This is a genomic window from Pseudomonas sp. MUP55 (assembly GCF_034043515.1).
GTDB lineage: Bacteria > Pseudomonadota > Gammaproteobacteria > Pseudomonadales > Pseudomonadaceae > Aquipseudomonas.
In genome coordinates, this window is sequence record NZ_CP138214.1 from 5,254,032 (window position 1) to 5,483,884 (window position 229,853).

208 protein-coding genes, 7 tRNA genes, 3 rRNA genes and 5 pseudogenes (2 of these 223 cut by a window edge) are annotated in these 229,853 nt (G+C 60.0%); 96 read left to right on the top strand and 127 right to left on the bottom strand.

What is annotated here, in order from left to right:
- The 10 genes and pseudogenes from SC318_RS23665 to SC318_RS23710 form a co-directional block, all read left to right on the top strand.
- On the top strand, positions 1–650 hold the 3' portion of the coding sequence (locus tag SC318_RS23665) for an SGNH/GDSL hydrolase family protein (RefSeq protein ID WP_320428676.1). The gene continues 358 nt to the left of window position 1, outside the view; 650 of the gene's 1,008 nt are visible here — the last part of the coding sequence; the start codon falls outside the window, past its left edge; the stop codon is at positions 648–650.
- 119 nt (positions 651–769) lie between these two features.
- Positions 770–2,974, top strand: a complete 2,205-nt coding sequence (locus SC318_RS23670; RefSeq protein WP_320428677.1) for an iron-containing redox enzyme family protein — start codon at positions 770–772, stop codon at positions 2,972–2,974.
- A gap of 17 nt (positions 2,975–2,991) precedes the next feature.
- A pseudogene (locus SC318_RS23675) lies at positions 2,992–3,114 on the top strand (inosamine-phosphate amidinotransferase 1); the annotation flags it as partial.
- A gap of 43 nt (positions 3,115–3,157) precedes the next feature.
- Positions 3,158–3,781: a LysE family translocator gene (locus tag SC318_RS23680; protein ID WP_320428679.1), complete on the top strand. Its 624-nt coding sequence runs from the start codon at positions 3,158–3,160 to the stop codon at positions 3,779–3,781.
- A 90-nt stretch (positions 3,782–3,871) separates the two neighbouring features.
- Positions 3,872–5,713: a carbamoyltransferase family protein gene (locus tag SC318_RS23685; protein ID WP_320428680.1), complete on the top strand. Its 1,842-nt coding sequence runs from the start codon at positions 3,872–3,874 to the stop codon at positions 5,711–5,713.
- Positions 5,714–5,744: 31 nt separating this feature from the next.
- Complete coding sequence (locus SC318_RS23690; protein WP_306494818.1) at positions 5,745–5,888, top strand: hypothetical protein; 144 nt, start codon at positions 5,745–5,747, stop codon at positions 5,886–5,888.
- 25 nt (positions 5,889–5,913) lie between these two features.
- Complete coding sequence (locus SC318_RS23695; protein WP_320428681.1) at positions 5,914–7,233, top strand: aspartate aminotransferase family protein; 1,320 nt, start codon at positions 5,914–5,916, stop codon at positions 7,231–7,233.
- A gap of 65 nt (positions 7,234–7,298) precedes the next feature.
- The gene (locus SC318_RS23700; protein WP_320428682.1) at positions 7,299–7,901 is read left to right on the top strand and encodes a formyltransferase family protein; all 603 of its coding nucleotides are present in this window, start codon (positions 7,299–7,301) and stop codon (positions 7,899–7,901) included.
- Positions 7,902–7,981: 80 nt separating this feature from the next.
- Positions 7,982–8,611 carry a LysE family translocator gene (locus tag SC318_RS23705; protein ID WP_320428683.1) on the top strand — a complete coding sequence of 210 codons (630 nt, stop codon included), beginning with the start codon at positions 7,982–7,984 and terminating at the stop codon, positions 8,609–8,611.
- An 86-nt stretch (positions 8,612–8,697) separates the two neighbouring features.
- Positions 8,698–9,309, top strand: a complete 612-nt coding sequence (locus SC318_RS23710) for a LysE family translocator (RefSeq protein ID WP_306494821.1) — start codon at positions 8,698–8,700, stop codon at positions 9,307–9,309.
- Positions 9,310–9,414: 105 nt separating this feature from the next.
- Here the strand turns inward: SC318_RS23710 and SC318_RS23715 are convergent, their stop codons facing one another.
- The gene (locus SC318_RS23715; protein ID WP_003232445.1) at positions 9,415–9,930 is read right to left on the bottom strand and encodes a single-stranded DNA-binding protein; all 516 of its coding nucleotides are present in this window, start codon (positions 9,928–9,930) and stop codon (positions 9,415–9,417) included.
- A gap of 9 nt (positions 9,931–9,939) precedes the next feature.
- Complete coding sequence (locus SC318_RS23720; protein ID WP_306494822.1) at positions 9,940–11,334, bottom strand: MFS transporter; 1,395 nt, start codon at positions 11,332–11,334, stop codon at positions 9,940–9,942.
- A gap of 178 nt (positions 11,335–11,512) precedes the next feature.
- On the opposite strand from SC318_RS23720, the gene uvrA reads away from it, so the two are divergent.
- Complete coding sequence (gene uvrA / locus SC318_RS23725; RefSeq protein ID WP_320428684.1) at positions 11,513–14,347, top strand: excinuclease ABC subunit UvrA; 2,835 nt, start codon at positions 11,513–11,515, stop codon at positions 14,345–14,347.
- A gap of 64 nt (positions 14,348–14,411) precedes the next feature.
- Here the strand turns inward: uvrA and bfr are convergent, their stop codons facing one another.
- The 55 genes from bfr to tyrS form a co-directional block, all read right to left on the bottom strand.
- Positions 14,412–14,876: a bacterioferritin gene (bfr, locus tag SC318_RS23730; RefSeq protein WP_065930320.1), complete on the bottom strand. Its 465-nt coding sequence runs from the start codon at positions 14,874–14,876 to the stop codon at positions 14,412–14,414.
- A 155-nt stretch (positions 14,877–15,031) separates the two neighbouring features.
- A complete protein-coding gene (locus SC318_RS23735; RefSeq protein WP_010206879.1) occupies positions 15,032–16,480 on the bottom strand; it encodes a catalase in 1,449 nt (482 codons plus the stop codon).
- Positions 16,481–16,719: 239 nt separating this feature from the next.
- On the bottom strand, positions 16,720–17,106 hold the full coding sequence (rplQ, locus tag SC318_RS23740) for a 50S ribosomal protein L17 (RefSeq protein WP_003176402.1): 387 nt from the start codon (positions 17,104–17,106) through the stop codon (positions 16,720–16,722).
- Positions 17,107–17,147: 41 nt separating this feature from the next.
- The gene (locus SC318_RS23745; RefSeq protein ID WP_003176403.1) at positions 17,148–18,149 is read right to left on the bottom strand and encodes a DNA-directed RNA polymerase subunit alpha; all 1,002 of its coding nucleotides are present in this window, start codon (positions 18,147–18,149) and stop codon (positions 17,148–17,150) included.
- A 22-nt stretch (positions 18,150–18,171) separates the two neighbouring features.
- A complete protein-coding gene (gene rpsD / locus SC318_RS23750; RefSeq protein WP_003176404.1) occupies positions 18,172–18,792 on the bottom strand; it encodes a 30S ribosomal protein S4 in 621 nt (206 codons plus the stop codon).
- 18 nt (positions 18,793–18,810) lie between these two features.
- A complete protein-coding gene (rpsK, locus tag SC318_RS23755) occupies positions 18,811–19,200 on the bottom strand; it encodes a 30S ribosomal protein S11 (protein WP_002555466.1) in 390 nt (129 codons plus the stop codon).
- A gap of 30 nt (positions 19,201–19,230) precedes the next feature.
- A complete protein-coding gene (rpsM, locus tag SC318_RS23760) occupies positions 19,231–19,587 on the bottom strand; it encodes a 30S ribosomal protein S13 (protein WP_003210063.1) in 357 nt (118 codons plus the stop codon).
- A gap of 129 nt (positions 19,588–19,716) precedes the next feature.
- Positions 19,717–19,833: a 50S ribosomal protein L36 gene (gene rpmJ, locus SC318_RS23765; RefSeq protein WP_002555468.1), complete on the bottom strand. Its 117-nt coding sequence runs from the start codon at positions 19,831–19,833 to the stop codon at positions 19,717–19,719.
- Between the two features lie 28 nt (positions 19,834–19,861).
- Positions 19,862–21,190, bottom strand: a complete 1,329-nt coding sequence (gene secY / locus SC318_RS23770; protein ID WP_003194637.1) for a preprotein translocase subunit SecY — start codon at positions 21,188–21,190, stop codon at positions 19,862–19,864.
- Entirely contained in the window at positions 21,191–21,628 is a 438-nt protein-coding gene (gene rplO, locus SC318_RS23775; RefSeq protein ID WP_003176407.1) for a 50S ribosomal protein L15, read from the bottom strand.
- A 3-nt stretch (positions 21,629–21,631) separates the two neighbouring features.
- Positions 21,632–21,808 carry a 50S ribosomal protein L30 gene (gene rpmD, locus SC318_RS23780; RefSeq protein ID WP_003176408.1) on the bottom strand — a complete coding sequence of 59 codons (177 nt, stop codon included), beginning with the start codon at positions 21,806–21,808 and terminating at the stop codon, positions 21,632–21,634.
- Positions 21,809–21,810: 2 nt separating this feature from the next.
- A complete protein-coding gene (gene rpsE / locus SC318_RS23785; protein ID WP_003176409.1) occupies positions 21,811–22,311 on the bottom strand; it encodes a 30S ribosomal protein S5 in 501 nt (166 codons plus the stop codon).
- A gap of 3 nt (positions 22,312–22,314) precedes the next feature.
- On the bottom strand, positions 22,315–22,665 hold the full coding sequence (gene rplR / locus SC318_RS23790; protein ID WP_017135964.1) for a 50S ribosomal protein L18: 351 nt from the start codon (positions 22,663–22,665) through the stop codon (positions 22,315–22,317).
- A gap of 10 nt (positions 22,666–22,675) precedes the next feature.
- Positions 22,676–23,209 carry a 50S ribosomal protein L6 gene (gene rplF, locus SC318_RS23795; RefSeq protein WP_003176412.1) on the bottom strand — a complete coding sequence of 178 codons (534 nt, stop codon included), beginning with the start codon at positions 23,207–23,209 and terminating at the stop codon, positions 22,676–22,678.
- Positions 23,210–23,221: 12 nt separating this feature from the next.
- The gene (gene rpsH / locus SC318_RS23800; protein ID WP_003176413.1) at positions 23,222–23,614 is read right to left on the bottom strand and encodes a 30S ribosomal protein S8; all 393 of its coding nucleotides are present in this window, start codon (positions 23,612–23,614) and stop codon (positions 23,222–23,224) included.
- 209 nt (positions 23,615–23,823) lie between these two features.
- Positions 23,824–24,129, bottom strand: a complete 306-nt coding sequence (gene rpsN / locus SC318_RS23805) for a 30S ribosomal protein S14 (RefSeq protein WP_003176414.1) — start codon at positions 24,127–24,129, stop codon at positions 23,824–23,826.
- A 13-nt stretch (positions 24,130–24,142) separates the two neighbouring features.
- Positions 24,143–24,682 carry a 50S ribosomal protein L5 gene (gene rplE / locus SC318_RS23810; protein ID WP_003176415.1) on the bottom strand — a complete coding sequence of 180 codons (540 nt, stop codon included), beginning with the start codon at positions 24,680–24,682 and terminating at the stop codon, positions 24,143–24,145.
- A 20-nt stretch (positions 24,683–24,702) separates the two neighbouring features.
- Positions 24,703–25,017 carry a 50S ribosomal protein L24 gene (gene rplX, locus SC318_RS23815; RefSeq protein ID WP_003176416.1) on the bottom strand — a complete coding sequence of 105 codons (315 nt, stop codon included), beginning with the start codon at positions 25,015–25,017 and terminating at the stop codon, positions 24,703–24,705.
- An 11-nt stretch (positions 25,018–25,028) separates the two neighbouring features.
- Entirely contained in the window at positions 25,029–25,397 is a 369-nt protein-coding gene (rplN, locus tag SC318_RS23820) for a 50S ribosomal protein L14 (protein ID WP_002555479.1), read from the bottom strand.
- Between the two features lie 23 nt (positions 25,398–25,420).
- Positions 25,421–25,687 (bottom strand): 30S ribosomal protein S17, encoded by a 267-nt coding sequence (gene rpsQ, locus SC318_RS23825; protein ID WP_003176419.1) that lies wholly within the window; start codon positions 25,685–25,687, stop codon positions 25,421–25,423.
- 2 nt (positions 25,688–25,689) lie between these two features.
- The gene (gene rpmC, locus SC318_RS23830) at positions 25,690–25,881 is read right to left on the bottom strand and encodes a 50S ribosomal protein L29 (protein WP_002555481.1); all 192 of its coding nucleotides are present in this window, start codon (positions 25,879–25,881) and stop codon (positions 25,690–25,692) included.
- Positions 25,881–26,294 (bottom strand): 50S ribosomal protein L16, encoded by a 414-nt coding sequence (rplP, locus tag SC318_RS23835; RefSeq protein WP_003232424.1) that lies wholly within the window; start codon positions 26,292–26,294, stop codon positions 25,881–25,883. Before rplP ends, rpmC begins: the two co-directional genes overlap by 1 nt.
- Positions 26,295–26,306: 12 nt before the next feature.
- Positions 26,307–26,993: a 30S ribosomal protein S3 gene (rpsC, locus tag SC318_RS23840; protein ID WP_003176422.1), complete on the bottom strand. Its 687-nt coding sequence runs from the start codon at positions 26,991–26,993 to the stop codon at positions 26,307–26,309.
- A 13-nt stretch (positions 26,994–27,006) separates the two neighbouring features.
- Positions 27,007–27,339, bottom strand: a complete 333-nt coding sequence (gene rplV / locus SC318_RS23845; protein ID WP_003103908.1) for a 50S ribosomal protein L22 — start codon at positions 27,337–27,339, stop codon at positions 27,007–27,009.
- Positions 27,340–27,350: 11 nt separating this feature from the next.
- Positions 27,351–27,626 carry a 30S ribosomal protein S19 gene (gene rpsS, locus SC318_RS23850; RefSeq protein ID WP_002555486.1) on the bottom strand — a complete coding sequence of 92 codons (276 nt, stop codon included), beginning with the start codon at positions 27,624–27,626 and terminating at the stop codon, positions 27,351–27,353.
- 16 nt (positions 27,627–27,642) lie between these two features.
- On the bottom strand, positions 27,643–28,467 hold the full coding sequence (gene rplB / locus SC318_RS23855) for a 50S ribosomal protein L2 (protein ID WP_003186055.1): 825 nt from the start codon (positions 28,465–28,467) through the stop codon (positions 27,643–27,645).
- 14 nt (positions 28,468–28,481) lie between these two features.
- Complete coding sequence (gene rplW, locus SC318_RS23860; protein WP_002555488.1) at positions 28,482–28,781, bottom strand: 50S ribosomal protein L23; 300 nt, start codon at positions 28,779–28,781, stop codon at positions 28,482–28,484.
- Positions 28,778–29,380 (bottom strand): 50S ribosomal protein L4, encoded by a 603-nt coding sequence (gene rplD, locus SC318_RS23865; RefSeq protein WP_003176424.1) that lies wholly within the window; start codon positions 29,378–29,380, stop codon positions 28,778–28,780. The genes rplW and rplD overlap by 4 nt, the downstream gene beginning before the upstream one ends.
- Before the next feature lie 12 nt (positions 29,381–29,392).
- Positions 29,393–30,028: a 50S ribosomal protein L3 gene (gene rplC, locus SC318_RS23870; RefSeq protein WP_003194649.1), complete on the bottom strand. Its 636-nt coding sequence runs from the start codon at positions 30,026–30,028 to the stop codon at positions 29,393–29,395.
- A gap of 81 nt (positions 30,029–30,109) precedes the next feature.
- Complete coding sequence (gene rpsJ, locus SC318_RS23875; protein WP_003186070.1) at positions 30,110–30,421, bottom strand: 30S ribosomal protein S10; 312 nt, start codon at positions 30,419–30,421, stop codon at positions 30,110–30,112.
- A 158-nt stretch (positions 30,422–30,579) separates the two neighbouring features.
- Positions 30,580–31,773, bottom strand: coding sequence for an elongation factor Tu (gene tuf, locus SC318_RS23880; protein WP_135291761.1), 1,194 nt, complete (start codon positions 31,771–31,773; stop codon positions 30,580–30,582).
- Positions 31,774–31,803: 30 nt separating this feature from the next.
- The gene (fusA, locus tag SC318_RS23885) at positions 31,804–33,909 is read right to left on the bottom strand and encodes an elongation factor G (protein ID WP_320428686.1); all 2,106 of its coding nucleotides are present in this window, start codon (positions 33,907–33,909) and stop codon (positions 31,804–31,806) included.
- Between the two features lie 30 nt (positions 33,910–33,939).
- Positions 33,940–34,410, bottom strand: coding sequence for a 30S ribosomal protein S7 (rpsG, locus tag SC318_RS23890; RefSeq protein WP_002555493.1), 471 nt, complete (start codon positions 34,408–34,410; stop codon positions 33,940–33,942).
- A gap of 118 nt (positions 34,411–34,528) precedes the next feature.
- Positions 34,529–34,900: a 30S ribosomal protein S12 gene (gene rpsL / locus SC318_RS23895; protein ID WP_002555494.1), complete on the bottom strand. Its 372-nt coding sequence runs from the start codon at positions 34,898–34,900 to the stop codon at positions 34,529–34,531.
- A 216-nt stretch (positions 34,901–35,116) separates the two neighbouring features.
- The gene (rpoC, locus tag SC318_RS23900; RefSeq protein ID WP_320428687.1) at positions 35,117–39,316 is read right to left on the bottom strand and encodes a DNA-directed RNA polymerase subunit beta'; all 4,200 of its coding nucleotides are present in this window, start codon (positions 39,314–39,316) and stop codon (positions 35,117–35,119) included.
- 64 nt (positions 39,317–39,380) lie between these two features.
- The gene (rpoB, locus tag SC318_RS23905; protein WP_320428688.1) at positions 39,381–43,454 is read right to left on the bottom strand and encodes a DNA-directed RNA polymerase subunit beta; all 4,074 of its coding nucleotides are present in this window, start codon (positions 43,452–43,454) and stop codon (positions 39,381–39,383) included.
- A gap of 219 nt (positions 43,455–43,673) precedes the next feature.
- Positions 43,674–44,039, bottom strand: coding sequence for a 50S ribosomal protein L7/L12 (rplL, locus tag SC318_RS23910; RefSeq protein ID WP_053138313.1), 366 nt, complete (start codon positions 44,037–44,039; stop codon positions 43,674–43,676).
- A 78-nt stretch (positions 44,040–44,117) separates the two neighbouring features.
- Positions 44,118–44,618, bottom strand: coding sequence for a 50S ribosomal protein L10 (rplJ, locus tag SC318_RS23915; protein ID WP_003232405.1), 501 nt, complete (start codon positions 44,616–44,618; stop codon positions 44,118–44,120).
- Positions 44,619–44,817: 199 nt separating this feature from the next.
- Complete coding sequence (gene rplA / locus SC318_RS23920) at positions 44,818–45,513, bottom strand: 50S ribosomal protein L1 (RefSeq protein WP_028618134.1); 696 nt, start codon at positions 45,511–45,513, stop codon at positions 44,818–44,820.
- The gene (rplK, locus tag SC318_RS23925) at positions 45,513–45,944 is read right to left on the bottom strand and encodes a 50S ribosomal protein L11 (protein ID WP_003176435.1); all 432 of its coding nucleotides are present in this window, start codon (positions 45,942–45,944) and stop codon (positions 45,513–45,515) included. Before rplK ends, rplA begins: the two co-directional genes overlap by 1 nt.
- Before the next feature lie 116 nt (positions 45,945–46,060).
- A complete protein-coding gene (gene nusG, locus SC318_RS23930; protein ID WP_003176436.1) occupies positions 46,061–46,594 on the bottom strand; it encodes a transcription termination/antitermination protein NusG in 534 nt (177 codons plus the stop codon).
- Between the two features lie 9 nt (positions 46,595–46,603).
- A complete protein-coding gene (gene secE / locus SC318_RS23935; protein ID WP_005791990.1) occupies positions 46,604–46,972 on the bottom strand; it encodes a preprotein translocase subunit SecE in 369 nt (122 codons plus the stop codon).
- 45 nt (positions 46,973–47,017) lie between these two features.
- A tRNA-Trp gene (locus SC318_RS23940) sits at positions 47,018–47,093 on the bottom strand.
- A gap of 163 nt (positions 47,094–47,256) precedes the next feature.
- Positions 47,257–47,332: transfer RNA gene (locus SC318_RS23945), tRNA-Thr, on the bottom strand.
- Positions 47,333–47,358: 26 nt separating this feature from the next.
- Positions 47,359–47,432 (bottom strand) — tRNA-Gly (locus SC318_RS23950).
- Positions 47,433–47,455: 23 nt separating this feature from the next.
- Positions 47,456–47,540 (bottom strand) — tRNA-Tyr (locus tag SC318_RS23955).
- Between the two features lie 141 nt (positions 47,541–47,681).
- Complete coding sequence (locus SC318_RS23960; protein ID WP_320428689.1) at positions 47,682–48,128, bottom strand: hypothetical protein; 447 nt, start codon at positions 48,126–48,128, stop codon at positions 47,682–47,684.
- A gap of 7 nt (positions 48,129–48,135) precedes the next feature.
- Positions 48,136–48,885: a pantothenate kinase gene (locus SC318_RS23965; RefSeq protein ID WP_320428690.1), complete on the bottom strand. Its 750-nt coding sequence runs from the start codon at positions 48,883–48,885 to the stop codon at positions 48,136–48,138.
- Complete coding sequence (gene birA / locus SC318_RS23970; RefSeq protein ID WP_320428691.1) at positions 48,875–49,834, bottom strand: bifunctional biotin--[acetyl-CoA-carboxylase] ligase/biotin operon repressor BirA; 960 nt, start codon at positions 49,832–49,834, stop codon at positions 48,875–48,877. The genes SC318_RS23965 and birA overlap by 11 nt, the downstream gene beginning before the upstream one ends.
- Before the next feature lie 160 nt (positions 49,835–49,994).
- A 5S ribosomal RNA gene (gene rrf, locus SC318_RS23975) occupies positions 49,995–50,110 on the bottom strand.
- Positions 50,111–50,264: 154 nt separating this feature from the next.
- Positions 50,265–53,156 (bottom strand): 23S ribosomal RNA (locus SC318_RS23980).
- Between the two features lie 247 nt (positions 53,157–53,403).
- Positions 53,404–53,479, bottom strand: a tRNA-Ala gene (locus SC318_RS23985).
- A gap of 30 nt (positions 53,480–53,509) precedes the next feature.
- Positions 53,510–53,586 (bottom strand) — tRNA-Ile (locus tag SC318_RS23990).
- Positions 53,587–53,667: 81 nt separating this feature from the next.
- A 16S ribosomal RNA gene (locus SC318_RS23995) occupies positions 53,668–55,204 on the bottom strand.
- Together the 16S, 23S and 5S rRNA genes with 2 tRNA genes alongside form the textbook arrangement of a ribosomal RNA operon.
- Positions 55,205–55,700: 496 nt before the next feature.
- Positions 55,701–56,900 carry a tyrosine--tRNA ligase gene (gene tyrS, locus SC318_RS24000; RefSeq protein ID WP_320428692.1) on the bottom strand — a complete coding sequence of 400 codons (1,200 nt, stop codon included), beginning with the start codon at positions 56,898–56,900 and terminating at the stop codon, positions 55,701–55,703.
- Between the two features lie 208 nt (positions 56,901–57,108).
- Here tyrS and SC318_RS24005 point away from each other — a divergent pair, with 208 nt between their 5' ends.
- Together SC318_RS24005 and SC318_RS24010 are read left to right on the top strand one after the other, a co-directional pair.
- The gene (locus SC318_RS24005; protein WP_320428693.1) at positions 57,109–58,521 is read left to right on the top strand and encodes a peptidoglycan DD-metalloendopeptidase family protein; all 1,413 of its coding nucleotides are present in this window, start codon (positions 57,109–57,111) and stop codon (positions 58,519–58,521) included.
- A 3-nt stretch (positions 58,522–58,524) separates the two neighbouring features.
- The gene (locus SC318_RS24010) at positions 58,525–59,616 is read left to right on the top strand and encodes an anhydro-N-acetylmuramic acid kinase (RefSeq protein ID WP_320428694.1); all 1,092 of its coding nucleotides are present in this window, start codon (positions 58,525–58,527) and stop codon (positions 59,614–59,616) included.
- Positions 59,617–59,691: 75 nt separating this feature from the next.
- Here SC318_RS24010 and erpA read toward each other — a convergent pair whose 3' ends face one another.
- Positions 59,692–60,042: an iron-sulfur cluster insertion protein ErpA gene (gene erpA / locus SC318_RS24015; protein WP_003176443.1), complete on the bottom strand. Its 351-nt coding sequence runs from the start codon at positions 60,040–60,042 to the stop codon at positions 59,692–59,694.
- 154 nt (positions 60,043–60,196) lie between these two features.
- Positions 60,197–61,231 carry an N-acetyl-gamma-glutamyl-phosphate reductase gene (gene argC / locus SC318_RS24020; RefSeq protein WP_320428695.1) on the bottom strand — a complete coding sequence of 345 codons (1,035 nt, stop codon included), beginning with the start codon at positions 61,229–61,231 and terminating at the stop codon, positions 60,197–60,199.
- Positions 61,232–61,366: 135 nt separating this feature from the next.
- Here argC and hemJ point away from each other — a divergent pair, with 135 nt between their 5' ends.
- The 6 genes from hemJ to coq7 all read left to right on the top strand — a co-directional run bounded on the left by hemJ (position 61,367) and on the right by coq7 (position 65,783).
- The gene (gene hemJ, locus SC318_RS24025; RefSeq protein ID WP_056784039.1) at positions 61,367–61,795 is read left to right on the top strand and encodes a protoporphyrinogen oxidase HemJ; all 429 of its coding nucleotides are present in this window, start codon (positions 61,367–61,369) and stop codon (positions 61,793–61,795) included.
- A 24-nt stretch (positions 61,796–61,819) separates the two neighbouring features.
- Positions 61,820–62,782, top strand: coding sequence for an NAD(P)H-dependent flavin oxidoreductase (locus tag SC318_RS24030; RefSeq protein ID WP_320428696.1), 963 nt, complete (start codon positions 61,820–61,822; stop codon positions 62,780–62,782).
- Positions 62,783–62,851: 69 nt separating this feature from the next.
- A complete protein-coding gene (locus tag SC318_RS24035; protein ID WP_320428697.1) occupies positions 62,852–63,814 on the top strand; it encodes a DUF805 domain-containing protein in 963 nt (320 codons plus the stop codon).
- A gap of 63 nt (positions 63,815–63,877) precedes the next feature.
- Positions 63,878–64,666 (top strand): SDR family NAD(P)-dependent oxidoreductase, encoded by a 789-nt coding sequence (locus tag SC318_RS24040; protein WP_320428698.1) that lies wholly within the window; start codon positions 63,878–63,880, stop codon positions 64,664–64,666.
- A gap of 45 nt (positions 64,667–64,711) precedes the next feature.
- The gene (locus tag SC318_RS24045) at positions 64,712–65,050 is read left to right on the top strand and encodes a histidine triad nucleotide-binding protein (protein WP_065885529.1); all 339 of its coding nucleotides are present in this window, start codon (positions 64,712–64,714) and stop codon (positions 65,048–65,050) included.
- 85 nt (positions 65,051–65,135) lie between these two features.
- Positions 65,136–65,783, top strand: coding sequence for a 2-polyprenyl-3-methyl-6-methoxy-1,4-benzoquinone monooxygenase (gene coq7, locus SC318_RS24050; RefSeq protein ID WP_320428699.1), 648 nt, complete (start codon positions 65,136–65,138; stop codon positions 65,781–65,783).
- A 114-nt stretch (positions 65,784–65,897) separates the two neighbouring features.
- Here coq7 and SC318_RS24055 read toward each other — a convergent pair whose 3' ends face one another.
- A complete protein-coding gene (locus SC318_RS24055; RefSeq protein ID WP_029296755.1) occupies positions 65,898–66,320 on the bottom strand; it encodes an OsmC family protein in 423 nt (140 codons plus the stop codon).
- A gap of 245 nt (positions 66,321–66,565) precedes the next feature.
- Between SC318_RS24055 and crp the strand changes: the two genes are divergently transcribed.
- Positions 66,566–67,210 (top strand): cAMP-activated global transcriptional regulator CRP, encoded by a 645-nt coding sequence (gene crp, locus SC318_RS24060; protein ID WP_124364629.1) that lies wholly within the window; start codon positions 66,566–66,568, stop codon positions 67,208–67,210.
- Here the strand turns inward: crp and SC318_RS24065 are convergent.
- The 4 genes from SC318_RS24065 to SC318_RS24080 form a co-directional block, all read right to left on the bottom strand.
- The gene (locus SC318_RS24065) at positions 67,207–67,902 is read right to left on the bottom strand and encodes a lipoate--protein ligase family protein (RefSeq protein ID WP_320428700.1); all 696 of its coding nucleotides are present in this window, start codon (positions 67,900–67,902) and stop codon (positions 67,207–67,209) included. The two genes, crp and SC318_RS24065, sit on opposite strands and share 4 nt — an antisense overlap.
- 253 nt (positions 67,903–68,155) lie before the next feature.
- Positions 68,156–68,992: an indole-3-glycerol phosphate synthase TrpC gene (gene trpC / locus SC318_RS24070; RefSeq protein WP_320428701.1), complete on the bottom strand. Its 837-nt coding sequence runs from the start codon at positions 68,990–68,992 to the stop codon at positions 68,156–68,158.
- Positions 68,989–70,038 carry an anthranilate phosphoribosyltransferase gene (gene trpD, locus SC318_RS24075; protein ID WP_320428702.1) on the bottom strand — a complete coding sequence of 350 codons (1,050 nt, stop codon included), beginning with the start codon at positions 70,036–70,038 and terminating at the stop codon, positions 68,989–68,991. The genes trpC and trpD overlap by 4 nt, the downstream gene beginning before the upstream one ends.
- Positions 70,039–70,047: 9 nt before the next feature.
- Positions 70,048–70,641: an aminodeoxychorismate/anthranilate synthase component II gene (locus SC318_RS24080; protein WP_320428703.1), complete on the bottom strand. Its 594-nt coding sequence runs from the start codon at positions 70,639–70,641 to the stop codon at positions 70,048–70,050.
- 412 nt (positions 70,642–71,053) lie between these two features.
- Between SC318_RS24080 and estP the strand changes: the two genes are divergently transcribed.
- Positions 71,054–72,976 carry an esterase EstP gene (gene estP / locus SC318_RS24085; protein WP_320428704.1) on the top strand — a complete coding sequence of 641 codons (1,923 nt, stop codon included), beginning with the start codon at positions 71,054–71,056 and terminating at the stop codon, positions 72,974–72,976.
- 136 nt (positions 72,977–73,112) lie between these two features.
- Here estP and trpE read toward each other — a convergent pair whose 3' ends face one another.
- The 10 genes from trpE to SC318_RS24135 form a co-directional block, all read right to left on the bottom strand.
- Entirely contained in the window at positions 73,113–74,594 is a 1,482-nt protein-coding gene (gene trpE, locus SC318_RS24090) for an anthranilate synthase component I (protein WP_320428705.1), read from the bottom strand.
- Between the two features lie 68 nt (positions 74,595–74,662).
- The gene (locus SC318_RS24095; RefSeq protein ID WP_320428706.1) at positions 74,663–75,481 is read right to left on the bottom strand and encodes a phosphoglycolate phosphatase; all 819 of its coding nucleotides are present in this window, start codon (positions 75,479–75,481) and stop codon (positions 74,663–74,665) included.
- Positions 75,478–76,152: a ribulose-phosphate 3-epimerase gene (gene rpe, locus SC318_RS24100; RefSeq protein WP_065937054.1), complete on the bottom strand. Its 675-nt coding sequence runs from the start codon at positions 76,150–76,152 to the stop codon at positions 75,478–75,480. The genes SC318_RS24095 and rpe overlap by 4 nt, the downstream gene beginning before the upstream one ends.
- Positions 76,153–76,236: 84 nt before the next feature.
- On the bottom strand, positions 76,237–77,385 hold the full coding sequence (locus SC318_RS24105; protein ID WP_320428707.1) for an iron-containing alcohol dehydrogenase: 1,149 nt from the start codon (positions 77,383–77,385) through the stop codon (positions 76,237–76,239).
- Positions 77,386–77,585: 200 nt separating this feature from the next.
- Entirely contained in the window at positions 77,586–78,410 is an 825-nt protein-coding gene (locus tag SC318_RS24110) for an ABC transporter permease (protein WP_320428708.1), read from the bottom strand.
- 11 nt (positions 78,411–78,421) lie between these two features.
- Positions 78,422–79,648: an ABC transporter permease gene (locus SC318_RS24115; protein WP_320428709.1), complete on the bottom strand. Its 1,227-nt coding sequence runs from the start codon at positions 79,646–79,648 to the stop codon at positions 78,422–78,424.
- Between the two features lie 149 nt (positions 79,649–79,797).
- Positions 79,798–80,838, bottom strand: a complete 1,041-nt coding sequence (locus tag SC318_RS24120) for an ABC transporter substrate-binding protein (protein WP_320428710.1) — start codon at positions 80,836–80,838, stop codon at positions 79,798–79,800.
- 43 nt (positions 80,839–80,881) lie between these two features.
- A complete protein-coding gene (locus tag SC318_RS24125; protein WP_320428711.1) occupies positions 80,882–81,994 on the bottom strand; it encodes an ABC transporter ATP-binding protein in 1,113 nt (370 codons plus the stop codon).
- A gap of 225 nt (positions 81,995–82,219) precedes the next feature.
- On the bottom strand, positions 82,220–82,849 hold the full coding sequence (locus SC318_RS24130) for a response regulator (RefSeq protein ID WP_320428712.1): 630 nt from the start codon (positions 82,847–82,849) through the stop codon (positions 82,220–82,222).
- Positions 82,850–82,867: 18 nt separating this feature from the next.
- On the bottom strand, positions 82,868–84,862 hold the full coding sequence (locus SC318_RS24135) for a PAS domain-containing sensor histidine kinase (protein WP_320428713.1): 1,995 nt from the start codon (positions 84,860–84,862) through the stop codon (positions 82,868–82,870).
- 77 nt (positions 84,863–84,939) lie between these two features.
- Here SC318_RS24135 and SC318_RS24140 point away from each other — a divergent pair, with 77 nt between their 5' ends.
- Complete coding sequence (locus SC318_RS24140) at positions 84,940–85,914, top strand: alpha/beta hydrolase family protein (RefSeq protein ID WP_320428714.1); 975 nt, start codon at positions 84,940–84,942, stop codon at positions 85,912–85,914.
- A 143-nt stretch (positions 85,915–86,057) separates the two neighbouring features.
- Here SC318_RS24140 and SC318_RS24145 read toward each other — a convergent pair whose 3' ends face one another.
- From SC318_RS24145 to SC318_RS24155, 3 genes are read right to left on the bottom strand one after another with little or no spacing between them, the layout of a single operon-like run.
- Positions 86,058–86,825 carry a TerB family tellurite resistance protein gene (locus SC318_RS24145; RefSeq protein ID WP_320428715.1) on the bottom strand — a complete coding sequence of 256 codons (768 nt, stop codon included), beginning with the start codon at positions 86,823–86,825 and terminating at the stop codon, positions 86,058–86,060.
- Position 86,826: 1 nt separating this feature from the next.
- Entirely contained in the window at positions 86,827–87,501 is a 675-nt protein-coding gene (gene murU, locus SC318_RS24150; RefSeq protein WP_320428716.1) for an N-acetylmuramate alpha-1-phosphate uridylyltransferase MurU, read from the bottom strand.
- Entirely contained in the window at positions 87,498–88,523 is a 1,026-nt protein-coding gene (locus SC318_RS24155) for an aminoglycoside phosphotransferase family protein (protein WP_320428717.1), read from the bottom strand. The genes murU and SC318_RS24155 overlap by 4 nt, the downstream gene beginning before the upstream one ends.
- 130 nt (positions 88,524–88,653) lie before the next feature.
- Here SC318_RS24155 and SC318_RS24160 point away from each other — a divergent pair, with 130 nt between their 5' ends.
- The 11 genes from SC318_RS24160 to SC318_RS24210 all read left to right on the top strand — a co-directional run bounded on the left by SC318_RS24160 (position 88,654) and on the right by SC318_RS24210 (position 102,772).
- A complete protein-coding gene (locus tag SC318_RS24160; protein WP_320428718.1) occupies positions 88,654–91,458 on the top strand; it encodes an LPS-assembly protein LptD in 2,805 nt (934 codons plus the stop codon).
- Positions 91,439–92,773 carry a peptidylprolyl isomerase gene (locus tag SC318_RS24165; protein WP_083217966.1) on the top strand — a complete coding sequence of 445 codons (1,335 nt, stop codon included), beginning with the start codon at positions 91,439–91,441 and terminating at the stop codon, positions 92,771–92,773. The genes SC318_RS24160 and SC318_RS24165 overlap by 20 nt, the downstream gene beginning before the upstream one ends.
- The gene (pdxA, locus tag SC318_RS24170) at positions 92,770–93,759 is read left to right on the top strand and encodes a 4-hydroxythreonine-4-phosphate dehydrogenase PdxA (protein WP_320428719.1); all 990 of its coding nucleotides are present in this window, start codon (positions 92,770–92,772) and stop codon (positions 93,757–93,759) included. The genes SC318_RS24165 and pdxA overlap by 4 nt, the downstream gene beginning before the upstream one ends.
- Positions 93,756–94,568, top strand: coding sequence for a 16S rRNA (adenine(1518)-N(6)/adenine(1519)-N(6))-dimethyltransferase RsmA (rsmA, locus tag SC318_RS24175; RefSeq protein ID WP_320428720.1), 813 nt, complete (start codon positions 93,756–93,758; stop codon positions 94,566–94,568). Before pdxA ends, rsmA begins: the two co-directional genes overlap by 4 nt.
- A gap of 195 nt (positions 94,569–94,763) precedes the next feature.
- Complete coding sequence (gene apaG / locus SC318_RS24180; RefSeq protein WP_017847811.1) at positions 94,764–95,144, top strand: Co2+/Mg2+ efflux facilitator ApaG/CorD; 381 nt, start codon at positions 94,764–94,766, stop codon at positions 95,142–95,144.
- 1 nt (position 95,145) lies between these two features.
- Positions 95,146–95,997: a symmetrical bis(5'-nucleosyl)-tetraphosphatase gene (locus SC318_RS24185; RefSeq protein WP_320428721.1), complete on the top strand. Its 852-nt coding sequence runs from the start codon at positions 95,146–95,148 to the stop codon at positions 95,995–95,997.
- A 9-nt stretch (positions 95,998–96,006) separates the two neighbouring features.
- Complete coding sequence (gene glpE, locus SC318_RS24190) at positions 96,007–96,336, top strand: thiosulfate sulfurtransferase GlpE (RefSeq protein ID WP_124388443.1); 330 nt, start codon at positions 96,007–96,009, stop codon at positions 96,334–96,336.
- 284 nt (positions 96,337–96,620) lie between these two features.
- Entirely contained in the window at positions 96,621–98,543 is a 1,923-nt protein-coding gene (locus SC318_RS24195) for a PrkA family serine protein kinase (RefSeq protein WP_124388444.1), read from the top strand.
- Positions 98,544–98,642: 99 nt separating this feature from the next.
- Complete coding sequence (locus SC318_RS24200; RefSeq protein ID WP_320428722.1) at positions 98,643–99,914, top strand: YeaH/YhbH family protein; 1,272 nt, start codon at positions 98,643–98,645, stop codon at positions 99,912–99,914.
- On the top strand, positions 99,911–101,476 hold the full coding sequence (locus SC318_RS24205; protein ID WP_320428723.1) for a SpoVR family protein: 1,566 nt from the start codon (positions 99,911–99,913) through the stop codon (positions 101,474–101,476). The genes SC318_RS24200 and SC318_RS24205 overlap by 4 nt, the downstream gene beginning before the upstream one ends.
- A 63-nt stretch (positions 101,477–101,539) precedes the next feature.
- Positions 101,540–102,772, top strand: a complete 1,233-nt coding sequence (locus SC318_RS24210) for a multifunctional CCA addition/repair protein (RefSeq protein ID WP_320428724.1) — start codon at positions 101,540–101,542, stop codon at positions 102,770–102,772.
- Between the two features lie 72 nt (positions 102,773–102,844).
- Here SC318_RS24210 and folK read toward each other — a convergent pair whose 3' ends face one another.
- On the bottom strand, positions 102,845–103,363 hold the full coding sequence (folK, locus tag SC318_RS24215; protein ID WP_320428725.1) for a 2-amino-4-hydroxy-6-hydroxymethyldihydropteridine diphosphokinase: 519 nt from the start codon (positions 103,361–103,363) through the stop codon (positions 102,845–102,847).
- Positions 103,354–103,707: a dihydroneopterin aldolase gene (folB, locus tag SC318_RS24220; RefSeq protein ID WP_032883867.1), complete on the bottom strand. Its 354-nt coding sequence runs from the start codon at positions 103,705–103,707 to the stop codon at positions 103,354–103,356. The genes folK and folB overlap by 10 nt, the downstream gene beginning before the upstream one ends.
- A 74-nt stretch (positions 103,708–103,781) precedes the next feature.
- Here folB and plsY point away from each other — a divergent pair, with 74 nt between their 5' ends.
- Positions 103,782–104,351 (top strand): glycerol-3-phosphate 1-O-acyltransferase PlsY, encoded by a 570-nt coding sequence (plsY, locus tag SC318_RS24225; RefSeq protein WP_124388449.1) that lies wholly within the window; start codon positions 103,782–103,784, stop codon positions 104,349–104,351.
- A 19-nt stretch (positions 104,352–104,370) separates the two neighbouring features.
- Here the strand turns inward: plsY and tsaD are convergent, their stop codons facing one another.
- Positions 104,371–105,396: a tRNA (adenosine(37)-N6)-threonylcarbamoyltransferase complex transferase subunit TsaD gene (gene tsaD / locus SC318_RS24230; protein ID WP_306490592.1), complete on the bottom strand. Its 1,026-nt coding sequence runs from the start codon at positions 105,394–105,396 to the stop codon at positions 104,371–104,373.
- Positions 105,397–105,598: 202 nt separating this feature from the next.
- On the opposite strand from tsaD, the gene rpsU reads away from it, so the two are divergent.
- The 5 genes from rpsU (at position 105,599) to SC318_RS24255 (ending at position 114,115) form a co-directional block, all read left to right on the top strand.
- Positions 105,599–105,814: a 30S ribosomal protein S21 gene (gene rpsU, locus SC318_RS24235; protein ID WP_002551877.1), complete on the top strand. Its 216-nt coding sequence runs from the start codon at positions 105,599–105,601 to the stop codon at positions 105,812–105,814.
- A 441-nt stretch (positions 105,815–106,255) separates the two neighbouring features.
- Entirely contained in the window at positions 106,256–108,226 is a 1,971-nt protein-coding gene (gene dnaG / locus SC318_RS24240) for a DNA primase (RefSeq protein WP_320428738.1), read from the top strand.
- A 67-nt stretch (positions 108,227–108,293) separates the two neighbouring features.
- Positions 108,294–110,144 (top strand): RNA polymerase sigma factor RpoD, encoded by a 1,851-nt coding sequence (gene rpoD / locus SC318_RS24245; RefSeq protein ID WP_320428739.1) that lies wholly within the window; start codon positions 108,294–108,296, stop codon positions 110,142–110,144.
- 135 nt (positions 110,145–110,279) lie between these two features.
- Positions 110,280–114,023, top strand: coding sequence for an EAL domain-containing protein (locus SC318_RS24250; RefSeq protein WP_320428740.1), 3,744 nt, complete (start codon positions 110,280–110,282; stop codon positions 114,021–114,023).
- A 15-nt stretch (positions 114,024–114,038) separates the two neighbouring features.
- Positions 114,039–114,115, top strand: a tRNA-Ile gene (locus tag SC318_RS24255).
- Between the two features lie 73 nt (positions 114,116–114,188).
- Here the strand turns inward: SC318_RS24255 and SC318_RS24260 are convergent.
- The gene (locus SC318_RS24260) at positions 114,189–114,815 is read right to left on the bottom strand and encodes a LysE family translocator (RefSeq protein ID WP_320428741.1); all 627 of its coding nucleotides are present in this window, start codon (positions 114,813–114,815) and stop codon (positions 114,189–114,191) included.
- 194 nt (positions 114,816–115,009) lie between these two features.
- On the opposite strand from SC318_RS24260, the gene SC318_RS24265 reads away from it, so the two are divergent.
- The 9 genes from SC318_RS24265 (at position 115,010) to pqqE (ending at position 123,908) form a co-directional block, all read left to right on the top strand.
- The gene (locus tag SC318_RS24265; protein ID WP_306490597.1) at positions 115,010–115,456 is read left to right on the top strand and encodes an Lrp/AsnC family transcriptional regulator; all 447 of its coding nucleotides are present in this window, start codon (positions 115,010–115,012) and stop codon (positions 115,454–115,456) included.
- A 166-nt stretch (positions 115,457–115,622) separates the two neighbouring features.
- The gene (locus SC318_RS24270; RefSeq protein ID WP_320431284.1) at positions 115,623–117,305 is read left to right on the top strand and encodes a flavin monoamine oxidase family protein; all 1,683 of its coding nucleotides are present in this window, start codon (positions 115,623–115,625) and stop codon (positions 117,303–117,305) included.
- Positions 117,306–117,315: 10 nt separating this feature from the next.
- Positions 117,316–118,110, top strand: coding sequence for a carbon-nitrogen hydrolase family protein (locus SC318_RS24275; RefSeq protein ID WP_320428742.1), 795 nt, complete (start codon positions 117,316–117,318; stop codon positions 118,108–118,110).
- A gap of 48 nt (positions 118,111–118,158) precedes the next feature.
- Positions 118,159–120,534: a pyrroloquinoline quinone biosynthesis protein PqqF gene (gene pqqF, locus SC318_RS24280; RefSeq protein ID WP_320428743.1), complete on the top strand. Its 2,376-nt coding sequence runs from the start codon at positions 118,159–118,161 to the stop codon at positions 120,532–120,534.
- 158 nt (positions 120,535–120,692) lie between these two features.
- A complete protein-coding gene (gene pqqA, locus SC318_RS24285) occupies positions 120,693–120,767 on the top strand; it encodes a pyrroloquinoline quinone precursor peptide PqqA (protein ID WP_003194766.1) in 75 nt (24 codons plus the stop codon).
- Positions 120,768–120,837: 70 nt separating this feature from the next.
- Positions 120,838–121,749, top strand: a complete 912-nt coding sequence (gene pqqB, locus SC318_RS24290; protein ID WP_116667958.1) for a pyrroloquinoline quinone biosynthesis protein PqqB — start codon at positions 120,838–120,840, stop codon at positions 121,747–121,749.
- 11 nt (positions 121,750–121,760) lie between these two features.
- Positions 121,761–122,513, top strand: coding sequence for a pyrroloquinoline-quinone synthase PqqC (pqqC, locus tag SC318_RS24295; RefSeq protein WP_122735992.1), 753 nt, complete (start codon positions 121,761–121,763; stop codon positions 122,511–122,513).
- On the top strand, positions 122,510–122,785 hold the full coding sequence (gene pqqD, locus SC318_RS24300) for a pyrroloquinoline quinone biosynthesis peptide chaperone PqqD (protein WP_320428744.1): 276 nt from the start codon (positions 122,510–122,512) through the stop codon (positions 122,783–122,785). Before pqqC ends, pqqD begins: the two co-directional genes overlap by 4 nt.
- Complete coding sequence (pqqE, locus tag SC318_RS24305) at positions 122,778–123,908, top strand: pyrroloquinoline quinone biosynthesis protein PqqE (protein WP_413817574.1); 1,131 nt, start codon at positions 122,778–122,780, stop codon at positions 123,906–123,908. Before pqqD ends, pqqE begins: the two co-directional genes overlap by 8 nt.
- Positions 123,909–123,913: 5 nt before the next feature.
- On the opposite strand, the gene SC318_RS24310 is transcribed toward pqqE, so the two are convergent.
- From SC318_RS24310 to SC318_RS24325, 4 genes are all read right to left on the bottom strand, one after another.
- Positions 123,914–124,072, bottom strand: a complete 159-nt coding sequence (locus SC318_RS24310; RefSeq protein WP_003194776.1) for a YqaE/Pmp3 family membrane protein — start codon at positions 124,070–124,072, stop codon at positions 123,914–123,916.
- A 93-nt stretch (positions 124,073–124,165) separates the two neighbouring features.
- Positions 124,166–124,486 carry a type II toxin-antitoxin system RelB family anti-toxin transcriptional regulator gene (locus SC318_RS24315; RefSeq protein WP_320428746.1) on the bottom strand — a complete coding sequence of 107 codons (321 nt, stop codon included), beginning with the start codon at positions 124,484–124,486 and terminating at the stop codon, positions 124,166–124,168.
- A complete protein-coding gene (locus SC318_RS24320; protein WP_320428747.1) occupies positions 124,470–124,835 on the bottom strand; it encodes a type II toxin-antitoxin system RelE/ParE family toxin in 366 nt (121 codons plus the stop codon). Before SC318_RS24320 ends, SC318_RS24315 begins: the two co-directional genes overlap by 17 nt.
- A gap of 226 nt (positions 124,836–125,061) precedes the next feature.
- Positions 125,062–126,324 carry an aminotransferase class III-fold pyridoxal phosphate-dependent enzyme gene (locus SC318_RS24325; RefSeq protein WP_320428748.1) on the bottom strand — a complete coding sequence of 421 codons (1,263 nt, stop codon included), beginning with the start codon at positions 126,322–126,324 and terminating at the stop codon, positions 125,062–125,064.
- A 209-nt stretch (positions 126,325–126,533) separates the two neighbouring features.
- On the opposite strand from SC318_RS24325, the gene SC318_RS24330 reads away from it, so the two are divergent.
- A complete protein-coding gene (locus tag SC318_RS24330) occupies positions 126,534–127,433 on the top strand; it encodes a LysR family transcriptional regulator (protein WP_320428749.1) in 900 nt (299 codons plus the stop codon).
- 227 nt (positions 127,434–127,660) lie between these two features.
- Here SC318_RS24330 and SC318_RS24335 read toward each other — a convergent pair whose 3' ends face one another.
- From SC318_RS24335 to bioB, 10 genes and pseudogenes are all read right to left on the bottom strand, one after another.
- Positions 127,661–129,439 (bottom strand): acyl-CoA dehydrogenase C-terminal domain-containing protein, encoded by a 1,779-nt coding sequence (locus SC318_RS24335; protein ID WP_320428750.1) that lies wholly within the window; start codon positions 129,437–129,439, stop codon positions 127,661–127,663.
- 134 nt (positions 129,440–129,573) lie between these two features.
- Positions 129,574–131,343, bottom strand: a complete 1,770-nt coding sequence (locus SC318_RS24340; protein WP_320428751.1) for an acyl-CoA dehydrogenase C-terminal domain-containing protein — start codon at positions 131,341–131,343, stop codon at positions 129,574–129,576.
- A gap of 90 nt (positions 131,344–131,433) precedes the next feature.
- The gene (locus SC318_RS24345) at positions 131,434–132,723 is read right to left on the bottom strand and encodes a GGDEF domain-containing protein (RefSeq protein ID WP_320428752.1); all 1,290 of its coding nucleotides are present in this window, start codon (positions 132,721–132,723) and stop codon (positions 131,434–131,436) included.
- A 345-nt stretch (positions 132,724–133,068) separates the two neighbouring features.
- Positions 133,069–134,874, bottom strand: a complete 1,806-nt coding sequence (locus tag SC318_RS24350) for a phenylacyl-CoA dehydrogenase (protein ID WP_320428753.1) — start codon at positions 134,872–134,874, stop codon at positions 133,069–133,071.
- 335 nt (positions 134,875–135,209) lie between these two features.
- Positions 135,210–135,491, bottom strand: coding sequence for a pyrroloquinoline quinone biosynthesis protein PqqE (locus tag SC318_RS24355; protein ID WP_320428754.1), 282 nt, complete (start codon positions 135,489–135,491; stop codon positions 135,210–135,212).
- 105 nt (positions 135,492–135,596) lie between these two features.
- On the bottom strand, positions 135,597–136,277 hold the full coding sequence (bioD, locus tag SC318_RS24360) for a dethiobiotin synthase (RefSeq protein WP_320428755.1): 681 nt from the start codon (positions 136,275–136,277) through the stop codon (positions 135,597–135,599).
- Positions 136,274–137,086 carry a malonyl-ACP O-methyltransferase BioC gene (bioC, locus tag SC318_RS24365; RefSeq protein WP_320428756.1) on the bottom strand — a complete coding sequence of 271 codons (813 nt, stop codon included), beginning with the start codon at positions 137,084–137,086 and terminating at the stop codon, positions 136,274–136,276. The genes bioD and bioC overlap by 4 nt, the downstream gene beginning before the upstream one ends.
- Positions 137,079–137,810, bottom strand: coding sequence for an alpha/beta fold hydrolase (locus SC318_RS24370; RefSeq protein ID WP_320428757.1), 732 nt, complete (start codon positions 137,808–137,810; stop codon positions 137,079–137,081). The genes bioC and SC318_RS24370 overlap by 8 nt, the downstream gene beginning before the upstream one ends.
- Positions 137,803–138,983: pseudogene (bioF, locus tag SC318_RS24375) on the bottom strand (8-amino-7-oxononanoate synthase). The gene SC318_RS24370 and the pseudogene bioF overlap by 8 nt, the downstream one beginning before the upstream one ends.
- 141 nt (positions 138,984–139,124) lie before the next feature.
- Complete coding sequence (gene bioB / locus SC318_RS24380; RefSeq protein WP_320428758.1) at positions 139,125–140,180, bottom strand: biotin synthase BioB; 1,056 nt, start codon at positions 140,178–140,180, stop codon at positions 139,125–139,127.
- Between the two features lie 92 nt (positions 140,181–140,272).
- Here bioB and SC318_RS24385 point away from each other — a divergent pair, with 92 nt between their 5' ends.
- The 5 genes from SC318_RS24385 to rarD all read left to right on the top strand — a co-directional run bounded on the left by SC318_RS24385 (position 140,273) and on the right by rarD (position 146,041).
- Positions 140,273–141,010, top strand: a complete 738-nt coding sequence (locus tag SC318_RS24385) for a ComF family protein (RefSeq protein WP_320428759.1) — start codon at positions 140,273–140,275, stop codon at positions 141,008–141,010.
- Positions 141,011–141,067: 57 nt separating this feature from the next.
- Positions 141,068–141,832 carry a molybdenum-dependent transcriptional regulator ModE gene (locus SC318_RS24390; protein WP_320428760.1) on the top strand — a complete coding sequence of 255 codons (765 nt, stop codon included), beginning with the start codon at positions 141,068–141,070 and terminating at the stop codon, positions 141,830–141,832.
- 79 nt (positions 141,833–141,911) lie between these two features.
- Complete coding sequence (locus SC318_RS24395) at positions 141,912–143,810, top strand: PhoX family protein (RefSeq protein WP_320428761.1); 1,899 nt, start codon at positions 141,912–141,914, stop codon at positions 143,808–143,810.
- Between the two features lie 178 nt (positions 143,811–143,988).
- Complete coding sequence (locus tag SC318_RS24400) at positions 143,989–144,963, top strand: SrkA family protein kinase (RefSeq protein WP_306490618.1); 975 nt, start codon at positions 143,989–143,991, stop codon at positions 144,961–144,963.
- A gap of 193 nt (positions 144,964–145,156) precedes the next feature.
- Positions 145,157–146,041 (top strand): EamA family transporter RarD, encoded by an 885-nt coding sequence (rarD, locus tag SC318_RS24405; RefSeq protein WP_320428762.1) that lies wholly within the window; start codon positions 145,157–145,159, stop codon positions 146,039–146,041.
- Positions 146,042–146,263: 222 nt separating this feature from the next.
- Here the strand turns inward: rarD and SC318_RS24410 are convergent, their stop codons facing one another.
- Positions 146,264–146,776, bottom strand: a complete 513-nt coding sequence (locus SC318_RS24410; protein ID WP_320428763.1) for a glycine cleavage system transcriptional repressor — start codon at positions 146,774–146,776, stop codon at positions 146,264–146,266.
- A 267-nt stretch (positions 146,777–147,043) separates the two neighbouring features.
- On the opposite strand from SC318_RS24410, the gene SC318_RS24415 reads away from it, so the two are divergent.
- On the top strand, positions 147,044–149,221 hold the full coding sequence (locus tag SC318_RS24415) for a malate synthase G (RefSeq protein ID WP_320428764.1): 2,178 nt from the start codon (positions 147,044–147,046) through the stop codon (positions 149,219–149,221).
- 46 nt (positions 149,222–149,267) lie between these two features.
- Here the strand turns inward: SC318_RS24415 and SC318_RS24420 are convergent, their stop codons facing one another.
- Positions 149,268–149,723: a hypothetical protein gene (locus SC318_RS24420; RefSeq protein ID WP_320428765.1), complete on the bottom strand. Its 456-nt coding sequence runs from the start codon at positions 149,721–149,723 to the stop codon at positions 149,268–149,270.
- 134 nt (positions 149,724–149,857) lie between these two features.
- On the bottom strand, positions 149,858–150,304 hold the full coding sequence (locus SC318_RS24425) for a response regulator (protein ID WP_320428766.1): 447 nt from the start codon (positions 150,302–150,304) through the stop codon (positions 149,858–149,860).
- 246 nt (positions 150,305–150,550) lie between these two features.
- On the opposite strand from SC318_RS24425, the gene SC318_RS24430 reads away from it, so the two are divergent.
- From SC318_RS24430 to SC318_RS24465, 8 genes are all read left to right on the top strand, one after another.
- Positions 150,551–152,473, top strand: a complete 1,923-nt coding sequence (locus tag SC318_RS24430; RefSeq protein ID WP_320428767.1) for a DUF294 nucleotidyltransferase-like domain-containing protein — start codon at positions 150,551–150,553, stop codon at positions 152,471–152,473.
- Complete coding sequence (locus tag SC318_RS24435; RefSeq protein WP_320428768.1) at positions 152,470–153,177, top strand: 3'-5' exonuclease; 708 nt, start codon at positions 152,470–152,472, stop codon at positions 153,175–153,177. The genes SC318_RS24430 and SC318_RS24435 overlap by 4 nt, the downstream gene beginning before the upstream one ends.
- Before the next feature lie 205 nt (positions 153,178–153,382).
- Positions 153,383–153,901, top strand: a complete 519-nt coding sequence (locus tag SC318_RS24440) for an RNA polymerase sigma factor (RefSeq protein ID WP_320428769.1) — start codon at positions 153,383–153,385, stop codon at positions 153,899–153,901.
- On the top strand, positions 153,898–154,866 hold the full coding sequence (locus SC318_RS24445; RefSeq protein WP_320428770.1) for a FecR domain-containing protein: 969 nt from the start codon (positions 153,898–153,900) through the stop codon (positions 154,864–154,866). Before SC318_RS24440 ends, SC318_RS24445 begins: the two co-directional genes overlap by 4 nt.
- A gap of 203 nt (positions 154,867–155,069) precedes the next feature.
- Positions 155,070–157,499, top strand: a complete 2,430-nt coding sequence (locus tag SC318_RS24450) for a TonB-dependent siderophore receptor (RefSeq protein WP_320428771.1) — start codon at positions 155,070–155,072, stop codon at positions 157,497–157,499.
- A 64-nt stretch (positions 157,500–157,563) separates the two neighbouring features.
- Positions 157,564–158,667, top strand: a complete 1,104-nt coding sequence (locus SC318_RS24455; RefSeq protein ID WP_320428772.1) for a PepSY-associated TM helix domain-containing protein — start codon at positions 157,564–157,566, stop codon at positions 158,665–158,667.
- Positions 158,664–158,846, top strand: coding sequence for a hypothetical protein (locus SC318_RS24460; protein ID WP_320428773.1), 183 nt, complete (start codon positions 158,664–158,666; stop codon positions 158,844–158,846). Before SC318_RS24455 ends, SC318_RS24460 begins: the two co-directional genes overlap by 4 nt.
- Positions 158,847–159,009: 163 nt before the next feature.
- Positions 159,010–159,639, top strand: coding sequence for a glutathione S-transferase N-terminal domain-containing protein (locus SC318_RS24465; protein ID WP_320428774.1), 630 nt, complete (start codon positions 159,010–159,012; stop codon positions 159,637–159,639).
- A 174-nt stretch (positions 159,640–159,813) separates the two neighbouring features.
- On the opposite strand, the gene creD is transcribed toward SC318_RS24465, so the two are convergent.
- Genes creD through SC318_RS24485 form a run of 4 tightly spaced genes read right to left on the bottom strand, consistent with a single transcriptional unit; the run spans position 159,814 to position 163,859 of the window.
- On the bottom strand, positions 159,814–161,187 hold the full coding sequence (gene creD / locus SC318_RS24470; RefSeq protein ID WP_320428775.1) for a cell envelope integrity protein CreD: 1,374 nt from the start codon (positions 161,185–161,187) through the stop codon (positions 159,814–159,816).
- Positions 161,188–161,238: 51 nt separating this feature from the next.
- Positions 161,239–162,678 carry a two-component system sensor histidine kinase CreC gene (gene creC / locus SC318_RS24475; protein ID WP_320428776.1) on the bottom strand — a complete coding sequence of 480 codons (1,440 nt, stop codon included), beginning with the start codon at positions 162,676–162,678 and terminating at the stop codon, positions 161,239–161,241.
- A complete protein-coding gene (gene creB / locus SC318_RS24480; RefSeq protein WP_320428777.1) occupies positions 162,678–163,346 on the bottom strand; it encodes a two-component system response regulator CreB in 669 nt (222 codons plus the stop codon). Before creB ends, creC begins: the two co-directional genes overlap by 1 nt.
- A gap of 9 nt (positions 163,347–163,355) precedes the next feature.
- Complete coding sequence (locus SC318_RS24485; RefSeq protein ID WP_320428778.1) at positions 163,356–163,859, bottom strand: retropepsin-like aspartic peptidase RloA2; 504 nt, start codon at positions 163,857–163,859, stop codon at positions 163,356–163,358.
- A gap of 170 nt (positions 163,860–164,029) precedes the next feature.
- Between SC318_RS24485 and SC318_RS24490 the strand changes: the two genes are divergently transcribed.
- Positions 164,030–164,917, top strand: a complete 888-nt coding sequence (locus tag SC318_RS24490) for a 1-acylglycerol-3-phosphate O-acyltransferase, YihG family (protein ID WP_320428779.1) — start codon at positions 164,030–164,032, stop codon at positions 164,915–164,917.
- On the opposite strand, the gene SC318_RS24495 is transcribed toward SC318_RS24490, so the two are convergent.
- Positions 164,914–165,486 (bottom strand): DUF2780 domain-containing protein, encoded by a 573-nt coding sequence (locus tag SC318_RS24495; RefSeq protein ID WP_320428780.1) that lies wholly within the window; start codon positions 165,484–165,486, stop codon positions 164,914–164,916. The genes SC318_RS24490 and SC318_RS24495 overlap by 4 nt on opposite strands.
- Before the next feature lie 151 nt (positions 165,487–165,637).
- On the opposite strand from SC318_RS24495, the gene SC318_RS24500 reads away from it, so the two are divergent.
- The 4 genes from SC318_RS24500 (at position 165,638) to SC318_RS24515 (ending at position 168,040) form a co-directional block, all read left to right on the top strand.
- Complete coding sequence (locus SC318_RS24500; RefSeq protein WP_320428781.1) at positions 165,638–166,264, top strand: RNA polymerase sigma factor; 627 nt, start codon at positions 165,638–165,640, stop codon at positions 166,262–166,264.
- A complete protein-coding gene (locus tag SC318_RS24505; RefSeq protein WP_320428782.1) occupies positions 166,261–166,938 on the top strand; it encodes an anti-sigma factor in 678 nt (225 codons plus the stop codon). Before SC318_RS24500 ends, SC318_RS24505 begins: the two co-directional genes overlap by 4 nt.
- Positions 166,939–167,099: 161 nt before the next feature.
- Positions 167,100–167,462 carry a hypothetical protein gene (locus SC318_RS24510; protein ID WP_320428783.1) on the top strand — a complete coding sequence of 121 codons (363 nt, stop codon included), beginning with the start codon at positions 167,100–167,102 and terminating at the stop codon, positions 167,460–167,462.
- A gap of 119 nt (positions 167,463–167,581) precedes the next feature.
- Entirely contained in the window at positions 167,582–168,040 is a 459-nt protein-coding gene (locus SC318_RS24515; RefSeq protein WP_320428784.1) for an anti-sigma factor domain-containing protein, read from the top strand.
- A 283-nt stretch (positions 168,041–168,323) separates the two neighbouring features.
- Here the strand turns inward: SC318_RS24515 and fdhA are convergent, their stop codons facing one another.
- The 8 genes from fdhA to SC318_RS24555 form a co-directional block, all read right to left on the bottom strand.
- Positions 168,324–169,523 (bottom strand): formaldehyde dehydrogenase, glutathione-independent, encoded by a 1,200-nt coding sequence (gene fdhA / locus SC318_RS24520; protein ID WP_005792122.1) that lies wholly within the window; start codon positions 169,521–169,523, stop codon positions 168,324–168,326.
- 187 nt (positions 169,524–169,710) lie between these two features.
- Complete coding sequence (gene purU, locus SC318_RS24525; RefSeq protein WP_005792124.1) at positions 169,711–170,568, bottom strand: formyltetrahydrofolate deformylase; 858 nt, start codon at positions 170,566–170,568, stop codon at positions 169,711–169,713.
- Between the two features lie 120 nt (positions 170,569–170,688).
- Complete coding sequence (locus SC318_RS24530; RefSeq protein ID WP_320428785.1) at positions 170,689–171,321, bottom strand: sarcosine oxidase subunit gamma; 633 nt, start codon at positions 171,319–171,321, stop codon at positions 170,689–170,691.
- 137 nt (positions 171,322–171,458) lie between these two features.
- Positions 171,459–174,476: a sarcosine oxidase subunit alpha gene (locus tag SC318_RS24535; protein WP_320428786.1), complete on the bottom strand. Its 3,018-nt coding sequence runs from the start codon at positions 174,474–174,476 to the stop codon at positions 171,459–171,461.
- On the bottom strand, positions 174,473–174,775 hold the full coding sequence (locus SC318_RS24540; protein ID WP_027605979.1) for a sarcosine oxidase subunit delta: 303 nt from the start codon (positions 174,773–174,775) through the stop codon (positions 174,473–174,475). Before SC318_RS24540 ends, SC318_RS24535 begins: the two co-directional genes overlap by 4 nt.
- A 15-nt stretch (positions 174,776–174,790) precedes the next feature.
- Positions 174,791–176,041, bottom strand: a complete 1,251-nt coding sequence (locus SC318_RS24545) for a sarcosine oxidase subunit beta (RefSeq protein ID WP_010207084.1) — start codon at positions 176,039–176,041, stop codon at positions 174,791–174,793.
- Positions 176,042–176,063: 22 nt separating this feature from the next.
- Positions 176,064–177,317, bottom strand: a complete 1,254-nt coding sequence (glyA, locus tag SC318_RS24550) for a serine hydroxymethyltransferase (protein ID WP_124388503.1) — start codon at positions 177,315–177,317, stop codon at positions 176,064–176,066.
- A 252-nt stretch (positions 177,318–177,569) separates the two neighbouring features.
- Entirely contained in the window at positions 177,570–178,298 is a 729-nt protein-coding gene (locus tag SC318_RS24555; RefSeq protein WP_320431285.1) for a TraX family protein, read from the bottom strand.
- 90 nt (positions 178,299–178,388) lie between these two features.
- On the opposite strand from SC318_RS24555, the gene SC318_RS24560 reads away from it, so the two are divergent.
- From SC318_RS24560 to SC318_RS24570, 3 genes are all read left to right on the top strand, one after another.
- Positions 178,389–179,429, top strand: coding sequence for a threonine aldolase family protein (locus SC318_RS24560; RefSeq protein WP_124388505.1), 1,041 nt, complete (start codon positions 178,389–178,391; stop codon positions 179,427–179,429).
- 193 nt (positions 179,430–179,622) lie between these two features.
- Positions 179,623–179,823, top strand: coding sequence for a hypothetical protein (locus SC318_RS24565; RefSeq protein ID WP_320428787.1), 201 nt, complete (start codon positions 179,623–179,625; stop codon positions 179,821–179,823).
- Positions 179,824–179,907: 84 nt separating this feature from the next.
- Entirely contained in the window at positions 179,908–180,441 is a 534-nt protein-coding gene (locus SC318_RS24570) for an REP-associated tyrosine transposase (RefSeq protein ID WP_320428788.1), read from the top strand.
- Positions 180,442–180,578: 137 nt separating this feature from the next.
- On the opposite strand, the gene gbcB is transcribed toward SC318_RS24570, so the two are convergent.
- The gene (gene gbcB, locus SC318_RS24575; RefSeq protein WP_320428789.1) at positions 180,579–181,679 is read right to left on the bottom strand and encodes a glycine betaine monooxygenase reductase subunit; all 1,101 of its coding nucleotides are present in this window, start codon (positions 181,677–181,679) and stop codon (positions 180,579–180,581) included.
- 283 nt (positions 181,680–181,962) lie between these two features.
- Here gbcB and gbcA point away from each other — a divergent pair, with 283 nt between their 5' ends.
- Positions 181,963–183,258 carry a glycine betaine monooxygenase oxygenase subunit gene (gbcA, locus tag SC318_RS24580; protein WP_124388507.1) on the top strand — a complete coding sequence of 432 codons (1,296 nt, stop codon included), beginning with the start codon at positions 181,963–181,965 and terminating at the stop codon, positions 183,256–183,258.
- Positions 183,259–184,097: 839 nt separating this feature from the next.
- On the opposite strand, the gene SC318_RS24585 is transcribed toward gbcA, so the two are convergent.
- The 6 genes from SC318_RS24585 to SC318_RS24610 form a co-directional block, all read right to left on the bottom strand.
- Positions 184,098–184,868, bottom strand: a complete 771-nt coding sequence (locus SC318_RS24585; RefSeq protein WP_320428790.1) for an electron transfer flavoprotein subunit beta — start codon at positions 184,866–184,868, stop codon at positions 184,098–184,100.
- Between the two features lie 10 nt (positions 184,869–184,878).
- A complete protein-coding gene (locus SC318_RS24590) occupies positions 184,879–186,099 on the bottom strand; it encodes an electron transfer flavoprotein subunit alpha (protein WP_320428791.1) in 1,221 nt (406 codons plus the stop codon).
- Entirely contained in the window at positions 186,099–188,042 is a 1,944-nt protein-coding gene (gene dgcB / locus SC318_RS24595; RefSeq protein ID WP_320428792.1) for a dimethylglycine demethylation protein DgcB, read from the bottom strand. Before dgcB ends, SC318_RS24590 begins: the two co-directional genes overlap by 1 nt.
- Positions 188,043–188,178: 136 nt before the next feature.
- A complete protein-coding gene (dgcA, locus tag SC318_RS24600) occupies positions 188,179–190,239 on the bottom strand; it encodes a dimethylglycine demethylation protein DgcA (protein ID WP_320428793.1) in 2,061 nt (686 codons plus the stop codon).
- A 15-nt stretch (positions 190,240–190,254) separates the two neighbouring features.
- Entirely contained in the window at positions 190,255–190,785 is a 531-nt protein-coding gene (locus SC318_RS24605) for a DUF5943 domain-containing protein (RefSeq protein ID WP_320428794.1), read from the bottom strand.
- A 52-nt stretch (positions 190,786–190,837) separates the two neighbouring features.
- On the bottom strand, positions 190,838–191,815 hold the full coding sequence (locus SC318_RS24610; RefSeq protein ID WP_122716685.1) for a dipeptidase: 978 nt from the start codon (positions 191,813–191,815) through the stop codon (positions 190,838–190,840).
- A 218-nt stretch (positions 191,816–192,033) separates the two neighbouring features.
- Between SC318_RS24610 and SC318_RS24615 the strand changes: the two genes are divergently transcribed.
- Both SC318_RS24615 and SC318_RS24620 read left to right on the top strand, forming a co-directional pair.
- Positions 192,034–192,435: a lysozyme inhibitor LprI family protein gene (locus SC318_RS24615; RefSeq protein WP_320428795.1), complete on the top strand. Its 402-nt coding sequence runs from the start codon at positions 192,034–192,036 to the stop codon at positions 192,433–192,435.
- 39 nt (positions 192,436–192,474) lie between these two features.
- A complete protein-coding gene (locus SC318_RS24620) occupies positions 192,475–192,891 on the top strand; it encodes a DUF3010 family protein (RefSeq protein WP_320428796.1) in 417 nt (138 codons plus the stop codon).
- Between the two features lie 305 nt (positions 192,892–193,196).
- Here SC318_RS24620 and SC318_RS24625 read toward each other — a convergent pair whose 3' ends face one another.
- Positions 193,197–194,141 (bottom strand): GlxA family transcriptional regulator, encoded by a 945-nt coding sequence (locus SC318_RS24625; protein WP_320428797.1) that lies wholly within the window; start codon positions 194,139–194,141, stop codon positions 193,197–193,199.
- A gap of 190 nt (positions 194,142–194,331) precedes the next feature.
- On the opposite strand from SC318_RS24625, the gene SC318_RS24630 reads away from it, so the two are divergent.
- The 5 genes from SC318_RS24630 to SC318_RS24650 all read left to right on the top strand — a co-directional run bounded on the left by SC318_RS24630 (position 194,332) and on the right by SC318_RS24650 (position 198,320).
- Positions 194,332–195,276 carry a choline ABC transporter substrate-binding protein gene (locus tag SC318_RS24630; RefSeq protein WP_320428798.1) on the top strand — a complete coding sequence of 315 codons (945 nt, stop codon included), beginning with the start codon at positions 194,332–194,334 and terminating at the stop codon, positions 195,274–195,276.
- 71 nt (positions 195,277–195,347) lie between these two features.
- Positions 195,348–196,235 carry a 3-dehydrocarnitine:acetyl-CoA trimethylamine transferase CdhC gene (locus SC318_RS24635; RefSeq protein ID WP_320428799.1) on the top strand — a complete coding sequence of 296 codons (888 nt, stop codon included), beginning with the start codon at positions 195,348–195,350 and terminating at the stop codon, positions 196,233–196,235.
- Positions 196,236–196,319: 84 nt separating this feature from the next.
- Positions 196,320–197,285 carry an L-carnitine dehydrogenase gene (locus SC318_RS24640; protein ID WP_320428800.1) on the top strand — a complete coding sequence of 322 codons (966 nt, stop codon included), beginning with the start codon at positions 196,320–196,322 and terminating at the stop codon, positions 197,283–197,285.
- A gap of 54 nt (positions 197,286–197,339) precedes the next feature.
- The gene (locus SC318_RS24645) at positions 197,340–197,831 is read left to right on the top strand and encodes a thioesterase family protein (RefSeq protein WP_320428801.1); all 492 of its coding nucleotides are present in this window, start codon (positions 197,340–197,342) and stop codon (positions 197,829–197,831) included.
- Positions 197,832–198,056: 225 nt separating this feature from the next.
- A complete protein-coding gene (locus SC318_RS24650) occupies positions 198,057–198,320 on the top strand; it encodes a hypothetical protein (RefSeq protein WP_320428802.1) in 264 nt (87 codons plus the stop codon).
- A gap of 88 nt (positions 198,321–198,408) precedes the next feature.
- Here the strand turns inward: SC318_RS24650 and SC318_RS24655 are convergent, their stop codons facing one another.
- Together SC318_RS24655 and SC318_RS24660 are read right to left on the bottom strand one after the other, a co-directional pair.
- Entirely contained in the window at positions 198,409–199,512 is a 1,104-nt protein-coding gene (locus SC318_RS24655) for a choline metabolism transcriptional regulator GbdR (RefSeq protein WP_306490658.1), read from the bottom strand.
- Between the two features lie 691 nt (positions 199,513–200,203).
- On the bottom strand, positions 200,204–201,580 hold the full coding sequence (locus SC318_RS24660; RefSeq protein ID WP_320428803.1) for an L-serine ammonia-lyase: 1,377 nt from the start codon (positions 201,578–201,580) through the stop codon (positions 200,204–200,206).
- Between the two features lie 416 nt (positions 201,581–201,996).
- Here SC318_RS24660 and SC318_RS24665 point away from each other — a divergent pair, with 416 nt between their 5' ends.
- From SC318_RS24665 to choV, 3 genes are all read left to right on the top strand, one after another.
- A complete protein-coding gene (locus tag SC318_RS24665; protein WP_320428804.1) occupies positions 201,997–202,944 on the top strand; it encodes a choline ABC transporter substrate-binding protein in 948 nt (315 codons plus the stop codon).
- Positions 202,945–203,013: 69 nt separating this feature from the next.
- The gene (choW, locus tag SC318_RS24670) at positions 203,014–203,859 is read left to right on the top strand and encodes a choline ABC transporter permease subunit (RefSeq protein WP_003194913.1); all 846 of its coding nucleotides are present in this window, start codon (positions 203,014–203,016) and stop codon (positions 203,857–203,859) included.
- Positions 203,856–205,034 (top strand): choline ABC transporter ATP-binding protein, encoded by a 1,179-nt coding sequence (gene choV / locus SC318_RS24675; RefSeq protein WP_005792170.1) that lies wholly within the window; start codon positions 203,856–203,858, stop codon positions 205,032–205,034. The genes choW and choV overlap by 4 nt, the downstream gene beginning before the upstream one ends.
- A gap of 427 nt (positions 205,035–205,461) precedes the next feature.
- Here the strand turns inward: choV and SC318_RS24680 are convergent, their stop codons facing one another.
- The gene (locus SC318_RS24680) at positions 205,462–207,396 is read right to left on the bottom strand and encodes a BCCT family transporter (protein WP_320431286.1); all 1,935 of its coding nucleotides are present in this window, start codon (positions 207,394–207,396) and stop codon (positions 205,462–205,464) included.
- A 390-nt stretch (positions 207,397–207,786) separates the two neighbouring features.
- Here SC318_RS24680 and betI point away from each other — a divergent pair, with 390 nt between their 5' ends.
- From betI to yccS, 10 genes and pseudogenes are all read left to right on the top strand, one after another.
- A complete protein-coding gene (gene betI, locus SC318_RS24685; protein ID WP_320428805.1) occupies positions 207,787–208,380 on the top strand; it encodes a transcriptional regulator BetI in 594 nt (197 codons plus the stop codon).
- 93 nt (positions 208,381–208,473) lie between these two features.
- Positions 208,474–209,946: a betaine-aldehyde dehydrogenase gene (betB, locus tag SC318_RS24690; RefSeq protein ID WP_124388529.1), complete on the top strand. Its 1,473-nt coding sequence runs from the start codon at positions 208,474–208,476 to the stop codon at positions 209,944–209,946.
- A gap of 128 nt (positions 209,947–210,074) precedes the next feature.
- The gene (betA, locus tag SC318_RS24695) at positions 210,075–211,781 is read left to right on the top strand and encodes a choline dehydrogenase (protein ID WP_320428806.1); all 1,707 of its coding nucleotides are present in this window, start codon (positions 210,075–210,077) and stop codon (positions 211,779–211,781) included.
- A 196-nt stretch (positions 211,782–211,977) separates the two neighbouring features.
- Positions 211,978–213,420 (top strand): TldD/PmbA family protein, encoded by a 1,443-nt coding sequence (locus SC318_RS24700; RefSeq protein ID WP_320428807.1) that lies wholly within the window; start codon positions 211,978–211,980, stop codon positions 213,418–213,420.
- Positions 213,420–214,736, top strand: coding sequence for a TldD/PmbA family protein (locus SC318_RS24705; protein WP_320428808.1), 1,317 nt, complete (start codon positions 213,420–213,422; stop codon positions 214,734–214,736). Before SC318_RS24700 ends, SC318_RS24705 begins: the two co-directional genes overlap by 1 nt.
- Before the next feature lie 243 nt (positions 214,737–214,979).
- Positions 214,980–215,870, top strand: coding sequence for an alpha/beta fold hydrolase (locus SC318_RS24710; protein ID WP_320428809.1), 891 nt, complete (start codon positions 214,980–214,982; stop codon positions 215,868–215,870).
- Positions 215,871–215,905: 35 nt separating this feature from the next.
- The gene (gene mdtD / locus SC318_RS24715; RefSeq protein ID WP_320428810.1) at positions 215,906–217,333 is read left to right on the top strand and encodes a multidrug transporter subunit MdtD; all 1,428 of its coding nucleotides are present in this window, start codon (positions 215,906–215,908) and stop codon (positions 217,331–217,333) included.
- 198 nt (positions 217,334–217,531) lie between these two features.
- Entirely contained in the window at positions 217,532–218,869 is a 1,338-nt protein-coding gene (dbpA, locus tag SC318_RS24720; RefSeq protein WP_231982056.1) for an ATP-dependent RNA helicase DbpA, read from the top strand.
- Positions 218,870–219,030: 161 nt separating this feature from the next.
- The gene (locus tag SC318_RS24725; RefSeq protein ID WP_320428811.1) at positions 219,031–220,209 is read left to right on the top strand and encodes a BaiN/RdsA family NAD(P)/FAD-dependent oxidoreductase; all 1,179 of its coding nucleotides are present in this window, start codon (positions 219,031–219,033) and stop codon (positions 220,207–220,209) included.
- Between the two features lie 227 nt (positions 220,210–220,436).
- Positions 220,437–222,639, top strand: a pseudogene (gene yccS / locus SC318_RS24730) (YccS family putative transporter); the annotation flags it as partial.
- Positions 222,640–222,703: 64 nt separating this feature from the next.
- Here the strand turns inward: yccS and SC318_RS24735 are convergent.
- Complete coding sequence (locus tag SC318_RS24735; RefSeq protein ID WP_320428812.1) at positions 222,704–223,441, bottom strand: substrate-binding periplasmic protein; 738 nt, start codon at positions 223,439–223,441, stop codon at positions 222,704–222,706.
- Between the two features lie 198 nt (positions 223,442–223,639).
- Here SC318_RS24735 and SC318_RS24740 point away from each other — a divergent pair, with 198 nt between their 5' ends.
- Entirely contained in the window at positions 223,640–224,092 is a 453-nt protein-coding gene (locus tag SC318_RS24740; protein WP_320428813.1) for a GNAT family N-acetyltransferase, read from the top strand.
- Between the two features lie 96 nt (positions 224,093–224,188).
- On the opposite strand, the gene SC318_RS24745 is transcribed toward SC318_RS24740, so the two are convergent.
- From SC318_RS24745 to SC318_RS24755, 3 genes are read right to left on the bottom strand one after another with little or no spacing between them, the layout of a single operon-like run.
- The gene (locus SC318_RS24745; RefSeq protein WP_320428814.1) at positions 224,189–224,485 is read right to left on the bottom strand and encodes a winged helix-turn-helix domain-containing protein; all 297 of its coding nucleotides are present in this window, start codon (positions 224,483–224,485) and stop codon (positions 224,189–224,191) included.
- A gap of 17 nt (positions 224,486–224,502) precedes the next feature.
- The gene (locus SC318_RS24750; RefSeq protein WP_306490672.1) at positions 224,503–225,003 is read right to left on the bottom strand and encodes a M48 metallopeptidase family protein; all 501 of its coding nucleotides are present in this window, start codon (positions 225,001–225,003) and stop codon (positions 224,503–224,505) included.
- A gap of 42 nt (positions 225,004–225,045) precedes the next feature.
- A complete protein-coding gene (locus SC318_RS24755; protein WP_320428815.1) occupies positions 225,046–227,148 on the bottom strand; it encodes a putative bifunctional diguanylate cyclase/phosphodiesterase in 2,103 nt (700 codons plus the stop codon).
- Positions 227,149–227,460: 312 nt separating this feature from the next.
- Here SC318_RS24755 and SC318_RS24760 point away from each other — a divergent pair, with 312 nt between their 5' ends.
- On the top strand, positions 227,461–228,126 hold the full coding sequence (locus SC318_RS24760; RefSeq protein ID WP_320428816.1) for a polysaccharide lyase family 7 protein: 666 nt from the start codon (positions 227,461–227,463) through the stop codon (positions 228,124–228,126).
- 56 nt (positions 228,127–228,182) lie between these two features.
- Here the strand turns inward: SC318_RS24760 and SC318_RS24765 are convergent, their stop codons facing one another.
- Complete coding sequence (locus tag SC318_RS24765; RefSeq protein WP_413817576.1) at positions 228,183–228,599, bottom strand: hypothetical protein; 417 nt, start codon at positions 228,597–228,599, stop codon at positions 228,183–228,185.
- A 298-nt stretch (positions 228,600–228,897) separates the two neighbouring features.
- Here SC318_RS24765 and SC318_RS24770 point away from each other — a divergent pair.
- Positions 228,898–229,101: pseudogene (locus SC318_RS24770) on the top strand (hypothetical protein); the annotation flags it as partial.
- A 484-nt stretch (positions 229,102–229,585) separates the two neighbouring features.
- A pseudogene (locus SC318_RS24775) lies at positions 229,586–229,853 on the top strand (fructose-bisphosphate aldolase); it runs 27 nt beyond the window's last position.

Genomic DNA, 229,853 nt, shown 5'->3' on the forward strand with positions numbered 1-229,853 from the left:
AACTGGTGCTGTTCACCCTGAACCGGCACCACCTACCCAAGGTGGATGAAATCGTGCTGTTTTCCGGTTTCAACAACCTTGGCCTGGCGCGTCAGCCCCAAGCCTATCGGGGCGAGCACGGCGCTTTTTTCAACTGCCATCAGTTTTTCGATGCCTTGGGGCCGCAACAACCGGCCGCCAGCAACTGGAGCCTGTCGAATCTGTTCGGCAAGCCTCAGGAGACCGAGCAACCGGCGCCGCCGTCGATGCAGGAACAGATTGACTACGCCGCCAAGCTGACCTTGCAGCACCTGGATATCTGGCGTGCCCTGGCCACGGACATGGGCGCAAAGCTGACGTTCATCCTGCAGCCCCTGGCAGGCTGGGTCCGCGAGACCGGCAGCAGCGAGGAAGAGCAACTGTTTGCCGAACTGGACCAGTTGGGCAATTTCACCGAGGTGTATGGCGACATCCTGCAAACCTCGGTGCGCGAAACCTACGCCCAGCGCCTGCGCGAAGGCGCCCGGGCCATGGGGGTGGGGTTCGTCGACATCACGCCATTGCTGGCCGAGGCGTTGGGCCCGCAGGACTGGCAGTTCGTTGACCGCATCCACTTCACCGACGCCGGCAACGATCTGGTTTCAAAACTTATTCTCGATGTCACCCGCTAAAAGGACTTGCACATGAAATCCATCAAGAAGTTTTTCCAGCGCCTGTTTGGAAAAAAGAAGAAAAAGCCTGACTCCTCCATTTATCCGATGTTCTGACGCGGCACTGGAAGGTAATGGCTATGGATGGCTCGGTTCCTACGCGTATTCCCTCGGGCGACAGGTGGCGCGAACTCTATCGTTTGGCGCTTGATCCTGAATGTTTCCTGGATGCGCAGTACCTCGACAACTTGCTGGCTGACGACGGCGAGCCGGAGCAGTTGCCACTGTTGTCCAATCGGATTGACGCATGGCAGTTGGAACAGGCGTCTGCGTATGCCGGGGCCGCCGCCGCGGCTGTCGAACAGCGTAACGTGCAGGCTTTTGCTCAGGCGTTGGCTGTCTATTCGGCGCCGATGGCCTCGGTGCTGGGTTGCTGGCTGCAAGGCATGAGTGCGCCCGGCGTGTTTGAAGACCCGGCGCAGTTGCGCTTGATGCAACTGTTTGCCCATGACGTTGGCGTCGGCTACCCGAACGCCTCCCGCGCCCATCACTTCAACGCGCTGTTGGGCCAATTACAGCTGACGGCCTATGCCTTGGCTCCGGCGCAGCTGGCGACCTTGCCGGACCTGGATGACGAGGCGTTCGAACTGCCCGCGCTGTTGCTGGCCTTGAGCCGGCGCAGCGATGCGTTTGGCGATGAACTCTGCGGTGTCGATTGGGCCCTGCGCGCCGTCGGGTTATGCCCGGGCTGGGCCGCCATGGGCCAGCTTGAAGGGCTGTCACTGGAGCTGGGCCGGCTGGATCTGAGCGCTTCCTTTCCAGGCGTTGAGCCGGCTTCGTTGCGCCATATCAGCCAATGGGTCGCGCACCGCATCATCGAGCAGGGCGAGGATCGCCAGGCCCGACTGCTGCGTGGCGCCCATTGGCTGTTCGGCGCGCTGCAACGCTGGAATGCCCGACTGTATAACGCCTCCCTGACTGCCACCTCGCCCCAGCAGGCCATCGCGCAGTTGATGCAGCGCCTGGCCCGGGTGGGCGCGGTGTATCACCAGAATTACCTGATCGAAGGCCGCAGCCTGGCGCTGTGGCTTGAAGAGGCGCAGCAAGACCCATTGCCTCTGCTGGATGTGCTGTCGCGCAGCCGCCTGATCGTGCCCGGCAATTCGAAAAAAAGCCTGCTGGTCACCAGCCTGGTGGCACCGACCGGGCGCATGTTCCGCATCTTCAGCGAGGCGGACTTGAGCGTGATTGGCCAGTGGATCGACTGGTTGCCTCAGGCCGCCGCCACCCGGCAATTGCCGCGCCAGCCAGTCGACAGGTCGGCCAAGACGCCGCGCCCGATCACAGCCAGCCCAGCCGACACCGGGCACTGGCCCAAGAGCCTGCGCGAGGCCTACTTTGTGTTGCAGGGCCGTGCGCTGCAGCCGGCGACCCTGAAGTTCGCACACGCCTATGTGAGCCGTTGGCTGGAGCGTTCACGCACATCATTGAAAACGTCCGAGCGCCAGTTGCCCGAACAGTGGGGACCTCATGTGCTGCGCGGCTGGTTGTTGGACAAGCACGACCAGAACGGCCAGCAGTTCGATGACAGCGACCCGGCGCAAATACCCAGCCGGGAAGAAATCATCGAGTCGACCTTGCAACTGGCGCCCCTGACGCTGATCGACGGCGCCTGGCTGCAAGGTTTTACCGACGTTGGGCTGGCGTCTTCCCACGTGGGCTACACCCTGTTCCAGACCTACTGGGACGAGTTGGGCAACGGTATCGAGGCGCTCAATCATCCGAAGATCTACCGCGACGGCCTGCGCGAAATGGGTTTCGAACTGGCGCCCACCGGCAGCCGCGACTTCGCCGAAGACCCGCGCCTGTATGAGGAGTCGTTCCGCCTGCCCGTGTACTGGCTGTGCCTGGGCAAGCTGCCGATGACGTTCATGCCTGAAGTCCTCGGCATGAACCTGGCAATGGAGCTGTCAGGCGTGGGCGGCAGCTACCGCTCGGCGCGGCGCTTTTTACGGCACTACGGATTCAGCACGGCGTTCGTCGATCTGCACAACACCATCGATAACGTCTCGACCGGGCACTCGGCCTGGGCTGCCGATGCGATTGATGCCTACATGCGCGCGTTGACCAGTGCCGAGCAGGTCGCCGCGCAATGGCAGCGTGTGCGAGTGGGTTATGAGTCCCTGGCGCCGACGCCGGGCAAGTGGAGTTCGGTGTTGCGTCGATTGAGCCTCTCATCGACCTCCAGCGTGCTCCCGCGTCCAGTACGTACCGCCGCTTCAAAAGGCTATCTGCATCACTTGCCGATTACTCGGCAAGTGATGCTGGAAACCAGCGAACACTAACGCCACGAGGAGCAATTATGTCTTTGGTAGAAGTGCATAACGAATGGGACCCCCTCGAGGAAATGATCGTGGGCATCGCCCATGGTGCGCGCGTGCCACGAGCGGACAAAGGCCTGTTCGCCCTCGACTACAGCGAGCGTCGACAGGGCACGCTGGAAGATTACCGTTGAACAGGGCGTGATCATGCAGGCACTGGATTACTACTCGATTGCGCTGTTCGTTATCGCCACATGCGTCACGCCAGGGCCGAACAACGTGATGCTGATGTCGTCCGGCGCCAATTTCGGCATCGGTCGAACGCTGCGCCATGTGGCCGGTATCAACATCGGTTTTCCGCTGATGCTGGTGGCCGTCGGGCTGGGGGCCGGTGCGGTGTTCCGGCAATACCCACGCCTGCATGATGGCTTGCAGGTGGTCGGCGCGCTGTACCTGTTATTCCTGGCGTACCAGATTGCCAGTGCCCCCACCACCGACCTGGGTGACAAATCAGGCAAGCCGTTGGGGTTCACGGCGGCAGCGCTGTTCCAGTGGGTCAACCCCAAAGCCTGGGTGATGGCGGTGGGCGCGGTGCTGGCTTACACCTCGCCCCTGGGTTCGTACACGGTGCAGGTATTTCTGATCGCCCTGCTGTTTTTCGTGTTCGGCTCACCGTGCTCCATGGTCTGGGTGTTTTTCGGGCAGTACCTGCGGCGCTTCCTGACCCATCCGCAACGGTTGAAGGCCTTCAATATCACCATGAGCCTGGTGCTCGTGGTCTCTTTGATTCCGGTTTTACGAAGCCTGCCATTCGCGCAATGGTGGTCTTGAAACGCAGAGAAAGGTTGCCCGCACGTCAGCAGTTCGATTGACGAGGACAACTCCATGGATTGGCAGAATGTGATGAGGATGCACAGTTAAATGGCTAATTATGTTTTAGGGATTTCTGCCTTTTACCACGACAGTGCTGCTGCTCTGGTCAAGGACGGCGTGCCCGTCGCTGCCGCCCAGGAAGAGCGCTTTACCCGCGTGCGCCACGACCCGGCATTCCCGGCCCAGGCGATTGCCTATTGCCTGGACGCCGAGGGCATCACCCTGGCTGACCTGGCGGCGGTGGTTTACTACGAAGACCCCCAGGAAAAATTCTCCCGGGTGATTTCGTCATTTGCCAGCGGCGGCATCGGCGGTGCGCGTACGTTCATCAATGCGATGCCCGAATGGATTCGCTGGAAGTGGAACGTGCTCAAGTTCGTCGACGAGCAACTGGAGACGCTGGGCCGAGGCAAGGCGCCGCGAACCCAGGCTTCCCAGCATCACCGTTCCCACGCGGCGGCGGCGTTTTACCCCTCGCCGTTCAAGAACGCCGCCGTGTTGTGCATCGACGGCATCGGCGAATGGCACTCGACCACTATCTGGCACGGCCAGGGCTCGAACCTTGAACTGAAAAACTCGATTTCCTATCCCCATTCCGTGGGCTTGCTGTATTCGGCCATGACCTACTATTGCGGGTTCAAGGTCGACTCCGGGGAATACAAGCTGATGGGCCTGGCGCCGTACGGCCAGCCGGTCTACGCCGACAAGATTCGCGACGAGCTGATCAATATCCGTGAAGACGGCTCGTTCACCCTGAACATGAAGTACTTCGAGTACCTGCGCGGTGAGCGCATGGTCGGCGAGGCATTCGAAGCGCTGTTCGGCGGGCCGATCCGTCAGCCCGAAAGCCCGATCTCGCAGCGCGAGTGCGACTTGGCCGCCTCGATTCAAAAGGTCACCGAGGAAGTGGTGCTGGGCCTGGCCACCGCCGCGATCAAGCAGACCGGCGAGCGCAACCTGTGCCTGGCCGGCGGCGTGGCCTTGAACTGCGTGGCCAACGGCGTGCTCAGCCGCTCGGGGCGTTTCGATTCGATCTGGATCCAGCCGGCGGCCGGCGATGCCGGTTGTGCCCTGGGCGCGGCGCTGGATTTTGCGGTGCGGCATAACGGCCGTCCGCATCTGGATGGCAACAAGTCCGATGCGATGAGCGGCAGCTTGCTGGGGCCGGGCTTTGGCGACGAAGAAATCGCCCAGTTTCTGCTGGAAAACCAATACCCCTTCACCCGCTATGACGACGCGGGGCTGTATGACCAGGTTGCCAGCCGCCTGGCCGAGGGCGCGGTGGTGGGATGGTTCCAGGGGCGCATGGAGTTCGGCCCACGGGCCTTGGGCGCGCGTTCGATTCTGGGCGATGCGCGCAATCCCGAGATGCAGCGCACCATGAACCTGAAGATCAAATACCGCGAGTCGTTCCGCCCGTTTGCCCCGGCCGTGCTGGCCGAGGACGCCGGCAACTACTTCGATATCTGCGAAAAAAGCCCTTACATGCTGATGGTCGCGCCGGTCACCGACTCGATCAAATCCCAGCAGTCGCGCCAAGAGGGCGGCCCGGAGCGAGGCTTGGGCAGCATCAACAATATTCGCTCGCAACTGCCGGCAGTGACCCACGTCGATTTGTCCGCACGGGTGCAAACCGTCACCGAGGAAAACAACGCACCGTTCACCTACCTGCTGCGCAGTTTCAAGGAGCGCACGGGATGCTCGGTGCTGGTCAACACCTCGTTCAACGTGCGCGGCGAACCCATCGTGTGCAAACCCGAGGAAGCGTACGCCTGCTTCATGCGCACCGAAATGGACGTGCTGGTCCTGGGCCGTTACGTGCTGGAGCGCCCCGGCCAACCGACCTTCGTCGAAGCTGTCGACTGGCGCAGCGAAATCCCGCTGGATTGATCCTTACCCTTCACTCATTGGAGCTTTTACCGTGCTCAGATTGCTTGCATTGCTGATGTTTATCGTCGTGCTGTTGCCCATCGGGCTGACGCGTTCGGTGTTTCATTCGTCCCGGTTCGGGCGGCGTTTTCACCAGGCGCCGACGGCCTGGGACCACTGCGTGAGCAAATCGTAACGCCACCGCCCAAGGAACCGCGCCCATGTCAAAAGTGATCTATAAAAACCTCAACACCTCACCGATCCTGGCGGTCGGCGGGGCCGGGGTGTGGCTTGAGGATGCAACGGGTAAACGCTACCTCGACACCTGCGGCGGCGTCGCAGTGTCGAGCCTGGGCCACGGCCATCCGCGCATCGCAGCGGCATTCGAGCGCGAAGCGAAGAAACTCGCCTGGGCCCATGCGGGCAGTTTCACCACCGCCGCCGCCGAGGAACTGGCCGAGCGCCTGGTGGCCGCCAGTGGGGGCCTTGCGCGTGCGCAGTTTTTATCCGGCGGCTCGGAGGTGATGGAGCTGGCGATGAAGATCGCCTACCAGTACCAATGCGAGCGCGGCTTGCCCGACAAGTCGGTGTTCATTTCCCGCAGGCAAAGCTATCACGGCAGCACCTTGGGCACTCTGAGTATCTCCGGCAACCCACAGCGCCAGTCGGTGTTTGGCCGACTGTTTGCGCCCGCCGAGTTCGTCTCGCCCTGCTACGCCTACCGTGATCAACGCCCCGACGAAAGCGAAGAGCAGTACGCCACGCGCCTGGCCGATGAGCTGGACGCCAAGATCCGTAGCCTGGGCAGTGAAAACGTCGCGGCGTTCTTTGCCGAGACCGTTGTGGGTTCCACCAACGGCGCGGTGCCTGCAGTGCCCGGTTATTTTCGCAAGATCAAGGCAGTGTGCGAGCGTCACGATGTGCTGCTGATCCTTGATGAGGTGATGGCCGGCATGGGGCGTACCGGGCAACTGTTCGCCTATGCCGACGACGGCATCGTGCCGGACATGGTTGCGGTCGGCAAAGGCCTGGCGGCGGGCTACATGCCCATCTCGGCGCTGTTGATCAGTGACCGCGTGCATTCGGTGATGGCCGGTGGCTCGGGTGTGCTGGGCAACGGCCAGACCCATGTCAATCATCCGCTGGCCTGCGCCATTGCACTGCAAGTGCAGCAAGTGATCGTGGAAGAAGACCTGCTCGCCCAGGTTCGTCAACGCGGTGAGCAACTGCGCGCCTGGCTCAGGGAAAGCCTGGCTGACCTGGATATTGTCGGCGATGTGCGTGGGCGCGGACTGTTCGTGGGCGTCGAATTTGTCGAAAGCCGTGCCACCAGGGCGCCGTTCAAAGGCGGCGGTGCGTATGCCGCTGCCCTCAAGCAAGAGGCGCTGCAGCGAGGCCTGCTGATCTATCCCGGCAGTGGCACGGTGCAGGGCACGCAAGGCAATCATGTGCTGTTTGCACCGCCATTCATTACCAGCGAAGCAGAGCTTGGGCAAATGGTCGAGCGCTTCAATGCGGTGGTCAGGGCTGTCGCGTACTAGCGCCCGAACGGGTTTACCGGGGACGGTCGTTGTCACCCACATTACTTGGAAATGGAGAAGTGAAGATGCAGACAATCGAGCCATGCAAGGATAAGGTCCTGCTGTCGGTGTGCACAATGGACTGGTGTGATCACGGTGTGGAATTCGCCAAGACCGTATTCTCCAACCTTGAGGTGTTCTGCTGGGACCCGGGCGATCCGTATCCCTACCACCTGGATAATTGGGAAGGTGACTGGATTATTTCCTACCGGGGCGATTTCATCTTCCCGCAGAGCATCTACAAAAATGCCCGCAAAGGTGCGATCAACCTGCACCCGGCGCCCCCCAAGTATCGAGGCCTGGGCAGCCAGCATTACGCGATCTACTACAACGATGAAACCTACGGCTCGACCTGTCATCACCTGGCCCCTTCGGTGGACAGCGGACAGATCATCGATGTGGCGCGCTTCAACGTCGCACCCGCCGAGACGGCCTCATCGCTGCGCCTGCATGTGGGCGCCTATTGCCTGCAGCAGTTCATCCACCTGCTCACCGATTACATCCTGGCCGGGCGCCCACTGCCGACTTCGCCGGAGAACTGGGGCGAGCGGCTGTACAAGCAATCGGAACTCAAGCCCTGGATGGAAAAGATCCGCGCTCAGGAGCCGGATCATCGTTGCTTCAAATAGTTTTTTCTGGAACGTCACTTCAAGCCGCTGATGGCTTGAAGTGCTCACTGCGCGCTGGCGCCACGGGTATGAGTGCACCTATGTTTGAGTTTTCAAGTTTTGCCGCGGCCCTTGGGGTCTACGTGATCGGCACCGCCAGCCCGGGCCCGGGCAACCTGGCCATCGCCAATACTTCCCTGAACTACGGGCGCACACCCGGCCTGGCGTTGGCGGCGGGGGTTATTTCCGGGTCGTTGTGCTGGGGCGCGATGACCGCTGCCGGCGTGTCGGCGCTGCTGATGTCCAACACCCAGATCATTGTGTGGTTAAAGGTGTTCGGCGCCTGTTATCTGTTCTTCCTGGCCTGGAAGTCCGTGCGCAGCGCGCTGGCGCATAACGCCACGACCGTAGCCAAGGCGCGAGCAAAGCAGACGCGTAACCTGGGCTTTTACTTGCAGGGGCTGGGCATCCACCTGACCAACCCCAAGGCGGCCTTGACCTGGTTCACCGTGACCACCGTGGGCTTGAGCGTCAACGCGCCGGCCTGGGCCAGTTTCGTGCTGGTGGCCGCCTGTGCGTTATTGGGTTTCCTGATTTTCTGCACCTACGCGCTGGCGTTCTCCGCCCATTCGGCGGAACCGTTTTTTGCCCGGACCCGCAAGTCCTTCGGGCTGATTTGCGCAGCGTTCTACGCGATGGTCGCCATCGGCTTTCTCAGCTCGTTGCTCTGACTCCAACTCCAAGTGGCCAGAGTCATCAGTACCCGCACTACGGGGGTGGCAGGTGACGCGCAAAGGCCCGTTTCCAGGAAATACCCATGTCCTTGTCGTTTGATCTGATGCTGGCGTTTGCTTTGTTTGCGTTTGTCACCTCCGTCACCCCGGGCCCCAATAACGCCATGCTGCTGGCCTCGGGCGTCAACTTCGGCTTCCAGCGCACCATCCCGCATATCCTGGGCATCAGTTCCGGGTTCCTGGTGCTGGTATTGGCGGTAGGGCTGGGGCTTGGTGCTGTTTTTACCGCCTATCCCGTGCTTTACACCCTCCTGCGCTACGCGGGCGCGGCGTACTTGCTGTACCTGGCCTGGAACATCGCCCGCTCAGGCCCGGCGTCCGAAGACACCGAAGGCAAAGGCAAGCCGCTGGGGTTCTGGGGCGCGGCGGCGTTTCAGTGGGTCAATCCCAAGGCGTGGGTGATGGCGATTGGTGCGATCAGCACCTATACACCTTTGCAGGACTACACCACCAACGTGGTGATCATCGCCACTGTGTTCGCATTGATCAATGCGCCGAGCGTAGGGGTATGGGCAGGGTTTGGCAGTGTGTTGCGCAACGTATTGCGCGACAGACGCTGGTTGCGCGTATTCAACTTCGGCATGGCGGCGCTGCTGGTGATTTCGCTGTACCCGCTGCTGCAGCATACAAACTGAGCCCCGGCGCGTAGGTCTGACGCCATAAAAATCAGGCTTATAAAAAAAGCGAAGCCAACTTAATGGCTTCGCTTTTTTATGGGTGACGGTTCTGAAAAGCTGGGATCAGAACGGAATATCGTCATCAAAGCTGTCGAAATCCGGAGCCGGCTGTGGAGCGGCCTGTTGTGGCGCTGGACGCGACTCACGCTGAGGCTGCTGGCTTGGCTGTGGACGCGATTGCTGTGGGCGCGGTGCCGAGTTGGACATGCCGCCCTGGCCCTGCTGGTCGCCCTGTGGACGGCCACCCAGCAGCTGCATGGTGCCTTGCATGTCGACGACGATTTCGGTGGTGTAACGCTTGATGCCGTCTTTTTCCCACTCGCGGGTTTGCAGTTTGCCTTCGATGTACACCTGCGAACCTTTGCGCAGGTACTCGCCGGCGATCTCAGCCACTTTGCCGAACATCGACACGCGGTGCCATTCGGTTTTCTCGACCTTCTGGCCAGTCTGCTTGTCGGTCCACTGTTCGCTGGTCGCCAGACTCAGGTTGGTCACGGCGTTACCGTTGGGCAAGTAGCGAACTTCGGGATCCTGGCCGCATGTACCGACCAATATGACTTTGTTAACCCCACGGGCCATAACGTTCTCCTAGGCTGGGCGCGCTGTCGGCACTGGGTTGACCAGTTGCTCGAGCGTCGCGCGATCCAATAATTCGGTGTCCAATTTGATGTAGATCGCAGCTTCTTCCGCGACCACTACTGCGTCCGTTACTCCAGCGACGGCCTTGAGGCGCTCGACCAGGCCAGCCTCGCGCATCGCTTCAGGCGATAACGGCAGGCGCAGGCTCGTCACATACGGAGGTTCGCGCATGGTAACAGCAAAGACCAGCCAAAGTGCAGCCAGCCCGGCGCATCCGAGGAAGACAACCGACAAACCGCCATGCTGGAACATCCAGCCGCCCATGATCCCGCCCAGTGCCGAACCGAGGAACTGGCTGGTGGAATAAACGCCCATCGCCGTGCCCTTGCCGCCCGCGGGTGAAACCTTGCTGATCAGCGAAGGCAATGACGCCTCCAGCAGGTTGAACGCGGTGAAGAACACCACCGTACCGATCACCAGCGCCCGCAGGCTGTCGCCGAACTCCCAGAAGAATAGTTCAGTGAGCATCAATGTCGTGACGGCGCCGAGTAAAACTCGTTTCATTTTGCGTTTCTTCTCGCCGTAGATGATGAACGGGATCATGGCGAAGAACGAAATCAGCAGCGCGGTAAGGTAGACCCACCAGTGCTGCTCCTTGGGTAACCCGGCTTTTTCCACCAGGGCCAGGGGCAAGGCGACGAAGCTGCACATCAGCATTGCGTGCAACACGAAGATACCTAAATCCAGGCGCAGCAGGTCTGGGTGCTTGAGCGTCGGCAACAGCGCCTGGCGCGCGACGCCGGATTCACGGTGCTGCAGCGTGCCGGTAGAGCGCGGCACCATAAAGGCCACGATCACGATGCCGAACAACGCCATGCCGCCGGTGGCAAGGAACAAACCGTGCAGGCCGAAGGCGCGCGTCAGCAGCGGGCCGACCACCATGGCCACGGCAAACGACAGACCGATGGTCATGCCGATCATGGCCATGGCCTTGGTACGGTGTTGTTCGCGGGTGAGGTCCGACAGCAGCGCCATCACCGCTGCGGAAATCGCCCCGGCGCCTTGCAGGATGCGTCCGGCGATCACGCCCCAGATCGAATCGGACTGCGCCGCCAGCACACTGCCGAGGGCGAACACGATCAGCCCCAGGTAGATCACCGGGCGACGGCCAATGCGGTCGGAAATGATGCCGAACGGAATCTGGAAGATCGCCTGGGTCAGGCCATAGGCGCCAATCGCCAGGCCAATCAATGCGGGGGTCGCGCCTGCGAGATCCATTCCATAGGTCGCCAGCACCGGCAACACCATAAACATGCCCAGCATACGGAAGGCGAACACCAGGGCCAGACCGCTTGCCGCTCGGGTCTCGCCGCTACTCATGCGTTCGCTGTGGGGATCGTGCATGGAAAAACCTCGTGTGAACCGGCGGCGATTCTACCAGTCCCATCGATTGAGAGGGTATATGCGGCGCTTTGCCGCGCAGCTTTCATGTGAGGCTGCAAGCGGCCTTTTGACAGTGTATATTCATCCAGTCTTTAGCCGTATACTCCGGCATTATTTACGCCCGCCGTGCGAGGCCATCTTGGACAAGATCCTGATTCGTGGGGCTAGAACCCACAACCTGAAGAATATCGACCTGACCCTGCCCCGGGACAAACTGATCGTCATCACCGGCCTGTCCGGCTCGGGCAAATCGTCCCTGGCGTTCGACACGCTGTATGCCGAAGGCCAGCGGCGCTATGTGGAATCGCTGTCGGCGTATGCCCGGCAGTTCCTGTCAATGATGGAAAAGCCCGACGTCGACACCATCGAAGGTTTGTCGCCGGCCATTTCCATCGAGCAGAAGTCGACGTCCCACAACCCGCGTTCCACCGTGGGCACCATTACCGAAATCTACGACTACCTGCGCCTGCTGTATGCACGGGTGGGTATCCCCCGCTGCCCGGACCACGACATTCCGCTGGAAGCCCAGACCGTCAGCCAGATGGTCGACCTGGTCCTGGCCCAACCGGAAGGCGCCAAGCTGATGCTGCTGGCGCCTGTCATCCGCGAGCGCAAGGGTGAGCACCTGTCGGTCTTCGAAGAGCTGCGGGCGCAAGGTTTCGTGCGTGCGCGCATCAACGGCAAGCTTTATGAACTGGATGAAGCGCCGAAGCTCGACAAACAGAAGAAGCATTCCATCGACGTGGTGGTTGACCGCTTCAAGGTGCGGGCCGATCTGCAGCAGCGCCTGGCGGAATCCTTCGAGACCGCGTTGAAGCTGGCAGACGGTATTGCCCTGGTAGCGCCGATGGACGATGAGCCGGGCGAAGAGATCATCTTCTCCGCGCGCTTTGCCTGCCCGATCTGCGGCCACGCCATCAGCGAGCTGGAACCCAAGCTGTTTTCATTCAACAACCCGGCCGGCGCCTGCCCGACCTGCGATGGCCTGGGCGTTAAACAGTTCTTTGACATCAAGCGCCTGGTCAACGGCGACCTGACCTTGGCCGAGGGTGCGATACGCGGCTGGGACAGGCGCAACGTCTACTACTTCCAGATGCTGGGCTCGTTGGCGTCACACTATAAGTTCAGCCTGGAGGTGCCGTTCAATCAACTGCCGGCAGACCAGCAGAAGGTCATCCTCAACGGCAGTGGTTCGCAGAACGTCGACTTCAAATATTTGAACGACCGGGGCGATATCGTTAAACGCTCCCACCCGTTCGAAGGCATCGTGCCAAACCTTGAGCGTCGTTATCGCGAGACCGAGTCGGCGAGCGTACGCGAAGAACTGGCGAAGTTCCTCAGTACCCAGCCTTGCCCGGATTGCCGCGGCACCCGCCTGCGTCGCGAAGCGCGGCATGTGTGGGTCGGCGAGAAGACATTGCCGGCGGTGACCAACCTGCCAATCGGCGATGCCTGTGAGTACTTTGGCGTGCTCAAGCTGACCGGCCGGCGTGGGGAAATTGCCGACAAGATCCTCAAGGAAATTCGCGAGCGTCTGCAGTTTCTGGTCAACGTGGGCCTGGACTACCTGTCGCTGGATCGCAGTGCCGACACCTTGTCGGGTGGCGAGGCCCAGCGGATTCGCCTGGCCAGCCAGATCGGCGCGGGTCTGGTGGGCGTGTTGTACATCCTCGATGAGCCGTCGATCGGCTTGCACCAACGTGACAACGATCGTCTGCTGGGTACATTGAAACACCTGCGGGATATCGGCAACACGGTGATTGTGGTCGAGCACGACGAGGACGCTATACGACTGGCGGATTACGTCGTTGATATCGGCCCGGGGGCCGGGGTACACGGTGGGCATATCGTCGCCGAAGGTACGCCTGCCGAAGTGATGGCTCACCCGGACTCCCTGACCGGTAAATACCTGTCCGGCCGCGTAAAGATCGAAGTGCCGGCCAAACGCACTCCGCGCAACAAGAAGATGGCTTTGCACCTCAAGGGTGCCCGTGGCAACAACTTGCGCAATGTGGACCTGGAGATTCCTCTTGGCCTGCTGACCTGTGTGACCGGCGTTTCCGGCTCGGGCAAGTCGACGCTGATCAACAACACGCTGTTCCCGCTAAGTGCCACCGCCCTGAACGGCGCCACCACGCTGGAAGCGGCGGCCCACGACAGCATCAAGGGCCTGGAACACCTGGACAAGGTGGTCGATATCGACCAGAGCCCGATTGGCCGCACGCCGCGGTCCAACCCGGCGACCTATACCGGGCTGTTCACGCCCATTCGTGAGCTGTTCGCTGGGGTTCCGGAATCCCGCTCACGGGGTTACGGGCCAGGCCGGTTCTCTTTCAACGTCAAGGGTGGTCGCTGCGAAGCATGCCAGGGCGATGGCTTGATCAAGGTGGAGATGCACTTCCTGCCGGATATCTATGTGCCGTGCGATGTGTGCAAGAGCAAACGCTACAACCGCGAAACCCTGGAAATCAAATACAAGGGTAAGAGCATCCACGAAACCCTTGAGATGACCATCGAGGAAGCTCGGGTGTTCTTTGACGCGGTTCCAGCTTTGGCGCGCAAGCTGCAGACGCTGATGGACGTGGGTTTGTCTTACATCAAGCTGGGGCAGTCTGCGACCACGCTGTCGGGTGGTGAGGCGCAGCGGGTGAAGCTGTCGCGCGAGCTGTCCAAGCGCGATACAGGCAAGACCCTGTATATCCTTGATGAGCCGACCACAGGCCTGCACTTCGCGGACATCCAGCAACTGCTGGACGTGCTGCACCGCTTGCGCGATCACGGCAATACCGTGGTGGTGATCGAGCACAACCTGGACGTGATCAAGACCGCCGACTGGCTGGTGGACCTTGGGCCGGAAGGCGGCTCCAAGGGCGGCCAGATCATTGCGGTCGGTACGCCGGAGCAGGTCTCGCAAATGCCGCAGTCCCATACAGGCTACTATCTGAAGCCGCTGCTGGAGCGCGACCGGGCCTGATTTATCGGGCCAATAAAAAGCCCCTGTCACCTCATCGGTGGCAGGGGCTTTTTTGTAGCCAGGATCAGAACTGCGATTGCAGGTAATTTTCCAGGCCAATCAGCTTGATCAGGCCCAACTGCTTTTCCAGCCAGTAGGTGTGATCTTCTTCGGTGTCATTCAACTGCACCCGCAGGATCTCACGGGTAACGTAGTCGTTGTGCTGCTCGCAGAGCTCGATGCCTTTGCAGAGCGCGGCCCGAACCTTGTATTCCAGGCGAAGGTCAGCAGCGAGCATTTCCGGCACCGTGGTACCCACGTCCAGATCATCGGGGCGCATGCGCGGCGTGCCTTCGAGCATGAGGATACGGCGCATCAACGCATCAGCGTGCTGTGCCTCTTCTTCCATCTCGTGGTTGATACGTTCGTAGAGCTCGGTAAAGCCCCAGTCTTCGTACATGCGCGAATGAATGAAATATTGGTCACGAGCTGCCAGTTCGCCCGTCAGCAACGTGTTGAGGTAATCGATTACGTCGGGGTGACCTTGCATCGCCCTACATCTCCCTGCTTGAAAGTCTGTAGTTTGAACCATCACGACTTCAAGGTCACGGGATCAACGGCAGAAAAACGCAGATTTCCGGAGAAAAGCAGCTGAAATAACGCAAAAACCGCCCAAATGAGGGCGGTTCTGCTTATCGTTTAGAGTCAGTTAAGCGATACACCCAATGCCTTTGCGATTGCTTCTCCATAAGCGGGATCCGCCTTGTAGAAATGCTGCAACTGGCGCTGGACCACATCACTGGAAACACCGCCCATGGCACCGGCAATGTTGCTGGTAAGCAGCGCTTTCTGCTCGTCATTCATCAAGCGGAACAGCGCACCGGCGTGGCTGTAGTAGTCGGTGTCTTCGCGATGATCGTAACGATCTGCCGCGCCGCTCAAGGCCAATGCAGGCTCCGCATACTGTGGCGCCTGTTTTGGCGCATCGGCGTAGCTGTTCGGCTCGTAGTTTGGCGCTGCGCCACCGTTGCTGCCGAATGCCATGGAACCGTCACGCTGGTAGCTGTTGACTGGGCTACGTGGGGCGTTCACTGGCAATTGCTGGTGATTGGTGCCAACACGGTAGCGGTGAGCATCTGCGTAGGCGAAGACACGGCCCTGCAGCATACGGTCTGGCGACAGACCTACACCTGGGACCATGTTGCTTGGGCCGAACGCGGCCTGTTCCACTTCAGCGAAATAGTTCTGAGGGTTGCGGTTGAGCTCCAGTTCACCCACTTCGATCAGGGGGAACTCCTTCTGCGACCAGGTCTTGGTTACGTCAAACGGGTTCTCGTAATGGGCGTTCGCCTGGGCCTCGGTCATGATTTGGATGCAAACGCGCCACTTCGGGAAATCACCACGCTCGATTGCACCGAACAAGTCACGCTGGGCATAGTCCGGGTCGGTACCCGCCAGGCGTGCAGCTTCAGCCGGTGCCAGGTTCTTGATGCCTTGCTTGGTCTTGTAGTGCCACTTCACCCAGTGGCGCTCACCTTTGGCGTTGATCAGGCTGTAGGTGTGACTGCCGAAGCCGTGCATGTGGCGGTAGCCGTCCGGGATGCCACGGTCCGAAAACAGGATGGTGACCTGGTGCAGCGCCTCTGGGGAGTGTGACCAGAAGTCCCACATCATCTGCGCACTTTTCAGGTTGCTTTGCGGCAAACGTTTTTGGGTGTGGATGAAGTCCGGAAACTTCAGCGGGTCGCGGATGAAGAACACAGGCGTGTTGTTGCCGACGATGTCCCAGTTGCCTTCCTCGGTGTAGAACTTAAGGGCGAAACCGCGTGGGTCGCGCTCAGTATCAGCCGAACCGCGCTCGCCGCCTACGGTGGAGAACCGCAGGAAAGTCGGCGTTTGCTTACCCACGGACTCGAACAGCTTGGCGCTTGTGTATTGAGTGATGTCTTGGGTAACGGTGAACGTACCGTAAGCGCCCGAACCTTTGGCGTGTACGCGACGCTCCGGAATATTTTCGCGGTTGAAGTGAGCAAGCTTCTCGATCAGGTGAAAGTCATCGAGCAACAGCGGGCCACGAGGGCCGGCGGAACGGGAATTCTGATTATCCGCAACGGGAGCACCGCTGGCGGTGGTAAGGATTTTATTCTGGCTCATGCGCAATCTTCCTCAGGTCAGACTTGGAACTGCCGGCTAATCGGCTTGGAGGAAGTATTGACTAACAACATGACACTCACAAATTTATTAAATTGTGATCTTCAATAGAAAATTACTACCAAGCAAGCCACCTCCCTATGGTGCTTACTGCTTCTTAGGGAAACTAATACATAGCACGCTTTTGTTACGCGCACAAAAAACCGGGCACTAGGCCCGGTTCTTCGTTACAGACTGTCGTCTTACTCGGCGCTTACAGCTTCGCCGGCAGTAGCACGATCAACCAACTCGACGTACGCCATAGGAGCGTTGTCGCCAGCGCGGAAGCCGCACTTGAGGATGCGCAGGTAGCCACCCTCACGGGTAGCGTAACGCTTACCCAGGTCGTTGAAGAGCTTACCAACGATAGCTTTCGAACGAGTACGGTCGAAAGCCAGACGGCGGTTAGCCAGGCTGTCTGTCTTAGCCAAAGTGATCAGCGGCTCAGCAACGCGACGCAGTTCTTTAGCTTTCGGCAGTGTAGTTTTGATCAGCTCGTGCTCGAACAGCGACACCGCCATGTTTTGGAACATGGCCTTGCGGTGCGAGCTGGTACGGCTCAGGTGACGACCACTTTTACGATGACGCATGGTTCATTCCTTACCAAACTCACGTTCGGTGATTACGACGATCAGGCAGTCGCCTTGTCGTCCTTCTTAAGACTTGCAGGCGGCCAGTTGTCGAGGCGCATGCCGAGGGACAGACCGCGGGAGGCCAGAACGTCCTTGATTTCAGTCAAGGATTTCTTGCCCAGGTTCGGAGTCTTCAACAGTTCTACTTCGGTACGCTGAATCAGGTCGCCGATGTAGTAAATGTTTTCCGCCTTAAGGCAGTTAGCCGAACGTACAGTCAGTTCCAGATCGTCAACCGGGCGAAGCAGGATCGGATCGATCTCGTCTTCCTGCTCGATTACCACTGGTTCGCTGTCACCTTTGAGGTCGACGAACGCAGCCAACTGCTGTTGCAGAATGGTTGCAGCGCGGCGGATAGCCTCTTCAGGATCCAGGGTACCGTTGGTTTCCAGATCAATAACCAGCTTATCCAGGTTAGTACGCTGCTCGACACGGGCGTTTTCCACCACGTATGCGATACGGCGAACCGGGCTGAACGAAGAGTCAAGCTGCAAGCGACCAATGCTGCGGCTTTCGTCTTCATCGCTCTGACGCGAGTCGGCCGGTTCATAACCACGACCACGAGCTACGGTGAGCTTCATGTTCAGGGCGCCGTTAGACGCCAGGTTAGCGATTACGTGATCGGGGTTAACGATCTCGACATCATGATCCAGCTGAATATCGGCAGCGGTAACCACCCCCGAACCCTTCTTCGACAAGGTCAGCGTAACTTCGTCACGGCCGTGCAGCTTGATAGCCAGACCTTTAAGGTTCAACAGGATTTCAATTACGTCTTCCTGTACACCTTCGATGGCGCTGTACTCGTGGAGCACACCGTCAATCTCGGCCTCGACTACTGCACAGCCGGGCATTGAGGACAACAGGATGCGGCGCAGCGCGTTGCCCAGGGTGTGGCCAAAACCACGCTCGAGAGGCTCGAGAGTAATTTTGGCGCGGGTTGGACTGACAACCTGCACATCAATGTGGCGGGGTGTCAGGAACTCATTTACCGAAATCTGCATGGATGCACCTATTTTCTAGCCCTTACTTGGAGTAGAGCTCGACAATCAGGCTTTCGTTGATGTCGGCGGACAGATCACTGCGAGCAGGAACGTTCTTGAAAACGCCCGACTTCTTCTCAGTGTCTACTTCTACCCATTCTACGCGGCCACGTTGGGCACACAGATCGAGAGCTTGGACAATGCGAAGTTGGTTTTTTGCTTTCTCGCGAACTGCGACCACGTCACCAGCACGAACCTGGTAGGACGGAACGTTTACGGTCTGACCGTTAACGCTGATCGACTTGTGCGATACCAGCTGACGGGATTCGGCACGAGTCGAACCAAAGCCCATACGGTATACAACGTTGTCCAGACGGCATTCGAGCAGTTGCAGCAGGTTTTCACCGGTTGCACCTTTCTTGCCAGCAGCTTCTTTGTAGTAGCCGCTGAACTGACGCTCGAGAACGCCGTAGATACGACGGACCTTCTGCTTTTCACGCAGTTGGGTGCCGTAGTCGGACTGGCGACCGCGGCGTTGGCCGTGGATACCAGGTGCTGCTTCAATGTTGCACTTCGATTCGATCGCGCGCACGCCGCTCTTCAAGAAGAGATCGGTGCCTTCGCGACGAGCGAGTTTGCATTTTGGACCAATGTAACGAGCCATTCTTTACAATCTCCTGGATTACACGCGGCGCTTCTTCGGCGGACGGCACCCGTTGTGCGGGATTGGCGTCACGTCGGTGATGCTGGCGATCTTATAGCCACAGCCGTTCAAAGCACGGACAGCAGACTCACGACCTGGACCTGGACCTTTGACGTTAACGTCGAGGTTTTTCAGGCCGTATTCCAGCGCAGCTTGACCAGCACGCTCAGCAGCTACTTGAGCAGCGAACGGGGTGGACTTGCGGGAACCGCGGAAACCCGAACCACCGGAGGTAGCCCAAGAAAGCGCGTTACCTTGACGGTCGGTGATGGTCACGATTGTGTTGTTAAAAGATGCATGGATGTGGGCGATGCCATCAACCACTGTCTTTTTAACTTTTTTACGAGGACGAGCAGCAGGTTTTGCCATGATAATTTTCCTGTCGATTCGCGTGGGCGATTACTTGCGGATCGGCTTACGCGGACCTTTACGGGTACGCGCGTTAGTCTTGGTACGCTGACCGCGCACTGGAAGACCACGACGATGACGCAGACCACGGTAGCAACCGAGGTCCATCAAACGCTTGATTTTCATGTTGATTTCGCGACGCAGGTCACCTTCAGTGGTGAACTTCGCCACTTCGCCACGCAACAGCTCAATCTGCTCGTCGCTCAGATCTTTGATCTTTGCGGCTGGGTTTACCCCAGTATCTGCGCAAATTTTCTGCGCAGTAGTGCGACCAACACCATAGATGTAGGTCAGCGAGATAACAGTGTGCTTGTTATCTGGAATGTTAACGCCTGCAATACGGGCCATTCAGTGGGACTCCAATTGACAGCTACCTACGCCCCGTAAGCCAAGAAATAGGGCGCGAGATAATATCGCTGTAATAACAAATAATCAACCCGGCAGCGCACTAGCTGCCGGGCTTCAAGCGGATCACACTCAGCCTTGGCGCTGTTTGTGACGCGGTTCCGCGCTGCAAATTACTCGAACAACACCTTCGCGGCGAATAATCTTGCAGTTGCGGCACAGCTTTTTCACCGATGCACGAACTTTCATCACCAACTCCTCGAACCTTATGGGGTACTCAGCGCAACATGCCGCTGCCGTAACCCTTCAGGTTGGCTTTCTTCATCAGGGATTCGTACTGGTGCGAAACGAGGTGCGATTGTACTTGGGACATGAAGTCCATCACAACCACGACCACGATCAGCAACGAGGTCCCGCCAAGGTAGAACGGAACGTTTGCTGCAACCACCAGGAATTGGGGAAGCAGGCACACGGCCGTCATATATAGAGCACCGAACAGGGTCAAACGAGTCAGAACGCCATCAATGTAGCGCGCAGACTGCTCACCTGGACGAATACCCGGAATAAAGGCACCGGACTTCTTCAGGTTTTCCGCTACGTCTTTCGGATTGAACATCAACGCCGTATAGAAGAAGCAGAAGAAAATAATCCCTGCACTAAACAGCAGAATATTCAACGGCTGACCAGGAGCGATCGACTGAGAGAGGTCCTGCAGCCAGCCCATATTTTCAGACTGACCAAACCAGGTACCCAACGAAGCCGGAAACAGCAAGATGCTGCTCGCGAAAATTGCCGGAATAACACCGGCCATATTCACCTTCAGCGGCAAGTGGCTGGTCTGCGCAGCAAAAACCTTACGGCCCTGCTGACGCTTGGCGTAGTGAACAGCAATACGACGCTGACCACGCTCAATGAACACCACAAAACCGATAATCGCTACTGCCAGCAAACCGATGGCAACCAGGGCAAAAATGTTGATATCACCCTGACGTGCAGACTCGAAAGACTGCCCGATTGCTCTCGGAAGACCGGCGACGATACCTGCGAAAATCAACATCGAGATACCGTTACCAACACCACGCTCAGTAATCTGCTCACCCAGCCACATCATGAACATCGCACCAGCCACAAACGTGGATACCGCGACGAAATGGAAGCCAAAGTCACCAGTGAACGCAACGCCCTGCCCGGCCAGACCAACGGACATGCCGATAGCTTGAACCAGGGCGAGGACGACAGTGCCGTAGCGGGTGTACTGGCTAATCTTGCGACGGCCAGCTTCACCTTCCTTCTTCAACTGCTCCAGCTGCGGGCTGACGGCGGTCATCAGTTGCATGATGATCGATGCCGAAATGTACGGCATGATCCCCAGCGCAAAGATGCTCATCCGCTCCAGCGCACCGCCGGAAAACATGTTGAACAAGCTAAGAATGGTCCCCTCATTCTGTCGAAACAGGTCTGCGAGTCGGTCCGGGTTGATACCTGGAACCGGGATGTGTGCGCCTATTCGGTAGACGATAATCGCCAGGAACAGAAAACGCAGACGAGCCCAAAGTTCAGACATACCGCCTTTGCCGAGCGCTGAGAGAGCACCTTGCTTAGCCATTTATTCCTCGAACTTGCCGCCAGCTGCTTCGATAGCCGAACGCGCACCTTTGGTGGCGCCGATTCCCTTGCCGATAGTGACAGCGCGAGTCACTTCACCGGACAGCATGATTTTCACACGCTGTACGTTGACGTTGATCACGTTGGCATCTTTCAGGGTCTGCACAGTAACGATGTCGCCTTCCACTTTAGCCAGCTCGGACAGACGCACTTCTGCGCGGTCCATGGCTTTCAGGGATACGAAACCGAACTTAGGCAGGCGACGATGCAGCGGCTGTTGACCGCCTTCAAAGCCTGGAGCGATGGTGCCACCGGAGCGGGAGGTTTGACCTTTGTGGCCACGGCCACCAGTCTTACCCAAACCGCTACCGATACCACGGCCCGGACGATGCTTTTCGCGACGGGAACCCGGCGCTGGACTCAGATCATTGAGTTTCATCGATTAACCCTCTACACGCAGCATGTAGTAAGCCTTGTTGATCATCCCGCGATTCTCGGGAGTATCCTGGACTTCTACAGTGTGACCGATGCGACGCAGACCCAGACCTTTAACGCACAATTTGTGGTTAGGGATGCGGCCGGTCATGCTTTTGATCAGCGTTACTTTAACGGTAGCCATGATCAGAAGATCTCCTTGACAGTCAAGCCGCGCTTGGCAGCAATGGACTCAGGAGATTGCATAGCTTTCAAACCCTTGAAAGTGGCGTGAACCACGTTTACCGGGTTAGTCGAGCCGTAGCACTTGGCCAGAACGTTCTGAACGCCAGCAACTTCGAGGACAGCACGCATAGCGCCGCCAGCGATGATACCGGTACCTTCAGAAGCAGGCTGCATGTACACCTTCGAAGCGCCATGGGCGGACTTCATTGCGTACTGCAGAGTGGTGCCGTTCAGATCAACTTGGATCATGTTGCGACGAGCAGCTTCCATTGCCTTCTGGATCGCGGCAGGCACTTCACGTGACTTGCCACGGCCGAAGCCAACACGCCCTTTACCATCACCAACCACGGTCAACGCGGTGAAAGTGAAGATACGGCCGCCCTTAACGGTTTTGGCTACGCGGTTAACTTGAACCAGCTTCTCAATGTAGCCTTCGTCGCGCTTTTGGTCGTTATTTGACATAACTTAGAACTCCAGCCCAGCTTCACGAGCAGCATCAGCCAGCGCTTTAACGCGGCCGTGGTACTTGAAGCCAGAGCGGTCGAAAGCCACTTGCGAGACGCCCACGGCCTTAGCACGTGTAGCGACCAGCTGGCCAACCTTTGTGGCCGCGTCGATGTTGCCAGTGGCACCATCACGCAGTTCTTTATCCAAAGTCGAGGCGCTTGCCAGGACTTTGTTGCCGTCGGCCGAGATGACCTGGGCGTAGATATGCTGCGACGAGCGGTACACGCAGAGACGCACGACTTCGAGTTCGTGCATTTTCAGGCGTGCTTTGCGAGCGCGACGCAGTCGAGTAACTTTTTTGTCGGTCATTTGCTATGCCCTACTTCTTCTTGGCTTCTTTACGACGGACGACTTCGTCCGCGTAGCGCACACCTTTGCCTTTGTACGGCTCTGGTGGACGGAAGTCGCGGATCTCAGCGGCCACCTGACCTACCAGCTGCTTATCGATGCCCTTGATCAGGATATCGGTTTGGCTAGGGGTCTCAGCGGTGATGCCTTCCGGCAGTTCGTAATCCACTGGGTGCGAGAAGCCAAGGGCAAGGTTCAGAACCGTGCCTTTTGCTTGCGCTTTGTAACCAACACCGACCAGCTGGAGCTTACGCTCGAAGCCTTGGCTTACGCCTTGGACCATGTTGTTTACCAACGCACGCGTGGTACCGGCCATTGCGCGAGTTTGTTGATCGCCATTGCGAGCAGCGAAACGCAGCTCACCAGCTTCTTCAACGATCTCAACGGACGAATGGATGTTCAGTTCAAGAGTGCCCTTGGCACCCTTCACCGAAAGCTGTTGGCCTGCGAATTTGACTTCGACACCGGCTGGCAGCTTAACGGGGTTCTTAGCGACGCGAGACATGCTTATCCCCCCTTAGAACACAGTGCAAAGAACTTCGCCGCCGACACCGGCAGCGCGCGCAGCACGATCCGTCATCACACCTTTGTTGGTGGAGACGATAGACACGCCCAGACCGCCACGAACTTTCGGCAGATCTTCAGCGGACTTGTACTGACGCAGGCCTGGACGGCTAACGCGCTTCACTTCCTCGATGACCGAACGGCCTTCGAAGTACTTCAGCTCGATGGACAGCAACGGCTTGATTTCGCTGCTGATCTGATAACCCGCAATGTAGCCTTCGTCTTTCAGGACTTTGGCAACAGCTACCTTCAACTTGGAAGATGGCATGCTTACGACGGACTTTTCAGCCATCTGGGCATTACGGATACGAGTTAGCATGTCCGCTAACGGGTCCTGCATACTCATGGGCTAGACGCTCCTAATACACAAAAAATTAGCCTTGCGGCTACATATGTCACCGAGAATCTCCGAGCATAAAAAACACGGGCTCAGGCGAGCCGCGTATTTTAGACACACTCCGGAAATGAAACAAGCCCCAAAAGGGGCTTGTTCCAGATTCAAGGTCACCGGCGGTCAGTATCTTGCGATACCAACCGCCTTGACGCTGAAAGTGCTTACCAGCTGGCTTTAACCAGACCTGGTACGTCACCACGCATTGCCGCTTCACGCAGTTTGTTACGGCCGAGGCCGAACTTGCGATAAACGCCGTGTGGACGACCGGTCAGGCGGCAGCGGTTACGCATGCGCGAGGCGCTTGCGTCACGTGGCTGCTTCTGCAGAGCAACTGTAGCTTCCCAACGCGCTTCTGGACTTGCGTTCAGATCAACGATGATTGCTTTCAGTGCTGCACGCTTCTTGGCGTACTTGGCAACCGTGAGCTGACGCTTCAGCTCGCGGTTTTTCATGCTCATCTTGGCCATGGTCCTACTCCAATCAGTTGCGGAACGGGAATTTGAAAGCACGCAACAGGGCGCGACCTTCATCATCGTTCTTGGCAGTGGTGGTCAGGGTGATGTCCAGACCGCGGAGAGCATCGATCTTGTCGTAGTCGATTTCCGGGAAGATGATCTGCTCTTTCACGCCCATGCTGTAGTTACCACGACCATCGAAGGACTTGGCATTCAGGCCGCGGAAGTCGCGAACCCGAGGCAGGGAGATCGACAGCAGACGATCCAGGAATTCGTACATACGCTCACGGCGCAGAGTCACTTTGACGCCGATCGGCCAGCCTTCGCGGACTTTAAAGCCAGCGATGGATTTCCGAGCGTAAGTCACAACGACTTTTTGACCGGTGATCTTTTCCAGGTCAGCAACAGCGTGCTCGATGACTTTTTTGTCACCGACCGCTTCGCCCAAACCCATGTTCAGGGTGATTTTGGTAACGCGTGGAACTTCCATCACGTTCGAAAGCTTAAGTTCTTCCTTAAGTTTCGGTGCGATTTCTTTCCAGTAAATCTCTTTTAGTCGTGCCATGGTCTTCTACCTAGCAGTGTTCAAGCATCAACCGCTTTTTGGGTCGACTTGAAGACACGAATTTTCTTGCCATCTTCTACTTTGAAACCAACGCGGTCAGCCTTGTTGGTTTCGCCGTTGAAAATGGCGACGTTAGAAGCGTCCAGCGGAGCTTCTTTTTCGACGATACCGCCCTGCACGCCCGACATCGGGTTAGGCTTGGTATGACGCTTGACCAGGTTCAGACCGCCGATAACCAGACGGTTATTAGCGAGAACCTTAAGCACCTTACCGCGCTTACCTTTGTCTTTGCCGGCGATCACGATGATCTCGTCGTCACGACGAATCTTTTGCATGTCGGATCTCCTTACAGCACTTCTGGGGCGAGCGAGACGATCTTCATGAACTTCTCAGTACGAAGTTCACGGGTCACTGGCCCAAAGATACGGGTGCCGATAGGCTCTTGCTTGTTGTTCAGAAGAACAGCAGCGTTGCCATCAAAGCGGATAATGGAGCCATCAGCACGACGTACGCCGTGACGAGTGCGGACTACAACAGCAGTCATCACTTGGCCTTTTTTCACTTTACCGCGAGGAATTGCTTCCTTGACAGTAACCTTGATGATGTCACCGATACCAGCGTAACGACGATGGGAGCCACCCAGCACCTTGATGCACATAACGCGGCGAGCGCCGCTGTTATCGGCCACATCGAGCATGGATTGAGTCTGAATCATATAATTTCTCCGACCCCTAGTCCTTAGACTTCCACAGCGCGTTCGAGAACATCAACCAATGCCCAAGACTTGGTCTTGGCCAGCGGACGAGTTTCACGAATAGTGACTTTGTCGCCGATGTGGCACTGATTGGTTTCGTCGTGCGCGTGCAGCTTAGTCGAACGCTTAACATATTTACCGTAGATCGGGTGCTTAACGCGACGCTCGATCAAAACGGTGATGGTTTTGTCCATCTTGTCGCTGACAACACGGCCAGTCAGCGTACGGACAGTCTTTTCGGCTTCAGCCATGATCACTTACCTGCCTGCTGGTTGAGCACAGTCTTCACGCGAGCGATGTCACGCTTAACTTGCGAGAGCAGATGAGACTGCCCCAACTGGCCAGTTGCTTTCTGCATACGCAGATTGAACTGGTCGCGCAGCAGGCCGAGCAGTTGCTCGTTCAGCTGCTGTGCGGATTTTTCACGAAGTTCATTCGCTTTCATCACATCACCGTCCGTTTAACAAAGGCGGTGGCGAGCGGCAGCTTTGCAGCAGCCAGGGCAAAAGCCTCACGCGCCAGCTCTTCAGTTACACCCTCGATTTCATACAGGACTTTGCCTGGCTGAATCTGGGCTACCCAGTATTCCACGTTACCCTTACCTTTACCCATACGAACCTCGAGAGGTTTTTTGGAGATCGGCTTGTCCGGGAATACACGGATCCAGATCTTGCCGCCACGTTTAACGTGACGGGTCAGAGCACGACGCGCTGACTCGATCTGACGAGCGGTGAGACGACCACGAGCTACAGACTTCAGCGCGAACTCGCCGAAGCTGACTTTGCTACCGCGCTGAGCCAGACCACGGTTGTGGCCTGTCATCTGCTTGCGGAACTTCGTACGCTTAGGTTGCAACATTTGGCGTACCCCTTACTTAGCAGCTTTTTTACGAGGCGCTGGTGCTTGTGGTTTCAGTTCTTCTTGGCGACCACCAATTACTTCGCCTTTGAAGATCCAAACCTTTACACCGATCACACCGTAAGTGGTGTGAGCTTCGTAGTTGGCATAGTCGATGTCGGCACGCAGGGTGTGCAGTGGCACACGACCTTCGCGATACCATTCAGTACGTGCGATTTCAGCACCGCCGAGACGACCGCTCACTTGGATTTTGATGCCTTTGGCACCAATGCGCATGGCGTTCTGTACGGCGCGCTTCATAGCGCGACGGAACATGACGCGACGCTCCAGCTGCTGAGCTACGCTCTGCGCAACCAGCATACCGTCGAGCTCCGGCTTACGGATCTCTTCGATATTGATGTGCACAGGCACACCCATTTGCTTGGTCAGGTCCTGACGCAGTTTCTCAACATCTTCACCTTTCTTCCCGATAACGATACCTGGACGAGCGGTGTGGATGGTGATACGTGCAGTTTGTGCCGGACGATGGATATCGATACGGCTTACGGACGCGCTTTTTAGTTTGTCTTGGAGATACTCACGCACCTTCAGATCAGCGAACAAATAGTCCGCATAAGTCCGACCGTCTGCGTACCAGACGGAGGTGTGCTCCTTGACGATTCCCAGGCGAATGCCAATGGGATGTACTTTCTGACCCATCTCTTCGACTCCGTTACTTGTCAGCAACCTTGACAGTGATATGGCAAGACCGCTTGACGATGCGATCAGCACGGCCTTTGGCACGTGGCATGATGCGCTTCAGCGAACGCCCTTCGTTGACGAAAACGGTGCTGACCTTCAGGTCATCAACGTCTGCGCCTTCGTTATGCTCGGCGTTGGCTACGGCCGACTCCAGCACTTTCTTCATGATCTCGGCGGCTTTCTTACTGCTGAAAGCCAACAGGTTGAGCGCTTCGCCCACCTTCTTCCCGCGGATCTGGTCGGCGACCAAGCGGGCTTTCTGGGCGGAGATTCGAGCGCCCGACAACTTAGCGGCTACTTCCATTTCCTAACCCCTTAACGCTTGGCTTTCTTGTCTGCCACGTGCCCACGATAAGTGCGGGTACCGGCAAACTCGCCCAGTTTGTGGCCGACCATGTCTTCGTTAACGAGAACTGGGACGTGTTGACGACCGTTGTGTACTGCGATGGTCAGACCGACCATTTGTGGCAGGATCATCGAACGACGCGACCAGGTTTTAACTGGTTTGCGATCGTTCTTTTCCGCCGCCACTTCGATCTTCTTCAGTAGGTGAAGATCAATAAAAGGACCTTTTTTCAGAGAACGTGGCACTGTCGTATCCCTCTATTTACTTGCGACGACGGACGATCATTTTGTCGGTACGCTTATTACCACGAGTCTTCGCGCCCTTAGTCGGGAAGCCCCATGGCGATACCGGATGACGACCACCAGAGGTACGACCTTCACCACCACCGTGTGGGTGGTCAACCGGGTTCATGGCAACACCACGAACGGTTGGGCGAACGCCACGCCAGCGTTTGGCACCAGCTTTACCCAGCGAACGCAGGCTGTGCTCGGAGTTCGAGACTTCGCCCAGGGTCGCACGGCATTCAGCCAGTACTTTACGCATCTCACCAGAACGCAGACGCAGGGTCACGTAGACACCTTCACGAGCGATCAGCTGAGCCGAAGCACCAGCGGAACGAGCGATTTGCGCGCCTTTACCTGGCTTCAATTCGATGCCGTGTACGGTGCTACCAACTGGAATGTTGCGCAGTTGCAGAGCGTTGCCCGGCTTGATCGGCGCCAAGGCACCTGCGATCAGCTGGTCGCCAGCGCTCACGCCTTTAGGGGCGATGATGTAGCGACGCTCGCCATCTGCGTACAGCAGCAGAGCGATGTGAGCAGTACGGTTTGGATCGTATTCGATACGCTCGACAGTGGCAGCGATGCCATCTTTGTCGTTGCGACGGAAATCGACCAGACGATAATGCTGCTTATGGCCACCACCGATGTGACGAGTGGTAATACGACCATTGTTGTTACGACCACCAGACTTCGATTTCTTCTCGAGCAGCGGTGCGTGAGGAGCGCCTTTATGCAGCTCCTGGTTGACCACCTTGACCACAAAACGGCGGCCAGGGGAAGTCGGTTTGCATTTAACGATTGCCATGATGCACCCCTTCCTTACTCAGCACTGCTGCTGAAATCGAGATCTTGGCCTGGCTGAAGGGAGATAACTGCCTTCTTCCAGTCATTACGCTTGCCCAGACCGCGAGCAGTGCGCTTGCTCTTACCCAGAACATTCAGGGTAGTAACACGCTCTACTTTCACGCTGAACAGGCTTTCGACGGCCTTCTTGATTTCCAGCTTGGTTGCGTCAGTTGCAACCTTGAAAACGAACTGGCCTTTCTTGTCAGCCAGAACCGTAGCCTTTTCGGAAACGTGCGGGCCAAGCAGAACTTTAAATACGCGTTCCTGGTTCATCCCAGCAGCTCCTCGAATTTCTTCACGGCCGACACGGTGATCAACACCTTGTCGTATGCGATCAGACTAACTGGATCGGAACCTTGCACGTCACGTACATCAACGTGTGGCAGGTTACGAGCAGCCAGGTACAGGTTCTGATCAACAGCTTCAGACACGATCAAAACGTCGGTCAGGCTCATGTTGTTCAGTTTGCCCAGCAGATCTTTGGTTTTTGGACTTTCAACAGCGAAGTCCTGAACCACGACCAGACGATCAGTACGCACGAGTTCAGCAAGGATGGAGCGCAGAGCTGCGCGGTACATCTTCTTGTTGAGCTTCTGAGAGTGATCCTGTGGACGAGCTGCGAAAGTGGTACCACCGCCACGCCAGATTGGGCTACGGATAGTACCGGCACGAGCACGGCCAGTACCTTTCTGACGCCAAGGGCGCTTACCGCCACCACGTACGTCGGAACGGGTCTTTTGCTGCTTGCTACCTTGACGGCCGCCGGCCATGTAGGCCACGACTGCTTGGTGAACCAGCGTCTCGTTGAATTCGCCGCCAAATGTCAGTTCGGAAACTTCGATCGCTTGAGCGTCATTTACATTTAATTGCATGTCAGCTTCCCCTTAACCGCGAGCCTTGGCCGCTGGACGTACAACCAGGTTGCCGCCAGTAGCGCCAGGAACAGCACCCTTGACCAACAACAGATTGCGTTCAGCGTCGACGCGCACTACTTCGAGGGACTGCACGGTCACGCGCTCAGCGCCCATATGACCGGACATTTTTTTGCCCTTGAATACACGACCAGGAGTCTGGCACTGGCCAATAGAGCCCGGGACGCGGTGGGAAACGGAGTTACCGTGAGTGTTGTCTTGACCACGGAAATTCCAACGCTTGATCGTACCCTGGAAGCCTTTACCTTTGGACTGACCGGTTACATCAACCAGTTGACCAGCAGCGAAGATTTCAGCGTTGATCAGATCGCCAGCCTGGTAGTCGCCGTCTTCAAGACGGAACTCCATGACGGTGCGACCAGCTGCAACGTTTGCTTTAGCGAAGTGACCTGCTTGAGCAGCAGTCACGCGCGAAGCACGACGCTCGCCGACAGTGACTTGCACTGCACGATAGCCATCGGTTTCTTCAGTTTTGAACTGGGTGACGCGATTCGGTTCGATCTCAATGACCGTGACCGGAATGGAGACACCTTCTTCGGTGAAAATACGGGTCATACCGCATTTACGACCGACTACACCAATAGTCATGTTGTAAACCTCATGAGTGTACGGGGCTTTCACCCGCTATGGCCGCCCATTTCAGAGCGTTACACGACTAAGACCCAAGTCTTAGCCGAGGCTGATCTGTACTTCCACACCGGCCGCCAGATCGAGCTTCATAAGTGCATCAACGGTTTTATCCGTTGGCTGGACGATGTCCAGTACGCGCTTATGAGTACGGATCTCGTACTGGTCACGCGCGTCTTTGTTGACGTGCGGGGAGACCAGAACGGTGAACCGCTCTTTACGGGTAGGCAGTGGAATTGGACCACGCACTTGAGCACCAGTACGTTTCGCGGTTTCCACGATTTCCTGGGTGGATTGGTCGATCAGGCGATGGTCAAAAGCCTTCAACCTGATACGGATTTGCTGATTTTGCATTGGATTTCAGACTCCGGCTGCTATTCCCAGCGAGCGCAATACGCCCGTTAAAAGGAGGCGCAATTCTATAGACGCCCCAGATAGGTGTCAACCCAATAAAAAAGGCCCCCGCTAAGCGGAGGCCTTTTCAAAAAACCGAGCTATCTCAGAAGAGATAATTACTCGATGATTTTAGCTACAACACCAGCACCAACGGTACGGCCGCCTTCACGAATTGCGAAGCGCAGACCGTCTTCCATTGCGATGGTTTTGATCAGGGTAACTTCCATTTGGATGTTATCGCCTGGCATTACCATTTCAACGCCTTCTGGCAGCTGGCAGTTACCAGTCACGTCAGTAGTACGGAAGTAGAACTGAGGACGGTAGCCCTTGAAGAACGGAGTGTGACGACCGCCTTCTTCCTTGCTCAGAACGTAAACTTCTGCGGTGAACTTGGTGTGCGGCTTAACCGAACCTGGCTTAACCAGAACCTGGCCACGCTCAACGTCGTCACGCTTGGTACCACGCAGCAGAACGCCGCAGTTCTCGCCAGCACGACCTTCGTCGAGCAGCTTGCGGAACATTTCAACACCGGTGCAGGTGGTGGTGGTGGTGTCACGCAGACCAACGATTTCCAGCGGATCTTGAACGCGAACGATACCGCGCTCGATACGACCGGTAACAACAGTACCACGACCGGAGATCGAGAATACGTCTTCGATTGGCATCAGGAACGGCTTGTCGGTCAGACGAACTGGCTCTGGGATGTAGCTGTCCAGAGTTTCTACCAGACGCTTAACAGCGGTGGTACCCATTTCGTTGTCGTCTTTGCCTTCCAGAGCCATACGAGCAGAACCGATGATGATCGGAGTGTCGTCGCCTGGGAAGTCGTAAGTGCTCAGCAGATCGCGCACTTCCATCTCAACCAGTTCCAGCAGCTCAGCGTCGTCTACCAGGTCAGCCTTGTTCAGGAAAACCACGATGTACGGAACGCCTACCTGACGGGACAGCAGGATGTGCTCACGGGTTTGTGGCATCGGACCATCAGCGGCCGAGCAAACCAGGATCGCGCCGTCCATCTGGGCAGCACCGGTGATCATGTTCTTCACATAGTCAGCGTGACCTGGGCAGTCAACGTGAGCGTAGTGACGAATCGAAGAGTTGTACTCTACGTGCGCGGTGTTGATGGTGATACCACGAGCTTTTTCTTCTGGAGCGCTGTCGATTTTATCGAAATCAACGACTGCAGAACCGAAAACTTCGGAGCAGACGCGAGTCAGAGCTGCGGTCAGAGTGGTTTTACCGTGGTCAACGTGACCGATGGTGCCAACGTTGACGTGCGGTAGGGAACGATCAAATTTTTCTTTAGCCACGACAATTAACTCCTTGCCTAAAGGACTGAATCAGCCTTGTTTTTTGGATACAGTTTCAGCGATGTGCGCCGGAGCTGTGTTGTATTTTTTGAATTCCATAGAGTAGCTTGCGCGACCCTGAGACATGGAACGAACGTCGGTCGCATAACCGAACATCTCGCCCAACGGAACCTCGGCGCGAATCACTTTGCCGGAAACCGTGTCTTCCATACCCAAGATCATGCCGCGACGACGGTTAAGGTCGCCCATGACATCACCCATATAGTCTTCAGGTGTAACAACTTCTACCGCCATGATTGGCTCAAGCAACTCACCACCGCCCTTCTGGGCCAGTTGCTTGGTTGCCATGGAAGCAGCCACCTTAAACGCCATCTCGTTGGAGTCGACGTCGTGGTAAGAACCGTCAAAAACGGTTGCTTTCAGGCCGATCAGCGGATAGCCGGCAACAACACCGTTCTTCATCTGCTCTTCGATACCCTTCTGGATAGCAGGGATGTATTCCTTAGGAACAACACCACCTACTACTTCGTTCACGAATTGCAGACCTTCCTGACCTTCGTCAGCAGGAGCAAAACGGATCCAGCAGTGACCGAACTGACCACGACCGCCGGATTGACGAACGAACTTGCCTTCGATTTCACAGTTCTTCGTGATGCGCTCACGATAGGAAACCTGAGGCTTACCGATGTTGGCTTCGACGTTGAACTCACGGCGCATCCGGTCAACCAGGATGTCCAGGTGCAACTCGCCCATGCCGGAGATGATCGTTTGACCAGTCTCTTCATCAGTCTTGACGCGGAAAGATGGATCTTCCTGAGCAAGCTTGCCCAGAGCGATACCCATTTTTTCCTGGTCATCCTTGGTCTTTGGCTCTACGGCAACCGAAATAACCGGCTCCGGGAAGTCCATGCGAACCAGGATGATTGGCTTGGCAGCGTCGCACAAAGTCTCACCAGTGGTGACGTCCTTCATGCCGATCAGGGCCGCGATGTCACCAGCGCGCACTTCCTTGATCTCTTCACGGGCGTTTGCGTGCATTTGCACCATACGACCCACGCGCTCTTTCTTGCCCTTGACCGAGTTGATCACGCCGTCGCCGGAGGCCAACACGCCCGAGTAAACGCGGACGAATGTCAAGGTACCCACGAATGGGTCGGTAGCAATCTTGAACGCCAGAGCCGAGAACGGCTCGCTGTCATCGGCGTGACGCTCCATCTCTTCTTCCTCGTTATCAGGGTTGGTACCCTTGATAGCAGGAATGTCGGTTGGAGCAGGCAAGTAGTCGATAACGGCGTCGAGAACCAGGGGAACACCCTTGTTCTTGAAAGAAGAACCGCAAACAGCCAGGACGATTTCACCAGCGATAGTACGCTGACGCAGAGCGGCCTTGATCTCCACGTTGGTGAGTTCTTCACCCTCGAGGTACTTGTTCATCAGCTCTTCGCTGGCTTCGGCAGCAGCCTCAACCATGTTGTTGCGCCACTCGTCAGCCAGCTCCTGAAGCTCTTCAGGGATAGGCTTACGAACAGGAACCATACCTTTATCGGAATCGTTCCAGTAGACCGCTTCCATGTTGATCAGATCGATCTGACCCTGGAAGTTGTCTTCGGAACCGATAGCCAACTGGATAGGCACCGGAGTGTGACCCAGACGCTGCTTGATCTGACCGATCACGCGCAGGAAGTTGGCGCCAGCACGGTCCATCTTGTTTACGTAAACAAGACGTGGAACGCCGTACTTGTTGGCTTGACGCCATACGGTTTCCGACTGAGGCTCAACACCCGAGGTACCACAGAACACAACGACAGCGCCGTCGAGTACACGCAGGGAACGCTCAACTTCAATGGTGAAGTCTACGTGGCCCGGGGTATCGATTACGTTGAAGCGGTGCTCGTCCTTGTACTGCTTCTCGGAACCTTTCCAGAAGGCGGTAATAGCAGCAGAAGTAATGGTAATACCACGCTCCTGCTCCTGAACCATCCAGTCTGTGGTCGCGGCGCCGTCATGCACCTCGCCCATTTTGTGACTTTTGCCGGTGTAAAACAGTACGCGCTCGGTGGTGGTGGTTTTACCAGCATCCACGTGAGCGACGATACCGATATTACGGTAGCGGCTAATCGGAGTAGTACGAGCCATAAAGCCCTCGCAAAATTAGTGAAGCTAAAATTAGAAGCGGTAGTGCGAGAAAGCTTTGTTGGCTTCAGCCATACGGTGCACGTCTTCACGCTTCTTAACAGCAGCACCTTTACCTTCAGCAGCGTCCAACAGTTCGCCGGCCAAACGCAGGGCCATAGACTTCTCGCCGCGCTTACGGGCGAAGTCTACCAACCAGCGCATTGCCAGAGCGTTACGACGGGACGGGCGAACTTCAACCGGAACCTGGTAAGTAGCACCGCCTACACGGCGCGACTTCACTTCGACCAGCGGAGCGATGGCGTCGAGAGCTTTCTCGAAGATTTCCAGGGGGTCGCTGTTCTTGCGTTCTTTAACCTTTTCCAGCGCGCCATAAACGATACGCTCGGCAACGGCTTTCTTGCCGCTTTCCATCACGTGGTTCATGAACTTGGCCAGAATTTGGCTTCCGTATTTTGGATCGTCAAGCACTTCGCGCTTGGCTGCTACGCGTCTTCTTGGCATGGATAAGCCCTCAAACGGTCTTCAGGTTCGCTCGGAATCGGTGCCCTTTCGGGACGCCTCCGACCTTACTCTTATCGACTCAGAAAATAAGATGATTCAGGTTTACAAAAAGCCGCTACTACTTAGGCTTCTTGGTACCGTACTTCGAACGACCCTGGTTACGACCTTTAACGCCGGAAGTATCCAAGGAGCCACGTACGGTGTGGTAACGAACACCTGGCAAGTCTTTTACACGACCGCCGCGGATCAGTACCACGCTGTGCTCTTGCAGGTTGTGGCCTTCACCGCCGATGTACGAGGAAACCTCGAAACCGTTGGTCAGACGCACACGGCATACTTTACGCAGTGCCGAGTTAGGTTTTTTCGGCGTGGTGGTATACACACGGGTGCATACGCCACGACGTTGCGGGCAGTTCTGCAGCGCAGGCACGTCGGATTTCTCGACGATACGCTTACGCGGCTGACGTACCAGCTGGTTGATAGTTGCCATCTACTAGCTCCACTGTTGTCTTGCGACGCTATTGTCTTGCAAGAAAAGCAAAATGGCAGGAACGAATTCCCGCCAAATTTAGGGGTACAAGAGTCTAAAGAGGATCTTGTCCCCAGTCAAGGCAAGGCCCCGACCTCCCCTCCCGTCGAACCGGGGCATAAATGCCTCGATCCGACGAATGGGGTTGCCAGGGCCCGGACTTATTTATCGCAGAACTCAGTTACCGCTTGAGTTCAGCGCTTCGGTCAGTGCAGCTTCCACTTCACTGGCGCTCACGCGCAACGGCTTGTCAGCATCACGGCGGCGCTTACGCTCGCTGTGGTAAGCCAAACCGGTACCAGCCGGGATCAAACGACCCACGACCACGTTTTCTTTCAGGCCGCGCAGATAATCGCGCTTGCCGGTTACCGCTGCTTCGGTCAGTACTCGAGTGGTCTCCTGGAAGGAGGCCGCCGAGATGAACGACTCAGTGGACAACGACGCCTTGGTGATACCCAGCAGCACACGAGTGAACTTGGAAACGAATTTCTCGTCGTTCGCCAGGCGCTCGTTTTCCACCAGTACGTGAGTCAGTTCCATCTGGTCGCCCTTGATGAAACTGGAATCGCCGGATTCAGCGATTTCAACTTTACGCAGCATCTGACGCAGGATGGTCTCGATGTGCTTATCGTTGATCTTCACGCCTTGCAGACGGTAAACGTCCTGGATCTCGTTCACGATGTACTTGGCCAGCGCACTTACACCCAGCAGACGCAGGATGTCGTGTGGATCGCTCGGGCCGTCGGAGATAACTTCGCCGCGATTTACCTGTTCGCCTTCGAAGACGTTCAGGTGACGCCACTTCGGAATCAGCTCTTCGTACGGATCGGTACCGTCGTTCGGGGTGATGACCAGACGGCGCTTACCCTTGGTCTCTTTACCGAACGCGATGGTTCCGCTGACTTCAGCCAGAATCGACGCTTCTTTCGGACGACGAGCTTCGAACAAGTCGGCAACCCGCGGCAGACCACCGGTAATGTCTCGAGTTTTCGAAGTTTCCTGCGGGATACGCGCGATAACATCACCGATCGCGATCTTCGCACCGTCCGCTACGCCGACCAGGGCGTTGGCTGGCAGGAAGTACTGAGCGATTACGTCAGTGCCTGGCAGCAACAGATCCTTGCCGTTGTCGTCGACCATCTTCACGGCAGGACGGATGTCTTTACCGGCAGCTGGACGATCTTTCGCGTCGAGTACTTCAATGTTGGTCATACCGGTCAATTCGTCAGTCTGACGCTTGATCGTGATGCCTTCTTCCATGCCCACGTAGGTCACGGTACCTTTCATTTCGGTAACGATTGGGTGAGTGTGCGGATCCCACTTGGCCACGATTGCGCCAGCGTCGACCTTGTCACCTTCCTTCACCGAGATCACAGCACCGTACGGCAGCTTGTAACGCTCACGCTCACGACCGTAATCGTCAGCGATTGCCAGCTCACCGGAACGGGACACGGCAACCAGGTGGCCATCCACTCGCTCAACGTGCTTGAGGTTGTGCAGACGGACAGTACCGCCATTTTTGACCTGAACGCTGTCGGCTGCGGAGGTCCGGCTTGCCGCACCACCAATGTGGAACGTACGCATGGTCAGCTGGGTACCCGGCTCACCGATGGACTGGGCAGCGATAACGCCGACCGCTTCACCGATGTTTACCTGGTGACCACGAGCCAAATCACGACCGTAGCACTTGGCGCAGATGCCGTAGCGGGTTTCGCAGCTGATCGGCGAGCGAACGATCACTTCGTCGATGCTGTTGAGCTCGATGAACTCGACCCACTTCTCGTCTACCAGAGTGCCGGCAGGAACGATAACTTCCTCGGTACCCGGCTTGAATACGTCACGGGCAATAACACGACCCAATACGCGCTCACCCAGTGGCTCTACAACGTCACCGCCTTCAATGTGCGGAGTCATCAGCAGGCCATGCTCGGTGCCGCAATCGATCTCGGTTACAACCAGATCCTGGGCAACGTCTACCAGACGACGTGTCAGGTAACCGGAGTTAGCGGTTTTCAACGCGGTATCCGCCAGACCCTTACGAGCACCGTGAGTGGAGATGAAGTACTGAAGTACGCTCAAACCTTCACGAAAGTTCGCGGTAATCGGCGTTTCGATGATGGAACCGTCCGGCTTGGCCATCAGGCCACGCATACCGGCGAGCTGACGGATCTGCGCAGCAGAACCCCGTGCGCCCGAGTCGGCCATCATGTACATCGAGTTGAAAGACTCTTGGTCAACTTCGTCGCCGTGACGGTCGATGACTTTCTCTTTCGAGAGGTTGGCCATCATCGCCTTGGAAACTTCGTCGTTCGCCTTGGACCAAAGGTCGATTACTTTGTTGTACTTCTCGCCCTGGGTTACCAGGCCGGAGGCGTACTGGCTCTCGATCTCTTTCACTTCGTCAGTGGCGGCACTGATGATGCGGGCTTTTTCATCCGGGATAACGAAGTCGTTAACACCGATGGAAACGCCGGAAATGGTCGAATAAGCAAAACCTGTGTACATCAGCTGGTCAGCGAAGATCACGGTCTCTTTCAAACCAACCACGCGGTAGCACTGGTTGATCAGCTTGGAGATCGCTTTTTTCTTCATCGGCAGGTTGACGACGTCGTACGAAAGGCCTTTTGGCACAACTTGATACAACAGTGCACGGCCGACAGTGGTGTCGACAATACGGGTGTTGCTCACGCTGCCGCCGTCGCGGTCGTTGACGGTTTCGTTGATCCGCACTTTGACCTTCGCGTGCAGTGCGGCTTCACCGGCACGGAACACACGGTCAACTTCCTGCAGGTCAGCGAACACACGACCTTCGCCTTTAGCGTTGATCGCTTCACGGGTCATGTAGTACAGACCCAATACAACGTCCTGCGACGGAACGATGATTGGCTCACCGTTGGCTGGCGACAGAATGTTGTTGGTCGACATCATCAACGCACGCGCTTCCAACTGGGCTTCCAGTGTCAGCGGTACGTGCACGGCCATTTGGTCGCCGTCGAAGTCGGCGTTGTACGCAGCACAGACCAGAGGGTGCAGCTGGATAGCCTTACCTTCGATCAGTACCGGTTCAAACGCCTGGATACCCAGACGGTGAAGGGTCGGTGCACGGTTGAGGAGAACCGGGTGTTCGCGAATCACTTCGGCGAGAACGTCCCAAACCTCTGGCAGTTCGCGCTCGACCATTTTCTTGGCCGCTTTGATGGTGGTCGCGAGACCGCGCATTTCCAGCTTGCCGAAGATGAACGGTTTGAACAGCTCGAGTGCCATCTTCTTAGGCAGACCGCACTGGTGCAAACGCAGGGTCGGGCCTACGGTAATTACCGAACGACCGGAGTAGTCAACACGCTTACCGAGCAAGTTCTGACGGAAACGACCTTGCTTACCCTTGATCATGTCAGCCAAGGATTTCAGAGGACGCTTGTTCGAACCGGTAATAGCGCGACCACGACGACCGTTGTCGAGCAGAGCATCGACAGCTTCCTGCAACATACGCTTTTCGTTGCGCACGATGATGTCCGGAGCGGACAGATCAAGCAGGCGCTTCAAGCGGTTGTTACGGTTGATCACGCGGCGGTACAGGTCGTTGAGGTCGGACGTCGCGAAACGACCACCGTCCAACGGTACCAGCGGACGCAGGTCTGGCGGCAGAACCGGCAGAACGGTCAGCACCATCCACTCTGGCAGGTTGCCGGAACCCTGGAAGGCTTCCATCAACTTCAGACGCTTGGACAGCTTCTTGATCTTGGTTTCGGAGTTGGTTTGCGGAATTTCTTCGCGCAGGCGGCCAATCTCGTGCTCCAGGTCGATAGCGTGCAGCAGCTCACGGACAGCTTCGGCACCCATGCGGGCATCGAAGTCGTCACCGAACTCTTCCAGCGCTTCGAAGTACTGCTCGTCGTTGAGCAACTGACCTTTTTCAAGGGTGGTCATGCCTGGATCGATAACGACATAGCTCTCGAAGTAGAGAACGCGTTCGATATCACGCAGGGTCATGTCCATCAGCAAGCCGATACGGGACGGCAGCGACTTCAGGAACCAGATGTGAGCAACCGGCGAAGCCAGTTCGATGTGCGCCATGCGCTCACGACGAACCTTGGCCAGTGCGACTTCAACGCCACACTTCTCGCAGATCACACCACGGTGCTTCAAGCGCTTGTACTTACCGCACAGGCACTCGTAATCCTTAACCGGGCCAAAGATCTTGGCGCAGAACAGGCCGTCACGCTCAGGTTTGAACGTACGGTAGTTGATGGTTTCCGGCTTTTTAACTTCACCGAACGACCACGAACGGATCATCTCAGGCGATGCCAGTCCAATACGGATGGCGTCGAACTCTTCGACTTGACCCTGGTTTTTCAGCAAATTCAGTAGGTCTTTCAAGGCCTTTCCTCCTGGCGGAGCAGAGAGCGGGCTAAGCTGCCCCGCTCTCGATTCGCGTCACGTGTTATTCGGTTTCCAGATCGATATCGATGCCGAGGGAACGAATTTCTTTGATCAACACGTTGAAGGACTCGGGCATGCCCGGCTCCATACGGTGATCGCCGTCCACGATGTTTTTGTACATCTTGGTACGACCGTTCACATCGTCCGACTTCACTGTGAGCATTTCTTGCAGAGTGTATGCAGCACCGTATGCTTCCAGTGCCCAGACCTCCATCTCCCCGAAACGCTGACCACCGAACTGAGCCTTACCACCCAGCGGCTGCTGGGTAACCAGGCTGTACGAACCGGTAGAACGAGCGTGCATCTTGTCGTCTACCAAGTGGTTCAGCTTCAGCATGTACATGTAGCCAACAGTAACCGGGCGCTCGAACTTGTTGCCGGTACGGCCGTCGAACAGCTGCATCTGGCCGCTTTCCGGCAGGTCTGCCAGTTTCAGCATGGCCTTGATTTCGCTTTCCTTGGCACCGTCGAACACCGGGGTAGCCATTGGAACGCCGCCGCGCAGGTTCTTCGCCAGATCCAGGATTTCCTGGTCGGAGAAGGTGTCCAGCTCTTCGTTGCGACCGCCGATCTCGTTGTAGATCTCGTGCAGGAACTTACGAAGGTCAGCGACCTTGCGTTGCTCTTCGATCATACGGTTGATCTTCTCGCCCAGACCTTTGGCCGCGAGGCCCAGGTGGGTTTCGAGGATCTGACCAACGTTCATACGCGAAGGTACGCCCAACGGGTTGAGGACGACGTCGACCGGGGTGCCATTGGCATCGTGCGGCATGTCTTCAACCGGCATGATCACGGAGACCACACCCTTGTTACCGTGACGACCGGCCATCTTGTCGCCCGGTTGGATGCGACGACGGATTGCCAGGTAAACCTTGACGATTTTCAGCACGCCTGGAGCCAGGTCATCGCCCTGCTGCAGTTTGCGCTTCTTGTCTTCGAACTTGTCGTCCAGCAGACGGCGGCGGTCAACGATATAGGCCTGAGCCTTCTCGAGCTGCTCGTTCAGAGCGTCTTCAGCCATGCGCAGTTTGAACCACTGGCCGTGCTCAAGACCGTCGAGGATTTCGTCGGTGATGTCCTGACCTTTCTTCAGACCTGCGCCGCCTTCAGCCTTATGGCCTACCAGAGCGGAACGCAGACGTTCGAAGGTCGCGCCTTCAACGATACGGAACTCTTCGTTCAGGTCCTTGCGGATCTCGTCGAGTTGAGTCTTCTCGATGGACAGTGCACGAGCATCACGCTCAACGCCGTCACGAGTGAAGACCTGTACGTCGATGACAGTGCCCTTGGTACCGGTAGGTACGCGCAAGGAAGTGTCTTTAACGTCGCTGGCTTTTTCACCGAAGATGGCACGCAGCAGCTTCTCTTCCGGAGTCAGTTGGGTCTCGCCTTTCGGAGTGACCTTACCCACCAGGATGTCGCCAGCGCCAACTTCAGCACCTACATAAACGATACCGGCTTCGTCCAGCTTGTTCAGTGCAGCTTCACCCACGTTCGGGATGTCTGCAGTGATTTCCTCTGGCCCAAGCTTGGTGTCACGTGCCACACAGGTCAGTTCCTGAATGTGGATCGTGGTGAAGCGATCTTCCTGAACAACACGCTCGGACAGGCAGATGGAGTCTTCGAAGTTGAAGCCGTTCCATGCCATGAACGCGATGCGCATGTTCTGGCCCAGAGCCAGCTCACCCATGTCGGTGGATGGGCCGTCGGCCATGATGTCGCTACGCTGAACGCGATCACCCTTGCTCACCAGCGGACGCTGGTTGATGCAGGTGTTCTGGTTCGAGCGGGTGTATTTGGTCAGGTTGTAGATGTCGACACCAGCTTCGCCAGTTTCAACTTCGTCATCGGCAACACGAACCACGATACGGCTGGCATCAACGGAATCGATCACGCCGCCACGACGAGCCACGACGCAAACGCCGGAGTCACGGGCTACGTTACGCTCCATGCCGGTACCTACCAGCGGCTTGTCGGCGCGCAGGGTCGGTACAGCCTGACGCTGCATGTTGGAACCCATCAACGCACGGTTGGCGTCATCGTGCTCCAGGAACGGGATCAGCGACGCTGCGACCGAAACTACCTGCTTGGGCGATACGTCCATCAGGGTGACGTCTTCCGGCGCCTTGACGGTGAACTCGTTCAAGTGACGAACAGCTACCAGCTCGTCGATCAGGACTTTCTTGTCGTTCATCGTGGCCGAGGCCTGAGCGATCACATGATCAGCTTCTTCGATGGCGGACAGGAAGACGATCTCGTCGGTGACCAGGGCGTCTTTCACCACGCGGTACGGGCTTTCGAGGAAGCCGTACTGGTTGGTGCGCGCATAGGCGGCCAGGGAGTTGATCAGACCAATGTTCGGACCTTCCGGCGTTTCGATCGGGCAAACACGACCGTAGTGCGTCGGGTGTACGTCACGAACTTCAAAGCCAGCACGCTCACGCGTCAGACCGCCCGGGCCCAGTGCGGAAACACGGCGCTTGTGGGTGATCTCGGAGAGCGGGTTGTTCTGGTCCATGAACTGGGAAAGCTGGCTGGAACCGAAGAACTCTTTCACCGCCGCAGCCACTGGCTTGGCGTTGATCAGGTCTTGCGGCATCAGGCCTTCGCTTTCAGCCATCGACAGACGCTCTTTGACCGCACGCTCAACACGTACCAGGCCAACGCGGAACTGGTTCTCGGCCATTTCGCCTACGCAGCGAACACGACGGTTACCCAGGTGGTCGATGTCGTCGACAATGCCTTTACCGTTACGGATGTCGACCAGGGTCTTCAGTACCGCGACGATATCTTCCTTGCACAACACGCCCGAACCTTCGATTTCGGTACGACCGATACGACGGTTGAACTTCATCCGGCCGACCGCAGACAGGTCATAACGCTCAGGGCTGAAGAACAGGTTGTTGAACAGGGTTTCGGCAGCGTCTTTGGTTGGAGGCTCGCCAGGACGCATCATGCGATAGATCTCGACCAGCGCTTCCAATTGGTTGCTGGTGGAGTCGATCTTCAGCGTGTCGGAAATGAACGGACCGCAGTCGATATCGTTGGTGTACAGGGTCTCGATGCGAACAACCTGGGCCTTGGCGATCTTGGCCAGGATCTCGGTGTTCAGCTCGGTGTTGCACTCAGCCAGGATTTCGCCTGTGGCCGGGTGAACGATGACCTTGGCGGTAGTGCGGCCCAGGACGTAGTCCAGCGGCACTTCCAACTCTTTAAGACCGGCTTTTTCGATCTGGTTGATGTGGCGCGCTGTAATACGGCGACCAGCTTCAACAATGACCTTGCCCTTTTCATCCTGGATGTCCAGAACAGCAATTTCACCACGCAGACGCGAAGCAATCAGCTCCAGCTTGAGGGTTTCATCCTTCAGGCTAAATACGTTGGTGGTGTAGAAGGCGTCCAGCACTTGCTCAGTGGTATAGCCGAGCGCGCGCAGCAGTACCGAGGCCGGCAGCTTGCGACGACGGTCGATACGCACGAACACGCAGTCTTTCGGGTCGAACTCGAAGTCCAACCACGAACCGCGGTACGGAATGATTCGCGCGGAGTACAGCAGTTTGCCGGAGCTGTGCGTCTTGCCGCGGTCGTGATCGAAGAACACGCCCGGGGAACGGTGCAGCTGGGAAACGATTACACGCTCGGTACCGTTGATTACGAAGGTACCGTTCTCAGTCATCAATGGGATTTCGCCCATGTAGACTTCTTGCTCTTTGATGTCCTTGATCGCTTTGTTCGACGATTCTTTGTCGAAAATGATCAGACGGACTTTTACCCGCAAAGGTACGGCGTACGTAACGCCACGCAACACGCATTCTTTGACATCAAATGCCGGTTCGCCCAGGCGATAACCGACGTACTCCAGCGCAGCATTGCCGGAGTAGCTGATGATCGGGAAAACGGATTTGAAGGCCGCATGCAGGCCCACGTCGCGGAACTGATCTTTGGTCGCTCCCGCCTGCAAGAATTCACGATACGAATCCAGCTGGATAGCCAGAAGGTACGGGACATCCATGACGTCCGGCAACTTGCTAAAGTCCTTGCGGATACGTTTTTTCTCAGTATATGAGTAAGCCATCAGCGTTCCCCAGCTTGGTCACCTGCTTGTTTGGCCCCTCCGACGGGAGCAGCCAGAAAATCTTGCAAACCCCATGGTTTGCACCACCGCTTCGGGTGGCTACAGCACGTTAATGGCGGCGACCGAGTCGGCAGCCAAGAACGGAAAAAGGCCGGTGGCAAGAGCCACCAGCCATCAGCCTTCAGCTTAACGCTTGGGCTGGAGACGCAAGGTCGATGCTTACTTCAGCTCGACTTTAGCGCCTGCTTCTTCCAGAGTTGCTTTGGCTTTGTCGCCAGCATCTTTGGTCACTGCTTCCAGAACCATAGCAGGAGCGCCGTCAACTACAGCCTTGGCTTCTTTCAAGCCCAGACCGGTCAGTTCACGTACTGCCTTAATCACGTTAACTTTCTTCTCGCCAGCTTCCAGCAGCATGACGTTGAATTCGGTTTGCTCTTCAACAACGGCAGCAGCAGCAGCTGGGCCAGCGGAAGCAGCGGCAGCAGAAACGCCGAATTTTTCTTCGAAAGCTTTGATCAGCTCAACAACCTGCAGAACCGACATTTCAGCTACGGCGTTGAGGATATCGTCTTGGGAGATAGACATTGCTGTATTTCCTGAATTGGGGGACGGCCTACGCGGCCATCGAAATAAACAAAAATACGCGAGAGAGGTTGCTCAGCCTTAGGCTGCGGCAGCTTCTTTTTGCTCGCGAACTGCAGCCAGAGTACGAGCCAGCTTGCTGGTAGCGCCTTGAATCACGCTCATCAGCTGCGAAATGGCTTCGTCGCGGGTCGGCAGTGTTGCCAGTACGTCGATTTGGTTAGCTGCGAGGAACTTGCCCTCGAACGCAGCTGCCTTGATCTCGAACTTATCCTGACTCTTGGCGAATTCCTTGAACAAACGGGCAGCAGCGCCTGGATGGTCCTTGGAGAACGCGATCAGAGTCGGGCCAGTGAACACGTCGTTGAGAACACTGTATTCAGTGTCAGCAACAGCGCGCTTGAGCAAGGTGTTACGTACAACACGTACGTAAACGCCAGCTTCACGAGCCTCTTTACGGAGTCCGGTCATAGCGCCTACTGTCACACCACGGGCATCAGCCACGACAGCGGACAGAGCAGCTTTGGCAGCCTCGTTGACTTCAGCGACGATGGCCTTCTTGTCTTCGAGATTAATTGCCACGGGTTTAACTCCTGCTTGTTACCGTTTCATCCGGCCTAGGCCTGATGTCGTTTTGGTGTCTGATTCGGTAAGGAACCGGGAGCACCATCTGCGTAGGCTTGTTGGTTTAAGACTTGCGTCGCCTACGGTCTTGGATAGCCCCCGCCAGGCAGGGACCCCAATCTTTCAATTGGCGCAATCACTTGCGCCAACCTGTGTCTTATACGTCCAGCGAGCCTTGGTCGATGACCAGACCTGGGCCCATAGTGGTGCTCAGGGTGACGCGCTTAACGTAGATACCTTTCGAAGAAGCAGGCTTGATACGCTTCAGATCAGCGATCAGGGCTTCAACGTTTTCCTTCAGCTTGACGGCATCAAAGCCGACTTTGCCAACGGAGGTGTGAATGATGCCGTTTTTGTCGGTGCGATAACGAACCTGACCAGCCTTGGCGTTTTTAACCGCGGTAGCTACGTCTGGCGTTACGGTGCCGACTTTAGGGTTAGGCATCAGGCCGCGTGGACCCAGGATCTGACCCAGTTGACCTACAACGCGCATTGCATCCGGGGAAGCAATAACGACGTCATAGTTCAGGTCGCCGCCTTTCATTTCGGCAGCCAGGTCGTCCATGCCAACGCGATCGGCGCCGGCGGCCAGAGCAGCTTCAGCTGCTGGGCCTTGGGTGAAGACAGCAACACGTACAGTCTTGCCAGTACCGTGTGGCAGCACAGTAGCGCTACGAACGACCTGGTCGGATTTACGCGGGTCAACACCCAGGTTCACAGCAACGTCAACGGACTCGCTGAACTTGACAGTCGACAGCTCGGTCAGCAGGGCAGCAGCATCTACAAAGCTGTAGGACTTGCCTGCTTCGATTTTGCCGGCGATAGCCTTTTGGCGCTTGGTCAGCTTAGCCATTACACACCCTCCACGTTAAGGCCCATGCTACGAGCAGAACCGGCGATGGTACGCACGGCTGCATCCATATCAGCTGCAGTCAGATCCGCGTTTTTGGTTTTCGCGATTTCTTCCAGCTGAGCACGAGTCACGGTGCCAACCTTAACGGTGTTCGGACGAGCGGAACCGCTAGTCAGACCAGCAGCTTTCTTCAGAAGAACCGAAGCCGGGGTCGACTTGGTTTCGAAAGTGAAGCTACGGTCGCTGTATACAGTGATGATCACTGGAGTCGGCAGACCTGGCTCAAGACCCTGAGTACGGGCGTTGAAGGCCTTGCAGAATTCCATGATGTTCACGCCGTGCTGACCCAGAGCTGGACCGACGGGTGGGCTAGGGTTGGCCTGAGCGGCCTTCACTTGCAGCTTGATGTAAGCGGTAATCTTCTTGGCCATGAGGCACTCCAATTACGGGTTCAAGCGCCTCGAAAGGCTCCCCGGTTACTTGCGCGTTTATCCCAGTGACGACAAAACCCCACAGCCTAAGCTGCGGGGTTGGGATGCTTGCTCAGCTAGACCTTTTCGACCTGGCTGAACTCCAACTCTACCGGAGTAGAGCGACCGAAAATGAGCACTGCCACTTGGATCCGGCTCTTTTCGTAGTTAACTTCTTCGACGGTGCCGTTGAAATCAGCGAACGGACCATCTGTGACACGAACAACCTCGCCCGGCTCGAACAACGTCTTCGGCTTAGGCTTGTCGCTACCATCAGCAACACGACGCAGAATTGCTTCCGCCTCTTTATCGGTGATCGGTGCAGGCTTATCAGCGGTACCGCCAATGAAGCCCATGACGCGAGGAGTGTCCTTGACCAAGTGCCAAGTACCTTCGTTCATGTCCATCTGTACCAGCACGTAGCCAGGGAAGAACTTGCGTTCACTCTTGCGCTTCTGACCATTCCGCATTTCAACCACTTCTTCAGTGGGAACCAGAATTTCGCCGAAGCCATCTTCCATGCCTGCCAGCTTTACGCGCTCTAGCAAAGAGCGCATAACATGCTTCTCGTAACCCGAGTAAGCATGCACAACGTACCAACGCTTAGCCACGGGACACCCTTAGCCAACAATCAAGGAAACAAGCCAGCCGAGCAGGGAATCAAGCCCCCACAACAGCAACGCCATAACCAGAACAACAGCCACAACAATCAATGTGGTCTGCGTGGTTTCTTGGCGAGTCGGCCAAACGACTTTACGAATTTCGGTGCGAGCTTCCTTTACCAGGACCGCGAAGGACTTGCCTTTAGCAGTCTGCAGGCCTACAAAGGCAGCTACAGCAGCAAGAGCAAGCAAAGCGAGAACGCGGTACAGGATCGGCGAAGCAGAATAGTACTGATTGCCAACAACGCCTACGACCACCAAGGCGACTACAGCGAGCCACTTGAACAGATCGAAACGAGAGCTTTGAGCTTCAGCCTTAGGAGTCATCTATGAAGATCCTGTGAAAAGAAAGCCAGACACACCACGTGAATCTGGCAGGTCAGGAGGGAATCGAACCCCCAACCTACGGTTTTGGAGACCGTCGCTCTGCCAATTGAGCTACTGACCTAAAACAAAATCAGGCCGACCATTATGCAGGCCTGAAAAAGACTTTACAACAACCAACCCCAACAGACTTGAAATCATCCGGCAAACACCACCAGAAACAACATGACACAAGCCGAGGCAGCTGTTAAAACAAAGGCAGATATTTTCATATCTGCCTTGTCATATGGAGCTCTTGAGCGGATTTGAACCGCTGACCTCACCCTTACCAAGGGTGTGCTCTACCAACTGAGCTACAAGAGCAAAACACCTTGCACAACCTGCAAACTTGGAGCGGGTAGCGGGAATCGAACCCGCATCATCAGCTTGGAAGGCTGAGGTTCTACCACTAAACTATACCCGCGGAGCTTGCAGCTCACGCTAAAATGGTGGAGGGGGAAGGATTCGAACCTTCGAAGTCGTAGACGTCAGATTTACAGTCTGATCCCTTTGGCCGCTCGGGAACCCCTCCTAAGCGAGCCGGCATTTTACATCACGCCGACCTTCTGTCAAGCATTTTCTCATTTAAATTATGAGGTTAGCTGCGTTGACGTCGCTTCCCACCGAAACCCTTAAAGGTCTTCACTGCGAAGCGGGCGCCATTCTATGCAAACTATTCGAGAGTTGCAATGCCTTCGCACAGCATTATTTTATGTTTTAACTCATTGAATTCCTTAGCAAGGTTTTCAAAGGGCAGATCATCCGCCAGGCGCCTGCTTTCAGGGGCCACTCGAAGCCAGTAACCGGCAGCCTCCGGCGTGCTCAGCAATTGAACCTTGACCTTTATATCCAGGCTGGTGAGGCGCTGCTCGAGCGCGCGCGCCTGTCGCTGATCGGTAAATCCACCAATGTACAAGCAGGTATTTTGTGCCTCGGACGCTTTCGGACGATCCCTTCGAGACACCGCCTCGGAAGACTCACTCAGCAACCTTATATCCTGCTGTGAGCCGCGATAGAGGCTCAGAGGAGTGACGTCCTTGGCGCGCAACGGCGCCTCTTGCTGATGCCATATGTAATAGAAAACGTTGAGGATCAGTAGAAGCAGAAACAACCAACGCATAAGCACCTCAGGGCAAGGGACACGCCATTGCCAGACCAATGAATACCAGATCCGGAACAAGCCGCGCCTGCGGCACAGCATCGAACACCAGATCAGCATCTCCACCTGTCAAGAACACTGTGAAGTCATCCCCCCAATAACTCCTGGCAAGCTCGACTTGGGTCAGCACAAACCCCCTCAGCATCAATGTGCAGCCACGCTCGACCGCCTCGGCAGTCGTACGCCCAGGCGAAAGACACTCAAGGGCACGCTCAGCAGCAGCATCGTCATAACGTATCTTGCGGGTATGAGTGCGCAGCTGGTTACGCATAAGAGGCAGGCCAGGGCAAATGAAGCCCCCCAAATGCTCCCCATCGGCACCGATGAAATCTGCAGTCGCTGCAGTACCGAAATCCAGTACCAGACATGCGCCTGGCGCTAGCTTATGGCCGCCAAGGATAGCCAACCAACGGTCAAGGCCAAGCCGTTCGTAATCGTCATAGCCATTGCGAACGCCCGCCATCTCCACGGCTGACGTCGCACACGAAACAGTGACACCAAAAGCCTCGACCAATGCTTCTACCAGCTTATCTGTTTCGTCCAGGGCGCGAACACTGACCAACCGGCAGCGCGTCAGCAACATTCCCGGCACGGCATTCAAGCTGTCAATCAATGCGACATTCGAACCGACAACGCCCTCGGCGTAAGCGCCGCCCCTATCGACATCCAACACTCGCCATTTGATGAAGCTATTCCCACAGTCAAGCTCAAGAATCATCACGCAACCTCAGGCTTAGCTCACCACCGCTGTATGCTTTTTCAACACCGTCAACGCTCAAGCGCAAGGCACCTTGGCGGTCAACACCGAGCACCACGCCATCAACACAATTCACGCCTGCGATCAGTGATACCGCCCTCCCTTGCCACGCATGATTTCGCTCCCACTCCTCCTGAAGAGCAGCAAAGCCGGACGCCTTGTGCCGATCCAGGTAGCGCTGGAGCTGCAAGCCGACCTGAGCTACTAAGGCGTTACGGTCAGCGGCAGCACCCGTCTCAAGCTGCACCGACGTCCATTGCTGGTCAACCTCGTCAGCTTTCTGCATATTCACGTTGACGCCGATGCCGATAACCACGTGACAGATATCTGCTGGATCACCCACCAGCTCTAACAAGATCCCGGCAATTTTCTTCTGCCCGACCAATACGTCATTTGGCCATTTCAAAACCGCGTCCTGCACACCCGACTCTCGCAAAGCCTGGATGACCGCCAAGCCAACAACAAGGCTCAGCCCCTCCAATTGCCGTAGGCCATCTTCAATACGCAACACGAGGCTGTAATAGATATTTTGGGCGAATGGGCTGACCCACTTTCGACCACGCCTGCCCCGCCCGGCGACTTGTTGCTCAGCCAACACCAGGAAGGGTGCCGCCTGCGCAATACCGACCAGGCGCAACGCCTCTGCGTTGGTGGAGTCAATCGAATCATAGATATAAACAGGCCACTGCAATGAAGGCGCACTTCGCGAGATATCTTGCGCATTCAGAAATACCAGCGGCGATGCTAACCGGTACCCCTTACCACGCACCTTATGAATAGGTAGATTCAATTCAGCCTCAAGAAGCTGAAGCTGCTTCCACACAGCGCTGCGGCTAACGCGCAGCGACGCGCCGAGCGCCTCCCCGGAATGGAATCGGCCATCTTTCAGAAGTTCTAACAGCGTAAGCATGCAGGTATCGCCTCACAATGAGGCACGCATGATAGCCATGCGAGGAGGCATTGCATAGAAAGGCCGCGCACCTTCAGGCGACTATGAGTGCTCTTGGCATTTTCGACCGCCCAAAACAAAAACCCTGTCTGCGTAAGCAAACAGGGGTTCTGGAATTTAATCTTGACGATGACCTACTCTCACATGGGGAAACCCCACACTACCATCGGCGATGCATCGTTTCACTACTGAGTTCGGGATGGGATCAGGTGGTTCCAATGCTCTATGGTCGTCAAGAAATTCGGGTACTGAGTCGTTGCCAGACGGCCTCGCTTCAGCAAATTGGGTATGTAATAGAATTTGGTGTTTGCAAGCGTCGAACTTTCGGTTCATCTCGTCTTCACACACCGCAATCTGGTCTCTTTCGAGTCGCAAATTGCTTGGGTGTTATATGGTCAAGCCTCACGGGCAATTAGTATTGGTTAGCTCAACGCCTCACAGCGCTTACACACCCAACCTATCAACGTCGTAGTCTTCGACGGCCCTTCAGGGAACTCAGGGTTCCAGTGAGATCTCATCTTGAGGCTAGTTTCCCGCTTAGATGCTTTCAGCGGTTATCTATTCCGAACATAGCTACCCGGCAATGCCACTGGCGTGACAACCGGAACACCAGAGGTTCGTCCACTCCGGTCCTCTCGTACTAGGAGCAGCCCCTCTCAAATCTCAAACGTCCACGGCAGATAGGGACCGAACTGTCTCACGACGTTCTAAACCCAGCTCGCGTACCACTTTAAATGGCGAACAGCCATACCCTTGGGACCGGCTTCAGCCCCAGGATGTGATGAGCCGACATCGAGGTGCCAAACACCGCCGTCGATATGAACTCTTGGGCGGTATCAGCCTGTTATCCCCGGAGTACCTTTTATCCGTTGAGCGATGGCCCTTCCATACAGAACCACCGGATCACTAAGACCTACTTTCGTACCTGCTCGACGTGTCTGTCTCGCAGTCAAGCGCGCTTTTGCCTTTATACTCTACGACCGATTTCCGACCGGTCTGAGCGCACCTTCGTACTCCTCCGTTACTCTTTAGGAGGAGACCGCCCCAGTCAAACTACCCACCATACACTGTCCTCGATCCGGATAACGGACCTGAGTTAGAACCTCAAAGTTGCCAGGGTGGTATTTCAAGGATGGCTCCACGCAGACTGGCGTCCACGCTTCAAAGCCTCCCACCTATCCTACACAAGCAAATTCAAAGTCCAGTGCAAAGCTATAGTAAAGGTTCACGGGGTCTTTCCGTCTAGCCGCGGATACACTGCATCTTCACAGCGATTTCAATTTCACTGAGTCTCGGGTGGAGACAGCGCCGCCATCGTTACGCCATTCGTGCAGGTCGGAACTTACCCGACAAGGAATTTCGCTACCTTAGGACCGTTATAGTTACGGCCGCCGTTTACCGGGGCTTCGATCAAGAGCTTCGCGTTAGCTAACCCCATCAATTAACCTTCCGGCACCGGGCAGGCGTCACACCCTATACGTCCACTTTCGTGTTTGCAGAGTGCTGTGTTTTTAATAAACAGTCGCAGCGGCCTGGTATCTTCGACCGGCATGAGCTTACGGAGCAAGTCCTTCACCCTCACCGGCGCACCTTCTCCCGAAGTTACGGTGCCATTTTGCCTAGTTCCTTCACCCGAGTTCTCTCAAGCGCCTTGGTATTCTCTACCCAACCACCTGTGTCGGTTTGGGGTACGGTTCCTGGTTACCTGAAGCTTAGAAGCTTTTCTTGGAAGCATGGCATCAACCACTTCGTCATCTAAAAGATGACTCGTCATCAGCTCTCGGCCTTAGAATCCCGGATTTACCTAAGATTCCAGCCTACCACCTTAAACTTGGACAACCAACGCCAAGCTGGCCTAGCCTTCTCCGTCCCTCCATCGCAATAACCAGAAGTACAGGAATATTAACCTGTTTTCCATCGACTACGCTTTTCAGCCTCGCCTTAGGGACCGACTAACCCTGCGTCGATTAACGTTGCGCAGGAAACCTTGGTCTTTCGGCGTGGGTGTTTTTCACACCCATTGTCGTTACTCATGTCAGCATTCGCACTTCTGATACCTCCAGCAAGCTTCTCAACTCACCTTCACAGGCTTACAGAACGCTCCTCTACCGCATCACTTACGTGATACCCGTAGCTTCGGTGTATGGTTTGAGCCCCGTTACATCTTCCGCGCAGGCCGACTCGACTAGTGAGCTATTACGCTTTCTTTAAAGGGTGGCTGCTTCTAAGCCAACCTCCTAGCTGTCTAAGCCTTCCCACATCGTTTCCCACTTAACCATAACTTTGGGACCTTAGCTGACGGTCTGGGTTGTTTCCCTTTTCACGACGGACGTTAGCACCCGCCGTGTGTCTCCCATGCTCGGCACTTGTAGGTATTCGGAGTTTGCATCGGTTTGGTAAGTCGGGATGACCCCCTAGCCGAAACAGTGCTCTACCCCCTACAGTGATACATGAGGCGCTACCTAAATAGCTTTCGAGGAGAACCAGCTATCTCCGAGCTTGATTAGCCTTTCACTCCGATCCACAGGTCATCCGCTAACTTTTCAACGGTAGTCGGTTCGGTCCTCCAGTTAGTGTTACCCAACCTTCAACCTGCCCATGGATAGATCGCCCGGTTTCGGGTCTATTCCCAGCGACTAGACGCCCTATTAAGACTCGCTTTCGCTACGCCTCCCCTATTCGGTTAAGCTCGCCACTGAAAATAAGTCGCTGACCCATTATACAAAAGGTACGCAGTCACCCAACAAAGTGGGCTCCCACTGCTTGTACGCATACGGTTTCAGGATCTATTTCACTCCCCTCTCCGGGGTTCTTTTCGCCTTTCCCTCACGGTACTAGTTCACTATCGGTCAGTCAGTAGTATTTAGCCTTGGAGGATGGTCCCCCCATATTCAGACAAAGTTTCTCGTGCTCCGTCCTACTCGATTTCATGACTAAGAGATTTTCGCGTACAGGGCTATCACCCACTATGGCCGCACTTTCCAGAGCGTTCCGCTAATCTCAAAGCCACTTAAGGGCTAGTCCCCGTTCGCTCGCCACTACTAAGGGAATCTCGGTTGATTTCTTTTCCTCAGGGTACTTAGATGTTTCAGTTCCCCTGGTTCGCTCCATACACCTATGTATTCAGTGTAAGGTAACCATCTTATGATGGCTGGGTTCCCCCATTCAGACATCTCCGGATCAAAGTCTGTTTGCCGACTCCCCGAAGCTTTTCGCAGGCTACCACGTCTTTCATCGCCTCTGACTGCCAAGGCATCCACCGTATGCGCTTCTTCACTTGACCATATAACCCCAAGCAATCTGGTTATACTGTGAAGACAACATTCGCCGAAAATTCGAATTTCTCGATTAAGAGAACTCACAAATTTTACCTTAGCCTGATCCGTTACCAGTGAAAGTAACGTTCAGTCTATCTTTCTATCACATACCCAAATTTTTAAAGAACGAACTAGTCAAAGACTAGAAATCAACATTCACCATCACAGCGATGGAATGCTCATTTCTAAGCTTTATACCGACAGAAGCAGTAGTGGTGGAGCCAAACGGGATCGAACCGTTGACCTCCTGCGTGCAAGGCAGGCGCTCTCCCAGCTGAGCTATGGCCCCGTATTTCTACAGGCGTTTCCCACACAAAATTGGTGGGTCTGGGCAGATTCGAACTGCCGACCTCACCCTTATCAGGGGTGCGCTCTAACCAACTGAGCTACAGACCCAATTTCGGGCTGCTTCTTTCGTCTTCTTCAATGAATCAAGCAATTCGTGTGGGAACTTATGGAGCAGCTGATGTCGTCGATTAAGGAGGTGATCCAGCCGCAGGTTCCCCTACGGCTACCTTGTTACGACTTCACCCCAGTCATGAATCACACCGTGGTAACCGTCCTCCCGAAGGTTAGACTAGCTACTTCTGGTGCAACCCACTCCCATGGTGTGACGGGCGGTGTGTACAAGGCCCGGGAACGTATTCACCGCGACATTCTGATTCGCGATTACTAGCGATTCCGACTTCACGCAGTCGAGTTGCAGACTGCGATCCGGACTACGATCGGTTTTGTGGGATTAGCTCCACCTCGCGGCTTGGCAACCCTCTGTACCGACCATTGTAGCACGTGTGTAGCCCAGGCCGTAAGGGCCATGATGACTTGACGTCATCCCCACCTTCCTCCGGTTTGTCACCGGCAGTCTCCTTAGAGTGCCCACCATAACGTGCTGGTAACTAAGGACAAGGGTTGCGCTCGTTACGGGACTTAACCCAACATCTCACGACACGAGCTGACGACAGCCATGCAGCACCTGTCTCAATGTTCCCGAAGGCACCAATCCATCTCTGGAAAGTTCATTGGATGTCAAGGCCTGGTAAGGTTCTTCGCGTTGCTTCGAATTAAACCACATGCTCCACCGCTTGTGCGGGCCCCCGTCAATTCATTTGAGTTTTAACCTTGCGGCCGTACTCCCCAGGCGGTCAACTTAATGCGTTAGCTGCGCCACTAAGAGCTCAAGGCTCCCAACGGCTAGTTGACATCGTTTACGGCGTGGACTACCAGGGTATCTAATCCTGTTTGCTCCCCACGCTTTCGCACCTCAGTGTCAGTGTTGGTCCAGGTGGTCGCCTTCGCCACTGGTGTTCCTTCCTATATCTACGCATTTCACCGCTACACAGGAAATTCCACCACCCTCTACCACACTCTAGTCAGTCAGTTTTGAATGCAGTTCCCAGGTTGAGCCCGGGGATTTCACATCCAACTTAACAAACCACCTACGCGCGCTTTACGCCCAGTAATTCCGATTAACGCTTGCACCCTCTGTATTACCGCGGCTGCTGGCACAGAGTTAGCCGGTGCTTATTCTGTCGGTAACGTCAAAACAATCACGTATTAGGTAACTGCCCTTCCTCCCAACTTAAAGTGCTTTACAATCCGAAGACCTTCTTCACACACGCGGCATGGCTGGATCAGGCTTTCGCCCATTGTCCAATATTCCCCACTGCTGCCTCCCGTAGGAGTCTGGACCGTGTCTCAGTTCCAGTGTGACTGATCATCCTCTCAGACCAGTTACGGATCGTCGCCTTGGTGAGCCATTACCCCACCAACTAGCTAATCCGACCTAGGCTCATCTGATAGCGCAAGGCCCGAAGGTCCCCTGCTTTCTCCCGTAGGACGTATGCGGTATTAGCGTCCGTTTCCGAACGTTATCCCCCACTACCAGGCAGATTCCTAGGCATTACTCACCCGTCCGCCGCTCTCAAGAGAAGCAAGCTTCTCTCTACCGCTCGACTTGCATGTGTTAGGCCTGCCGCCAGCGTTCAATCTGAGCCATGATCAAACTCTTCAGTTCAAACATCTTTGGGTTTTTAAGAAACCCTAAACTTGGCTCAGCAATCGTTGGTTACATCTTTGATTTCTCGCGGAGTAACTTGTGATGCTGATAATCTTGTTGACTATCAGTCTGACTCCACAAGCACCCACACGAATTGCTTGATTCAGTTGTTAAAGAGCGGTTGGTTAAGATCTTTCGTCTCAACCGAGGCGCGCATTCTACAGCAGCCTCATTTGCTGTCAAGTGGTTATTTTCAGAAGTTTTCGAAGAATTCTTCAACAACTTCAACCACTTGCGCTTGCGATCTCTCGTAAGCGGGAGGCGAATTCTACAGCGTTACACGCTGCTGTCAACACCTCTTTTTCAACTTCCTTTTGGCTTCGATGAACTGAAGCAACCTGCTGCCGAAACCTACTTAACTCATTGTTTACCAAGGAGTTTTCCGTTTCGACTGCGCCGGAAGTGGGGCGAATTATAGAGCGATATAATTCGCCGTCAAGCGCTAATTAACGACTTATTCGGATTTGAGCGCAATACGCGCAAATGCCTTCTTCCCAGCCTGACAAACGTGAGTCGCGCCCAGCTCGTATATAAAGGAGCGATCAACCACCTCACCATCTATACGCACACCGCCCGAACCCAGAAGATCACGCGCAACCGCTGAGTTCTTCACCAGGCCCGCCTTATTAAGGACGGCAGCGATCGGCATTGCTTCAGCCGCAGTCAGCTCGATTTCCGGCAGGTCGTCCGGCAACTCGCCATCCTTCATCCGATTACCCGCCGCACGGTGAGCATTGGCCGCAGCCTCTTCACCATGAAAGCGCGCCACGATCTCTTCGGCCAGCTTGATCTTCACATCACGCGGATTGGCACCCGCCTCGACATCGGCACGCAACGCATTGATCTCATCCATCGAGCGAAAGCTGAGCAATTCGAAGTAACGCCACATCAACGAATCCGGAATGGACACCAGCTTGCCGTACATCACGCCCGGTGCCTCCTGAATACCGACATAGTTACCCAGGGATTTGGACATCTTCTTGACGCCATCCAACCCCTCCAGCAACGGCATGGTCAAAATGCACTGAGCCTCCTGACCATATGCACGCTGCAGCTCACGTCCCATCAGCAGGTTGAACTTCTGATCCGTGCCACCGAGCTCAACGTCCGCACGCAAAGCCACCGAGTCATACCCCTGGACCAGCGGGTAAAGAAACTCATGGATCGCGATCGGCTGGTTGGTGGAGTAGCGCTTGTCGAAGTCATCACGCTCAAGCATGCGCGCGACGGTGTATTGCGATGTCAGGCGAATGAAATCCGCCGGACCCATCTGGTCCATCCAGGTGGAGTTGAATGCCACCTCGGTCTTGGCCGGATCGAGGATTTTGAATACCTGGGTCTTGTAGGTCTCGGCGTTGTCGAGAACCTGTTCGCGGGTCAGCGGCGGACGGGTTGCGCTCTTGCCGCTCGGATCGCCGATCATCCCGGTGAAGTCACCGATAAGGAAGATGACCTGGTGACCCAGCTCCTGGAACTGACGCAGCTTATTAATAAGCACGGTATGGCCAAGGTGCAGATCCGGCGCGGTTGGGTCGAAGCCAGCCTTAATACGCAGGGGCTGGCCACGCTTGAGCTTTTCGACCAGCTCAGCCTCGACCAACAGTTCTTCCGCACCACGTTTTATCAGCGCTAGCTGCTCTTCAACCGACTTCATAACAGACCCGCAAGGCTCAGATTCAAAAGGGAACCAACCATACAAGATCAGGGACTAATTACAAGTTTTGCCCTGCGCACGGACACCATTGCGCAAGCACAGCGTTCGCGAGCTTGCGCCACAGATGATTTGGTTATATTTTATACAGTTATTTCATCTTCATCATGTCATTCATCTTTTCCATTTCATCTTCAAAGTCAAAATACTTATGACCACTGAACCGTCTAAAGCGCCGCCGCTTTACCCGAAGACCCACCTGCTCGCCGCAAGTGGTATCGCCGCTCTACTCAGCCTGGCACTCCTGGTATTCCCTTCCAGTGACGTAGAAGCCAAACGAACATCCCTAAGCCTGGACCTCGAAAGCCCTGTTGCGCAACTGACACAAGATCAAGACGCTTCCGACGCGCAAGAAGCCACAAATACCCCGACCGAGTCTCCGTTCGCCCAGATCGAAAACACTCCAGAAGAGACTCAGGAAGCCGCCCAGGAAAAGCCCGCAGCAGTCGCGAGCAAAAGCCCTCAGCATCGCGAAGTCATCGTGGGTAAAGGCGACACCCTTTCAACGCTGTTCGAAAAGGTCGGATTGCCCGCTGCCACCGTCAATGACGTTCTGGCGAGCGACAAGCAAGCCAAGCAATTCACCCAGCTCAAGCATGGTCAGAAGCTTGAATTCGAACTGACGCCCGACGGCCAACTCAACAACCTGCACACCAATGTCAACGACCTGGAAAGCATCAGCCTGAGCAAGGGCGCCAAGGGTTTTGCCTTCAATCGCATCACCACCAAGCCGGTCATGCGCTCCGCCTACGTACATGGCGTGATCAATAGCTCACTGTCGCAGTCCGCCGCCCGTGCAGGCCTGTCCCACAGCATGACCATGGACATGGCCAGCGTCTTTGGCTACGACATCGACTTCGCCCAGGACATTCGCCAGGGTGACGAATTCGATGTGATCTACGAACAGAAAGTCGCCAATGGCAAAGTCGTTGGCACAGGCAACATTCTCTCCGCGCGTTTCACCAACCGCGGCAAGACCTATACCGCAGTGCGTTACACCAACAAACAGGGCAACACCAGCTACTACACGGCGGATGGCAACAGCATGCGCAAGGCGTTCATCCGTACGCCAGTGGACTTCGCTCGTATTAGCTCGCGTTTCTCCATGGGTCGCAAGCATCCAATTCTGAACAAAATTCGCGCCCACAAAGGTGTCGACTATGCCGCACCGCGTGGCACGCCGATCAAAGCAGCGGGCGACGGCAAGGTCCTGTTGGCCGGGCGTCGCGGCGGTTATGGCAATACGGTGATCATCCAGCACGGCAACACCTACCGCACGCTTTATGGCCATATGCAAGGATTCGCCAAGGGCGTGAAAACCGGTGGTAACGTGAAACAGGGTCAAGTGATCGGTTATATCGGTACGACTGGCCTCTCCACCGGGCCGCACTTGCACTATGAATTCCAAGTCAACGGTGTACACGTTGATCCTCTGGGCCAGAAACTGCCAATGGCCGACCCGATCGCCAAGGCAGAGCGCGCGCGCTTCATGCAACAAAGCCAACCGCTGATGGCCCGCATGGATCAGGAACGTACCACTCTGCTGGCTTCGGCGAAGCGTTAAGGCATGCCGCGCTATATCGGTGTGATGTCCGGGACCAGCCTTGATGGCCTGGATATCGCCCTCATCGAGCAGAATGCGGCGATCAGCCTGATCGCCACTCACTACATCCCGATGCCTGCCGCCCTGCGCGCCGAGCTGCTGAGCCTGTGCGCCAGCGGCCCGGATGAAATCGCCCGTTCGGCAATCGCCCAGCAGTCGTGGGTGACACTCGCCACTCAGGGCATCCATGCCTTGCTGGAACAGCAAAACCTCAAGCCCGAGAACATCCGCGCGATTGGCAGCCATGGGCAGACCATCCGCCATGAACCTGCACGGGGCTTTACGGTGCAGATCGGTAACCCGGCGCTGCTCACCGAGCTGACCGGCATCACCGTGGTCAGCGATTTCCGCAGCCGCGACGTCGCCGCAGGCGGTCAGGGCGCCCCCTTGGTTCCCGCCTTCCATGAAGCGCTGTTCGGTGAAACCACCGGCCACCGCGCCGTGTTGAATGTCGGGGGGTTCAGCAACTTGAGCCTGATAGAAACCGGCAAACCTGTCTCGGGTTTCGACTGCGGCCCAGGCAATGTGTTGCTGGACGCGTGGATTCACGACCAACGCGGCGAGCACTTTGATCGTGACGGACAATGGGCGGCCACTGGCAAGGTTCAGCCGCAGTTACTCAACGCGCTGCTCAGCGATCCTTTTTTCGCGACCAAAGGCCCGAAGAGCACCGGACGGGAAGTTTTCAATCTGCGCTGGCTGCAGCAACACCTCGGCGCGCTGCCCGTGTTTCTCCCTCAGGATGTGCAAGCCACATTGCTGGAGCTGACCTGCCTGACCATCGTCGAATCGTTGCAAAGCGCTCAACCCCAGACCGAAACCCTGTTGATCTGCGGCGGTGGCGCCCATAACGGTACGCTGATGAAGCGATTGGCCGCGCTGCTACCGTCCACACGGGTTAACAGTACTGCGGTTTATGGCGTAGACCCGGACTGGGTGGAAGCGATGGCCTTCGCCTGGCTGGCCCATTGCTGCCTGGAAGGCATCGCCGCGAACCGCCCCAGCGTCACAGGTGCTCGCGGGCTGCGCGTGCTGGGCGCGATCTACCCCGCCTGATCCCAGACAGCAAAACGCCGCTTGGCCTATCAAAGCCAAGCGGCGTTTTTGTTTACGTACTGACCAGGCTTTCGATCAGATCGAGAACGAAGACCCGCAACCACAGGTCGTCGTGGCGTTAGGGTTCTTGATCACGAAACGCGACCCCTCAAGCCCTTCCTGATAATCCACCTCAGCGCCAGCCAAGTACTGGAAGCTCATCGGATCCACAACCAGGCTCACGCCCTCGCGCTCAACGATGGTGTCGTCATCGGCCACATCTTCATCGAAGGTAAAACCGTACTGAAACCCTGAACAACCACCGCCCGTAACGAATACGCGCAGCTTCAAGCGATCATTACCCTCTTCATCGACCAGGCTCTTCACCTTGTGCGCAGCACCGTGGGTAAATTGCAAAGCCGTGGGGGTGAAGGATTCAACGCTCATGCTGATAATCTCCCGGCGTAGCGCCGCCATATGCGTAATGGCCGGTATTATCCGCTTCTCCTAGAAAAGCGGTCAACTATTATGGGGAACAGTGGCAAGCTTCAAGCTATTAGCGTCAAGCTTGGCGCTGATAACTTGAAGCTTGCCGCTGCCCTTAAGGCAACATACCCGCGTGGGACAGGCCCAACTTCTCATCCAGACCGAACAGGATGTTCATGTTCTGCACCGCCTGGCCCGATGCGCCCTTGACCAGGTTATCAATCACCGACAGCACCACCACCAGGTCGCCATCCTGCGGACGATGCACCGCAATCCGGCATACGTTGGCACCGCGCACGCTGCGGGTTTCCGGATGGCTGCCTGCTGGCATCACGTCGACGAACGGCTCGTTGGCGTAACGCTTTTCGAACAATGCCTGCAGGTCTACCGAGCGGTCGACAACGGTCGCGTACAACGTGGAATGAATCCCACGGATCATCGGCGTCAGGTGCGGTACGAAGGTCAGACCCACGTCCTTACCCGCAGCACGGCGCAGCCCCTGACGAATTTCAGGCAGGTGGCGATGCCCTTTGACCGCATAAGCCTTCATGCTCTCCGATGTCTCGGAGTACAGCGAGCCCACCGCAGCACCGCGACCGGCGCCGCTGACGCCCGACTTGCAGTCCGCGATCAAACGCGAGGCATCCGCCAAGCCGGCTTCCAGCAGCGGCAGAAAACCCAACTGGGTCGCAGTCGGGTAGCAACCCGGCACAGCAATCAGGCGCGCCTGCTTGATCTGCTCACGGTTGACTTCCGGCAAGCCGTACACAGCCTCCCCCAGCAACTCCGGCGCGCCGTGCGGCTGGCCGTACCACTTGGCCCACTCATCGGCATCCTGCAGGCGGAAGTCCGCGGACAGATCGATAACCTTGGTGCCCGCCGCCAGCAGCTCACCGGCCAACGCGTGCGCAACCCCGTGCGGCGTGGCGAAGAACACCACATCACAGGCGCCCAAGGTGTTGATGTCAGGCACACTGAACGCCAGGCCGTCGTAGTGGCCTCGCAGATTCGGGTACATATCGGCCACGGCCAGGCCAGCCTCGGAGCGTGAAGTGATGACCACCACCTCAGCCTGCGGATGCTGGGCCAACAGACGCAGCAATTCGACACCGGTGTAACCCGTGCCGCCGACGATACCGACCTTGACCATAAACCTGCCCTCAACGAACCCACTGGAAAGCCGTCGATAATAGGGGCCGCATCGTCCTGCGACAACCGCCAACGTGACGTATGGGCGCATGAACTACTACTATCTTGGCTACCGTGAACCTGGGAATAACTAAAAATGCTTTATCTATGGGTCAAAGCCTTTCATATCGTCAGCATCGTCTGCTGGTTTGCCGGGCTGTTCTACCTGCCACGCCTGTTCGTTTATCACGCACAGAGCGAAGACACCGTCAGCAAGGAGCGTTTCAGCGTCATGGAGCGCAAGCTGTACCGCGGCATCATGGGCCCGGCGATGGTTGCCACGCTGGTCTTCGGCATCTGGATGCTGGCGCTCAACCCCGGCATCTTCCAGTCGGGCGCGTGGATCCACGCCAAGCTCACCCTGGTCGTTCTGCTGATCGGTTACCACCACATGTGCGGAGCCCAGGTGAAACGCTTCGCCCGTGGCGAAAACACGCGCAGCCATGTCTTTTATCGCTGGTTCAATGAAGTGCCCGTTCTGATATTGCTGGCTATCGTAATTTTGGTCGTGGTCAAACCGTTTTAACGTCACTTACTCGGGGAACCTCCAATGTCGCTGCCTGCCCTGCTTGAACAACGTCTGCGCCTGCCGGTGGTGGCTGCGCCGATGTTTCTGATTTCCAACCCGCAACTGGTGTTGGCCTGCTGCCGTAACGGAGTCGTCGGCAGTTTCCCGGCGCTCAACCAACGGGAAAGCAGCGGCTTCAAGGCCTGGCTGGAGGAAATCGAAGCGGGCCTGGCGCTGCTGGATAACCCCGCGCCCTATGCCGTGAACCTGATCGTGCACAACAGCAACCCACGGCTGGAAGCGGACCTGGCGATCTGCGTGGAACACAAAGTGCCCATCGTCATCACCAGCCTCGGCGCGGTGAAGGAACTGGTCGATGCCGTGCACAGCTATGGGGGTCTGGTATTTCATGACGTCACCACGCGTCGCCATGCGGAAAAAGCCGCTGAAGCGGGCGTCGATGGCTTGATTGCAGTCGCCGCCGGCGCGGGTGGTCACGCGGGCACCTGGAGCCCCTTCGCGCTGGTTGCCGAGATACGCCAGTTCTTCGACAAAACCTTGCTGCTGGCCGGCTGTCTCAACCACGGCCGGGAAATTCTCGCCGCCCAACTGCTTGGCGCGGACCTGGCGTATTTCGGTACGCGCTTTATCGGTACCACCGAAAGCCAAGCACCGGATGCGTATAAAGAGATGCTGCTCACATCGCGCGCCGCCGACATCGTGCACACTCCGGCTGTTTCCGGCGTACCTGCAAGCTTTATGCGTCAGAGCCTGGAAAATGCCGGATTTGATCTTGCTGCCCTTCAAGGAAAAGGTGAGGTCAATTTCGGCTCCAAGCTCAAACCGTTGAGTGATGAGGCCAAAGCATGGAAGACTGTATGGTCTGCCGGCCAAGGCGTCGGTGAGATCCATGATTTGCCCGGCGTGGATGAACTCGTTGCGCGCCTGGATGCGGAATACCGCAAGGCGCGCGAAACCGCGGCGCAATTGCGCTGGCCACGTTGACCCGAATGCCAGGCCTTCTGATTGGAAGGCCTGTATACCCCCTCCCTGATTAGTGACAAGGATGCCCGCATGAGCGACAGCCGTTTCAAGATTGTGTTTGATGGAGCCTTGCGCCCGGGTGTCGAAAGCACCACTGCCAAACTGAACCTCGCCGAGCTGTTCAAGAGCGATGTCGACGCGATCGAAAAACTTTTCACCGGCCGCCCGGTCGCGCTCAAGCGCGACCTGTCCCGCCCGGACGCCGAAACCTATCTCACCGCCCTGCAGAACGCCGGTATCGAGGCACGTATCGAAGCCGAACAACCGGTGGCGTTCAGCCTTGCCGAAACCCATGAAACCGGCTCGTCTGCCTCGGACTTCTCGCGCGCCCCCGCATCGCCTTATGCGCCGCCACGCGCCGCCGTCGGTGAGGACTTGCCGGAGCACTCCACGCTCAAGATCTTCACCATCCACGGGCGTATCGGCCGCCTGCGCTATCTCGCCTGGACACTGGCACTGACAGTCGCGATGCTTGTAGCTGCGGGCATCATCAGTACCGTGGGGTTCGCGGTGGCCACGGCCTCGCCAACGATCGCGATCATTCTCGGCTCCCTGCTGGGTTTCGCGCTGTTTATTGCAGCGGCCGTGGTAAGCGTGCAAATCGGTGTGCAGCGCCTGCATGACCTGGGCTGGTCTGGCTGGCTGTACCTGCTGAACCTGGTTCCACTGGTAAACAGCGTTTTTCCTCTTCTGCTGCTGGTATTGCCGGGTAACACCGGTGCCAACCAATACGGTGCCCCGCCTCCGCGCAACTCCACCGCCGTTAAAATCCTCGCGTCGTTGTGGCTGGCGTTTATCCCGTTGATCCTCATCATCGTGGTAACCCTGGGCATGAACGGCTACCTGGACCAGCTCGAAGCCAACATGGACAGCGGCTATGAAAGCAGCTCCATCACCACCGATGAAGATAGCGACCAAAGTGTCATCGTTGATGAAGACCCCGCGCAAAGTGCTGACGATGCGGCCGAACCTGTAGACTCTCCGGAACAGTGAAGAAACGCCCGCCGCCTGTGACGCCTCTGTCACAGGCCCGGCGGCGTTGCGATGGAGAAAGGCATGACCCGTTACGCTCTGATCACCGGTGCCTCCAGCGGTATCGGCCTGGCTTTGGCCGAAGCTCTGGCTCGACGTGGCCGCAGCTTGATTCTGGTGGCCCGCCAGCGTGATCAGTTGGAAAGCATTGCGATCGAATTGACTCAGCGTTTCGGCGTCGAGGTGCTGTTTCGTGCCTGTGATCTTGGCGAGCCGCTGCGGTTGTCAGGCTTTTTGCTGGAACTCGAAGAAGGTGAGCGGCAGATCGACCTGCTGGTCAACTGCGCCGGCATCGGCACCAGTGGGCCGTTCCTGGCCCAGGACTGGATGACCGAGCAGGACCTGATCGAAGTCAACATCCTCGCCCTCACTCGCATGTGCCATGCGCTGGGCAATGCCATGGCGCTGAACGGCGGCGGGCAGATCCTCAACGTGGCCTCGGTGGCGGCCTTCCAGCCAGGCCCGTGGATGAGCAGCTACTACGCGAGCAAAGCCTATGTATTGCACTTCTCCGAAGGCTTGCGCGAAGAATTGAAGACGTGCGGTATCAAAGTCTCGGTGCTGTGCCCCGGCCCTACGCGGACTGCCTTCTTCGGCACCGCGCAGATGGACACGGCGAAACTCGACCGCAGCCAACAGTTGATGAGCCCCGAAGAAGTCGCGCTCTACACGGTGCGTGCGCTGGAAAAGAACAAGGCGATCATCATTCCCGGGCGCCGCAACCGCTGGCTGACCTTCAGCCCACGCCTGAGTCCGCGCTGGCTGACCCGCAAAATTGCCGGCGCCATCAACAAGGCCTATTGCCCGCGTTGAACGCCTGAGTACACTCACCCTCACTTTCACAATGGAGAAACAGCTGTGGATACTCTGTTCACCAAGATCATCAACCGGGAAATACCCGCGAACATCATCTATGAAGATGACCAGGTACTCGCTTTCCACGATATCGCCCCGCAGGCGCCGGTGCATTTTCTGGTTATCCCGAAAAAACCCATTCGCACCCTCAATGACCTGACCGAAGACGACAAAGCCCTGGCCGGGCATATTCTGTTCACGGCCCAGCGCCTGGCAGTGGAGCAAGGCTGCGAAAAAGGCTTCCGCGTGGTGATGAACTGCAACGAAGACGGCGGGCAGACCGTTTACCACATTCACATGCATGTGCTGGGTCAGCGCCAGATGAACTGGCCGCCGGGCTGAGTGCACCGGGGCAAATTGACTCAGCGCAAACGCGCCGTCCTCTCTTGCGGTAAACTGGCCGCCGAGATTCTTCCCGGAGGTCAGCATGACTACCCAACGTCACTACTCGCCGATTGACCGTCTGTTACTGCAAGCCGATACGGCCATGCGTACGCTGCTGCCGTTCAGTGGCCAACCGTACCGTCCGTCACCCGCCATCGTGCAGCCAGACGCACAAATGAGCGAGACCGAGACCCGCCATGTCGCCGGCCTGATGCGCATCAACCATACCGGTGAAGTCTGCGCCCAGGCGTTGTACCAGGGCCAGGCCCTGACCGCCAAGTTACCGCAGGTACGCGCGGCGATGGAGCATGCGGCCGAGGAAGAGATTGACCACCTGGCCTGGTGCGAACAACGCATTCGCCAGCTGGGCAGTCATCCCAGCGTACTGAACCCGCTGTTTTATGGTTTGTCGTTCGGTATTGGCGCCGCTGCCGGCCTGATCAGCGACAAGGTCAGCCTTGGATTTGTCGCAGCGACCGAGCGCCAGGTCTGCAAGCACCTGGACGAACACCTTGAACAGCTGCCGGCCGAGGACGAAAAGTCCCGGGCCATTCTTGAGCAGATGCGCAGTGACGAAGAACACCACGCTGAAAGCGCACTGGATGCCGGCGGCTTCCGTTTTCCTGCGCCGGTAAGATTCGGCATGAGCATGCTGGCCAAGGTCATGACCAAGACGACTTACCGCATCTGAAGCATGAAGATCATTCCCACGCTCCGCGTCCCGCTTTCAGCACAAAATCCGGCACCTGCGCAAGGGTGACGCGGCGCGTCACGAGATGGATTCCCACGCAGAGCGTGGGAACGATCAACCGAGCTCGATGATCTCGTAATCATGGGTAATGGCCACACCAGCCGCGCCCAGCATGATCGACGCCGAGCAATACTTCTGCGCCGACAGCTCGATGGCCCGCTTGACCTGCGCTTCCTTCAGCGCCCGACCCTTGACCACGAAATGCATATGGATCTTGGTAAATACCTTGGGGTCTTCAGTCGCACGCTCGGCCTCCAGAAAGGCTTCGCAGCTTTCCACAGCCTGGCGGGACTTTTTCAGGATACTGACCACGTCGAAATTGCTGCAACCGCCGACACCCAGCAGCAGCATTTCCATCGGGCGTACACCCAGGTTACGGCCACCGGCTTCCGGCGGGCCGTCCATGACCACTACATGGCCACTGCCCGATTCACCGAGGAACATGGCTTCGCCCGCCCATTGGATGCGTGCCTTCATCGCCCAGACTCCACTGCTAAAAAAGGGTCGCCAGCTTAGCATAAGGCCCAGTAGCAGCAGCGCCCCGCATGAAAACGATCAATAACAGCGTTTGCCGGTGAAATACGCTAATCGAGTCAGAATGTGTCTGGTAAGCTGGCGCCAAATCAATGGCGCATTGCCATCGTTCGTACAGCGTGCCTCAATGCCGGCATCGCTGATAAAAACAAATCCAACCACATCATGCAGTTTTTCGGGATACAACCATGGTTGCTCTTACTCCCACACCCAAGATCAAGAATCTCGACAAGCTGCTGATGCATTGCCAGCGCCGGCGTCATCCGGCCAAGCACAACATCATCTGCGCGGGCGAGCGCTCCGAAACACTGTTCTTCATCATCAAGGGCTCGGTCACCATCCTGATCGAGGACGAAGACGGTCGCGAAATGATCATCGCCTACCTCAACACCGGGGATTTTTTTGGCGAACTGGGGTTGTTCGAACAGGCCGGCAAGGAGCAACAGCGCAGCGCCTGGGTGCGCACCAAGGTCGAATGCGAAGTGGCAGAGATCAGCTACACGAAATTTCGCGAACTGGCCCAACATGATCCGGACATCCTGTACGCCTTGAGCGGGCAGATCGCCCAGCGCCTGCGCGATACCACGCGCAAGGTCGGCGACCTGGCGTTCTTCGATGTGACCGGGCGTGTTGCTCGCTGCCTGCTGGAGCTGTGCAAGCAGCCCGACGCCATGACTCACCCCGATGGGATGCAGATCAAGGTCACGCGCCAGGAAATCGGGCGCATCGTGGGCTGTTCGCGGGAAATGGTCGGTCGCGTGCTCAAGGATCTGGAAGAGCGCAACCTGGTGCACGTCAAAGGCAAGACGATGGTGGTGTTCGGCACCCGTTAGCCTGGCAGGAAGCCTGCCAACATCTGACGGTACAGGGTGTCGAGCCGGCCGATCGCGTCCGGCACGGCAAAGACTTCGTGCAGCGCGATATGGCTCTCGGCGCGCACGCGCTGTTCCAGGCCACAGGCTTGATTGAAACGATTGACTGCCGCAATCAACTGATCACGATCGTTATCCAGCAATAAAGCACCGTGCACCAACCCTACCGGGCGACCACCGCTCTGCCGCCAGCGCTGGGCCGTGCCGACCATTTTGCGGCCGTTAAGATTGACGTTGTAACGACCGTCGCAGAACGCACCGTCGATTTCACCCACAGATGCCTCGCCGCCCAATTCAATCAGCAAGTCGCAGATAGGCTGGCACAAGCGCTGATAGCCGGTTTCGATACGACCTTGATCACCCTCACTGCGCGGCGGCGCGTAGACCAGGGCGATATTGACCGTGGCGGCGGACTGCGGCACCGGCTCGCCGCCGGTTTCGCGCAACAACACCGGCCAGCCGGCCTCTGCCGAAACCTGGCTGGCCGCTTCAAAGGCCGGCAATCGGCTCAAACGGCGCGGCATGACCAGGGCTTGATCGTTGGGCTGCCAGAACAACAGCCCGAATTCCCGCTCGCCCGCGCAGACGGCGGCCAGCAAGTCCTGCTCGGCGGCAAGGCCTGCTTCGACGGTCAACGACATGGGCTGAATCACTGGTCACCTACCTATCTGAACAAACACAAACCCAAATGTGGGAGGGGGCTTGCCTTAATGCCAGTCAGTTAAGCGTACACCACCGTCTGTAGGAGCGAGCTTGCTCGCGAAAAACGTCAACGATAACGCGTGCTGCCTGAATAAACGCGGTGCCTGTGAGTTCTTCGCGAGCAAGCTCGCTCCTACAAAAAGCCTTAACTGAGTGGCATTAGGGCTTGCCCCCTCCCACATTTTGATCACATTTCAAATCAGTTCAGTCGAGAGTCGAACCGCTGACCGCCACACCCCGCTCCGGGAAGAACAGACGCTGCAGTTCTGCCCCTGGGTTCTCGGCGCGCATGAACGTCTCGCCGACCAGGAACGAATACACTTCGCTGATTTCCATCAGTTCCACATCGGCACGGTTGACGATGCCACTCTCGGTGATCACCAGGCGGTCACGGGGAATGCGCGGCAGCAGGTCGAGGGTGGTTTCCAGGCTGACGTCGAAGGTGTGCAGGTTACGGTTGTTGACGCCTACCAGCGGTGTATCGAGGGTTTTCAGCGCGCGTTCCAGCTCGTCGCCGTCATGCACTTCGACCAATACATCCAGGCCGACACTCTTGGCCACGGCTGCCAGTTCGGCCATCTTCACGTCATCCAGCGCCGAAACGATCAGCAGCACGCAATCGGCGCCCAGGGCGCGGGCTTCGACGATCTGGTAGGGATCGACCATGAAGTCCTTGCGAATAACCGGCAACTTGCACGCGGCGCGTGCCTGCTGCAGGAACAGGTCGCAACCCTGGAAGTAATCGATATCGGTCAGTACGGACAGGCATGTCGCCCCACCCTTCTCATAGCTGACGGCGATTTCCTGCGGCACGAAGTGTTCGCGGATCACGCCTTTGCTCGGGGAGGCTTTCTTGATCTCGGCGATCACCGCCGGCTGCTTCTTCCTGGCCTGATCGAGCAAGGCCTTGGCAAATCCTCGCGGGGCATCGGCCGCTTTTGCTTGGGCTTCCAGCTCGGCCAGGCTCACGCGGGCGCGGCGCTCGGCGACCTCTTCGGCCTTGCGCGCCAGGATTTTCTCCAGAACGGTCGGAACACTCATGCTTCATTCTCCATCTTGAATACGGCGGTGAATGCTCCGAGTTCTTCGAGTTTCTCGCGAGCCAGACCGGTGTGCAGCGCATCGTGGGCCAAGGCGACACCTTCTTTAAGACTATAGGCGTGGTCGGCTGCATAAAGTGCCGCGCCAGCATTCAGCACAATCATTTCCGCAGCTTTCTGACCGTTCTCGGTCTTGCGCCGGCCCAACGCATCGCGGATCAATTCCAGCGAGGCCGCCGGACTTTCCACTGCCAGGCCGTGCAGACTCTGGCTCTTCATGCCCAGGTCCTCAGGCTCGACCCAGTACTCTGTGACCTGGTCATTCTTCAACTCCGCCACGAAGGTCGGTGCCGCCAGGCTGAATTCGTCCAAGCCATCTTTGGAATGTACCACCAGCACGTGCTTGCTGCCCAAGCGCTGCAGCACTTCGGCCAACGGTCGGCAGAGCGCTTGGCTGAATACGCCGACGACCTGATGCTTCACACCGGCCGGATTCGTAAGCGGGCCGAGCATATTGAACAGGGTACGCAGGCCGAGGTCCTTGCGCGGGCCGGCTGCGTGCTTCATCGCACCGTGGTGGGACTGGGCAAACATGAAGCCAATGCCGACGCTGTCAATGCAGCGTGCCACCTGTACCGGCGTCAGGTTCAGGTAGATGCCGGCAGCTTCCAGCAGGTCGGCGCTGCCGCTTTTGCCCGAAACCGCGCGGTTGCCGTGCTTGGCCACGGTGCAACCCGCCGCCGCAACCACAAACGAGGACGCCGTCGACACGTTGAAGATGTTCGCACCGTCTCCGCCGGTGCCGACCACGTCAACCACGCCGGCGAGAGTCTTGAGTTCGACCTTGTCCGCCAGCTCGCGCATCACCGACACGGCGCCGACGATTTCGTCGATGCTTTCGCTCTTCATGCGCATGGCCATCATAAAGGCGCCGATCTGCGCGTCGGAGCATTGACCGGTCATGATCTCGCGCATCACATCGCTCATTTCAGCGGTGCTCAAATCCAGGTGGCCGACGATACGACCCAGGGCAGTCTTGATATCCATGGAAAGTCCTTAGCGCGTGCCGCCGCTCTGCTTGAGAAAGTTGGCGAACAGCTCGTAGCCCTGCTCGGTCAGGATCGATTCAGGGTGAAACTGCACCCCTTCGACATTCAGTGTTTTGTGGCGCAGGCCCATGATCTCGTCGACCGAGCCGTCCTCCAGCTGGGTCCAGGCCGTCAGTTCCAGGCACTCGGGCAGGGTGTCGCGCTTGACCACCAACGAGTGATAACGGGTCACGGTCACAGGCAGGTTCAAGCCGTGGAACACACCCAAGTCCTTATGGAACACCGGGCTGGTCTTGCCGTGCATCACCTGGCGCGCACGCACCACGTCACCGCCAAATGCCTGGCCAATGGACTGATGGCCCAGGCATACGCCCAGAATCGGCAGCTTGCCGGCAAAATACTGAATGGCTTCCAGCGAGATACCCGCTTCGGTCGGCGTGCACGGGCCAGGCGAAACCACGATGCGTTCCGGGTTCAGCGCGGCGATCTGCGCAACGGTCAGTTCGTCGTTGCGCACGACCTTGACCTCGGCACCCAACTCGCCCAGGTACTGCACAACGTTGTAGGTAAAGGAATCGTAGTTATCAATCATCAGCAACATGTGGGGTCAAACCTCTTGAATTCACTGATTTCGAATGACCGCCTTCCAGGCGTGTGGCCCGCTGTCAGACGCACGTTCCGGTTGCCGGGGTAAGCCGGCAAGGGGCGTCAGACAAGGGTGCAGAAGGCAAATCGGTACAGGTCCGGCCAGGCCGGCAGAGAAAAATGTCAGGCGCGCCAACGCCAACGGGCGTGTGCCTTGACTACTCGCATCAAGAGTTTGCTGATGATCAACACGGGGAGGGTCTCATTCATACGTTCAGGCACAGTAACGTAGCCTCGCCAGCGGTGCAATATGGCGCCGCAAATACGGGGAAAACTGCCTGACTGATAATTGGCGTCAAAACTTTCAGAACAGTTTAGGCAGCGCTACAGTCTCTTGTGCAGACAAAAACAAAATCATGGACGGACTCATGCTCAAGACTTCGTATTTCACCCCTCTCGCCGGTTGCTTGTTGGCACTGGCCTGCTCTCAGGCCCTTGCAGCCCCCTCGCCCTATTCGACCATGATCGTATTCGGTGACAGCCTGGCTGATGCAGGAACATTCGCCGACCCCGGCGCACCCGGCTCGACCTATCGCTTTACCAACCGCACCGGCCCACGGTATTTCGACGGCAGTGGCGAAAGCACTTCGCTGATTTCCTCGACTTTGCTGGGCAACAAACTGGGTGTCGCTCCTGGCGACCTGAATGCATCCACCTCGCCGGCGCGCGCGGCGCAAGGTCAGGCTGACGGCAGCAACTGGGCGGTGGGTGGGTACACCACCGCGCAGGTCCTTGACTCCATCACCGGAAACTCGACCGTCACCAACGCCGATACCGGCGACGTGCTGCGTACCCGCCCCGGCTATCTGGCAGCGACGGGCGGGCGGGCCGACCCCACGGCGCTGTATTTCCTCTCGGGTGGCGGCAACGACTTTCTCGATGGCCTGGTGCTCGACGCGCCGAGCTCGGCTGCCGCTGCCGGCCGCCTGGCTGACAGCGCCCAGGCCCTGCAACAGGCAGGCGCCCGCTATGTGATGGTGTGGATGCTGCCAAACCTGGGCCTCACGCCCGCCGTCAATGGCACCCCGCTCCAGGGCCCCACCACGGCGTTGAGCAATGTGTTCAATCAAACCCTGGTGCAGCGCCTGTCGCAGATCGATGCACAGATCATCCCGCTGAACATTCCGCTGCTGCTCAATGAAGCCTTCGCCGACCCCGGGCGCTTCGGCTTTGCCACTAACCAGAACCTGAACCAGACGTGCTTCAGCGCTGCCGCGTGCAGAAACCCCGTGTATGGCGTCGGCGGTACCAATCCAGATCCTACCAAACTGATTTACAACGACACCGTTCACCCCACCGAAGCTGGCCAGCGGTTGATCGCCGACTACGCCTATTCGCTGCTCGCCGCCCCGTGGGAAATCACCCTGCTGCCGGAAATGGCCCAAGGCACGTTGCGCGCCCACCAGGATGAGTTGCGCAACCAATGGCAGGCAGACAGCGGCAACTGGCAAGCCGTCGGCCAATGGCGAGCGATCGTGGCGGCAGGCGGCCAGCGCCTGGATTTCGATGACCAGAACAGCTCGGCCAGCGGTGATGGCAGTGGCTACAACCTCAACATCGGTGGCAGCTACCGGCTCAACGAGGCCTGGCGCGTGGGTGTTGCTGCGGGCCTGTACCGCCAGACACTGGAAGCCGGCGCCAGCGATTCGGACTACAAGCTCAACAGCTACATGGGTACGGCGTTCGCCCAATACCAGCAGAATCACTGGTGGGCCGATGCCGCCTTGACCGGCGGCAAGCTGGACTTTGACAACCTCAAGCGCAAATTCGCCCTGGGCGTCAGCGAGGGTTCGGAAAAAGGTGACACCGATGGCTGGCTCTGGGCCTTGAGTGGTCGCGTGGGCTACGACATCGCCGCGCCGGGCAGCGACTGGCACCTGTCGCCGTTCATCAGCGCCGATTACGCGCGGGTCGAAGTGAACGGCTACTCGGAAAAAGACAACCGCTCCACCGCCCTGACCTTCGATGACCAGCAGCGCGACTCCAAGCGCCTGGGCGTGGGCTTGCAAGGCAGCTACCGCATCACCCCACAAACCCAGGTGTTCGGTGAAGTGGCCCATGAGCATGAGTTCGAGAACGACACCCAGAAGGTCAAGCTCTCGCTCAACAGCGTGCCAGGGCTCGACTTCAAGCTGGACGGGTACACGCCGCGCAGCAATTCGGACCGATTGAGCCTTGGGGTGAGTCACAAACTGACGCAGGAACTGGCGCTAAGGGCGGCGTACAACGTGAGGAAGGATGACAATCTGACCCAGCAAGGGGTCAGTGTTGGTGTAAGCCTGGATTTCTAACGGAACCTTACAACCCACACAAAACCCATGTGGGAGGGGGCTTGCCCCCGATAGCAATGTGTCAGTCTCAGCATCTCAAACTGACCCACCGCTATCGGGGGCAAGCCCCCTCCCACATTTTGATCTACATCTGACTTCAGCTTTGCGGCGTTTGCTCAGCCAACGCCACCGCACGGAACATCGCCCGGCGCTTGTTCAAGGTTTCTTCCCATTCAAGGGCCGGTACCGAGTCAGCCACAATTCCGCCGCCGGCCTGCACATGCAGCTCGCCGTCCTTGATCACCGCTGTACGGATGGCAATTGCGGTGTCCATGTTGCCGTTCCAGGCGAAATACCCCACCGCCCCACCGTAGACGCCACGCTTGACCGGCTCCAGCTCGTCGATGATTTCCATCGCGCGAATCTTCGGCGCACCCGACAAGGTACCGGCCGGCAGAATGGCGCGCAGCGCGTCCATCGCGGTCAAACCAGCCTTCAGCTCACCGGTGACGTTGGACACGATGTGCATCACGTTGGAATACCGCTCGATGACCATCTTTTCGGTCAACTTCACCGAACCGATTTCCGAGACACGCCCCGTGTCGTTACGCCCCAGGTCGATCAGCATCAGGTGCTCGGCGATTTCCTTGTCGTCGCTCAACAGGTCTTCTTCCAGCGCCAGGTCCGCTTCTTCGGTGGCGCCACGCGGGCGCGTACCGGCGATCGGGCGCACGGTGATCAGGTTGTCTTCGACACGCACCAGCACTTCCGGCGAACTGCCCACCACGTGGAAGTCACCGAAATTGAAGAAGTACATATACGGCGTCGGGTTGAAGCAGCGCAGCGCGCGGTACAGATCAATCGGCGCCGCCTTGAAGTCGATGGACATCCGTTGCGACGGCACGACCTGCATGCAGTCGCCCGCCAGGATGTATTCCTTGATGGTATCGACCGCCCGCTCATAGTCCGCCTGGGTAAAGCTGGAGCGAAACACCGGGTCGGCGGCGGGTGGACGGCTGAGGTCCAGGCCACGGCGCGGCGTGATCGGCTGGCGTAGCTTTTCCAGCAGCGCTTCGAGGCTGGCCTGGCCCTGCTCGAAGGCGTCCGCCTGGGAAGGGTCGGCCAGTACAATTGCATGCATCTTGCCGGCCAGGTTGTCGAACACCACCACCGCGTCGGAGACCATCAGCAGAATGTCCGGCACGCCCAGCGGGTCCGGATTCGGGCATTTGCCCAATCGCTGCTCCACGTAGCGCACGCAGTCATAACCGAAATACCCCACCAGACCACCGTTGAAACGCGGCAGGCCGGGGATGGTCGGCACGTTGTAGCGCGCCTTGAAGGCTTCGACGAAGGCCAGCGGGTCTTCTACGTCATGGCTTTCGATCTCGATACCGTCAAGGGTGACGCTCACATGATGGTCGTGCACCCGCAATACTGTGCGGCACGGCAGGCCGATGATCGAATAACGGCCCCACTTCTCGCCGCCCTGTACCGACTCCAGCAGATAGGTGTTCGGCTCGTCGGCCAGTTTCAGGTAGATCGACAGCGGTGTGTCGAAGTCGGCCAGGGTTTCACGGGCCATGGGGATACGGTTGTAGCCGGCAGCGGCCAAACGCAGGAATTCTTCGCGGATCATCAGGTGCCTCGTGGTGTGAGGGTCAATCGGTCAGGTAGGCAAACGTGCCGCCGAGCGGCGAGGATCAGTCAGGCGCGCCAACGCCAGCGGGCCAGGGCCTTGATGACTTTCATCCAGAGTTTGCGAGTGACCACCACGATGGCATTTCCAGAAGGGGACGGGTCGATGTCGGGCAACGTTATCTCAGCGCCCGCGCCCAGGCAACCGGGGATTAACAGGCGCAGGTCGTCGATGACCAGCGCCGGCGATTCTTCTGCAATCGGACGGCCGTGGTTGTAGCCGTAGCTCAAGGCCACGCACTGCACCCCAGCAGCTTTTGCCGCCAGCACATCGCTGCGTGAATCGCCGACGAACAACGATTGGGACGCCGGAATATTCGCCATTTTCATCACGAAGAACAGTGCCGCCGGGTCGGGCTTCTTCTGCGGCAGGGTATCGCCGCCGATGATCCAGCGAAAATACCGGCCGATCTTCATCTGGTCCAACAGCGGCGCGACGAAGCGCTCCGGCTTGTTGGTGATCAAGGCCATTTCCACGCCCTGCTTGCTCAACCACTTGAGGGTGTCACGCACGCCGGGATACACCACCGTCAGTTCGTGGCTGCTTTCATAGGCGGCGTTGAACAACTCCAGGGCGCGTTCGGCTTCCACTTCATCCACGCCGGTGGCGTCGATGTTGCCGGCCAACGCCCGCCGCACCAACATCGGCGCGCCGTTGCCGACCCATTCGCGCACCGCCTCGATCCCCGCAGGCTTGCGCCCCAGTTTGAGCAGCATCTGGTCCACCGCCGCCGCCAGGTCGGGTACCGAGTCGATCAAGGTACCGTCCAGATCGAACATCACCAGCCGTGGCAATTTGCCGGGGAACAACTGCTCAAAGCCGCTCATGGACGCGCCAGCGCCAGTTCGGCATGCATCTTGGCGATCACTTCCTGGTAATCCGGGGCGTTGAAGATCGCCGAGCCGGCCACGAAAGTGTCGGCGCCAGCCGCCGCGATTTCACGGATATTGTTCACGTTGACCCCGCCGTCGATCTCCAGGCGGATATCGCGGCCCGACGCATCGATCAGCGCCCGCGCTTCGCGCAGCTTGTTCAGGGTACCGGGAATGAACTTCTGCCCGCCAAAGCCTGGGTTGACGCTCATCAGCAAGACCATGTCGACCTTGTCCATCACGTACTCCAGCACGCTCAAGGGCGTCGCCGGGTTGAACACCAGGCCCGCCTTGCAGCCGCCCTCGCGGATCAACTGCAGGGTACGGTCGACGTGCAGCGTGGCTTCAGGGTGGAAGGTGATGTACGTCGCGCCGGCGTCGATGAAGTCGCCGACGATGCGGTCCACCGGGCTGACCATCAGGTGTGCGTCGATGGGCGCGGTGATCCCGTACTTGCGCAGCGCCGCGCACACCATCGGGCCGATGGTCAGGTTGGGCACGTAGTGGTTGTCCATGACGTCGAAGTGCACGAAGTCGGCACCGGCGGCCAATACCTTGTCCACTTCTTCGCCCAGGCGGGCGAAGTCGGCGGAGAGAATCGATGGAGCAATGACGAAGGGCTGCATGACGCACCTTTTTTGAGCTAAATCACGATGGCGCGCATTGTATACCTCATGCTTTGCCCTGCGCACCGTGACCTCACTCAACGGCTAGTACGCAGCGCGGTAGATTTTCTCGATATCGGCCGCGCTGAGCTGGCGCGGGTTGTTGCGCATCAGGCGCTCGATACCCGCAGCCTCGGCCGCCATCGCCGGGATAGCCGCCTCAGGCACGCCGAAACTGCGCAGGCCCGAAGGAATCTCGACCGCGGCGCACAGGCGCGCCATCGCCTCGACGGCCTGGTCGGCGGCTTCATTGACGCTCAGCGCGCTGACATTCACGCCCATGGCCTGGGCAATGTCGCGCATACGCTCGACACAGGCCAGCTTGTTCCAGTGCATCACATAGGGCAGCAACAATGCGTTGCTCACGCCGTGGGCAATGTTGAAACGGCCGCCCAGCGGGTAGGCCAGCGCATGCACCGCGCCGACACCGGCGTTCCCGAAGGCCATGCCGGCCATCAGGCTGGCGGTGGCCATATCGTCACGGGCCTGCAGGTTGACCGGGTTGGCGTAAGCCTTGGGCAATGCGCCAGCAATCAGCTTGATCGCGCCAATCGCCAAGGCATCGGTGATCGGCGAGGCGTTCAGCGACAGGTAGGACTCAATGGCATGCACCAGCGCGTCGACGCCACTGGCGGCGGTGACGCTGCGTGGGCAGGTCAGGGTCATTTGCGGGCTGATCAGCGCGACATCCGGCAGCAGGTAGTCGCTGACGATGCCTTTTTTCAGCTGTGCAGCCTTGTCGGAAAGAATGGCCACATTGGTCACCTCCGAGCCGGTGCCGGCGGTGGTGGGGATTGCAATCAGCGGCGGGCCCTTGCGCGGCACCTGGTCGACACCGAACAAGTCCGCCAGCGCGCCGTGGTAACCGGCGTAAGCGGCCACGCTCTTGGCGATGTCGATGGCGCTGCCGCCGCCCAAGCCGATCAGGCCGTCATGCCCGCCCTCGCGGTAGGCTTGCATGCAATCTTCAACAATGGCGATTTCCGGGTCGGGCAGTACACGGTCGAAGATTTCGTACGCCCGCCCGCCCAGGTGCTCAAGCGCCAGTGCGACCGTGCCGGACTTGACCAGCACGGCATCGGTGACGATCAGCGGGTTGTCCACATCCAGGCGCGTCAACTCGGCGCCAAGTTGCTCAATGGCGCCAGCGCCGGTCAGCAGTTTGTGGGCGATCTTGAATGAGGAAGTACTCATGTGCGCGGCCTCTTATCGGTGTTGGGCTGGCACAAGAATAGCTGACCAAACCAGGTTGTCTGCCATTCAGCCACTGAATGGTCACAGAACCCTGTGGGAGGGGGCTTGCCCCCGATAGCAGTGTGTCAGTCAGCACATCTGAGACTGACACACCGCTATCGGGGGCAAGCCCCCTCCCACATGTTGATCTTCAACAGGCTTCAGATTTGGGCAGTGCGTAGCTTTTCGCTGCGCCCACGCAGCCATTCCAGGGTCAGTAACAGCACCACCGAGAACCCGATCAGCAAGGTCGCCGCCGCCGCGATCGTCGGGCTGAGGTTTTCGCGGATGCCGCTGAACATCTGCCTGGGCAACGTGGCTTGCTCCGGCCCGGCCAGGAACAGCGTCACCACCACTTCATCGAACGAAGTGGCGAAAGCAAACAGCGCGCCGGAAATCACCCCCGGCGCGATCAGCGGCAAGGTCACTCGGCGAAACGCGGTCAACGGTGATGCGCCCAGGCTGGCCGCCGCCCGCACCAGGTTGTGATTGAAACCCTGCAAGGTCGCCGACACGGTGATGATCACAAACGGCACACCCAGCACCGCATGCACCACGATCAGCGAGAAGAAGCTGTTACCCAGGCCCAGCGGGGCAAAGAACAAGTAGCTGGCCACGCCGATGATCACCACCGGCACCACCATCGGCGAAATCACCAGGGCCATTACCAAGGCCTTGCCGGGGAAGCTGCCACGGGTCAGGCCAATCGCCGCCAGCGTTCCGAACACCATGGCCAGCAGCGTGGCCGCTGGGGCGACGATGATGCTGTTCTTCAGCGCGCGCATCCATTCGGCCGACGCGAAGAAGTCCTGATACCACTGCAGCGAAAAGCCCTGCAACGGGTACACCAGGAAACTGCCGCTGTTGAACGACAGCGGGATGATCACCAGCACGGGCAGAATCAGGAACAGCAGGATCAGGCCACACAGAATCCGCAGGCTGTAAAACCACAGCCGCTCCACCGGGGACATATAAGGGCTCAGCATCGCAAGTCTCCTCAGCTCAGGCGCAGGCGGCTGGCGCCCACCAGCCGGTTGTAGATCAGGTACAGCAGCACCGTCGCCAGCAGCAGCAAGCCGCCCAACGCCGTGGCCATGCCCCAGTTGATGCTGGTGTTGGTATAGAAGGCCACGAAGTAGCTGACCATCTGGTCGTTCGGGCTGCCCAGCAAGGCCGGGGTGATGTAGTAACCAATCGCCAGGATGAACACCAACAGGCAACCGGCGCCGACACCGGCGTAGGTTTGCGGGAAGTACACGCGCCAGAAGCTGGCGAACGGGTGACAGCCCAGGGAAATCGCCGCACGCATGTACGTCGGCGAGATGCCTTTCATCACGCTGTAGATCGGCAGAATCATGAACGGCAGCAGGATATGCACCATGGAGATGTACACGCCGGTACGGTTGAACACCAACTCCAGCGGCGCGTCGATCAGGCCCATGCCCATCAGGGCGCTATTGATCAGGCCACCGGATTGCAGCAATACAATCCACGCCGCCACCCGCACCAGAATCGACGTCCAGAATGGCAGCAGTACCAGGATCATTAGCAGGTTGCTTTGGCGCGCCGGCAGGTTGGCCAGCAGGTAAGCCAGGGGATAGGCCAGCAGCAGGCAAATGACGGTGATCACCAGGCCCATCCAGAAGGTGCGGGCGAAGATATCTAGGTAGATCGCCTGGTCAGGCGTCGCCGGCGCGATTTCGCCGAGGTCGTCGATACGGTGATCGACGGCCGCCAGCAGGTAGTAAGGCGTCAGGTTGCTGGTATTGCGCCGGATCGCCTGCCAGTACGCCGGGTCGCCCCAACGCTCGTCGAGGCTTTCCAGCGCAGCTTTATAAGAAGCCGGCGCCTCGGTAAACGGCAGCGTCCGCGCGGTTTTGGTCAGCAGGCTGCGATAACCGGCCAGTTCCATGTTCAAGCGTTTGGACAGATCGCCCAACGTCTGGTTTTTGCGCGCTTCGCCCAAGTCTTCAGTGAGCGCCTGGTACACCGCCTCGCCGGGCAGGCCACGGCCATCCCAGGCGGTCACCGCCACCACCGTACGCGGCAAGCCGCCCACCACCTCCGGGTTACCGACGCTCTTGTAGAGCAGCGCGATGATTGGCACCAGGAACACCAGCAGCAAAAACAGCACCAATGGCGCAATCAAGGCCTGGGCCTTCCAGCGGTTGAGCCGCTCGGCACGGGCCAGACGCTGCTTGAGGGTGGGAATGGCGAGGGCCATGGCTGAACTCCGAATCTTGGAAAATGAACGCAATCCTTCACACACAAGACATCCCTGTGGGAGGGGGCTTGCCCCCGATAGCGGTGGTTCAGCCAGTACATGTGTCAGCTGACAGACCGTCATCGGGGGCAAGCCCCCTCCCACATGGGTTATTTAGCTGCCCAGGAATTGAAGCGCTGCTCAAGTTGCTCGCCGTTATCGGCCCAGAAGCTCACATCGATCTGCACCTGGTTGGCGATGTTTTCCGGGGTGGTCGGCATGTCCTTGAGCACGTCTTTGGCCAGCAACGGGACGGCCTGGGTGTTGGCCGGGCCGTAGGCGATGTTTTCGGAGTAGGTCTTCTGCTGCTGCGGCTGCACCGAGAAGGCGATGAATTTCTTCGCCGCTTCGGCGCGATCCTTGGCCAGGCCCTTTGGAATGGCCCAGGCATCGAAGTCGTAGATGCCGCCGTTCCACACCACTTTGAGGTTGCTTTCCTTCTGCACGGCGGCGATGCGGCCGTTATAGGCAGAGCTCATCACCACGTCGCCCGAAGCGAGGTACTGCGGCGGTTGTGCACCGGCTTCCCACCACTGGATCGAGGCCTTGAGTTCATCAAGCTTCTTGAACGCACGGTCCTGACCGTCTTTGCCGGCCAGCACCGTGTAGACGTCCTTGGGCGCTACGCCGTCGGCCATCAAGGCGAATTCCAGGGTGTACTTGGCGCCTTTGCGCAGGCCACGCTTGCCGGGGAATTTCTTGGTGTCCCAGAAATCCGCCCAACTGGTGGGTGCGGAGGCCAGCTTGTCGGCGTTATAGGCCAATACTGTCGACCATACGAAGAAGCCTACACCGCACGGCTGGATCGCGCCTTTGACGTAGTCGGCGGTGTTGCCGAACAGTTTCGGGTCCAGAGGCTCGAACATGTCTTCGTCGCAGCCACGGGAGAGTTCAGGCGACTCCACCTCCACCAGGTCCCAGGACACGCTCTTGGTGTCGACCATGGCTTTGACCTTGGCCATCTCACCGTTGTATTCACCCGCGATGATCTTGCCGTTGCCCGCGCTTTCCCACGGTGCATAGAAGGCCTTGACCTGGGCCGCCTTGTTCGCGCCGCCAAAGGAGACGACGGTCAGGTCCGGGCCTGCCATGGCCTGTGCCGCGCCCATCAAGCCGATAGCCAGGGCCGAAAACTTAAGGGATCTCAACATTGTTGTGCTCTCCACGTGCAGGGTTGGTGAAGCCAGGGGGCGATCAATTCGCCTCTAGAAGTGGGTCGAGTGCGCGAACGTGCTCGACTTGCCAGCCAATCGGTACTACGTCGCCGACCGCCAGGGCCGGGTCCAGCTCGGCGATCGGTTGTTTCACGAAAAAATCGCTCTTGCCGCAGACTTCCAGGCGCACGCGCACGTGGTCGCCCAGGTAGATGAACTCCGCCACTCGCCCGGAAAAGCGGTTGATGCAGCTGTCACTCGCGCCGTTGAGGCTGACGCGTTCCGGACGCACCGACAAAGTGACCGGGCCGCCGACCTGGCCGACGTTCACCGCCAGCGCCTCGACCTTCTCGCCCCGCGCCAGCTCCACCACACAGCGCTCGCCGGTGTGGCTGTACAGGCGGCCATTGAGGCGGTTGTTTTCGCCGATGAAGTTGGCCACGAAGGTGTTTTTCGGTTCTTCGTACAGGGTGCGCGGCGCAGCGATCTGCTGGATTTCGCCCTGGTGGAACACCGCCACGCGGTCGGACATGGTCAAGGCTTCGCCCTGGTCGTGGGTCACATACACCACGGTGACGCCGAGCCGCTGGTGCAGGTGCTTGATTTCCATCTGCATGTGTTCGCGCAGTTGCTTGTCGAGGGCGCCGAGGGGTTCGTCCATCAGCACCAGTTGCGGCTCGAACACCAGCGCCCGGGCCAATGCCACCCGCTGTTGCTGGCCCCCGGACAATTGCGCCGGGTAGCGCTGGGCGAAGGCGTCGAGCTGAACCATGCTCAGTACGCGCTTGACCCGCTCACTGATGTCGGTCTTGCTCAAGCCGCGCACAGACAAGGGGAATGCCAGGTTTTCGGCCACGGTCATATGCGGAAACAAGGCGTAGTTCTGGAACACCATGCCGATATCACGCTTGTGCGGCGGCACGTTGTTGATCGAGCGCCCGGCCAGCTGGATTTCACCGGCGGTGGGCGTTTCAAAGCCGGCCAGCATCATCAGGCTGGTGGTCTTGCCCGAACCGGACGGCCCGAGCAGGGTGAGGAACTCGCCCTTGCGAATCTCCAGGTTGAGGTCTTTGACGATCAGGTTCTCGCCATCGTAGCTTTTCTGCACGCCACGAAAGCTGACCAGCACATCATTTGAATCCGCCTCGCTCATACCCGCACCTTTGTATTTTGGACTGCTGTGACACAAGCGTAGTCCAGCCGCGAGCCCCCGGAAATCGGGGGCTGAGAGAGAATCGCATCAGCTGGATGGAAGGTTCGGGGTAGGGATCGCCCTACACGGATGGCGGGCATGGGACAGTGCAGCTGCAAGCGGCGAGCTGCAAGCGGCAAGAACAGGCTCGGCGTCGTTTTTGAGGTGTCGCTGATGGATACGCCGCTACAGCAGCTTGTGTTCCATGGCGTACTTCACCAGCTCGGCCAGGGAGGTGATATTGAGCTTTTGCATCAAGCGCGCCTTGTGGGTGCTGATGGTTTTGCTGCTCAGGGCCAGTTGCAGGGCGATGTCATTGACGTTAGCACCCTGGGCCAGACGTTCGAACACCGAGAACTCGCGTTCCGACAGCAGTGAATGCAACGGCCGCGAGTCCGTCAGGCCGACTTCGAAGACCATGCGGTCGGCCAGGTCCGGGTCGATATAGCGCCCGCCCGCTGCCACCTTGCGAATCGCCATCAGCAGCAGTGCCGGGTCGCTGTCCTTGGTGGCATAACCGGCGGCGCCAACCTTCAGGGCTCGGGCGGCCATTTGCGCTTCATCGTGCATGGACAGCACCAGGATGGCCGGCGGATTATTCAGCGCACGAATGCGCGCGATGGCTTCCAGGCCATTCACGCCGGGCATGGAGATATCCAGCAGCACCACTTCGCAGGGCACATGGCGCAACGTCTCCAGCAACTGCTCGCCATTGCCCGCCTCACCCACTACCTGCAGGTCTTTGGCTAGGCCGATCAATTGCTTGATGCCTTCTCGGACAATGGTGTGGTCTTCGGCTACCAGTACGCGGATCACGGGGTTTTCCTTTTATTGTTATGCATTCAACGGCACCGAAACGCTCAGGGTGGTGCCCTCCCCCAACTCACTGACCAGGGATAACTGCCCGCCCATGATCAGTACCCGCTCACGCATGCCGACCAGGCCAAAGGATACCGGTCGCCCTTGCGCCTGCACGAAACCGATGCCGTCATCGCTGATGGTCAGGCGCAGGTCCGGGCCGTCCACCTCCAGCGTCAGCTCAACAGTGTGCGCCTGGGCATGGCGCATCACATTGGTCAGCGCCTCCTGCAGGATGCGGAACAGGCCGATGGCCTTGGCATCGCTGAGCACCGGCGAGTGTTCCGGGACCTTGACCAGGCAAGGAATCTGCGTGCGCGCCTCGAAGCGACGGGCCTGCCATTCAATGGCCGAGGCGATGCCGGCATCGAGGATCGGCGGGCGCAGCGCGGTGGCGACATCCCGCACCAGCTGGAAGAGCTGGGCGATCAGGCGCTTCATGCTGTTCAAGCGTTCGTTCAGGCCTGGGTCGAGTTGCGCATAGGCCAGTTCGCACATGGACGTTTCCAGTTTGAGTACGGTGAGCATCTGGCCGAGTTCGTCGTGCACTTCGCGGGCGATACGCGCCTTTTCTTCTTCGCGCACCGTTTCCAGGTGGGCCGACAATTCGCGCAACTGGGTCTCGCTCTGCAGCAAGGCGGCCACATAACGGCGGCGCTCGGTGACATCAGTCAGGTAGACCACCAGGTACTCGGCCTCGGCAAAGCGCAGAAAGCTCAAGGACACATCGGCGGGCAGGATACTGCCGTCGGCGCGCAGGCAATCGGTGGCGAAAGTCTGCGCGCCCTCTTCACTGGCACGCGCGCGTTTCCACAAGTTGAGCCAGCGGTCCATGCTCAGGGCCGGGTCGAAGTCGATCAGCGGCCGCTCGATCAACGCGCCAGGGCCATAGCCGAGCATGCCTTCGGCGGCGCGGTTGGCATAACGCACATGACTGTCCCAGTTCACCCACAGGATGCCGACCGTACTTTGATCGATGGAAAACTGCGTCAACCGCAAGGCTTCGGCGCCGGCGGCGCGTGCGGCGCTCTCTTCCCGCGCCGCCAGCAGGTCGTGTTCCAGGCTGCGCTGCTGGCGACGCTGCCAGAACAACCCCGCCAGGCTGGCACACAGCATCAGCCCCAGCAGCAGGCTGAGGTTTTTCCACACGCTCATTGATTCCGACAAGCGCGGGTATTTGGGTTGCAGCCAGCGGCTGTGCAACTGGTCGAGGTCACGCGCGGGTATCGCCCGCAGGGCACTTTGCAGGATGCTCGCCAGTTCCGGCCATTCGCGCCGCGTGGCCACCCGCAACAGCTGCGGCAGGCCGATATCGCCGACCACCGCCAGCTCGGCGAACTCCGCCTCGCCCGACAACCGGCTCAGTTGCGCCTCATCCACCACCGCATAGCGTGCCTGCTGGCTCACCAGTAACTGCAGGGCCTGGCGCTCCATGGGCACGCCTTGCAGGTTGAGTTTGGGATACGTACTGCGCAGGTAGTCGGCCACCGCACTGGGCATGCGCACCGCGATGCGCGATTGTGCGTCGAGTTTTTCCAGCTCCACGGCGCCGCCGCCTTCGCGAACGCCGACGATACGCTGAGGCACACGCATATACGGGTCGCTGAACAACCACAGGCGCAAGCCAGCCGGGGTTTGCTGCAGACCGGGAGCCATATCCACCTCGCCTTCACGCACGGCGGCTTCAAGCTGTTCCTGATCAGGAAAATTACGCCAGGTCAGTTCGATGCCCAACGCCTTGGCCAGCCACTGCATCAACTCGACATTGGCCCCGGACAATCGCTGCAGCCGGCGGTCATATTGAGCATAAGGCGCCTGCAGCACCACGCCCACCCGCAACTGCGGGTGCAGCGCCAGCCACTCGCGCTGCTGCGCATTCAGTTGCGCCTGGGGAGCGGCGGGCGCAGGCGCGGCATTCGCCATCAAGGCCACACACAGGCAGCCGATAACCAGCAGGAAGCGAAAACCCATGATCCACGTCTCACATCACTGACAAATACTGATCAACCCATTAGGCTGCTGGAATCACTTCTGGCCGGGATTTAACGATGCCACCTCGAAACCGTTCGGCACTGCCAGCATTGTGCCTGTCGCTGCTATTTACCAGCGCCTTTTCTGTTCAAGCCGAAGACGCGCCTGCGCCAGCGGCCGAAAAACCCGCCGAGCGCCAGCCATTGCTCGAGCGCAGCCAGGCCGAAGCCAGCGCGCTCGAACGCCAGGTGGCGCAGCAGGAGCAACAACAACTCCAGGCCGGCAGCGATTCGTTCCTGGCCCTGTGGAAGCCCGCCAACAGCGCCGAACCCCAGGGCGTGGTGATTATCGTGCCAGGTGCTGGCGAAAATGCTGACTGGCCGCAAGCCATCGGCCCGTTGCGGCGTAAATTGCCGGATGCGGCCTGGGGCACCCTCAGCCTGTCATTGCCGGACGTCAATGTGGACACTTTGCCGCCACGCGTGATCGAACCGCCCAAGGCGGCGGTCGATACCAGCAGCAAAGACGGCAGCACGGTGGCCAAACCCGTCGAACAGGCCGCCAGCGCGGAAGCCGAAGGCACCGACCCGGCGGTGGTACCGGGCGCGGATGAACAGGACAAGACCGACGCCAAGCGTATCTTCGATCGGATCGATGCGGCCGTTGCCTTCGCCCAGACCCAGGGCGCGCGCAGCGTGGCACTGCTCGGCCATGGCACCGGCGCATGGTGGGCGGCGCGTTATCTGAACGAGAAACAACCCGCCCAGGTGCAGAAGCTGGTGATGGTGGCCGGGAAGACACCCGCCGCTCGCCAACCGGACCTGCTGCAATTGGCGCCGACGCTGAAAGTCCCCACCGCGGATGTGTTCTATCAAGACGGTGCGCAGGACGGCAAAAACGCATTGGCCCGCAGCCAGGCGGCCAAACGCGGCAAGAATGACGGTTACAAGCAGGTGCAACTCAAGGCGTTGCCCGGCAACGACGCCGCCGAGCAGGAACAGCTATACCGGCGAGTTCGCGGGTGGTTGAGCCCGCAGGCCGACAAAGGCTGAACACAGTGTCCGCCAATGCCACAAAACCACTGTGGGAGGGGCTTGCTCCCGATGGCGGTGTGCCAGTCGGTACATTTTAAACTGACAGACCGCTATCGGGGGCAAGCCCCCTCCCACATTGGATCGGTGCCAGGGCAGTCGCCTCAGCGAAAATCCCGTCGTTCGCGAATCAACGCATAGGCGTTGTGTAATTCACGGGTTCGTTCGGTGGCCTCGCGCACCTGCGCGGGGCTGGCGCCGCTGCCGGCGATCTTGTCCGGGTGGTGGCGGCTGAGCAGGCGACGATAGGCACGCTTGATCGCCGAGGGCTCAGCGGTCGCCGTCACCCCCAGAAGCCGCAGCGCTTCCTGATAGCCACCACTTCGATTGACCAATGGCTTGCGTGCTGGCGCGTAATCGGAGGCCAGGGCGCGGATTTGTTGCGGCGTCCAGCCCAGCCATTTGCCCCACAACTCAATCAGGTCACGCTCGGCATCATCCGCCCGACCGTCCGCCCAAGCCATGCGCCAGCAGGCACGTAAAACACCCTCGGCGGCATGGGGTTGCGCTTTGAGCACGCGCAAATAACTGCGCACCCGGTCGGTGCCGGACTTGCCTCGATTAAACGCCAGGATGGCCCGGCGCTGGGCCGGTTCGGTCATCTCCAGCGCGCGCATTTCCTGGCGCGCCTGCTGGATATGCCCATCCACAATCCGGCCATTGCTTTTGGCCAGGCGCCCCAGCAGCACGAACAGCAATTCATCGTTGCGCAACGCCGGGCGACCGCCGAGGCGTTCACGCAACTGTGCCCAACTGTGCAATTGCAGGCGCCGGTCCAGCGCCTGCCCCAGCAATGCACCCAACAAAGCCCCCGGAATACTGGCAATCGCAAAGCCAGCTCCGGCGCCGATCAGCGTCCCTGGCCACAACATCCTACGGCCTCGCTGTCAGCAAGGTTTCGACCTGCGCCAGACGCTCAAGCGTTCCGACATCAACCCAGCGTCCTTTCATGTGTTCACCCGTTACCAGACCTTTGGCCATCGCCGCCCGCAACAGCGGCGCCAGCTTGAAGGCACCCGCACTGCAACCCGCAAACAACTGGGGGTGCAGCACAGAAATGCCACTGAAGGTCAGGTTATCGGCACCCGGCGCCGCATCATGAAGCAACCCGTCGCTCAGATAGAAGTCGCCACCGCAGGGGTGATGCGCCGGGTTGTCGACCATCACCAGATGGGCCAGGCCCTGGAGCGGTCGCTTCAATTGACTGAAGTCGTAGTCGGTCCAGATATCCCCGTTGACCACCAGGAACGGCTCGTCCCCCAGCAAAGATAATGCCTGGAAAATCCCGCCGCCGGTTTCCAGCGGCTCGCCTTCGGCTGAATAGCGGATACGCAAGCCGAACTGGGCACCGTCGCCCAGGTAGCTTTCGATCTGTTCGCCGAGCCAGGCATGGTTGATCACAATCTCGCTGAAGCCAGCCTTGGCCAGCGCCTCGAGGTGATATTCGATCAGCCGTTTGCCGCCGGCCTGCACCAGCGGCTTGGGCGTATGCAGCGTCAGCGGGCGCATGCGTTCGCCCTTGCCGGCGGCCAGGATCATCGCCTTCATACGCAGGCCTCGGCCGGTTGGCGCAGGCTGGCGAGCAATTCGCCCAGGTCGCTCAACTCAGGACGGTCGGCGAGCACCGCTTCTATATAAGCAAAGAAGCGCGGCACATCGGCCAGGTAGCGAGGCTTGCCATCGCGATGGCAAATCCGCGCGAAGATACCGATGACCTTGAGGTGGCGCTGCACGCCCATCAGGTCGCTGGCGCGCAGGAAGTCTTCAAAATCGTCCTGCACGGGAATCCCCAGTTGCCCGGCGCGCTCCCAGTAGCCGCGCTGCCACTGGCGCACGCGAGCCTGGGGCCAACTGAGGAAGGCGTCCTTGAACAGGCAAGTGATGTCGTAGGTCACCGGGCCGTAGACCGCATCCTGGAAATCCAGCACGCCGGGGTTGACCTGGCTGATCATCAAGTTGCGCGGCATATAGTCACGGTGCACCAGCACCTTAGGTTGGGCCAGGGCACTGTCGATCAACAATTCGCTCGCGCGTTGCCAGAGGGCCTGCTGTTGAGTATCCAACTCGATACCCAAATGACGGCGTACGTACCATTCCGGGAACAATTCGAGTTCGCGCCGCAACAAGGCGACGTCATAGCTGGGCAGCGGCGCATCCATCGGCAATTGCTGAAAAGCCAGCAACGCGTCGATGGCGTCGGCAAACAATTGATCGGCGTTTTGCTCGTCAATCACGTCCAGGTAGGTTTTTCGACCCAGGTCATTGAGCAAAAGAAAGCCACGCGGCAAATCTTCTGCATAAATTTTTGGCACATTGATGCCCGATTTCGCGAGCAAATGCGCGATATCGACGAAAGGTTTGCAGTTTTCCTGGGGGGGTGGGGCGTCCATCACCACGAATGTATGCGCCCCGCCCTCCCACCGGAAGTAACGCCTGAAACTCGCGTCGCTGCTGGCCGCGGTCAATGTGGCCGGGGGTACGGCGCCCCAGTCCTGAGCGTTGAAGAGGATCGGCAACTGCTCATCCAGCCAGACTTCCAGCTGTTGTAAACGTAGATCGTGCTCGGGCATTACAAGGGTCTCCGACGGCGCTAGCCGTCAAGCGGGTCATGCTTTATTATCACGCATCTTTTTCAGACCATCGAGAGGCGTGCGGCCCACACCGCGGGCAGATGGCACGCAGGAAGCCCGGACTAATAAGATGGCATTGAAATCCCCCGCGTTTCGTAGAAAATTTCCGTTGCTGGTAACCGGCAGTCTGCTGGCCATGCAACCTTTCGCCACCTCATTCGTGGTCGCCGCGGAACAGTATGACTGCTCAGTCTCTGCTTCGGGTGCCTGGGATTGCGCGCCGAAGACCGCCGCCGCCCCATTGCCACCGCGCCCGGTGCATGACGGCTCTGCCGTCAGCTCGGCCAACAGCACGCCGCAAGGCGAGGCTGGCGGCAGCGTCGACGCCGAGCCCAAGACCATGCTGGTCACCGAAGCCAAGGGCCGAGGCCTGCGTTCGCGCAGCAAAGACTACAGCCACCTGGACTGGGTGCCTCGCGAGAAGCTGACCGCAGCGCAGCTGGCCGAAACCGGCCCTTACTGCGGCGGCGCCTACATCGAGCCGACTCGTCCTGGCATGAACGACAAGACGAACAAGAGCGATGCGCCGACCTTCATCGGTGCCAAGGCTTCTCGTTACGAGCAGGAACAGCAGGTCGCCACACTGGCCGGTGACGTCGTCATGCGTCAGGGCAGCATGCAGCTCGAATCCCAGGAAGCCAGCCTGTACCAGGCGGAGAACCGTGGCGAGCTCAACGGCAACGTGCGTCTGCGTGACAACGGCGCGCTGATCGTGGGCGACCATGCCCAGGTCCAGCTCGACACCGGCGCCGCCCAGATCGACAACGCCGAATACGTGATGCACAAGTCGCGCATCCGCGGTAACGCGCTGTACGCCAAGCGTGCCGAGAACGCGATCATCCGTCTCAAGGACGGTACGTACACCACCTGCGAGCCAGACAGCAACGCCTGGCAGCTCAAGGGCAACAACATCACGTTGAACCCGGCCACCGGTTTCGGTACGGCCACCAACGCGACGTTGCGGGTCAAGAACATCCCGATCCTGTACACCCCTTACATCTATTTCCCGATTGACGACCGTCGTCAGTCCGGCTTCCTGCCGCCAAGCTTCAGCACCGGCAGCGAGACTGGCTTTACGCTGGTGACGCCGTACTACTTCAACCTGGCACCGAACTACGACGCCACGTTGTACCCGCAATACATGACCAAGCGCGGCCTGTTGATGGAGGGCGAATTCCGCTACCTCACCAAGTCGAGTGAAGGGCAGTTTGGTGGGGCGTATCTGAATGATGACAGCGACGAGCGGGAGAAGCAGACCGACTCCGAAAAAACTCGCTATATGCTCAATTGGCAGCATCGGGGTGGGCTGGACTCGCGCCTGACGACACTGGTTGATTACACCAAGATCAGTGATCCGTTCTATTTCCAAGACTTGAAGTCGTATCAGGAAGGCGTGCAGAGCCAGGACTTCCTGAACCAGCAAGGTACTGTGAGCTACCGCGGCGATAGCTACCAGGCCGCCGTGAACTTGCAGTCGTACCAACTGGCGACGATTTCCCAGATCACTCCGTATGATCGTTTACCGCAAATCACATTAAACGGCACGCTCCCGTTTCAACCGGCAGGGCTGAACTTCGCTTATGAGACCGAAGCGGTTAGATTTGACCGCGACCTGCGCAGCGGCAGAGTTCTCGACAAGGATGGCGGCCCATTTGATCCTGTCACCGGCCTTTTGGGTGAAAGGCGCCTGGATGAGAACGTAACAGGTCTGACCCGCGCGAACGGTACCCGCCTCAACGTCGCGCCATCTGTCTCTTATCCGATGAATTGGTCCTACGGCTTTGTGACGCCGAAGTTGAAGTACGTCTATACCAAGTACGATCTTGATCTTGATGGTACCGGCAAGAGCCAAATGGCCGCTGCTGGTCAGACCTTTAAGAGCTCGCAGGACCGCGCAATACCTATCGCCAGTGTAGACAGCGGGCTTTACTTTGATCGCAAGACCAATTTGTTCGGTAAAGACTTCAACCAGACCCTCGAACCGCGGGCGTACTATCTCTACGTACCGAACAAGGACCAGAGCGATATTCCGGTTTTCGATACCAGTGAGTACTCGTTCAGCTACTCCTCGCTGTTCCGCGACAACCGCTTCAGCGGCTCCGACCGGATCGGTGACGAGAACAAACTGTCCTTAGGCGTTACCAGCCGTTGGATCGAAGATAATGGTTTCGAGCGCCAACGCGTTTCCGTGGGCCAGGCGCTGTACTTCAAGGACCGCGAAGTTCAACTGCCAGGCGTACTGGCAGCCGACCGCGACGACGCTAGCACCGATGTCTCACCTATCGCGCTGGAATATGAGTTCCGCTTCAACCGCGACTGGCGCGCCACTGCCGACTACAACTGGGACACAGAAAGCCATGCCCCACGCTCCGGCAGCGCGATGTTCCACTATCAGCCGGAAGATAACCCGAACAAGGTGGTCAACCTCGGCTATCGCTATCGCAACGATCAAGTGGTCTACAACCAGCAGACCGGCAAATGGCAGTTCGGTGGCGACTACGGCGAACCAGGCGATACGAACTACGTGAAGGATTACTACAAAATCCAACAACACGACTTCTCGATGATGTGGCCGATCATTCCACAGTGGAACCTGATCACCCGCTGGCAGTATGACTACGCCCGCAACCGTACCCTGGAAGCCTTTGGTGGTTTCGAATACGACAACTGCTGCTGGAAACTGCGCGTCATCAACCGTTACTGGGTTTCCAACGACGAATACAGCCAGATCGCCCCGCTTAACGAAAAGGGTGACCACGGGCTCTTCTTCCAGATCGTCCTCAAAGGACTCGGCGGCCTGACCGGCGCCAAGGTAGAGAGCTTCCTCGACAAAGGCATTGAAGGTTATCGTGAACGTGAAGACAAAGCTTTCTGAGTGCTTGCGCCCGCTCGTGCTGGGCGCGCTGTTCCTGGGTGCCGCCTCGGCGCATGCCGCGGTGCAACAGCTGGATAAAGTCGCAGCCATCGTCGATAACGACGTGATCATGCAGAGCCAACTGGACCAACGGGTCAAGGAAGTTCAGCAAACCATCGCCAAGCGTGGCGGTGGTGTGCCGCCCACCAGCGTCCTGGAACCCCAGGTGCTGGAACGCCTGATCGTCGAAAACCTGCAGCTGCAGATCGGCGAACGCTCCGGTATCCGGATTTCTGACGAAGAGCTGAACCAGGCTGTCGGCACCATCGCTCAGCGTAACAACATGAGCATCGATCAGTTCCGCGCGGCCCTGGCCCACGATGGCCTGTCCTACGAGGACGCACGTGACCAGATCAAGCGCGAAATGATCATCAGCCGTGTGCGTCAGCGTCGCGTAGCCGAACGGGTTCAGGTGTCGGAGCAGGAAGTGAAGAACTTCCTGGCCTCGGACCTGGGCAAGATGCAGCTTTCCGAAGAGCTGCACCTGGCCAATATCCTGATCCCGACGCCAGACAGCGCCAACGCCGAGCAGCTCAATGCTGCTGCCGCCAAAACCCAGGCTATCTATGATCGCCTCAAGGCCGGCGCTGATTTCGCCCAGATGGCAATTGCCCAGTCCGGCAGCGACAACGCGCTCGACGGCGGTGACATGGGCTGGCGTAAAGCCGCTCAGCTGCCCCCTCCGTTCGACCGTGAGCTGAGCGCGATGAACGTGGGTGACATCACCCAGCCGGCCCGTACGCCAGGCGGCTTCATCATCCTCAAGCTGCTGGGCAAGCGCGGCGGCGAGACCTCGCTGAAAGACGAAGTACATGTTCGTCACATCCTGGTCAAACCAAGCGAAATCCGTACCGAGGCACAAACCAAGGAACTGGCCCAGAAGATCTATGACCGCATCGAAAGCGGTGAAGACTTCGCCACCCTGGCCAAGAGCTTTTCGGAGGACCCAGGTTCTGCCCTCAACGGCGGCGACCTGAACTGGATCGACCCGAAAGCACTGGTGCCCGAGTTCCAGCAGGTAATGGCCGATACGCCGCAAGGCGTGCTGTCCAAGCCGTTCAAGACCCAATACGGCTGGCATGTACTGGAAGTCCTTGGCCGTCGCGCCACGGACAACACCAACCAGGCCCGCGAACAGCAAGCGCTGACCGTACTGCGTAACCGCAAATACGATGAAGAGCTGCAAACCTGGTTGCGTCAGATCCGTGACGAAGCCTACGTTGAAAACAAGCTGCCAGGCGCCGAGCAAACAGGCACCGACCAGGCAGCCCAGTGAAACCCCAGCGTTTCGCCGTGACACCCGGCGAGCCGGCCGGCATTGGTCCAGACCTGTGCCTGCTGCTCGCCTCGCAACCCCAGCCACACCCCCTGATTGCCATTACCAGCCGCGACCTGCTCCTTGAGCGGGCCGCGCAGCTGGGTGTGGCTGTCAACCTGCTGAGCGTCGCACCGGGCAACTGGCCCGACCTGCCGGCTCCGGCAGGCAGCCTGTATGTGTGGGATACCCCGCTGCAAGCCAAGGTCGTCGCCGGGCAACTGGACAAGGCCAATGCGGCCTTCGTGCTGAAGACCCTGACCCGCGCCGGCCAAGGCTGCATCGACGGCGATTTCGCCGGCATGATTACCGCGCCCGTCCATAAAGGCGTGATCAATGAGTCCGGTATCGCCTTTTCCGGCCATACCGAGTTCCTTGCCGAGCTCACCCACACCGAACAGGTCGTGATGATGCTGGCCACCCGCGGCCTTCGCGTCGCGCTGGTCACCACGCACCTCCCGCTGCGCGCTGTCGCCGACGCCATCACCGCCGAGCGCATAGAACGCGTTACGCGCATCCTGCACGCCGACCTGCAACACAAGTTCGGCATTGCCCAACCGCGCATCCTGGTCTGTGGGCTCAACCCGCACGCCGGTGAAGGCGGGCATTTGGGCCATGAAGAAATCGACATCATTGAACCGACATTAGAGTGCCTGCGCCAAGAAGGCATGGACCTGCGCGGCCCGTTGCCTGCAGACACTCTGTTTACCCCCAAATATCTGGAGCACTGCGACGCAGTGCTGGCGATGTACCACGACCAGGGACTGCCCGTGCTGAAATACAAAGGCTTCGGCGCCGCCGTCAACGTGACGCTGGGGCTGCCGATCATCCGTACCTCCGTGGACCATGGCACCGCCCTGGACCTGGCAGGCAGCGGCAAGATCGACACCGGCAGCCTGCACGTGGCCCTGGAAACCGCCTATCAGATGGCCGAGACCCGTATATGACTGAGCATTACCAACACCGGGCGCGCAAGCGCTTCGGGCAAAACTTCCTGCACGACGCTGGCGTGATCGACCGCATCCTGCGCTCTATCCATGCCAAGCCCGAAGACCGTCTGCTGGAAATCGGCCCGGGCCAGGGCGCTTTGACCCAAGGCCTGCTGGCCAGTGGGGGTCAATTGGACGTGGTTGAGCTGGACAAGGACCTGATCCCGATCCTCAACCAGCAGTTCGCTGGCAAATCCAATTTCAACCTGCACCAGGGCGACGCACTGAAGTTCGACTTCAACAGCCTCAATGCTGCGCCTAGCAGCCTGCGGGTGGTGGGTAACCTGCCGTACAACATCTCCACACCGCTGATTTTCCACCTGCTGAACAACGCCGGAATCATCCGCGACATGCACTTCATGCTGCAAAAGGAAGTGGTGGAGCGCTTGGCCGCCGGGCCGGGTGGTGGTGATTGGGGCCGTCTGTCGATCATGGTTCAGTACCATTGCCGCGTGGAACATCTGTTCAACGTGGGCCCAGGTGCATTCAACCCGCCGCCGAAGGTCGACTCGGCCATCGTGCGCCTGGTACCGCATGCCGTGCTGCCGCACCCGGCCAAAGACCACAAACTGTTGGAGCGCGTCGTGCGCGAAGCCTTCAACCAACGCCGCAAGACCCTGCGCAACACCCTCAAGGCGCTGCTGAGCAACGCCGAAATCGAAGCGGCCGGCGTCGACGGCAGCCTGCGCCCCGAGCAACTGGACCTGGCCGCGTTCGTGCGCCTGGCCGACCAGCTTGCCATCCAGCCAGCGCCGACAGTGGAATAAGGCATCAGGAAAAAAATGTGGGAGGGGGCTTGCCCCCGATGGCGGCGTCTCAGTAAATGAATGTTTACCTGACCCACCGCTATCGGGGGCAAGCCCCCTCCCACATTTGGATCACGTATCTGGCCTAGTGACCACCTATTGGCCTAGACTGGCCCGCATCTGCTGTCCTCCGCATTTGCTTTTAAGGCCTCTTGCATGTCCGATCCTCGCTACCAGATCGACGTCAGCGTCGTCACCCGCTTCCTGGCGGACCAATCGCAACCTGAACACAACCGCTTTGCCTTTGCCTACACCATCACGGTGAAAAACAACGGGCTGGTGCCGGCCAAGCTGCTGTCACGCCATTGGGTGATCACTGATGGTGACGGTCAGGTCGAGGAAGTGCGCGGCGCGGGTGTGGTTGGCCAGCAACCGTTGATCGACATCGGCGCCAGCCACACCTACAGCAGCGGTACGGTAATGACTTCCAAAGTCGGCACCATGCAAGGTTCGTATCAAATGAAGGCGACCGACGGCAAACTGTTCGACGCGATCATCAAGCCCTTCCGCCTCGCCGTACCCGGAGCGCTGCACTGACATGGCAACGTATGCGGTCGGCGACCTGCAAGGTTGCCTGGAGCCCCTCAAGTGCCTGCTCGAACGCGTGGCTTTCGACCCGGCAAACGATCGCCTGTGGCTGGTCGGTGACCTGGTCAACCGCGGCCCGCAGTCTCTGGAAACCTTGCGTTACCTCTATAACCTGCGCGACTCACTGGTCTGTGTGCTGGGCAATCATGATCTGCACCTGCTCGCAGCCGGTCGTAACATCGAGCGCCTGAAAAAAGGCGACACCCTGCGGGAAATCCTCGAAGCGCCGGACTGCGCCGAGTTGCTGGAATGGTTGCGCCGACAGAAGCTCCTGCATTACGACGAGGCCCGTGACATCGCCCTGGTCCATGCCGGCATCCCACCGCAATGGACAGTGAAAAAAGCCCTCAAATGCGCCGCCGAAGTCGAAAGCGCATTGGCCGATGACAACCTCTACAGTGCCTACCTCGATGGCATGTATGGCAACGAGCCGGTGAAGTGGGACAACGACCTTACCGGCGTCGCCCGCCTGAGAGTGATCACCAACTACTTCACGCGCATGCGCTTCTGCACGGCCGAGGGCAAACTGGACCTCAAGAGCAAGGAAGGCGCCGACACCGCGCTGCCTGGCTATAAGCCCTGGTTTGCCCACAAGGAACGCAAAACCCGCGACACGAAAATTGTCTTCGGCCACTGGGCCGCCCTTGAAGGCAAGTGCGAAGAACCCGGCGTGTTCGCCCTCGACACCGGTTGCGTGTGGGGCGGCGCCATGACGCTGATGAACATCGACACCGGCGAGCGCATCAGCTGCCAGTGTGACTCCCCCGAACCCACTACACAGACGGCCGCCGCCAAGCCCTAGGAGCCCGCCATGACAGAATTCAAACGTATCCCCCCCGAACAAGCCCAGGCCCTGCGCGAGCAAGGTGCTGTGGTCGTCGATATCCGTGACCAGCCAACCTATGCCGCTGCTCATATCAGCGGCGCCCAGCATCTGGACAACGTCAACATCGCCGACTTCATCCGCGCCGCCGATCTCGACGCCCCCCTGATCGTCGCGTGCTACCACGGCAATTCGAGCCAAAGCGCCGCGGCCTATCTGGTCAGCCAGGGTTTCTCCGACGTCTATAGCCTGGATGGCGGCTTTGAGCTGTGGCGTGCGACCTATCCTGCAGAAATTTCCTCAGGCGATTCGCAATAATTTTTTTCACACCCCGCTACCCCGCGTGACGCTTGGGCTTGCGCCGTTTCTGACGAACGGCGCAGCCAAACTAATTACGTATCGCGCCTTGACCTCCCCGATTCCGAACTATCCTTAAGCGCAGGCCATCCAAATCAGGGGAGAGCCGGTACACCGGCGCGCGGGTCATCGGTAGCGTTTCAGGGTGTTCTGGGGGAAAACAGCCATTGGCGAACGTCAAGGGCTGCCAGCATCGACTGATTGATCCGGCGTCGGCTCCACGTATCGAGCGAGGTGACGACGTCATGAGTATCTTTAGCCACTTCCAACAACGTTTCGAGTCCACACAACAGGAAGAACTCACGCTTCAAGAGTATCTTGAACTTTGCAAACGGGACCGCAGCACCTACGCGTCTGCCGCCGAGCGCCTGCTGCTGGCGATTGGCGAGCCGGAGTTGGTGGACACCTCGAACAATTCGCGTCTGTCGCGGATATTCTCCAACAAGGTGATCCGCCGTTATCCGGCCTTTGAAGACTTCCATGGCATGGAAGAATGCATCGACCAGATCGTCTCCTACTTCCGCCATGCCGCCCAAGGCCTGGAGGAAAAGAAACAGATCCTCTACCTGCTCGGCCCGGTTGGCGGCGGCAAGTCGTCCCTGGCTGAAAAACTTAAGCAACTCATCGAAAAAGTGCCCTTCTACGCGATCAAGGGCTCGCCGGTGTTCGAGTCGCCCCTGGGCCTGTTCAACGCCACCGAAGATGGCGCGATCCTCGAAGAAGACTTCGGCATCCCACGGCGCTACCTCAATACCATCATGTCGCCCTGGGCCACCAAGCGCCTGTCCGAGTTCGGCGGAGATATCAGCCAGTTCCGCGTGGTCAAGCTCTACCCCTCGATCCTCAACCAGATCGGCGTCGCCAAGACCGAGCCGGGCGACGAGAACAACCAGGATATTTCGGCGCTGGTGGGTAAGGTCGATATCCGAAAACTGGAAGAATTCCCGCAGAACGACGCCGACGCCTACAGCTACTCGGGCGCGCTGTGCCGGGCCAACCAGGGCCTGATGGAGTTCGTGGAGATGTTCAAGGCGCCGATCAAGGTGCTGCACCCACTGCTTACCGCAACCCAGGAAGGCAACTACAACAGTACCGAAGGCCTGGGCGCGATTCCGTTCACCGGGATCCTGCTGGCGCACTCCAACGAATCGGAGTGGCATACCTTCCGCAACAACAAGAACAACGAAGCCTTTATCGACCGTATCTACATCGTCAAGGTGCCGTACTGCCTGCGGGTCAGTGACGAGATCAAGATCTACGACAAACTGCTGTTCAACAGCTCCCTGGCCAAGGCTCATTGCGCACCCGACACCCTGAAGATGCTCGCCCAGTTCACCGTGCTGTCGCGCCTCAAGGAGCCGGAGAACTCGAATATCTACTCGAAAATGCGGGTGTACGACGGCGAAAACCTCAAGGACACCGATCCCAAGGCCAAATCGATCCAGGAATACCGCGACACGGCGGGCGTCGATGAAGGCATGAACGGCCTGTCGACGCGCTTTGCATTCAAGATTCTCTCCAAGGTCTTCAACTTCGACCCCCACGAGATCGCCGCCAACCCGGTGCACCTGTTGTACGTGCTGGAACAGCAGATCGAACAGGAACAATTCCAGGCCGAAACCCGCGAGCGCTATCTGCGCTTCCTCAAGGAATACCTGGCGCCGCGCTATATCGAGTTCATCGGCAAGGAAATCCAGACCGCTTACCTCGAGTCCTACAGCGAGTACGGTCAGAACATCTTCGATCGCTACGTGCTGTACGCCGACTTCTGGATCCAGGACCAGGAATACCGCGATCCGGAAACGGGCGAAATCCTCAACCGCGTGGCGCTCAACGAGGAACTGGAGAAGATCGAGAAACCCGCCGGCATCAGCAATCCGAAGGATTTCCGCAACGAAATCGTCAACTTCGTGCTGCGCGCCCGCGCCAACAACAACGGCAAGAACCCAACCTGGCTCAGCTACGAGAAGCTGCGCGTAGTGATCGAGAAGAAAATGTTCTCCAACACTGAAGATCTGCTGCCGGTTATCAGCTTCAACGCCAAGGCCAGCAAGGAGGATCAGCAAAAACACAACGACTTCGTCACACGAATGGTCGAGCGCGGCTACACCGACAAACAGGTACGCCTTCTTTCGGAATGGTACCTACGGGTCCGGAAATCGCAATGACGTAGCTGCAAGCTTTTAGCTACAAGCTGCAAGTAAAAGCCGATCCGCTTTTACTTGTCGCTTGCAGCTTACGACTTGAAGCTCCCCGGAGGGGCCCCCATGAGCTATGTGATCGACCGACGCCTCAATGGCAAGAACAAGAGCACGGTAAACCGCCAGCGTTTCCTGCGGCGTTACCGCGACCACATCAAAAAGGCCGTTGAAGAGGCCGTCAGCCGCCGCTCCATCACCGACATGGAGCATGGCGAACAAATCAGCATTCCCGGACGGGACATCGACGAACCGGTGCTGCACCACGGCCGGGGCGGCAAACAGACTGTCGTGCATCCGGGCAACAAGGAATTCACCACAGGCGAACACATTCAGCGCCCGCAGGGGGGCGGTGGCGGCAAGGGCGCGGGCAAGGCCGGTAATTCCGGCGAAGGCATGGATGAGTTCGTATTCCAGATCACCCAGGAGGAGTTTCTCGAATTCATGTTCGAGGACCTGGAGCTGCCCAACCTGGTCAAACGCAACCTGACCGGCACCGACACCTTCAAAACCGTGCGTGCGGGTATCAGCAACGAAGGCAATCCGTCCCGTATCAACATCATCCGCACCCTGCGCTCGGCCCACGCTCGACGTATCGCCCTGTCAGGCAGCAGCCGTGCAAAATTGAAGCAGGCCAAGGAAGAGTTGGCGCGATTGAAGCGCGAAGAGCCGGACAACTTCGGCGATATTCAGGAAATCGAGGCGGAAATCGAGAAACTCAGCGCGCGCATTCACCGTGTGCCGTTTCTCGACACCTTCGACCTCAAATACAACCTGCTGGTCAAGCAGCCCAACCCCAGCTCCAAGGCCGTGATGTTCTGCCTGATGGACGTATCCGGCTCCATGACCCAGGCCACCAAGGACATTGCCAAGCGCTTCTTCATCCTGCTGTACCTGTTCCTGAAGCGAAACTACGACAAAATCGAAGTGGTGTTCATCCGTCATCACACCAGCGCTCGGGAAGTGGACGAAGAGGAGTTCTTCTACTCGCGTGAAACCGGCGGCACCATCGTCTCCAGCGCGCTCAAGCTGATGCAGGAAATCATGGCCGAGCGTTACCCGGCCAACGAGTGGAATATCTATGCCGCCCAGGCGTCCGACGGTGACAACTGGAACGATGACTCGCCGATCTGCCGCGACATCCTGATCAACCAGATCATGCCTTTCGTGCAGTACTACACCTACGTCGAAATTACCCCCCGTGAGCACCAGGCGCTATGGTTCGAATACGAACGCATCGGCGAAGCCTTTGCCGACACGTTCGCCCAGCAGCAACTGGTCTCGGCCGGCGATATCTACCCGGTCTTCCGTGAACTCTTCCAGCGCAGGTTAGTGACATGACCGCCAAAAAAGAGCATAAGCGCCAACCCATCTCCACCGGGTCCGAGTGGACCTTTGAACTGATCCAGGCCTACGACCGGGAAATCAGCCGTATCGCGGCCGGTTATGCGCTGGACACCTACCCCAATCAGATCGAAGTGATCACCGCCGAGCAGATGATGGATGCCTACGCCTCCGTCGGCATGCCGCTGGGTTATCACCATTGGTCCTACGGCAAACACTTCCTCAGCACCGAGAAATCCTACACCCGGGGCCAGATGGGGCTGGCCTATGAGATCGTGATCAACTCCGACCCGTGCATCGCCTACCTGATGGAAGAAAACACCATCTGCATGCAGGCCTTGGTGGTGGCGCACGCGTGCTACGGGCATAACAGCTTTTTCAAGGGCAACTACCTGTTCCGCACCTGGACCGACGCCAGTTCGATCATCGATTACCTGGTGTTCGCCAAGCAGTACATCATGCAATGCGAGGAGCGCCACGGCATCGACGCGGTAGAGGACCTGCTCGACTCCTGCCACGCCTTGATGAACTACGGCGTCGACCGCTACAAACGCCCTTATCCGATTTCGGCCGAAGAAGAACGGCTGCGCCAGGCGGAGCGTGAGGAACACCTGCAGAAACAGATCAACGATTTGTGGCGCACCATTCCAAAGCGCGCCGACAAAAACAATGACAAGGACAACGCACGTTTCCCCGCCGAACCTCAGGAGAACATCCTGTATTTCCTGGAGAAACACGCACCGTTGCTGGAACCCTGGCAACGGGAAATCGTGCGTATCGTGCGCAAGATCGCGCAGTATTTCTATCCACAGCGCCAGACTCAGGTGATGAACGAGGGTTGGGCGACGTTCTGGCACTACACCCTGATGAACGACCTGTACGACGAAGGCCTGGTCACCGACGGCTTCATGATGGAATTCCTCACATCCCACACCAGCGTGGTGTTCCAGCCCGGCTTCGACAGCCCGTACTACAACGGTATCAACCCCTACGCACTGGGCTTTGCGATGTACCGTGACATTCGTCGCATGTGCGAGCACCCCACCGAGGAAGACCGTCGCTGGTTCCCGGAAATCGCCGGCAGCGACTGGCTCTCCACCATCAAGTTCGCCATGAGCAGTTTCAAGGACGAAAGCTTCATCCTGCAGTACCTGTCGCCCCAGGTTATTCGCGACCTCAAGCTGTTCAGCATCCTGGATGACGACCTCAAGGACGATCTGGTTGTGCCGGCCATCCACGACGAGCCTGGCTATCGCACCATTCGCGAGACCCTGGCAGCGCAGTACAACCTGGGCAACCGCGAGCCCAACGTACAGATCTACAGCATCGACGTGCGCGGTGACCGCTCACTGACCTTGCGTCATCAACAGCACGACCGCAAACCCCTGGGCGAATCCACCGAGGAAGTACTCAAGCACCTGCACCGGCTATGGGGCTTCGATATCCACCTGGAAACCCTGCAGGGCGACCAAGTGATGAAAACCCACCATGTACCACCGCGCAGCGACCATAACGACAACGACTACGGCCGCCTGGACCTGGCCGTCGTACATCTCTGAAACAGCAAAGCCTCCATTGGTAAGGCACAGGCGTTATCCTGTGCCGCTAATGGAGGCTTTTTCATGAAAATCTACAAGGTCGGCGGTGCCGTGCGTGATCGCTTGCTGGGCATCGAGGTCACCGATATCGACCGCGTCGTCGTCGGCGCCACCGTCGAAGAAATGCAGGCCAAAGGCTTCAAACCGGTCGGCGCTGACTTCCCCGTGTTCCTGGACCCAAAAAACGGCGATGAATACGCCCTCGCCCGCACAGAGCGCAAAAGTGGCCGGGGCTACGGCGGCTTCGTGTTTCACGCCAGCCCCGACGTCACGCTGGAAGAAGACCTGATACGCCGCGACTTGACCATCAATGCCATGGCCGAAGACGACGACGGTAACCTGACCGACCCCTACCACGGTCAACGGGATTTGGAAGCGCGAATTTTACGCCACGTTTCCCCCGCGTTCGCCGAAGATCCACTGCGAGTCCTGCGCGTTGCGCGGTTTGCCGCGCGGTATGCGCACCTCGGTTTTACTGTCGCTTCGCAGACTCTGGAGCTGATGCGTCAACTCAGCGAATCCGGTGAACTGGAAGCCCTGACACCGGAGCGCAGCTGGAAGGAAATTTCCCGGGCACTGATGGAAGACCAGCCACAGGTGTTTATCCAGGTGCTGCGCGACTGCCATGCGTTGAAAACCTTGATGCCGGAAGTGGATGCGCTGTTCGGCGTACCGCAACCCGAAGCCCATCACCCCGAGATCGATACCGGCATACACACGCTAAGCGTGCTGGAGCAGGCTGCCGCACATAAGCAGCCGCTGACCGTGCGCTGGGCCTGCCTGCTGCATGACCTGGGCAAGGGCCTGACGCCTGTGGATAAGTTACCGCAGCATATTGCCCATGAGCACCGGGGCTTGAAGCTGATCAAGGCGGTCAATGAACGCTTCAAAGTGCCAAAGGATTGCCAGGAACTGGCGCTGCTGGTGGGGCAGTATCACACCCACGGGCATCGAGCCCTGGAGCTGAAGGCCTCGACGTTGCTGGAGCTGCTGCAAAGCTTCGACGTTTACCGTCGGCCGCAACGCTTCGAGGAGTTTGTGGTCGCCTGCGAGATGGATGCGCGGGGCCGCAAGGGTCTGGAACAGCGCAGTTATCCACAGGCGGACTATTTGCGCGGCGCGGCGAAGACTGCGCGCGAGGTGGCCGTGGCGCCACTGTTGGAGAAAGGCTTCAAAGGCCCGGAGTTGGGCGAAGCCCTGAAGCGTGAACGGCTTAACGCACTGAAAGCCTACAAGGAGCGACAAAGTTCATTGTAGGAGCGAGCTTGCTCGCGAAAAACCTGAGAGCGCTGCGTTATCGTTCACGCTCTTCGCGAGCAAGCTCGGCTCCTACAGAAGCACGTCTGCCGTGAGTTGCCGGCCCCGCCACTCAAACGCCACCGGCGCAAGCACCTGATCGATCTGCGCATCACGCCACAGCGCCGCCATGGTCTTGCCCGCTTCAGGGTGCACACGATCCGGCGCCATCATCGACAGCGGCCACAACACGAACGCGTTTTTCAGGATTTCTGCCCGCGGCAGGATCAAGCCGTCGAAATTACCCACCAAGTCGCCGTACAGCAGCACGTCGATATCCAACGGCAAACCTTTACGATCCGGCGCATAACGGCCGTTGTCGGCCTCGATGAATTTCAATCGGCGGTCCAGCTCCATCAATGGCAGGTCGGTATAGGCCGACACCACCAGATTGAAGAATGGCCCGCTCTTGATGCCCACCGGCTGGCTTTCGAATACCGCCGAACAGCGCATGTCCGTCAAAAAGCTCGCCAGCGCATCGAGCCCCGCACATAAATTGAGCTCGCGCTCGATATTACTGCCAAGGCCAAGGTAAACCTGAGTCAGCGACATCCGCGCTCGATCTCCACGCCCACGCCCTTGGCCGCCGGGACGGCACCTGGCTTGGTCAGTTTGAGGTGCAGCCAGGGAATCTGGAATTCGCTCATCAGCACTTGGGCCAGGCGCTCGGCAAAGGTTTCCACCAGTTGGTACTGGGACTGCTCGGCAAAGGCCTGGATGCGCGCGGACACGCTGGCGTAATCCAGCGCCAGGGTCAGGTCGTCACCGGCAGCGGCCGGACGGTTATCCCAGGCAAAGCTCAGGTCCAGGCGCAGGCATTGACGGATTCCGCGCTCCCAGTCGTAGGCGCCGATCACGGTGTCGACTTCCAGGCCTTCGATAAACACTCTGTCCAAGCACTCTTCTCCGCAGCACGACAAGGGCGCAATGCCCCGTTAGAATCAGGGCGTCCTCGCCCGGAATAGTTAGCATGTTTTGGTTACTGGCGATTCTCGCCTACCTGCTCGGCTCGCTGTCCTTTGCCATCTTGCTCAGCCGCCTGACGGGAAATCCCGATCCGCGAATGAGTGGCTCAGGCAATGCCGGTGCCACCAATATGCTGCGCCTGGCCGGCAAGAAACTTGCCGTGCTGACGTTGCTGGGCGACTTGTGCAAGGGCTTGCTGCCCGTACTGATCGCCAGCCTCGCCGGCCTGACCCTGCAACAACAGGCCTGGGTGGGCGTGTGCGCCGTCCTGGGCCATCTGTTCCCCTTGTACTTCCGCTTTCGCGGCGGCAAAGGCGTCGCCACGGCGGCCGGCATGCTGCTGGGGATTTACCCCCCCGCAGCCTTGCTGGCGGTGCTCGCCTGGCTGCTGACGTTCTACCTGACCCGTACCAGTTCCCTGGCTGCGCTGATCGCCACGCCGCTCACCCTGCCGTTGCTGGCCTGGCAGGCCCCGGCGGCATTGCTGCCCATGAGCGTGCTGACCCTGCTGATCGTGTGGCGCCACCGCGGCAATCTACGCGACCTGTTTGCCGGGCGCGAACGGCATTTTTAAATAGCCTTCGTGCCAATGCTTACAACGGCGACAACTGCTCCATCGGCCAACGCGCCTGCACGCTGATCGCCAGGCTTTCATGTTGCCCTGCCATCAGACGCTGGCAGCCGGCGTAGGCGATCATCGCGCCATTGTCGGTGCAGAACTCTGGGCGCGCGTAGAACACCTCCCCCTTCATCTCGCCAAGCATTTTCTCCAACGAGCTGCGCAAGGCCTTGTTGGCGCTGACGCCGCCGGCAATCACCAGCCGCTGCATGCCGGCCTGTTTCAGGGCGCGCTTGCACTTGATGGTCAAAGTCTCTACCACGGCCTGCTGGAACGCCAGCGCGATGTCGCAACGGGCTTGCTCGCCGTCGTCCCCGGCGCTGACGCTCTGCTGCCAGGTATTCAACGCGGAGGTTTTCAAGCCGCTGAAGCTGAACATCAAGCCAGGGCGATCGCACATCGGCCGAGGGAACGTGTAACGACCGGCCACGCCCTTTTCGGCGAGGCGGGCGATTTCCGGACCGCCGGGGTAATTGAGCCCCATCATCTTCGCGGTCTTGTCGAATGCTTCGCCGGCGGCGTCGTCCAGGGACTCGCCCAACAGCGTGTATTGGCCGATGCCATCGACCTGAACCAGCTGCGTATGCCCCCCCGAAACCAACAAAGCGACGAACGGGAACGCCGGCGGTGTTTTTTCCAGCATCGGCGCCAGCAAATGGCCTTCCATGTGGTGCACACCGAGGGCCGGAATGCCCCAGGCAAATGCCAGCGCCTGGGCACAGGAAGCCCCAACCAGCAGGGCTCCGACCAACCCGGGGCCTGCGGTATAAGCAATCGCATCGATCTCGGTCGGCACGCAACCCGCCTCGTTCAACACCTGGCGAATCAATGGCAGCATACGTTTGACGTGATCACGGCTGGCAAGCTCCGGCACCACGCCGCCATAGGCGCGATGCAGGTCGATCTGACTGAACAGCGCATCGGCCAAAAGCCCGCGTTCACTGTCGTAAAGTGCGACGCCGGTTTCGTCGCAGGAGGTTTCAAGTCCCAGTACTAGCATGGGTTTGCGCCTTGTAGAGGCTGAATTCGAAGGCGCGCATAATAGTCGCCACTCCCCCTCCCGACTAGCGGTTTTCGATCAGAGGCTTTGCATTCCTGCCAATGAGGGGTTAACATCCGCAACCCTTAAAAACCGACGACCTCAGCCGCGAATTTTTTGCGACGAGAACGTTGATCCCGGTAATGAAAGAAGGTAGCTCTGGATGCCAGCCGTCAAAGTAAAAGAGAACGAACCCTTCGACGTAGCTCTGCGTCGTTTCAAGCGCTCCTGCGAAAAAGCCGGTGTTCTGGCTGAAGTTCGTAGCCGCGAATTTTATGAGAAGCCAACTTCTGAGCGTAAGCGTAAGGCAGCAGCCGCTGTTAAGCGTCACGCCAAGAAAGTTCAGCGCGAACAGCGCCGCGCCGTTCGTCTGTACTAATACACAGACGTTCGTAGCAAGCTTCTGCCAAGCCCGGCCCTCAGCCGGGCTGTTGGCATTTGCGGATATCGCTTGATGCTTCATCGTCGACGCCGCACACGCGACCGAGACACTGCTTCAAACGTCAGGACTGGCTCTTTTGCCAGCGGTGCACGTCTCTTCTGACGAGCCTAACAAGGCTACTGACGAGCACACCCTATTCTTCAAGCAGACGATCAACTGTGTCGACTGTGCCCATTGATGAGCTTCCGAGACCGCCCACAGGTCAAGACCGGACTCACGGGCAACTTTTATTCGTCGAACACTGATAGAGACTAACGTCAGCGAATGTTCGACAGATACACTCCCTGACACCCCATGCAGACGATAATGATCGAGCACCCAACGTGCGCTTGAACATTTCACGGGCCCTCATTTACACGCAGTGATGACGAGAACGCCATGGCCGGGCTGATTCCCCAGAGCTTTATTGACGACCTTCTGAACCGCACCGACATCGTCGATGTCGTCAGCTCACGCGTGCAACTGAAAAAAGCCGGCAAGAACTACACCGCCTGCTGCCCGTTCCATAAGGAAAAAACCCCGTCGTTCAGTGTCAGCCCGGACAAGCAGTTCTATTACTGCTTCGGTTGCGGCGCCGGCGGCAACGCCCTCGGCTTCCTGATGGACCACGACAACCTGGATTTCCCCCAGGCCGTCGAGGACCTGGCGAAAGCCGCCGGCATGGAAATCCCCCGCGAAGAAAGTGGCCGCGCGCACAAACCGCGACAACCCACCGACTCGCCGCTGTATCCGCTGCTGACCGCCGCCGCCGAGTTCTACCGGCAGGCGCTTAAAACCCATCCACAGCGCAAAGCCGCTGTCGATTACCTCAAGGGCCGCGGCCTTACCGGTGAAATCGCCCGGGACTTCGGCCTCGGCTTCGCGCCGCCCGGCTGGGACAACCTGTACAAGCATCTGAGCAGCGATACGCTCCAGCAGAAAGCCATGATTGATGCTGGCCTGCTGGTGGAAAACGCCGAGACCGGCAAACGCTATGACCGCTTCCGCGACCGCGTGATGTTTCCGATCCGCGACAGCCGCGGCCGCATCATCGCGTTCGGCGGCCGAGTGCTGGGAGACGACAAGCCCAAGTACCTGAACTCCCCGGAAACCCCGGTGTTCCATAAGGGCCAGGAACTCTACGGCTTGTTCGAAGCGCGCAAGAACAACCGCAACCTCGACGAGATTATCGTGGTTGAAGGCTATATGGATGTGATCGCCCTGGCCCAGCAGGGCCTGCGTAATGCGGTGGCGACGCTTGGCACCGCTACCAGCGAAGAACACTTGAAGCGCCTGTTTCGCGTCGTGCCCAGCGTGCTGTTCTGTTTCGACGGCGACCAGGCCGGCCGCAACGCCGCCTGGCGCGCACTCGAGGCTACCCTGTCGAGTCTGCAGGATGGGCGCCGTGCCCGCTTCCTGTTCTTGCCAGAAGGCGAAGACCCGGACACCCTGGTGCGCGCCGAAGGCACCGACGCGTTCCGTGCACGCATCAATCAACACGCACAGCCGCTGGCAGACTATTTTTTCCAGCAGTTGACCGAAGAAGCCGATCCGCGCTCGCTTGAAGGCAAGGCCCATATGGCCACCCTCGCAGCGCCGTTGATCGACAAGGTCCCAGGCGCCAATTTGCGCACCCTGATGCGCCAGCGCCTACTGGAAATCACCGGATTGAGCGGCGAAGCCGTGAGCCAGCTGGTGCATAGCGCCCCTCAGGAGGCGCCGCCCGCCTACGACCCAGGCATGGATTACGATGCCATGCCGGACTATGCCGACTTCCATCAGCCGCAGGAGGCCTATACGCCCCAGCAGGAGTGGACGCCGAAAAAGCCCGGTGCCGGCGGCAAGAAATGGGACAAGAAGCCCTGGAGCAAGAACGGTAAACGCGGCGATCGAGACGAGGCCTACGCCCCACGCACGCCGGTTGCCGTAGAAGCGCCGACGCTGATTGCCTTGCGTACTCTCATCCATCATCCACAACTGGCGGGCAAGGTTGAAAGCGCCGATCATTTCGCCAACGAGAGCAACACCTATGCCCAGGTACTTATCGCCTTGATCGAGGCCGTGCAGAAAAATCCTAAGCTAAACTCAATTCAGCTGATGGCCCGCTGGCATGGCACGGAGCAGGGTCGCCTGTTGAAGGCACTCGCGGAAAAGGAGTGGCTAATTGACGGCGACAACCTTGAACAACAGTTTTTAGACACCATTAATAGGTTATCCGCGGGTCAGCACACACAGACCCTCGATGAGCTCATTAAACGAGCAAGGCAGCCGGGATTGTCGGCTGAAGAGCAAATTCAGATAGCAAAACAGATGCGCGACCTCTTAAAACAGAACGTTTGCACATCAAACCCGACCTCAGCTGGCGTGTGAGGTCATAGCTCGGGTATAATCCTCGGCTTGTTTTTTGCCCGCCAAGACCTTCAGTGGATAGGGTGTTATGTCCGGAAAAGCGCAACAGCAGTCTCGTATCAAAGAGTTGATCACCCTTGGTCGTGAGCAGAAGTATCTGACTTACGCAGAGGTCAACGACCACCTGCCTGAGGATATTTCAGATCCAGAGCAGGTGGAAGACATCATCCGCATGATTAATGACATGGGGATCCCCGTACACGAGAGTGCTCCGGATGCGGACGCCCTTATGTTGGCCGACGCCGATACCGACGAGGCAGCCGCTGAAGAAGCCGCTGCCGCGTTGGCCGCGGTGGAGACCGACATCGGTCGCACGACTGACCCTGTGCGCATGTATATGCGTGAAATGGGTACCGTCGAGTTGCTGACACGTGAAGGCGAAATCGAAATCGCCAAGCGTATCGAAGAGGGCATCCGTGAAGTGATGGGCGCAATCGCGCACTTCCCTGGCACGGTTGACCACATTCTCTCCGAGTACACTCGCGTCACCACCGAAGGTGGCCGCCTGTCTGACGTCCTGAGCGGTTATATCGACCCGGACGACGGCATTGCGCCGCCTGCCGCCGAAGTGCCGCCGCCTGTCGACCCGAAAGCGCCGAAAGCCGACGACGACTCCGATGACGACGAAGCTGAAGCCAGCTCCGACGACGAAGAAGAAGTTGAAAGCGGTCCAGACCCGATCATCGCTGCCCAGCGTTTCGGTGCGGTTTCCGATCAAATGGAAATCACCCGCAAGGCTCTGAAAAAGCATGGTCGTGCCAACAAGCAGGCAATTGCCGAGCTGCTGGCCCTGGCCGAGCTGTTCATGCCGATCAAGCTGGTACCCAAGCAATTCGAAGGCCTGGTTGAACGCGTTCGTAGCGCCCTTGAGCGTCTGCGTGCACAAGAGCGTGCGATCATGCAGCTCTGTGTCCGTGATGCGCGCATGCCGCGTACCGACTTCCTGCGCCAGTTCCCAGGCCACGAAGTTGACGAAGCCTGGAGCGATGCTCTGGCCAAAGGCAAGGCGAAATACGCCGAAGCCATCGGTCGCCTGCAGCCGGACATCATCCGTTGCCAGCAGAAGCTGAGCGCACTGGAGGCTGAAACCGGCCTCACGATTGCCGAGATCAAGGACATCAACCGTCGCATGTCGATCGGTGAGGCCAAGGCCCGCCGCGCGAAGAAAGAGATGGTTGAAGCGAACTTGCGTCTGGTGATCTCCATCGCCAAGAAGTACACCAACCGTGGCCTGCAATTCCTCGACCTGATCCAGGAAGGCAACATCGGTTTGATGAAGGCTGTGGACAAGTTCGAATACCGTCGCGGCTACAAGTTCTCGACTTATGCCACCTGGTGGATCCGTCAGGCGATCACTCGCTCGATCGCCGACCAGGCCCGCACCATCCGTATTCCGGTGCACATGATCGAGACCATCAACAAGCTCAACCGTATCTCCCGGCAGATGTTGCAGGAGATGGGTCGCGAACCGACCCCGGAAGAGCTGGGCGAGCGCATGGAAATGCCTGAGGATAAGATCCGCAAGGTATTGAAGATCGCTAAAGAGCCGATCTCCATGGAAACGCCGATTGGTGATGACGAAGACTCCCATCTGGGTGACTTCATCGAAGACTCGACCATGCAGTCGCCAATCGATGTCGCCACTGTTGAGAGCCTTAAAGAAGCGACTCGCGACGTACTCTCTGGCCTCACTGCCCGTGAAGCCAAGGTACTGCGCATGCGTTTCGGCATCGACATGAATACCGACCACACCCTTGAGGAAGTTGGTAAGCAGTTTGACGTGACCCGCGAGCGGATCCGTCAGATCGAAGCCAAGGCGCTGCGCAAGTTGCGCCATCCGACGCGAAGCGAGCATCTGCGCTCCTTCCTCGACGAGTGATAACAAAACCCCCGGCCCAGGCCGGGGGTTTTGCTTTGTGCACATTGCTTTGCGCAGATTAACTGCCGCGCAACGCCCCGCCCTCGCAATGCCCGTCTACACTCGAGACATTCCCCGTGCCATAACGAGACCGTTATGCCCAGATTGCCGACCGTGATACTGCTGTCGCTGCTGACCTGGACCGCAACGGCTGGCGCGTTGACTCTCACTGATGATGAGCGTAGCTGGCTGACGGACCATCAGGAGCTGCGCCTTGGGGTGGATGCGTCCTGGCCACCCTTTGAATACCGCGATGAAAATGGCCGCTACCAGGGCCTGGCCGCTGACTACGTGCGCCTGATCCAGGATCGCCTGGGTGTCAGGGTCAGCCTGATCGAGCCGGTAAACTGGACCGCGGTGCTCGAACAAGCGCGCAACAATCAGCTCGACCTGCTCCCCGGCATCATGTCCACCCCGGAACGCCAGAGCTTCCTGGCCTTCACACGCCCCTATCTCGACTTCCCCATCGTCATATTGGCCCATGAAGGCGGTGCGAAGCCGCGCAACCTCAAGGACCTGTACGGACTGAAAATCGCCGTGGTGGAAAACTACGCACCTCATGAACTGCTGCGCACCCATCACCCCGACCTCAATCTTGTCGCAATGCCTAACGTCAGCTCCATGTTGCAGGCCCTGGCTACCGATGAAGTGGATGCGGTAGTCAGCGATCTGGCTTCGAGCGTCTGGAGCCTGCGCCAGCTGAAACTCGATGGTTTGTACGTCAGCGGCGAAACGCCCTACCGCTATCAGTTGGCGATGGGCGTGCCCCGGGATGAGAAAATACTGGTGGGTATCCTGGACAAGGTCCTCGCCGACCTCAGCCCAGCCGAAACCGATGCGATCCAGCAGCATTGGGTCGGCAGCTTCAGCGATCACCGCACGTTCTGGGCAGATTTGTTGCTGTACGGCCTGCCTGCGGTGCTGCTGCTGAGTACCGTGCTGGTCATCGTGATTCGCATCAATCGTCGGCTCAGCTCGGAAATTTCCCGCCGGGTGGCCCTTGAGCAAAAACTGCGTAGCAGCGAGTACCACTATCGCGGCCTGGTGGAGAGTCTGTCGGCCATCGCCTGGGAAGCCGACATCAGCGACTTCACCTACAGCTACGTGTCGCCCCACGCCGAAGAATTGCTGGGCTACCCCCGCGCCCATTGGCTGATCCCTGGCTTCTGGCGCAACATCATTCACCCCGCCGACCTGACCCGCACCGAAACCTATTGCCTGCGCGAAACCCGGGCCAACCGTGATCACAGCATCGACTATCGCGTTATTACGGCCGATGGCCGCTGCCTGTGGGTACGCGACATCGTCAGCCTGATCGAGCACGGCCATGAACCGGTGCTGCGCGGCTTGATGATCGACATCAGCGAAGCCAAGCGTACAGAAGAGGCGCTGCAGCTGTCGGAGCAGAAGTTCGCTTCGGTGTTCCAGCAATGCCCGGACATCCTGGTGATCGCCCGCCTGTCCGACGGATGCCTGCTTGAAGTCAACAAGGCCTTTGAAGACCAGATAGGCCTTGGCGCCGCAGACGTGGTGGGCAAAACCGCCACCGAGCTGAATATCTGGGGCGTTCAAGGAGTCGGCCCGGATTTGCTGCAACGCGTGCAGACCACCAGCATCCGCAACCTGGAAATGACCTTCCTGCGCAGCAATGGCCAGGCATTTATCGGACTTATTTCAGCCGAGCCGTTCCAACTCGATACCACCGAAGCCTTGGTGGTCGTGGTGCGAGACATCACCCAGCTCAAGGAAACCCAGCAGCAGTTGCAGACCTCCGAAGAGAAGTTTGCCAAGGCCTTTCATGCCTCCCCCGATGGCTTGTTGCTGAGCCGTCAAAGCGATGGCCTGCTGATCGAAGTGAACGAAGGCTTCAGCCAACTGACCGGCTACACCAGCGCCACGTCACTGGATCAGTCGGCCCTGGACCTCGGCATCTGGGTTGACCTCAATGAGCGCAAGCACATGCTGGAGTTGATGCAGCGCGACGGCTTTGTCCGCGACTTCATTTGCCATATCCGCCGCGTCGATGGCCAGGTTCGCCTCTGCGAACTGTCAAGCCGCCCGCTGCCCATCGGTGACGAAGACTGCATGCTGACCATCGCCCGCGACATCACCGAACGTCAGCTGATGCAGGAAAAACTGCAACAAGCCGCCACGGTGTTCGAAAGCACCGCCGAAGGCGTATTGATCACCGACACTCGGCAGAACATCAGTGCCGTTAACCGCGCCTTCAGCGAGATCACCGGTTACAGCGAGGCCGAAGCGCTGGGCCATACCCCGCGCCTGCTCGCCTCCGGCCTGCATGACAGCGCCTTCTATGCGGCGATGTGGCATCAGTTGACGACCCAGGGCCACTGGCAGGGCGAAATTTCCAACCGTCGAAAGGACGGCGAGCTGTACCCCAGCTGGCTGACCATCAGCGCCGTGCGCAATCGCGACCAGTTGGTCACCCACTTCGTGGCGGTATTCGCCGATATTTCCAGCCTCAAGCTCGCCCAGGCGCGCCTCGACTATCAAGCCCATCACGACCCGCTGACCGGCCTGCCCAATCGCACGTTGTTTGAAAGCCGACTGCAGGCCGCCCTCAATGGCCAGCAGGAAAGCGGTAATCAAGGCGCTGTGTTGTTTCTGGACCTGGACCGCTTTAAACACATCAACGACAGCCTGGGCCACCCGGTCGGCGACCTCCTGCTCAAAGACATTGCCGTGCGCCTCAAGGAACAACTGCGCGACATCGACACCGTCGCCCGCCTGGGCGGCGATGAATTCATCATCCTGCTGCCCGGCCTGCAACAGGCCAGCGACGCCCAATACCTGGCGAATAAACTGCTCGACTGCTTCACACCGCCCTTCCAGGCCGGCGAGCACGAATTTTTTATCAGCGCGAGTATCGGCACCAGCCTGTACCCGCAGGACGGCACCGATGTCGCCACCCTGGTCAAAAATGCCGACGCCGCGATGTACCGCTCAAAAGCCAATGGCCGCAACCGTGTTGAGAGCTACACCCGCGACCTGACGGCGCAGGCCAATGAGCGCGTGGCCCTGGAGCATGAGCTGCGCCGCGCCATCGAACGTGACGAGTTGAGCCTGTATTACCAACCCAAACGCAGCCTGATCACCCAGGAGCTGATCGGTGCCGAGGCCTTGATTCGCTGGCACCACCCAACCTTTGGCGACGTACCGCCCGAGCACTTCATCGCCCTGGCTGAAGAAAACGGCACGATCCTGCAAATTGGCGATTGGGTACTGGAACAGGCGTGCCGACAGATGCACGCCTGGAGAGGCACTTTCGGTGATTTCGGCCCCCTGTCCGTCAACCTCGCCGGCGCGCAACTGCGTCACCCCAACCTGCTGTCACGCATCGAGCAACTGCTGCGCGATTACCGACTGGAACCCGGCTGCCTGCAACTGGAAATCACCGAAAACTTCATCATGAGCCAGGCCGAAGAAGCGCTGGAGGTGCTGCACCAACTCAAAGGGCTGGGGGTGCAACTGGCGATCGACGATTTTGGCACCGGTTATTCTTCCCTCAGCTACCTCAAGCGCCTGCCCCTGGATTTCCTCAAGATCGACCAATCCTTCGTCCGCGGCCTGCCCGACGACCCCCACGACGCCGCCATCGTGCGCGCCATCATCGCCCTCGGCCACAGCATGCAATTCACCATCATCGCCGAAGGCGTGGAGAACCCCGCCCAGCAAGCTTTCCTCGCCGCCGAAGGCTGTGAACAGATGCAAGGCTACATCGTCAGCCTGCCCCTGCCACCGGAGCAATTTGCCGCAAGCTTCCTTCGCACGAGCCTGGAGGATTTTTCGGATGGCACAGTGAACAAACCATCGTTATAATCCGCGACCTACTGAGGGCCTATAGCTCAGTTGGTCAGAGCAGAGGACTCATAATCCTTTGGTCCACGGTTCAAGTCCGTGTGGGCCCACCAACACAAGAAAGCCGCGCATTGCGCGGCTTTCGCGTTTCTGAAATCCCGAAAAAAAATACGTATGGGCGCAACCTCAAACTGATCGTTTGCTGAAGGCAAGCCGTGCCGCGAAAAGGACGAAAATCAAGCCAGTCGCGCGGTCCATCCAGGTGATGACTTTCTCGTTGCGCAATACTTTTGCCAGGGGCTGGGTCGCGGCAATCAGGATGATCGACCACAGAAACCCGATAACGACATGAATGCTGACCAAGCCAAACGTCCAGGCGATCAATGGCTGCCCTTGCGGAATGAACTGGGGGAGAAAAGACACGTAGAAGATGCCGATCTTGGGGTTCAGTACGTTACCCATCAGGCCTTTGAAGAACCAGTTTGGCACTTTCTTTTGAGCGCCCTCGACAGATGACAACGACGTGCGAGGCCGCAGCAGCATGTTTAGCCCCAGCCAGGCCAGGTAAGCCGCGCCGCAATACTTCAAGATATCGAACGCCAGCTCTGAGACAGCAATCAGGGCCCCGAGTCCAAAAGCGACGGCGGCGCCCCACAGGAAGCAGCCTGCGTTGATGCCCAGAGCCGCGCGCAGTGCCTGTCGCTTACCTTCCACCGTGGCCGTGCGCAAAATCAGTGCGGTATCGAGGCCAGGCGTCAGCGTGAGCAGGGTCGCTGCGAAGGTAAAGGCTATAAGGTTGTCAGAGAATGGCATAGGTGGGTCTCAGCCAGATGTAGTCGGCAGATTAACCTTTAAATACGAGCTATCAAATCCCCGCGAGCTACAGGCCGACCTCCGCGCAATGACGCCCTCAACGGTACAAGCCCGTGTCTGGCGCAGCGGTTCTGTAAGCCCGACCAAGCCTGTAACATACCTGCCCACTGCACCCTCGCACTGGAGCTTCACCCTTGCCCGCCCTAGACGACATTGACCGCCAACTGATCGCCGCCTTGCAGCTCAATGCTCGCGAAAGCGTGGCCATGCTTGCCCGGCAATTGGGTATCGCGCGCACCACGGTCACTTCGCGCCTGGCGCGCCTTGAGAAAACCCAGGTGATTACCGGTTATGGCGTGCGCCTGGGCCAGCGCGTGGCGGATGGTGGCCTGCAGGCGTATGTGGGCATTACCGTACAACCGCGTTCTGGCAAGGAAGTACTGCGCAGGTTGAGTGCAATGGCCCAGGTACAACAGCTGTGCGCGGTGAGCGGCGAATTTGATTACGTGGCGTGGCTGCGCACTGAGTCGCCGGAGCAACTTGATCAGTTGCTGGATCAGATCGGCAGCGTCGATGGTGTGGAAAAAACCACCACATCCATCATCCTTAGTAACAAATTGGACCGTGGACAACCTATCTGACCAGTGAGCTCGTCAGATTGACTGAAACGAATGCAATCCGACGACACATTGCGTCTTATTAACGAGCGCAACGCTCCCTAAACTGGCTGCCATCTTTTCCTATACTCAACGGGCCTATCCCGCCGAGTCGTCAGTAAGGTCAGCCATGAGCATTCCGTCCAGCACCATCAGCAAGACCAATCGACACCCCGCCGACGGTAAAAAACCCATCACCATCTTCGGCCCGGATTTCCCGTTTGCCTTTGATGACTGGATCGAACACCCCGCTGGCCTGGGTAGCATTCCTGCCGCCAACCACGGCGCCGAAGTGGCGATCGTGGGCGCAGGCATTGCCGGGCTGGTGGCTGCCTACGAGCTGATGAAGCTGGGCTTGAAGCCGGTGGTCTACGAAGCCTCGAAAATGGGCGGTCGCCTGCGTTCCCAGGCTTTCGAAGGCGCCGAAGGCATCATCGCCGAGCTGGGTGGGATGCGCTTTCCGGTATCGTCCACCGCTTTCTATCACTACGTGGACAAGCTGGGCCTGGAAACCAAACCCTTTCCCAACCCGCTGACGCCGGCATCCGGCAGCACCGTTATTGATCTGGAAGGCCAGACGCACTACGCGCAAAAGCTCTCCGACCTGCCGGTGTTGTTCCAGGAAGTCGCTGACGCCTGGGCCGACGCGCTGGAAGCCGGTTCGCAGTACGGCGATATTCAGCAAGCGATCCGCGACCGCGACGTGCCGCGTCTCAAGGAGCTGTGGAACAAGCTGGTCCCGCTGTGGGACGACCGCACCTTCTACGACTTCGTCGCCACCTCCAAGTCCTTTGCCAAATTGTCGTTCCTGCACCGCGAAGTGTTCGGCCAGGTCGGTTTCGGCACGGGCGGCTGGGACTCGGACTTCCCCAATTCCATGCTGGAAATCTTCCGCGTGGTGATGACCAACTGCGACGACCATCAGCACCTGGTCGTCGGCGGCGTGGCCCAGGTGCCCATGGGCATCTGGCGTCACGTGCCGGAGCGCTGTGCCCACTGGCCCGCCGGCACCAGCCTGAGCTCACTGCACCGAGGCGCGCCACGGGCGGGCGTGAAGCGCATTGCCCACGCCGCCGACGGCCGCTTCGCCGTCACCGACAACTACGGCGACACCCGCGAATACGCCGCCGTGCTGACCACCTGCCAAAGCTGGCTACTGACCACCCAGATCGAATGCGACGAAACCCTGTTCTCGCAAAAGATGTGGATGGCCCTGGACCGCACGCGCTACATGCAGTCATCCAAGACCTTTGTCATGGTCGACCGCCCGTTCTGGAAAGACAAAGACCCGGAAACCGGCCGCGACCTGATGAGCATGACCCTCACTGATCGCCTGACGCGCGGCACCTACCTGTTCGACAACGGCGACGACAAGCCGGGGGTGATCTGCCTGTCCTACTCGTGGATGAGCGACGCGTTGAAAATGCTGCCCCAGCCCATCGACAAGCGGGTCAAACTGGCCCTTGACGCACTGAATAAGATCTACCCGAAAGTAGACATCAAGGCGCGCATCATAGGCGACCCGATCACTATCTCCTGGGAAGCCGACCCGCATTTCCTCGGGGCCTTCAAAGGTGCGTTGCCCGGCCACTACCGGTATAACCAGCGCATGTATGCGCACTTCATGCAGAAGGACATGCCCGCCGAACAGCGTGGGATTTTCATCGCTGGCGACGACGTTTCGTGGACTCCGGCCTGGGTGGAGGGCGCGGTACAAACTTCGCTGAACGCGGTATGGGGCATCATGACCCACTTTGGCGGTAGCACTCATCCCGAAAACCCGGGGCCCGGCGATGTGTTTGACGAGATAGGGCCAATCGCCCTGCCCGAATAAGGAGCCAGCCATGCGTGTTGCCCTGTACCAATGCCCCCCACTGCCGCTGGATGTCGCCGGTAACCTCAAGCGTCTGCAGCAACTGGCGCACGAGGCATCGGGTGCCGATGTGCTGGTGCTGCCGGAGATGTTCCTGACCGGCTACAACATCGGCGCCGAAGCCACTGGCGCCTTGGCCGAGGCTCAGGATGGCGAGTCGGCGCAAAGCATTGCTGGCATCGCGCAAAGTGCCGGGCTGGCGATTCTGTACGGTTATCCGGAGCGCGCCGAGGACGGCCAGATCTACAACGCCGTGCAGTTGATCGACGCCCATGGCCAACGCCTGTGCAACTACCGCAAGACGCACCTGTTTGGCGACCTGGACCGCGCGATGTTCAGCGCCGGTGAAGACGCTTTTCCGCTGGTGGAATTGAACGGCTGGAAGCTGGGTTTCCTGATTTGCTACGACCTGGAGTTCCCGGAAAACACCCGGCGCCTGGCCCTGGCCGGTGCCGAACTGATCCTGGTGCCCACCGCCAATATGGTGCCGTTCGACTTTGTCGCCGACGTCACCGTGCGGGCACGGGCGTTCGAGAACCAATGCTTCGTGGCTTACGCCAACTACTGCGGGCATGAAGGCGATATTCACTACTGCGGCCAAAGCAGCATCGCCGCGCCCGATGGCCAGCGCATCGCCCAGGCGGGCCTGGATGAAGCGCTGATCGTCGGTACGCTGGATCGGCAATCGATCCTCGACGCCCGCGCCGCCAATCATTACCTGCAAGACCGCCGCCCCGAGCTTTACGGCGCACTGCACAAGCCCTGATCCACCGGGTTTGCTAGCATAGGCGCTTCCCCCGTTTCGGAAGTGCCCATGCCTGCGCCGGTTCACCCTCAGCCCCTGCACCTGACTCTGGCCAATGGCCTGCACCTTTGCCTGCGTCATGCTCCGCGCTTGAAGCGCTGTGCGGCTGTTTTACGCGTGGCGGCGGGCAGTCATGACGCGCCATTGGCGTGGCCGGGGCTGGCGCACTTCCTTGAGCACCTGTTGTTTCTGGGGACCGAGCGCTTTCCCGCGGGCGAAGGGCTAATGGCCTACGTGCAGCGCCATGGCGGACAGGTAAACGCCAGCACCCGGGAGCGCACCACGGAGTTCTTTTTTGAGCTGCCGGTTTCGACCTTCGCCGATGGGCTCGTGCGATTGGCCGATATGCTTACGCACCCTCGCCTGAGCATTGACGACCAACTGCGCGAGCGCGAAGTGCTGCACGCCGAGTTCGTCGCCTGGTCCCAGGATGCCAAGGCGCAGCAACAAGTGGCCTTGCTGCAGGGCTTGGCCGCCGACCATCCGCTGCGCGGTTTTCATGCGGGCAACCGTGACAGCCTGCCGGTGGAACGTGAGGCGTTTCAGCAGGCGTTGCGCGAATTTCACCAGCGTTTTTATCAGAGCGGTCAAATGACGCTCAGCCTGGCCGGCCCACAGTCCCAGCAAGAGCTGGAAGCGCTTGCGCAGCAATTCAGCGCGCAATTGATCGGCGGCCCGCTGCATCCCCAGGCCGAACCACCGGCACTGATGGCCGGGCACTCCAGCGGCTATCAATTGGCTGCCGACCAGCATCTGCATCAGGTCATCACCGGTGACGCGCCGCGTGAAGCGCTGGCGTTTCTCTGTACCTGGCTCAACAGCTCAGCGCCGGGTGGCTTGCTCGATGAACTGAAGGCGCGACGCCTGGCGACGGCATTGCACGCCTCCGTGCTGTATCACTTCGCCGGGCAGGCCGTGCTGGACATCGACTTTACCCTCGACGCGCAAAGTGGCTCTGCGACAGAGATCGAGGCGTTGCTGCACGACTGGCTGAGTTTTTTCGCACACAGCGACTGGACGCCGCTACGCGAAGAGTTCGCCTTGCTCAAGGCTCGCCAGCAACAGGTGCAAAGCGCCCTGGCGCTGGCACGCAACGACGAAGAAGACTTATCGGAACAAGGCGTCGCAGCCCTCAAGGCCATGCTCGACACACTGCATCTGCCGCCCGCCAAACACGCGTGGCAGCTTCCACCGAACAACCCCTTCCTTCGTCCAGCCGCCAAAGAAGAACGGGCCGGCCTGATTCGCGGCCAGACCAGCGCCCACCGTGGCTTGCGCACCTTCGCTCAGGACCGCTCACGAGGCCGTCGGGACATGTCGGCGCTGACATTCAGCCAGGCCTTGGCGAATGACAACGATGAAGGCGCCCTGTACCTGCGTTGGCGCTTTGACTGCATCGTGCCTGCTGGCCTGGACAGCCTGCTGCAGCCGTTGCGCGAAAGTGCCGGCCAGGCGGGCGTCGAATTGAGTGCCGAAACCATCGGCCATGACTGGCAAGTAAAACTGCTCGGTTTCCACGAGCCCATGCCCGCCGTACTTGAGGCGCTGGCGCGCTGCTTGAGCACGACCGATGAACACGTGGCACCAACGCCCGCACTGCCGATGATTGCCATCCGCCAATTGCTCAAGGCATTGCCCACTTGCTGTGCCGGTGTCCAGCCTATGCCCCAAGCGACGTCGGCCCCATGGGCCAGCGCCCGCTGGCAAGGGCTGGGCTCAGGGTTACCGGCAACCTGTGAAGCAGCGATCAAGACAGCCGCTGCCCGATTGCCTGGCCTGCCTGCACATTTCCAATGCCAGCCTCAAGCGCTCAACGAACCGCATCTCTGGCACGAGGTAAGTACCGAGTCCAGTGAAGCGGCAGTGCTGTTGTTCTGCCCGACACCGACACACACCCTGGCCGATGAAGCGGCCTGGCGCTTGCTCGGTCATTTGCTTCAGGGACCGTTCTACCAGCGCCTGCGCGTCGAGCTACAAATCGGCTACGCCGTGTTCAGCGGCATCCGACAGATCGATGGGCAAACCGGCCTGCTGTTCGGCGTGCAATCCCCCAGCGCGTCCCTGAGTGAGATCGTCGAGCAAGTGCAGGCCTTTCTGGCGAAACTGCCGTCGTTGATCGAGCGCAGCGCAGACGTGGGCAACAAGGCCCTGGCGCAGCAATTCACACCCGAGTCGCTGCCTATCGGCCAAGCCGCTGATCTTGTGTGGCACGCCCACTTGGCGGGCCACGCAACGGGCTACCTGGAGCAATTACAACACTTGATACAAATCTGCTCGCCTGCCGATATGCAGCGCGCGGCCCAGCAACTGAACGACGCCACAGGCGGCTGGCATTGCATCGCCAACGGCCCATGCATCGGTGGGCACTGGCAGTCGGCGGGTTGATCGTTGCCAACCGTGCAACAGGCTTTTTCTTTCAAGACAGCGCTAACTCGAAAAGAATTGCGTAATATTCACACGCAATATCTGAACATCTCCCATGGGAGGTGGACTATATGTACTACTTGGTAGTGAACATCCCGTCCCTTGATAGGAGTATGAATATGACCTGGTCCAAACCTGCTTACACCGACCTGCGCATCGGTTTCGAAGTCACCATGTACTTCGCCAGCCGCTAATCCGCTGGGTAATACAACGCCTCGGTTCGCCCGGGGCGTTTTTGTTTTGAGCTTTGCTGATGGAGCGACCATGTTTGTCCAGATTCTAGGTTCCGCCGCCGGCGGCGGCTTCCCGCAGTGGAACTGCAACTGCGTGAACTGCGCAGGCTTTCGTGATGGCAGCCTGCGGGCCCAGGCGCGTACCCAGTCGTCCATCGCGATTTCCGACGATGGCGTGAACTGGGTGCTGTGCAATGCCTCGCCGGACATCCGCGCGCAGCTGCAGGGCTTTGCGCCGATGCAACCCGGCCGCGCCCTGCGGGACACCGGCATCAGCGCAATCATCCTGATGGACAGCCAGATCGACCACACCACCGGCCTGCTGAGCCTGCGCGAGGGCTGCCCGCACCAGGTCTGGTGCACCGACATGGTCCACGAAGACCTGAGCACCGGCTTCCCGCTGTTCACCATGCTCACCCATTGGAACGGCGGCCTGGCCTGGAACCGTATCGAGCTGGACGCCAGCTTCACCATCCCGGCCTGCCCCAACCTGCGTTTCACGCCACTGCCGCTGCGCAGCGCCGCACCGCCCTACTCGCCACATCGTTTCGACCCGCATCCCGGCGACAACATCGGCCTGATTGTCGAAGACCTGCGCACCGGCGGCAAACTGTTCTATGCCCCGGGCCTGGGCAAGGTCGATGCGCCGCTGTTGGACATCATGGCCGGCAGCGACTGCCTGCTGGTGGACGGCACGATGTGGGACGACGACGAAATGCAGCGCCGTGGCGTTGGCACCCGCACCGGCCGCGAGATGGGCCACCTGGCGCAGAACGGCCCCGGCGGCATGCTCGAAGTGCTCGAACAGTTGCCAAAGCAGCGCAAAGTGCTTATCCACATCAACAACACCAACCCGATCCTCGACGAAGACTCTCCCGAGCGAGCCGAGCTGGTGCGGCGTAACGTCGAAGTGGCTTACGACGGCATGAGCATCGAATTGTAGGAGCAGGCGAAATGACTGACACACCGTTGACCACCACCGAATTCGAAGCCGCCTTGCGCGCCAAAGGCGCCTTCTACCACATCCACCACCCGTACCACGTGGCGATGTACGAAGGCCGCGCCACCCGCGAGCAGATTCAGGGTTGGGTCGCCAACCGCTTCTACTATCAGGTGAACATTCCGCTCAAGGACGCCGCGATCCTGGCCAACTGCCCGGACCGCGAGATTCGTCGCGAGTGGATCCAGCGCCTGCTCGACCACGACGGTGCACCCGGCGAAGACGGCGGCATTGAAGCCTGGCTGCGCCTGGGCCAAGCCGTGGGCCTCGACCCGGACCAGCTGCGCTCCCAGGAACTGGTGCTGCCCGGCGTGCGCTTTGCGGTAGACGCCTACGTCAACTTCGCCCGCCGCGCCAGCTGGCAGGAAGCCGCCAGCAGTTCCCTGACCGAGCTGTTCGCGCCGCAGATCCACCAGTCGCGCCTCGACAGCTGGCCGCAGCATTACCCGTGGATCGACCCGGCCGGTTACGAATACTTCCGCACCCGCCTGGGCCAGGCCCGACGCGATGTGGAGCACGGGTTGGCGATTACCCTGCAGCACTACACCACCCGCGAAGGCCAGGAGCGCATGCTGGAAATCCTGCAATTCAAACTGGATATCCTGTGGAGCATGCTCGACGCCATGAGCATGGCCTACGAACTGAAACGCCCGCCCTATCACAGCGTGACCGAGCAGCGGGTCTGGCATAAAGGGATCACCCTATGAGCTTTGATCGCAGCAGAAAACCGACCTGGCGCCCGGGTTACCGCTACCAGTACGAGCCCGCGCAGAAAGGCCATGTGCTGCTCTACCCGGAAGGCATGATCAAGCTCAACGACAGCGCCGCGCTGATTGGTGGCTTGATTGACGGCGAGCGCGACGTGGCCGCCATTATCGCGGAGCTGGACAAGCAATTCCCCGGAGTGCCGCAACTCGGTGAAGACATCGAGCAATTCATGGAGGTCGCCCGTGCCGAGCACTGGATCACCCTTGCCTGAAAAACCCGCTATCGGCTTGCCGCTTTGGCTGCTCGCCGAGCTGACTTACCGCTGCCCGCTGCAGTGTCCGTACTGCTCCAACCCGCTGGATTTTGCCGAACAAGGCAAGGAACTGAGCACCGAGCAATGGATCAAGGTATTTCGCGAAGCCCGCGAGATGGGCGCGGCGCAACTCGGGTTTTCCGGCGGTGAGCCGTTGGTGCGCCAGGACCTCGCCGAGCTGATCGGCGAGGCGCGCAAACTGGGCTTCTACACCAACCTGATCACCTCGGGCATTGGCCTGACCGAACAGAAGATCAGTGACTTCAAAAAAGCCGGCCTGGACCATATCCAGATCAGCTTCCAGGCCAGCGACGAACAGGTGAACAACCTGCTGGCCGGCTCGAAGAAAGCCTTCGCGCAAAAGCTGGAAATGGCCCGAGCGGTGAAAGCCCATGGTTACCCGATGGTGCTTAACTTCGTCACCCATCGGCATAACATCGACAAGATCGACCGCATTATCGAGCTGTGCATTGCGCTCGAGGCGGACTTTGTCGAGCTTGCCACCTGCCAGTTCTACGGCTGGGCACAACTCAATCGTGTGGGGCTGTTGCCGACCAAGGAACAATTGGTACGCGCCGAACGCATCACCAACGAGTACCGCGCCAAGCTCGAAGCCGAGGGCCACCCGTGCAAGTTGATTTTCGTGACGCCCGATTACTACGAAGAGCGTCCGAAAGCCTGCATGAATGGCTGGGGCAGTATTTTCCTGACAGTCACACCGGACGGAACCGCGCTGCCCTGTCATGGAGCCCGACAGATGCCGGTGCAGTTTCCCAATGTGCGCGACCACAGCATGCAGCACATCTGGTACGACTCGTTCGGTTTCAACCGTTTTCGCGGCTACGACTGGATGCCCGAGCCGTGCCGTTCATGCGACGAGAAGGAAAAGGACTTCGGCGGCTGCCGTTGCCAGGCCTTCATGCTCACGGGAGACGCGAGCAATGCCGACCCGGTGTGCAGCAAGTCCGAGCAGCACGGCATCATCCTCAAGGCGCGGGAAGAAGCCGAACATGCCACCCAGACCATTGAACAGCTGGCGTTTCGCAATGAACGCAATTCACGCCTCATCGCAAAAGGCTGACGCCCTCAGCGCTTGGCGATGATGTACACGGCGTGGATGATGCCGGGGAAATAACCGCACAGGGTCAGCAGAATGTTCAGCCAGAACGCGCCGCCGAAGCCTACTTGCAGGAACACACCCAGTGGCGGCAGCAGAATGGCGATGATGATACGAATGATGTCCATGGGTCAGCTCCAGAAAATCGGCTCGTGTGAGCCGTGTAGCTAATCGACATTGGCGCTTCGCTAGGGTTCAGTGGTTTCTGGCATTGGGCCATCTCAGGCCAGAATCTGCAGGCCATGTTTTTGCACAAGGCTCAATAACTTAAGCGCCATGCCGCTGGGCTGTTTTTCGCCGGATTCCCACTGTTTTACAGTCGAGGCGCTCGTGTTCAGGTAGCGAGCGAACACAGGTTGGCTGACGTGGCTGCTTTCACGGAGGTATTTGATCTGCTCGGCTAGCATTCGAGCAGGAACCGCTGCCAGACACGCTTCGTCGAACTCACGAAGCGTGGTTTTGCTGATGGCGCCAATTGTATGAAGCGCTTCGGCAGATTGGTGAATGGACTCAAACGCCTCACTTTTATAGTTTCTGGTCATGACCTATCTCCACAAGCTCTGTTAAATCCAGCAATTGCTGAATCTGTGCATCGTTTAAATCTTCGTAGATCTTCGCCAGCGACCGAAACCCTTCCAGTTCACTCTGACTGATATTGCTCTGGCTCTGCTTGGCAAACAGGTATTGAAACACCCAGTAGTGCCTGCCTTTAGCCAAGACAATGGATCGATGACGATTTTGGTTCAGCCGCTTCTTCCATACGCCGCCTCCCAAATTGTCCGCCTGCCCATTGAGCAAATCGCTGAATGCTTCTTTTAGCTCCGAATCGCTTATCCAAGCCTTGCTGGCCGCCTTCGCAAAATTCCGGGTTTTGAACAACCTGAGCTTCATGGAGATCCGTTCCGATAAACATACCACTCAGTGGTATAGATTAGAAGATGAGCACTGAGTGCCCCCATCGACAATCCTTGCCGAGGCCAGCTAAAAAGCCGTCGTTTCCAATGACGCACAAGCAACCTTTTCAGTCCAAAAATTACCCACACAAAAAAACGCCCCCAGCCAAAAGAATCAGGCCGGAGGCGCCGCGTATTCCGCGAGACGGTTCAGAAAATTCGGATCAGACCGCGATGCCCTTGCGGCATTGCAGTTGGGCGGTACGCACCCGAGAGAAGGCGCGGGCGAGGCGCAGGAGCATTTCGTCGATGTGGTTTTTGCTGACGTTCAGAGCGGGGGTGAAGCGCAGGCAATCAGGCTGCGCAGCGTTGATGATCAAGCCTTCGTGCAGCGCGGCCTTTACCACGGCACTCGCGGAATCGTCCGATAGGGTCAGGCCCCATATCAGTCCATTTCCGCGCAGTTGCCCGTGTTCGTAACGGTAAGCCAGGCGGGCGAGGCCTTCTGCCAGGTACAGGCCGGATTCTCGTACCTGTTCCAGAAAGCCAGTTGCCAGCACGGCATCGAGCACCGCACTACCCGCCGACGCCATCAGCGCATTGCCGTGATGCGTACCGTCCAGCTCGCCCGCTTCGAAGCAACAGGCTGTGCCGCGCGCCAGCAACGCCGCCAGGGGCACGCCACCGCCCAGGCCTTTGCCGAGGGTAACGATGTCGGCGCGTACGCCGTATTGCTGTTCGGCGAGCAAGCTGCCGCACCGGCCAATCCCGGTTTGTACTTCGTCAAGAATCAGCAGGATCCCCAGCTCACGGCACAGGCGTTCAACGCCTTTGAGGTAGTGTTCGGTCACGGGGATCACACCCGCGGCGCTCTGGATCGGCTCCAGCATGATGGCAACGGTGTGTGCGTCCACGGTGGCGTGCAGCGCCGGCAGGTCGTTGAATGGCACCTGACTGAACCCCGGCAATTGCGGTTCAAAACGGTTCTCGCAGGCAACGGCCGAAGCCGGCAACGTTGCCAGACTACGGCCATGACAGCCGTTGCTTACCGTAATGATGTGATGGGCACCGCCGCGATGCAGCTGGCCCCATTTGCGCGCCAGTCGGATGGCGGCTTCACAGGCCTCCGCCCCGCTGTTGAGCAGGTAGGCCTGGTCGCTGCCGGTGTGATGGCACAGGCGATCAACCAGGTCGAGCTGAGCGCGATTGTGCAAGCCCATTCCAGGGTTGATCACGGTCTGCATCTGTTCGGCAATGGCGTCGCGCACCACGTGTGGACTGTGGCCGAGGCTATTGGCGCCGCCGCCCTGGCTGAAATCCAGGTAGGCACGGTCGTCACTGTCCGAAAGCCAGGAGCCATGGCCCTGCACGAACACCTGAGCGGGACGTGCCACAGTGGGCATCAGGCTTTCGCTGGAAAAATCATGACGCGGAGCATCAAGCACAAGGTCATCAAGACTCGGCGCATGACGCCGGAACAGGTTCACGGTTCACCCCCGATAGCAACCGGACCTTGGTCGGCACCGGGTGCTGGAAGTGTGCTGAGGTTTTTTGCCTTGCCTATGTAAACGCCATTACCCAAAACGTTAGTCATTGCCCGATCCGGCCCTGTAAGCCCTGCCAATAGGCGCTAGACTAGGCGTCTGGGAGGCCAACGGCCATTTCGATTTTCCAGCTTTTTCGATAAGCAAAACTTATGGATTTCAAGCAACTGCGTTATTTCGTCGCGGTGTATGAAGAAGGCCACGTAGGCCGTGCCGCGGAGCGTCTGTCAATCTCGCAGCCGGCCCTGTCGCAGCAGGTTCGCCAACTGGAGCAGAACCTGGACGTGAGCCTGTTCGAGCGCAGCAGCAAGCGCCTGCTCCCCACGCTGGCCGCCCACACCTTATACAACCATGCCTTGCCCCTGATCGACGGCATGCAACAAGCCGTGGAGGCCTTGCGCAATTTCAAGGGCCAGGCGATGCGCACGCTGGCCATCGGTGTGCTGCAAACCGTGCACACCAGCCTGGTGCCGCAGATGCTGGAGCGGGTGCGCAAGGCCCAACCCCACTTGGTGGTGCAGATCTACGAATTGACCGGAATTGAAATCGAGCGGCGCCTGCTCAACGGTTCGCTGGACATCGGGATCAGCTACCTGCCACCGCGCCAGCCGGGTCTGCATGGCGTGCTGTTGTATGAAGATGAGTTGAAGGTGGTCATCCCAGAGCAACACCCGTTGCGGGAATTCAAGAAGGTCTCGCTGAAACAGGCAGCCGAGTTGCCGATGTTGCTGCTGGGCGAGGAGTTTCAGGTGCGGCAGATCTGGCAGGCCCAACTGGCCAACCTGGGGCGGCGTCCGCAGGTGCAGGCGGAGCTCAACACCATGGTGGGAATCCTCGACAGCCTGCCCCACACCCAGTTGGCCACGGTGTTGCCGGGGCGCTCCCAGGACGAGCACAACAGCCAGTCGCTGCTGTGGAAACCCTTGAGCGAGCCCAGGGTGCCGTTGAAAGTGGGTCTGGTATGCCGTGACGTGCAGCGTCAGCAAGCGACGGTGGCGTTGCTGCGCACGTTGCTCGAAGACGTCATGAATGCCCCGCAGGCAGGCGCCTGACTTTTTCGCGGGCAAAAGAAAACCCCGCCGAAGCGGGGCTTTGCAGACTGTTTCCCTGACATCCATTTCACTCCGCCGTCCTGGCAGAATCCTACGTGTCCGTGTTGTTGCTTTTGCGCTTCCTGCGCGACGTCCATGTGAAGTAGATTATCCGTGGATCCAATGTGGCGATAGAGGACGATTAGCAGCACGTCGTGTAAGAGAATGCTTACACGCGCGCCACGCCCTTAGAACAGTGCCTCATCCATCAAAAACAGCGACTCGCTACCGGCTTTTACCGACGCGCTCAACGAATGAATACGCGGCAACAAGCGTGCAAAGTAGAAGCGCGCGGTGCCCAGTTTGCTGGCATAGAAATCATCTTCAGCCTCTTTGCCCCACGCGGCCTTGGCCATGCGCGCCCACATGTAGGCATACGCCATGTAACCGAACGCCTGCAGGTACTCCACCGAGGCCGCACCGATTTCATTCGGGTTGGTCTTGGCACGGTCCAGCACCCAGGCGGTCAATTCATCCAGGTTGTCCACCGCTGCGGCGAGCGGACGGGTGAATTCGCCCAGTTCCGAGCCTGCACTGGCGATGAACTGGCGGATCTCGTCGGCGAACAAGGTGTAGAACGCGCCGCCGCTGCCGACGATCTTGCGCCCCATCAGGTCCAGCGCCTGGATGCCATTGGTGCCTTCGTAGATCTGGGTGATGCGCACATCGCGCACCAATTGCTCCTGGCCCCACTCGCGAATGTAGCCGTGGCCACCAAACACCTGCTGACCGAGTACCGTGGTTTCCAGGCCCAGGTCCGTGAGGAATGCCTTGGCGACCGGCGTCAGCAGCGCCACCAGGTTATCGGCGCGCTCGCGGGCAGCCGCGTCTTCGCTGAACTTGGCGATGTCCAACTGCGTCGCCACGTAGGTGGAAAACGCTCGGCCACCTTCGTTCGCCGCCTTCATAGTCAGCAGCATGCGGCGCACGTCCGGGTGCACGATGATGGGGTCAGCGGCTTTGTCCTTGGCTTGAGCGCCCAATGGGGAGCGGCTCTGCAGGCGGTCGCGGGCGTATTCGATTGCGTTCTGATAGGAACGCTCGCCGGATGCCAGACCCTGGATACCAACGCCCAGGCGTTCGTAGTTCATCATGGTAAACATCGCCGCCAAGCCACGGTTAGGCTCGCCCACCAGATAGCCCACGGCTTCGTCGAAGTTCATCACGCAGGTCGCGGAGGCCTGGATGCCCATCTTGTGTTCGATGGAGCCGCAGGTCACCGGGTTGCGTGCGCCGAGGCTGCCGTCGGCGTTGACCATGAACTTCGGCACCAGGAACAGCGAGATGCCTTTGGGGCCCGCCGGTGCATCCGGCAGTTTGGCCAGCACCAGGTGGATGATGTTTTCAGTCAGGTCGTGTTCGCCGCCGGTAATGAAAATCTTGGTGCCGCTGACTTTGTATGAACCGTCCGCCTGTGGCTCGGCCTTGGTGCGAATCATGCCCAGATCGGTGCCGGCATGGGCTTCGGTCAGGCACATGGAACCGGCCCATTCGCCTGAATACATCTTCGGCAGATAGGCGGCCTTGAGTTCCTCACTGGCGTGGGTGTTGATCGACACGCACGCACCCGAGGTCAACATCGGGTACAGGCCGAACGCCAGGCTGGACGAGTTGATCATCTCTTCGACCTGCGCCGACACCGCCTTGGGCATACCCATGCCGCCGTACACCGGGTCGCCACCGACACCCACCCAGCCACCTTCGGCATAGGTCGCATAGGCCTGGGGGAACCCTTCCGGCGTGCTGACGGCATTGTCCGCCCAGCGGCAGCCCTGCTCATCGCCGCCACGGCTTAATGGCGCGATGGATTTGGCCGTGACCTTGCCGGCCTCTTCGAGGATCGCTTCAACGGTTTCGGCGTCAACCGTGTCTGCCAGCGCAGGCAATTGGGCCCAAGTCGTGGCGACTTCAAACACTTCGTTGAGGACGAAGCGCATATCACGCAACGGCGCTTTGTAATCAGCCATGGCAAACCTCGTGAGAACGTGAAAAGTGATTCGATAGGATCGGTTTTACAGGCTCCGAGTGTACCCGAACAACTTTTCAGACACATAGAGTCCTTTCGTGACTATTAAGTATTTATAAGTCACGAAAGCCTACCCTACAACGCAAACGCCTGCGCCGGCAAGCTCATCAGGCATTCGCTGCCCGCCTCCACCGCCGCCCGGTGCGTCGCGGTGCGCGGCAATAGGCGTTTGAAGTAGAAGTCGCACGTGGCCAGTTTGGCCTGGGCAAACCCTGCGTCGTCATGCGCTTGCGCCGCGATCGCCATGCGCAGCCACAGGTAGGCGAGGATGATGTAACCGCTGTACATCAGGTAATCCATGGCTGCGGCACCCACTTCGTCGGGATTTTTCATCGCCGCGGTGCCGACCTTCAGCGTCAGCTCACCCCATTGCTGGTTCAACTGGTTGAGCTGCTCTACATGGGCCTTGAGTTGCGCGTGTTCGGCATTGGCAGCGCAAAACTTATGCACAATTTTGGTAAAGCCGCGCAGCAGCTTGCCCTGGCTGCCGAGCACCTTGCGCCCCAGCAGGTCGAGGGCCTGGATACCGTTGGTGCCCTCATAAATGGGCGCAATCCGCGCATCACGGGCCAACTGCTCCATGCCCCACTCGCGAATATAGCCATGGCCACCGAACACCTGCATACCGTGGTTGGTCACCTCCAGCCCGGTTTCGGTCATAAAGGCTTTGCAGATCGGCGTGAGGAAGGCCAGCAGGTCTTCCGCCTCCTGGCGCTGGCCGGCATCGGCGCTCAGGTGCGCAGTGTCGAGCAACTGGGCGGTGAAGTAGGTCAGCGCGCGATTGCCTTCGTTGAAGGCTTTCATGGTCAACAGCATGCGGCGTACATCGGCGTGCACGATGATCGGGTCGGCGGCTTTCTCCGGGGCCTTGGCGCCGGTCAACGAGCGCATCTGCAGGCGGTCGTTGGCGTAGTTGACCGCGCCCTGGAAGCTGGCCTCGCCATTGCACAACCCCTGCATCCCCGTGCCCAGGCGCGCATGGTTCATCATGGTGAACATGCAGTTGAGGCCTTTGTTCGCCTCGCCAATCAAAAAGCCCCTGGCGCCGTCGAAGTTCAGCACGCAGGTGGCCGAGGCCTTGATGCCCATCTTGTGTTCGATGGAACCGCAGTGCACCGCGTTGCGCTCGCCGGAGTCGGCGTGAAACTTGGGCACGATGAACAACGAGATGCCTTTGGTGCCCGCCGGCGCATCCGGCAGTTTGGCCAGCACCAGGTGGATGATGTTTGCACTCATATCGTGCTCGCCGGCCGAGATGAAGATCTTGCTGCCGGTGACTGCATAGCTGCCATCCGCCTGGGGCACGGCGCGGGTCTTGATCAACCCCAGGTCGGTGCCGCAGTGGGCCTCGGTCAGGCACATGGTGCCGGTCCATTCGCCAGCGGTGAGTTTGTGCAGGTAAGTGGCTTTCTGTTCTTCGGTGCCGTGGGCGTGGATCGCCGACATTGCGCCGTGGGTCAGGCCTGGGTACATGCCCCAGGATGTATTGCTTGAACCGATCATCTCGCTCAGCACCAGCCCCAGGGACTGCGGCAAGCCCTGGCCGCCGTAGGCCGGGTCCGCCGCCACGCCGTGCCAGCCGCCTTCCACGTACTGAGCAAAGGCTTCCTTGAAGCCCTTGGGCGTGGTCACTACCCCGTTGTCGAAATGGCAGCCCTCTTCATCGCCACTGCGGTTGAGCGGGGCGAGCACGTTTTCGCAGAACTTGGCGCCCTCTTCGAGAATGGCACTGACCATGTCGGGGCTGGCGTCCGTCGCACCCAGGGCCGAGTAGTGGCCATGGAAATCGAAGACGTTGTCGATCAGAAAGCGCATGTCGCGCAGGGGAGCTTTGTAGTCAGGCATGGCGATGTCTCCGGCAGCAGATGGTCTCAACCTACTGCCGGCCCGCGCCCTGGACAATCACTGTAGCGCTGCTGAATACGGCACCATTACTCAACCGGCAGCACTTTGCATGCGTACGGCACCGCGACGGTTCTGCCCGGCGGCGATCACGCAGTTGCGCCCGGCGCCCTTGGCGGCGTACAGCGCCTGGTCGGCGGACTTGAGCACCTCTTCGGGGCTACGCTGCTCGGCCTGGCGCTCGGCCACGCCGATGCTGACGGTCACCGACACACTGGACGCGCCGCTGCCGGCTCGACGCTGGCGGCCTTGATGGTCGTCATTGGGGCGGTCCGGGTTGCGCAACTTGATCGCATAGTTGGCGATGATCTCGCGGATCTCCTCCAGGTGCGGCATGCATTCATCCAGAGTCTTGCCGGCGAACACCACGGCAAACTCTTCACCGCCGTAACGGTAGGCGCGCCCGCCGCCGCTGACCTTGGACAGTTTGCTCGCCACCAGGCGCAGCACCTGGTCGCCCACGTCATGGCCATGGGTATCGTTGAAACGCTTGAAATGGTCCACATCGCCCATCGCCAACACGTAGTTGCGCCCCAGCCGCTGCATGCGCTCGTTAAGGGCGCGACGCCCCGGCAAGCCGGTCAGCTCATCGCGAAACGCCATTTGATAGGCTTCGTGCGCCACGCCGGCAGCGATCATCAGCATGACCTGGCTGCACATGATGTTGAGGGTGAACGGCAGGATGAAGGTTTGCGGCAGCATCCAGAACATCCCCAGCAGCCCCACCAACTGCGCGGCGTGCAGCGGGCGCGGCTGATACCAGTACTGGGCGGCCAGGGTGAGGAAGCCGATCAGAAACATCGGGTATGAAAGCTGGATCAGGCTCATCCAGGCGCCATGCAACGCCGGCCAGCGAATCTCGGCTAACCAGTTCAGCACGCCCTGGGGATAACTTTGCTCCAGCGCCAGTGCCACGCTGCCGATGGCCAGCAGCACTGCGCAGCGTGCGACAAAATCACGGAACAGGTGGGTCTTTTCCTGCCACAGCGCATAGACGCTGAACAGCAAGGGCAGCAGCAGGCAGACCAGGTGGAACACCACGGCGGCGTCTTCACGTACGCGGCCATTGTCGCGATAGAAGTCGGTCTGGGTGTCCAGCAGGAAATACGCGACATACACCGTGATCATCAGGAACAGCTCACGCTGGCGTCGATACACCGCGCAGTAAGCACCGCCGAGCAACAGCACCAGGGTCGGCAGCACGTTGAACAGCGAGGTGAAGAAGACGTTGAGGTCCTTGAGATAGGCAGCCGAAAGCCCGGCCAGTAACAGCAGCAGCGAGGGCAGAAAATGACTGAACCGTACAGCGGACGCGCGTGACAAGGGTAAAGCTCCGACCCGCAAAAAAGATAGTGGCATAGTGCCTCTTCGCGACCAGTTAACCACAACCCGTCCGACCTGTATCACTTTGCCACCACTGTAACGGCACCGCTCATCAATCCCTTAGCGCCAGAGCGCATTTTAATAATCGACACAGCCAGAATGTGGGAGGGGGCTTGCTCCCGATAGCGGTTAGTCAGCTACAGAGAAGCTGACTGATGCACAGCTATCGGGGGCAAGCCCCCTCCCACATGGACCGCATTGCCAATCTCGGGCCAGTGGCGCCAGACCTGCAAAAAAAAACCGCCACCCTTGAGGGGTGGCGGTTTTAGATGATTTCGGTGCGGCTTAGTAAGCCAGGCCGAAGTCCTCTTCTTTCATGTCCATCAGGTTGCTGGCGCCCGACAGCATGGTTGCGACGTGGGTGCGGGTACGCGGCAGGATGCGCTGGAAGTAGAAGCGCGCGGTCTGCAGCTTGGCGGTGTAGAACGCCTCTTCGCTCGTGCCGGCAGCCAGTTTCTCAGCCGCCAGGCGCGCCATGTCGGCCCAGAAGTAAGCCAGGCACGCATAACCGGAGTACATCAGGTAATCCACCGAGGCGGCACCGACTTCTTCACGGTCTTTCATCGCGGCCATGCCGACCTTCATGGTCAACTCGCCCCACTCTTTGTTCAGCGCCGCCAGCGGTGCAACGAACTCCTTGACCGCGTCATTGCCTTCGTTGGCCTGGCAGAACTTGTGGACGATCTTGGTGAAGCCCTTGAGCGCTTCGCCTTGAGTCATCAGCACTTTACGGCCCAGCAGGTCGAGCGCCTGGATACCGGTGGTGCCTTCGTACAGCATCGAAATACGGCTGTCGCGAACGTTCTGCTCCATGCCCCATTCGGCGATGAAACCGTGGCCACCGTAGATCTGCACGCCGTGGTTGGCTGCTTCAAAGCCGACTTCGGTCATGAACGCCTTGGCGATCGGGGTCATGAAGGCCAGCAGGCCATCGGCCTGTTTCTTGGCTTCATCGTCGGTACCGTACTTGACGATGTCCACTTGCTTGGCGGTGAAGTACACCATCGCACGGTTGCCTTCGGCGAAGGCTTTCATGGTCAGCAGCATGCGGCGCACGTCAGGGTGCACGATGATCGGGTCAGCGGCTTTGTCCGGCGCTTTCGGGCCAGTCAGGGAGCGCATCTGCAGACGGTCACGAGCATATTTCAGACCACCCTGGAAACCGATCTCGGCGTGGGCCAGGCCTTGCAGCGCAGTACCCAGGCGAGCGGTGTTCATGAAGGTGAACATGCAGTTCAGGCCTTTGTTCGCCGGGCCGATCAAGTAACCGGTGGCCGCGTCGAAGTTCATCACGCAGGTAGCGTTGCCGTGGATGCCCATCTTGTGTTCGAGGGAGCCACAGGTTACCGCGTTGCGCTCACCGATCGAGCCATCGGCGTTCGGCAGGAACTTGGGCACGATAAACAGCGAGATGCCTTTGGTGCCGGCCGGTGCGTCGGGCAGGCGGGCCAGTACGATGTGGACGATGTTGTCGGCCATGTCGTGTTCACCGGCCGAGATGAAGATTTTGGTGCCGGAGACTTTGTAGGAACCGTCAGCCTGAGGTTCGGCCTTGGTACGCAACATGCCCAGGTCGGTGCCGCAGTGCGGCTCGGTCAGGCACATGGTGCCGGTCCACTCGCCCGAGACCAGTTTGGTCAGGTAAGCCTCTTGCTGCTCAGGCGTACCGTGCTCGGAGATGGTGTTCATCGCACCGTGGGACAGGCCTGGGTACATGCCCCACGACCAGTTGGCTTCGCCAACCATTTCACTCACGGCAAGGCCCAGGGACTCCGGCAGGCCTTGGCCGCCGTGCTCAACGTCGTGGGCCAGGCTTGGCCAGCCGCCTTCGACGAACTGCTTGTAGGCTTCCTTGAAACCGGCAGGGGTCTTAACGCCTGACTCGCTCCAGGTACACCCTTCGATGTCACCCACACGGTTCAGCGGTGCCAGCACTTGCTCACAGAACTTGGCGCCTTCTTCGAGAATGGCGTCAACCATGTCCGGCGTAGCGTCCTGGCAAGCCGGCAGGCTCTGATAGTGCGCTTCATAGCCGAGCAGTTCGTCACGAACGAAGCGAATATCACGCAAGGGGGCCTTGTAGTCAGGCATAGCGATAAACCTCTGCTGATGTATCTGGGATGAACAACCGCATGGATGCGTCGAGGCGGTCAAACAGGTGTTTGAAACATACGTTTACGACCTGGGGTTGTCAAGCGTCAGCCAGATGCCGTTTGTCTTGACTCAGGTCATCGCCAGGCACGGCGATGCCTGCGACGGGTTGTCGCCTCAGAAATGAGTACAAAGGTTTATCAGGATTAAGCAGGGACAATGTGGGAGGGGGCTTGCCCCCGATAGCGGAATATCAGTCAGTACATTTTTAACTGACCCATCGCTATCGGGGGCAAGCCCCCTCCCACATTTTTAAATGGCATGCAGCGAGAGAATCAGGCGTAGGTGTCGATCAAGGTACCGAGCATTTCGTCCGAAGCCTTGGCGACTTTCACACCCAACTCCACTTGAAACTTGCCCTGGGCCATCTCGACCATATTGCTCGCCGAATTGGACGCCTGAGCACGATCATTGGCTTGCAGACGGTCACTTTGCGCGGCCGATGGCTGGTTCGTCGCGGCGCTGGCAATGTTGCCGGCGGCCTGGTCGACACGGTTCTGTCCGGCCTGAATGGTGCTCAGGCCCGAATAAAACGCGCTGCTTCCAGAGATTTCCATGGCGTAAGCCTGCCTTTAGAGAATCGTGAAAATGGATTGAAGCAGACATCCTGGCAAAAGGCCCGTCAAAAACCCTAATGGCATATTGCCTTGCGATAGCCAAAATCAGTCAAGCAGGTCCATTTCCAGGTAGGCCGCCACAGCGGTTGCCCCGGCATGCTTGAGTTTCGGCACACGGCCCAGGCAAGGCGCTGGCAAACGTTCGGCCAACGTGGCGAGGTTTTCTTCCAGACGAGAGGTCTTGGGGTCGATGATATTGGCCACCCAACCGGCCAGCGGCAAACCATCGCGCGCGATCGCTTCGGCCGTGAGCAGTGCATGGCTGATACACCCCAGGCGCACGCCCACCACCAGAATCACCGGTAGCTTGAGGGCAATGGCCAGGTCCGACAGATTGGACTGGTCAGCCAGGGGCACGCGCCACCCACCGGCGCCTTCGATCAAGGTGAAGTCGGCGTTTTGCGCCAGGATCCGCTGCATCGGCTTGAGCAGCGATTGCACCGTCAGCGCGACACCTGCCTCACGGGCGGCCAGGTGCGGCGCAATCGCCGGCTCGAACGCCACCGGGTTGACCTCGGCGTACGTCAACGGCAATGAACATTCGGCGAGCAGCGCCAGGGCATCGGCATTGCGCAAGCCCTTGGGCGTTATCTGGCAACCCGAGGCCACCGGTTTTCCCGCCGCCGTGCTTTTGCCCGCTTGGCGGGCGGCATGCAGCAGGCCGGCGGCGACGGTGGTCTTGCCCACATCGGTGTCGGTACCGGTGATGAAATACGCAGCGCTCATCGCGGTTTCTCCAGTAGGGCGTAAACCACTTGGTAGGACGCAGGCAGGCCCTGGGCCTGGCGGAACTGCTCGTAAGCGTGCACCAGCGCCGCAACCCTTGCGCGGCCCGTCAACCCTCCCGGGCGCCCCGGGTTGAGGTTATGCGCGCCCAAGGCTTTCAGCTCATGGGTCAGGCTACGCACATCCGGGTAGTGCAGCACATGGGCACGTCGCTCCAGGCTGGCCACCCGAAAACCACTGGCTGCGCACAGCTGTTGATAAGCCTCGAAGGTGCGGAAACGATTGACGTGAACCAGCCCATCCACCGCTCGCCAACTGCTGCGCAGCTCATCCAGGGTGCCCACGCACAGGCTGGCAACCGCCAGCACGCCGCCCGGTTGCAACACGCGAAACGCTTCACTGAGGACCGCATCGAAGTTGGCACACCACTGCACCGCCAGGCTGGAGAAGATCAGCTCGAAGCTGTCGGCCTTGAGCGGCAAGCGTTCTGCATCGCCGGCGACGAAGTGCTGCGCCCCGCCTGAAGGCCGCGCATGCTTGAGCATACCCTCGGCAATATCCAGCGCGGTGCCTTGGCTGGCGGGCAGCCGCTCACTCAGTACGCGACTGAAATAACCCGTGCCACAGCCCAGGTCGAGCCAGCGTTGTGGCGCCAGGCCCGCCGGTAAGCGACTCAGCAGTTCATGTCCGACCGCCCGCTGCAACTCGGCCACGCTGTCGTAACTGGCCGCCGCCCGGGAAAACGAGGCCGCCACCTGGCGTTTGTCAGGCAAGGCACCAGGCAAGGGAGGATTGGAGAGATCAGTCATCAACGCACTCATGCAAAAAAGCCTGGATGGCCCCCGCTACACCGTGGGGGTCCTCCAGAAGAAAAGCGTGACCGGCCTGTTCAATCAGGCCGATCTCCACATCGGGCAGCAGCGCCAGCAGGTCGCTGGCAGCCTCGGCCGGCACCAACCCGTCCTGCCCGGCAAACAGGTGCAACTGTGGCCCGCGAAACGCCTGCAAGGCAGCACGGGTGTCCAATTGGGCGAGCAACTCAAGGCCAGGCATCAGCACGCTGGGCGAGGTGTTCGGCGCCCCACTGACCAACAGACGCGAGAGCCCGCGTGGGTCGACGGCGCCCTTGGCGCACAACAGGCCAAAGCGCTTGAGGGTGACTTGGGAGTCGGCGTGGCAACCGGCGAGGAACGCGTCGAACGTTTCAGGGGGCATTGCGTGCGGCCAATCCGCATGGGCGACAAAGCACGGGTTGCTTGCCAGGGTGAGCAGGCCGCAGCAACGCTCGCCACGCCGTGCCGCCAGCTCTGACGCGAGCATGCCGCCCAGGGACCAGCCGCCGAGCCAGACATTGTCCGGCAGCGTGGCATCCAGTTCGTCGAGCCATTCAGCCAGTTCGCTGGAATCCAGCGCCGGCAGCGGTTCGACCTGCACGCGCAGATGTTCATTCAAGCCGTGCAGCGCGGCGGCCAGCGGTTCCAGCGGTGATACCCCCAGGCCCCAGCCGGGCAGCAATACCAGTCGATCACGCATGCTCGGGCTCCGTAGCGTTTAACATCCGGAAACACGCCTCCAATGCGTTTAACAATAGCTGCACCTGCGCCGCGCTGTGGGCTGCCGTCAACGTCACACGCAAACGGGCGCCGCCGGCGGGCACGGTGGGGGGCGGATCGCGGTCACCATCAGCCCGCGCTCGCGCAGCATCTGCGACAGGCGCAGGGCGCGTGCGCTGTCGCCAATCAGGATCGGCTGGATTGGCGTGAAACTGTCCATCAGCGCCAGGCCGATCTGCTCGGCGCCCTCGCGAAACTGGCGGATCAAAGCGTTGAGGTGCTCGCGTCGCCAATGCTCGGTGCGCAGCAGCTCCAGGCTTTTCAAGGTGGCGCAGGCCAATGCCGGCGGCTGGCTGGTGGTGTAGATGTACGGCCGGGCGAATTGGATCAGGCTTTCGATCAGCTCTTCACTGCCCGCCACAAAGGCCCCGGCGGTGCCGAACGCTTTACCGAGGGTGCCGACCAGCACCGGCACGTCCTCCTGGCTCAAGCCGAAATGCTCGACGATCCCGCCGCCGTTGGCTCCCAGCGGGCCGAAGCCATGGGCGTCGTCCACCATCAACCAGGCGCCCTTGGCCCTGGTTTCACGGGCCAGCGCCGGCAGGTCGGCCAGGTCGCCATCCATGCTGAACACGCCGTCGGTGACCACCAGCGTATTACCGGTGGCTTTCTCCAGGCGCTTGGCCAGGCTGGCGGCGTCGTTGTGCAGGTAACGGTTGAAACGTGCGCCGGACAACAACCCGGCATCCAGCAACGAAGCATGGTTGAGACGGTCTTCCAGCACCGTATCGCCCTGCCCCACCAGCGCCGTGACCGCACCGAGGTTGGCCATGTAACCGGTGGTAAACAGCAAGGCATGTGGGCGCCCGGTCAGGTCGGCCAGCGCCTCTTCCAGGTGATGGTGCGGCGTGGCATGGCCCACTACCAAGTGCGACGCACCACCACCCACACCCCAGCGCGATGCACCGGCGCGCCAGGCCTCGATCACTTGCGGATGGTTGGCTAGGCCCAGGTAGTCGTTATTGCAAAAGGCGAGCAGCGGCTTGCCGTCCACCACCACGTCCGGGCCTTGTGGGCTCTGGAGCAAGGGACGATGACGGTACAGGTGTTCGGCACGGCGGGCAGCGAGGCGCGCGGCGAGATCGAAAGACATGCAGGCCTCGATTTAACAGGTTCAGCTTGGTGAGTGTGGGAGGGGGCTTGCTCCCGATGGCGCAGTGTCAGTCAACTTATGCACCGACTGACACGCCCCCATCGGGAGCAAGCCCCCTCCCACATTGGGATTGGGGTTGAGTCAAACAGCGGCGTTGTAGAACTGCTCGCTGCTCTTCTGCTCCACCAGGGCCTGCTCAATCGCTGCCTGATGCACTTCGTCGGCGTGCTCTTCACGCTCCTCCGGCAGAATCCCGAGGCGCGAGAACAGTTGCATGTCCTTGTCTGCCTGCGGGTTAGCGGTGGTCAGCAGCTTGTCGCCGTAGAAGATCGAGTTGGCACCGGCAAAAAAAGCCAGGGCCTGCATCTGCTCGTTCATCGCCTCACGGCCAGCCGACAGGCGCACATGGGACTGCGGCATCAGGATGCGCGCCACCGCCAGCATGCGGATGAAGTCGAACGGGTCGATGTCCTCGGCGTTTTCCAGCGGCGTGCCGGCCACCTTGACCAGCATGTTGATCGGCACCGACTCCGGATGCTCCGGCAGGTTGGCCAGCTGGATCAGCAGATTGGCGCGGTCGTCGAGAGACTCGCCCATGCCAAGGATGCCGCCCGAGCAGATCTTCATCCCCGACTCACGCACGTAAGCCAGGGTTTGCAGGCGCTCGCTGTAGGTACGGGTGGTAATGATCGACCCGTAGAACTCCGGCGAGGTATCGAGGTTGTGGTTGTAGTAATCAAGGCCGGCCTGGGCCAGCGCGGCGGTCTGGTCCTGATCGAGGCGGCCAAGGGTCATGCAGGTTTCCAGGCCCATGGCCTTCACGCCTTTGACCATCTCCAGCACATAGGGCATGTCTTTGGCCGAGGGATGCTTCCATGCGGCGCCCATGCAGAAACGCGTCGAGCCGATGGCCTTGGCGCGGGCAGCCTCTTCGAGAACCTTCTGCACTTCCATCAGTTTTTCTTTTTCCAGGCCGGTGTTGTAGTGACCGGACTGCGGACAATATTTGCAATCTTCCGGGCAGGCCCCGGTCTTGATCGACAGCAGGGTGGATACCTGCACGCGGTTGGCGTCGAAATGCGCGCGGTGCACGGTCTGCGCCTGGAACAACAGGTCATTGAACGGCTGCACGAACAGGGCTTTGACTTCGGCCAAAGACCAATCGTGACGCAGGGTGGCAGAGGTGCTGGCGCTCATGGGCGATTCCTTGATTATGCTTTGGCTAACGCTGCGGGAAGGGCAATACCCACAGGCACGACACGGATGCTCGGCATATTTAAGGAAGATTCATGCACTGTCAACCAAGCCACCAACACCAGGTTTACATCTGGTTAAAAAGCGTACAAACCTGTTTGATCTGCGATGAGCGGCACGAAAGCCTCGATTGCGTGTGTAACGCCTGCGAAACCGAGCTGCCGTGGCTGACGGAGCAGTGTGAGATTTGCGCCTTGCCTTTACCCATGGACGGGCTGGTCTGCGGCCAATGCCAGAAACAACCGCCTGCGTATCAACAGGTGATTGCGCCCTGGACCTACAGCTTCCCGGTCGACAGCCTGATCAGCCGGTTCAAGCACCAGGCAAACTGGCCGTTGGGGCATCTGCTGGGACGCCTGCTGGGGCGGTTCCTGCAATATCGCTTTGAGAATACCGACCTCACTCGCCCCGAATGCCTGGTGCCGGTACCCATGCCACCCAAACGCCTGCGTCAGCGTGGCTATAACCAGGCCGCGATGCTGGCGCGCTGGCTCAGTGCCGACCTGAACATCCCCTACGATGAACAGCTGTTGTTACGCCCCCATGAAACCATTGCGCAACAGGACCTCGACGCCAGGACGCGCAAGCGCAACCTGCGCGATGCCTTCGCCCTGGCACCCGGCGCCCGAGTGCAGGGGCGCCACCTGGCGCTGGTCGACGACGTGCTGACTACCGGCGCCACCGCCCACAGCCTGGCGCGGTTATTGGTCAAGGCCGGTGCACGCCGGGTCGATGTGTATTGCCTGGCCCGCACGCCAAAACCCGGCACCTGACTTGACTCCCGCGCCGCCGGGCGGCAACGTCGGTTCATTCCAGCCAAGCGTGTTCCCATGCCCCTGCCCTCGCCGCTCAGCCAGCACATCATCCGCCGCCCCCAGCGCATTGCCCTGCTGGGGCATATCGCCGAGCAGGGTTCCATCACCCGCGCCGCGAAAAGCGCCGGGTTGAGCTACAAGGCCGCCTGGGACGCCATCGATGAACTGAACAACCTGGCGCAAAAACCGCTGGTGGAGCGCAGCGTCGGCGGCAAAGGCGGTGGCGGCGCCAGGCTGACCGCAGAAGGTGAGCGCGTGCTGCGCCTCTATCAACGCCTGCAAGTGCTGCAAGCCGAAGTACTCGCCACCCAGGAGGCGGCCAGCGACTTCAACCTGCTGGGCCGCCTGATGTTGCGCACCAGTGCACGCAACCAGCTGCACGGCCGGGTCAGCGCGATTGAGCGCCATGGGCGTAATGATCGGGTCCGCCTGGAGTTGGCGGGTGGCTTGTACCTGGATGCACAGATCACCCATGACAGCACGCAACGGCTGGAGCTGGAGACTGGCGTGGAAGTGGTCGCGCTGATCAAGGCCGGATGGTTGGAATTGCTGGCCATCGGGCAAGCCGCAACACTTGGACACAATTGCATGAGCGGTGTGATCGAGACAATTCTTGACGCCCAGGATGGCCCCAGCGAGGTGCGTATCGGCCTGCCCAACGGCCAGGTGCTGTGTGCCTTGGCGCCGCCCGCCGCGCTTGCCGCACTCAACGCCGCGCCAGGCCAGCCGATCCAGGTGCAGTTCGCCCCGGCCAATGTACTGCTCGGCACCCCGGTGTAGCCGGCACGCGCCATCAAACTGCAACAATTTCGTCACGCCCGCTCCTTATGGTGTCTGCAAAAACCGTAGGGAGCCTGAGATGAGCCTATTAGAAGAACACCAAGCCACCGACCTCGAACAGATGGTCGGCCTCACCCGTCGCCGCTTTATCGGCGCCGGTGCCCTGTGCGGCGCCGCGATGTTCCTGGGCGGCAACCTGCTCAGCCGCAGCGCGCTGGCCGTGAACGCCGCATCCGCCAGCCCCTTGCTGGGGTTTGCCAGCATCGCCGCCGCCACCAGCGACACCCTTACCCTGCCGCCCGGCTACAGCGCCTCGGTGCTGATCAGCTGGGGCCAGCCCTTGAGCAAACGTGCACCCGCCTTCGACCCCTCCGGCAACGGCACGGCCGCGGCCCAGGAACAGCAGTTCGGCGACAACAATGACGGCATGAGCCTGTTTGCGTTCCCTGGCGACGAGCGCCGCGCCCTGATGGCGATCAACAACGAATACACCAACTACCGCTACCTCTACGCCCACGGCGGCGCGCCGCAATCGGCCGAAGACGTGCGCAAGGCGCTGGCCAGTGAAGGCGTTTCGGTTATCGAAATACAGCGCAAGGGCGACACCTGGCAGTTCGTCCAGGACTCACGCTACAACCGGCGCATCCACGGCAACACGCCGATCCGCCTGAGTGGCCCGGCCGCCGGCCACGACTGGTTGAAAACCAGCGCCGACAAGACCGGCAAGAAAGCCCTGGGCACCTTCCAGAACTGCGCCAACGGCAAAACCCCGTGGGGCACTTACCTCACCTGCGAAGAGAACTTCACCGACTGCTTCGGCAGCAGCAACCCGCAGCAAACCTTCGATGCCGGGCAAAAACGCTATGGCGTGGTCGCCGCCAGCAAGGACATCCACTGGCACACCCACGATCCGCGCTTCGACATGGCCAAGAACCCCAACGAACTCAACCGACACGGCTGGGTCGTGGAAATCGATCCGTTCGACCCCCAATCCACCCCGGTCAAGCGCACCGCCCTGGGCCGCTTCAAGCACGAAAACGCCGCCCTGGCAGAAACCCGCGACGGCCGCGCCGTGGTGTACATGGGCGATGACGAGCGCGGCGAGTTCATCTACAAGTTCATCAGCCGCGATCCGATTGACCACAACAACCCGAAGGCCAACAAGGATCTGCTTGATCACGGTACCTTGTACGTCGCGATCTTCGACGCGGGCAATGGCGATGCCGATCATTCCAAGGGCAAAGGCCAGTGGGTGGAGCTCACCCATGGCAAAAACGGTATCGATGCCAGCAGCGGCTTTGCCAGCCAGGCCGAGGTGCTGATTCATGCGCGCCTGGCCGCCAGCGTGGTGAAAGCCACGCGCATGGACCGCCCGGAATGGATCGTGGTCAGCCCCACCGACGGCCAGGTCTACTGCACCCTCACCAACAACGCCAAGCGTGGCGAAGACGGCCAGCCGGTGGGCGGGCCCAACCCGCGCGAGAAGAACGTGTATGGCCAGATCCTGCGCTGGAAAGCCGACGCCGATAACCACGGTGCCACGGACTTCACCTGGGACCTGTTCGTCGTCGCCGGCAACCCCGGTGTACACGCAGGTTCGCCCAAGGGCGGCTCGTCCAACATCAACCCGCAGAATATGTTCAACAGCCCGGACGGCCTGGGTTTCGACAAGGCCGGCCGCCTGTGGATTCTCACCGACGGCGATTACAGCAACGCAGGCGACTTCGCCGGCATGGGCAATAACCAGATGCTTTGCGCCGACCCATCCACGGGAGAAATTCGCCGGTTCATGGTCGGGCCGGTGGCGTGTGAAGTGACCGGCATCAGTTTTTCGCCGGATCAGAAAACCCTGTTCGTGGGCATTCAGCATCCGGGCGAAACCGGCGGTTCGACCTGGCCGGAGCATCTGCCCAATGGCAAGCCGCGTTCTTCGGTGATGGCGATTCGGCGCGATGATGGCGGCATCGTCGGCGCCTGATCGCGCGCCATCGGGGGCAAGCCCCCTCCCACTTTTGTCCCGTGTTCGTCATAACAACGTGGCCACCTGTGGGAGGGGGCTTGCCCCCGATGACAATGGCACAGCCACCACCTATCTCAAGCCCGGTGCGTTACCATACCCGGCCGGACGCGGCGCCCTGCTGCGCGCAGGAGTTCGCATGGCCCACCCGTTTGAAACACTCACCCCTGACCTGGTACTCGACGCCGTCGAAAGCATCGGCTTTCTCAGCGACGCCCGCATATTGGCGCTCAACAGCTACGAAAACCGCGTGTATCAGGTGGGCATCGAAGACTCCGAACCGCTGATCGCCAAGTTCTACCGGCCGCAGCGCTGGACCAACGAGGCGATCCTGGAAGAACACCGCTTCACCTTCGAACTGGCTGAATGCGAAGTGCCGGTAGTCGCGCCGCTGATCCACAACGGCGAAAGCCTGTTCGAACACCAGGGTTTCCGCTTCACCCTGTTTCCACGCCGTGGCGGCCGGGCACCGGAGCCGGGCAACCTCGACCAGCTCTATCGCCTCGGACAATTGCTGGGCCGTTTGCACGCCGTCGGTTCCACCCGCCCGTTCGAACACCGCGAAGCGCTGGGTGTGAAGAATTTCGGCCACGATTCCCTGACCACCCTGCTCGAAGGCAACTTCATTCCCAAGAGCCTGTTGCCGGCCTACGAGTCCGTGGCCCGCGACCTGCTCAAGCGCGTGGAGGAGGTGTACAAGGCCACCCCGCACAAGAACATCCGCATGCATGGCGACTGCCATCCCGGCAACATGATGTGCCGCGACGAGATGTTCCACATTGTCGACCTGGACGACTGCCGCATGGGCCCGGCGGTGCAGGACCTGTGGATGATGCTGGCCGGTGACCGTCAGGAATGCCTGGGCCAACTGTCGGAACTGATGGACGGCTACCAGGAGTTCCACGACTTCGACCCGCGTGAACTGGCCCTGATCGAACCCCTGCGCGCCCTGCGCCTGATGCACTACAGCGCCTGGCTGGCGCGACGTTGGGACGACCCGGCTTTCCCCCACAGCTTCCCCTGGTTTGGCAGCGAGCGTTACTGGGGCGATCAGGTGCTGGCGTTGCGTGAGCAATTGTCGGCACTCAATGAAGAACCGCTGAAACTCTTCTGATCGCTTGTGCTTTATGTGGGAGGGGGCTTGCCCCCGATGACGGGCTACCTGTCAGCCTGTCTTTAGCTGACACATTGCTATCGGGGGCAAGCCCCCTCCCACAGAAAGCAGACCTCATTGCCAGGCAGGTCCCACTGCCTGGCAAATATCCTTACAATCGCCCTTTGTTAGCTGCCTAAGCAAGGATTCTGCAATGCACGCCGCCAACCCTCGCAAGGGGTACATCCTGGGCCTGAGTGCCTATGTCATCTGGGGTCTGTTCCCGCTCTATTTCAAAGCCATCGCCAGCGTGCCCGCCGCCGAGATCATCGTGCATCGGGTGCTGTGGTCGGCGCTGTTCGGCGGTTTGCTGTTGACGGTATGGAAACACCCGGGCTGGTTTCGCGAGCTACGCGACAACCCAAAGCGCCTGGCGATCCTCGCCCTCAGTGGCTCGCTGATCGCCGCCAATTGGCTGACCTACGTGTGGTCGGTCAACACGGGGCGCATGCTTGAAGCGAGCCTGGGTTACTACATCAACCCGCTGGTGAATGTGTTGCTGGGCATGCTGCTGCTCGGCGAACGTTTGCGTCGTCTGCAATGGGTGGCCGTGGGTTTGGCGGCGGCCGGTGTGGCGCAACAAGTGTGGCAAGTCGGCAGCTTGCCGTGGGTGTCGCTGGCGTTGGCGCTGACGTTTGGCTTCTATGGTTTGATCCGCAAGCAGGCGCCGGTCAAGGCGCTGCCGGGGCTGGTGGTTGAGACCTGGATGCTGGTACCGATCGCCATCGCGTGGTTGTTGTTCAACCCCACAGCGCACAGTGCACAAATGGCCTTCTGGAGCACCTCCGAGGCCTGGTGGCTGGTGGCCGCAGGGCCTGTCACGCTGGTTCCGCTGGTGTGTTTCAACGCCGCCGCACGGCATTTGCCCTACACCGCACTGGGCTTTTTGCAGTACGTGGCGCCAACCCTGGTGCTGCTGGAAGCCGTGCTGCTGTTCGGCGAGCACCTGGCGCCCAGTACGTTGACCGCGTTCGCCTTCATCTGGGCCGGCCTGGTTATCTACAGCCTGGACGCCTGGCTGAGCATGCGCAAACGCTGATCAAATAACGTACAACCCTCTGCAAGCCACAGCCTTTGTGGCTTGCAGCGATTCACCCCAAGGTTATCCACAACCTGATCCCCGCCATTTGTGCACAAGCCCTTGAAACTGCTCGTTTTTTGCTCAGTTGGCGAAGAGGCCCGGTCGGCGTGGCCTGGCGTCGGGTCTCTACAGGTTATCCACAGGCCCATGCAAGATTTCCATGCATAACCTTGTGCGTGGTTATTCTTCGTTGTGCAGTTCCACCATCAGGTCGTCCGCCAGGGTTTCCAGGGAGGCCTGCAAGGCCTCCAGGGACAATGTCGAAGGCACCTGCAGCAAGGCCTCGGCGCTGAACAGCGGATCACCGCTCATCGGGGCCGGACGCACCTCGGTGCTCAGGCGCTCCAGGTTGACGCCCTGCTTGCTCAACAGCGCCGTAATCTCACGCACGATACCCGAGCGGTCATTGCCCACCAGGGTCATCACAATCGGCTTGGAGGCCGACGCCTGCCCGGAGCTGCCCTCACCCACCAGCACACGAATGCCGTGTGTGGATAAATCCTCCAGCGCCCCCACCAATGCCTGACGGCTCTGCGGCGGCACACTGACGCGCAGGATCCCGGCGAATTGCCCGGCCATATGCGCCATGCGGCTTTCCAGCCAGTTGCCACCGTGGGCAGCGATGTTCTGCGCGATGCGTTCAACCAGGCCGGGTTTGTCGGCGGCGATAATTGTGAGTACAAGATGGTCCATGGCGAAGCCCTCTGGAATTCAACCTACAAGGTGGACCCGCAAGTCTTCGAAAACAAATCGTGTACCATTTTTATATTTATCTGGAACAATCCAATAGTTTTTTGAGAACATCCGGTTCTCCGCTGTGACCGTACGACCAAAGTGGGTCGCTAAACGACGTATTTAGTCTAATTTTCACAACCGCAAGTCATCATGTAGTATGCCCAACCGTGCACTACATAATGAAAATCTGAAAAAGCGCATAAGCTCCGCAGAGTGAGGCAAGCAATGACTGAACACGTTCAAGTCGGTGGCCTGCAGGTCGCCAAAGTCCTGTTCGACTTCGTGAACAACGAAGCCATTCCCGGTACCGGCATCACTGCCGACCAGTTCTGGGCCGGTGCCGACAAGGTCATCCACGACCTGGCCCCGAAGAACAAAGCCCTACTCGCCAAACGCGACGATTTCCAGGCGCGGATCGATACCTGGCACCAGACCCATGCCGGCCAGGCCCACGACCCGGTGGCCTACAAAGCCTTCCTGCAAGATATCGGATACCTGCTGCCAGAAGCCGCAGACTTCCAGGCCTCGACGCAAAACGTCGATGACGAGATCGCACGCATGGCCGGCCCCCAACTGGTGGTGCCGGTGATGAATGCGCGCTTTGCCCTCAACGCCTCGAATGCGCGCTGGGGTTCGCTGTATGACGCGCTCTATGGCACCGACGCCATCAGCGAAGCCAACGGCGCTGAGAAGGGCAAGGGCTACAACAAAGTGCGCGGCGACAAGGTCATCGCCTTCGCCCGTGCGTTTCTCGACGAAGCCGCGCCGCTGAGTGCGGGCAGCCACGCTGAGTCCACCGGCTACAAGATCGTCGACGGCACGCTGATCGTCAGCCTCAAGGGCGGCAGCAACAGCGGCCTGCGTGACGACACGCAACTGATCGGCTTCCAGGGCCCCGCCGCAGAGCCGATTGCGATCCTGCTCAAGCACAACGGCCTGCACTTCGAGATCCAGATCGACGCCAGCACCCCGGTCGGCCAGACCGACGCCGCCGGCGTCAAAGACGTGCTGATGGAAGCCGCGCTGACCACCATCATGGACTGCGAAGACTCCGTGGCCGCCGTTGATGCCGACGACAAAGTGGTGATCTACCGCAACTGGCTCGGCCTGATGAAGGGCGACCTGGCCGAAGAAGTGGCCAAGGGCGGCAAGACCTTCACCCGCACCATGAACCCCGACCGCGTCTACACCGGCGTGGACGGCAACGACGTCACCCTGCATGGCCGTTCGCTGCTGTTCGTGCGCAACGTTGGCCACTTGATGACCATCGACGCGATTCTCGACAAAGACGGCAACGAAGTGCCGGAAGGCATTCTCGACGGCCTGATCACCAGCCTGGCGGCGATCCACAGCCTCAACGGCAACAGCACGCGCAAGAACAGCCGCACCGGTTCGGTGTACATCGTCAAACCGAAAATGCACGGCCCCGAAGAAGCAGCGTTCACCAACGAGCTGTTCGGTCGCATCGAAGACGTGCTGAACCTGCCGCGCAATACGCTGAAAGTCGGGATCATGGACGAGGAACGCCGCACCACGGTCAACCTCAAGGCCTGTATCAAGGCGGCCAGCGAGCGCGTGGTGTTTATCAACACCGGCTTCCTCGACCGCACCGGCGATGAAATCCACACCTCCATGGAAGCCGGCGCGATGGTGCGCAAGGCGGCCATGAAAGCGGAAAAATGGATCGGCGCCTACGAGAACTGGAACGTCGACATCGGCTTGAGCACCGGCCTGCAAGGGCGTGCGCAAATCGGTAAAGGCATGTGGGCGATGCCCGACCTGATGGCCGCGATGCTCGAACAGAAAATCGCCCACCCACTGGCCGGCGCCAATACCGCCTGGGTACCTTCGCCCACGGCTGCCGCGCTTCACGCGTTGCATTACCACAAGGTCGATGTGTTCGCCCGCCAGGCCGAATTGGCCAAGCGCGAACGCGCCTCGGTGGACGACATCCTCACCATCCCTCTGGCCAGCAACACCGATTGGTCCGAAGAAGAAATCCGCAACGAACTGGACAACAACGCCCAGGGCATCCTCGGCTATGTGGTGCGCTGGATCGACCAGGGCGTCGGCTGCTCCAAAGTGCCGGACATCAACGATGTGGGCCTGATGGAAGACCGCGCCACCCTGCGTATCTCCAGCCAGCACATCGCCAACTGGTTGCGCCATGGCATCGTCAACGAGGCCCAGGTGATGGAAAGCCTCAAGCGCATGGCGCCGGTGGTAGACCGTCAGAACGCAGGCGACGCGCTGTACCGTCCGCTGGCGCCGGATTTCGACAGCAACATCGCGTTCCAGGCGGCGGTGGAGTTGGTGATTGAAGGGACCCAGCAACCGAATGGGTATACCGAGCCGGTGTTGCATCGCAGGCGTCGGGAGTTCAAGGCTAAGAACGGCCTGTAAATGAAGAAAGCCCTGATCGAGAGATCGGGGCTTTTTTTCTCATTCATCAAACAGGCTTAAAGTCATAGGACGTCACCTTATAGCTACCATTGAGCGTCACGGAACGGCCTCCCGATTCAAACCTTACGTCTTCCAACCTCCCCACATGCTGAAAATCTGGGCTGAACGGGGGGCGGTCGACGAGTACCGTAAGGCGACCCGACACAACACTGGATTGCCAGAACTCATGGCCGTTAGGATCACGGTAGGTGATGTATAGATCCGGATGTTCACGTTGGTGAGGGCCAGCGGCTAAGTCACTTCCATACTGGATACGGATACTTTCGGGTGCCTCATCACCAATCCATTCTCCGTCTAGTGCACTCCAGGATAGGTATCCAAACACACTCGTCGGTTTGAATTCATGAGTGTGCCCATCCTCAGTAACCTTGATATCCCCTTCTCCAGCAGTCAGGGCTTTAGCCTCTGCCAATTGTTTCTCATCGATTCCATTAATGTTCATGATGAACTCCTGTTTGCGGTTGATGGAACCCAGGCCACCGGCCGGTACCTTCTCAACCAGTAAACAGGCATCGCATCGACGCTCGCTACTGTCACAATTGACAGTTCTTCGCGAAACCCGACCAATGGAATGACCTAAGGCACCATCCCCAACTCCCGCTTCACCAACTTCGCCAGCTTCGCGCTATCGATCGGCTTGAGCAGAAAATCCACCACGCTCAAGTGCATGGCATCAATCACATCCGGTGCTTCCGCATCCCCCGACATAATGATGATCGGCAGTGCCGCACGCGTGGACTGGCGCACCTTGCTGATCAACTCCAGGCCGTTACTCGGTGCCATGCGCAGGTCGGTGATCAACAAACCGATGGAGCTGCTCGATTTCAACAAGTCCCACGCCGCCTCACCACTGTCGGCGGTCATGCAGCGAATGCCGTCCAGCCCCAGGATTTCCGCCAGCAGTTCACGCGCGTCCTTGTCGTCATCCACGATCAATACGCGTTGGGGCGGTAAATCAGGCTCCAGCATCACGGCGCTCAGCGCCTCGCGCTCGGCATCACTCAAAATATCGTGGTCGGACATACGTTTCTCAACAATTCTCTTCAATCTCCCAGCACACTCGTCAGACATCTGCTGGAGGGCGAACAATGTGCACTTCGTCGGAAAGTTTGCCTAGTGGGTGTTCTACGGGTTTTGGACGATAGTCATGTAAGGTTTTTCCCTAGTTTTGCTCAGGTCTCACCAACCTAGACTTACGTCCAATGGGCACCCGCGGTGCAGGAGTCGACCATGCAGCACGATAACGACAAAAAACCTGCGGTCACTGTTATGAGTAAAGCTGATGCTTTCACGCAGGCGGGTAAAACCGCCGTGTTGCAGAACATCCACGGCACCCTGCAATTCCTGCAACGCTTCCCGCCGTTCAACCAGATGGAAAACGCGCACCTGGCGTTTCTGGTGGAACAGTGCCAACTGCGCTTCTACGGCCCCGGCGACAGCATCCTCAAACCGTCGGGCGGGCCGGTCGAGCATTTCTATATTGTCAAGCAGGGCCGCGTGGTCGGCGAGCGGCCGGACTCCACGGATACCACGTTCGAAATCACCACCGGCGAGTGCTTCCCCCTCGCCGCCTTGCTCGGTGAGCGCGCCACCCGCACCGAGCATAAAGCTTGCGAAGACACCTTCTGCCTGCAACTGAACAAGATGGCGTTCATCAAGCTGTTCGCCCTTTCCAGCCCGTTTCGTGATTTCGCCTTGCGCGGTGTCAGCAGCCTGCTCGACCAGGTCAACCAGCAAGTGCAGCAAAAAGCCGTGGAAACCCTCGGCACCCAGTACTCCTTGAATACGCGCCTGGGCGAACTGGCCATGCGCCATCCGGTCACCTGCAGCCCCGACACGGCGCTGCGCGAAGCGGTGACGCTGATGCATGAGCAGCAGGTCGGCAGCATTGTGATTGTCGATGAGCACAAGGCGCCGCTGGGCATCTTCACCTTGCGCGACCTGCGCCAGGTGGTGGCCGATGGCACCAGTGATTTCAACCAGGGCATTGACCGCCACATGACCCAGGCGCCGTTCTTCCTGACCCCGGACCACAGCGCGTTCGACGCGGCGATTGCCATGACCGAGCGACATATCGCCCATGTGTGCCTGGTCAAGGACCAGCGCCTGTGCGGCGTGGTCTCGGAGCGCGATCTGTTTTCCCTGCAACGTGTCGACCTGGTGCACCTGGCGCGCACCATCCGCAACGCGTCCAGGGTGGAACAGCTGGTGGCGATCCGCGGCGAAATCGGCCAACTGGTCGAACGCATGCTGGCCCACGGTGCTTCGTCTACCCAGATCACCCACATTATTACCTTGCTGAACGATCACACCGTGTGCCGCGTAATCGAGCTGACCCTGGCGGAAAAAGGCGACCCCGGCGTGCCCTTCAGTTGGCTGTGCTTTGGCAGCGAAGGCCGTCGTGAACAGACGCTGTACACCGACCAGGACAACGGCATCCTGTTCGAAGCCCGCGACGCAGTTGAAGCCGCCGAGATTCGCGAGCGCCTGCTGCCCCTGGCGCAACAGATCAACCAGAGCCTGGCGCTGTGCGGCTTCAGCCTGTGCAAGGGCAATATCATGGCCGGGAACCCGCAACTGTGCCTGTCGCGGGCCGAGTGGTCCCGGCGGTTTGCCGCTTTCATCCGCGAAGCCACGCCGGAGAACCTGCTGGGTTCGAGCATCTATTTCGATTTGCGGGTGGTGTGGGGCGACGAACAAGGTTGCGAGCAGTTGCGCCAAGGCATTCTCGATCAGGTGGCGGACAATCGCTTGTTCCAACGCATGCTGGCCGAGAATGCCCTGCGCCAGCGCCCGCCTGTGGGGCGCTTTCGCGAGTTCGTGCTGACGCGCAAAAGCGGTGAAAAGGCCACCCTGGACCTCAAGGTGCAGGGCCTCACGCCGTTTGTGGACGGGGCGCGCCTGCTCGCCCTGGCCAACAACGTGCACGCCAACAATACCCTGGAGCGGCTGCGCCAACTGGTCGCCAAGGAAGTGATCGAGCCGCTGGACGGTGCCGCCTATGAAGAGGCCTATCACTTCATCCAGCAAACCCGCATGCAGCAGCATCAGGTGCAGACGCGGGAAAACCTGCCGTATTCCAACCGCGTCGATCCCGACAGCCTCAACCACCTGGACCGTCGCATCCTGCGCGAATCCCTGCGTCAGGCCCAGCGCCTGCAAAGCAGCCTGAGCTTGCGGTATCAGCTGTGAGTCTGTTCGGTTGGCTGCACGCGAAAAAACCCAGGCTCGACGCGGCGCAGCAGCAACGCCTGGCCCAACTGCGCGCGCCCGCAGTGCTGGGCAATATCCCGTTGCGCAGCCAGCGCTGGGTGGTGGTCGACCTGGAAACCAGCGGCCTGCACCTCAACCGTGACCAGGTGCTGTCCATCGGCGCCGTGGTGATCGAAGACGGCGCGGTGGATTTCTCGCAGATGTTCGAACGCACCCTGCAGCGCACCGCCACCAAACTCAGCCCCAGCGTGTTGATCCACGGCCTCGGCCCCAGCGCAATCGCGGCGGGCAGCGACCCGGTGGACGCGTTGCTGGATTTCATGGAGTTCGTCGGCGACAGCCCGTTGCTGGCCTTCCATGCACCGTTCGATCAACACATGCTGTGCCGGGCGCTCAAGGACAGCCTGGGTTACCGGCTGGCCCATGTGTTTCTGGACGTGGCCGATATCGCCCCGCTGTTATGCCCCGAGGCGAACATCCGTGAGGCCGGCCTGGATGACTGGATCAACCATTTCAAGCTGCAGGTGGGCGAACGCCACCACGCCAGCGCCGATGCACTGGCGACGGCGGAACTGATGCTGATCCTGTTCAGCCGGGCGCGCCAGCAACACATCGACACACCCCAGGCGCTGCAAGAGCGCTTGAGCCAATGGCGGCGGCGTAGGCACACGCCGTCGTTCTAGGGGACGCGAAGGGACCGGGGCTGCATTCCCACGCGGCCTTTCCAGGGGACGCGGAGCGTCCGGGGCTGCATTCCCACGCGGAGCGTGGGAACGATCGGGCGGTGATCGCGGGGCGGTCGCCCGACAGACGCCAATTGCGCGTACATCACGCCTCTGACACAATCGCGAATAATTCTCGTTAGTTTAAACTTTATTCGGTGATGCCTTGTCGTCGGTCCAGACCCCACACAGTGAGCTTGTTGGCGCGTTGTATCGCGACCATCGTGGCTGGCTGCTGGCCTGGCTGCGGCGCAACGTAGCCTGCCCAAGCCGCGCCGAAGACTTGAGCCAGGACACTTTCATGCGCCTGCTGGGCCGTGACGGGCTGCGCGAACCCCGCGAGCCGCGTGCCTTTCTGGTGGCCGTCGCCAAGGGCTTGCTGTTCGACTACTTCCGCCGCGCCGCGCTGGAACAGGCCTACCTCACCGAATTGATGCTGATCCCGGAAAGCGAACACCCCTCGCCCGAAGAACAGCAACTGATCATTGAAGACCTCAAGGCCATCGACCGCCTGCTCGGCACCCTGTCGAGCAAAGCCCGCGCCGCGTTCCTCTATAACCGCCTCGACGGCCTGGGCCATGCAGAAATCGCCCAGCGCCTGGGTGTGTCGGTGCCGCGCGTGCGCCAATACCTGGCTCAGGGCATACGTCAGTGCTACATCGCGCTGTATGGCGAGCCGTCGTGACCGCGATCAGTTCCAAACCGGTGTCGGCCCGCGTGCTGGACGCCGCGATTGCCTGGCAGCTGTCCCTCGACGCCGGCGACCGCAGCCTGGTGGCACAGGAAGAGTTCGCCAAGTGGCTGGCCAGCGATGAAGAACACGCCCGCGCCTGGCGCCAGTTGGGCATGCTCGATCAGCGTTTCAGTGTCGCCTCTGGCCCTGCGCGGGCAGCATTGCTGCAGTCGCGCAACAGCGTTCGCCAGCGTGTACGCAAGCTCGGCCGTGGCCTGGCGAGTATCGCGCTGGTGTGCGGCCTGGCCTTGTTTGCCGGTGAGCGCTATGTGCCGATCCACTATTGGCTGGCCGACCAGCGCACCGCCACCGGCGAGCAGCGCACAATCGAGCTGGCGGACGGCACCCGGATCAACCTCAACACCCACAGCGCCATCGACGTGCGCTTCGACGACAAGCGTCGGTTGATTGTGTTGCAGGAAGGCGAAATCCTCGTCGAAACCGGCCACAACGATGCGCGGCCGTTCTCGGTACAGACCCGCGACGGCAACCTGCGGGCGCTGGGTACGCGGTTTATCGTCAGGCGCGAAGACGACGCCACGCGCCTGAGCGTGCTGCAATCGGCCGTGGCTGCTCAGCCCCAGGCGCTGCATCAGGAACAGGTTTTCAAGCAGGGCCAGCAGGTGCTGATGCGCAGCGACGGCCTGGGCCCGGTGCTCGCCGTGCCTGCGGCCAGCGACGCCTGGACCCGCGGCATGCTGGTCGTCGACAACGCCCGCCTGGGCGATGTGGTGGCTGAGCTCGGCCGTTATCGCAGCGGCTATCTGAGTGTGGACAGCAACGTGGCCGATCTGCGCATCACCGGCAGCTTCCCGCTGCACGACACCACCCTGGCGCTCAACGCGTTGCTGCCGACACTGCCGGTGCAGATCGAGCAGCACACGCCGTGGTGGGTGACGGTCAAGGGTAAGCCTTAGGGTTTGAGGTGCCTGGGCGATCGCTATCGGGGGCAAGCCCCCTCCCACATTTAACAGCGTTCACAGTTCAACTGTGGGAGGGGGCTTGCCCCCGATGAGGCCCTGAAGAACACCAAAAAAAATATTTACACCCCGCCCTATCACTTTTCGATTCTCGTCCGGCACCTAGGCAATTGAGAAATATTTCCATTCAGGAGCCGCCCATGTCCCGCACGCTAGACACTCTGTTGCGCCCCAGCCTGTTAGCCGTGGCGATTGCCCTCGGCGCACCGCTGGTCAGCCCCACACTGATCGCCGCCGAGCAGGCGTCCAGCGTGCGCGCCTACAACCTGGCGCCCGCGCCACTGGCCAGCACCCTGAACCAGATCGCCAGCCAGGCCGGCCTCGCCCTGACCCTCAACCCGGCGCTCGCCTCGGGTAAAACCTCGGCACCGGTCAAGGGCCAGTTCGATGCGCAAGGTGCGCTGCGTGAGGCATTGCGTGGGACGGGGTTGCAGTTGGAGCAGAGCAGCGCGGGGACGTTCACGCTGGTGGCGGTGCCGGAGGGGGTTGTGGCGTTGCCGGAGACCAGCATTATTGGTCAGGGTAGTTATGAGAGTGCTTGGGGGCCGGCAGAAGGTTATCTGGCCAAACGCACCGCTGCCGGCACCAAGACCGACACGGCCCTGGTCGAAGCGCCGCGCTCCATCTCCGTGGCGACTCGCGAGCAAATGCAGGATCGCAACGTGCAGAACCTCGACGACGCCGTCAAATACATGCCGGGGATTGTGTCCGCCAGCTACGGCAGTGACACTCGCTACGACTGGATGCGTGTGCGTGGGTTCGAACCCACCCAGTTCCTCGACGGCCTGCCGCTGCCACGTGGCGTGTACGCCAACCCGAAAGCCGAAACCTGGAACCTGGACCGCCTCGCCCTGCTGCGCGGCCCGGCCTCGTCGGTCTACGGCCAGACCCCGCCTGGCGGCTTGCTGGACATGGTCAGCCGCCGTCCCAGCGCGGAATCGAGCAGCGCCATTCAGGTGCAATACGGCAGTGACAACTACCGCCAGATCAACTTCGCCAGCACCGGCAAGATCGATGACGAAGGCCAGTTTCTCTATGGCCTCAGCGGCGTGGTGCGCGATGCCGGTACGCAGGTCGATCATATCGACAACAAGCGCTACAACATCGCGCCGAGCCTGACCTGGAATATCGATACAGATACCAAGCTGACGTTCCTGTCGCAGTTCACTCGCGACGATACCGGCGCTACCAGCCAGTTCCTGCCGATTCAGGGCACCAAGATCAAATCGCCATTGGGTGACATTTCCCATCATAAAAACCTGGGCGATCCGGATTACGAGTTCTACGACCGAACCTACTACGCGCTGGGTTATGCCTTCGAACACCGTTTCAATGACACCTGGCAGTTCAAGCAGAACTTGCGCTACACCAAGTCGGAACTGGCTTTCCAGCAATTGACCGTGGGCTCGTTCGCCTACTCGCCAGCGGACGCTGCCGGCAATATCAGCCGCTCATCGACCAACGTGAACGAGGACATCAGCCAGTTCGCGGTGGATAACAATTTCCAGGCGGACTTCTCTACCGGCGATATCACCCACACATTACTGCTGGGCCTGGATCACCAGCGCACCGATACCTCATACCTGTCCATTTTTGGCCTCGCCGGAACAGTCAACATCTTCAACCCGATCAATACCCAGCCGGTCGTGCGACCACCGCGCTCCACGGCGTTCTATGACTACAACCAGAAAACCGTGCAGACGGGGCTGTACGTCCAGGACCAGATGGCCCTCGACAACTGGCGCCTGACCCTGGGCGGTCGTGAAGACTGGGTGCACCAAGGCACCACGTACTTCAACAAGAATGACGCGACCAACACCGACCGTAGCAAGAACTTCAGTGGCAACGCGGCGCTGAGCTATGTGTTCGACTCGGGCTTCGTACCCTATATCTCCTACGCCGAATCATTCCAACCGGCGAGCAATGCCAGCGTCTCCCCGACAGAGTCGTATAAGCCTACCGAGGGTAAGCAGTGGGAGTTGGGGGTCAAGTACCAGCCGCCGGGCTCGAACACGCTGCTGAGTGCGGCGGTGTATGACCTCACCCAGAAAAACGTGCTGGTCACCAGCTTTCAGTCCGGTGGCGTGTCACTCACCGACCAGACCGGCGAAGTAAAGGTAAAAGGCCTGGAGCTGGAAGCCATCTCTGACGTGACCGAAAACCTCAAGGTAATCGCGGCGTATACCCTGGCCAAATCCGAAGTGCAAAAGGGCGACTTCAAAGGCAACCGCCTGCAACTGATGCCAAACCAGCAAGCCTCGCTGTGGACTGACTACACCTGGCACAGCGGGGCACTCGATGGCTTCGGCATCGGCTTTGGCGCCCGCTACACCGGCAATACCTATGGCGACCAGGCCAACACCTGGTCGGGCAAAGCCGACGCCTACACCGTCTTCGACGGCGCCGTGCACTATGACCTCGGCCGCCTGGACAACAGCCTCAAGGGCGCATCGGTGAAGGTGAACGCGACCAACCTGTTCAACAAGGACTACATTTCCACCTGTGATGGTTCCTACTGCTACTTCGGCGACCAACGCAGCGTCGTCGCCAGCGCCACCTACCAGTGGTGATCGGCTGAGTTAACAACCAGGCCGTCCTGAAAGGGCGGCTTTGGTGTGTCTGAAGGCTAGAAAAATGAAAAGCAAAACCATCCGCCGCTGGTCCTTCATCCACACCTGGACCAGCCTGATCTGCACCGTATTCCTGCTGATGCTCGCCCTCACCGGCTTGCCGTTGGTGTTTCATCACGAGATCGACCATCTGCTGGGCAACGAACCCGAGCTCAAGCAGATGCCCGCCGATACGCCGCAGCTCAACCTGGAGCAACTGGTGGCCAAGGCCCAGGCCCATCGCCCGGGCGAGGCCATGCAGTACCTGGCCTGGGACGAGGAAGACAAGAATGGCGTGATCGCGATCATGGCCGCCACGGCCGGCACCGAGCCGAATTCGTCGCATACCTTCATGCTCGATGCCCGCACCGGTGAAACGGTGGAGATGCCGTCGGCCAATGGCGGGCTGACCCTGTTCCTGCTGCGCCTGCACGTGGACATGTTCGCCGGGCTGCCCGGCAAGCTGTTGCTCGCGTTCATGGGCCTGTTGTTCGTGCTGGCGATTGTCTCGGGCACGGTGCTGTACCTGCCGTTCATGCGCCGCTTGAAATTCGCCACCGTCCGCCAGGACAAATCCACGCGCCTGCGCTGGCTCGACCTGCACAACCTGATCGGCGTGGTCACCCTGACCTGGGCATTGGTGGTGGGCGTGACCGGAGTGATCAGCGCCTGTGCCGACCTGATCATCGCCGCCTGGCGCCAGGACGCCTTGAGCGCCATGATCGAACCCTATAAAAACGCCCCGCCGCTGACCCAGCGCGCGCCGGCAACCGAGCTGCTGAGCATTGCCGCCCAGGCCGCGCCGGGCATGGAGCCAGACTTCATTGCCTTCCCCGGCACGCGCTTCTCCAGCGAACATCATTACGCCGTGTTCATGAAGGGCAGCACCCACCTCACCTCCCACCTGCTCACGCCGGTATTGATAGACGCCCGCACCCTGGCCGTGACCGCCATCGCCGAACGGCCCTGGTACATGGACGCCATGGGCATGTCCCAGCCGCTGCACTTTGGTGACTACGGCGGCATGCCGATGAAGATCCTCTGGGCGGCGCTGGATGTGCTGACCATCATCGTGCTGGTCAGCGGGATCTACCTGTGGATCGTGCGGCGCAAGGCGGGCAAGGCATGAAGCCCAGGCAGTCGAGTTTCTGGAAGGTGTTTGGCATTCCGCTGGGGATCGGCCTGCTCAGCGCCGCCGGGTTGTTTGCGGCGTTGCTGGGGGATGGGTGGTGGGATGCGTTGAGTTGGGTGGGGTTAGGCGTTCCTGCTGGCATTGGTGCATGGGCGTTGTTCCAGCGGCGTGGCTGAGGGCGCTATCGGGGGCAAGCCCCCTCCCACATTTAACGGCGTTCACAGTTCAACTGTGGGAGGGGGCTTGCCCCCGATGAGGCCATCAAAGCCTGCAAAAATCCCCCTCGCCAGCCACGGCACAAGCCTCTAGTCTAGCCACACCCCATCTTGAGGAATGCCCATGTCTGCGCCCAGCATGACCTTGTTCCACAACCCCGCTTCGCCGTTCGTGCGCAAAGTCCGCGTGCTGCTGATCGAGACCGGTCAACAGGACCGTGTCGCCCTGCACGCCTGCATGCCCACCCCGGTCAACCCGGACGCGCATGTGGTGCAAGGCAACCCGGTCGGCAAGATCCCGGCCCTGCGCCTGGCCGACGACTCGGTGCTGCATGACAGCCGAGTGATCCTCGACTACCTCGACCACCAGCACGTCGGCAACCCGCTGATCCCCCGCGACGGCTCGGCGCGCTGGCGCCGCCTGACCCTGGCCTCGATGGCCGACGGGATCATGGATGCCGCCGTGCTGGTGCGCTACGAGACCGCGATGCGCCCGGTGGAGAAACACTGGGACCAGTGGCTGGACGAGCAGCGCAACAAGATACGTCGCGCACTGGCTGAGCTGGAGGCCGAGGCCATCGCCGAACTGGCCAGCCACTTCGACATCGCCGCGATCAGCGTGGCCTGTGCCCTGGGCTACCTCGACTTCCGCCACCCCGACCTGCAATGGCGCACGGATAACCCCAAGCTTGCCGACTGGTACGCCGAGATCAGCCAGCGGCCTTCGATGCTGCAGACCCAGCCCCCCGCCTGATGTTCACGCACACCCAATGTGGGAGGGGGCTTGCCCCCGATTGCGGTGTGTCATTGAGCTCATCTTTCTCTGAACCACCGCTATCGGGGGCAAGCCCCCTCCCACATTGAGCCGCGGTGTGGTTGAGGAAGTTGACCAGCCTTACCTTCATCTGCTGATCCTCGCGCAAGCCAATCATTGCACCGCCTCCAGGTCGAACTGCAACGGCTCCACTGCCTTGCGCTTGCCCACGCCATACCAGTCCAGTTTGCGCGTCAGCACCATCACCGTGCCCAGCAGGCCGAACAGCAGCAACGAGCCCATCAGCAACGCATAATCCTCGGCACTCAGCAGCCCGTACAACAAGCCATACAACGCCGCCAATCCCACCGAAAATCCCAGGCCATGGGCCACGCTGCGCAGCACATGGCACACGTAGAAACCGATCAACACGACGCAGGCACTGGCCGATATCAGGTAAGCCATGGCAAAGCCCAGATGCTCGGATAGCGACAACAGCAACAGGTAGAAAAACGCCAGCGCAACGCCCACCAACGCATACTGGATGGGGTGCACCGCCAGGTTCTTGAGCACTTCGAACAGGAAGAAGCCGGCAAAGGTCAGGGCGATGAACAGCAGCGCGTATTTGATCGCGCGGTCGCTTTTGAGGTACTGGTCCACCGGGTCGATGAAGTTCACGCCGAAGCTGCGGTTGTTGAAGTCATCACAGCCTTGGCGGTCCAGGCAGGTTTGCAGGGCCTGTTCCAGGTTGGTGGAGAAAAACGAGGTCTGCCAGTGAGCGGTAAAACCCTTGTCGGTGACGTCGCGCTGCGCCGGCAGGAAGTTGCCGATAAAGCTGGGGTGCGGCCAGTTGGAGGCCAGTGATACCTGGCTGGTCTTGCCCACTGGCACCACCTGCAGTTGTTCGGTGCCCTGCAGACGCAGGTCGAAGGCGAAGTCCAGGGCGACGGGTTTCTTGCTGTCCTGATCGGGCAGCATCACATGCACCCCTTCCCCCAGCCAGTCCACTTGGGAGCCCGGCGAAAATTCCAGGCGCTGCTCGCCCAGCTCCAGCTTCAGCGCATTTTCGATGCCGCGTATATCGCTGATGCCCACCGCCAGAAATGCCGGCTCAAAACGGTAGTCGGCGAAGTTCTCCGTGATGCCCAGTTGGGCAGGCAACTGGAAGCGCCCGCTGATGCGGTTGTCGGCATGGAACAACCGCGCCTGGTAGATGCCCCGTGCGCGCAGTTCGGTCTGCACCTGGCCGTCGAGCGCGAAATGCTCCGGCAGGAAATACAAGCGGCCACGCTCCTCACGGGTTTCTTCGTAGCGTTTGTTGAGTTTTTCATTGAGCTTCCACTCGCGCACCGTCTTGCGATAAGGCACCACCATCACCGGCCCGGTGAGGCGTTGGGCAAAGCTCGAGCTGCGGGCGATGTCCATCAATACGCCGTCGCGCAGTTGTTGGCGGTCGCTGATGATGCCGTTGATCATCAGCAACGGAATCAGCAACAGCAGGATCAGTAGCGCAATCGCGCCAAGTTTGAAAAGCAGGCTGCGGTTCATGGGGCTCTCCCTGTTTTGATGAGGAGAGTCTGGGCAGCCTGTGTGGGGGCTTTATGTGGGCAGTGTGGAGACTGTGTGGAGATGCAGCACCACCTGCACGCCGCCAGGCACGTTGCCGATCTGCAGCAGGCCGCCGTGCAGCTTCATCACTTCCTCGACAAAATTGAGGCCCAGGCCCGTGCTTTTGCGTCCGCTGGCCGGGCGTGGCAGGGAATAGAACCGCTCGCTCAGGCGCGGCAAGGCGTAATCCGGGATCGGCGCGGCCTGGTTGAACAGGCTCACTTGCACGTCGTTGTGCTGCACCTGCGCGCTGAACCGCAGCGCGCCGCCGGGCGGGGTGAAATCCAGCGCGTTGTCCAACAGGTTGCCCAGGGCCTGGCGCAGCAGGAACGGCTCGCCAAACACCTTCACCTCGGCGCCAATGCATTGTTCGACGCGCAGGCCGGCGCCTTCGATCCGTGCGCACTGCGCCATCAACACTTCGTCGACCAAGCCCGCCAGCGTCATACTCGTTTGTTCTTCCAGCCCCTGGCGCTGCTCCACCTGCGCCAGGTTCAACAGCCGCTCGATCAGTTGCTGCAGGCGCGCGCTTTCGCTGTCGATATTGCCCACGAAGCGCTGCTGCTGTTCGCGGGTCATATCGCCCTGCAGCAACTCCGCCGCACCGCGAATGGCTGCCAGCGGGCTTTTCAGTTCGTGGGTCAGGGTGTGCACGTAATGTTCGACATAGGCTTTGCCCTCCAACTGCGTGCGCATGTGCTCGACGGCGGTGGACAGTTGCTTGAGCTCGCCGCCCCGGTAATGGGGCAACTCGGCCCTGCGCCCTTCGCTGACGGCCTGGGCGTAGGCGGTCAAGCGCTTGAGAGCGACGCTCAGCCACCACGACAACAGTGCGCCCAGCAGCAGGCCCAGAATCACCAACCCGGCGCCGTACCACAGCAGGCGTCGCTCGGTGCGGTCGACGTAGGGCTGCAACGAGCTGTTGGGCTTGGCCACGGTGACCACGCCGATAATGCGGCCGTCGTCGCGAATCGGCGCGCCCACGTGCATCACCGATGAGTTGGGGTTATCCGGCTCGCTGCGCGAGGATCGCGCGCCGTACTCGCCGCGCAGGGTCAGGTACACGTCGTTCCACTTGGAATAGTCCTGGCCCACCGCGTCGCCCGTGGAGTCGAGCAGTACCCTGCCCTTGGCGTCGGTGACATAGATGCGATGGTTGACCTGGTTCTTCGGCAGGCCCCAGATGACCGCCCCCGGCTGACGATTGCCGTAAGCCTTGAGCAGCTCGGGCCAGCGGCTCTGGCCGAGGGTGCCGTTCTTCACATCATCGCGCAGGATTTCGGCGAGCAGGTTGGCGGTGTCCACCAAGGTTTCTTCGGTGGACTGGCGCACGCCCGGGCGGATTTCCTTCATTACCGTGTTGAGCACGAAATAGCCGGTCAGGCCGATGAACAGCGCGTACACCAGGAAGATCCGCAGCCCCAGGCGCATCAGCTATGGCTCGGGCTGTAGCTGTAACCCAGGCCGCGATGCGTCTGGATCGGTTCGGCATCGGCGGCCACGCTGCGCAGTTTGCTGCGCAGGCTTTTGATATGGGTGTCGATATTGCGCTCGTAGCCGGCGTCGGCCGGTACCCCCACAGCGTCCAGCAGTTGCTCGCGGCTGAACACTCGCTCGGGTTGGTCCAGCAGGCTTTGCAGCAGGCGAAACTCATGACGCGTCAGGCTCAGTGGCTGGCTGCGATACAGGATCTGCATGCGTTCCAGGTCGACCTGAAACACCGCAGGCGCCACATTCGGGCCGACACGTTTGAGGATCGCCCGCACCCTGGCCGCCACTTCGCGCGGGCTGAAGGGCTTGACCACATAATCGTCGGCACCGATTTCCAGCCCTACCACCCGGTCGATCTCGCCATCGCGCGCGCTGAGGAACATCACCGGCACTTCGCTGAACCGGCGCAGTTGCTTGCAGGTTTCAAAACCACTGATGTCGGGCAGGCCGATGTCGAGGATGATCAGGTCGGCCGGGCTCTGGCGCTGATGCTCCAGCGCCGCCTGGCCGAGGCTCAGCCAGGTGGTGGTAAAGCCTTCGCCTTGCAGGGCAAAAATCAGCGTGTCGGCTATTGCCGCTTCGTCTTCGACAATCAGGATATGCGGCATGGGGGTCCGTCAGCAGTCCGGTTTGTCGGCAGTGTAGCGACGCGCCGGGTTTACCGCTGCACCGAATTCACGCAAGGCCTTGGCGCCGATCAGCAGCGGGTAGTTGAAACTGCTGCGGTCGGTGAGGTTGACCTCGACGGTACGCTTGACGTCACCCAGGCACATCTCCAGGTCGATCACCGGGCGCTTGGCCACGCTGGCTTCGTCCTTGTCGTCATCTTCGTCGGCGCGGCTCTTGATCTTGCTGATGCGCGAGACCTTGTGCTCGTAGACCTTGTTGTCGGCGTCCTTGCCGCCGAGACGGAAGCGCACCCAGTCATCGCCATCACGGGTGAAGGTTTCGATGTCGCGGGCCGACAGCGAGGCGGTCAGCGCGCCGGTGTCCATCTTGGCCTTGAAGGTCTGGCCGATTTCCGGCAACTGAATGTATTCGTAGCGACCGTAGAGGGTCGGTTCGGCAGCCAACACAGGCACGGCGGCCATAAGGGCGAACGCGGCAAGGAGCAATTTCACAACGGATTTCCTCGAAAGAAGTGGACGGATTCTAGACCGCACGCACAGCACTTAGTTGGACGACCGAGCATAACCGGGCCATTGTGAAACATTCGTGCGGCAATTTGCGATTTGGCCTCTAGACTCACCTTGCTTATCATTGCCCGCCCACAGAATTCCAAGAGTTGCTTATGCGCCGCCTGCTCACCGGCTGTTTGGTCACCCTGCTGCTGTTACTCAACACACTGATCCTGATCGGCCCGTTGATGGTGTTCGCCCTGCTCAAGCTGGTGGCGCCGGGCCGCTCGCGTGACTATGCGTCATGGGCGGTGATGTGGATCGCCGAGACCTGGGCCGAGATCGACAAGCTGATCTTCGCGGCGTGCATTCCCACCCAGTGGGATATCCGTGGCGGTGAGGCCCTGCGCGGCGACACCTCGTACCTGGTCATCAGCAATCACCAATCCTGGGTGGATATTCCGGCCCTGATCCAGGCGCTGAACCGGCGCACACCGTTCTTCAAATTCTTCCTGAAAAAAGAGCTGATCTGGGTGCCCTTCCTCGGCCTGGCCTGGTGGGCGCTGGATTACCCGTTCATGAAGCGCTACACCAAGGCGTTCCTGGCCAAACACCCGGAGCTGGCCGGGCAAGACCTGAAGATCACCAAGGAGGCCTGCGAGCTGTTCAAGCGCCAACCGGTGACGGTGGTCAATTACCTTGAAGGCACGCGGTTCAGCGAGGCCAAACGCAAACAGCAGGACTCACCGTTCAACCGGCTGCTCAAACCCAAGGCCGGTGGCGTGGCATTCGTGCTGGCGGCGATGGGCGAGCAGCTGGACGCCATCCTCGACGTGACCGTGGTGTACCCACAGCAAAAGATTCCAGGTTTCTGGGATTTGATCAGCGGCGCGGTGCCGAAGGTGATCGTGGACATCCGCACCCGTGAACTGGATCCGGCGTTGTGGCAGGGGGATTACGAAAACGACCCGGCGTTTCGCCAGACCGTCCAGAACTGGGTCAACCAGCTCTGGAGGGAAAAAGACGCGCGCATCGAACAGCTGCGCGCGCAGCAGTCTTAGCTGCCGGTGCCCCAGGCCTGGGCCAGCTTGCCCAGTACCGAATCGCTGGCACCCTGGCCGCCCAGGTATTGCAGGATCACCGGGGCAAACTTGCCGACCATGCTGTCGTCCATGCCCAGGGCGCTGAACGCGGTGTTCAAGTCGTTGGTGTCTTTCACGTTACCCAGCAGGCCGTCCAGGCCGCTGGTCTTGCTGCCGCCGGTCTGGCCGAGCATGCCGCTCAAGGCACCAAGGCTGCCCAGCGCGTTGTCGCCGGACAACTTGTCCAGCCCAGGCACGCTCTTGGCCAATTGCGAATAGTCATTGCCGCCCAGCTGGTTCTTCGCCAGGCCCAGCATCGCGCCCGTGCCGCCGACGGCTTGCTCGGGGGTGATATTGAGTTGAGAGGTCAGGGCCGTCAGCAGGCCGGCGGTCTGCGATGTCGGCGCGGCGGCGGCGGCTTTGTTGTTGCCACCCTGCATGCCGGAGATGGCATTGGCTGCATCGCCAAGGCTGAAACCTGCGGCGAATACCGGAGCCGAGGCCACGGTCAACAGGCAGGACAGGGCAAAACCGCGTGAAATCTTCATCAAGACAACCTCTGAAAGTAGGAGCTAAAAAGCAGGCGTTTGACTGACGGTCTGGAAGGATGTTCCCACCCGCACGTGAGTTCATAAAACACTGCATCCAAATGTCCTGCCCCCGCGTATATCCAACACCTGCGCCCCGGAGCTGGATGGAATGAATGCCCAAGCTGGACTACCCTCTGCCTACCGTGCGCCGTCCCGCCGCCCTCGCTCGGGGGCTTGGAGAAAGCCTATTTCCACCCACGACACTGACCCGTTGCGGCCATTACTGGCCCAATGCGCCCTGGGCAACCGCCAAGCATTCGAAACCCTCTATCGCGGCGTTTCACCGCGCCTGCACGGCGTGGCCTACCGGTTCATGGGGCGTTCTGACCTGGCCGAAGAAGTCTTGCAGGAAGCCTTCGTGCGCATCTGGTACAACGCTTCGCGCTACGAACCGCACCTGGCCTCGCCGATGACCTGGATGGTCAACATTACGCGCAACCTGGCCATCGACCAGTTGCGCAAACACCGCGAACAGCCCCTGGCCGACGGACAGCAGGACGCCCTGCTCGACGAGAGCCCCAGCGCCCACGACCTACTCGCCAGCGAACGCGAAGCCCACGCCTTGAAGCGCTGCCTGGACACGCTCGACGGCATGCAGCGCCAATCGATCAGCGTGGCTTACTTCCAGGGCCTGTCCTGCTCGGAGCTGGCCGACCAGTTGGCCGCGCCGCTGGGTTCGGTCAAGTCCTGGATCCGTCGTGGCATGGAACGCCTGCGCAGGTGCCTTGAATCATGAACTACCAGACCACCGCCCTGCGCCGCGCCCTCGCCGCCGACTATGCAATCGGGCTGATGCCTGCCACCGCCCGTCGACGTTTCGACGCGCTGTTATTGGAAGACGCCGCCCTGCGCGTCGAACTCGGCCATTGGCAAGAGGCGCTCGCCAGCCTGACCGGCAGCGTGCCGGAGCGGCCGGTGCCGAAACATATCTGGGAAGGCATCAAGGCCCGCATCGAACCGCAGGTGCTGCATGTACCGGAGAAAAAACCGTTCTGGATGAACTTTCGATTGTTGGCGGCCGCGTGCGCAGTGGTCGTCGCGGTGTTGGTGGGCGTGCTTTATCAACGGAATATCGACACCGAGTACAACGCCACGCTGGTCGCAGCCAACCAGCAACCGGCATTGCAGATCAAGGCCTTTGGTGATCATCTGCAAGTGGAGCCGCTTTCACTGGCAGCGGTGGAGCCGACACGAGCCCTGGAATTGTGGGCCATTGCACCAGGCGGCAAACCGGTCTCCCTGGGATTGGTGCCGACCTCGGGTAAAGGCCGAATTCAGTTGAGCAAGGCGCAGCAGGCATTGCTGAACGCACCGCTGACCCTCGCCGTCAGCCTGGAGCCGCAAGGTGGCTCGCCGACCGGGCAACCGACTGGGCCGGTGCTGTACCAGGGCGCCCTGGCTTCCCGCTGATCGTCGCTGATCGTTCCCACGCGGGAACGATCATTGAAAAAGCGCAACCGTCAGTCGCCTTTTCACTTGCTCGCGGTATACACATCCTCGGAACCGAACCCTCGTCAAAGCTCACCCAAGACAGCCTCTAACAGGCTTTCAACACAGGAGCTGTAACGATCATGATCGGATTGATACCCAACTTTTATGCCGCCTTCAGTGCGCTCAACAACCCGCAACAACGCCCGCCCGCCAACATAGGCCAATGCCCCGCCACCCGGAACATTCAGTCCACCCCCTACACAGACCCCGACCTGCCGCCACCGTATGGCGAGGGTTACCAATACTCCGCCACCACCGACGGCAAGACATGGTCCGGACAAACCGCCGCAACCAAAGACGACTACCTTGCGCCTGAGTACGAATTGCACGCACAAACCATCAGCGAACGGCAGGGCAAAGTATTTTGCGACTACGGCGGCAAGCGCCTGATAAAAAAGGGGGAGGTCGCCGACCCTTACCTCAGGCTGTCTAGATTCAAATAATCGGTAAAAAGGCGACTCTAGGAGTCGCCTTTCCTGGGCCTGTCAAACATTGGCTTCCGGAACCCATCGCGCTCAACAGGGTCCATGAACTGACTACAAAATTTGTCAGGAAGAAACTGATGACTGCGATCCAACCCCAAATGATTGAGCACAAGCCTGCATTCTGGAGCCGCCCTCGCCTGTTCATCGGCGCCTGTGTCGTGGTGGTTGCCGGTATCGGTGGCGCGCTGTACACCCAGGACACCGTCAAATCCGCGGCAACACTGGTGACGACGACCCAGCAGCCCGCCGCGCAAATCATGGCGCACAAGGATTACCTGGAAGTGCAGCCGATTGCCGCCACGGCACCCGCGCCGGACCAGAGCCTGGAGCTGTGGGCAATCCCCAAAGATGGCACGCCAGTGTCCCTGGGCCTGCTGCCGGAAGACGGCAAAGGCATCATTGGCCTCAATCCGCGCCAACAGGAAAGCATCAGCGAGCCGGTGGAATTGATGGTGAGTTCAGAGACCAAAGGCGGCTCCATCAGCAAGCAACCGACAGGCCCGACCGTCTACCAGGGTGCACTGGCCACTCGCTGATCTCCCAAACACCATAAATCCCTTGTGGGAGGGGGCTTGCTCCCGATAGCGGTAAGTCAGTCACAGCGGCACCGACTGAACCACCGCCATCGGGGGCAAGCCCCCTCCCACATTTGATATGTGTTGATCATTCCGATGCGTGTTGATCGTTCCCACGCTCCGCGTGGGAATGCCTCCTGGGACGCTCCGCGTCCCGCAGTTGATACTCAGGGCCTGGGCGACTTGTTCGTCGCAGATGCAGAAAGGGCGACCTACGGGTCGCCCTTTTCATTTGCCTGATGCTTTACGCCGCGCTGAACAACTTGTGCGGATCAATCACAAACTTCTTCGGTACACCCGCATCGAACTCGCCATACCCACGTGGCGCGTCATCCAGGCTGATGACTTGCACGCCGACAATCTCGGCAATGTTGATACGGTCCCACATGATGGCCTGCATCAGTTGGCGGTTGTACTTCATCACTGGGGTTTGCCCGGTGTGGAAGCTATGGGATTTGGCCCAGCCCAGGCCGAAGCGAATGCTCAGGCTGCCCATTTTCGCAGCAGCATCGACCGCACCTGGATCTTCGGTGACGTACAGGCCTGGGATACCGATCTTGCCGGCTACGCGCACCACGCCCATCAGTGAGTTGAGCACGGTGGCAGGGGCTTCGGCCTTGACGCCGTCGTGGCCGTGGCCGCGTGCTTCGAAGCCCACGCAGTCGACCGCACAATCCACTTCCGGCTCGCCGAGCAATGCGGCGATTTGTTCGTGCAGTGGGGTGTCGGTGGACAGGTCGACGATCTCGAAACCCTGGGCCTTGGCGTGGGCCAGGCGGATCGAGTTGACGTCGCCGATGATCACCACCGCAGCACCAAGCAAGCGTGCGGAGGCGGCCGCCGCCAGACCGACCGGGCCGGCGCCGGCGATGTACACCGTGCTGCCCGGGCCAACGCCGGCCGTGACGGCGCCGTGGTAGCCAGTGGGCAGGATGTCGGAGAGGCAGGTCAGGTCGCGGATTTTCTCCATGGCCTTGTCGCGGTCCGGCAGTTTGAGCAGGTTGAAGTCGGCGTACGGCACCAGCACGTATTCAGCCTGGCCGCCGGTCCAGTCGCCCATGTCGACGTAGCCGTAGGCGCCACCGGCGCGGGCCGGGTTGACGGTCAGGCACACGCCGGTGTGCTGTTCCTTGCACGAACGGCAGCGGCCGCAGGCCACGTTGAAGGGAACGGAAACCAGGTCGCCGATTTTCAGGTTCTCGACGTCACTGCCCTTCTCGATCACTTCGCCGGTGATTTCATGCCCCAGTACCAGGCCGGTCTGGGCGGTGGTGCGGCCGCGCACCATGTGTTGATCGGAGCCGCAGATGTTGGTGGAGACCACGCGCAGGATGACGCCGTGCTCGATCTTCCTGCCGCGCGGGTCCTGCATTTTGGGATAGTCGATTTTCTGTACTTCGACCTTGCCGTTGCCGAGATACACGACACCACGATTACCAGACATGCTTTCACCTCGCTGTTGTTGTTATGGAACTGCGTTGCCGCTTGGGTGGGCAGCGCGTTGAGTGCTCGGGTTACAGATGCTGTTGCTTGTGTTGCTTGTAAGGGCCTCATCGGGGGCAAGCCCCCTCCCACATTTGACTGCATTCACAAATCAAAGGTGGGAGGGGGCTTGCCCCCGATGGCGTCAGTCAGAGCACCACTGTCCGATTGGCATTCAAGAACACCCGCCGTTCAATGTGATACCCCACCGCCCGCGCCAATGTCAGCCCTTCGATATCGCGCCCCTTGGCAATCAGGTCCTCGGGGTAATGGCTGTGGTCCACCACCTCAACACCCTGGGCGATGATCGGCCCTTCATCCAGATCGTTGTTGATGTAATGCGCCGTGGCGCCAACCAGCTTCACGCCTTTGTTGTACGCCTGGTGATACGGCTTGGCGCCCTTGAACCCCGGCAGCAACGAGTGATGAATGTTGATCGCCTTGCCGTCCAGCTTGCGGCACAGCTCCGGCGACAGCACCTGCATATAGCGCGCAAGAATCACCAGTTCGGCGCCGGTGTCTTCCACCACTTGCCACACCTGGCGTTCCTGGGACGGTTTGTCGTTGGGGTCCAGCGGGAAATGGTAGTAGGGAATCTGGTGCCAGTCGGCCAGGGGTTTCAAATCGGGGTGGTTGGACACCACCGCGACCACGTCCATCGACAGCTGGCCGATGCGCTGGCGATACAGCAAGTCATTCAGGCAGTGATCGGCCTTGGACACCATGATCACCACTTTGGGCCGGTAGTTCGGCGCCGTCAGCTCGAAGATCATGCCAAAGGCTTCGCCACGCGTGGCCAGGCCGTCGCGAAAGGCTTGTTCGTCAAAGCCGTCCGGCTGACGGAATTCCACGCGGATGAAAAACCGGCCCGAGAGACGGTCATCGAACGAGTGGTGCTCGGTGACGTAGCAACCCTGCTCGAACAGGTAGCGGGTGACCGCGTCCACCGTGCCGAGCACGCTGGGGCAGTCGGCGGTCAAAATCCATGTGTCGGGTGCGCGGCTCATTACGGGTGACTCCTTGATCATTCCCACGCTCTGCGTGGGCATGCCGCCATGGACGCTCTGCGTCCGCTCTTGGGACGCGGAGCGTCCCGGGATGCGTTCCCACGCCGAGCGTGGGAACGATCAGGCTTGAACGCTCAGACCAAACTCGGCCGAGGCGTCCTGCAACCACAACCACCAGTAATCCGAGAAGCTGCGACGGATCAGCAGTTCCCAGGTGTCTTCTGCGGTGTGGCGGATCACCAACTGCGACTTGGCAAACACCGTGCCCACTGCCTTGCCCACCGGGAAGTTGTTGGGGTGCACGTCGTAGCTGGTGGACTTCATCAGCACATCGCGCACGTTCGGGCCGCTGAGTTCGAGGATCTGCTGGCCGCCGCTGACGTTGACGATCTGGATATGCAGGTCGCCCAGCGCCGCGCGCAGGTTTTGTTCGGCGGCGAACTCTTCGCCGCCTGGCACGATCAACAGCCACTCGTCCGGGCCGAGCCATTGCAGGCTGGTTTCACCTTTGACGATCACGCTCAGGGCGCCGGGCAGTTCGATGCCCAGGGCCTTGTGCACGCCGGCGGCGAACGCGGCATCGTGGCCATCACCCCGAATAGTCAGGTGGCCGAGGAGCTTCTTTTCACGCACGGTTACGCCGGCGTTCTTGCGGCCCTTGCCGACCAGGCTGGCGAGGTCGGCATGGTGCAGCGACGACTCGGCCTTGGCGCCGGTGGTGGGGCGTTGATGGTACACGTTGGCTGCTGTCATAAAGCACCTGTCTGAATTCTGTTGTGAGGCTGACGGCCTCATCGGGGGCAAGCCCCCTCCCACAGGGGAATGCATTTTAAATGTGGGAGGGGCGGTGCGACGATTCGACTTGCCCCCGATGCAGGCGACTCGTTCTATCAGATGTTCTGGCGTTCACCTTTCGGGTCAAAGAACACCGAAGACACAATCTCCGCCTCGATCACGCTGCCATCGGCCTGCGGCGAAAACACCCGCTCGCCGATGCGCTTCAAGCCGCCCTTCACCACGCCCATGGCAAACGAATAGCCAAGGGAGTTGTGCGCATAGCTGGAGGTGACGTGGCCGACCATCTTCATCGGGATGGTTTGCTTGGGATCGAACACCAACTGCGCGCCTTCCGGCAGCCATACCGTCGGATCGATCGGCTTGAGGCCCACCAGTTGCTTGCGCTCTTCACGCACGCAGTCTTCACGGTTCATCCCGCGCCAGCCGATCCACGAGAACGGTTTGGTGCGGCCTACGCACCAGCCCATGTTCACGTCGTCCGGGGTCATCGAGCCGTCGGTGTCCTGGCCGACGATGATGAAGCCCTTCTCGGCACGCAGTACGTGCATGGTTTCGGTGCCGTACGGGGTCAGGTTGTATTGCTTGCCGGCCTCGACGATCTTTTCCAGCACGCCCATGGCGTAGTCGGCCTGCACGTTGACTTCATACGACAGCTCGCCGGTAAACGAGATCCGGAACACCCGCGCCGGTACACCGCCTACCAGACCTTCCTTCCAGGTCATGAAGGGGAAGCCGTCCTTGTCCAGGTCGATGTCGGTGACTTCGCTCAGCAGCTTGCGGCTGTTGGGGCCAGACAACGTCATGGTCGCCCAGTGGTCGGTGACCGAGGTGAAGTACACCTTCAGGTCCGGCCATTCGGTCTGCTGGTAGATCTCCAGCCACTGCAGCACACGTGCCGCGCCGCCGGTGGTGGTGGTCATCAGGAAGTGGTTGTCGGCCAGACAGGCGGTGACGCCGTCGTCGAAGACCATGCCGTCTTCCTTGCACATCAGGCCGTAGCGCGCCTTGCCCACGTCGAGCTTGGTCCAGGCGTTGCTGTAGATGCGGTTGAGGAACTCACGTGCATCCGGGCCCTGGATATCGATCTTGCCGAGGGTGGACGCATCCAGCAGGCCGACGCTGTCGCGCACCGCCAGGCATTCGCGTTTTACCGCAGCGTGCAGGTCTTCACCGTTGCGCGGGAAATACCATGGGCGTTTCCACTGGCCGACGTCTTCGAATTCGGCGCCGTTCTTCACGTGCCAGGCTTGCAATGCGGTGTAGCGCACCGGTTCGAAGATGTGCCCGCAGTGACGGCCCGCTACCGCGCCGAAGGTAACCGGCGTGTAGTTGGGACGGAACATGGTGGTGCCCATCTGCGGGATGGTCACGTTCAGCGAACGGGCGGCAATGGCCAGGCCGTTGACGTTACCCAGCTTGCCCTGATCGGTACCGAAGCCCAGCGCGGTGTAGCGCTTGACGTGCTCCACCGACTCAAAACCTTCGCGGGTCGCCAGTTCGATGGCGGCGGCGGTGACGTCGTTCTGCAGGTCGACAAATTGCTTCGGCGCCCGTGCGGTGGCTTTCTCGTGAGGCACCTGGAACAGCGCCAGGGTCGGCTCTTCCAGACGGCTCAGGGCTTTAGGCAACACGCCTTCAACCGGGGCGAAACCGGCTTCGCTGGCCGCGCGCACGCCGCCCTCGAAGCCATCGGCCAGGGAATCACCCAGGCCATAGACGCCGTTGATGCCGCCCACGCACACGCGTTTCTGCGGCGCTTCGCCCGGCACGAAACCGAGGATGTCTTCACGCCAGGTCGGCTTGCCGCCCAGGTGCGAGGCCAAGTGCACCACCGGGCTGTAGCCGCCGGAGCTGGCGACCAGGTCGCAATCGAGCCACTCGCCGGGACTGGTGACTTTGTGCGCTTTCACGTCGATGGCCGCAACCCGTGCAGCGGTCACGTGCTTGCTGCCACGGGCCTCGATCACGGCGCTGCCGGTGAGGATGCGAATGCCTTTGGCGCGGGCTTCTTCCACCAGCGCGCCGCGTGGGTTGTGGCGCGCATCGGCCACGGCGATCACTTGCAGGCCGGCGTCGAACCAGTCCAGGGCCACGCGGTAGGCGTGGTCGTTGTTGGTCGACAGCACCAGCTTTTTACCCGGTGCCACGCCGTAGCGGCGCACGTAAGTGGATACCGCACCGGCGAGCATGTTGCCCGGCACGTCGTTGTTGCCGTACACCAGCGGACGCTCGCACGCGCCGGTGGCCAGCACCACGCGCTTGGCGCGCACACGGTGGATACGCTGACGCACCACGCCGATGGGCGCACGGTCGCCGAGGTGATCGGTGAGGCGCTCGTGAATGGTCAGGAAGTTGTGGTCGTGGTAACCGTTGACGGTAGCGCGGGGCAGCAGCACCACGTCCGGCAGGGCTTTCAACTCGGCAATCACGCTGGCGACCCATTCGGTGGCCGGCTTGCCGTCGAGGCTTTCGCGCGAATCGAGCAGCGAACCGCCGAATTCTTCCTGCTCATCGGCGATGATCACACGGGCGCCGCTGCGGGCAGCCGCCAGTGCAGCGGCGAGGCCAGCCGGGCCTGCGCCGACCACCAGCACATCGCAGTGACGGTTGAAGTTGTCGTAGGTGTCCGGGTCGTTCTCGGTGGGTGAACGGCCAAGGCCAGCCGCCTTGCGGATGTACTTCTCGTAGGTCATCCAGAACGACTGCGGGTACATGAAGGTTTTGTAGTAGAAACCCGGCGGCATCAGCTTGCCGCCGACCTTGCCGAGAATGCCCATCATGTCATTGTTCACGCTCGGCCAGCCGTTGGTGCTGGTGGCGACCAAACCCTGGTACAGCGCTTGTTGCGTGGCGCGCACGTTGGGGATCTGGGTGGCTTCGGTGGCGCCGATCTGCAGCACTGCGTTGGGTTCTTCAGCACCGGCGGCAAAGATGCCGCGAGGGCGCGAATACTTGAAGCTGCGGCCGATGATGTCGACGCCGTTGGCCAGCAACGCGGCGGCCAGGGTGTCGCCTTCAAAACCTTTGTAGCTCTGGCCGTTGAAGCTGAAGGTCAGCACTTTGTTACGGTCGATGCGGCCACCGTTGGACAGGCGATTGATCTGGCTCATACCTTCTCTCCAGAGGCCTTGGCGGTGAACTGAGGCTTCTCACCGATCTTGTAGGTTTCAAGAATTTCGTAGGTGACGGTGTCGCGGGTGGCGTTGAAATACTGGCGGCAACCGGCGGCGTGAATCCACAGTTCGTGGTGCAGGCCACGGGGGTTGTCGCGAAAGAACATGTAGTCGCCCCACTCTTCATCGGTGCAGGCATTCGGGTCCAGCGGGCGCGGAATGTGCGCTTGGCCGGAGGCGTGGAATTCCTCTTCGGAGCGCAGTTCGCCACAGTGAGGACAGAAGATATGCAACATAGGGAATTTCTCCTGTTAGTGGGCGACGGCCGCAGCGCCGTGTTCGTCGATCAGCGCACCGTTGTGGAAACGGTCGATGGAAAAAGGCGCGGCCAGCGGGTGCATTTCACCCTTGGCCAGGCTCGCGGCGAACACGTTGCCTGAGCCCGGTGTGGCCTTGAAGCCACCGGTGCCCCAACCGCAGTTGAAGAACATGTTCGGCACCGGGGTCTTGGAGATGATCGGGCAGGCGTCGGGGGTGGTGTCGACGATGCCGCCCCACTGGCGGTTCATGCGCACGCGGGACAACACCGGGAACATCTCGACGATGGCCTGGATGGTGTGCTCGATCACCGGGTACGAGCCGCGCTGGCCGTAGCCGTTGTAGCCGTCGATACCGGCGCCGATCACCAGGTCGCCCTTGTCGGATTGGCTGATGTAGCCGTGCACGGCGTTGGACATGATCACGCTGTCGATAATCGGCTTGATCGGCTCCGACACCAACGCTTGCAGCGGGTGGGATTCGATCGGCAGGCGAAAGCCCGCCAGCGAAGCCATGTGCCCGGAGTTACCGGCCGTCACCACGCCGACGCGCTTGGCGCCGATAAAGCCCTTGTTGGTTTCCACGCCGATGCACACGCCGTTTTCCTTGCGAAAGCCGATCACCTCGGTCTGCTGGATCAAGTCCACGCCGAGCGCATCAGCCGCGCGGGCAAAGCCCCAGGCCACGGCATCGTGACGGGCCACGCCGCCGCGACGTTGCACGGTGGCGCCGAGTACCGGATAGCGGGTGTTTTTCGAGCAGTCCAGGTAGGGAATTTCGTCGGCCACCTGCTTGGCGTTGAGCAACTCGCCATCCACGCCGTTAAGGCGGTTGGCGCTGACGCGGCGCTCGGAGTCGCGGATGTCCTGCAGGGTGTGGCACAGGTTGTACACGCCGCGCTGGGAGAACATCACGTTGTAGTTCAGGTCCTGGGACAGGCCTTCCCAGAGTTTCATCGCGTGTTCGTACAGGTGCGCCGATTCGTCCCACAGGTAGTTGGAACGCACGATGGTGGTGTTGCGCGCCGTGTTACCGCCGCCCAACCAGCCTTTCTCGACCACGGCCACGTTGGTGATGCCGTGCTCCTTGGCCAGGTAGTAGGCGGTCGCCAGACCATGCCCGCCGCCGCCGACGATCACCACGTCGTAGACCTTTTTCGGGGTCGGGGTGCGCCACATCTTCTGCCAGTTTTCGTGATGGCTGAGGGAGTGCTTGAAGAGGCCGAAGCCTGAGTAGCGTTGCATAGTCATTACTCCAAAACCGCGCTCAGCGATAAACCGGGAAATCAGCGCACAGGGCAGACACGTGCTTGGCCACGTTGGCCTCGACATCGGCGTCGCCGAGGTTGTCGAGGATGTCGCAGATCCAGCCGGCCAGCTCGATGCATTGCGGCACTTTGAAGCCACGCGTGGTCACCGCCGGGGTGCCGATGCGCAGGCCCGAGGTCACGAACGGCGACTGCGGGTCATTGGGTACAGCGTTCTTGTTGACGGTGATGTGGGCGCGCCCCAGGGCGGCGTCCGCCTCTTTGCCGGTCAGGCCCTGACGGATCAGGCTGACCAGGAACAGGTGGTTGTCGGTGCCACCGGAGACCACATCGTAGCCACGCTTGATGAACACCTCGGCCATGGCCTGGGCGTTGTCGATCACCTGCTGCTGATAAACCTTGAAGCCCGGCTCCAGCGCTTCCTTGAAGCACACCGCCTTACCGGCGATCACATGCATCAGCGGGCCGCCCTGGGCGCCGGGGAATACGGCGGCGTTGAGTTTCTTTTCGATGGCTTCGTTGGCCTTGGCCAGGATCAGGCCACCGCGTGGACCGCGCAGGGTCTTGTGGGTGGTGGTGGTGACGACGTCCGCGTAGGGCAGCGGGTTCGGGTACAGACCGGCAGCCACCAGGCCGGCGACGTGGGCCATGTCGACGAACAGCAGCGCGCCCACCTTGTCGGCGATCTGACGGAAGCGTGGGAAATCCAGAGTCTTGGAGTAGGCAGAGAAACCGGCCACCACCATCTTCGGCTTGTGCTCCACCGCCAGGCGCTCGACTTCGTCGTAGTCGATCAGGCCGGTGTCGGTGTTGATGCCGTATTGCACCGCGTTGTACAGCTTGCCCGAGGACGACACTTTGGCGCCGTGGGTCAGGTGGCCGCCGTGGGCCAGGCTCATGCCCAGAATGGTGTCGCCGGCGTTGATCAGCGCCAGGTACACCGCGCTGTTGGCCGATGAGCCGGAGTGCGGCTGCACGTTGGCGTAATCGGCGCCGAACAGCTGCTTGGCGCGCTCGATGGCCAGGGCCTCGACCTTGTCCACGTGCTCGCAGCCACCGTAGTAGCGCTTGCCCGGGTAGCCTTCGGCGTATTTGTTGGTCAGGCCGCTGCCTTGAGCTTCCATGACGCGCTTGCTGGTGTAGTTCTCCGACGCGATCAGCTCGATATGATCTTCCTGGCGCTGCTCCTCGGCATTCATCGCCGCCAGCAGTGCGTCGTCATATCCCTGGATCTGGTCTTGTTTGCTGAACATCGCGTCTCTCCCAGCCTTTCGTATTGTTGAGGCCCGTGCAGGGCCCTTTGATGCGATGGTAGGGCTGGCGCGGGCAGGTCAAATGCCTGCGGACGCCACGCAAAGGCGCGTTTACGACATAGCAGCAACAACACAGAACTAAATGTGGGAGGGGGCTTGTGTGGGAGGGGGCTCGCCCCCGATAGCGGAGTGCCAGCCACTGATAGACAAACTGATAGACCGCAATCGGGGGCAAGCCCCCTCCCACAAGGGTTAGGCGATGATCTGACGGATGAGTAGCAGCAGGAGGAAATGCAAGGGATAGAGGCCATAGGCCCAGCGGCGCATCGCGGGTGGTGAGGCGCTTGTGGGATGTCGTAATAAGACCAATCCCGCCAATGGCGCAATCAGGCATGCGGCCAATCCCATTAACGCGACCGGCGTGCCGCTGCTGAGCAAAACCTGCCATTGATTGGCACCCACGCAGACCAAACCCGGCAAAACGCTGAAATACCAGGGTCGGCTGAATACCAGCAGCATCGCCATCGGCAGCAATACACCGAAAAAACCGAACATCAGGTGCGAGGAAAATACAGCGCCTATCGTAAGGGCAATCAGCGCCAATCCTCGATCAAAAAGCGCTTTCTGCTGCCATCCTCGCGCAACCAGCAATCCCAGCGCCAAGGTCGGCAACACGTTCAACGTATCGGCATCCTCGATGAACATCCGGTAAGGCACTTCGCTGATCACGCTGAACAGCAGCAGCCAGCCCAGGTAGCGCCACTGCCCGATCACCGCCACATTCCGGACCCGGTGCAGATTGGCCGCGATCGCCAGGCAAAACCACGGGAACGCCAGGCGCCCCGGCACATACAGACCATCCAGACTCAACCCCACATAGCGCAGGTGGTCCAGCACCATGCTCAGCAGCGCCAGCCACTTGAGTAGGTCCAAAGCGCCATCTCGGACACGTCCGACAGGCAGGGTGTGAGTAGCGTGCATAATTCCCCATCGACTTTGCATTTACAGTGCGTGCGCCCCCCTCCCAATCTTGGTTAAAGTGCGCACCAACATCGACCACAGGAATGGGCCATGACTGACAAGAGCCAACAATTCGCCAGCGACAACTATTCCGGCATCTGCCCGGAAGCCTGGGCCGCCATGGAACAAGCCAACCAGGGCCATCAACGCGCCTACGGCGATGATGAGTGGACCCATCGCGCCGCCGACGGTTTCCGCAACCTGTTCGAAACCGACTGCGAAGTGTTCTTTGCCTTCAACGGTACCGCGGCCAACTCCCTGGCGCTGTCCTCGCTGTGCCAGAGCTACCATAGCGTGATTTGCTCGGAAACCGCCCACGTCGAGACCGACGAATGCGGCGCGCCGGAATTTTTCTCCAACGGCTCAAAGCTGCTCACCGCGCGCACCGAAAACGGCAAGCTGACCCCCGAATCGATCCGCGAAATTGCACTCAAGCGCCAGGATATCCACTACCCGAAACCGCGCGTGGTCACCCTCACCCAGGCCACCGAGGTCGGCAGCGTCTATACCCCGGAAGAAATCCGCGCCATCAGCGCCACCTGCAAGGAACTGGGCCTGAACCTGCACATGGACGGCGCACGCTTCTCCAACGCCTGCGCGTTCCTCGGCTGCTCGCCAGCCGACCTGACCTGGAAAGCCGGCGTGGACGTGCTGTGCTTTGGCGGCACCAAGAACGGCATGGCCGTGGGTGAAGCGATCCTGTTCTTCAACCACAAGCTCGCCGAAGACTTCGACTACCGCTGCAAACAGGCTGGCCAGCTGGCGTCCAAGATGCGCTTCCTCTCTGCGCCGTGGGTAGGCCTGCTGGAAAACGACGCCTGGCTCAAGCATGCCCGCCACGCCAACCGCTGCGCGCAATTGCTCAGCAGCCTGGTGGCGGACATTCCCGGCGTGGAATTGATGTTCCCGGTGCAGGCCAATGGCGTGTTCCTGCAACTGTCGGAACCGGCTATCGCAGCACTGACGGCTAAGGGCTGGCGCTTCTACACCTTCATCGGCAAAGGCGGCGCGCGTTTCATGTGTGCGTGGGATACCGAGGAAGAGCGTGTAAGGGAATTGGCGGCGGATATCAGGGAAGTGATGAACGCCTAAAGTAGAAATCAGACCAGCCCGTGCTGGCCGTTTGCCGAGTCTGTTTTTTGATATTTCTGACAGCAGCGCGCTGCGATTTCATTGTCTAGCCTCTTGGAACCCGGAAGGAAAACGCAGCGATGCCTGCCCCCTTTCGGGTTTATGACCTGCCGAATGTTCGGCGGGAAATACCTATCCAATGGAGAGCTTAATCATGGAATATCAAAACAATTTCAGCACCCTGCAGGGCGATGACACCGTCACCACCACCGTTATCGACTGGGATGAGTTCAGGAAACACGCCAAAGTCGGCGACACCATCCGCGAGCCATCCAGGACGTTGCGGATCTACGACAAAGTCTATGAACTGACAGCATCAGGCCAGCATTTCGTCGTACACATCTACGCCCAGTAATCCTCCACACTGATCGTTCCCACGCTCCGCGTGGGAATGCCTCCCCTGGACGCTCCGCGTCCCACCCAACTCAAGGATGAGCACGTGGGCAGAAGCCGCTACGTCATCACCGAACCCGAAAAACCGCACTTTCTAACCTGTACCGTCATGGAGTGGCTGCCGCTCTTCACCCGCAGTTACCTGGTGGACCGTCTTTTGGATTGCTGGCGATATCAGCAAAGCAATCACGCTTTACAACTGTTTGGCTACGTCGTACTGGAAAATCACTTGCACTACGTTGCCCAGGCACCCGACTTGGGAAAATGCGTCAGCCAATTCAAATCCTTCACCGCCCGCACCATCATCGACGACCTGCAGAACACAGGTGCGGAGCGCGTATTGCAGCGCCTGCGTTTCAGCAAACGGGCACACAAGGCAGATCGTGTTTATCAGCTGTGGCAGGAAGGCTCCCATGCAGAACTGGTCTACAGCGAGGCAGTCATGCGGCAGAAGCTTGACTACATCCATCACAACCCCGTGAAACGAGGCTATGTGGACCGGGCAGAACACTGGCGGTATTCCAGCGCTCGCAACTATGCAGGGATGGAGGGGTTGATCGACATCCAGCCCTGGCTCTGATGAGACGCGGGACGCGGAGCGTCCCAGGAGGTGTTACCACGCGGAGCGTGGGAACAATCAGTGTTCAGTGATCCCGATCGTTCCCACGCTCCGCGTGGGAATGCCTCCCGCGACGCTCCGCGTCACCCGCGCGCGGGTCAGAACTCGATGCGCACGTCGCCCTTGGGCACGCTGCAGCACGACAGGATGTAACCCTCGGCTTCGTCCTCTTCGGTGATCCCGCCGTTGTGTTCCATCTCGACTTCCCCGCCGAGCTTCATCACTTTGCATGTGCCGCAGATGCCCATGCCGCATGCCTTGGGGATCAGCAGCCCCAGCTTGGCCGCTGCCGCATGCACGGTTTCGCCCGGTGCCACACGGATGCTCTTGCCCGAGGCAATGAATTCCACCTGGTGCAGGTCCGCCAGATCGACCTCGGGGGCGTCGGCGGCTTGTTCGGCTTGCTCCACCGCGTCGGCCCGCGCTTCCGGCGGTGTCGCGCCGAAGGATTCTTCGTGATAACGCGCCATATCGAAGCCGGCGGCTTCCAGCAGGCGCTTGACCGCGCTCATGTAGGGCGTGGGGCCGCAGCAGAACACTTCGCGCTCAAGGAAGTCCGGCACCATCAGTTCCAGCATCTTGTGGTGCAGGTAGCCGCGATAGCCGGCCCAGGGTTCGCCCAGGCCATGTTTTTCGCAGATCAGGTGCAGGCTGAAGTTGTCGATCCGCGACGCCATGTGCTCCAGCTCGCGGTGGTAGATGATGTCTTTGGGCGAGCGGGCGCTGTGAACGAACGTCATGTCGACATTGGCGTTGGTGTCGTAGAACCAGCGCGCCATGGACATCACTGGCGTGATCCCCACGCCACCGCTCAGGTACAGCACTTTGGGGCTTGGGAAGTCGATGGCGTTGAACAGCCCCACCGGCCCGTGCACCGCCAGTTCCTGGCCTTCATGCAGCGTGTCATGCAGCCAGTTGGAAACACGCCCGCCCGGCACGCGCTTGATGGTCACCGAGAAGCTATACGGCACCGACGGCGAACTGGAGATGGTGTAGGAACGCATGATCGGCTGGCCTTCGATCTCCAGCTCAAGGGTGACGAACTGCCCGGGTTTGAAGAAGAACAGGATCGGTTGGTCGGCCATGAAACAGAAGGTGCGCACGTCCCAGGTTTCCTGGATGACTTTGACGCAACGGACGATGTGCCGACCATTGGCCCAGGTCTGGGTGGTTACCGGGTTCAGGAAGCTGTTGGACATACTGTTCTCCACCGCCGAGGCTCGGCCTTATGGTGGCGATTCTGCGTAACGCGAGAATCCGCCATTTACCTATCTGCGACATTCACATACTTACCGCGACCAGCCCCCAACCACAGGGGGTTGCGCGTCGGGATCAGATTGGGCCATGTCGCCCATGGATAAGGTTCGACCCAACGCCGGGCCCACACTCGCTCCCAACGAAGACGCTTTCTTTACGCCTTGCACAGCACCAACCGTAGCCACTATTCGCCGGCCACACAGAATGGCCCTGAGGACATACACGATGGACGTCACCGCAACCTTGAGCTTGGGCGATCCGCTGGAACCCGCACGCAAGGCCACCGCGCAGATGCTGCAAGAGCGCGAGCGCACCTTTTCGCTGCCGCAGCCGTTTTACTCTGATGAGCGGCTGTTCGATATCGACATGCAGGAAATCTTCCAGAAAGAGTGGTTGATCGCCGGCATGACCTGCGAAATCCCCACCAAGGGCAACTACCTGACCCTGCAAGTGGGCAAGAACCCGATCATCGTGATCCGTGGCGCCGACGGCGTGGTGCATGCGTTTCACAACGTGTGCCGCCACCGTGGCTCGCGCTTGTGCACCAGCGACAAAGGCAAGGTGGCCAAGCTGGTCTGCCACTACCACCAATGGACCTACGAGCTGGACGGTCGCCTGCTGTTCGCCGGCACCGAGATGGGCGCCGACTTCGACATGAAGCAGTACGGCCTCAAGCCCGTGAACGTGAAGACCGCCGGTGGCTACATCTTCATCAGCCTGGCCGAAAATCCACCGGCCATCGATGACTTCCTGTCGACCCTGAACCATTACATGGAACCCTACGACATGGAGAACACCAAGGTGGCGATTCAGACCACCTTGTTTGAAAAAGCCAACTGGAAGCTGGTACTGGAAAACAACCGCGAGTGCTACCACTGCAACGCGTCGCACCCGGAACTGCTCAAAACCCTGCTGGAATGGGACGACGTCACCGACCCGCGCGCCGACCAGGCGTTCAAGGACCACGTCGCCGCGTCCGCCGCCGCCTGGGACGCCGAGAAGATCCCTTACGCACACGCCAGCTTCGGTTTGCGTAACCGCATCGTGCGCATGCCGTTGCTCAAGGGCACCGTGTCGATGACCCTCGATGGCAAACAGGGTTGCGCCAAGTTGATGGGTCGCATCAAGAACCCCGACCTTGGTTCGATGCGTATCCTGCACCTGCCCCATTCGTGGAACCACTGCATGGGCGACCACATCATCGTGTTCACCGTGTGGCCGATCAGCGCCCAGGAGACCATGGTCACCACCAAGTGGATCGTGCACAAGGATGCCGTGGAAGGCGTGGACTACGACGTCGACCGCATGCGCCAGGTGTGGGACGCCACCAACGACCAGGACCGTCGCCTGGCCGAAGAAAACCAGCGCGGCATCAACTCCACCGCTTACCAGCCAGGCCCGTACTCCAAGACCTATGAGTTCGGTGTGGTGAACTTTGTGGACTGGTACAGCGAGCGCATGCTGAACAACCTCGGCGCCGCGCCAGCGCCCTACCTTAAGGGCGTGGCCGCACACGAATAACTGACACGCCGTAGATCGAAATGTGGGAGGGGGCTTGCTCCCGATAGGGATGGATCAGCTTGCACATGCATTGGCTGATACTCCGCTATCGGGAGCAAGCCCCCTCCCACACTTGTACCAGGCGCTGAACAATATTTGATCAACTCTCACGCGGACCGCTAAAAGCCGGCCCTCCAGCCTTTACCCAACAACTTATCCACAAAGACACCCACAGCAATTGTGGGCAAGTACCGGCCCCCTTCAAAATTAAACCAGGAAAATCCGTGACTTATTCAAACCAATGGGTTTAACAGGTCCCTGGTCGTTTTTTGATCAAACAACCGCAACCCACGGATTACTTGGCCTGTAGCACTACGCGAACACCTTATCCACAGAAGCACCAACAGACTTTGGGGGCAACTTTACCCACACTGTGGAAAACCACGGCAAACCTGCATATATCGGGGCGTCCAGCCCTTTTCAGGGCCGAGAAAAGGATGATTGATCAGATTTTGATCAGACCGAGGAAAGCCTTTGTTTATAAGGCTTTCAGCCGACAGCGAACATCTTATCCACAGAAGCGCCAACAGACTTTGGGGGCAAGTCTGGACCTCAGTACGGGGAAAAACCGAGGAAAAACCGCGAGTTAGGCTGGTTGTTTTTCGTACAGAGGCTTACGGGGCCCGATATACAGGGCGTCTAGCCAACCGCGAACAGGTTATCCACAGGCGGTTCAACAGCGATTGTGGGTAAAGCACAGGTCCAATGTGGGAGGGGGCTCGCCCCCGATAGCGGTGGGTCAGTTACAGCGCTATCAACTGACACTCCGCCATCGCGAGCAAGCCCCCTCCCACAAGGGTTCAGCGTACGACACCTTCTTCTATCAGCAGCTTGAGAATGGCCTCAGCGCCCGCCTCCGGGCTCAGGCCCTTGAGCACCTGCCCGCCGCCGCCACTGGCCTTGGCTGTAGCGGCTTTCATGCGGTCGGCGCCGCTCTTGGCCTTGATCACCTTCAGGCGCTTGGGCCGGGGCTTGGCCGGTTGCAGCAGCGCCCCTGTGAATAACTCATCCTGTTCGATCTCGACTTCGTGAGCGGCAAGCTCGCCACGCTGCGCCGGCCCATAGGCGCTCTGCCGAGGCTTGGGCGCGGCGTTATCCACCGTCGCCAGGAACGGCAGGCGGACCTTCAGGCGCCGTCGCTGGCCGCGTGGCAGCGCCTGCAGTACATGGGCCACACCGGCGTCGATGGACTCGACGTGAGCCAGCCCCACAATCAGTGGCCAGCCCAGCTGCTCGGCCAACAGGAACGGCAACATCCCCGAACCTTCGCCGGTTTCCGCCTGGCTGCCGGTAAGCACCACCTGGGCACCGGCGTCGCGCAGATATTCACTCAACGCCGGCAACGCATCGGCGCCTGCCGGCTGTTCCAGCACGTGCAATTGCGGCAAGCCCATGCCCAGGTAGCTGCGTAAGGTGGGTTCGTGGATGTCGCCCGCGTGCAGCACCTGCAACTTGTCCCCAGCCATCTGCAGGCCCAGTTCGACGGCGCGGGCGTCCTGTTCGGCGCGGCGCGGGCGCCCGGAAGTGGGGTGGGCGCCAACGGATACCAGGCTGATTACATTGCTTGTCATGGTCATACCCCTAAGCTGCATCGCGCTTGGCGCCGTTGCGGTGGGCCTCGACTGCTGCGATCAAGGCTTGCAGAATCGCGGCGCTTTCGCCGATCACCGACAGGTCGGCACGCTTGATCATGTCGCAACCCGGGTCGAGGTTGATCGCCACCACCTTGTCGCAGGCACCGATGCCTTGCAGGTGCTGGATCGCCCCGGAAATGCCCACGGCCACGTACACCCGCGCCGTGACCCAGGTGCCGCTGGCGCCGACCTGACGGTCACGCGCCATAAAGCCATCGTCCACCGCCACCCGCGAAGCGCCTTCGGTGGCGCCCAGGGCTGCGGCGGCCTGGTGAAACAGGGCCCAGTCCTTCACGCCGTTACCGCCGGAGAAGATGAATTCCGCTTCGGCCATGGGAATCGCTGCCGGGTCCACCGCCACCGCGCCGAGGTCTTCGATACGCGGCAGGCTGCGCGCCAGGGTTGTGGATAACTCCACGGGCAGCGCTTCGTGACGGGTTTCGCTGACGGGCTCCGCACACTCCACGGCGGCGAGAATCAAGCGTGGCAGCGGTCGCGCCAAGTCTTGCTGGCCCGCACCGGCGCGGCCGATGCACTCCTCACCCTTGATCTGCCACACCCGCGTGGCGGGACGTTCCTTGAGACTGGCGGCGAAGCGTCGGCCCAGTTCGCCGCCACCGCTGCGGCTGTCAGGCAGCAACCAATGGCGTGGGTTGAACTGGTTATCCACAGCGCGCAAACCTTGCACGCGTTGCTCCGGTGAATAACCTTCGAACTCATGCCCCTCCAGCACCAGCAGGCGATCAACGCCGGCTGTCGCAAACGCGCTTTCCTTGTGTTCGCCAAACACCACCGCCAGCACGGCGCCGTCACTGCCGGCCAGTTGGCGAGCGAGGCCGAGCACGTCGCGGTCGTGGCTGCTCAGGCGGCCGCCGACCATGTCCGGCACCACGTTGATGTAGAACGCCGGCGCTGTGATCTGATGCAACGGCAACTGCACTTCCACTGCGGCGGCACGCTTGGCCGCGCCGCCCTGCTGGGCGCCACTGCGGTCGATGCGCTTGATACCGTTGGGGCCGATAAATCCCACACCGTGCAGGTTTTTGCGAATGACGCCGTTCGGCCCCATCCAGCTGTGTTGCGCCGGCTGCATGGCCGCGTGCAGCGGATGCAGGCGGTTACGGGCGATCCATTCGGCGCGGGGATCGCGGCGGATAATGTCGCTCATCAATGCACCTCCGCAGGTTCACGCGTGTTGGGCGCTTTGGCCGGTGCCGCGTCTTCGAGCAAGGCGTCGGCCACCAATTCGGCAATGTCTTTGATCAAGGGGCGCGGTTCGACCACGCCTTCGAGCATCGCCGTGCACTGCGGGCAGCCCACAGCCACCAGTTCGGCGCCGGTTTCGCGGATGTCTTCCATGCGCATGTCCGGGATACGTTGCTTGCCGGGAATGTCGGTGATCGGCGCACCGCCGCCGCCGCCGCAGCAGCGCGAACGGAAACCCGAACGTTGCATTTCCTTGACCTCGATGCCCAGCGCCCGCAGCACTTGGCGCGGCGCCTCGTACTCGCCGTTGTAGCGGCCCAGGTAGCACGGGTCGTGATAAGTCACGCTGGTGCCTTTGTGCTGGCCCAGGTTCAGAGCGCCCTCGCCGATCAGCTCGGCCATGAAGGTGCTGTGGTGCTGCACGAGGTAGTTGCCGTTGAAGGCACCGTATTCGTTTTTCAGTACATGGAAACTGTGCGGGTCACAGGTGACGATGCGCTTGAAGCTGTACTTGGCCAGGGTCTGGATATTGCGCGAAGCCAGCAACTGAAAGGTCGCTTCATCGCCCAGGCGGCGTGCCACGTCTCCGCTGTCGCGCTCTTCCAGGCCCAGCACGGCGAAGTCGACGCCGGCCGCCTTGAGCACTTTGACGAACGCGCGCAGGGTGCGTTGGTTGCGCATGTCGAAGGCACCGTCGCCGACCCAGAACAGTACGTCGGCACTGCCTTTTTCGCTGAGCAGCGGCAGGTTCAGATCCGCCGCCCAATTCAACCGGCCGCCGGGTGCGAAGCCGCCAGGGTTGTCGGTGGCGATCAGGTTTTCCAGAACTTCGGCGCCCTTGTTCGGCGTAGCGCCTTTTTCCAGGGTGAGGTGGCGACGCATGTCGACGATGGCGTCAACGTGCTCGATCATCATCGGGCACTCTTCCACGCAGGCGCGGCAGGTGGTGCATGACCACAGGGTCTCCGCGTCCACCAAGCCATTGACGATCGGCTGGTGCGGGTTGCCGCCGTGTTCGCCAATTGGCTTGCCTGGATACGGGCTCCCGGCGAATTTTGCATCGGTGCCGCCGGCCAGGCCGACCACCATGTCCTGGATCAGCTTTTTCGGGTTCAGCGGCTGGCCCGCGGCGAACGCCGGGCACGCGGCTTCGCACTTGCCGCACTGCACGCACGCGTCGAAACCAAGCAGTTGGTTCCAGGTGAAGTCCTTGGGTTTTTCCACGCCCAACGGCGCGGTTTTATCGCTGAGGTCCAGCGGCTTCAAGCCGGTGGAGCGGCCGCCGCCGAAGCGTTCGGCACGGCGGTGCCAGGCCAGGTGCAGCGCACCGGCGAAAGCGTGTTTCATCGGCCCGCCCCAGGTCATGCCGAAGAACATTTCGGACACGCCCCACAGCACGCCCACGCCGAGCAACGCGGCCAGCAGCCAGCCACCAAAATCAGCGGGCAGGATCCCCGCCACCGGCAGCGTCACCAGGAAAAAACTGACCGAGAACGCCATCAGGCTTTTCGGCAGGCGCATCCACGGCCCCTTGGACAGGCGCGAAGGTGGGTTGCGCCGACGCAGGAACATGAAGATGGCACCGACAAACATCAGCACCGAAGCCAGCAACAAGGCGTAGCCGAGGATGCGGTTGTGCAGGCCGAAACCGTGCACCAGCACCGCCAGCAGCGCCGACAGCACAAAGCCCAGGGCCGTGGCCACGTGGGTATTGGCGATGTATTTGTCGCGGGCGACCACGTGGTGCAAGTCGACCATGTAGCGCTTGGGCATTGCCAACAGGCCGCCGAGCAGGTCGACTTTGGCGGCGCGGCCACGGCGCCACATGTTCGCCCGGCGCAGGGCACCGAGGACGGCAAGGCCCAGGGCGGCAAACAACAGAATAGGCAGCAAGGTGTTCAACATGGTGAAGCTCCCACAGACCACACAAAACTAATGTGGGAGGGGGCTTGCCCCCGATAGCGGTGGGTCAGCTACAGCTGTATCAACTGACACTCCGCCATCGGGGGCAAGCCCCCTCCCACATTTGAACCCAGTCGGCTTAGAAATCCTTGCAAAGGCGCAGGGCGTCATAGATCGCAGCGTGGGTATTGCGCTGGGCCACACAGTCACCGATGCGGAACAGCAAGTACCCCTCGCCCGCTTCGCTCAGGCACGGCTGCGGCTTGATCGCAAACAGGGCTTCGACGTCAATCTGGCCCTTGTTGCGCGAACCTTCCTTGAGCCCGTAATAGATCGCCTCGTCCGGACGCACGCCGTTCTCCACCACCACCTGGTCCACCACGCGCTCTTCCTTGGCCCCGGTGTATTCGTTCTCCAGCACCGCCACCAGCTTGTCGCCCTCGCGGTAGACCTTTTCCAGCATCATGTCGCCGGTCATGATCACTTCCTTGGGGTACATGCTGCGGTAGTAGGTCGGGAACGACGTACCACCGATGGCCACGCCCGGCTTGATGTCATCGGTGACGATTTCCACCTGGCTGCCTTTGTCGGCCAGGAAGTCCGCCACCGACATGCCGGTGAATTCGCAAATGGTGTCGTACACCAGCACGTTCTTGCCCGGCGCAACCTTGCCGTCGAGCACGTCCCAACTGCTCACCACCAGGCCTTCGGCAGCGCCCCAGTGTTCGTTCTGTTCGATGAACGGATGCCCGCCGACCGCCAGCACCACCACGTCCGGGCGCAGGTCGAGGATGGTGTCGGCGTCTGCCGCCACACCCAGGCGCAGGTCGACTTTCAAGCGCGCCAGCTCCAGCTGGAACCAGCGGGTGATACCGGCGATCTGGTCGCGCTGCGGCGCTTTGGACGCCGTGGTGATCTGCCCACCGATAAATTCTTTCTTTTCGAATAGGGTCACATCGTGGCCACGTTCGGCGGCGACGCGTGCGGCCTCCATACCGGCCGGGCCCGCCCCCACGACCACCACTTTACGCCTGGGCCCGGTGGATTTTTCGATAATGTGCGGCACACCCATGTATTCACGGGAGGTCGCGGCGTTCTGGATGCACAGCACATCCAGGCCCTGGTACTGGCGATCGATGCAGTAGTTGGCGCCGACGCACTGTTTGATCTGGTCGATCTGGCCCATCTTGATCTTGGCGATCAGGTGCGGGTCGGCGATGTGCGCACGGGTCATGCCGACCATGTCCACATAGCCGCCTTCCAGAATGCGCGTGGCCTGGTTCGGGTCCTTGATGTTCTGCGCGTGCAGCACCGGGACTTTCACCACTTCCTTGATACCGGCCGCCAGGTGCAGGAATGGCTCCGGTGGATAACTCATGTTCGGGATCACGTTGGCCAGGGTGTTGTGCGTATCGCAACCCGAGCCCACCACGCCGATGAAGTCGAGCATGCCGGTGTCGTCGTAATACTTGGCGATCTGCTTCATGTCCTCGTGGGACAGGCCGTCCGGGTGGAACTCGTCGCCGCACAGGCGCATGCCCACGCAGAAGTCGTCGCCCACTTCGGCGCGCACCGCCTTGAGCACTTCCAGGCCGAACTTCATGCGGCCTTCGAAAGTGCCGCCCCATTCATCGGTACGCTTGTTGACCCGCGGGCTCCAGAACTGGTCGATCATGTGCTGGTGCACGGCGGACAGCTCGACGCCATCCAGGCCACCGGCCTTGGCACGGCGCGCGGCCTGGGCGTAGTTGCCGATCACGCGCCAGATTTCTTCCGGCTCGATGGTCTTGCAGGTGGCGCGATGCACCGGCTCACGTACGCCGGACGGCGACATCAGGGTCGGCCAGTTGAAGCCGTCCCAACGCGAGCGACGGCCCATGTGGGTAATCTGGATCATGATCTTGGCGCCATGCTTGTGCATGGCGTCGGCCAGGTTCTGGAAGTGCGGGATGATGCGGTCGGTGGACAGGTTCACCGAACTCCACCATTCCTGGGGGCTGTCGATGGCCACCACCGAGGAGCCGCCGCAGATGGCCAGGCCGATGCCGCCCTTGGCTTTCTCTTCGTAGTACTTCACATAGCGGTCGGTGGTCATGCCGCCGTCGGTGGCATACACCTCGGCATGGGCGGTACTGAGCACGCGGTTGCGGATGGTCAGTTTGCCGATCTGGATCGGCGCAAACATTGCTTCGAAAGCCATGGCACGGTCCTCGGCTTACAACGGTTTGACGGTGAACAGGCCATCGTCGTGGCCCTCTTCGGAGCCTCCGTAGACTTGTTCGGCCACAGTGCGAATCTGGCTGCCACGCGCTTGAAGGATCTGGTCCATCGCGCCGGCAAACCAGCCGGTGAACATGTAATCCACCTTGCGCCCGACCTTGCCGTACACGTAGACAAAGGCCGAATGTTCCAGCGTGACGCTGGCGGTGCCCTTGTCGAGGTCGATGTCCTGGATCTTGAACAGGCCCCAGCCGCGTTGCGACAAGCGTTTCATGTAGTGCTCGAACACTGCGACGCCTTCCAGGCCATGGCATTCGGCTTCTTTTTCACACCAGTGCCAGGCGGACTTGTAGCCGGCCTTGTAGAGAATCTCGGCGTAGGCCTCGGCGCCCAGCACTTCTTCGATGCCCATGTGGTTGTTGACGAAAAAATGACGGGGCACGTACAGCATGGGCAGGGCGTCGGAGGTCCAGACACCGGTTTCGCTGTCGACTTCGATTGGCAATTGCGGGGCGATCTTGGCCATGGAAACTTAACTCCAGAAAAATTCGTTGTGGTGTTGCCGATGGGTGTCTGGCTTATTCGCCCCAGACGTCCTTCAAGACGTTGACCCAGTTCTCGCCCATGATCTTGCGCACCACACGCTCAGGGTGGCCGCGCTTGAGCAGGGTCTCGGTGAGGTTGGGAAACTCGCCCACGGTGCGGATGCCCAGCGGGTTGATGATCTTGCCGAAGCTGGTCAGGCGGCGGGCGTAGCCTTTGTCATGGGTCAGCATTTCGAAGAAATCCTGGCCATGGCCCTGGGTGAAGTCGGTGCCGATGCCGATGGCGTCTTCGCCGACGATGTTCATGGTGTATTCGATGGCTTCGGCGTAGTCGTCGATGGTCGAGTCGATGCCCTTGGCCAGGAACGGCGCAAACATGGTCACGCCGACAAAGCCGCCGTGGTCGGCAATAAACTTAAGCTCTTCATCGGACTTGTTGCGCGGGTGCTCTTTGAGGCCCGAGGGCAGGCAGTGGGAATAGCACACCGGTTTTTTTGATTCGAGGATGACTTCTTCGCTGGTCTTGGAACCGACGTGGGACAGGTCGCACATGATGCCGACGCGGTTCATCTCGGCGACGACCTCGCGGCCGAAGCCCGACAGCCCGCCGTCACGCTCATAGCAGCCGGTGCCTACCAGGTTCTGGGTGTTGTAGCACATCTGCACCACACCGACGCCGAGCTGCTTGAAGATCTCGACATAGCCCAACTGGTCTTCAAACGCGTGGGCATTCTGGAAGCCGAAGATGATGCCGGTCTTGCCCTGCTCCTTGGCCTTGCGGATATCGGCGGTGGTTTTCACCGGGATCACCAGGTCGCTGTTTTCGCGGATCAGGGTCTGGCTGGCAACGATGTTATTGATCGTGGCCTGGAAGCCTTCCCACACCGACACCGTGCAGTTGGCGGCCGTCAGGCCACCTTTGCGCATGTCTTCGAACAGGTCGCGGTTCCACTTGGCGATAATCAGACCGTCGATAACGATGCTGTCGGCGTGCAACTCGGCTGGGCTCATCAGGCGTCCCCTTATTGGCGATTCATGCGCCGAATCGTCTGCCGGCGCTTTGGGGCCAGCATATGCCCAGGGGCCGACGGAGCCGGGTGCAAAAACGACAGGGGAATTGCCGAAAGCGTCAATCTGCGACAAAGCCTGTGTGGACATGCCTGACTGGCGGCTGTTCTTTGTCTGACGCTTGAGCCAGAATTCGGCATCACCTGATATGAGACGGCGCAATGAAATCGATTTTCCTGGCTTTGGCACTCATCGCAACCGGCGTCCACGCGGCCGAAGACACCGACAACACGCCGTGCGACGGCATCGAGAACGACCAGCAAACCCTGGAATGCGCCACCTACAACAAAACCACCGCCGAGCAATTGCTCAAGGATAACTACCAGGGGTTGCTCGAACGCATGGGTTCAACCTATGGCAGCGACAAGACCAAGCTGGCGGACATTACCGCCCGTCTGAAGGATGCCCAGCAGAAGTGGGAAAAACTGCGTGACGCCGATTGTGCGGTAGACACCTTCCCGGCGGTGACCGGCACCAAGGCCTATGCCATTGCGCAGAATGATTGCCTGGCGCGGATGAGCGATGAGCGGTCGGAGTTTTTGGAGTCGATTGGGCAGGAATAAGCGACAATCCTGCGACTTTCTTCTGAATCAGGGCTTTTCATGACTTTCTGCGGCATCGAAATCAAAGGCAGCGAAGCCATCATCGCCGTCGCTTCCCTGGACAACCAGGCACTGACCCACGTCGCCCTGGCCACCAAGAAAATCGCCCTCGAAGACGACGACGAAGCCGCCAACGTCAAAGCCTTCGCCGTCCAGGTGAAGGCGTTTGTGCAGGCAAACGCCATCACCCATATCGCGATCAAGAAGCGCAGCAAGAAAGGCGAATTCGCCGGCGGCCCGACCACATTCAAGATCGAAGGGGTGTTTCAGTTGCTGGAGGGGGTCGAGGTGACGCTGCTGTCGCCGCAAACCATCAATGCGCAGAACAAAAAACACAACTTCGAACTGCCGGCGACGCTGAACAAATATCAGCATGAAGCCTTCAAGACGGCGTGTTCGGCCCTGCTGAAAAAATAAGCCACACCGAAAATCCAATGTGGGAGGCTCCCCCGATAGCGTTGGGTCACGATCGTTCCCACGCTCCGCGTGGGAATGCCTCCAGGGACGCTCCGCGTCCCGCCATCTGCTGCACAGGTGACGCAGAGCGTCACGGGCTGCATTCCCACGCTGCAGCGTGGGAACGATCTCTAATCCACTGTGGGAGGGGGCTTGCCCCCGATAGCGGTGGGTCAGAAAAAGCTGTATCAAATGACTGCCCGTCATCGGGGGCAACCCCCTCCCACATTCGATCCGTGTGCGTTGAAACTGTGGCTGAAAAACACTCAAACCACCTCTCGTCGTCGGTCCTCCCTGGGGCACTTGGCGAACCTTGCGCGATAGCTGCGGGTGAAATACGACGGCGACTCAAACCCGCACGCAATACTCACTTCCAGCACGCTCATATCGCTCTGGCGCAGCAATTGCCGGGCTTTTTCAAGGCGCAGTCCCAGGTAGAAGTTGCTCGGTGTGTCGTTCAGGTGCAGGCGGAACAGGCGCTCCAGCTGGCGCCGTGTGACCTTGATCGCTTCGGCCAGGGCCAGGGTGCTCAGGGGCGGCTCGGTGTGCTGCTCCATCTCGCCGATCACCTGCACCAGCTTCTTGTTGCTGATGCCGTAGCGCGTGGCGATCTGCATGCGCTGGTGATCTTTGCGCGGGCGGATGCGGCCCAGCACGAACTGTTCGGAGACCTGTACCGCCAGGTCCGGGCCATGGGCCTGGGCGATCAGGTCGAGCATCAGGTCGATGGATGCAGTGCCGCCCGCGCAGGTAATGCGCCGGCGGTCGATCTCGAACAGCTCCTGGGTGACCGTCAGGTGCGGATACGACTCCTTGAACGCATCGATGGCTTCCCAGTGCAGGGTCAGGCGATGGCCGTCGAGCAGGCCCGCTTCGGCCAGCACGCAGGCGCCGGTGTCGATGGCGCCCAGGGTGACGCCCTCGTGGTCGAGGCGCCGCAGCCAGTGTTCCAGCGCGGGCGTGGCGAACTGCAGAGGCTCGAAGCCAGCCACCACCAGCAGGGTCGCGCCTTTGTTCAGCGGCTCCAGTGCGGCGTCGGCATTCACCGACATCCCATTGCTCGCCAATACTGCCCCGCCATCGGCGCTCAAGACGTGCCAGCGGTACAGCTCGCCACGAAAGCGATTGGCCACCCGCAGCGGCTCCAGTGCGGAAATAAAGCCGATGGCCGAGAACCCCGGCATCAGTAAAAAATAGAAATCCTGGGACATGGTGGCGCTCTCGTCGGGCGGGCAGCGTGGCACTGTGATACTCCCGTTCATGGGCGGATTCAAGGGGCAGGTCGCTGCAGTGCAAAAGCTGGTCGCCGTCGTGCGCTTTACCGGCCCCCAAGCTGCGTAACGTGATGCCACGGTGCACAAAGACACCGGCCCACAATAACGACCTGCCGAGGGATTCACCATGAACCGACTGATCAGCCGCAGCGTGCTTGCACTCAGCGTCAGCGCTATTTTGAGCACCCCCGTCATGGCAGCGGATGCCGCTTCATGCCAGAACGTGCGCCTGGGCGTGGTGAACTGGACCGACGTGATCGCCACCAGTGCCATGACCCAAGTGTTGCTCGACGGCCTCGGCTACAAGACCAAACAGACCAGCGCCTCCCAGCAGATCATCTTTGCCGGCATCCGCGACCAGCGCCTGGACCTGTTCCTGGGCTACTGGAACCCGCTGATGACCCAGACCATCACCCCGTTCGTCGACGCCAAGCAAGTCAAGGTGCTCGACAAACCGAGCCTGGAAGACGCCCGCGCCACCCTCGCCGTGCCGACTTACCTGGCGGACAAGGGCCTGAAAAGCTTTGCCGATATCGCCCGGTTCGAAAAAGAGCTCGGCGGCAAGATCTACGGCATCGAGCCGGGTTCGGGCGCCAATACCCAGATCAAGGCGATGATCGCCAAGAACCAGTTCGGCCTGGGCAAGTTCCAGCTGGTCGAATCCAGCGAAGCCGGCATGCTCGCCGCCGTCGACCGGGCCGTGCGCCGCAAGGAAGCCGTGGTGTTCTTCGGCTGGGCGCCGCACCCGATGAACGTGAACGTGGCGATGACTTACCTCAGCGGCAGCGACGACGCCCTGGGCCCGAATGAAGGCCGCGCAACGGTATGGACCGTCACCTCGCCGACCTACGCCGAGCAGTGCCCCAACGTACACAAGCTGCTGACCAACCTGACCTTCACCGCCGCCGACGAGAGCCGAATGATGCAGCCGTTGCTCGACCACAAGGATGCCCTTGAGTCCGCCAGGCAGTGGCTCAAGGACCATCCGCAAGACCTGGCGCGCTGGCTGGAAGGCGTCACCACCTTCGACGGCAAGCCGGCGGCGGCCAACCTTCAACTAAGCAAGCAATAACCTGATTTGAACCCCCATTCGCGCTCGTCCCGGTCGCGAAGGCACCCCCACGCCTGTAAGGAACCCGCCCCATGAACCACGACGTCATCATCACCTGCGCACTCACCGGTGCTGGCGACACGACCGCCAGAAGCCCGCACGTGCCGGTCACCCCCAAGCAGATCGCGGCCGCCGCCGTGGAAGCCGCCAAGGCCGGTGCAACGGTGGTGCACTGCCATGTGCGTGACCCGCACACCGGCAAGTTCAGCCGCGACGTGGCGCTGTACCGCGAAGTGATGGAGCGCATCCGCGAGGCCGACATCGACATCATCGTCAACCTCACCGCCGGCATGGGCGGCGACCTGGAGATCGGCGCGGGCGAGGACCCGATGGCGTTTGGTCCCAACACCGACCTGGTCGGTCCGCTGACGCGGCTGGCCCACGTCGAAGAACTGCTGCCGGAAATCTGCACCCTCGATTGCGGCACCCTGAACTTCGGCGATGGCGACACCATTTACGTGTCCACCCCCGCGCAATTGCGCGCCGGTGCCAAGCGGATCCAGGAACTGGGCGTGAAGGCCGAGCTGGAGATTTTCGACACCGGCCACCTGTGGTTCGCCAAGCAGATGATCAAGGAAGGCCTGCTCGACAACCCGCTGTTTCAACTGTGCCTGGGCATCCCGTGGGGCGCACCGGCCGACACCACCACCATGAAAGCCATGGTCGACAACCTGCCCGCCGACGCGGTGTGGGCCGGCTTCGGTATCGGCCGCATGCAGATGCCGATGGCCGCGCAAGCCGTGCTGCTGGGCGGCAACGTGCGGGTCGGCCTGGAAGACAACCTGTGGCTGGACAAAGGCGTGCTCGCCACCAATGGCCAACTGGTGGAGCGCGCCAGTGAAATCCTCAGCCGCCTGGGGGGAAGGGTCATGACCCCGGCCGAGGGCCGAATCAAGATGGGCCTCAAAAAACGCGGCTAACTCCCCGCTGAAACCGGATCAAAAATGTGGGAGGGGGCTTGCCCCCTCCCACATAGGTTCATCACATTATTCAGGAATGTCGTCATGAGCTTTATCACTGAGATCAAAACCTTCGCCGCTCTGGGCAGTGGCGTGATCGGCAGCGGTTGGGTGTCCCGCGCCCTCGCCCACGGCCTGGATGTGGTCGCCTGGGACCCGGCGCCCGGTGCCGAAGCCGCACTGCGCAAACGTGTGGCCAACGCCTGGGGCGCCCTGGAGAAACAAGGGCTGGCAACCGGCGCATCCCAGGACCGCCTGCGCTTTGTGGCCACCATCGAAGAATGCGTGAAAGACGCCGACTTCATTCAGGAAAGCGCGCCCGAACGCCTGGAACTCAAACTGGATTTACACAGCAAGATCAGCGCGGCGGCCAAGCCGAATGCATTGATCGGCTCGAGCACCTCGGGCCTGTTGCCAAGTGAGTTCTATGAGGGCTCGACCCACCCCGAGCGTTGCGTCGTCGGCCACCCGTTCAACCCGGTTTACCTGCTGCCCCTGGTGGAAGTGGTCGGCGGCAAGCACACCGCGCCTGAGGCGATCCAGGCGGCGATCAAGGTCTACGAATCACTGGGCATGCGCCCGTTGCATGTGCGCAAGGAAGTCCCCGGTTTTATCGCCGATCGCCTGCTCGAAGCCCTGTGGCGCGAGGCGTTGCACCTGGTCAACGATGGCGTGGCGACCACCGGCGAAATCGACGATGCCATTCGCTTCGGCGCGGGCCTGCGCTGGTCGTTCATGGGCACCTTCCTCACCTACACCCTCGCGGGTGGCGATGCGGGCATGCGCCACTTCATGGCGCAGTTCGGCCCGGCATTGCAGTTGCCCTGGACCTACCTGCCGGCACCGGAACTGACCGACAAACTGATTGACGATGTGGTCGACGGCACAAGCGATCAACTCGGCAACCACAGCATTGCGGCGCTGGAGCGCTATCGTGATGATTGCCTGCTGGCGGTGCTGGAGGCAGTGAAGACCACCAAGGCCAAGCACGGCATGAGCTTCGCCGAATAATTAAAGGTGGGAGGGGGCTTGCTCCCTCCCACATTTTTGACCGAGTAGACATCCATGCCTGCATTGAAAACCTACACCACCAAAATCCAACCGGACTGGGTGGACTACAACGGCCACCTGCGCGACGCGTTCTACCTGCTGATCTTCAGCTACGCCACCGACGCGCTGATGGACATACTGGGCCTGGACAGCGACAACCGCGAAGCCAGCGGCCACTCGCTGTTCACCCTGGAGCTGCACTTGAACTACCTGCACGAAGTGAAGCTGGGGGCCGAGGTGCAAGTGCATACCCAGCTGATCGCCCATGACGCCAAGCGCCTGCACCTCTATCACAGCCTGCACCTGGTGGGCGGTGACGAGGCGCTGGCGGGCAACGAACAGATGCTGCTGCATGTCGACCTGGCCGGCCCCCATGCAACGCCGTTCACTGAAATCACGCTGGAAAGACTGACGGCCATCCGTGCGCAACAGGCCGAGCTGCCGCCCCCCGTGCTGCTCGGCCGTGTCATCGGTTTGCCCATAAAAAAAGCCCCGATCCAGCCGTGACAGGATCGGGGCAGAGGTGCCTTGTGTGAGCCGTGCGTCCCGAGGGTGACCAAACCGTCAAGCCGTGTGCCTGGGTTCAGTGTGCCGGTAAGCGCCGGGTGTGCATGGCCCGAAAACGACACCCTCATAGCCATCCGAGGCATTCACGCATTCGGCCCTTGCCGACCGCTGGGGCGGCTACCAGAATCGAGGTCGACCCCCGCTCTTCTCACCAGGATAGACGCCATGATGCATGCGGATTTGATTGACCAGGATGACCTGCTGGGCCAGCTGCGCTCACTGGGTTTTGAAGTGTCCAGCGGTGCCAGTGCCGAGCAGGCGTGCGAGTGCGCAGTACGCGGTTTGAGCGAGGCACGCGCCAGGGCGCTCAAGGGCATGGTTGAACAGATGTACGGCGGCAGCGCGACGATTTTGCCGGCGGTGCGCCAGGCGATCGATAAGCAGTTGTTGCCGGCGTTGATGCACTTCAGGCAGAGCTCTGGCGCCTGACAGAGCGCTATCGGGGGCAAGCCCCCTCCCACATGTGGAATGCATTCCCCTGTGGGAGGGGGCTTGCCCCCGATGCCGACGACGCGATCTAAAGCCTTACACTGGCAAATGTGGACTCGTTCCTGGCCTGACTCAACGCCGACATCGGCCCCGCCAGGGGTGACAAGGTCAGTGCCTGCGGAATCGGCATCATCGCCACCTGCTGGGTGGTGTTGGAACCCACGCGCTCATCGCGCGGCGGAATGCCGAAGTATTCGCGGTAGCACTTGGAGAAATGCGGCGTCGACACAAACCCGCACACCGACGCCACTTCGATGATCGACATCGGCGTCTGCTTGAGCAGTTGCCGTGCGCGAATCAGGCGCAACTTGAGGTAGTAGCGCGACGGCGAACAGTGCAGGTATTTCTGGAACAGCCGCTCCAGCTGGCGCCGCGACACGGCAACGTAGACGGCCAATTCGTCGAGGTCGATGGGCTCTTCCAGGTTGGCTTCCATCAGCGCAACGATTTCCTGCAGCTTCGGCTGGTTGGTGCCAAGCATGTGCTTGAGCGGCACGCGCTGGTGGTCTTGTTCGTTGCGGATGCGTTCGTACACAAACATTTCGGAGATGGCTGCCGACAGTTCACGGCCGTGGTCGCGGCTGATCAGGTGCAGCATCATGTCCAACGGCGCGGTGCCGCCGGAGCTGGTAAAGCGGTTGCGGTCGAGGGTGAACAGGCGTGTGCTCATGGCCACGCGGGGGAAAGCTTCCTGCATCGACGCCAGGCATTCCCAGTGCACGCTGCAATCGAAACCATCAAGCAAGCCCGCGCAGGCCAGGGCCCAACTGCCGGTGCAGACCGCACCGAGACGGCGCGATTGGCGCGCCTGGCTTTGCAGCCATGACACATGTTCGCGGGTGACGGTACGCTGGATGCCCACGCCACCGCACACGATCACCGTGTCCAGGGCCGGCGCCTTGTGCATGGCCGCATCAGGGGTGATCTGCAGGCCGTCGCTGGCCCACACCTGGTTGCCGTCGACGCTCAGGGTTGTCCAGCGATACAGCTCGCGGCCGGACAATTGGTTGGCCATGCGCAGGGGTTCCACGGCCGAGGCCAGGGAAATCAGCGTGAAATTGTCCAGCAGCAAAAAGCCGATGGATTGAGGCGCACGGTTCTGGGGTTGGGCCCCTGAGTTGAACGACGTCATCGCAGTATCTCCTCACACAAAGCGGGTGATGGCCTCAGGCGAGGCTCTTGTTATTGCACTCGTCTCCTGCGAGGGAGAGAGGCTTTGAATTGATAGAGCAAATGCCATGCCTAAAATTGAATGGCCGTCCAATAACTCCTAAAAACGACGTTTTGACGCGTCTATATAAGCCCGCCCGGGAAGTGTGGGATATGAGCGAAAAGGATGTAGGAATTGTCTCCCACAGGGCCTGTGAGCAAATCGGTAGCACTTGTGGGAAGGCGCTTTGAGGGCATCCGAGAAGTCTGTCACCGCAAGCACAGATGGCAGGTAGCCAGGCGTCATTCGTTTGCAGCCTACTTATCTGTTTGCGACGCGCTAAAAGGTGGCGCTTTTGGTTGCGGTGTTCACTTTATGAGCAGTGCTGGCTGTACTGGCGCTATCGGGGGCAAGCCCCCTCCCACAGTTGAATGTGTTCACAGTTCAAAATTGAACTGAAGCTATCAGGGCAAGCCCCCTCCCCACAGTGGAGAGGTGTTCACAGTTCAAAGTTGAACTGAAGCTATCAGGGCAAGCCCCCTCCCACCGTTGGGGAGATGTTCACAGTTCAAAATTGGGCTGAAGCTATCAGGGCTGGGCCCTCCCACAATTGAAAGGTGTTCACAGATCAAAATGTGGGAGGGGGCTTGCCCCCGATGCAGGCGACTCGGTTTCAGCACTCAACCGCACTCACCGCCAACCCGCCGCGCGATGTCTCTTTGTACTTGTCGTGCATATCCGCGCCGGTATCGCGCATGGTGCGGATCACCCGGTCCAGGGAGATAAAGTGCTGGCCGTCGCCACGCAAGGCCATCTGCGCGGCATTGATCGCCTTGACCGCCGCAATCGCATTGCGCTCGATACACGGCACTTGCACCAGCCCGCCCACCGGGTCGCAGGTCAGGCCCAGGTTATGTTCCAGGCCGATTTCCGCGGCGTTGCACAACTGCTCCGGCGTGGCGCCGAGAATCTCGGCCAGGCCCGCTGCGGCCATGGCGCAGGCCGAACCGACTTCGCCCTGGCACCCGACTTCGGCACCGGAGATCGAGGCGTTCTTCTTGCACAGAATCCCCACCGCCGCCGCGCCGAGCAGGTAGTCGACCACGTTGGCCTCCGTCACCTCTTCACTGAATTTCATGAAGTAATGCAGCACGGCCGGAATGATCCCCGCTGCGCCATTGGTGGGCGCCGTCACCATGCGCCCGCCGGCGGCGTTTTCTTCGTTGACCGCCAGGGCGAACAGGTTTACCCACTCCATGGCACTTAAGGTCGAGCCGATCACATTGGGTTTGTTCAACTCCTGCAAACTGCGGTGCAACCTGGCGGCGCGACGGCGCACGTTCAAGCCGCCAGGCAGGATGCCTTCATGCTTGAGGCCTTCCTCCACGCAGGCTTGCATGGCGCGCCAGAGCTTCATTAGGCCGCTGCGGATTTCTTCTTCGCAGCGCCACACCTTCTCATTGGCCAGCATCAGTTCGGCGACGCGCAGGTTGTGGGTCTTGCACAGCTGCAACAGCTCCACGGCACTGGAAAAATCATACGGCAGCTCGGTGCGATCCATGTCCGCCACGCCGCTCTGGGCCTGGGCTTCATCCACCACAAAACCGCCACCCACCGAGTAGTAGGTGTCGCGGTGCAACTCGCCGTTATCGTCGAACACCACCAGGGTCATGGCATTGGGGTGGAATGGCAGGTTTTCATCGAGCAGGCGCATGTCCCGTGACCATACGAACGGCACCGGCAAGCGACCGTCGAGCAGCAAGGTGTCGGTTTCACGCAGTGTGTGGATGCGCACACCGATCTGCGACGGGTCGATGGCGTCCGGCCACTCGCCCATCAGGCCCATGATGGTGGCGGTGTCGCTGCCATGGCCGATGCCGGTGGCCGACAAGGAGCCGTAGAGTTGCACTTCGACACGTCGCACCTGTTCGAGCAGGTCACGTTCGCGCAAGGCCTGGAGGAACAACGCAGCGGCGCGCATGGGCCCCACGGTGTGAGAACTGGAGGGTCCGATGCCAATCTTGAACAGGTCGAAAACGCTGATAGCCATTAACGTGAAACTCCTCGATAAGCGCGGCCAGGCTTGAACGAGGTGCTACGCTCAGATCGCCCAGATGGCGGCATCATCCAGCTTTTACCCGCCGTCACGGCGTCTCACACCGACGCAACCATGCTCAACAGCGTCGCTCACGTGCGTTCGCCTGTTTTGGCCGTTTTTAACGGTGCAGATGAGTGAAAACAGCCGTTTGGCCGTGGTAAAAACCTGTAAGCGACGTCACCGACACTGGATGCGACCCTCCCTGTACTGGATACGACGCCCCCTGTAGGCGTCAGATTTTCACTGGTACATGATCAGTCTCGACTCGTTTGCAAGGCACCGTGCCAGAGCTGTCCAACGCACGCTCCAATAGCAGCACTTATAAAGCGCGGCGAATGCCGCCAGAAAAAACACAGGAGTCTACCCCGATGAAAGGTTCACCCTCGTTGTTGTTGGCCGCCATGCTGAGTCTGCCCGTCATGGCGCACGCCGCAGAACCGGAACAGTGCAAGACCGTCAACTTCTCCGATGTCGGCTGGACCGACATCACCGTCACGACCGCGACCACCAGCGAAATCCTCAAGGGCCTGGGCTACAAGCCGCGCACCACAATGATTTCGGTGCCCGTGACCTACAAGTCGCTGGCTGACGGCAAGAACATGGACATTTTCCTCGGCAACTGGATGCCGACCATGGAAAACGACATCAAGCAGTACCGCGATGCCGGCACCGTGGAAACCGTACGCGCCAACCTGGAGAACGCCAAGTACACCCTGGCGGTGCCCGAAGCGCTGTATGAAAAGGGCCTGAAAGACTTTGCCGACATCGCCAAATTCAAGGATGAGCTGGGCGGCAAGATCTACGGCATCGAGCCGGGTAACGACGGCAACCGCACCATCCAGACGCTGATCGACAAAGATGCCTTCGGCCTCAAGGCCGCCGGTTTCAAAGTGGTCGAGTCCAGCGAAGCCGGCATGCTTTCCCAGGTCGAACGCGCCACCAAGCGCGGGCAGGCCATCGTGTTCCTCGGCTGGGAACCGCACCCGATGAACACCCGTTTCAAGATGAAATACCTGACCGGGGGTGATGATTCGTTCGGCCCCAACTACGGCCAGGCCACCATCTACACCAACACCCGCAAGGGCTACACCCAGGAATGCAGCAATGTGGGCCAGTTGCTGAAAAACCTGGTGTTCACGCTGAACATGGAAAGCACCCTGATGGGCAACGTCCTGGACGACAAAATGAAGCCCGATGCTGCCGCCAAGGCCTGGCTGCAGAAGAACCCGCAAGTGCTCGACACCTGGCTCGCCGGTGTCACCACCGTTGATGGCCAACCAGGTCTCGATGCCGTTAAAGCCTACCTCGCCAAATAGCACCCGCTGACCCCGGGGCGGTGCGCTGCCCCGGGATGTTTCCCTCTTCGCATGTGGACATTCACTACCATGCTGACTGAACAGAAAATCCCACTAGGCCAGTACATCGCTGCCTTCGTCGACTGGTTGACCCAACATGGCGCCAACTATTTCGACGCGATCGCATCGACACTGGAAACGATGATCCACGGCGTGACGTTTGCGCTGACCTGGTTCAATCCACTGGCATTGATCGGTCTGATTGCGCTGCTGGCTCACTTTATCCAACGCAAGTGGGGACTGACTGTCTTTGTCATCGCCTCCTTCCTGCTGATCCTCAACCTGGGGTACTGGCAGGAAACCATGGAAACCCTCGCGCAGGTGCTGTTCGCCACCCTGGTCTGCGTGGTCATCGGCGTGCCGCTGGGCATTGTTGCCGCGCACAAGCCGATGTTCTACACCATGATGCGGCCGGTACTCGATCTGATGCAGACCGTGCCGACCTTCGTCTACCTCATCCCTACCCTGACCCTCTTCGGGCTGGGTGTGGTGCCCGGCCTGATTTCAACGGTGGTGTTCGCGATTGCCGCGCCGATCCGCCTGACCTACCTGGGTATCCGCGATGTACCGCAAGAGTTGATGGACGCCGGCAAGGCCTTCGGCTGCTCGCGCCGCCAGTTGCTCTCGCGCATTGAACTGCCCCACGCCATGCCGAGCATTGCCGCCGGTATCACTCAATGCATCATGCTGTCGCTGTCGATGGTGGTGATCGCGGCGCTGGTGGGCGCCGATGGCCTCGGCAAGCCGGTGGTCAACGCACTGAACACCGCCGACATCGCCCTGGGCTTTGAAGCGGGCCTTGCGATCGTGTTGCTGGCCATCATGCTCGACCGTATCTGCAAACAACCTGACGCTAAAGTAGGGGGTGATGCATGAGCATTATCCGGTTCGACAATGTCGACGTGATCTTCTCCAAAGACCCACGCGAAGCGCTCAAGCTGCTGGACCAGGGCATGAGCCGTAACGAAATCCTGAAGAAGACCGGGCAGATTGTCGGCGTTGAAAAAGCCAGCCTGGACATCGAGAAAGGCGAGATCTGCGTGCTGATGGGCCTGTCGGGCTCCGGCAAATCCAGCCTGCTGCGCTGCATCAACGGCCTCAACACCGTCAGCCGTGGGCAGCTGTTCGTGGAACATGAAGGGCGCCAGATCGACATCGCGTCCTGCACCCCCGCCGAGCTGAAGATGATGCGCACCAAGCGCATCGCCATGGTGTTCCAGAAATTCGCCCTGATGCCCTGGCTGACGGTGCGCGAAAACATCAGCTTCGGCCTGGAAATGCAGGGCCGCCCGGAGAAGGAGCGACGCACGCTGGTCGATGAAAAACTCGAACTGGTGGGCCTGAGCCAATGGCGCAACAAGAAGCCCGACGAGCTGTCCGGTGGCATGCAACAACGCGTGGGCCTGGCCCGTGCATTGGCGATGGACGCCGACATCCTGCTGATGGACGAACCCTTCTCCGCCCTCGACCCGCTGATTCGCCAGGGCCTGCAGGATGAATTGCTGGAACTGCAACGCAAGCTGAGCAAGACCATCGTGTTCGTCAGCCATGACCTCGACGAAGCCCTCAAGCTCGGCAGCCGCATCGCGATCATGAAAGACGGCAAGATCATCCAGTACAGCGTGCCGGAAGAGATCGTGCTGAACCCGGCGGACGACTATGTGCGCACCTTCGTCGCCCACACCAACCCGCTGAACGTGCTGTGCGGCCGCAGCCTGATGCGCACGCTGGATAACTGCAAACGTGTGAACGGTTCGGTATGCCTGGACCCGGGCGGCGACTCCTGGCTGGACCTGGCCGAAGGCAACACCATCCAGGGCGCACGCCAGAATGGCGTAGCCATGAACCTGCAGAACTGGGCGCCAGGGCAAGCGGTGGAAGGCCTGGGCCGAGTGCCGACGCTGGTGGACTCCAATATCGGCATGCGCGATGCGCTGCAGATTCGCTACCAGACCGGGAACAAGCTGGTGCTGCACGACAACAACAAGGTGGTGGGCATACTGGGCGACAGCGAGCTCTACCATGCCCTGCTGGGCAAGAACCTGGGCTGACAAACACCACAAAACCAATGTGGGAGGGGGCTTGCCCCCTCCCACATTCAGAGCACCGCCAGGCTTCAGCTATAGACCCGCCAGACCACTACCATACCTTGCTGAACAAAACCGGCCTAACACACACCACAAAACCAATGTGGGAGGGGGCTTGCCCCCGATAGCAGTGTGTCAGCGAGCACATCTGAGACTGACACACCGCCATCGGGGGCAAGCCCCCTCCCACTTTTAGAGCATCATCTGTCTTCAGCCATAGACCCGGCAGACCACTACCATGCCTTGCTGAACAAAACCGGCCTAACACACACCACAAAACCAATGTGGGAGGGGGCTTGCCCCCGATAGCAGTGTGTCAGTCAGCACATCTAAGACTGACACACCACTATCGGGGGCAAGCCCCCTCCCAGATTCAGAGCACTACCTGAATTCAGCTGTAAACCCGGCCAAGGAGCTGCCGATGGCTTTCAAACTGATCGAGCACATCGCGGGTGATCTGCTCCTGGGTGAAGCCCATCAGGTCATATTCCTGAGGCCCGTTGTGCAGGTACACCTCGGCGCGGTAATAGCGGGTACGTTCTTCTTCGGGCACGTCATCAGGCGCCGAAGAATAGGCGTCCAGGCTGACTTCGTAGACGAACGGGTTACCCTCTTCCATCTCGATCCGCACGCCAATGCAACGCTTGGATTTGCCCAGCAAGGTCTGTACCTCCAACCCCTGCTCGCGCAGCGCTGCCGCGGCTTCTTCCAGTGCCGGCGTTACGTGCTTGTCCATAAAGCGTTGCACGGTGGCCTGGCTCGGTTGCAGGTCCAGCGCGGTCAAACGCTCGCTGAACCCGCGACGCCCACGTTCAGCCAACTGCGCCTGCTCTTGTTCGATGGCCACATCCTGGCGCATGGCCTTGTGCAAACCGAACATGAAGAAGATCAGCACCACCGAGAACGGCAGCCCCGCCAGCACCACCATGGTTTGCATGGCTTCGAAGTTGCCGGCGAACAGCAGGCCGATGGTCACGAGGGTGATCACCGCCGACCAGAAGATCCGCAGCCAGTGCGGCGCATCTTCGTCCACATTGCCGCCTTTGCACGACAAGTTGGCCATCATCACCGCGCCGGAATCCGCTGGCGTCAGGAACAGCACGAAGCCCACAAAGATCGACACACCGATGACGATTTTCGACGCCGGGTAATGCTCCAGCAGCTGGTAGATGGCCATGGACGGCTGTTCCAGCGCGGTCTTGCCCAACTCCACCGCACCATGGTTGAGCACCAGGTCCAGCGCCGAGTTACCGAAGATCGACAACCACGCCAGGGTGAAGCCCAGCGGGATCAGCAGCACGCCGGCGACCAGCTCACGCACGGTGCGGCCACGGGAAATGCGCGCGATGAACATGCCCACGAATGGCGCCCAGGAAATCCACCAGGCCCAGTAGAACAGGGTCCACAGGCCCATCCAGCGCTCGGTCTTGTCGGCGTCGCCTTCGTACACATACAGATCGAAGGTTTTCAGGATGATGCCGTTGAGGTAGTCGCCGGTGTTCTGCACCAGGCCGTTAAGCAGGTGCAGGGTGGGGCCGAACAGCAGCACGAAGATCAGCAAACCGCTGAACAACACAATGTTGAGGTTGGACAGGCGGCGGATGCCGTTCTCCACACCCGACACCGCAGCGATGGTCGCCACCGTGCTCATCACGATGATCACGATCAACAGGTTGGTATTGCTGTGCTCCATGCCGAACAGGTTTTCCAACCCGGACGACACCTGCATCGAACCAATCCCCAGGTTGGTCACCAGGCCGAGCAGGGTCACGAACATGCCGAAACCGTCCACCGCATGGCCGGCCGCGCCCTTGACCCAACGCTCGCCCACCAGCGGGTACAGCGCCGACCGCAAGGCCAGCGGCTGGTTATGGCGATACGCGAAGTACGCCACGGCCAGGCCGACCAGCGCATAGATCGCCCAACCATGCAGGCCCCAGTGCAGGAAGGTCAGCTGCAGCGCCTGACGTGCCGCGCTGTTGCTGGCGGCCGCGCCTTCGGGCGGGTTGAAGTAGTGGTCCAGGGGCTCGGAGGCGCCGAAGTACAGCAGCGAGATGCCGATGCCCGACGAGAACAGCATGCCGGCCCAGGCGCCGTAGCTGAAGTCCGGGGTGTCGTCCTTGCTGCCCAGTTTCAGCTTGCCGTAGGACGAAAATGCCAGGCCGACCACAAACACCAGGTAGGCGGCGATCACCACCATGTAATACCAGCCGAAGCTTTTCGACAGCCAGGCCTGGGCGACGCCGAGCATGCGCCCGGCCTCCTGCGGGGCGATGATCAGGATGGCGGTCAACAACAGAATCAGCGCGGTGGAGGTGTAGAACACCCAACCGTTGACCCGCACCTTTTCCGGCGGGGTCTTTATAAGAGAGGCAGAACTCATGGCGCAGATGCTCCGGGCAGTGCGAGAGAGAAACACAAGGCAACGGTTATCCCGGGACATCGATTTTTCGGCAGTCGACGGACGGGTGTTATAAAGACACCCCGAAAATTCTTGAACCCGCCCAAGCGTCGGGCAGGCCCTGATACAGCCGGTTTCAAGGGTTTTTGCAGGTGTCGAAGGTCGCGGCTCTCAGGTAGGAAACATCTGTAGGCAGCGACCATTTGTCGCAGATCTTATTCTTTGTTGATTGAACGTTCAATCAAAACAAAATAGACTGGCCCTCAAGCCGACGGACGTGGATCGCCTGTCGGCAGGCCAAAGGAGAGGTGCTACATGCCCAAGGTCGGTATGCAACCCATACGCCGCCAGCAATTGATCGAAGCCACATTGACGGCCATCGATCAGGTCGGGATGGGGGATGCCAGCATTGCGCTGATCGCCCGTCTGGCGGGTGTCTCGAACGGCATCATCAGTCACTACTTTCAGGACAAGAACGGCCTGATCGCAGCGACCATGCGTTACCTGATGAACGCGCTGATCGCGAACGTCCAGGAACGCCGACGTGCCCTGAACGATGACAGCCCACGGGCGCATCTTCGGGTGATCATCGAAGGCAACTTCGACGCCAGCCAGGTCAACGGCCCGGCAATGAAAACCTGGCTGGCCTTCTGGGCCACCAGCATGCACCACCCGTCATTGCACAGGTTGCAGCGGATCAACGATCAACGTCTGTATTCCAACCTGTGCTGCCAGTTCCGCCGAGTGCTGCCGCTGCCGCACGCACGCAAAGCAGCCAGAGGCCTGGCAGCCCTGATCGACGGTTTGTGGTTGCGCGGTGCCCTGTCGGGAGACGCTTTCGACACGGAGCAGGCGCAACGGATCGCTTACGAATACATGGATTTCCAATTGGCCAAGCAGGTGAGTTAGAGCACACATAACCGCTCAACCCCCTGAACTGCTGTCGCTGCGTCTCACGCAGCGGCGGTTAACGCCAACCACTTATGCACTTGCGAGGACTTTATGGCCCGTTTCGAACTGCAAAAACTCTACATTGACGGCGGCTACAGCGACGCTGGCAGCGATGCCACCTTCGAAGCCATCAACCCGGCTAACGGTGAAGTTCTCGCCCAAGTGCAACGCGCTACGAAAGAAGACGTCGAGCGTGCCGTTGTCAGCGCCGAGAAAGGCCAGAAGATCTGGGCTGCGATGACCGCCATGGAGCGTTCGCGCATCCTGCGCCGTGCCGTCGACATCCTGCGCGAGCGCAACGATGAGCTGGCCGCCCTGGAAACCCTGGACACCGGCAAAGCCTTCTCCGAAACCAAATACGTCGACATCGTCACTGGCGCCGACGTGCTGGAATACTACGCAGGCCTGGTGCCCGCCATCGAAGGCGAGCAGATTCCGCTGCGCGACACTTCCTTCGTCTACACCCGCCGCGAGCCGCTGGGCGTGGTGGCCGGTATCGGCGCGTGGAACTACCCGATCCAGATCGCCCTGTGGAAATCCGCACCGGCCCTGGCCGCCGGTAACGCGATGATCTTCAAGCCAAGCGAAGTCACCTCGCTGACCACCCTGAAACTGGCGGAGATCTACACCGAAGCCGGCGTTCCGGCTGGCGTGTTCAACGTGCTGACCGGCAGCGGCCGTGAAGTCGGCACCTGGCTGACCGAGCACCCACGCATCGAGAAAGTCTCCTTCACCGGCGGCACCGACACCGGCAAGAAAGTCATGGCCAGTGCTTCGAGCTCGTCGCTCAAAGACGTGACCATGGAACTGGGCGGCAAATCCCCGCTGATCATCTTCGACGACGCCGACCTCGACCGCGCCGCCGACACCGCGATGATGGCCAACTTCTACAGCTCCGGCCAGGTCTGCACCAACGGCACCCGCGTGTTCGTGCCCAAGCATCTGCAGGCGGCATTCGAAGCCAAGATCGTGGAGCGCGTTGCCCGCATCCGCATCGGCAACCCGGAAGACGAAAACACCAACTTCGGCCCGCTGGTCAGCTTCGCCCACATGGAAAGCGTGCTGGGCTACATCGCCAAAGGTAAAGAGCAAGGCGCGCGCCTGCTGTGCGGCGGCGACCGCCTGACCGACGGCGACTTCGCCAAAGGCGCTTTCGTGGCACCCACCGTGTTCACCGACTGCACCGATGACATGGTGATCGTGCGTGAAGAAATCTTCGGCCCGGTGATGAGCATCCTCACCTATGAAACCGAAGAAGAAGTGATCCGCCGCGCCAACGACACCGACTTCGGTCTGGCTGCCGGCCTGGTCACCAAGGACCTGAACCGCGCCCACCGCGTGATTCATCAGCTGGAAGCGGGTATCTGCTGGATCAACGCCTGGGGCGAATCCGACGCCAAGATGCCGGTCGGTGGCTACAAGCAATCCGGTGTGGGCCGTGAAAACGGCATCAGCTCGCTGAACAACTTCACCCGCATCAAATCGGTACAGGTCGAGCTGGGCGATTACGCATCAGTGTTCTGATGAGCCTCGAGCGGCAAGCTTCAAGCTGCAAGTAAAAGCAGTTTGGTTTGCCGCATCTCCCAGATGCACCGCTCGCTGCTCTTTCTTGCAGCTTGAAGCTAGGAGCTTGCAGCTCCCCCGGAGTACAAATGACTCAAGAATACGACTACATCATTGTTGGCGCAGGTTCTGCGGGCAACACCTTAGCGACCCGTCTGACCGAAGACGAAGGCGTCACCGTCCTGTTGCTGGAAGCCGGTGGCCCGGACTACCGCCTCGACTTCCGTACCCAGATGCCGGCCGCCCTGGCGTTCCCGCTGCAAGGCCGTCGCTACAACTGGGCCTACGAAACCGACCCTGAGCCACACATGGACGGGCGCCGGATGGAATGCGGTCGCGGCAAGGGCCTGGGTGGTTCTTCGCTGATCAACGGCATGTGCTACATCCGCGGCAACGCCATGGACTACGACAACTGGTCGAAGCTGCCAGGCCTTGAAGATTGGACTTACCTGGACTGCCTGCCGTACTTCCGCAAGGCCGAAACCCGTGACATCGGCCCCAACGATTGGCACGGCGGCGATGGCCCGGTCAGCGTGACCACGCCCAAGGCAGGCAACAACCCGCTGTTCCACGCCATGGTTGAAGCCGGCGTGCAGGCCGGTTACCCGCGTACCGAAGACTTGAACGGCTACCAACAGGAAGGCTTCGGCCCGATGGACCGTACCGTCACGCCCAACGGCCGTCGCGCCAGCACCGCGCGCGGTTACCTGGACACCGCCAAGAAGCGTTCGACCCTGACCATCGTCACCCACGCCCTCACCGACAAAGTGTTGTTCGAAGGCAAGCGTGCGGTCGGCGTGCGTTACCTGATCGGCGCCGCCGAAGAGCGCGTCGAAGCCCGTGCACGCAAGGAAGTGCTGGTGTGCAGCGGTGCAATCGCTTCGCCGCAGCTGCTGCAACGCTCCGGCGTCGGCCCGGCCAAACTGCTGGAAAGCCTCGATATCCCGGTGGTCCACGACCTGCCAGGCGTGGGTGAAAACCTGCAGGACCACCTTGAGCTGTACCTGCAGTACGCCTGCACCCAGCCGGTGTCGCTGTACCCTTCGCTGCTCTGGTACAACCAGCCGGCGATTGGCGCCGAGTGGCTGTTCAACGGCACCGGGATCGGCGCCAGCAACCAGTTCGAAGCGGGCGGTTTCATCCGTACCCGTGAAGAATTCGAATGGCCGAACATTCAGTACCACTTCCTGCCGGTAGCGATTAACTACAACGGCAGCAACGGCGTGAAAGAGCATGGTTTCCAGGCCCACATGGGCTCCATGCGTTCGCCGAGCCGTGGCCGCATCCAGTTGAAGTCGAAGAACCCAAGGGACTACCCGAGCATCCTCTTCAACTACATGGCCACCGAGCAGGACTGGCAGGAATTTCGTGACGGCATCCGCCTGACCCGTGAAATCATGCAACAGCCGGCGCTGGACCCGTACCGTGGCCGCGAAATCAGCCCAGGTATCGACGTGCAAACCGATGAACAGCTCGACAAGTTCATCCGCGAGCACGCCGAAACCGCGTTCCACCCGTCCTGCTCGTGCAAGATGGGCACCGACGAGATGGCAGTGGTGGATGGCGAAGGCCGTGTGCATGGCATGCAGGGTCTGCGTGTGGTCGATGCGTCGATCATGCCGATCATCACCACCGGCAACCTGAACGCGCCAACGATCATGATCGCCGAAAAGATCGCCGACAAGATCCGCGGGCGCAAGCCACTGCCGCGCAGCACCGCCGACTACTACGTGGCCGGTGATGCGCCGGTGCGTGGCAAGCCGTTGCGTGAAGTGGGCCCGATGCGCAATAACTGATACACCGCTATCGGGGGCAAGCCCCCTCCCACACTGACTGCGCTCACACGTTTAAAGGTGTAAATACAGTCAAATGTGGGAGGGGGCTTGCCCCCGATGAGGCCCCAACAAACACCACATCCCTCCTTGATAGCTCCCCAGCCCGGGCCTACTCTGTTGGCCTGCCCCGCGCTGAGCCGCCCACAAGGAAGGCCCCATGTTCGAACACCACGCCACGCTCAAGAAACACTTCAGTGCCCTGCGCACCACTGCCCCATTCTTCTCCCTGCGCTACGTGCGCGAATCCGGCCGTTACCTGTCGGTACGCAAGAACGTCGCCGAACCGCCGCACCTGAGCCACGACGAAGGCGCCATGCTCACCGTGCGTGTCAACGGCGTGGAAGCTTATGCTGCGACCAACGATATTTCCCTGGCCGGCCTGCAAGCCGCCCTCGAACGCGCCGAACAACAGGCCCGGCGAATCAAGCCCCACGCCCTGCTCGACCTGCGCGAGCAAGCGGTGTCCAGTGATGTGGCCGATTACCTGTCCCCCCACCTCGACCAGCCCTTCCCGTCCCTGAGCGACTGCTACCAACTGCTGGGCGATGAGTCGGCTGCGGTGCCCAGGGATGAGCGCCTGGTGAGCTGGGACGTGAGCCTCGGCCAGACCACGGTCGAACAGATCTACCTCAACAGTGCCGGCGCCCAATTGCGCCAGGCCCAGCGTTTTGTGTTCCCCGGCGTCAACGTCACCGCCTTCGATGGCAACGACAGCCAGACCCGCACCCTCGGCGGCAGCAACTTCGGCCAGCAGGGCGGGTTCGACGTGATCAGCCGCTTCGGCCTGATCGGCGCCGCGCCACGGGTGGCCGACGAGGCCCTGCAACTGCTGCTCGCACCGAACACGCCCCAGGGACCGCGTGACCTGCTGCTGATGCCCGACCAGATGATCCTGCAGATCCACGAGTCCATCGGCCACCCGCTGGAGCTGGACCGCATCCTCGGCGACGAGCGTAACTACGCCGGCACCAGCTTCGTGAAGGCCAGCGATTTCGGCCACCTGCAGTATGGCTCCAAGCTGCTCAATGTGACGTTCGACCCGGACATTCCCGAACAGCTCGCCAGTTACAGCCACGACGACGACGGCACCCGAGCCAGCAAGCAGTTCCTGATCCGCGAAGGGCTGCTGCTCAAGCCGTTGGGCGGCGCGTTGTCGCAATTTCGCGCGGGGCTGGGCGGTGTGGCCAACAGCCGGGCCAGCGGCTGGAACCGCCCGCCGATCGACCGCATGGCCAACCTCAATATCGAGGCCGGCGACCAGAGCCTGACGCAACTGATCGGCGGTATCGAGCACGGCATCCTGATGTCGACCAACCGTTCCTGGTCCATCGATGACGCGCGCAACAAATTCCAGTTCGGCTGCGAATGGGGCCAACTGATCGAAAACGGCGAGCTCAAAGGCGTGGTGAAGAACCCCAACTACCGCGCCATTTCCGCGCAGTTCTGGCGCAAGCTCAGCGCGGTAGGCGACGCCAGCACCTTCAAGGTGCTGGGCACGCCCAACTGCGGCAAAGGCGAACCCAACCAGGTGATCCGCGTCGGCCATGCATCGCCTGCGTGTGTGTTCAGTAACGTCGACGTATTTGGGGGAGATGCCTGATGAATAATTTCAAGGCACTGGTGGACTGGCTCAAGCAGGCCGTCACCGATCAGGAACAATTTCACCTGGGCTACGCGGACGAAGCGTCCGAGTTCGTGCGCTTCAACCACGCCCAGGTCCGCCAGGCCGGGCAGGTGCAACAGGCCAGCCTCAACCTCAAGTTGATCAACGCCGGCCGCCATGCCGACCTTGGCATCACCCTGGCCGGTGACCCGCAGCTGGACCGTGATCGCCTCGCCGCAGGCCTGCAACAGTTGCGTGAAACCTTGCCATTGCTGCCGCCGGACCCTTACCTGCTGCTCAACCACACTGCTTGGCAAAGCCATAACGAACAACTGCGGCCACTGCCGGAACTGCCCCAGGTGTTGCAGGACATCAGCCAGGCCGCAGAAGGCGTGGACCTGGTCGGTTTTTATGCCGCAGGCCCCATCAGCCGTGGCTTTGCCAGCTCCGACGGGGCGTTCGGCTGGCACCAGGCCAATAGTTTCAACTTCGATTTCAGCCTGTTCCATGCCAATGGCGAAGCGGTCAAGGCCAGCTATGCCGGGCATACCTGGGACAGTGTCGAGTTCGCCCGGCGCGTCCAGCAGGCGCGTGACCAGCTTGAGTTCCTTGGCCGACCGTTGCACCCGCTGGCGCCCGGACAGTACCGCGCCTACCTCGCGCCGGCGGCGCTGGAAGAGATCATCAGCATCATCACCTGGGGCGGTTTTTCCGCGCAGGCCATCGCCAGCAAAGGCAGCTCGCTGCAACGCCTGTATGCCGGGGAACACCACCTGAGCCCGCTGGTGACGGTGAACGAACAGATCAGCGGCTCGCTGAGCCAGGCATTTTCCACCGAAGGCTACCCGCGCAGCGACGTCAGGTTGATCAATGCCGGCCGCGCCGAGGGCCAACTGGTCAACTCGCGCAGCGCCGCCGAATATGGCTTGAGCGCCAACGGCGCCAGCGGCGACGAATCTCCCAGCGCCCTGCAAATGGCCGCCGGCAACCTGGCCCAGGCCGACATTCTCAAGCAGTTGGGCACCGGGTTATACATCAGCAACCTGTGGTACCTGAACTACTCCGACCTGCCTGCGGCGCGCCTGACCGGCATGACCCGCTTCGCCACGTTCTGGGTGGAAGACGGCGAAATCAAGGCACCGGTCAGCACCATGCGCTTTGATGACAGCGTGTACAGCTTGCTCGGCTCGCAGCTGGAAGCGTTGACCGCTGAACGGGAGCTGTTGCTGTCGGCCAGTACCTACGGTCAACGCAACACCGCGTCCAACCTGCTTCCTGGCGCACTGGTCAAACGCCTGACACTCACCCTCTAAGCACCACACATCCAATGTGGGAGGGGGCTTGCCCCCGATGGCGGTGGATCAGCCAAGTATTTATCGACTGACACACCGCTATCGGGGGCAAGCCCCCTCCCACATTGTCTTGTGTCCATTTCGCACACTTCGCTAAGCCCCTTCCTACCGTTCATTCCGATACCCCCCGCAGCCTGTTGTCGCCCGCAAAAAACCCCGATATAAGGAATAGTGGCGTACCGCCATACCACAGGGAGTGCTGCGATGAACCAGGGAAGTTTCGTCATCCAGAAGCTGTACAAACACTACAACGTCCACGTAGAGCGACTGGGCAACGCCCCCCACAGAAAGACCGTGCTGATGGTCAACGGCGCGCTGTCCACCACGCGCTCCTTTGCCCGCACCAGCAAATGCCTGGCCGAGCACTTCAATGTGCTGCTGTTCGACCTGCCGTTCTCCGGATCTTCCCGCGAACACAACACCGACCTCGAGCTGGTGACCAAGGACGACGAAGTGCAGATGCTGCGAGCGCTGGTGGAGCGCTTTGCCGTCAACCATCTGGTCTCGGCCTCGTGGGGTGGCATCTCCACGCTGCTGACCCTGGCCCATAACCCGCCGTCCATCGAAAGCTCGGTGGTGATGGCCCTCGCGCCCAACCTCAACCCGGCGATGCTCGAATATGTGGAGCGCGTACGCGTATTGATCGAGGCCGATGACAAATCAGCCGTCGGCGATCTGCTCAACGAAACGGTCGGCAGATACCTGTCGCCGCGCCTCAAGCGCAACAACCACCGCCATCTGTCGAACATGGCTACCACCGAGTATCGCCAGGCGCGCTTTCACATCCATCAGGTGCTGTCGCTGGGCGACGGCAATTACTTGCCGGCACTGAGGCAGATTGAAACGCCGGTGCACTTTCTCAACGGTGCGCTGGACGCGTACACACCCGCCGACGATGCGCGAGGGTTCAGCGATTATGTAGGGCGCAGCAGTTTCGCCGTGGCCGAACACACCGGACATCTGCTCGACCTGGAATCGCAGGAAGCGGCGCTGGCGGTGCATCGCGCCTTGCTGGATTTTTTGCTGGACGAGCACGCCGTAATGTCGGAGTTAGACCAACCGCCAGTGGGAAAACGGGCGATGAATGGCGCATAATCGCCGACACATAGCCTGCTAACAAAAGGGATCCCATGCCGAATCGTGCCCCTCTCGACGCCAAGACCGCCCGCTGGCTACCCTGGGTGGTAGCGATTGCCTTCTTCATGCAGTCGCTGGACGGGACGATCCTCAACACGGCGCTGCCGGCCATGGCCCGGGACCTGGCGGAAAACCCGCTGCGCATGCAGGGGGTGGTGATCGCCTACATGCTCACCGTCGCCTTGCTGATTCCGGCATCGGGCTGGATCGCCGATCGCTTCGGCACGAAAAAAATCTTCTTTGGCGCGATCCTGCTATTCAGCATCGGGTCGCTGCTGTGCGCCCTGTCCAGCAGCTTGAGCATGCTGGTGGGCGCGCGGATTATCCAGGGCCTGGGCGGGGCGCTGATGCTGCCGGTCGGACGCCTGGTGGTGCTGCGTGCCTATCCCCGCTCGGAGCTGGTGCGGATCATGGGTTTCATAACGATCCCCGGCCTGCTGGGCCCGTTGCTCGGCCCGACCATGGGCGGCTGGATGGTGCAATACCTGACCTGGCACTGGATCTTCCTGATCAACCTGCCGGTGGGCATGATCGGCTGCTATGCCGTGTGGAAGTTTATCCCCGACCTGCGCGGCAGTGAGCGCACGCGCTTCGATGGCCTGGGTTTTTTGCTGTTCGGCGCGGCAATGGTGCTGATTACCATCGCCATGGAGGGCCTGGGCGAACTGCACTTGCCGCACCTGCGGGTGATGTTGCTGCTGTTCGGTGGCCTGGCGTGCCTGGCGGCGTACTGGCTGCGCGCCGGGCATGTCGATAACCCGCTGTTCTCGCCGGTACTGTTCAAGACCCGCACCTTTGCCGTGGGCATCCTCGGCAACCTGTTCGCGCGCCTGGGCAGCGGCGCCCTGCCGTTTCTGGTGCCGTTGCTGTTGCAGGTGGCGCTGGGTTATTCGCCATCGGAAGCCGGCATGAGCATGCTGCCGCTCGCGGCGGCGGCGATGTTTGCCAAGTCCATCGCCCGCCCGCTGATCGAGCGCCTGGGTTATCGCGTGGTGCTCACCGGCAACACCCTGGCCCTGGGCGCCATGCTGGCGAGCATGGGCCTGGTCAGCGAACAGACGCCCTACCCCTTGCTGCTGGGCATGCTCGCGGTGCTGGGCGCGATCAACTCCCTGCAATTTACCGCGATGAACACCGTGACGCTGATCGACCTCGACGACGCCCAGGCCAGCAGCGGCAACAGTCTGCTGTCGGTGGTGGCGCAACTGTCCCTGAGCCTGGGCGTGGCCTGCGCCGGTGCGCTGCTCGGCGGGTTTACCTTGGAGACCGGCAACGATGGGGTCAACACGGTGCTGGGCGCGTTCCAGCTGACGTTCCTCACGGTGGGCATCATGGCCATGCTGGCGGCGGCGATCTTCCTGCAGCTGTCGCCAAAAGACGGCAAGCGGGTGGTCAGCCGCGAGCACGATCTGGAGCATTGAAGCAGCTGCAAGCTTCAAGTTGTAAGCTTCAAGCTTGTCGCTTGCAGCTCGTAACTTGCCGCTGGCCCCCTACGCCTCGTCGAGAACATACAAAGAAATCCAAGGGGGCCTGTTACACTGCGCGACATTTTGTTTTGCAGAGCCAGTCCCGTGACCACCATCGCCACCGCTTTTAATACTTTGCCCCTGTCCGCCGCCATGCTGGCTAACCTCGACTCGCTGGGTTATGTCGAGATGACGCAGATCCAGGCGCAGAGCTTGCCGGTGATCCTCAAGGGACTGGACCTGATCGCCCAGGCCAAGACCGGCAGCGGCAAGACCGCGGCCTTCGGTATCGGCCTGCTGAACCCGATCAACCCGCGCTACTTCGGTTGCCAGGCCCTGGTGATGTGCCCGACCCGCGAGCTGGCCGACCAGGTGGCCAAGGAAATCCGTCGTCTGGCCCGCGCCGAAGACAACATCAAGGTGCTGACCCTGTGCGGTGGCGTGTCCCTCGGCCCGCAGATCGCTTCCCTTGAGCACGGCGCCCACGTGATCGTCGGCACCCCGGGCCGTATCCAGCAGCACCTGCGCAAGGGCTCGCTGGTACTGGACGGTTTGAACACGCTGATCCTCGATGAAGCCGACCGCATGCTCGACATGGGTTTCTACGACGCCATCGAAGACATCATCAGCAAGACCCCGCCACGCCGCCAGACCCTGCTCTTCTCGGCCACCTACCCGGTGAGCATCAAGCAACTGGCCTCCAAGTTCATGCGCGCGCCGCAACAGGTGAAGGCCGAAGCCTTCCACTCCGACGACCAGATCGAGCAGCGTTTCTACGAGATCTCGCCAGAAGAGCGCATGGACGCGGTGACCAAGGTGCTGGCGCATTTCCGCCCGGCGTCGTGCGTGGCGTTCTGCTTTACCAAGCAGCAAGTGCAGGAAACCGTGGATCACCTGACCGCCAAGGGCATTTCCGCCGTTGGCCTGCATGGCGACCTGGAGCAGCGCGACCGTGACCAGGTGCTGGCCATGTTCGCCAACCGCAGCACCTCGGTGCTGGTGGCCACCGACGTGGCTGCCCGTGGCCTGGACATCGACGCGCTGGACATGGTGATCAACGTCGAACTGGCCCGCGACTCGGAAATCCATATCCACCGTGTAGGCCGTACCGGTCGCGCGGGTGAGACTGGCATCGCCATCAGCCTGGTGGCGCCGTCCGAAGCGCACCGTGCCCAAGCCATCGAGCAACTGCAGAAGTCGCCGTTGAACTGGGACCAGTTGGACAACCTCAAGCCGCAAGGCGGTGGTCCGCTGTTGCCGCAGATGAGCACCCTGTGCATCGCCGCCGGGCGCAAAGACAAAGTCCGCCCAGGCGACATTCTTGGCGCGCTGACAGGTGATGCTGGCATCCCTGGGGCCCAGGTCGGCAAGATCGCGATTTTCGACTTCCAGGCCTTCGTCGCCGTGGAACGCGGGATCGCCAAGCAGGCGCTGCAGCGCTTGAACGACGGCAAGATCAAGGGCCGTTCGTTGCGCGTGCGGATCCTGTAACACGATCTGCGCCCCCATGAAGATCCAATGTGGGAGGGGGCTTGCCCCCGATAGCGGCCTGTCAGTTGGACTATTTCTGACTGACACACCGCAATCGGGGGCAAGCCCCCTCCCACATTTGACTGTATTTCAATTCAGAATTTTTGTATGAGGACACTGTTTTGCGCTCGACCGAAGTTGTGATCATTGGCGCTGGCGCCGCGGGCCTGATGTGTGCACTCACCGCCGCCGGGCGCGGGCGCGAGGTGATGCTGATCGACCATGCGAACAAGGCCGGCAAAAAGATCCTGATGTCCGGTGGCGGGCGCTGCAACTTCACCAATATGTACACCGAGCCGGCCAACTTCCTTTCGCACAACGCGCACTTCTGCAAGTCCGCCCTGGCGCGCTACACCCAGTGGGATTTCATCGGGCTGGTGGCCAAGCACGGCGTGCCGTACCACGAAAAGAAACTTGGCCAGTTGTTCTGCGATAACAAGTCCAGCGACATCCTCGGCATGCTGCTCGACGAGTGCATCCAGACCGGTGTGAGCCTGCACCTGGACACCTCCATCCAGGCAATCGCCAAACACGACGGCGGCTATCAGTTGCAGACCACCCTGGGTGAACTGCGCTGCGAGTCCCTGGTGATTGCCACGGGCGGCTTGTCGATCCCGACCCTGGGCGCCACCGGTTTCGGTTATCAGGTGGCCAGGCAATTCGGCCATGAACTGCTGCCGACCCGCGCGGGCCTGGTGCCGTTCACCATCACCGATCAGCTCAAGGACGTGTGCAGCGAGCTGTCCGGCACCTCGGTGGATTGCCTGGTCAGCTGCAACGGCCAGAGCTTTCGCGAGAACATCCTGTTTACCCATCGCGGCCTGAGCGGGCCGGCGATCCTGCAGATTTCCTCCTACTGGGAATCCGGCGACACGCTGGAAATCAACCTGCTGCCCGACCACGACGCCCACACCTGGCTGCAACAGCAACAGGCCGAGCGCCCCAACAGCGAGCTGAAAACCTTGCTGGGCGAAATCTTTACCAAGAAGATGGCCAACCTGCTGGCGGACACCTGGTTTGCGTCCAAGCCGATGAAGCAGTACACCCACGCCGAAATCGCCGACATCGCACAGAAACTCGGCAGCTGGCAACTGGTGCCGGCGGGCACGGAGGGCTATCGCACCGCCGAGGTGACCCTGGGCGGGGTGGATACGCGCGAAGTGTCTTCCAAGACCATGGAGTCGCTGAAAAGCCCAGGGTTGTACTTTATCGGTGAAGTGCTGGATGTGACCGGGCACTTGGGTGGGTTCAACTTCCAGTGGGCCTGGGCGTCAGGCTACGCCGCGGCACAGTACGTCTGACCCAAGAATGTACTCGGTCAAATGTGGGAGGGGGCTTGCCCCCGATAGCGGTGGACCAGTCAACTCATCGGGTGACTGACACACCGCCATCGGGGGCAAGCCCCCTCCCACATTCTATTGCGCAGTCAGCCAGGGAAATATTTTGCGCATCGATGTGATCACCACCCTTGCCGTGGCGTCCTTGATAGCTCAATTTAGCGACACCGTCCCGGAAGACTCCAGACTTCATGTCATCGACCTCGTTCAAGCAGTCCCTGCGACGCCTGTGGGCACTGGATAAATTCAGCTACAGCATTCGGGTATTCATCGCCCTTACCGGCAGCATGGCGTTGTGCTGGTATCAGGATGAAATGACGTTGTTGATTCCGCTGTTCCTGGGGATTATCGCCAGCGCCCTGGCCGAGACCGATGACAGTTGGCAAGGCCGTCTCAACGCCCTGGCGGTGACGCTGGTGTGCTTCAGCATTGCCGCGCTGTCAGTGGAGCTGCTGTTCCCTTACCCCTGGATTTTCGCGGTCTCCCTGGCCCTGGCCACGTTCGGCCTGACCATGCTCGGCGCGCTGGGCGAACGCTATGGCGCGATTGCCTCGGCCACCTTGATCCTGTCGGTCTATACCATGATCGGCGTGGACCAGCGCGGCGGTGCCGTGAGTGATTTCTGGCACGAACCGCTGCTGCTGGTGGCGGGCGCGGCGTGGTACGGCGTGCTGTCGGTGCTGTGGCAGGCGCTGTTTTCCAACCAGCCGGTGCAACAGAGCCTGGCGCGCTTGTTCCGCGAGCTGGGACGTTATCTCAAGCTCAAGTCATCGCTGTTCGAGCCGATCCGCCAGTTGGACGTAGAAGCGCGGCGCCTGGAACTGGCCCAGCAGAACGGCCGGGTTGTCGCCGCCCTGAACGCCGCCAAGGAAATCATCCTGCATCGCGTGGGCAATGGCCGACCGGGCTCCAAGGTCAGCCGTTACCTGAAACTGTACTTCCTGGCCCAGGACATCCACGAGCGCGCCAGTTCGTCCCACTACCCGTATAACGCCCTGGCCGAGGCCTTCTTCCACAGCGACGTGCTGTTTCGCTGCCAGCGCCTGCTGCGCCAGCAAGGCAAGGCCTGCCAGACCCTGGCCGAGTCGATCCAGCTGCGCCAGCCATTCATTTATGACGACAGCTTCGCCGAAGCCCTGGGCGACTTGAACGCTTCCCTGGAACACCTGCGTATCCAGAGCAACCCGGCCTGGCGCGGCCTGCTGCGCTCGTTGCGCGCCCTGGCCGCCAACTTGTCCACCCTCGACCGGTTGCTGGGCGACGCGAGCAACCCCGACGCCCTGGCCGACGCCACCGACAGCAACCTGCTGGACCGCGCCCCACGCAACCTCAAGGAAATGTGGACGCGCCTGCGCACCCAGCTCACGCCCACCTCGCTGCTGTTTCGCCACGCCTTGCGCCTGTCTCTGGCGCTGACCGTGGGCTACGCCACCCTGCATGCCATCCACGCTTCCCAGGGCTACTGGATCATCCTCACCACGCTCTTTGTTTGCCAACCGAACTACGGTGCGACGCGCCGCAAGCTCGGCCAGCGGATCATCGGCACCGCCATCGGCCTGACGGTGGCGTGGGCGCTATTCGATCTGTTTCCAAGCCCGGTGGTGCAGTCGATGTTCGCCATCGCCGCTGGCCTGGTGTTCTTTATCAACCGCACCACCCGCTACACCCTGGCCACGGCGGCGATCACCTTGATGGTGCTGTTCTGCTTCAACCAGGTGGGCGATGGTTACGGGCTGTTCCTGCCACGCCTGTTCGATACCCTGCTTGGCAGCCTGATCGCGGGCCTGGCGGTGTTCCTGTTCCTGCCTGACTGGCAAGGCCGACGCCTGAACAAAGTGCTGGCCAACACCCTGACCTGCAACAGCATCTACCTGCGCCAGATCATGCAGCAGTACGCCGCCGGCAAGAGCGACGACCTGGCCTACCGCCTGGCCCGGCGCAATGCGCATAACGCCGACGCTGCGCTGTCCACCACCCTGGCGAATATGCTGATGGAGCCTGGGCATTTCCGTAAGGAGGCGGATGTGGGCTTCCGGTTCCTGGTGTTGTCGCACACCCTGCTCAGCTATTTGTCGGGCCTTGGCGCGCACCGCGACACCCAGCTACCGGCCGAAGTGCGCGAGCAGTTGATTGAAGAAGCGGGCAACAGCCTGGCGGCGAGCATCGATGAAATCGCCACGGGTCTTGCCAACAAGCAGCCGATTGCGATCCAGAGTGATGACGAGGAAGCCCTGGCGGCGCAGCTTGAGCAGATGCCGGATGAGATCGATGAAGGCCAGCGGCTGGTGCAAACGCAGTTGGCGTTGATCTGTCGGCAGTTGGGGCCGTTGCGGACGTTGGCGGCGCATCTGATCAAGGATACCGGTGCGGCTTAGGCCGCTATCGGGGCAAGCCCCCTCCCACATTGATCGCATTCCAATGTGGGAGGGGGCTTGCCCCCGATTGGCCCACAAGAGCGCTACATCCCATGCGCCTTGAGCAATTTCGCATAACTGCCATCGGCCTTCATCAAGGCGATCTCCCGATCAAAGTCGGCAACGATCTGCGCATGTTCGGGGTTTTTCAGGCTGACCAGGATATGCAGGCTGTTCTCGCTCAGCGGCTTGCCCAGGAACTCCACGGCATTGCGCACCCTGGGCGACTCCCGCGCCAGGTAATAGCGCGCCACGTATTCATCCTCCAGCGTCAGCCGCACGCGCTTGGCTACCAGCATACGCACGGCCATGGCGAAGTTATGCACCGGGACTTTCTGTAACTGCGCATCCTGGTCGAACGCCGTGGAATAGGCATAACCGCGCACCACGGCGATGCTTTCATCCTGCAGCTGTTCCAGCGCCTGAAAATCGATAGCGTCATCGCGACGCTTGATAAAGCGCACACGGTTGACCAAATACTGCGCGGAAAACTGGCCCAGCTGTGTGCGCGCTTCGTCGTACCAGGCGTTGACCAGCACGTCGTAGTGCCCGTCCCCCACGCCCTTCAGCGCACGCGCCCAAGGCACTTGCTCAAAATCGCTGGCGTACCCCGCCCGAGCCAGCGCGGTGCTGACGATATCCGTAGCCAGGCCGCCGTTGACCAAGGTGACATCGGTAAACGGTGGCCAGCCATCCGCGACCAGACGCAAACGCTGCGCCCATACCGGTTGAGCCAGCAACAACACTGCGATCAAAGCAACGGCACGAGCATATCGCGGCATGCTTAAAGTCCTTGGCGGCAGGCGATGGCCTGATAACAGTAGCTCATCAATGAGCCTGCATTGTTTATTACACAAAGAAGTCAGGCGCGCATGCACTCAATGATGGCAAATTGACGCCATTCACAAAATCGCCGGTTTTAGACAGCAACGCCCGTCGCGCTTACTATCCCAGCCAAGCCTTAAACAAGAGCGCACATCATGACGGTTGATTGGGTCTGCAAACACCACGACGATCTGGGCAAGGACCAGCTCTACGCCATCCTGCGCCTGCGCGGCGAGGTGTTCGTCGTTGAACAGAAATGCGTTTATCAGGACATTGACGGGCAAGACCTGTCAGGCGATACCCACCACTTGATGGCCTGGAAAGACAATGAACTGGTGGCTTACCTGCGCCTGCTGGACCCGGAGTCACAGGGCGGCGACGTCGTGATCGGCCGGGTGATCGTCGCGCCATCGGCGCGCGGCACCGGCTTGGGACACCTGATGATGGAAGAGACCCTCAGGCAGATCGAGAAGATCTGGCCCGACACACCGATTTTTCTGTCGGCCCAGGCGCACTTGCAGGGATATTACGGGCGGTATGGGTTTGTAGTGGCGGGAGAGGAATACCTGGAAGACGACATTCCGCATATTGGTATGCGGCGGGCTTGAGGGCCTCATCGGGAGCAAGCCCCCTCCCACATGTTTCACAGATCAAATGTGGGAGGGGGCTTGCCCCCGATGGCGCCAGTCCAGCCAGCCCCTGCCTCAGGGATAACCCAACACCTGCTTGATCGCCGCAAGATTTGCTTCGATCCACCGCCGGTCAATCGCGCCCCAATCACGAATCCGATAATGCCCGGCATGGTTGCGCGCACCGTCTTGCTGCTCGAACTCACACAAGATATCCAGGTCGGCCAATGCCGCAATGGTGTCCTGCGCCGTGCGCCGGGGCATGCCGGTGGCATCGGTCAACGCCGGGACGCTGCTGGCCAGCCCGCTGTCGATCAAGTACGCCACATACAGGCGGCGGTAAAAGCTGCTCTTGGTTTTGCTCACATCCATGGTCAATCGCCTTGTGATTAGGGCTTGCCCTGCAAATCGCGCCAGGTGAGGTACACCCGCAGGTCGAATTCCACCTGATGGTAGCCCGGCATCATGTGTTCGCAGAGTTTATAGAACGCCTTGTTGTGGTCCGATTCCTTGAAGTGCGCCAGCTCGTGCACCACGATCATGCGCAAAAACTCCGGGGCGGCTTCCTTGAACAGCGCGGCGATGCGGATCTCTTTCTTGGACTTGAGATTGCCGCCCTGCACCCGCGAAATCGTGGTGTGCAAACCCAGCGCGCGGTGGGTCAGGTCCAGGCGGTTATCGAACAGCACCTTGTCGATCGACGGCGCATTGCGCAGGTGCTCCTGCTTCAGGGCCAGGGCGTAGCTGTACAGCGCCTTGTCGCTCTGCACGGCGTGCCGTTCGGGATAGCGCTGCTCCAGGTAGGCGCCCAACTGGTCCTTGGCGATCAGTTGGCGCACTTGCTCCTGAAGCGCAGCGGGATAAGCCTGGAGGTATTTCAACGCGGTCATGGGATCTGCAACGTGGCTCGAACGGGCGCCAGTGTAGCGAATTCACAGCGCGTGAGGGTGCGACCAACCGACCACGTCCTCGGCCATCAGCGGTGCCGCCGCCCAGGCGCCCTGGATAAACGCGCAACCATTGGCCTTGAGCCACTGCGCCTGTTCAAAGGTTTGCACGCCCTCCGCGATCACCAGCACACCAAAATGCCCGCACAGTTCGATGATGCTGCGTGCCATCGCGGCATCCCGTGGCGAGCCTGGCAGGCGGGCCACCAACTGTGGATCAAGCTTGAGCGTGTCGAACGCCAGGTCGCGCAAATGGGCAAGGGAACAGCGACCGCAGCCAAAGTCATCCAGGGCGATACGTACTCCAAGTTCGCGCAGCAGCTTCAGTTGCTTGACCGATTCCTCAAGATTGCTCATCAGGCAATCTTCACCGATTTCCACTTCCAATTGCCGCCCCTGCAACCCGTGTCGTTCGAGTACTTCGCGCAGTTGGCTGGCCAGGTTAGGCATATTGAACTGGCTGCTGCTCAGGCTCACGCTCAGCACCAGCTCGTCATCGAAAGCCGCCTGCCAGGCCTGGCGCTGGGCAGCGACCTGCTGATAAATCCAGGAGCTTAACTGGTTGATCAACCGTGCCTCTTCCAGCAACGGCAGAAACAAACCCGGCGGCACGTCGCCAACGCTCGGATGCTGCCAGCGCAGCAGCGCCTCGACGCCGCGCAGGCGCCCGTCCTCCAGTGACACCTGAGGCTGGTACACCAGGGTGAACTCCTTGTTCTGAATCGCGCTGCGCACGCTGTCTTCCAGCATCAGGCGTGAGCGGGCGCGACCGTTCATTTCCTGGTCGTAATAGCGATACTGCTGACGGCCAGCGCGCTTGGCTTCGTACATGGCGATGTCCGCCGCGCGTAGCAGGCCGTTGAGGTCCGAGCCGCAGTCCGGGAAGGTCGCAATACCGATGCTGGCCCCCAGCATCACCTCCAAACCGTCGACCTGCTGGCACACAGACACCCGTTCGATCAGTTTTTCCGCGATCTTCGCCGCCTGCTCCGGAAACTCCAGCTCCAGCAAAGCGGTGAATTCATCCCCGCCCATGCGCCCCAGCACGTCGTACGAACGCAAACACGCCTGCATCTGCTCAGACACCCAGCGCAGCACGCGATCACCGGCGTCGTGGCCCAAGGTGTCGTTGACGCGCTTGAAGCCATCCAGATCCAGGTACAGCAACACCAGCGACTGCTCATTACGCTCGCTGCGCAACAACATGTTCTCCACGGTCTGGTGGAAGCCGCGGCGATTCAGCAGCCCAGTCAACGGATCGGTCACCGCCTGGAACTCCAGCTGCTGGTGCAAATGACGCACCTCGGACATGTCCAGCACCGTCACCACCATCGCCTTCTGCTCGGCCGGCAGGGGCGCGCAGGACAACGCCACCGGCACCTGCTGACCGCGACTGGTGCGCAAAATGGCGTCGTGCAAACGCCATGTTTCACCCTTGCGATAGGCCTCATACATCGGGAATCCCAACCAGGCCGGCACATGGGGTTTTTGCAGGAAGCTCAGGAAACTCTCGCCTTGCAGCTCCGCCATCGTGGCATTGAGCAGCCTTGAAATAGCCGGGTTGGCGTACTCAATCACGCTGCCCTCGCCCACCACCAGAATGCCTTCGGCCGCGTTGTCCAACACCGACGCATTGAAGGCCCGGGCGAGCTCCAGGTCATGGCTCAGCCGCTGCAGGGCGCGGCGATTACGCTGGTGCTCCAGCAGCGCCTGCACTTTGGGCCTGAGGATATGCGGATCGAAGGGCTTGAACAGATAGTCGATGGCACCGCTGGCATAGCCTTTGAGCACCGCGTCGGACGACTGCGCATCGGCCGTGAGAAAAATGATCGGCGTCATGCTCGTACGCTGGCTCCCGCGCATCAGGCGTGCCACCTCGAAGCCATCCATACCGGGCATTCGCACGTCCAGCAACACCAGGTCGACGTCGTGAACCAGCAACAGTTCCAGGGCTTCCAGGCCGGAAGCGGCGGTGATGACGCGCCAGTCTTCGCACTGCAACACTGCACACAGGCTGACGAGGTTTTCCGGGTAGTCGTCGACCACCAGGAGAACTGAACCGTCGCCGAGGTTTTGAGCGCAATCCATGCTACGTCTCTTCCTTAAGGAACTGCACCGGTCACTTCGGGTACTTAAAACCGGACAAATAATGAGGCCTCACTCTAGCCCCGGTTATAAAAAAGCAGAAGTAACCTCGATGCCATCATTGCGCCAAAGCCTGGGAAGCCGACTAACGGTAAGGCTCCACAGCCCACGCCCCACGGGCAATATGGCTTTTTGGCATTCTTCTGACGCCAATAAATTGCCAACCAATATTTAACAATTTGGTTAACACCACCTATAAAGAACCTGTGCAGCCCTCGGGCTAAAGCTTTCACCCCTCGCCATAAGGCCAACACCATGATCGACCTTTCCACCTGGAACCTGAGCATTCCGGTCGGCTCCCCGCCCACGACCATCGAAACCCCCAAGCTGCTCAGCGGCTTCAATGACCAGTATTTCCAGGCCGAAGGCAGCGATGTGCAGTTCTGGACACCCGTGACAGGCACCCGCACCGAAAACGCCATCTACCCGCGCAGCGAATTGCGCGAAACTTACGCCGACGGACGCCTGCGCAACTGGACCTACCCCGAAGCCGACAACTTCCTGCGCGCCACCTTGACGGTCCACCAAGTGCCCTCCAGCGGCAAGATCGTGATCGGCCAGATCCACGCCTACGACAGCCAGAAACCGCTGATCAAGCTGGAATACCAATTCAAGGAGAAAACCCAGACCGGCAACATCGTCGCCAAAGTACGCATGCGCCCGGACGAATCCGAGAGCCAGGTGATCACCGTCGCCTCCAACGTGCCGCTGGAGAAGAGCTTCACCTATGTGATCAACCTCAACAAAGCCGGGCTACTGAACGTGTATGCCGCAGACCGAGAGTGGAACGAACGCATTGGCGCGGCATGGGCCGACAAGCCGCTGTATTTCAAGGCGGGGGTGTATGTGCAGGACAACAGCGGGGATAGCAAGGAAGGCGCACGGGTGACGTTTGCGAAGCTGGATATTGATCACGAGTGACCTACCCAGAAAGTAACGAAAAGCCCCGGCAACCCGGGGCCTCTTGGCTGATTATTTTACTCTATGCACATCAACTGGAAGTCCATCGAGGAGTCACCGGCCGGTTTGTCATCACCGACCATCAGCGTGAGTACGTTAATATAATCAACTTTTGGAACTCCGCCCAACTTGGCATGCCCATAGAAAATCCGATCATTGGAACTGACGTCCGTCACCGAGACTGTGCAGAAACTAGGCGCCTTCTTAAACGAGCCAGGAACTAGTCTGACTTTGTATTCCGAAAAATAGTCGGGCTGTGCGGTTAAATTTACTTCTTTCAACCACTTGGAAGATTGAGCTGTGATCACACCGTTCTTGTCAATAGACGCCGTAAATATGCGACTTTCGGCGTTTACAGATGCAAAAGAACTTGCCGCTAGCAATGCCATAGTAACGCCAGTATATTTAATAAAACCCATCATTAACTTCTCCATGATTACCTTTTTTCAACGCACGATAAAAAAACGACTTTAGCGCATCCACAATTAATAAAATCGCATTTTCAATGACGTACAAACAAAACAGAAAGCGATGAACTACATGGGAATATAAACTTACAAGATGATAAACCTGCATGGCGACTCCGCACGCTAATTCTGGAGCCTAGGCATATCGTGAGATTCGTCCCCATCAGTCAAGAACAATTCTCTGGCTCATAACTTTTATTAAACGCACCGCTCATCCCTGGGGGAGCCCGGCTCCCACACCAGTCCATCAGTGGCTTGGTATTCGTTGCCCGTCCTACACGACTGTTGCGATGAGTCAGGATGCTGTTTCTATTTCTGCACCGAAACCGCCACTGACTACCCCGCGCTGTTAGTCGATAGCGACGCCCCTCTGCTCAACTTCCACGCCTGCCTGCGCGAGCGCCTCAACACCGTCCTTGAACACCTCAACCTGATGGCCTGCTCCAGCCTGCCGAACTTTGCCGGGCGCGCAGTAATGAAGGGGCAAGGGTGACGCTTGCGAAGCTGGGTATTGATTACGAATAAAACGGATCGGCCTGATAGTGAGTAGGCAAGATCCGATAAAGGCCAGGATCGTTCCCACGCCTTGGACCCACCGCAGTCCACCTGCGGGAGGGGGCCCCCTCCCACACTTGGATCGCGTAGCCTGAGCGTGCAGTGCTCGTCCTACAGCACCGTTGCGGCCGGCCAAACCGGCGCTTATAGTTCGCCCCGTCGCTGGCTGAACAGCGATAGGGTTTCGCAGCCCTAACGATACGTGTGTAACCAAGCATCATGAATACAACGATGAGCGCTTCGGCGCCCGTCGTCTGTTTTATGGTGGCTGTGTGTGGGAGACCTTCGGGTCTGCCGGGTTCCTCGTATCCTCGGTCTGCGAACCCGCACACAGCTACCACCCAATTCGTTTCGCAGCGAATGGCGGTAGTCCTTTTCAGATACGAGGAATATTTGCCATGACTCAACAACTACCACCCCGCCGCTTCCATCCCTGCACCGAAACCGCTACCGACTACCCTGTGCTGCTAGTTGACAGCGACGCCCCCTCTCCTCGACCTCCACGCCTGCCTGCGTGAGCGCCTCAACGCCGCCCTTGAACATCTCAACCTGATGGCCTGCTCCAGCCTGCCGGATTTTGCAGAGCACGACCTGAACCACTTGGCCAATACCGCACGCATTCTGGTGCAGGATGTATGTGATGTGTTTCGAGTCATTGAACACCGT

Excerpts from the sequence above, each read along its gene's own strand:
- SC318_RS23670 (WP_320428677.1), top strand. The coding sequence starts at position 770 with ATGGATGGCTCGGTTCCTACGCGTATTCCCTCGGGCGACAGGTGGCGC.
- SC318_RS23680 (WP_320428679.1), top strand. The coding sequence starts at position 3,158 with ATGCAGGCACTGGATTACTACTCGATTGCGCTGTTCGTTATCGCCACA.
- SC318_RS23685 (WP_320428680.1), top strand. The coding sequence starts at position 3,872 with ATGGCTAATTATGTTTTAGGGATTTCTGCCTTTTACCACGACAGTGCT.
- SC318_RS23695 (WP_320428681.1), top strand. The coding sequence starts at position 5,914 with ATGTCAAAAGTGATCTATAAAAACCTCAACACCTCACCGATCCTGGCG.
- SC318_RS23700 (WP_320428682.1), top strand. The coding sequence starts at position 7,299 with ATGCAGACAATCGAGCCATGCAAGGATAAGGTCCTGCTGTCGGTGTGC.
- SC318_RS23705 (WP_320428683.1), top strand. The coding sequence starts at position 7,982 with ATGTTTGAGTTTTCAAGTTTTGCCGCGGCCCTTGGGGTCTACGTGATC.
- SC318_RS23710 (WP_306494821.1), top strand. The coding sequence starts at position 8,698 with ATGTCCTTGTCGTTTGATCTGATGCTGGCGTTTGCTTTGTTTGCGTTT.
- SC318_RS23715 (WP_003232445.1), bottom strand. The coding sequence starts at position 9,930 with ATGGCCCGTGGGGTTAACAAAGTCATATTGGTCGGTACATGCGGCCAG.
- SC318_RS23720 (WP_306494822.1), bottom strand. The coding sequence starts at position 11,334 with ATGCACGATCCCCACAGCGAACGCATGAGTAGCGGCGAGACCCGAGCG.
- bfr (WP_065930320.1), bottom strand. The coding sequence starts at position 14,876 with ATGCAAGGTCACCCCGACGTAATCGATTACCTCAACACGTTGCTGACG.
- SC318_RS23735 (WP_010206879.1), bottom strand. The coding sequence starts at position 16,480 with ATGAGCCAGAATAAAATCCTTACCACCGCCAGCGGTGCTCCCGTTGCG.
- rplQ (WP_003176402.1), bottom strand. The coding sequence starts at position 17,106 with ATGCGTCATCGTAAAAGTGGTCGTCACCTGAGCCGTACCAGCTCGCAC.
- SC318_RS23745 (WP_003176403.1), bottom strand. The coding sequence starts at position 18,149 with ATGCAGATTTCGGTAAATGAGTTCCTGACACCCCGCCACATTGATGTG.
- rpsD (WP_003176404.1), bottom strand. The coding sequence starts at position 18,792 with ATGGCTCGTTACATTGGTCCAAAATGCAAACTCGCTCGTCGCGAAGGC.
- rpsK (WP_002555466.1), bottom strand. The coding sequence starts at position 19,200 with ATGGCAAAACCTGCTGCTCGTCCTCGTAAAAAAGTTAAAAAGACAGTG.
- rpsM (WP_003210063.1), bottom strand. The coding sequence starts at position 19,587 with ATGGCCCGTATTGCAGGCGTTAACATTCCAGATAACAAGCACACTGTT.
- rpmJ (WP_002555468.1), bottom strand. The coding sequence starts at position 19,833 with ATGAAAGTTCGTGCATCGGTGAAAAAGCTGTGCCGCAACTGCAAGATT.
- secY (WP_003194637.1), bottom strand. The coding sequence starts at position 21,190 with ATGGCTAAGCAAGGTGCTCTCTCAGCGCTCGGCAAAGGCGGTATGTCT.
- rplO (WP_003176407.1), bottom strand. The coding sequence starts at position 21,628 with ATGAAACTCAATGATCTGAGTCCAGCGCCGGGTTCCCGTCGCGAAAAG.
- rpmD (WP_003176408.1), bottom strand. The coding sequence starts at position 21,808 with ATGGCTACCGTTAAAGTAACGCTGATCAAAAGCATGACCGGCCGCATC.
- rpsE (WP_003176409.1), bottom strand. The coding sequence starts at position 22,311 with ATGTCAAATAACGACCAAAAGCGCGACGAAGGCTACATTGAGAAGCTG.
- rplR (WP_017135964.1), bottom strand. The coding sequence starts at position 22,665 with ATGACCGACAAAAAAGTTACTCGACTGCGTCGCGCTCGCAAAGCACGC.
- rplF (WP_003176412.1), bottom strand. The coding sequence starts at position 23,209 with ATGTCTCGCGTCGCTAAGAACCCCGTTAAGCTGCCAGCCGGTGTCGAA.
- rpsH (WP_003176413.1), bottom strand. The coding sequence starts at position 23,614 with ATGAGTATGCAGGACCCGTTAGCGGACATGCTAACTCGTATCCGTAAT.
- rpsN (WP_003176414.1), bottom strand. The coding sequence starts at position 24,129 with ATGGCCAAGATGAGCATGAAAAACCGCGAGCTGAAGCGTCAGCTCACG.
- rplE (WP_003176415.1), bottom strand. The coding sequence starts at position 24,682 with ATGGCACGACTAAAAGAGATTTACTGGAAAGAAATCGCACCGAAACTT.
- rplX (WP_003176416.1), bottom strand. The coding sequence starts at position 25,017 with ATGCAAAAGATTCGTCGTGACGACGAGATCATCGTGATCGCCGGCAAA.
- rplN (WP_002555479.1), bottom strand. The coding sequence starts at position 25,397 with ATGATTCAGACTCAATCCATGCTCGATGTGGCCGATAACAGCGGCGCT.
- rpsQ (WP_003176419.1), bottom strand. The coding sequence starts at position 25,687 with ATGGCTGAAGCCGAAAAGACTGTCCGTACGCTGACTGGCCGTGTTGTC.
- rpmC (WP_002555481.1), bottom strand. The coding sequence starts at position 25,881 with ATGAAAGCGAATGAACTTCGTGAAAAATCCGCACAGCAGCTGAACGAG.
- rplP (WP_003232424.1), bottom strand. The coding sequence starts at position 26,294 with ATGTTGCAACCTAAGCGTACGAAGTTCCGCAAGCAGATGACAGGCCAC.
- rpsC (WP_003176422.1), bottom strand. The coding sequence starts at position 26,993 with ATGGGTCAGAAAGTACATCCCATTGGCATTCGCCTGGGAATCGTCAAG.
- rplV (WP_003103908.1), bottom strand. The coding sequence starts at position 27,339 with ATGGAAGTAGCCGCTAAGTTGTCGGGCGCTCGAATCTCCGCCCAGAAA.
- rplB (WP_003186055.1), bottom strand. The coding sequence starts at position 28,467 with ATGGCAATCGTTAAATGCAAACCGACTTCCCCTGGCCGCCGTTTTGTG.
- rplW (WP_002555488.1), bottom strand. The coding sequence starts at position 28,781 with ATGAACCAGGAACGCGTATTTAAAGTTCTGCTTGGCCCGCACGTTTCC.
- rplD (WP_003176424.1), bottom strand. The coding sequence starts at position 29,380 with ATGCAATTAAATGTAAATGACGCTCAAGCGATCGAAGTTTCCGAACTG.
- rplC (WP_003194649.1), bottom strand. The coding sequence starts at position 30,028 with ATGACTATTGGTGTAGTCGGTCGTAAATGCGGTATGACCCGTATTTTC.
- rpsJ (WP_003186070.1), bottom strand. The coding sequence starts at position 30,421 with ATGCAAAATCAGCAAATCCGTATCAGGTTGAAGGCTTTTGACCATCGC.
- fusA (WP_320428686.1), bottom strand. The coding sequence starts at position 33,909 with ATGGCTCGTACTACTCCGATTAGCCGCTACCGTAATATCGGTATCGTC.
- rpsG (WP_002555493.1), bottom strand. The coding sequence starts at position 34,410 with ATGCCAAGAAGACGCGTAGCAGCCAAGCGCGAAGTGCTTGACGATCCA.
- rpsL (WP_002555494.1), bottom strand. The coding sequence starts at position 34,900 with ATGGCAACTATCAACCAGCTGGTACGTCAGCCGCGTAAGCGTATCGTC.
- rpoB (WP_320428688.1), bottom strand. The coding sequence starts at position 43,454 with ATGGCTTACTCATATACTGAGAAAAAACGTATCCGCAAGGACTTTAGC.
- rplL (WP_053138313.1), bottom strand. The coding sequence starts at position 44,039 with ATGTCTATCTCCCAAGACGATATCCTCAACGCCGTAGCTGAAATGTCG.
- rplA (WP_028618134.1), bottom strand. The coding sequence starts at position 45,513 with ATGGCTAAGCTGACCAAGCGCCAAAAGGCTATCGCCGGCAAAATCGAA.
- rplK (WP_003176435.1), bottom strand. The coding sequence starts at position 45,944 with ATGGCCAAGAAGATTACCGCTTACATCAAGCTGCAAGTGAAGGCCGCT.
- secE (WP_005791990.1), bottom strand. The coding sequence starts at position 46,972 with ATGACTCCTAAGGCTGAAGCTCAAAGCTCTCGTTTCGATCTGTTCAAG.
- SC318_RS23960 (WP_320428689.1), bottom strand. The coding sequence starts at position 48,128 with ATGCGTTGGTTGTTTCTGCTTCTACTGATCCTCAACGTTTTCTATTAC.
- SC318_RS23965 (WP_320428690.1), bottom strand. The coding sequence starts at position 48,885 with ATGATTCTTGAGCTTGACTGTGGGAATAGCTTCATCAAATGGCGAGTG.
- birA (WP_320428691.1), bottom strand. The coding sequence starts at position 49,834 with ATGCTTACGCTGTTAGAACTTCTGAAAGATGGCCGATTCCATTCCGGG.
- tyrS (WP_320428692.1), bottom strand. The coding sequence starts at position 56,900 with ATGAAGTCGGTTGAAGAGCAGCTAGCGCTGATAAAACGTGGTGCGGAA.
- SC318_RS24005 (WP_320428693.1), top strand. The coding sequence starts at position 57,109 with ATGACCACTGAACCGTCTAAAGCGCCGCCGCTTTACCCGAAGACCCAC.
- SC318_RS24010 (WP_320428694.1), top strand. The coding sequence starts at position 58,525 with ATGCCGCGCTATATCGGTGTGATGTCCGGGACCAGCCTTGATGGCCTG.
- erpA (WP_003176443.1), bottom strand. The coding sequence starts at position 60,042 with ATGAGCGTTGAATCCTTCACCCCCACGGCTTTGCAATTTACCCACGGT.
- argC (WP_320428695.1), bottom strand. The coding sequence starts at position 61,231 with ATGGTCAAGGTCGGTATCGTCGGCGGCACGGGTTACACCGGTGTCGAA.
- hemJ (WP_056784039.1), top strand. The coding sequence starts at position 61,367 with ATGCTTTATCTATGGGTCAAAGCCTTTCATATCGTCAGCATCGTCTGC.
- SC318_RS24030 (WP_320428696.1), top strand. The coding sequence starts at position 61,820 with ATGTCGCTGCCTGCCCTGCTTGAACAACGTCTGCGCCTGCCGGTGGTG.
- SC318_RS24035 (WP_320428697.1), top strand. The coding sequence starts at position 62,852 with ATGAGCGACAGCCGTTTCAAGATTGTGTTTGATGGAGCCTTGCGCCCG.
- SC318_RS24040 (WP_320428698.1), top strand. The coding sequence starts at position 63,878 with ATGACCCGTTACGCTCTGATCACCGGTGCCTCCAGCGGTATCGGCCTG.
- coq7 (WP_320428699.1), top strand. The coding sequence starts at position 65,136 with ATGACTACCCAACGTCACTACTCGCCGATTGACCGTCTGTTACTGCAA.
- SC318_RS24055 (WP_029296755.1), bottom strand. The coding sequence starts at position 66,320 with ATGAAGGCACGCATCCAATGGGCGGGCGAAGCCATGTTCCTCGGTGAA.
- crp (WP_124364629.1), top strand. The coding sequence starts at position 66,566 with ATGGTTGCTCTTACTCCCACACCCAAGATCAAGAATCTCGACAAGCTG.
- trpC (WP_320428701.1), bottom strand. The coding sequence starts at position 68,992 with ATGAGTGTTCCGACCGTTCTGGAGAAAATCCTGGCGCGCAAGGCCGAA.
- trpD (WP_320428702.1), bottom strand. The coding sequence starts at position 70,038 with ATGGATATCAAGACTGCCCTGGGTCGTATCGTCGGCCACCTGGATTTG.
- SC318_RS24080 (WP_320428703.1), bottom strand. The coding sequence starts at position 70,641 with ATGTTGCTGATGATTGATAACTACGATTCCTTTACCTACAACGTTGTG.
- estP (WP_320428704.1), top strand. The coding sequence starts at position 71,054 with ATGCTCAAGACTTCGTATTTCACCCCTCTCGCCGGTTGCTTGTTGGCA.
- trpE (WP_320428705.1), bottom strand. The coding sequence starts at position 74,594 with ATGATCCGCGAAGAATTCCTGCGTTTGGCCGCTGCCGGCTACAACCGT.
- SC318_RS24095 (WP_320428706.1), bottom strand. The coding sequence starts at position 75,481 with ATGAGCGGCTTTGAGCAGTTGTTCCCCGGCAAATTGCCACGGCTGGTG.
- rpe (WP_065937054.1), bottom strand. The coding sequence starts at position 76,152 with ATGCAGCCCTTCGTCATTGCTCCATCGATTCTCTCCGCCGACTTCGCC.
- SC318_RS24105 (WP_320428707.1), bottom strand. The coding sequence starts at position 77,385 with ATGAGTACTTCCTCATTCAAGATCGCCCACAAACTGCTGACCGGCGCT.
- SC318_RS24110 (WP_320428708.1), bottom strand. The coding sequence starts at position 78,410 with ATGCTGAGCCCTTATATGTCCCCGGTGGAGCGGCTGTGGTTTTACAGC.
- SC318_RS24115 (WP_320428709.1), bottom strand. The coding sequence starts at position 79,648 with ATGGCCCTCGCCATTCCCACCCTCAAGCAGCGTCTGGCCCGTGCCGAG.
- SC318_RS24120 (WP_320428710.1), bottom strand. The coding sequence starts at position 80,838 with ATGTTGAGATCCCTTAAGTTTTCGGCCCTGGCTATCGGCTTGATGGGC.
- SC318_RS24125 (WP_320428711.1), bottom strand. The coding sequence starts at position 81,994 with ATGAGCGAGGCGGATTCAAATGATGTGCTGGTCAGCTTTCGTGGCGTG.
- SC318_RS24135 (WP_320428713.1), bottom strand. The coding sequence starts at position 84,862 with ATGGGTTTTCGCTTCCTGCTGGTTATCGGCTGCCTGTGTGTGGCCTTG.
- SC318_RS24140 (WP_320428714.1), top strand. The coding sequence starts at position 84,940 with ATGCCACCTCGAAACCGTTCGGCACTGCCAGCATTGTGCCTGTCGCTG.
- SC318_RS24145 (WP_320428715.1), bottom strand. The coding sequence starts at position 86,825 with ATGTTGTGGCCAGGGACGCTGATCGGCGCCGGAGCTGGCTTTGCGATT.
- murU (WP_320428716.1), bottom strand. The coding sequence starts at position 87,501 with ATGAAGGCGATGATCCTGGCCGCCGGCAAGGGCGAACGCATGCGCCCG.
- SC318_RS24155 (WP_320428717.1), bottom strand. The coding sequence starts at position 88,523 with ATGCCCGAGCACGATCTACGTTTACAACAGCTGGAAGTCTGGCTGGAT.
- SC318_RS24160 (WP_320428718.1), top strand. The coding sequence starts at position 88,654 with ATGGCATTGAAATCCCCCGCGTTTCGTAGAAAATTTCCGTTGCTGGTA.
- rsmA (WP_320428720.1), top strand. The coding sequence starts at position 93,756 with ATGACTGAGCATTACCAACACCGGGCGCGCAAGCGCTTCGGGCAAAAC.
- apaG (WP_017847811.1), top strand. The coding sequence starts at position 94,764 with ATGTCCGATCCTCGCTACCAGATCGACGTCAGCGTCGTCACCCGCTTC.
- SC318_RS24185 (WP_320428721.1), top strand. The coding sequence starts at position 95,146 with ATGGCAACGTATGCGGTCGGCGACCTGCAAGGTTGCCTGGAGCCCCTC.
- glpE (WP_124388443.1), top strand. The coding sequence starts at position 96,007 with ATGACAGAATTCAAACGTATCCCCCCCGAACAAGCCCAGGCCCTGCGC.
- SC318_RS24195 (WP_124388444.1), top strand. The coding sequence starts at position 96,621 with ATGAGTATCTTTAGCCACTTCCAACAACGTTTCGAGTCCACACAACAG.
- SC318_RS24200 (WP_320428722.1), top strand. The coding sequence starts at position 98,643 with ATGAGCTATGTGATCGACCGACGCCTCAATGGCAAGAACAAGAGCACG.
- SC318_RS24205 (WP_320428723.1), top strand. The coding sequence starts at position 99,911 with ATGACCGCCAAAAAAGAGCATAAGCGCCAACCCATCTCCACCGGGTCC.
- SC318_RS24210 (WP_320428724.1), top strand. The coding sequence starts at position 101,540 with ATGAAAATCTACAAGGTCGGCGGTGCCGTGCGTGATCGCTTGCTGGGC.
- folK (WP_320428725.1), bottom strand. The coding sequence starts at position 103,363 with ATGTCGCTGACTCAGGTTTACCTTGGCCTTGGCAGTAATATCGAGCGC.
- plsY (WP_124388449.1), top strand. The coding sequence starts at position 103,782 with ATGTTTTGGTTACTGGCGATTCTCGCCTACCTGCTCGGCTCGCTGTCC.
- tsaD (WP_306490592.1), bottom strand. The coding sequence starts at position 105,396 with ATGCTAGTACTGGGACTTGAAACCTCCTGCGACGAAACCGGCGTCGCA.
- rpsU (WP_002551877.1), top strand. The coding sequence starts at position 105,599 with ATGCCAGCCGTCAAAGTAAAAGAGAACGAACCCTTCGACGTAGCTCTG.
- dnaG (WP_320428738.1), top strand. The coding sequence starts at position 106,256 with ATGGCCGGGCTGATTCCCCAGAGCTTTATTGACGACCTTCTGAACCGC.
- rpoD (WP_320428739.1), top strand. The coding sequence starts at position 108,294 with ATGTCCGGAAAAGCGCAACAGCAGTCTCGTATCAAAGAGTTGATCACC.
- SC318_RS24250 (WP_320428740.1), top strand. The coding sequence starts at position 110,280 with ATGCCCAGATTGCCGACCGTGATACTGCTGTCGCTGCTGACCTGGACC.
- SC318_RS24260 (WP_320428741.1), bottom strand. The coding sequence starts at position 114,815 with ATGCCATTCTCTGACAACCTTATAGCCTTTACCTTCGCAGCGACCCTG.
- SC318_RS24275 (WP_320428742.1), top strand. The coding sequence starts at position 117,316 with ATGCGTGTTGCCCTGTACCAATGCCCCCCACTGCCGCTGGATGTCGCC.
- pqqF (WP_320428743.1), top strand. The coding sequence starts at position 118,159 with ATGCCTGCGCCGGTTCACCCTCAGCCCCTGCACCTGACTCTGGCCAAT.
- pqqB (WP_116667958.1), top strand. The coding sequence starts at position 120,838 with ATGTTTGTCCAGATTCTAGGTTCCGCCGCCGGCGGCGGCTTCCCGCAG.
- pqqC (WP_122735992.1), top strand. The coding sequence starts at position 121,761 with ATGACTGACACACCGTTGACCACCACCGAATTCGAAGCCGCCTTGCGC.
- pqqD (WP_320428744.1), top strand. The coding sequence starts at position 122,510 with ATGAGCTTTGATCGCAGCAGAAAACCGACCTGGCGCCCGGGTTACCGC.
- SC318_RS24310 (WP_003194776.1), bottom strand. The coding sequence starts at position 124,072 with ATGGACATCATTCGTATCATCATCGCCATTCTGCTGCCGCCACTGGGT.
- SC318_RS24315 (WP_320428746.1), bottom strand. The coding sequence starts at position 124,486 with ATGACCAGAAACTATAAAAGTGAGGCGTTTGAGTCCATTCACCAATCT.
- SC318_RS24320 (WP_320428747.1), bottom strand. The coding sequence starts at position 124,835 with ATGAAGCTCAGGTTGTTCAAAACCCGGAATTTTGCGAAGGCGGCCAGC.
- SC318_RS24330 (WP_320428749.1), top strand. The coding sequence starts at position 126,534 with ATGGATTTCAAGCAACTGCGTTATTTCGTCGCGGTGTATGAAGAAGGC.
- SC318_RS24335 (WP_320428750.1), bottom strand. The coding sequence starts at position 129,439 with ATGGCTGATTACAAAGCGCCGTTGCGTGATATGCGCTTCGTCCTCAAC.
- SC318_RS24340 (WP_320428751.1), bottom strand. The coding sequence starts at position 131,343 with ATGCCTGACTACAAAGCTCCCCTGCGCGACATGCGCTTTCTGATCGAC.
- SC318_RS24350 (WP_320428753.1), bottom strand. The coding sequence starts at position 134,874 with ATGCCTGACTACAAGGCCCCCTTGCGTGATATTCGCTTCGTTCGTGAC.
- SC318_RS24355 (WP_320428754.1), bottom strand. The coding sequence starts at position 135,491 with ATGGAAATCTCTGGAAGCAGCGCGTTTTATTCGGGCCTGAGCACCATT.
- bioD (WP_320428755.1), bottom strand. The coding sequence starts at position 136,277 with ATGAGCGCTGCGTATTTCATCACCGGTACCGACACCGATGTGGGCAAG.
- bioC (WP_320428756.1), bottom strand. The coding sequence starts at position 137,086 with ATGACTGATCTCTCCAATCCTCCCTTGCCTGGTGCCTTGCCTGACAAA.
- SC318_RS24370 (WP_320428757.1), bottom strand. The coding sequence starts at position 137,810 with ATGCGTGATCGACTGGTATTGCTGCCCGGCTGGGGCCTGGGGGTATCA.
- bioB (WP_320428758.1), bottom strand. The coding sequence starts at position 140,180 with ATGAGCGCCAGCACCTCTGCCACCCTGCGTCACGATTGGTCTTTGGCC.
- SC318_RS24385 (WP_320428759.1), top strand. The coding sequence starts at position 140,273 with ATGCACTGTCAACCAAGCCACCAACACCAGGTTTACATCTGGTTAAAA.
- SC318_RS24390 (WP_320428760.1), top strand. The coding sequence starts at position 141,068 with ATGCCCCTGCCCTCGCCGCTCAGCCAGCACATCATCCGCCGCCCCCAG.
- SC318_RS24395 (WP_320428761.1), top strand. The coding sequence starts at position 141,912 with ATGAGCCTATTAGAAGAACACCAAGCCACCGACCTCGAACAGATGGTC.
- SC318_RS24400 (WP_306490618.1), top strand. The coding sequence starts at position 143,989 with ATGGCCCACCCGTTTGAAACACTCACCCCTGACCTGGTACTCGACGCC.
- rarD (WP_320428762.1), top strand. The coding sequence starts at position 145,157 with ATGCACGCCGCCAACCCTCGCAAGGGGTACATCCTGGGCCTGAGTGCC.
- SC318_RS24410 (WP_320428763.1), bottom strand. The coding sequence starts at position 146,776 with ATGGACCATCTTGTACTCACAATTATCGCCGCCGACAAACCCGGCCTG.
- SC318_RS24415 (WP_320428764.1), top strand. The coding sequence starts at position 147,044 with ATGACTGAACACGTTCAAGTCGGTGGCCTGCAGGTCGCCAAAGTCCTG.
- SC318_RS24420 (WP_320428765.1), bottom strand. The coding sequence starts at position 149,723 with ATGAACATTAATGGAATCGATGAGAAACAATTGGCAGAGGCTAAAGCC.
- SC318_RS24425 (WP_320428766.1), bottom strand. The coding sequence starts at position 150,304 with ATGTCCGACCACGATATTTTGAGTGATGCCGAGCGCGAGGCGCTGAGC.
- SC318_RS24430 (WP_320428767.1), top strand. The coding sequence starts at position 150,551 with ATGAGTAAAGCTGATGCTTTCACGCAGGCGGGTAAAACCGCCGTGTTG.
- SC318_RS24450 (WP_320428771.1), top strand. The coding sequence starts at position 155,070 with ATGTCCCGCACGCTAGACACTCTGTTGCGCCCCAGCCTGTTAGCCGTG.
- SC318_RS24455 (WP_320428772.1), top strand. The coding sequence starts at position 157,564 with ATGAAAAGCAAAACCATCCGCCGCTGGTCCTTCATCCACACCTGGACC.
- SC318_RS24460 (WP_320428773.1), top strand. The coding sequence starts at position 158,664 with ATGAAGCCCAGGCAGTCGAGTTTCTGGAAGGTGTTTGGCATTCCGCTG.
- SC318_RS24465 (WP_320428774.1), top strand. The coding sequence starts at position 159,010 with ATGTCTGCGCCCAGCATGACCTTGTTCCACAACCCCGCTTCGCCGTTC.
- creD (WP_320428775.1), bottom strand. The coding sequence starts at position 161,187 with ATGAACCGCAGCCTGCTTTTCAAACTTGGCGCGATTGCGCTACTGATC.
- creC (WP_320428776.1), bottom strand. The coding sequence starts at position 162,678 with ATGCGCCTGGGGCTGCGGATCTTCCTGGTGTACGCGCTGTTCATCGGC.
- creB (WP_320428777.1), bottom strand. The coding sequence starts at position 163,346 with ATGCCGCATATCCTGATTGTCGAAGACGAAGCGGCAATAGCCGACACG.
- SC318_RS24490 (WP_320428779.1), top strand. The coding sequence starts at position 164,030 with ATGCGCCGCCTGCTCACCGGCTGTTTGGTCACCCTGCTGCTGTTACTC.
- SC318_RS24495 (WP_320428780.1), bottom strand. The coding sequence starts at position 165,486 with ATGAAGATTTCACGCGGTTTTGCCCTGTCCTGCCTGTTGACCGTGGCC.
- SC318_RS24500 (WP_320428781.1), top strand. The coding sequence starts at position 165,638 with ATGAATGCCCAAGCTGGACTACCCTCTGCCTACCGTGCGCCGTCCCGC.
- SC318_RS24505 (WP_320428782.1), top strand. The coding sequence starts at position 166,261 with ATGAACTACCAGACCACCGCCCTGCGCCGCGCCCTCGCCGCCGACTAT.
- SC318_RS24510 (WP_320428783.1), top strand. The coding sequence starts at position 167,100 with ATGATCGGATTGATACCCAACTTTTATGCCGCCTTCAGTGCGCTCAAC.
- SC318_RS24515 (WP_320428784.1), top strand. The coding sequence starts at position 167,582 with ATGACTGCGATCCAACCCCAAATGATTGAGCACAAGCCTGCATTCTGG.
- fdhA (WP_005792122.1), bottom strand. The coding sequence starts at position 169,523 with ATGTCTGGTAATCGTGGTGTCGTGTATCTCGGCAACGGCAAGGTCGAA.
- purU (WP_005792124.1), bottom strand. The coding sequence starts at position 170,568 with ATGAGCCGCGCACCCGACACATGGATTTTGACCGCCGACTGCCCCAGC.
- SC318_RS24530 (WP_320428785.1), bottom strand. The coding sequence starts at position 171,321 with ATGACAGCAGCCAACGTGTACCATCAACGCCCCACCACCGGCGCCAAG.
- SC318_RS24535 (WP_320428786.1), bottom strand. The coding sequence starts at position 174,476 with ATGAGCCAGATCAATCGCCTGTCCAACGGTGGCCGCATCGACCGTAAC.
- SC318_RS24540 (WP_027605979.1), bottom strand. The coding sequence starts at position 174,775 with ATGTTGCATATCTTCTGTCCTCACTGTGGCGAACTGCGCTCCGAAGAG.
- SC318_RS24545 (WP_010207084.1), bottom strand. The coding sequence starts at position 176,041 with ATGCAACGCTACTCAGGCTTCGGCCTCTTCAAGCACTCCCTCAGCCAT.
- glyA (WP_124388503.1), bottom strand. The coding sequence starts at position 177,317 with ATGTTCAGCAAACAAGACCAGATCCAGGGATATGACGACGCACTGCTG.
- SC318_RS24555 (WP_320431285.1), bottom strand. The coding sequence starts at position 178,298 with ATGCACGCTACTCACACCCTGCCTGTCGGACGTGTCCGAGATGGCGCT.
- SC318_RS24560 (WP_124388505.1), top strand. The coding sequence starts at position 178,389 with ATGACTGACAAGAGCCAACAATTCGCCAGCGACAACTATTCCGGCATC.
- SC318_RS24565 (WP_320428787.1), top strand. The coding sequence starts at position 179,623 with ATGGAATATCAAAACAATTTCAGCACCCTGCAGGGCGATGACACCGTC.
- gbcB (WP_320428789.1), bottom strand. The coding sequence starts at position 181,679 with ATGTCCAACAGCTTCCTGAACCCGGTAACCACCCAGACCTGGGCCAAT.
- gbcA (WP_124388507.1), top strand. The coding sequence starts at position 181,963 with ATGGACGTCACCGCAACCTTGAGCTTGGGCGATCCGCTGGAACCCGCA.
- SC318_RS24585 (WP_320428790.1), bottom strand. The coding sequence starts at position 184,868 with ATGACAAGCAATGTAATCAGCCTGGTATCCGTTGGCGCCCACCCCACT.
- SC318_RS24590 (WP_320428791.1), bottom strand. The coding sequence starts at position 186,099 with ATGAGCGACATTATCCGCCGCGATCCCCGCGCCGAATGGATCGCCCGT.
- dgcB (WP_320428792.1), bottom strand. The coding sequence starts at position 188,042 with ATGTTGAACACCTTGCTGCCTATTCTGTTGTTTGCCGCCCTGGGCCTT.
- dgcA (WP_320428793.1), bottom strand. The coding sequence starts at position 190,239 with ATGGCTTTCGAAGCAATGTTTGCGCCGATCCAGATCGGCAAACTGACC.
- SC318_RS24605 (WP_320428794.1), bottom strand. The coding sequence starts at position 190,785 with ATGGCCAAGATCGCCCCGCAATTGCCAATCGAAGTCGACAGCGAAACC.
- SC318_RS24610 (WP_122716685.1), bottom strand. The coding sequence starts at position 191,815 with ATGAGCCCAGCCGAGTTGCACGCCGACAGCATCGTTATCGACGGTCTG.
- SC318_RS24615 (WP_320428795.1), top strand. The coding sequence starts at position 192,034 with ATGAAATCGATTTTCCTGGCTTTGGCACTCATCGCAACCGGCGTCCAC.
- SC318_RS24620 (WP_320428796.1), top strand. The coding sequence starts at position 192,475 with ATGACTTTCTGCGGCATCGAAATCAAAGGCAGCGAAGCCATCATCGCC.
- SC318_RS24625 (WP_320428797.1), bottom strand. The coding sequence starts at position 194,141 with ATGTCCCAGGATTTCTATTTTTTACTGATGCCGGGGTTCTCGGCCATC.
- SC318_RS24630 (WP_320428798.1), top strand. The coding sequence starts at position 194,332 with ATGAACCGACTGATCAGCCGCAGCGTGCTTGCACTCAGCGTCAGCGCT.
- SC318_RS24635 (WP_320428799.1), top strand. The coding sequence starts at position 195,348 with ATGAACCACGACGTCATCATCACCTGCGCACTCACCGGTGCTGGCGAC.
- SC318_RS24640 (WP_320428800.1), top strand. The coding sequence starts at position 196,320 with ATGAGCTTTATCACTGAGATCAAAACCTTCGCCGCTCTGGGCAGTGGC.
- SC318_RS24645 (WP_320428801.1), top strand. The coding sequence starts at position 197,340 with ATGCCTGCATTGAAAACCTACACCACCAAAATCCAACCGGACTGGGTG.
- SC318_RS24650 (WP_320428802.1), top strand. The coding sequence starts at position 198,057 with ATGATGCATGCGGATTTGATTGACCAGGATGACCTGCTGGGCCAGCTG.
- SC318_RS24655 (WP_306490658.1), bottom strand. The coding sequence starts at position 199,512 with ATGACGTCGTTCAACTCAGGGGCCCAACCCCAGAACCGTGCGCCTCAA.
- SC318_RS24660 (WP_320428803.1), bottom strand. The coding sequence starts at position 201,580 with ATGGCTATCAGCGTTTTCGACCTGTTCAAGATTGGCATCGGACCCTCC.
- SC318_RS24665 (WP_320428804.1), top strand. The coding sequence starts at position 201,997 with ATGAAAGGTTCACCCTCGTTGTTGTTGGCCGCCATGCTGAGTCTGCCC.
- choW (WP_003194913.1), top strand. The coding sequence starts at position 203,014 with ATGCTGACTGAACAGAAAATCCCACTAGGCCAGTACATCGCTGCCTTC.
- choV (WP_005792170.1), top strand. The coding sequence starts at position 203,856 with ATGAGCATTATCCGGTTCGACAATGTCGACGTGATCTTCTCCAAAGAC.
- betI (WP_320428805.1), top strand. The coding sequence starts at position 207,787 with ATGCCCAAGGTCGGTATGCAACCCATACGCCGCCAGCAATTGATCGAA.
- betB (WP_124388529.1), top strand. The coding sequence starts at position 208,474 with ATGGCCCGTTTCGAACTGCAAAAACTCTACATTGACGGCGGCTACAGC.
- betA (WP_320428806.1), top strand. The coding sequence starts at position 210,075 with ATGACTCAAGAATACGACTACATCATTGTTGGCGCAGGTTCTGCGGGC.
- SC318_RS24700 (WP_320428807.1), top strand. The coding sequence starts at position 211,978 with ATGTTCGAACACCACGCCACGCTCAAGAAACACTTCAGTGCCCTGCGC.
- SC318_RS24705 (WP_320428808.1), top strand. The coding sequence starts at position 213,420 with ATGAATAATTTCAAGGCACTGGTGGACTGGCTCAAGCAGGCCGTCACC.
- SC318_RS24710 (WP_320428809.1), top strand. The coding sequence starts at position 214,980 with ATGAACCAGGGAAGTTTCGTCATCCAGAAGCTGTACAAACACTACAAC.
- mdtD (WP_320428810.1), top strand. The coding sequence starts at position 215,906 with ATGCCGAATCGTGCCCCTCTCGACGCCAAGACCGCCCGCTGGCTACCC.
- dbpA (WP_231982056.1), top strand. The coding sequence starts at position 217,532 with ATGCTGGCTAACCTCGACTCGCTGGGTTATGTCGAGATGACGCAGATC.
- SC318_RS24735 (WP_320428812.1), bottom strand. The coding sequence starts at position 223,441 with ATGCCGCGATATGCTCGTGCCGTTGCTTTGATCGCAGTGTTGTTGCTG.
- SC318_RS24740 (WP_320428813.1), top strand. The coding sequence starts at position 223,640 with ATGACGGTTGATTGGGTCTGCAAACACCACGACGATCTGGGCAAGGAC.
- SC318_RS24745 (WP_320428814.1), bottom strand. The coding sequence starts at position 224,485 with ATGGATGTGAGCAAAACCAAGAGCAGCTTTTACCGCCGCCTGTATGTG.
- SC318_RS24750 (WP_306490672.1), bottom strand. The coding sequence starts at position 225,003 with ATGACCGCGTTGAAATACCTCCAGGCTTATCCCGCTGCGCTTCAGGAG.
- SC318_RS24755 (WP_320428815.1), bottom strand. The coding sequence starts at position 227,148 with ATGGATTGCGCTCAAAACCTCGGCGACGGTTCAGTTCTCCTGGTGGTC.
- SC318_RS24760 (WP_320428816.1), top strand. The coding sequence starts at position 227,461 with ATGATCGACCTTTCCACCTGGAACCTGAGCATTCCGGTCGGCTCCCCG.
- SC318_RS24765 (WP_413817576.1), bottom strand. The coding sequence starts at position 228,599 with ATGGAGAAGTTAATGATGGGTTTTATTAAATATACTGGCGTTACTATG.